Origin of the sequence: Cytobacillus stercorigallinarum (genome assembly GCF_014836495.1) — a bacterium.
In the GTDB taxonomy this organism is placed as follows: Bacteria; Bacillota; Bacilli; order Bacillales; family Cytobacillaceae; genus Cytobacillus; species Cytobacillus stercorigallinarum.
In genome coordinates, this window is record NZ_JACSQT010000005.1 from 1 (window position 1) to 230686 (window position 230686).

A 230686-nucleotide genomic window follows, 5' to 3' on the forward strand; every position below is an offset into this window, starting at 1 on the left:
TCTATCCCTTTGCTGTCTGTCTCAACAATAACGTCTTTCCATTTCGGCTGAATTACACCTTCAATGGGAACTTCATCACCAGCAGCAAAATAACGCTGCCCACTTTCCCCATACTCTCGAATTAGTTGTAGCTTTGAAATAAAGTTTGAGCAAAAAGATCTCGCAAATCCTTATTTTACGATAAATAAGAAGAATCCATTTGAAAAAAAGATTAATCAAAAAGGATTCTTCTTTAGCAGATTTAAGTTTGGTTTTTATAAAAAAGTTTGATCATTTTCTACCTGTGTTGCTCAACAATCGCGCCCGATAATGGAATGAATAGAATATTAATTTAAAGGTTCTAATTTCATCATTGCACCAAAATATTGTGAAGCAGTTGTAAAAGAGATAAATGCACATAATTCACTTATTTCCTCTTCAGTGAAATATTCTTTTAAAATATCAAAAGATGAATCAGCTATGTCACCCTTTTGTTTTAAAAAGACTTCTGCAAATCCTACTGCAATAGAAGTTTTTTCATTAAACTTATCTGGATCAGGTTTTCCTTTCGCCTTACAATACTCACATCCGTTACTTTGGGCTAATGTTCTCCTTACTTGTTCCTTTAATTCAGATGTTAGTAGTCCATCTTTTTCTAACACATTTCCTAACTGATTCCATCCTTCCATTACTTCTTTATTATGCCCCAATAGTCTCTGAAAATGTGTTTCCCCGAAATTAGATCCAACAATCCTTGCCATATAGGTACCTCCCTGTTATATTTAATTACAAATTAATTATAAAAAATAAAATCACTAAAACAAATTAAATTTATAACGATTATCAAATTAATCTTTTATAAAATTAACGATTATTGGGGATAGACTTTAAAAATGAAAATAGATGATATTGATAAAAAAATTTTAGATGAACTACTTAATAACAGCCGTCTATCAATGAGCGAGCTTGGGAGAAGGGTGAATCTGTCCTCCCCATCAGTAACAGAACGGGTAAGGCAAATGGAATCATTTGGAGTTATAAAAAAATATACTTTAGAAGTGAATTATGAAAAATTAGGTTTACCAATCCAATGCATAATTGAAGCAACAGTTAAAAATGGTGACTATAAATCTTTTAAAAATTATATTGAGAAACTTCCAAACGTCGAATTCTGTTATCGAATAGCAGGAAGTGCGTGTTATATGCTTAAAATGCAATTTGAAACGTTCGATAAAACAGAAAAGTTTATTGATGAAGTAAATCCAATCGCACATACTGTAACACATTTTATTTTTTCACAAGTTTCAACATATTTAAAAATTAATATGGATTGATAAGTTTTCAGTCAAAAGCAATACTCTTTATTTACCAGACAGTTAATTGAAATAGCATGCTTAAATAATAATGGAAATTCTTGAACGAGTTCCTGCTTATTCCACAAAATGGCCCGATTCTGGTATAACCTTATTCAATAATTGCGCCCGATTCCAGAAGACTATAGATTTCTAACCTTCGGCATCTGCCTTTGTTCTATGAACAGTACCAAAAGGATGATTAGGTGGTGCATAAATTGAATAAAGCTTTAACGGTATATTACCTGTATTGGTTACATTATGCCAAGTATTGGCAGGTACTATAATGGCAAAATCATCACCCGCATTTCTTACAAAATTCAGGTTATCTTTACTCTTACCCATCTGAACAAGTCCTTGACCTTCCTCAATTCGTAGAAATTGATCAACCTTAGGGTGAATTTCCAACCCTATATCATCTCCAACGTCAATACTCATTAAGGTCACCTGCAAATGACTTCCGGTCCATATAGTATCTCGATAGGTATTATTTTGTTTAGCAGCCTGATTGATATTTATTACAAAAGGTTCTTTTCCATGGTCATTTAATATGGAACTAGTATATCCCTGAGTGTTTGGATATGACCAATATTGATTTGCATAGCGCCTAGCATATGACATATTTCCATAGCCAAGACCAAACATATTATCATGATTACACATTTGCCCATTACTATAATAAGTGTTCGAATAATAAGGATACATATAAAAAGGGTTATTCATTAAAACATACCTCCAAAGATATATGATTATAAACCCATCATATGTCCCGCGGATTTAGAAGTTCATTGCTAATTCTTATTCCGTTATCTGGCCCGATTGCGGAATGAAAAATTCCTGCATTGATACAGGAATTTTAATCAAACTTTATTATAAATTATCGAACTTTTTTACAAATTAGCAGACTTTATTTTAAATCAACATTAGTTGGATAGCCTCGATAATCGGCTGATGAACTTGATTATTTGAGCGAAAAGTAAGGTTGTTTAAAATTTTAGAAAGGGACTTTCGATAATGACCTTGGTAAGAAGCGTGCATTTTCGTATAGATTTTTTCTTTGTATTCCCGGTTATTTTTTGTCATGTCCTTAATAATATCCCGAATCATATCAGAGCTAACAATAGGGAATAGAGTATCTTGAATGACCCCTTCTGGGTTATCTACGGTCGCTTTTAATAAATTGACAATATGTTTATTTTTCCCTTGGACTCTTTCTAATTCTTCTACTGCTTCTTTTCGGGTTGTATTTTTGGCCTTATTTCCGAATTTTAGCGCAATTTCATCCAATAAATCAGCTAAATAATCAATGACTTCCTCATGACGATGCGAAAATAAAATGGCAAGAAGGGTATAGCGTATAGGTGCAGGGTGAGCACGCAATTCCGTTACGGTTTCGGTAGCTGCACGTAGTCGATATTTTTTTACTAGTTTAGGAGACATCTGTTTACATAAACCATCAGGGATTTGAAGATGTTGAATGGCTAATAGTTTTTTGATTTCCATTTCCATCGTACTTACACTTGGTTTGCCTGGAGAGGATAGCAACTGGCGAAAGGTTAAAATGTCGTTGTTTTCTTCATCAGGAATTTTAGCTTCGAAATAACCATCGGACCCTTCATCAGAGTGTGATTCAAGAAAGGCATCTAATCGTGAACAGGTCTTAGGAGAAAGTTGTTGATAGGTCATTTTATATAAATTCTTTTCAAAATGATCGATAGCAGATTCAATCATTCGCTTCAAACTTCCTAATGAAGGAGGTTCAACTTTCCACGTACGAAAGAAACTGTATGCTTGATTTTTCAAGTAGTCGGTATCATGTGTAAACTGAACCTGTTCTCCTAACCACTCTGCGAAGAGATGTTTGTCGTTTGCAGTAAGTTCTCGAAATCCAAAAAGGTTACGTATTGCCTTTCGATGTTCCGTATAACTTCTTTCTTTTCCACCCCAACCATAGTTGTCAAAAAAGTCCTCTACCGAAGCATCTACTTGATCAGCTACATGTTGGACAACTTCTTTGGGCACATCTTGCTTCTTGTTAGGAAACTGTGCTTCCTGTTGGAAATATTTAAGAAGGACAGCAAACCCTAAACGGTTTGCGCTTGTTTTCTTACTTAGCACTAAGTGATTTTCATTTGGCAATAAACTAAAATGTTCATCGAGTTCATTTTGATTCCAATTTCTCTTCAATGGTTTCCCTCTTCTCACTATGTCATTTTATAAACAGTATAAATTTCGACATAGTGAGCTATCAACAATACTTATCGAAATTATCAAAAAACAACTTTACTTTTATTGGAAATAATCTTGCGGACTAGAGCAGCTACCCTGTCACTAAGCCTATCGGAAGGAAACAAATAGTTTGTCCTGATTCTATCAAAAGGTTTATTTTTTGATACCAACATTTTTAGGCATGAAATGTCGGCAATTATTATCTATTTTGTTTTAAAGTAAATATTGAAAGGGAGTAAACTTATGGATTGGCTAGAAAGAATGAACAATGCGTTAAACTACATTGAAAATAGCTTGAATGAAGAAATAGACTACAAAGAGATTGCAAAAGCAGCTAATTGTTCTGAGTTTCATTTTTCAAGAATGTTCTCTTCAATCTCAGGTATATCGCTATCAGAATATATTAGACGTAGACGGTTAACACTCGCAGCATTTGAAATTCAAAAAAGTGATATTCGGATCATTGATGTGGCAATTAAATATGGTTATGTTTCTTCTGATACTTTCTCACGTGCTTTTCAAAAAATGCATGGAGTAACCCCTTCCAATGCTCGTAATAGAGGGGTACAGTTAAAAGCCTTTCCCAGAATTTCCTTTCAAATTTCTATTAAAGGAGATACCGAGATGGAGTACAGAATTGAAAACCTTGATTTTGAATTAAGAATTGTTGGAAAAAGTAAGCCAGTAAAAACAAGCAGAGCATTTAAAACAATCCCTACGCTTTGGAACACTGCGAAAAAAGATGGATTTATGCAAGAACTAGTAGATATGTCATGGGAAAATCCAAAATGCACGCTTGAAAGCCTTCTGGGGGTTTGCGGAAAAGAAGCTGCCATAACAGATGAACAATTTTCCTATTTCATGGGCGTAAGATACGATGGGGAATCCCCAGAAAATATGGAGACGCTTATTATTCCCGCAAGTACATGGGCAGTTTTTCCGAACATAGTGGATGCATGGAAACGTTTATATTCCGAGTGGGTCCCTACCTCCGAGTATGAACTTGCAAATTTACCGTGTATAGAATGTTATTACGGTCCGAAGCATAAACCAAGACACGAACTCTGGGTCCCTGTTATCCCGAAGTAAATTACATATTCAGTAATAGAATGCTGTTTATGGAGTAACGAAAAAAGAGCCTAATTTCTCAATTTAGGTGATGGGAAATCAGGCTTTTTATATTGGAAATTCCTTATCGTTGTAAATCCGCATTTTCCTGACGCTACCCCTTTTAGTCTTGTCAGGTTATTATTCATCAACGATTAAGTCTTTTTATTCTCCTAAAATAAGTGTTACTATTTGATAGAAATCTCGTTGGGCAATGAGAAAGTGGGGATGATTTTCGTCATCTAATAACATGATATAAGGCTCTTCTTCTTCAGGAATAATTAATACCATTTCGTTGATAAAATCATTAAACCATTTGTTTTTCACAGTCAGTGATGGTGCCAACGGAATCCGAACCATATAGCCGTCTTTCGGCATAGGATTAATTTTCACATAGATTCCATTGATTGATTGTAGAATGGATGTTGCTTCTTTTTGTATTTGTTCATTTGGGGTTCGTTTTTTTACAACGTCGTTGACTTCTACATCAAACAATTCCACTTGAGGAAGTCCTTCAGCAGCAGTTGTTGAAGCAAAGGATAATAATAGTGCGAAAGAAAGTAAGAACATCGTTTTTTTCATAATAATCACCTCTTTTATTAACTTTTCCATCAAGATTTTTTTTACTCTTAAATGTGTATTTATTATTTTAATTACTATTGAATATTTGGAACATAGTTCATTTGAATTATTAGTTAAACAAAAAAACCAATCTAAGATGTAAACTCAGATTGGTTTTTTTGTTCTTATGCTTGTAATGATTTTGCTTGCATTTCGTACATTTGTTCGTATATCCCACCAGCTGCAATGAGCTCTTCATGACTGCCTTGTTCTTTGATTTCACCTTTATCTAGAACCAAAATGCGATCAGCGTTTTTAATCGTAGACAGTCGATGAGCGATGATAAAAGTTGTTCTTCCTTGTTTTAATACATTCATCGCGTTTTGAATAATTTCTTCTGTTTCTGTATCGATATTGGATGTCGCTTCATCGAGGATTAAAATCGCTGGATCAAAAGCAAGCGCACGCGCAAACGAGATTAATTGTCTTTGACCGGAAGATAAAGTACTTCCTTTTTCAATCACCGGTTCATCTATCCCTTTTTCCAAATGTGATAACACACGATCGGCACCAACTGACTGAATCGCATGCTCCACTTTTTCTCTTGTAATATTAGGTTGATTTAAACTTACATTCGAAGCAATTGTCCCGGTAAAAAGGTACGGGTCTTGTAAAACAATCCCCATATGTTCACGAATGGTTTGTCGCGGTATTGTCGTAATATCCATCCCATCAATATAAATTTTCCCGATTGTTGGATCATAAAAGCGAAATAATAAATTCATAATCGAGCTTTTTCCTGAACCTGTATGACCAACGAGCGCAATCGTTTCTCCCTTTTTTGCTTGGAATGAAATATCTTTTAAAACAAAATCAGGCTCTTTATATGCGAAGGATACTTGATCAAACACCACATGCCCTTTATATTTTGGTATCTTTTCATTAGATACCTTCTCACCTTTTAGTGCTAAGACTTCAAATACACGATTACCGGCAACGAGTGAACGTTCCATTTGCGAAAATTGATTAACAATATTTGTAATCGGATTGAATAGTCTTGTTAAATAGTCAACAAACGCATAGAGTGTTCCAGCTGTCACTATTTGTGTACCACTAAACGATTGTGTACCAAAATAAATGATAAAACATGTAAATAACAGTAGCCTTAACGTATTTACAAGGTTATGAGAAGTAGCAGAATCAAGAATAATCAGCTTTCTCTCATACTGATAATGTTCTTCATTCATATTATCAAACTCTTTCGTCATTTGTTTTTCTCGACGGAAAGCTTGGATAATGGTCATTCCTTGAATTGATTCATTAATCATTGCATTAATATCAGCGATTTTTGTGCGAATAACGTCATTATACTGTGAAGCATACCTTCTATATACAATCATCCAAATATAAACGATTGGTATCATAACGAGTGCGATTAAAGCCATTTTCCAGTTCAATATGAACAAGGCAATATAGACTCCTGTTATAGAAATGGCACTTGTTGCAAAACTCGAAAGTACTTGAACAAATAAGTTTCTTATTGCCTCTGTATCATTTGTCACTCTCGCAACGATTTTACCAGATGGTAATTGATCAAAGAAACCGATTGGTAATGTTTGAATATGCTTGAATACATCTTTTCTTAATGCTTGAATAATTCTATTCGAACCCTTTTGTAATTGTAAATACATAAAATAACGGAAAATAGCCGTACAAATTGATAACGAGAAATATAGGATGAGTAAATATAGAATTGGTGTAAAGTCAAATTGGCCGACTGTCATATGATTATCAATGATATGTTTAGCGATAAAAGGGCCGGCTAGGTCAGTGAACACCGCAATTGATAGGAATAACAACCCGAGCAAAATGGTGCCTTTAAACCTTAGCGCATACGATAATAATTGTTTGCCTGTGCTCATGTATTCGCCCCCTCTAGCTGTTGGCGTACATACTGCTCTTTATACCAACCATCTTCATGAATTAAATCATCATGTGTACCTACTTGTGTAATTACCCCATTATCTAAAACAATAATTTGATCGGCGTGTTGAATACCTGATAGACGGTGGGTTGTAATGATTGTCGTTTTTCCCGCTCTTTCGTTTTGGATATTGCTAATAATTGCAGCCTCTGTTTTTGCATCAACAGCTGATAAAGAATCATCCAATATTAATATATCAGGATCTTTAATTAACGCCCGCGCAATCGATACCCGCTGCTTTTGTCCCCCTGATAAAGAAACACCTTTTTCCCCTACTAGCGTATTTAAACCGAGTGGAAGATAAGCTAAATCTTTTGTAAAAGCAGCCAAATCAATCGCTTTTTCTATTTCTTCGTCTGTGGCATCTTCTTTACCGAATAAAATATTTTCTTTAATAGTTCGAGAAAACAGCACATGACTTTGCGGTACATAGCCAATCCAATCTAATACTTGCTCTTTCGTCTGTTGGGAGAGATCGATATCATCAATTGATATTCCACCTTCTCCTAAAGGATACTCCCTCAATAATTGGCGAATGAAGGTCGTTTTCCCTGCACCTGTTTTCCCAACAATCCCTAACGTTTCCCCACTGCTTAAGCTTAAATTAATATTTGCGAGGTTAACGACTTTACTCGTAGGGTATTGAAAGGTTAAGTCTTGAAATTGTAAAGTATGGGGCTTATCAACTGCAAAAGGTTTTGTTGGCGGCACGATATCCGCTTCATAATTCAATGTCTCTTGCACCCTATCTAAAGACGCGTTCCCTTGTTGCATGACATTGATTAACTCACCAATGGCAAAGATCGGCCAAACCGCTAATCCTAAGTAAACATTAAAGGTAACTAATTGCCCAACAGATAAGTCTCCATTTGCCACTAATACTGATCCATAACCGAGGGCGACGATATAACTAATGCCTGTTCCAATTGTGGTGATTGGGTTAAATAAAGCATTTATTTTTGCGGTATGCATATTTTTCTCATAAACATCTTCACTCATATCAGCAAATCGTTTTTCATCTGCCTTCTCTTGCACATAAGCACGAATAACTCTAACACCAGAGACAGATTCTAAAACACTATCATTCATCTCGCCAAAAGCATCTTGTGCTCTCATATACCTTTCATGGACAAGCTTGCCGTAATATTGAATTAATATTGCCATAACCGGGACAGGTAACATGGCGAAAAAAGTAAGTTCCCATGAGATCATGAAGCCCATCGCTAAGATAATACCACCGAGAAAGAAAGTGGAGTCAATCAATGTCATAATGCCAAACCCCGCTGTTAATGAAACGGCATTCAAATCATTAGTCGCCCTAGCCATAAGATCTCCTGTGCGATTTTTTTCATAAAAAGTCGGTGTCATGCGCAGAAATTGGCTCATTAATTTCCTCCGCATTAACCGTTGCAAGTTGACGGAACCTTCGAATAGACCGTATTGCCAAAAGAAATTTAACATATAGCTTAAAATAATAATACCTAAGAAAACGGCTACATACTGAATTAATAACTCACGTGTCATTTCACCTTCTGTAATATAATCAATAATGACCCCAATTAAGTACGGTGGAATAATTTCTAATACAGTAGCTAACATCAATAATAGAATAGCGATACCGTATTGCTTTTTGTATTTTTTGAAAAACCAAGCGAGTTTCTTTAACACATCAAACATTTATTACACAACCTTTCCTCTCTTGCTGACTAATTTCTCTACCCACAACCTATACGCTGGTTTTTTAATAGTAATATTCTTTGCTTTCTGTTCATCTTTAACATCCCCTTATCTTTATGCAACTATCTATTAGAAAAACGTGACTTGCGCGCAATTTTTAAAAGCAAGTCTTCGTTTATCTTCCTTTTAAAAAAGAAAATGCGACCCCAAAAGAGGCCGCATTTCTCTTCTAAGGTATGAACGTGTTGCCATACCTCCATTCATTAAAAAACATAAAGCATTATCGAAAAAAAGGTAAGGACGGATATGTATTTGTTTTCATGAATGCCTTCACTCTTGCTTTCATCGTCCTTACCTCCTCTCATTTGTAAATAGCGTCTTTTGAATATTACCACTATTTACATATTTATGTCAATATGTTTTTTTAATGACATTCTGTTTGAATGCCTGTCTACTTCAACCGCCATATCAAAAAAATCAGATAAAGTTTCACTCGTAAGCAACTCGGATGTATGCCCACTTTTAAATACCGTACCTTCTTTAATTAATAGAGATTTATTAAAAATAGAAATAATTTCTTCGATATGATGGGTCACAAAAATAATGGTCGGTGCTTCTTTTGATTTTGAGATACGAGCAATTGAATCTAGCAACTGTTCACGAGAAACAAAATCTAATCCCGTTGTTGGTTCGTCAAGAATGAGCAATTGCGGATGGGCCATTAGGGAGCGAGCGATTAATATTTTTTGTTTCTCTCCTTGGGAGCAAGTTTGGTAAATGTCATGCTGCAAATGGGTTAGATGAAATTGCTCTAACCATTCATTTGCCTCTTTAACATCATCGGTTGATGGTTCTTCATAAAGTCCGATAGAAGCATATTTTCCACTAATAATAATATCTTGTACCCGCTCATATGGGCGAATTTTCTCTTGAAAAGAAGATGATACCCATCCAATGGATTGCCTTACTAGCTGTAAATCGACTTTACCATATGTATGACCCAGTACTGAAATGTTTCCACTGGTTGGCCATATATAGCCCATAACCATATTTAATAATGTGGTTTTTCCAGATCCATTTAAACCAAGCACTGCCCAATGATCCCCTTTATTTACTTGCCAATTCATATTTTTTAAGATGAGCTCCTGATTTCTTGACCAGTAGACATTTTCTATTTGAAGCACTGTATCCATCCTTACCCTCCCGCAAAACTAAAAATTGTGATATTTTTATAATAAAAAAACAGAACGGCGCTTATAGCTTTTGCCCGTCCTGCTCATGTAAATTATCTATTTCACTCATAAAAACTGTTAGGGATACCTGCGAATTTACGCTTATGATATAATAACGGTTCTTTTTTATTGCTTTCAATATCAATCACTTTTCCAACTAATATACTGTGGTCGCCAGCTTCAATGGTGTCATGCATTTCACATTGAAATACACCAGCGCAATCAGCAATAATTGGTAAACCATTGACTGATTCGGACCAATCCGTATTTTTAAAACGATCAAGACCTTTTGAAGCAAATAATGAACAAACTTCTGCTTGGTCATGAGCTAATACATGAACAGCAAATTTTTTCGTTTGCGTGAACTTTTCATAAGAAGATACTCTTTTATCAATTGACCACAATAATAACATTGGATCTAATGAAACAGAAGCGAATGAATTAACCGTTAAACCGATAGGTGTGCCTTCTTCGTCCATCATTGTGACAACCGTGACACCAGTAGGGTAATTACCCATGACTTCTTTAAATAAATCTGTTTTACTCATGATTCTTTCCCCTTTCATTCTCCTCATAACCCCCTAAAATTTGTACTTCTCTTTCTAACTTTACACCAAAATTGGCAAAGACTTTTTCTTGTACAAGATGAATGAGCTGAATATAATCACTAGCAGTCGCTTTATTCTTATTCACCATAAAACCTGCGTGTTTTGTAGACACTTGCGCGCCACCGACCGTTAACCCTTGTAAACCGCTATCTTGAATCAACTTCCCGGCGAAGTATCCTGGAGGTCGTTTAAAGACACTACCACAAGAAGGATACTCTAATGGTTGCTTCGATTCTCTCGCAAAGGTAAATTCATCCATCTTTGCTTTTATGTCTTCTTTATTTCCCTTTTGTAACGTGAATGTCGCTTCTAGAACAATTAGCTTTTTCTTAGCAAATGCACTTGTACGGTAAGCAAAATCAAAGTCTTCTGATGTTAAAGTTAATAACTCCCCTTCCATATTTAAAGCAATGACCTTTGTTAATACATTCGAGATTTCACCACCGTATGCCCCTGCATTCATAAATACAGCACCGCCAACACTTCCTGGTATCCCACATGAGAATGCTAACCCCTCAAGACCGTGTTCATAAGCTGTACGAGAAACATGAATAATTTCAGCGCCACTTCCTGCCTTTATTTGTTCACCTTCAACAGAAATATCGTTAAAATGATCGAGGTTTAACACAATACCAGGTAAACCATGATCACTAATAATGACATTTGCTCCTTTCCCAAGTAAGGTTAGAGGAATCTTTTTATCGTAGGCAAATTTTACAACCTTTTGTGCGTCTACAGTATTGCTTGGCTGCACGAAAATTTCCGCCTCACCACCAACCTGTATATATGTATGTTTAGACATCGGCTCTTGATGATAGATATCACTATTCGTTAATAGCTGACGTAATGTTTCTTTGATGTTCATTTTTTTACTCCAATCTGTTATGCTTTACAAAAAGTCAATGCATTTTTATACTGAAAGGTATAAAAATAAAATAACATGAAATCATGTATTTATCTAGTACTTTGTGAGACGAAAGAAAGTGTGATGACTATGGGTTTAATATTACTAGAAATTTGCGACATGAACCTCTTGTCAGAAGAAGCGCTGCAAGCTTTATTAGAAAAATACCCCGAAGTAGCTGTTATGAGCTATGATTGTCAAAACTTATGTGGTCTTTGCAAAATGAGACCATATGCGCTCGTAAACGGACAAAGGATATTTGGAAAAGACTTGCCGGAATGTATTGAAAATATTCGCTTAAAAATAGAAGAGGAACTGGCATTGTTCGCATAATTCATTTTCACTGGAGCCTAATAACAGGCTCCAGATTTTATTTGTCTTTAAGTGTGATTCCGAATTGATCTTTAGCTAATTGTAAAAATTCAGCTGTTGTTACCTTTTTCTTCGTTATATTTCCACCTACATTTAGGGTATAGGAATTTTCTGTCAGCGTAACCGTTTCGTATTCTCTAATTGATGTGAATAGATAACCCTTATTAAAAGGTGATGATTCACTATGAATAATAGTGTCTTGTATTGTTGTTAATTCATCTTCTGATTGAACAATGTTTGCTAATGAGAATTTATATCCTGTTTTCCAATCATGCACACCATTTTTTTTCATATTTAGAATATATTCATCGTTATTGTATGTGATTCTAAAAAAACCGTTCGCTGATTTCACTTCTTCACCGTCTAACGGTACAGCTTTTAAAGGTAAATTATTGCCAAAGCCTGTGTCTACTAAAAATGGTTTATTTTTGTGAGTGAGAATGATAAATACATGCGTGTCCCCCGTTTTAGACCATGTTTGATTACTGTGATCATACACATTCCCTCTTACTAATTTTACATCTAATCCCTCATCTTTTAACACATAAAAAAGCAAAGGGTTCAAATGGTAACAAACACCACCAAACCCATTATTTAAACAAGTTTCTTCAATTAATTCTTTTGTAATCGGTGCTGTACTTCTCGCCATAATACTCGTGTTTTCAAACGGGAAGACATTCGTTGCTTTTCTTAAAACTTCATCCAAATTTTTAAATGTAACCTTCTCTTGAAAATGAATTTTCTCTTTAAACTTCATCGCCAAGTCTGTCATTGTTCATCATCCTTTAGTATAACTTCACTCTAATATAACACGCTTCGCTTATCTCATAAATGAATTTGCATAAAATTGGCTAACAGTGTATCTTTCTTATTCTTCAAATACTGTGAAATATTTAACAGCTAAACAATCATCCCTCATCAAAAACCAAAACACTTACGTGAACACCAATCACTTTGAATAAACCTTACATAATAAAGAGACAAACCGCTGACAATATAAGCAACAAAGATAGGAGGACTTCATTATGTTATCTGCTGAACAACTACATCATTTCAAGAATTTGTTAACACAATCTTTGAAGGAAAATGAAAAACAAATAGAGCAAAATCACCATTTCGGACTCCATGAAGAACAAAATAATGTCGGTCTATCTGGCGAATTATCTAATTACGATAATCATCCAGCCGATTCTGCGACTGAATTATATGAAAGAGAAAAGGACCTAGCGATAGACGATCATTATCGAGATGAAGTTGATGAAATTCGCGCAGCTCTTGTTGCTATAGAAAAAGGAACTTATGGAGTGTGTCAAGTTTGTCAAAAAGAGATTCCCATTGACCGACTTGAGGCAATGCCAACAGCGACAACTTGCATTGAACATAGTCAACAGCAGAACTTAAATGAATACAGACCCATAGAAGAGGAAGTCATTAATGCCAATGTCGAGGTACCGCATGATGATAATAATGGTTTTGATGAAGAAGATAGCTGGCAATCTGTTGCAAAATGGGGAAATTCAGATGGACCGTCAGATTTATACGATGCCCCAACAGATTATGATAAAATGTATCTTAATTCCGGTGAAAACGTTGGCTATACAGAAGAGTTCGAGAATAGTGTGGGCACGGATATCGACGGAAAAAACATCCAAATTTTTGACACAAAACAGTTACGTGCTTATGAAGATGCACTGGATGAAGAAGGAATCATGACCACTTTCGGTGATTTAAAAGCATATGAAGAAGAACCTTATGTTGATAATCAAGAAGATGAGCAATAATAAAAAGCGAGACAATGGCGTCTCGCTTTTTATTATTCACTGCTTTACTTCTCTTCTTTGGCGAGATCGATTATCATGACAATTAACACAAGTAATTGAATCAAGACATCGGCTTCGATTGGAATCATCCTCCTCCAATAGATGGTGAAGTTCATTCCTCCGTTTTATCTAAGAAGTAAAGACTTACGTTTCCCTTACTCCATCTATATGCATGAACCCATTCATTATGTCTCATTAAACTAGTAACCACTAGAGATATACGTTAAACTAAAGAAGATTATATACATAGGTGGGGAGAACAAATGACATTACGGGAAATTGAAAACCAATTGACAGAACTAAAAATGGACTATATGCGTTTACAAGATGATATCGAAAAATTAGAGTCATTTGGCCGTTCAGTTGAGAAACAAGAATTACGAATGAAAGAAATTGAAGAAGAACTACAAAAACTTAATCGTTTAAAAGCTGAGCTTGAGAAATAATTCTCTTTCTGCAATGGGAAATGGCGTGTTGTATATGCGCCGTTTCCATTAATTTGATAATAAAGGCTTCCCTCACTTTATTTGGGGGATGTGTTTGAGTAGATAAAGACAACTTGCACTAATTATCACTATTATATTGGATAGATGAAAATATTCATGAAAAGAAAATATCATCAAAATAGTCTTATTTTTCAAATTTATTAAATATTGCTAATAAAACGCAGATGGATATCTTGAGATAACATTTTTATCAGAGGTTGAACCTGGAGATTAACTACGAACCGGCTCCCTGTTTACACTGCACTATTTCCTCAACCTACCAAAGCAGATGAACCATATTTGATCGATTTTCTAACAAAGACAAAAAATATCCTGTAATGAATACAGAAACAACGTAACGTACTTACGAAATGATGTTGCTCTTGTTGTCATATAGCTAACGAAAAGTGGATGAAGATGAGCAGAAAGTCACAATATTTCTGGCGAATCAAATGATTATGAGGAAAGTTAAGGAGGCAACAAAAACGATGTCTACAGGAATGATTCACCATATTGAATTGTATGTGTCGGATTTTTTTCGCAGTGTAGCTTTTTGGGATGCATTACTATCAGAGCTGGGATACAGTCGTTTTCAAACATGGAAGCACGGTCAAAGTTGGAAAATAGAGAACAGTTATTTAGTCATTGTTCAAGCGGAAGAGAAATATTTAGACATTCCCTATCATCGCTGTCGCGTTGGCCTTATTCATTTAGCTTTTCATGCACAGTCACGAGAACAGGTTGATGTGATTACAGAAAAACTAAAAGAAAATCAAGTTACAATTCTCTATGAGGATAAGCACCCATACGCTGGTGGTTCAGGGCATTATGCTGTTTTTTTTGAAGACCCAGACCGGATGAAGGTGGAAATTGTTGCACCCGCACCATAGTTTCATCGTCATTCTCCACCATTTGTATACTTGTTATCACCCATCATCACATTTTTATCTTCTCCCCTGTTTACATTAGTGGGAGGCAAATATTTATGATGCCTCCTTTTTCTATCAATCCAAAAAGCCATACTAATTAAAAAAACCATGATAAAAAACAGCACCCACATTTATATCATCACCCTCTATTCAATAAATCGCCTTTTGTCTAATCCATTTGGTTGCCACCCACTTCTCTCCTTTTTGTACTGGTAAACTTGAATGTAATGATTTACGATCAACTTCACCTAGAGAATTACCATAGTGAAAAAAGACAGCCGACCCTTTCTTAGGGGTAAATGAAGCATTAATCTTTGGAAATATGGTTTCACCGCCTGATTCAACATCATTCAAATAGATAAGCATCGTTGCTATTCTTTGGCCGCCATTCCGAAGGTCTACACGGTTATCCGGGAAAAAATCAAAGTGAGATTTATATTCATCACCGACTTCATAATGCAATACTTGCAACCCTTCCCCATTTTCAATTGGATAAGAGGTCAGCAAACTGATTCTTTTTTCAATACGAGCAATAAAATCATCTTCTTGAAGGTTAAAGTACATCCCTTTACTCGTTCTACCAGCAGCAGCTTTTTCTGCTCCAGAATTCGCGTCTATGACTTTAGATGGCTGGAGGCGACTCTTCGCCCGTGCAATGAGAAAATCACATTCTTCATCTGATAATACATCGTCTAGTTGTACAATCGCTGGTTTGATAAATTTTGAGCGTACAAACACTTTTTGATTATCTACCACAATGGAATTGGGTTGTTCATTTAAATAGACAGATTCATAATGATAAGCAGAAGCACCTTTTATCTCTGAACTGGCAAACGCAATTTCAAACATTGTCTCATAGGCAAACCTAGCATCGAAACCTTTTTTAATGAGACCATTCGTAATCGCTAATGGACTCACTCCTTGTTTTAATGTATCAATAATCCAATCTTGTAGTTCATTTGAAATAGTTTTCATTTTTTCCAAAACAGACGTCAACTCCTCCCCTATTTTGACAATATGTTTTGTTGAGACTGAACAATCTTCATTAACTGCTCTGAAGAATAAATACAAACCCCTTGTTTCTCCATCTCAGTGATACATTTCATTGCTTGTGCTACATGCTTTGCTTCAATGGCATACTTCATTTTTTTCTCATCATTCAATAATGGCGACAAAAGTTGATACAGCTTTTTACCGGCAAGTTCTCCCCTACGCTTTTCTAATCGTTCTCCCATTAACAATGAAGGCCTTACAATCGATAACGCAGGTAATGACAATGTTTTTAGTTTATCTTCTAGTAAGCCCTTAATACGCGGATAAAACAATTTAGAACGAGCATTTGCATTGATAGAACTTATAATAACAAAATGTTCAACATCATGATTTTTTGCTAATTTAGCCATCGTATAAGGATAATCTACATCTACTTTTATCATTTTTTCTTTTGTTTTTGCTTTTTTAATGGTTGTGCCTAAACAGCAATAGATGTGATCAACACAAAAATGCTCAGCATATTCTTCTAAATAATCAAAGTCAATGACTAATTCAATCAATTTTTCATGTTTCATATGAAGCGGTGTTCTAACAACCGCAATCACTTTCTCATACGAACCTTGGAGTAATATTTTTAATAATTCTTGCCCGACTAGGCCTGTTGCACCTGCTATCAGCGCAGTCTTTCCCATCTTTAGATCATCCTTCTATTTTTTTTCCTTTCATTCTATGATACATGGAAACGGGTACAGATAAAAACAAAAAGTTTGAATTATTGTGCATTTGTTGTTTTTTTCTAGTCACGAAGCTTTTCTTTTTGCAAAAATAACATCATATGCCATAATATGACCATAACATTAAAGGAGGTACTACATGAATACAATTACTTTAAACAATGGAGTAGAGATGCCCCAACTTGGCTTTGGTGTTTGGCAAGTGGACAATGAGGAAGCAACCGCTGCTGTTCAAACAGCCATTGAAGTTGGTTACCGTTCCATTGATACAGCGATGATTTATCAAAACGAAGAAGGTGTCGGTAAAGCAATTAAAAACGCTGGTATTGCTAGAGATGATCTTTTCATTACGACAAAAGTTTGGAATACTGATCATGGATATGAACAGACATTAAAAGCATTTGACGAAAGTCTAGAAAAGTTAGGATTAGAATATGTTGATTTATACTTGGTTCATTGGCCAACACCACAATTCGATACTTATGTAGATACATATAAAGCATTAGAGAAATTATACAATGATGGCCGTGTAAAGGCGATCGGCGTCTGCAACTTTCATATTGAACATTTAGAACGTATATTAAATGAGTGTTCAGTGAAACCAGTATTAAATCAAGTCGAATGTCACCCCTATTTATCCCAAAACGAATTAAAGGAATTTTGTAAGAAACATGATATTTATGTGGAGGCATGGAGTCCATTACAACAAGGTGGGGAAGTATTACAACTTGATTCAATTAAAGCAATTGCCGACTCAGTAGGGAAAACCCCTGCCCAAGTAGTTCTTCGTTGGCATTTGCAGAATGATACAATTGTTATTCCTAAGTCAGTCACTCCTTCTAGAATCAAAGAAAACTTCGATGTCTTTGATTTTGAGCTTTCGCAAGAACAAATGGCAACCATTAATCAACTTAATCGCAATGAAAGAAAAGGCCCAGATCCATCTGACATGAATGTTCGCTAATATTCTTTCATCAATAGATAAAAGAGGTAAGTGCTAAGATATTTTTATATTCGCACCTCCCTCTTTTTTTTATTCCATAAAGGCGTCTTCAATATTATATAGGGCTAAATCAATATCTAATTCTTCGCCACTTACAAGCTTTGCTAATTGTGCACCTAAATACGGACCAGATGTTAATCCAGATGCCCCTAACCCATTGGCAGCATACAGTTTCTCGTATCCAGGTACTTGACCTATAACGGGTAAAAAACCTGGTGTAAACGGCCTAAATCCTACTTTTGTTTCAATAAGAGTTGCTGCTTGTAAACCCGGTGCCACAGTCAACGCTTTAGATAAAACTTCAAGCACGCCCCCCGCTGTCACATTCGTATTAAACTGATGTTCATCCTCATGTGTCGCTCCAACAACGACTTTACCATCATCAAAAGAGAGTAAATAATGATTTGTTGGCGGTTGCACCACGGACCATTCAGATGTATCTGCGTCAGGTACGTGAAGATGAGCAATTTGTGCTTTTTGAGCGCTCACTTGAAAATTGAGCCCTATTGGCTCTAATAATTCCTTCGCCCAAACGCCAGCCGTTACGATGATTTTATCCGCATGTAATAGCTCTCCATTCACCTTTACCCCTTCAATTTGACCACTATCATTCACTAAAGCAGCTTCACCATGAATCATATCTGCACCATATAATTCAGCAGCTTTAAGCAGCGCCTTCCTAAGTTTACGCCCATCTACTCTAGCCGCTCCACTCACATATACAGATTGAAAATCATTCGACAGTGGCGGAAAAGCACCTCTCGTTTCTTCTTGATTATAACTTTTAATTTCTTCTATTTCTGGTGCATCTTCTCTCCTTTTTAACGCTCGTTCTATCATCTTTTCAAGTTTTGTTTCGTCGTGATGTAAACTAATCGCACCTACTTTTTTATAACCGGTGTCTTGATCAGTTTCTGCTTCAAGTGCTGGGATTAATTGTTGATAATACTTTGCTCCCCCTTTAGCAAGCTGATACCACGCTTTGTTTCGCCGTTGTGACAACCATGGACAGACAATACCTGCGGCTGCTTCTGTCGCTTGGCCAGCATCTTGCCGGTCGATAACCGTCACCTTAAAACCTGCTTTCGCTAAATGGTAAGCAGTAGATGCTCCAAGTATGCCTGCTCCAATCACTATCATTTGTTGCATATTTTTTCCTCCATCATGGATAAAAGACGAAAAGGCAATATGCTTTCCGTCTTTTATCGAACTAGCTTAAGCGTGCGAACTCTTCCACAAGCTCTTCAAACGTTTGTAACGCTTCGTCAATCGGTTTTGAGGTCGTTAAATCAACGCCCGTATTTTTTAATAAATCTAATGGAAATTCTGAACTTCCGCTTTTTAGAAACTCTAGGTAAGTTTTCAATGTTTCCTCATCGCCATTATAAATCTTTGTTGCTAATTGAATAGCTGAAGCATAACCTGTCGCATATTTATAAACGTAAAATGGGCGATAAAAATGCGGAATCCTTGACCAACCGTATTTTACCTCTTCATCTAACACAAGGCTTTCCCCATGATAATCTTTAAATAGTTGTTCATAAATGCCATTAAACACTTCTGTATTTAATGTTTTACCTTCTTCTGCTAATTGATGCGTCTTCCATTCAAATTCACTGAACATGACTTGTGTAAAGAAAGTACCTTTAAACTGATCAATAAAATGATTAAGTAAATGTCGTTTAATGTCTTCATTCGTTTCGTGATCAAGTAAATATTTTATTAAAAGTACCTCATTTACTGTTGATGCAACTTCAGCGACAAAAATACTGTAGCCAGCCGTAATTTGCGGCTGATGCTGGGCACTCCATTTGCTATGAACACCATGTCCACATTCATGCGCAAGTGTAAACATACTATCAAGATCATCACGATGATTTAAAAGAATATAAGGGTGTACACCATATACGCCCATATTATAAGCACCAGAGCGTTTCCCTTTCGTTTCTCTTACATCAATATAACGATTTTCTTTAAACGATTGCAATGTAGAAGTATACTCTTCCCCAAGCGGTGCTAATGCTTTACACATCGTCGCAAATGCCTCTTCATATGGAATCTTCATATCGACATCTTTCACCAGCTGAGCATTTAAATCATATTGTCTTAATTCATCTAACTGCAATAACTCTTTCCTTAAGGCTGTATATTTGTGCATCGTTTGTAAATGGTCTCTTGTCGACTGAATAAGATTATGGTAAACCTCTGTCGGAACATTATCACCAAATAATGCTTTCTCTAATGCAGAAGGATACTGCCTAATTCTTGTGGTTGTAACATTATTTTTAATCGCTGCTGATAAAGTTGAGCCGATTGTATTTTTAAGTTGTACATAAGGTTTATAATACGCCTTATACGCTTCTTTCCGTTTTTGTCGGTCATCACTTTCAATTAACTTTGCATACATTCCACGAGTAAGCTCTACTTTTTCGCCATCATCATTTGTTACGAGACCAAACTCAATATCCGCATTATTAATCATATTATATGTATTGGATGGTGCAGAAAGCGATTCACCTAGTTGTGATAATAAGCTTTCTTGTTCAGTTGAAAGTACGTGCGCTTTATAACGAAACGATTCGAGTAAGTCTTCTTCAAAATATTGCAGGCCTTCTTCTTCTTTAATATAAGCTTTTAATGTTGTTTCATCTAAGCTAAGTAAAAACGGCATAAAGAAAGAAGTTGCACTACTCACTTTCACACTTAGTTGTTTCGATTGATCTAATAAACTTTGTGCATGACTATCCCTTGTATCGACATCTGATTGTAACATCGCATAAGCATAGACTTTACCAAATAAATAAGATAAATCTTCCTGTTTCTTCAGAAATTGAAATAAACTTTGCCCATTACTTATTTTCCCCTCGAACCCTGCTAACTCCCGTGCTAATGACTGGATGGATTCATAATCCTTTTGCCACTGAGAATCCTCACTATAAATATCAGCGACATTCCAAGTTTCTTCTACTGGGATGTCTTTTCGACTAGAATAGGTCGTCATTTCTTTTAACACTCCTTAATAGTTCATTTTTTTGCGCATATGCGTTATATTAACTAAATATATTCTATTTCGCCATTCTTAAACCTTTTTATAATAATTAATAATGGAAAAAGGAAAGGAGATCCAATCATGGCTATTACATTACCTCATATCGAGGATGCGAATCAAACTAATTATCTCCCACCTCAAGGTGAGATTCAACAGTTTGAATCTGACGAAGAGTACGAAACTAAGTTAAAAGAATGGAAGTTGCCTGCAAAGAAAGCGTTTTGGTTTAAACAAAAAACCCATCAACGCAAAGTAGAAATTGTTGGCTATCAAACATACGGAGAGGAAGATGATCATTACACCATTGTCATCAAGTTCCAAGATGGAAAACTAAGTTGCATTCATCCCGCTTATTTAAAGGAAATGCAAGCAGGTAACTTTGGTAAAGAAGCTTTTGATGCTGCTGGTCAACCGAACACCGCACAAATCGAAGAAAAACAGGCCGACGAAAAAACAAAAGAGCAAGCGCCAACACCGCCGAAAACCACAGCTAAAAAAACGAAAACAAAGAAAAAAGAAACAGCCAAAAAAATCCAACTTCCTGAAGAAAAAGTGGCTTTCTCAGCAATTGTGAAGCAATTTGCGCTAAGCTATAATCATTTCACTGAAGACCATGATGAAGTCATTGTGCTCGATGAGATTGTCATTCATCAAGACGACCCGTTACCAATTGGACTAGCTTGGTGCAGTCACTCTAAAACATTAAAAAAACATGAATTAGCTATAGGGGACAAACTTTCCTTTAACGGCAAAATCGTTAAAAAGAAATTACCAAAAGCCCAAGACGATGTCGATGAAGAGCATAAAGTAGAAGAAGCCGTTCCTTACAAAATAAATAATCCTTCAAAAATTGAAAAACAATAGCAAATAGAGTGAGGCTACTCCCTCACTCTATTTTTTTTACTAATGAATGCAAATGTTAGCTAGAGAACCTTTTTGTACTGATTCGACAAATGATGGAATCAGTTCTCATCAATCATTCCTGCTTGTACATTTAACTCATGCTTGAACCTAATCTCTTACATAATCTAATTTCATTTTTGGTTAAGGTTTACGCAAGAAATGAGCGACCGTGACCTTAGTAAATACAAGCTTTTAGAGATTCTCTAAACAAAAAAAGCATCTCTACAAAAAATAGAGATGCTTACGTATCGAATTAGAATTGAGCAGCAGCTTTTGCTACGTTTCGTAATCCTTCTTCAATAATATCTTGTGTACGATCTGGATATTGGTTATGTCCTTCAATTACTACTTCTGAAGGAGATGTAATGCCCCAAAGGCTGATAATTGATTTTACTAAGTTTAATGCCATTTCGCCAGCAGCCATACCTTCTAGTGAATAATCAGAACCTCTAGCGTTTAAAAGCATCACTTTCTTGTCGCCAGCAAACCCTACTGGACCTTCAGCTGTATATTTAAACATTTTACCTGCTTGAGCTAAGTAAGAAACATAGCTGATTAATGGAGCTGGTACAGTTGAATTCCAAAGTGGGAAGGCGAAAACGATTTTATCAGCATCAAAGAACTGATTTAAATACTTATCAACTAGCGCAACAGACTTTTCTTCTGCAGCAGATAATTCCAATCCTTGGTTCTTTTTGAAAGTACCATTGATTGCATCATTACCATAGTAAGGCATGTTTTCTTCAAAAAGATTCAATTCCATAATTTCATCTGATGGATTTGATTCTTTATATGATTGTAAAAATGCATGATACATTTTTACAGAAATCCCAGCTTCAACTGGACGATCGCTTGCGTTTACAAATAGAACTTTTGCCATTATGTGAAGACCTCCGAATGTCGTAATAATTTATCCGAAATACACTAAAATGAAATATCTCGAACCAAAAGTAATTTTAGTATATTAATAGGATCTTGTCAATGGAATAAGTTCTCTTTAACTAACACTTATGATATTTTTTAGGTCTAAAGGAATAACTGTAGTAAATCTCGCGCAGACTTTTCTGGATCTTTAGATTTACTAATCGCTGAAACAACAGAAACACCTGCTAATCCTCGATCTTTAAGCATTTTTATATTTTCTAGTTGAATGCCACCAATAGCGACAGCAGGAATATCAATCGCTGCAATGATTTTCTCGAGCATACCTGGTGCTAATAAATCAGCATCAGATTTAGAAGTCGTCGGAAAAACCGAACCTATTCCAACATAATTTGCTCCTTGTTCTTGCGCCAATTTCGCTTCCTCTACATTGGATACAGAGATACCAACAATCATATCATCAGGAACAATCTTTCTAACGACGTCACAAGGCAGGTCATCTTGACCGACATGCACACCTGCTGCACCAACCGCTAAAGCGACGTCTACTCTATCATTAATAATCAGTGGAATATTCAATGGTTTTAATATAGATTGTAATGTTTTCGCCTTTTCATAAAAGAGTCGACCATCTGCAGTCTTCTCCCTTAATTGAACGATGGTCACACCACCTTTTACACTAGTACGAACCATATCATATAATTCATTGTTTGCTATTTTATCATCTGTGACTAAATATAAACGATAATCCATTATTTTTGCCTCACTCCATCTAGCCAAGTGGCTGCATTCATTGTACTAATCGTATCCATTAGCTTCACTCGAAATGAACCTAACCCTTCCCCGGCATGTAATCTCTTTGCTGCGATTTCCCCTGCTAGACTCATAGTAGCCATACCAATGACAGCACCGTCAAACCAATTTTCTGAAACAGCAGCAGCAGTTGCTACTAATGAAGCTGTCATACAGCCTGTTCCTGTTACCTTCGTCAAAAGGTAATCTCCGTTATCAATCACAACTAATTGCCTGCCATCTGTAATAACATCTTCTTTTCCACTAATAACAATGAGACAGTTTAGAACTTCGGCTGCCTCCTGTGCAAGTACTTCAGGTGCCATTTCAATTGCCCCTGCATCGACACCACGCGTTTTTGTATTTTTTCCAATAAGCGCTGAAATTTCAGAAGCATTGCCGCGAATAATGGACACTTTTATTGTGCGAATTAGCTCTTTTGCCTTATTTGTTCGATAGGTGGTTGCCCCAACACCAACGGGATCAAAAACAACTGGAATCCCCTTTTGGTTAGCTGTTTGTCCAGCTTTAATCATTGCCGCAAACATTGCATCATTAATTGTACCAAAATTAATCACAAGCCCCTCAGCCATCATTGCCATTTCTTCTACTTCTAACAGCTGTGTGGCCATAACAGGTGAACCACCCATTGCAAGAGTCACATTGGCGCAATCATTTATAGTTACTGTATTAGTTAAATGATGAATGAGTGGGGTCTGTTCTTTTAACTGCTGAAAGACTCTCTCAACTGCTTCACTTGAAATCGTCATTATCTTTCCTCCATCTTCGCTTTGTTGTATAACTCATAAAAATGATTTGTTGGACCATGTCCATTACCGAGTACTAGACTATGCTCAATCGCTATGGAAATATAATTTTTCGCAGACTGAATGGCCACAATAAGTTCTTCTCCTTTTGCCAACCCAGCAGCAATGGCAGATGAAAGCGTGCAACCTGTACCATGGGTATTTTTTGTCTCTATTCTTCGACCATTAAACCAGGTGAAATTTTGTCCATCCCATAATAAGTCATTCGGTTCTCCTTCTAAATGTCCACCTTTTAATAAAACGGCTTTTGGCCCTAATTTATATAAGTTTTTACATGCTTGTTCCATGTCTTCAACCGTGCGAATCGTCATACCTGTAAGTACTTCAGCCTCAGGAATGTTTGGCGTAATAACAGTCGCAAGTGGTAACATCTTTGCTTTCAGTGCCTCAATAGCTTGTTCCTTTAAAAGATGATGACCACCTTTCGATACCATGACAGGATCTAACACAATCACTTTTGGACTATAATGATTTAAACGGTCTGCGACGATACTGACAGTCTCACTCGATGACAACATGCCGATTTTGACAGCATCGACCTGGATATCATCAAACACGGCTTCTATTTGGTCTTTTATAATATTGATTTCAATATCCTGCACCGAACGTACCTCTACTGTATTTTGAGCGGTAATCGCCGTAATGACAGACATGCCAAACACTCCATTGGCGGAAAAAGTTTTAAGATCTGCTTGAATCCCAGCTCCTCCTCCTGAATCAGAACCTGCGATTGTTAATGCTGTTTTCATCGTTGTAACCTCCAATAGCTTTATTCTTAATTAAAACTCTTAATAAACCATATCCTAAAATCGCTCCCGTAAACGAGCTCACCATAAATGCTGGTAGAAATCCGAAGAGGGTTGCTTCTTGCCCTAAAAGTAATGTACTAATCGGATAAGTCGCTACTGCCCCTATCACTCCTGTTCCAATGACTTCACCTAGTGCTGAGAAGCCAATTTTTTTCGTTTTTTGATAAAGCAACCCTGCAAGTAAGGCGCCAATCATACTGCCAGGATAAGCAAAAACACTTCCAGTACCCATCATATTTCTCAATGTAGATGAAATAAACGCTTGACTCACGGCATACCATGGTCCAAGAAGAACAGCAGATAATACATTTGCCAAGTGCTGAATGGGAAAAATTTTCGCTATTCCAATCGGAATAAAAATGAGACTACTCGACACAGTAGTAATGGCTGCAATTGTTGCCGTCATCGTCATTTTTTGAATTTTATTCATAGACCTTTCCTCCTTTCGATAAAAATAAAAAAGCCGCTATTTTTAAAATAAGCGGCTTTGGTCATCATGATATGTATGACGTCACTCGCTTCCCTCCGCTAGTATTAACTAGATCAGGTTCAAAGGGTTCATCTCAGCCAAATAGTTGGCACCCCTAGCATTTATTTATATATAAAATAAAAAAATCCTCTACTTCCAAAAGGAAGCGAGGACGACTACATCGACACACTTCCCTCCACTGGTACAAACCAGATCAGGTTCAAAGGGTTTTGAATGCCATTCAATCTCAGCCTCTTTTCTTAAGGCACCCCTAGTGAAAACTTATATCATATGATGCACTCAATATAACATGAAATGAAAGAAATGAAAATAAAAAACATTGAATAGAAACGATGTTGCGACATAAAACGTTATGATATGATATTTATATAACATTCGGGAGGACAGGCTATGGAGGATAAGAGTATTGTACTAATAGGGTTTATGGGGGTCGGAAAGACATCCATAGGAACGGAATTAGCGAAGAAATTACAATGGGGTTTCATCGATACAGATGAACGCATTGAACAACAGTTTGGGATGTCTACTTCGAAAATTTTTCATGATTATGGTGAAGAAGTTTTTCGAAAAGCTGAAAGCGAGTTGATTGAACAACTTTCTGCCGAAGAAAAACATATTCTTTCATTAGGCGGCGGTGCCTTTTTAAACAGTACAAACCGCGAAATATGTTTACAAAACAGTACCGTTGTCCTTATCGAACTCTCATGGGATAAGTGGCTCGACCGATACCCATTGATTAAAGATACAAGACCGAAATTGAATGGTCTTTCTACTGAAGAAATGTATCATTTATACAAAGAAAGACAAGCTCATTATCAACCATATCATTTAAAAATCAATGTAGATGGGAAAACAGCTGAAGAAGCTGCTGATTTGATTGTTCGAGGGATTAGTTGAGATAACTCTAGATGGTTTTTCGCCTGTTTATCAGGCGTTTTTTTGTCATTTGTATATTATTCGTAAAGTAATCTTTGAAGACGATTTTGACATGATTTTTTGCTCTGCTACCTTGCTCGATTTTCTTCTCGATGCACGAGCAAAACAGTTAACTCTCCAATTTTGTTCGTTTATCTCTTCAACACCTATTCAAACCACTTATCACTTGTTTTAAATTCTTTTTGTAAAAAATATAGGATGGCTGAACCGCTAAATGCCCCTGCGGAAGAAAACACCAATTTATTAAACATTCTAAATCCATATATGCAGTTCATTCCATTTTCCACTCACCCCTCAAAAAAACCACCTACCAACAAAGGCAAGTGGTTCTCTCTTCTATTAAATCGCTGTTGTAACAGCTTTTTCTTCATCTACTTTCACAATCCACCCAAATTTATCTTCTACTTTTCCTTTTTGGATACCTGTTAGTGTTTCGTAAAGTTTGCCGGCAACTTCACCTGTTTGCCCGCCACTAATAGTCAATTTTTCGTTATTCCAGAATAGTTCTCCGACTGGTGAAATGACTGCTGCAGTACCGGTCCCGAATGCTTCTTCTAACGTGCCATTCTTTTGTGCTTCATAAATCTCATCGATTGAGATACGACGTTCAGATAAAGGAATACCCCAGTCTTTAATGAGTTCAATAACAGAGTTTCTTGTAACCCCTTCTAAAATGCTTCCGTTCAATTCAGGTGTGACGACTTCACCGTTAATTTTAAAGAAAATATTCATGCTTCCTACTTCTTCAACATATTTATTTTCTTTCCCATCTAACCATAGTACTTGAGAATAGCCTTCCTGTTCAGCTACTTCTTGTGCTTTAAGGCTAGCTGCATAGTTTCCTCCCGTTTTAGCATTACCCGTTCCACCTTTTACTGCACGAACATATTCGCTTTGGACAGCGATTTTTACTGGATTAATTCCTTCTTTATAATAGGCACCGACTGGTGACATGATAATAATAAATTTGTATTGATGTGATGGAGCTACGCCTAAATAAGGTTCGGTAGAAATGATAAATGGACGAATATATAGTGATGTCCCCTCAACATTTGGTACCCAATCACGATCGACTGCAATTAATTGTCTTAATGCTTGAACAGCAAGTTCTTCGTCAATTGGCGGAATACAGAGTCTGTTGTTCGATTTGTTCAGCCTTTCCATATTTTTATACGGTCTGAACATGAGCACTTCCTGATCTTCAGATAAATATGCCTTTAATCCTTCAAAAACACTTTGGCCATAATGAAATACCATTGCAGACGGGTCAATTTGTAATGGCTCATAAGGGACTATACGTCCATCATGCCACCCCTTGTCTGCATGATAGTCCATTACAAACATATGATCTGTAAAATTCCTACCGAAAATTAACTGATCAAATGCCGGTTTTTCTTTTTTGGTTGCACGTCTTTGGATTTCAAACTGATAATCATTCATTTCTACTCTACTCCCTGTCTAAGATCAATTTAAAGTGCTGTTAAACATCTTTACTCTTTTTCTTGTGGTATTATGCACCATTGTAAACGAAATGCATTTAACTACTACTTCCCAATGATATACGATATTAAAAATTTATCACTTTAATACGTGAAAACAATATAACATTTCCTTAATAAAGTACATTGATTGTTTAAAATATTATGAACCCTATTCTTAGTATTGTCAACACAGTTCCTGAAACTTTTTTATTATTCTTACAAATTTATAATATCCCTTTAAACACAGGATTTCACTAGTCTTTTATTGAAATGGTTTGCATGAAATATTATGCAGAAAGAGCTCTAATTTTTCAGATAATTAGTTAAAGAATACAAAAATACTCGTGACCTCCTTCTCGTCACGAGTACTTATTAATGAAACCAACCTTTCTTTTTTGATTCTGTGATGGCTTCGATTCTGTTTGTTACCTCTAACTTCTCTAATATTGCTGAAATATAATTACGAACTGTACCGACTTTGATTGTTAATGTTGAAGCAATTTCTTTCGTACTTTTTCCTTCTGCCATTAATTCAAGTACCGCTTTCTCACGTTCTGTTAAGGGATTTTCTTCTCGATACACATCATCCATCAATTCCGGGGCAAAAATTCTTTTGCCTGCCATGACACTACGAATCGACTCAGCTAATTCTTCACTCGGGCTATCTTTTAATAAATAGCCGCGGACTCCTGCTTTTATCGCTCGTTGAAAATAACCGGATCTTGCAAAAGTGGTTAATATAATGACTTTTATGCCACTGTTTTTGATGTCTTCAGCTGCTTCTAAACCTGTTTTTAAAGGCATTTCAATGTCCATAATACAAATATCAGGACTTTGTTCTTGTACTAATGTAACGGCCTCTTCTCCATTGGAGGCTTGACCAACGACTTGCATATCGTCTTCAAGATTTAGTAACGAACCGAGTGCGCCTAACATCATTCTTTGATCTTCCGCAATGACAATTCGAATCATGCCAAATCTCCTCCTTCAACTTGTTTAACTACAAGTGGAACAATAATTGAAATTGTCGTCCCCTCATTACAATTAATGACCAAATGGCCATTTACAAATTCTAATCTTTCTTTCATTCCATGAATCCCATTACCATAGCTTTTTTTCTCACTATTCGTAATGCCTATACCATTATCCTTTACAGTAACGACTAACTCTTTATTTTGTTCTTCAATAACTATTGAACATTTTGTAGCTCTACTATGCTTGACTACATTTGTGACTGCTTCTTTTAAGCACATACTAATAATATTTTCGATAAAAATCGATGTGTAAGCTTCTTTTAGCGGTTCATTGATTTCTAAATCCATTTGCGCAGCTTGTAAGATTTCTTTAATGCGAACTACTTCTTCTTGCAATCTTATCCCTCTCATTTGCGATACCATTTTCCGTACTTCATTTAAAGCTGTACGAGCTGTTTGCTGGACATCTTTTAATTCCACTTTTGCTTGTTCAGGGTCTTTTTGAATTAACTTTCTCGCCAGATCACTCTTTAATCCGATTAGTGAGAGTTTTTGTCCAAGTGTATCATGTAAGTCGCGCGCAATTCTTTGTCGCTCCTCTTGTTTGACAAGATCGGCAATTCTTTGGTTAGCGTATTCTAATTGTTTCTCTAACCTCTCATGTTTTCTTTTATTATAAATATTAAACGGCAATAATATCATACTGACTAAAATAATAATCACAAATGGAAGTTGACTTAAAAACATTTCACTTTTGACAACAATATGATAGTTAATCGCTACAGTCGTTGAAACAATGTGAATGATATAAACAATAAAAAATGCCACTCTATTTTTTATATATCCATTATAATAAGCGATGAAAAAAGCAAAATATACATATTGATAAATTATTAACATCGTCATTGAAATCGCAATTAATAAAAGAGACCAAATATAAACAGGCCATTTATTTGAGATGAAAGCAAAGCGAAAAGTGATAAAAAAGACGACCGTTAAGATGATACCAACAATAATCTCCCAGGTCGTTGAAGATTGAAAGATAAAATAAAATGGGAGAATGGTCAGGATAATCCATATGTATGGCGTCATCCCAGAGCTTTTTAGTTTATGTAAAAGTGGATATGACATTGTGATCCTCCGCTTCCAATGTAGAAATAGAAAACTCCTTTGTTTCTTTCATACAAAGGAGTTTCTTAACAGTATTATAGCAGATTATGAAGATACCGGTACTTTTCGGTATTGTTTTACTGCACGGTAACCGACAAATATTTTCTTCTCTTCATCCCAAAGCTTAAAGCGAAGAGATTCTAAGCTTGTTGCTAGCGAAATGGTCGGTACATTTTGTAATTGCTCACTGTTCGTATGTGCTTTCTCTAATTCGTAATTTGGTACTCTTGGGGCTAGATGGTGTACATGATGGTAACCAATATTCCCTGTCATCCATTGCAGTGGTTTTGGCAATTTATAAAATGAACTGCCTTCAATCGCTGCACTCACATATTCCCATTCTTTATCTGGCTCAAAATAAGAATCTTCAAATGTATGCTGGACATAAAATAACCAAATACCCGCTGCACCAGAAATCAGGAAAATTGGGATTTGCACAAGTAGGAATGCTTCCCAACCGATGAGGTAACACATGAACGCATATAAAGCAACAATACCGACATTGGTTAAATACGTATTTAGTCTCTCGGGTAAACGAGCGCCTTTTCGATTAAAACGATTTTTGAATAAAAATGTATAAATGGGACCTAAACCAAACATAATGATTGGATTACGGTAAAGTCGATAACCAACCTTCGTTAAAAAAGGGGCATCCATATATTCTTTAACAGTCAATAACCATATATCCCCTGTCCCTCGCTTGTCCAAGTTACTGCTTGTCGCATGGTGAACAGAATGATCATGTGCCCAAGCGCTATATGGAAAAATAGTAATAATCCCCGTGATCGTTCCGACAATCTTATTCGCCTTACGACTTTTGAAAAATGAATTGTGGCAGCAATCATGAAAGATAATAAATATTCGTATTAAAAAGCCCGCTGCTAAAACGGATAATGCTAATGTCAATAAATAATGAATGGATAGTGAAAAATAAGCTAGTGTCCATAAACCAAAAAATGGTACAAGCGTATTGATTAATTGATATATACTTTTGTTTCGATTCGCCTTTTCAAATGGCAGCATTTGTTTTCTCAATGTTTTCAAACGTTCTTTTGTCATATTGTAAGTTCCTTTCCTTCAATATTAACTTAATAATAAAGACGTCTGAAAATACTGTGAAGACATAGGTGTCATCAGGCAACCATGATAAATGTCATGTATACATCATGACCAGCTACTAATATCAACCTTCAAGCTCTATTGTAAGGTGAAATAAAATTTGATAAATAAGTGAAAAAGCTTCGCCTATCGTCATATCATCGGAAAAACCTTCCATATAATCTAATGTAAAGTTAATTTCCCATAATCCATCTTTTTGATTAAACATCGGGCTGAGTCGCGCTTCGTCACTTGTGAAGATTGACATAAAATAGGCCTTAATTTCTTTTTCCTTTTTCTTAGGCTGCTTTAGACCAATCAAGCAATCATATGTACGAAATAAATCATCTACTTCAAAAGAAAGTGATTCTACATTTAGTTGATCAAACCATACGGATTCTACATATACGAATTCATTGATATGTTGTTTAAAATAAGTGATTGGCTGCTCAAAAAATTCACTGGCCGATTCCGTCCCGAGAAAGTTTTCTGTTTCTTTATCGCCCCTTTCAATATAACTATCAAAAAAGCGCTTTTTAGGATCGAGAACGTTTACCTCTTTTTCATCTATTAACTCCTGCTTTTTAGCGTAGTTTAATTCTTCAATAAATAGTAATTCTCCATTTTCTTTTGCTTGTTTAATTCTTTCTTCTAACTGTTGTTTAAACATCATTCGCACCTCTTTGTCTTTCATTGCAAGTTTTTCTCCTTTACATTCTACACAACTCTCTATCATGCTTTCAACAATGTAAAATCACATATTGAATATCATCCACGATCAGTGCGACCGAATAAGTGCAATTCCTTGCAATTAATCAACCAGAAAAGCCCGCACCCCTTGCATAATTAATTTTATCTTAAAATCTTTACTTCTCTCATATGTATAAAATAGGCAGCAACTGATTCATGAACGTACTTGAATGCATAAACTATAAATTAAAAATGTGGTGATGACTTTTGCAAATACTTCCTTTTCAAAATTTACAAGAGAAAAACTTAACATTTGAAGATGTCTTTGAGCGCATCCTTCACTTCATGTACATCCAACCGAGAGGAAATTATAAGCTAATTGTTGGAACAGACTCTCAAGTACATCCAGCCCATACTTTATTTATCACAGGGATAGTGATTCAAAATGCAGGCAAAGGAGCGTGGGCGTGTATTAGGAAATGTTCCATTCCTCGCAAGATGCTTCAACTACATGAACGCATTTCTTTTGAAACTTCGTTAACTGAAGAGGTCGTTGCATTATTTGATGAAGAGAAGAAAAACAAGATGATTGATATCGTCTTACCATTTATTTACCAAGGTGCAAGTTTTACGATGGAAGGTCATTTAGATATTGGGGCCGGCTCTCGTAATAAGACGAAGGAATATGTAGCTGAAATGGTTGCGAGGATGGAATCCATTGGAGTGGAGGCCAAAATAAAACCAGAGGCATATGTCGCCTCTAGTTATGCAAATAAATTCACAAAATAAATTACTGATGCAGTGAATACTGTTCTTCTGCTTTTTCCGCTACTGCATTCGTTAACTCGGTTGTAATATCAGGAAGAGAAGTGTCCAGAATGGCATTTGCCATTTTCGCCATCATTCCTTCCGCTACAATCTCTAAAAAGCCCGTCATCACTACTTCTTGTTTGGAAGAACTTACGCTTGAGAAAAAACCATTACCCTTAAATTTCTCATTGATACCTGTTAAGTTAAATGTCACTTTATTTGGTGCCTGCCATCTCGTGATATCCACCTGTAACTCTATCTTCTTTTTCATTAAGCCGACATCTACTTTAAACACCCAGATGGAGCTTTTCTCATTTAATATCTCATGCCTAATATACCCTGGAACAAGTGGAGCCCAATGGTTCATATCACTAACAAACTGCCATAAATGTTCAATTGATACATTTACTTTTTTTTCATGATGAAAGCTTGCCATTATGCCTCTCTCCTTCATTCTCGTCTTAGATGCTACTGCCTTATTTCTATTCGACCTGTAGGAGAAACATGCTATCAAATTTAGGATTAGCGTATCAGTATACGCAAAACAAATTAGAAACTTTGGAGGTAACAGCTGCTTTCTTTCTGACCAAAAGATTAATATTGTCTCAGTTTAATAAAACGAAAATACGTCATCTGTTTGCTTTTATAAATGCCGAAAAGGAGAACTTGACTTTTTTTAAATCAATGGAGGAAACAGATTATTTTGATATGATATCGCGATTGGATATGTCTGTTTGAGACAAAGGCTATGCTACAGAAGTGTCAAGCGGTGATTAGCTTTAGAATGATGGTCGAACCACATATAATTCCGCACCAGTGCAGTTATAAAAAAAGCTGGGAATGCGCTACAACTATTTATATAGTGGGATAGCAATCTAGAGAAAAAATCGTCACCTTTCGTTGTTTGCACATAACAAAAAAGATAATGTGTAGGTTTGCTACACATTACCTTTACAACACTAATTAAATGGTTTATTAAACATATCAGCCAATAATTTATATGATTTGAGACGGTCGTTATAATCATGTGTAATTGTCACGATCATGATTTCATCTATGCCGTATTGTTCTGTAAGATTTAGCAATTCTCTCTTGACCTTTTCCGGATTGCCAATAATCATTCTATCTTTCATCTTTGCAACTTTTTCTTGTTTTGCACTGAAATAGGGATGCTTAATTGCTTCCTCTATTGAGGGCACTCCTTGCTTCTCTCCATCATCTGATTGTAGATGCCATAACAATACTGAAGTAGCTATTTCCTCAGCCTTTTCATCTGTTTCAGCACAAATAACGGAAACGGTTAACATCATCTTTTGTTGGTCGTTCTTGCGCTTCTCTTTAAAAAGATAAAACGCCTCTTCACCATTGGCTTCACTCATAAAATGTCCAAAACAGTAATGCAACCCTTTTTCCGCTGCTAAACGTGCACTTTTATCGCTTGTTCCTAACATCCACACTTCCGGTTTTATTGGTGGGATGGGACTTGCCTTTACTTTACGAAAAAGATGGTCTTCTGGATGCTTGTCATTTAAAAAAGCAAGCAGTGTATCAATCGACTGTGGCCACTCTTTGACGGCTTGTAAATAATTTCCCGCCAGTGCAATACTTGCTTCCGCAGAACCTCCTGGTGCTCTTCCTATGCCAAGGTCTATACGACCTGGAAAAAGTGTGCTTAATAGATGAAAGTTCTCTGCCACCTTATAAGGCTTATAATTTGGTAGCAGCAATGCACCCGAGCCGATTCTAATATTTGATGTTTGTGAAGCAATATAACTCATCATTATTTCAGGAGAGGAGCTAGCAAGCCCAGGCAAGTCATGATGCTCTGCAATCCAATAGCGGTAATAGCCTAATTCATCCGCTTGTTTGGCTAACTGCAGTGATGCCTCAAGTGCTTCTTTTGCTGTCTTGCCTTTTGCAATAGGTGATTGATCTAAAATACTCAGCTTCAATATTACCCCTCCTGTTTACCTCTTATAGTAACGTCTTCTTCTATTCGGTTGATTCTTATGGCAATCATCGCAAATGTTAAAAGCATGATCCCACGTTAAAGATTTTCCACAACGCTTACAAGTTTTTTTCATATTTGCAATATCATCATCTAATCGTTCAAACACATGATTAGATATATCATCCCTTACTCTTTCCCAATAGATGGCTTCGGTATGTTGACCTAATTTATAAAGAAAAAGTAAATGAAGGCCTATTGCTTTATAAGAATACTCAAGGTCTTCAAGATTACGATTCCTTAACCTCGGTTCAGGTAACTCTTCATGATCAATGATACTGTACATTGTCTGCTCCCATTGTCGAACTAGGTCTGCTTCTTTTTTAGAAAATGGTAAATGTAAAAAGCTGTACAAATCTTTTAAAGGCATCCTCGCCTCAATCTCTGTCCCTCGAACCAATTCATAAAGCTCTCTTTCTTCACTTAATGTGGCTTTGTTTGTTCCTTTTGGACTTTCAAACAAATCCCAGAGTTCAAAAAACTTCCCTAGATCACGATAATACGAAAGAAAGCGATCAAAAATGGCTGAAGTAGGTGCAATAGCAAAACTTTCAATCGGAGCATCTACTTGTGATAATAAGCTTCTCATTAACTTAATTCGATCAAAAAAAGCCACTCTACCGACAGGGTAAATCCCTTTTCGCCCCGCTCTCCCAGCAATTTGCTTCACTTCTTGAGATGTCAAAGTCCGACGCTTCGTACCATCAAATTTCTCCGTTTCCAGAAAAACAATCCGTCGTATCGGTAAATTCAATCCCATCCCGATCGCATCTGTTGAGACAATGACATCAGACTGTCCAGCTGTAAAACGATTAACTTGTTTCTTCCTCGTTTCAGGTGGCATACTGCCATATATCATACTGACTTGATGACCTTTTCTCTGTAACATAGATGCTGTTTCTAATACCCTTTTACGTGAGAAACAAATTAGCGCGTCACCCGCTTTTACATTTTTTAGTGAGAACTCTTCACTGTCTACTTCCAAAGGGGCTTCTCGTTGATATCTATTTATTTCAACATCGCTATCTCCAATTAATTGCAACAGCATATCTTCGGCATTTTTACTGGCAATAATATGCACTTCCCTCGCATTTGCCTTTGTGATTGCTTTAAACCAAGCATAGCCTCGGTCCTTATCACTAATCATTTGTGATTCATCGATGACAATGACATCATAATCATCTTTCTCATAAAACATCTCAACAGTACAAGATAAATGTGTCGCACCTATTGTTTCACGTTCCTCTTCTCCTGTTTTTAAAGAGCAAGGCGTTCCTTCACTATTTAGTTTTTCATAAACTTCTAGTGCCAATAATCGTAATGGAGCTAAATATAACCCGGATGGGGCTGCTTTCATTTTTTCCAGTGCATGGAACGTTTTTCCTGTATTGGTGTCACCAATATGAAGAACAAATTTTTGATGAATATTTTTGCGGCTCTCATAAGCTGATCCAAAAATATCATTCAACATTCTTTGTTGTTGTTCTTCTTTTTGCCTACGTTCCTGTTCTTCTTGCTTTCGCTTCTGTTTTCTTTCTTTCACTTGAATTTCATATAATCTTCGCTGCTCTTCTACTTCATAATCCTCATTTGCTATCGTCAATAAATCTGTAACATAGTCTTCCATTAAACGGCCTAGTGCATTTGGAATCAAATCCTCCCAATCGATTAGATCCAATAGCTTCTCTCCCGTCAAACTATGATGAAACAAAGATTGATACTTATCGATATGATTTTGACCAAGATGTAAAAGAAGCGCTTGTTGTATAAGCGTATGTAAAGATTCTCCTATCATTTGTTCATATTCAAAATAGTAGGTCTCATATTCAAAATACCATTTATTTTTTATCATCACTTTGTGGAGATTACCTGTAAACTCTTCAAAGAAATCTTCTACTCGTGAGTAATCATCAACTACAAAAGGACCCACTTCTACTAAAGGTTCCTCTAAATAACTTGATTCCGTCTCATCGTATTTCACTCTATCTGCTAAATCCTTTTTAAGCTTTAAAGCCGCTTTATGTCTTAAAGCTAAAAAGAGATCTTCGTTGTTTTTTGCCAACCATTGTTCTGCTTCTTCACAAAGAAACTCTTGATAGGCGTATCTTTCTTGTTTGATTTGACGTTCTTTTTCTTCTTGAAGATATCTTTCTCTCGCATAAACATAACGCTTTGCCCACTTTTCTGGTTGATCTGCAAAAATCGAATGGAGCAACTTATTGACATTTAATGGACGAAATTCAATGACTTCTTTCCTAAATGCTTGATTTAACGTTTTCTTATTCATATCTTCAACAACATAGTTTTTTTTCTTTAAATACTCCTTCTTATGAAATCGAGAGAGTTTGTTTGTCGCTTTATTACTCCACACATTCTGCCAAACTTGTGCTAAAAACGGGGCACGATCGTTTAAATATTGGGCAAAACTTAACATTTGTTCATTTGCACCTAAATAATAATCTATGTCTTCATAAATTTTCATTTTTGTATATTCAGTCGCTTGACGATGGATATCCTCTAATTGCTTCATTTCTTTAACTCCTCTAACAAATACATATTATTCCTATTGTATACGAACTCGTGTCACTTCACTACCATAACATATCGCACTTCCGCTAAAAAATTATCAGAGAATTTAAAATTAAAATCAACAAACAAGGATTTCTGAATCAATTCATTTTTAATTTGAACTTAATATTATAGAAGGAAAATATAATGGCTAAAACAAAGTGGACGTTAACGCCCAGCCAAAGTAGTATTGATTTCTGTTAAGCATATGATGATTGATAATATAAAGGGATTATTTACAGCGTATGATGCTGTCATCGAGGAAGACCCATCAAATTTAACAACTGTTGATATTGCATTACCAATTGACAAAGCTAGTATTGAAAAAATGAAGACCATGATAATCATGTAAATTCACAAGATTTCTTCGATACCGAAACCTATCGAATAATTATTTTTAAAGTAACTTGTTAAAAAAGGGTAGATGAATATGGCGTAAGCAGCTTCTGACCATTAAAGATACAACGAAACTAGAAACGCTTGCCGTCATTGAATTTGAAGGAACAGGTATTGATCCATGGGGAAATACACAAGTTGGCTTTACCGTAACAGGATTAGTAGAAATGATTATGCGTTAACATGGAATGCTGCATTAGAAATGGGTGGCGTCCTTGTTGGAGATAAAATAAAATTGGTTTATGTTTTGTAACAATAAAGTCTTTTATTTAAACCACTAACAAATGAAATAACAACCTATCTATAGTTTGATAGGTTGTTATTAAAGTTATCTAAAAACCTATTTGAGATCGAAGGTAAAGTGTTTAACGAATAATAAAAATGTAGTTTTAGTACACTATTTCATAAACTTAAATATTACCTCATGTTATTTACATAAATTCTGTACAAATTTAGGCAACACGAAACTCGCTTGATGTAATTCTGGAGTATAGTATTGACCATTAATGTCACTTATTCTATTAGGATCAACATCTAAGGGATCATACTTCTTGGAACCTATAGTGAATGTCCACATCCCACTTGGATATGTTGGTATATTACAAGTGTAAAGGCGTGCAATTGGGAAGATTTCCTTGGTATCTCGTATAGCATTTCTAATTAATTCTGCTTTAAACCAAGGATTATCTGTTTGTGCAACAAAAATACCGTCTTCTTTTAGTGCTTTTGCAATGCCTGCATAAAATCCTTTTGTGAATAAACCCGCAGCCGGTCCCACAGGTTCAGTAGAATCAACCAAAATTACATCGTACTTGTTGTTGCTTTTTATAATATGATCAAATCCATCACCAATTATTAATTCAGTCCTAGAATCACCAAAACTTGAAGATATGTGAGGTAGGTGTTTTTTTGAATATTCAACAACTTTATTATCGATTTCAACCTGAGTAACTTTCTCTACACTAGAATGTTTCAATACCTCTCGTACTGTACCACCATCTCCTCCACCAACAATTAATACTTTTTTAGGAGAAGGATGTGTAAATAATGGGACATGCGCTATCATTTCATGATAAACAAATTCATCTTTTTCGGTTGTCATAACCATATTATCTAATAACAACATATTGCCAAACTGTTCAGTCTCTAACATATCTAGTTGTTGATATTCAGTTTTTTCGTTCTCTAATATTTGATTAATTTTACCTGTAATTCCAAATGATTGAGTTTGTTTCTCTGTAAACCATATTGACATAATGAATCTCCTCTTTCTATTTAGCTAATAAGTTTTAATCCTACTGCAGCACTCAATACCATTGCCATAAAAATGATACGTAGCCAATGTTTTGACTCACCGTAAAATAAGATTCCTACAACTCCTGAACCGACAGTTCCAATTCCCGTCCAAATAGCATAGGCAGTCCCCATTGGTAAAGATTGCATTGCCATACTTAAGAAAATAAAACTACTTCCTAATCCAAGAATAAATACTAAGAATGATTTAATTGATTTTTTTTGAAGTATCATATTTATTCCAGTAACACCAACGACCTCAAATATCCCTGCGAGAATTAGAAAAGTCCATCCCATTATCCTTCACTCCCTTCTTTTTGAGGTTTACCTGTTACTACTTTAAGACCAATAACTCCTGTAAGAAGAATAAGGATTAACAATAATTTTAATATTTTAAATGGCTCACCAAAAACTAACATTTCCATTAGGACAGTTCCAGTTGTACCGAGCCCTGTAAATACTGCATACGCCGTTCCTACTGCTAGTTTAGATGTAGCTTTTATTAATAGAGCAAAAGACAGTATGATAGCAATGATTGTGCCAGTCCATGTTATTACATCATTTGAATGCTTAAGCCCTATAACCCAGCCAACTTCAAATAAAGATCCTAGTATTACTAAACTCCATGCGCGATTCATCTTCATCCACCTCTCTCATTACTAATGCCTTGCCAATAAACATACCAAGCTTCTGATAATCTAATATCAAGTCGTTCTGAATTACCATATAGAAGTTCTACAAATAAACCGTCTAAAATAGTTAGAAATGCTAATGTAGCTGTCCTCTCATTAACATTTGGTTTTAGTATTCCGCATTTTTGTTCAAATAGTAACTTAAATATCTCTTCAAGTTCACTAACATATTTATCAGTTCCATTTTTTATAAGGTCTTTAAGTTGTATTGGAGGAAAAAAAGAAGTCCTCAAAAAGAAACTAGTATTACTATTTTCTTTATTATAGGAGTCCAAATATTCATTTAAAAAATTGTATAAGATTTCTCTTAGAGGTTTTGCTTTATTTTTAGATATAAACTTTTTGACAAATAATAATTCATTATCTACAGCATCATTAAAGGTACTAATAAAGAGTTCATCTTTACTTTTAAAATGAGTGTAAATAGATTGTTTTTTTATTCCAACCTCACTTGCAATTTGAGTTAAAGATGCACCTTCATATCCATGAAGAGCAAATTGAGTTAGTGCTACTTTTTTTAGTTGTTCATATGTCATAAATTATCATCCTTCCGAACGGTCGTAAGGATATATTATCACTACACTTCATAAACGTCAAATAAAAATTATATTGAAGTTATATAAAAAATGTGGATTTATAGTAAGTGAGTTTGAAAATGGGTAAGAAAGGAGAATTGGGAGTTATTATTACTTTTAAATATCTTTTTATTAGTTAATCGACTTTATAATGGATTAAAAAATACTTTATTATTTCTATACAGTTATTCTTTCCGAAAGGGTGAATAGTTGAAAAATAGGGGAACTAAAAAGTAGCTTTTAAAATCAAACGACGAAAACGCTTGGAGGAGTAATCCAAGCGTTTCCGTCGTTTGATGAGAGCGATTTACTGCTCAGCTAAAATCGTCGCAATTTTATCTTCAATGATTTTCCCTTTGGATCCATCGATCATATTATTTAATACGATAGAAAATACATATCTTTCGCCTGATTGGTTATCAACGTATCCTGATAGTGAGCTTACTGTTGAAATGGATCCTGTTTTTGCATAGACATAGCCCTCTGCAGGAGAGTTTTTCATGCGATTTCTTAATGTACCTCCTATCATTCTTTCTGGATGGCCAGCAACCGGTAATGATTGAAAATATGTTTCAAACCAAGATTCCTTCTGTACTTCGTATAAAAGTTTTGTCAGTTCATTTGCTGGTATTAAGGTAACATGAGAGATACCGGACCCGTCCCTTAGTAGGGTAGTTTCTTGGTTAACTCCCCAATTTTTTAATTCATTTGCCAATACTTCTAAGCCTGCATCCCAACTGCCTTCATTTTTAACCACTTTCCCCATTTCTTTGATTAAGATTTCCGCATGTGTATTATTACTCAATTTCATAAAGGGGATGAGCAGTTCCTTTAACGGCATGGACTGTTGTTCAAACAACACTTCTGTTTGTTCAGGTGCGACTCCTACCTTTACCCCACCATGTATTTTAATACCTTCATCTGCTAAAGAATCCTGTAATAACGCTGCAGCATACTGTGTTGGTTCCCATACCGCAATCCACTCTCTACTAGATGTCGCTTCCAAGGGAATCGTCCCAGAGATTGTTATCTCATTTGTACCATGTTCTCTTACGATATCGATATCCTTCTCGTCTGAGGCACCAACTGTTTTAGCCTCATTATTGATTTTGACATATCGATTGTCCGGTTGCAGTGTAATTTCTGGCTTATCCCCCTCTCGCTTCCCTGATTTTACTTCTACAATGACACTACCAGCATCATAATCTTCATTTGGACTCGCAGTTAATGCAGAAATTTGTGCACCGTAATAATAACTCTCATCATTCCAGACAATATCTTCTGACAAACGCTTATCATCATACCAACTGTCATCTGCAATAAGTTGTCCCTTAATCATTTTGATCCCTTGTTTTTTTAATGCTTTAGCCATGTTGGTAAAATCTTCTTTCATTAAAGTAGGGTCGCCATAGCCCTTTAAATAAATATCGCCATGGTGGACAGAGCCCCTTTGTTGGCCTTTTGATAATAGTTCTGTTTTAAAGCGATAATCCTCACCTAATACTGATAGTGCTGCCGCGGCTGTTAATAGCTTCATATTAGAAGCTGGTCGCAATCTTGTATCAGCTATATGCTCATAAACAATCTCTCCTTCATCTGCGCTCCTCACGCTAACACCAGCAAGAGCTCCTGCTAACAGTGGATCGTTGTTAATGAGTTGATTAAGCTTTTGAACTAATTCATCTCCTTCTTCATTAGCCGAAACTTGTGGTTCCACTGCTGATTGAAACGGTGTGTAGGCAATGGAAAGTAGTAGTACAACCGTTATCAAACCCACTAAAGCCTTTTTCATTTTTCCTCATCCCCTCCTATTTTCTCCTGTCTACATTTCTTCTACATAGATTGACAAAAAACTGCATGTATATGTATTGAACTTCGCTTTTTCTCCAATTTTCTCCTGTAAGTGAATGGATGTGTTTTTACCTTCTATCTTAATAGGTAGCAATTACTACTCAATTATTACTTTTGTCAATTGTAGGCATACTTTAGGGGGATAGAGAGAGTAGAAGGACAAACTTAACTGAGTCCTAAGGCTGAACTAGGCTCGATCATACTGAGATCGACTCATATCTACTTGATGATCACGTATAAAGAAAACACCTTCTCGTTCGAGTAACTCTTTTTGCCTATCGGCTTGATGGCCATCACTTATTTTGATTTCACCTACTTTATTGACCACTCTATGCCAAGGTAAACCATATTTATGACTCATTGAATGGAGAATGCGCACAACTTGCCTTGCACCGCGAGGGCTACCCGCATATGTTGCAATTTGTCCGTAGCTCATTACTTTGCCTTCAGGGATTTCTTTGATGATTTTAATCACTGTTGCTGTAAATGGTTGCATATACTTTCCTCCAAACGGCTCGTTTTGTTACTAGTATAATTTAATAATCCATCATTAAATAGTCTCAATTCATTCATAATAAGATACATGCAATCACTAAAACAAACCTACCAAGCCTAGAGAAACTTCTATCTATCATTATTAGACAAAAAAAACAAGAACAAATTCAATGAAGAAGTGAATTTGTTCTTGTTTTTTAATCAACTCAATATATTAACTACTTACTAATCTATTTTTTACTACTTCAGTTAATACGCGGTTTAAATGTTCTGGTACTGTTAAATAAAGGAGACCGTTTCCTTCTAATTTTGGCGAATAGCCTAGTGGAACAGTTCTTCTAATAAGTTGCGCATATGACTCTGGCTCTGAGAAATCTCTTTCAAAAGTAACTTGAGATAGATCTTTTATTAACGCCAAAGCCCCTGCGACGTGCGGTGCGGCCATTGATGTACCGCTAAGTTTTGCATATTTACCATTTAAAAAAGTAGATAAAATTTCTTCCCCAGGAGCGACCAAATCAATTTCCGTATGAGAATTGCTGAAAGGCGATGATTCGCGGTTTAAATTAACGGCTCCAACACTGATGACTTCATTATATGAACCTGGATAAGCAAGCTCATCGGTGTTATCATCCCCGTCACCTTCATTCCCAGCCGCACAAACGACGAGAATATTTTCCCTTACGGCTTGTTGTATCGCTTCATGTAGTTCTGGAACATCTGCAGGCCCACCTAGTGACATCGATATAATATCGACTTTCTGTTCAATCGCATACAATATTCCATTTATAATCCAATCATATTGACCAGACCCATCTTTGTTCAACACTTTTACAATGAACAAATCTGCTTCCGGGGCTACACCAATTACTCCTGATTGATTAGCAGTAGCTGCAATTGTACCAGCAACATGTGTGCCGTGACCATTATGGTCATCTAATATATCTGGTGAACTCCCATCATCGTCTGTAAAGTTTCTACCACCTATAATTCTCGCTTTTAAATCGGGGTGGTCCATGTCACAACCTGTATCTAATATTGCCACCTTCATGCCTTTTCCTTTCGTCTCTTTCCAAATCTCAGGTGCCTGAATCAATTGTATTCCTTGCGGTGTTTCATTGACATCTGCCACTTGATCATTGACTGTGTAAGGCATTACTCTAACTAATTGCTTCATCCTTTATCCCTCCCTAACATAATCGTGAAAACCCATTTTGGTCCCATGAACGCATAGACAAGATAATTTTGAAGCGATACAAGTTGTATCTTTATTATAACAAAAGATTAAATATTCTGAAAGAAATTAGACCTTTTTTTCTCTCGGACTTTTTTCCTGTTTTTTACTTCCCTAACTTTTGCCTCAATTGTTTATAGATATCTACAATTTCATCTATTTTCATTCTTACAAGTCCACTTGACGAAGGAGCAACAAAATCAATTACACCCGGTACAACCGATTCGCTCTGGAACCCCCAAGATATCTTCTTTTTCTTACTAAATTCTTGATATACGCCCTTCCCTACATAACAGGCCACTTCAGGTTGATATTTTTCTAGTTTCTCTAATAGCTCCAATCTACCTGCTTGATATTCTTCCTTCGTAATATCACTAGCCGCTTTTGTTGGTCTTGAAACGATATTTGTTAAACCATATCCTAATTTAAGTAATTGATGATTTTCTTCTGGTAAGTAAATCCGTTCAGTCAATCCGGATTGATAGAGGATTTTCCAAAACCGGTTATGACGATTGGCGTAATGAAAGCCAGTTTCTGCAGACTTGACACTTGGGTTAAACCCAATAAATATGACTTTTAAATCCTTCTTGAGATGATCATCTATCGGTTTCATTTATCATTACTCCTTTATTTCTTCATACCATAACCATAGCATGTATATGATATTTTTTGCATTGATACAATCTACTAATTTTGAAGAGTGGAAGGAGAGATGAGCGATCGTATGTATGAAGGTTCTAATAACAAACGACATCAACAATCATTAAAAAGTGCTGTGATTATCTTTACGATCATGATTAATGTACTATTTGGAAGATTTCTTAATTTTTAAGGTGTTGCCCTTTACAGAAGACAAAAAATCCTCTCTAAAAATCAGAGGATTTTTACGCATCATATGCTCTAAAGCCATTCTCCAGTAACTCAATAGCTAAGCTTTTTTCTTCTTTAATGATGAAGGGCGGATGCCATGTGATGCAATTGCCAGCTGCTACTTTAAACGATAGTCCATGCTGCAAACAGTAGTAGAAAAAAAACTCGGTCAGTTGCTCATTAATTTCTTTTGTTTCTCTGCTTTTAACAAGCTCGATAATTATTTCAGTAAAGCGGCAACTTGTGGCATAATACCTCGCCTACACTTTCCCCAATACAAGGATATCTGGCTGGGTATCATATAATTGATTCACATAACATTCACCGCTTCGGTAAAAGGCGTTCGAATTTCATCAAAAATAGTAAGGTCCATGTTCGTCACATATTTTTCTTAACCTTTTAAAATAAGATTTTGGAGGAATATGCGTGACTGTTGCTCTAATTGGCTTTAGTAATTTATTCATAATCACAGACTCCAAATAATTTAACGACTTTTGAGCGTTATCTTCTGGTGAACTTGCATCAAAGACATTCCGGTAGGACTGGTAAGGTATAACTTTAATTATCATCGGCAACATTGGACCAATAACCTTTTTAAAAACAGAGAAGTGCTTCTTTACTTCTCAATAGCTTCCCTTTCCTCCCCGGATACTTGAAGATTAATTGTTTCTATCAGTGAGGGTAATTCTGTCATTGTCTCAATTGTAAAATCAGCCCCTGCGCTTATAAAGGCTTCTTTTGTTCGTTCCATTTCTTTCAATCGTTCCTCTCCTGATAATTTGTTAAACTCATTGATTGATAAGCCCATTTCAGAACTACCAACTATCACTCCAACCGTCCATACGCCTGCTTGTGCACCTTCTTTAATATCTGAAATCGTGTCTCCAACCTTCACGACGTTTTTCACACTCGATATTTTTAATGCCTGCAAGTTTTTAAAGATCATAAACGGATACGGTCGACCGTACGAATCGGTATCATCAGCGGTAAAGTAACAATCAGGTGTATAGCCTTTTTCCTTTGCTAAGGGTACAACAATATCCATCATTGAACTCGTATAGCCTGTCGTTGAACCTATTTTCACCCCATCTGCTCTTAACTCTTTAACCGTTTCGACCACACCAGGTATCGGATCAGTAAAATGAGCTAATGATTGCAATAAAGCCGGTTCGAATTTGCTATACAACCTTTCTACATCTGATTCAGTAAATGGCTTGCCGTGTTGTTCTTCCCAAAGGCATCCTATCCGATGCATCGACAGCATTGCGCGTATATGATCGATCTTTAGCATTCCCATTGGTTCTCTCGCCTCTGCTATCGTCACCTCAATGCCTGCATCTTTAAAAATATCAATAAAGACGTTTACAGGTGCAAAACAACCAAAATCTACTGTCGTACCCGCCCAATCAAATATTACTGCTTCAATTTTTTTCATTACGCTTTCACTCCCAAATAGTTTTCGATAATATCACATAAACGGTTAATATCTTCTTCGTAAATTTCGCCAATATTGCCCATTCTAAAAGTATCTTCATCAGTTAGTTTTCCTGGATAAATAACAAATCCATGTTCTTTCATATAATCATAGAAAGCTTGAAAACTAAATTGATCGTTCGGATAAATAAAGGAAGTAATAATCGGTGATTGTTTGTCCTCACTAATATATGTATCAAATCCAATGGCTTTCATTCTCTTCCTTAATAACTGATTATTATTTCGGTATCGTTCTTCACGAGCAGGAATTCCTCCTTCTTTGTTCAGTTCATCCAAGCTCTTCCCGAAAGCAGCAACGACATGAGTTGGCGAAGTATAGCGCCATTTACCATCTTTGTCCATCGCTACCCATTGATCATATAAATCGAGTGATAGGCTTCGTGCATTACCTTTACAAGAGATGATTTTCTCTCTTTTAACAATCACAAATCCAAACCCTGGTACTCCTTGAATACATTTGTTCGCACTACTTATTAAGAAATCAATCCCAAGCGCGGGTATATCAATTTCCATTCCGCCAAAGCTTGACATTGCATCAATAATTAATGTTTTATTTGTTTCTTTAGCAACGTTTGCGATCATCTCAAGTGGATTAAGAATACCTGTCGTTGTTTCACAATGGACCATGACGATATGTGTAATCTCATTATCTAAAGACAATAAATTTCTAATCTCTGCTTCTTTCGGATATTCATTATAGGCAGCAGCATAATGCGTATGCTTAATACCGATATAGTTGGCGATTTTGACAATCCTCTCCCCATAGGCACCGTTCGTAATAATCAATGTTTTATCTTCTTTACTAAAAGCAGAAGTCATAACTGATTCCACTGTAAAAGTGCCGCTACCTTGCATCAAGACTACGGTATAGTCATCATTTTCTGCATGAGCAAGTTTTAATAAATCTGTGCGAATTTTTTGCGTAATTTGCTTATAATCTTCATCCCAAGTACAACGATCAAACAACATTTCTCTTTTGACCGCCTCTGTCGTTGTTAATGGACCTGGTGTTAATAATTTATATTCTCTCATTTGTAAACTCTCCTTTATTTAGCTGAATTAAAGAATGCTTGATGTTTCTCTAATAACTCTACTGTCATTGGTTCTGGGAATATTTTTTGATTGCTAGCAATGTTTTCATCTGCAACCGTCTCGCCATCGTATAAAGCAACTGGATAATAGTCGATTAAACCTTCTCTCGCTTCTTTTACCAGAACTTCAGCCATTTCTTCCGCTAATTCTTTTTTCCCCTCACCCTTATCAATGATGGCAATCGATTCTGTAGTTGAGAAGTTCCCTTCTGTTGGGTCGATAAAATCAATTGGTGCGCCTTCCGTTTTTGCAGCAACGGCTTGATGACGCAACCCAAACCCAACGGCCACTTCCCCTGCTTGCACCTTTTTAATAGAACCAGAACCTGAACTTTCTAAATGAGGACCCGCATTTTTTATAATCCCAGCCATTACATTCCTACCCGCTTCTTCTCCATACTCACTAATAATTGCTTGAATAAGCATCCACCCTGTGGAAGAATCCATAATATTAGGAATTGACACTAAGCCTTCGTATTGCGGTTCTGCCAACTCTTTTATTGAGGTCGGTACTTCTAGCCCTTTTTGCTCTAAAAGAGAAGTGTTATAAAATAATGAACCAGTATTAGCTAATAAAGGCGTATAAAAGTCAGGATATTCTTCTAAACTACTTGTATCAAAACTTAAATCCTTAAACATGTCATGTTGCTTTTCAGCACTTTCTAAAAAGTAAGAGCTCATTGTGACGATATCTGCTTCGATACTTTTCCCTTCTGCTAATAATTTTCCTCCTAATTCTGATGTTCCTAATGATTGAATTAAATAGTCTCCTTCAAAGCCAGCGTCGTTTAATGTTTCTTCCATCACGTTTACTGCTTCTTCATCACCATTTGATAAGATTACGACTTGATTACTGTCACCACTTGCTGCCTCCCCTCCACATCCAGCTAGAATCATGACGATAGCAACTGCCAAGAGTGTGAACCATTTTTTATTTTTTCTCATGTTACATCCCTCACTTTTATATGTTTTTTAATGATCTTCTTTTTTGTAAATAATCACAGAATAGTTTGATAAGGAGATTGGTGAAGAAGATCAGTAAAGATAGGACAAAAATGTCATTAAATTTAGCAAAATGCTGTAGTTCTTTGATCTTACTTGAAACAAGCGATGTTTGAGCAGATACGAGAAAAATAATCCCGCTAATCGTGACCATCGCATTGATAAAATAATAACTAAACATTTCTATCACTGTGCCCCAAGAGTTTGGCAGAATCACTCGGTAAATCGTTTTAAACCAACTATCTCCGAGTAATCCTCCCGTTGTCTCCCATGACGGGTTCATCTTAGATAAAGAATTTTTCGCCATTAAGTAAGGCGTTGTGTAGTAGTGAACAATATTGCATACAATAATAATGATAAATGTACCTTTTAAACTACTATTATTGAAAAGTAATAGATAGGATAAACCAAGTACCATACCAGGCAAGGTATTTGTAATCATTGAAACAATATCAAACGCGCCTTTTCCTTTTATCTTTGTTCTCGCATTAATAATCGCTGAACTGTAGGCTATCAGGATCCCAAAGATTGTCGTAAAAAGAGCAACGATTAGAGAATTCTTATAAACACCAATGAGATCATTTGATTGAAATACATTGATGAGATGATTCCATGTAAAAGTTAAATTGTAAGGAAAACTTGTTAAAAACGGTGCAATGAACATCACTAGAAAGACAGATAACATGCCGATTAAGACAATGGAAGCAAATAACGCAAAACTAATATCTCTTCCTTTATGTTCAACCATTTCAATTTCAGTGATTTTGTCATAATGGAAATTGAATCGTTCTAAATATTGCAGTAAAAACACACCGAATAGGGCTGGTATGAGCATTAATATAGCGATGACTGCCCCGTGGCTGAAATTCGGAATCGAACCAAGCATGACTTGATAAAGCTGAGTAGAAACCACCGAATAGGTTCCGCCAATCGAAGCCGGTATCCCATAATCAGTAAAACTTAGAATAAATGAAAGGACAAAGGCTCCACCTATTGCTCCAGTTAATGGACGTAAGATGGTATGAAAAAAGCTTCTCCAAGTACCATCTAACATCAACTTTGAAACAACCATGAATCTCTTATCTATATACATAAACGAGTTATTAATAATTAAAAAGGCAGCCGGTAAAGTGTAAATTGTATAGCCTAACAACAACCCATTAAATCCATAGATATTAAATAATGGTTGTCCTAAAAGCTGTGTGATCAATCCTTGATTACCAAAAGAATACATAATCGCAAAACCATATGTAATAGTAGGTAATAACATAGGAATAAGTATCCCGACTTTAATGATACTTTTATACTGATGTTGAATATTGGTACAATGTAATGCGTAAGCAATCATAAACGCTAACACAGTTGAAATTACGGCTGTTAACCCTGAAACTTTTATACTGTTCATGAACGCTGTTAGTAATTCGCCATTCGCTAGTACATTTATATAATTGGATAATTCAAGGCCCTTTGTTGTTTGAAAGGAACGGTAGAACAATGCCAACATTGGCAACACAAGAAATACCGAGAATAATAGGATGATAGCCAAATAGATGACTTTCATTTCCAACTTGATATTAGGCATATTGCTCACCAAACAAATGAAAAATATTTTGCCTTTTAATGTGGAGTTGTTTCAGAATAAATTCTTTCACAAATTCATTGTTCGGTTCATGAATGATTTCATGTGGGGTGCCAAATTGTGACACATGACCTTGATTAATAATTAAAATCTTATCTGACAAGGTTAACGCCTCTTCGGGATCATGCGTAACAATAATGGTTGTTAATTGATATTGCTTAGCAATCGACTTGATCCTTTCTTTAATTGACTCTTTAATTACCCCATCTAGTGCACTTAACGGTTCATCTAATAGAAGAATTCTTGGTTTCATCACTAACGTTCTCGCAAGTGCGACTCTTTGTTTTTGCCCTCCAGATAGCTGACTGATTTTCTTGTCCAAATGGGGACCGAGCTCAAGAAAATCAATATATTCTTTTAATTCTTTCTTTGAGTCAGTAGACTTCTTATTCTTCAAGCCATAAACAATATTTTCATAGGCGTTTAGATGGGGAAATAAGGCATAATCTTGAAAAACAATATTAAAACCTCTATCCTTCATCTTTACATTCGTTAAATCTTCATTTTCATAATAAATTTTTCCACTATCCATTTTTGTCAAGCCTAAAATGATGTTTAATAGCGTTGTTTTCCCACTTCCACTTTGACCAAGAAGTGACACGATTTCTCCTGCTTGAATCTCTAAATCAATATTTTCTAATACTGATTTGTTATGATATTTTTTAGATATATTCTCGAGTTTGAGCATATTTAAATCCTCCTATAGTTAGAAAATTCAGTATTTTAAAACTGAATTCCCCGCTCTTCAGCTTTTTATCCATTGTTCTTTAGTAAGGTCAATTGAGTACGGATAGTCAATATTCGTAATAAAATAATTTACTTCTTCTAATGATGCAATTTTATAATTGGCTACCTTATGCACTTTTGAATCATCACTTAGAACAAAAGATTTTTTTGATTGCGAGATAAATACTTGTGATAATAGGCATTTGTCTATATCATAGCTTGTAAATCCAGCTTGATTAGCGACACCGTCGATGGCAATAAATGCTTTATCGACATAAAATTCTTTTGCCATCTTTTCTGCCAAAGATCCGGTTGTACGGAAATGATCATGACGAACATGTCCACCTAAGAAGATGAGTTCACCTGTGAAACTTCTTAACTCCTCTCTTTCCATTAATTTAATCGCGATGGGAAAAGAATTCGTTATCACTGTAATGCCGTCTTTCATTAATAAACCATCAGCCATCTGCATCGTTGTACTGCCTTCATCAATGAAAAGAACATCACCATCTTCAACAAGAGCAGCTGCTTTCCTTCCAATCAATTTCTTTTCTTCGATATGTAGAATTTCTCTTTCAAACATCGACAACTCATTATTTACAGGCTCAACTTTGACTGCGCCACCATGAACTTTTTTTATTTTATATTCATTTGATAATTCTTCTAAGTATCTACGAATGGTTTCCGTTGATACATGAAATTCTTTCGCCAATTGATTAACCTTCACTTGCCCAACCTCTTGGATTAAACTCATAATCTTTTTCTTTCTTTCTTCGGCTAGTAAAGACATACATGTTTGCCCCCTTAATCTTTTTATTGTTTTACTTTGTTTTATTTTGTTTTATGTTGTTTTTTTATTATATAAGCAAGAATATCACATGTATATCATCCTGTCAGAGAGTCTCACAAACATTTACAAAACCTTACATATCATTTACATCCCCTTAAAGGGTTTTACATATTTCTTATATTAGATGTACTTATAACAACACAAAAAAAGCCGCCAAAGACATTGCATTGGTCGGCTCTATTACTCAATTATTTACTCTGCTAACAGTAATGAGATTTCTGGAAAGACAATAACGAGAATAAGGGCAATAACCATGAGTAAGTAAAAGGGGGCGACACCTCTTATGACTTCTCCGATTTTTGCTTTTGTGATCCCACTAACAACGAATAGATTTAATCCAACTGGAGGTGTAATCATTGCTAACTCCATATTTATCGTCATGATAATAGCAAAGTGGATAATATTAATATCGAACATCACTAATACAGGCAGTAAAATGGGAAGGGTGATTAAAATAATCGCCGTTGCTTCTAAGAACATGCCGAGTAGGAAGAACATCAAATTCACACCAATGATAAATATCCATTTATTTGCTGAACTTGCTTCAATCCATTGTGCAAAAATTTGTGGTACTTGTTCTGTTGTTAAAAACATGCCGAATACCATCGCAGATGCTATAACTAAGAAAATCATTGCGGTAATATTAATAGACTCTTTTAATACTTCGCGAAATTTACTGAAGGTCATCTCTTTGTAAATAAATATCGACACAATTAAACCGTATAAACAAGAAACAAAAGCCGCTTCAGTTGGCGTGACAACCCCACTATAAATGCCACCTAAAATAAAAACAGGTAGTAAAAACCCCCAGATTGCCTTATATGTCTTTTTCCACCTTAATTGAAAGGGAACTTTTTCTAATCTACCATAATTATGTCTCCTTGCATGGAAGATAGCTGAACACAAAAGTAAACCAGTTAGTAACAGACCTGGGATTATTCCTGCAGCAAATAACTTCCCTACTGAGGCTTCTGCAACTGTAGCATAAATAATTAATGGAATGGACGGCGGGATTAAAATACCTAATGTACCAGCAGCTGCCACTAAGCCCATCGAATATCTTTTACTATAACCTGCCTTTACCATCGCAGGAATCATAATCCCACCAATTGCTGCAGCTGTGGCCGGACTTGAGCCTGAGATAGCAGCAAAAATCATGCATGCAAGGATAGTGACCACAGCTAATCCACCGCGAAAATGACCGACCCATGATTTTAGTGCTTCAATCAAGTGAAAGGAAATGCCTCCTTTGGACATAATCACCCCTGCAAAAACGAATCCGGGAATAGCCATTAAAGTTGCCGAGTTTAAAGCATTAAACATCTTTAAACTAACCGTATAAAGTGTGAAATCCACCATAAATAAAGCAATGATACTCGATAGCCCAAGACTTACTGCGATTGGAACTCTTAATAAACAAAGTATCGCAAAAACAACAAAGAGGACAATGATCGCACTCATAAACTAACCCCCTTGTTATTATTTTCTCTATTTTGTTGTTCTATTTCTTCATATAATTCTTCTACTTCACCTGTTAGCTCTTTCTTATCACCTTTAGCAGATTTATAAGCTTTTCTAATGAAGTAAAGCCCTAGTAGCCCCATGCTGATAGGTAAGACAAGTAAGGTGATCCAAATCGGAATACCAACATCAACAGTTTCAGTTCCTTGCACTCTTGTAAGCGTTACCAATTTAATACTTGTAAACATTAAAAAGAAGGCGAATCCCGCACCGATACAATTGCTAATACAGTTAATAATCATTTTTGCTTTGTAAGGTAAACGATCAAATAGGAGTTCAACACTGATATGACGATTTTCTTTTAAAGCGATACCAAAGCCCAAAAATATGGACCAAACAATCAAAAATTCAAAAATCTCTGTCACCCAAGCTTGTGGCATATTGAGAATATATCTTGTAAATACCCCATACAGACTTACAAACACGCCAGCAATAAAAAACAAGCCAGCCATTCCCTCTTCTAAGTTTGATAGTTTCTTAAGCATGTCGATTATCAACTCCCTTTTGTAGATTGTATCCAATATTTATACTTTACTATATAACCAACAAATAATAAACAGAATATTTTATTATTTTTATTTATTCACAATTTTCATTTATTTTGTTATAATTTTAGATATTGTATCCAATCTACTATTTTGTAAGCGATTTCTTTTTGTGACGAGGAGGGTTTTTCATGTTAAAAGTAAAATCAATTTTTGTCCTTTGCCTTTTGATTCTCGTTGGAACACTTCTGTCTGGTTGTCAAAGTCATCCGACACATGCAGATGCTACACAAGTAAACGGCATTCAAGCAATGACTATTAAGATATCCCATGTAGTTGCAGAAAATACCCCAAAACATAAGGGGGCATTAAAAATGAAAGAAGTGATTGAAGAGCAATCCAATGGGAAAATTCAAGTTGAGATTTTTCCTAATAGCTCCTTGTTCGGTGATAAAGATGAATATCAAAACTTAATTGCCAATAATGTACAATTCATCATGCCAGAAATGACAAAATTAGTTGGTTCTGAAGTTGGTTTTAATATCCCAGGCATGCCGTTTCTGTTTGAAAATGACGAAGCAGCTGAAAGCTTTTGGGATGGGCCAAAGGGAAAAGAAGTGTTAGCGCGTTTACAAAAAGATAAGGTATTAGGATTAACGATGTGGCCAAATGGAGCTAAGCATGTAACAAATAATACTCGCCCCCTATCCTCTCCACGTGATTTTTCCGGTTTGAAAGTGCGGACAACTGGAGGGCAACTATTAGAAGAACTATATAAATCATTAGGTGCGGGCTCAAGTTCAATCCCATTCGGGGAGTTATATACTGCCTTGCAACAGGGAACCGTCGATGGTCAAGATAACCCGTTTAGTAACATCGAATCGAAAAAATTTGCCGAAGTCCAAGAGTACTTAACCATTATCGGTATGAACCGTGTTGACTATGCACTACTAACAAACACAACTTTTTGGGATGGATTAAATGAAGAAAGCAAACGCATTGTGCAAGCTGGCATCGACGCAGGTACAGAGATTGCTAGAGATTCTGCTGAAAAGCTCAATAATGAAGCTTATGTAAAAATACAAGACGAAAGTGATATAGAAGTGAATGAACTAACTGATGAAGAAATCGAAGCTTTTAAAGACCATCTACAGCCCGTGTATAATAAATGGAAGAAAATTATTGGCGAAGATATTATTGAGGATGCTGAAAATAGATAATTGATACTTCCAATAATCTCCATACCATGTATAATGGTAAGAAACGATTGAATGAGGTGTGATAGAGGTAATGACTGGAGATATGGTCTTTCAAATGATAATGTTACTGCTCCTTTTAGCTATTTTATTCATATTCACTGTAGCTGTAAAAGTTCTTTTTCGGAAAAAGAGGAGGAACCCAACCCTCGATGTAGAGGAAAAATTAGATAAAATTATTGCATTATTGGATAGTGAAACAAATAGGAAAAGGTAGAAGGCGTTCTATATTTGGCGCTTTCTTCAGGATGGTTTAACCGTTTAGCTTGTCTTTGCTGTTCTAAAAGATTTTCGCTTTAGAAAAGCTATATCACCTTCTTCTATCATAAAATGATTCAATTTTTAAAAGTACTATTGTCATAGTAAAACAATAAAGGAATAATAGGAGGATAAAACTTTGCACTATCTCGGTATATCATTCGCACTTTTTGGGGCATTATTGATGGTTATCAATCTTTATTTCCTACCATCCCACCAATATGATATAGTTAGATATATTTCTGGCACGTTTTTTTGCTCGGAATCATTCTTACTCCCCAATATATTATAAAAAAAGAGAAAAAAACAAAATAACAAGCCAAACTAACACTTTTAAAAAGAATTGAAGCCTATCAACTCTACCTACCTCATGAAAATATGCTATTTCTCTTCAATTACTCATTCATTTCCAGCAGTAATTATCTCTAAAGCTTTCTCTAGTTGTCCATCACCATTCATAAGGTCGCCAATTGTCCGTGTGATTGGTATATCAACATTTAATAATTCATTACCGGATGGATCAAGTACAGGTCTAACAAACTCGTGTTGAGAAATAGCAACTTTTATTTTTGAATGGGGCAGCTCAATGATCATCACTTCTCCATCATGATTCGAGTTCATACCTGCCGGCTCACCAATCAGCTTCCCCAAACCATTATCTTTTAATATCGTGGCGAACATCGTTCCTGAGCTGAATGTACCTGGTCCAGTTAAAATATAAAGTTCTCCTTTATACTTCCCTTTATTTTTAGTTTTCACCACCACTTTGCGGTCTCCATCTACTTTACCCACTCGGTAACTTAAATATTGATTCACGTCCAGATAGTTTATCCACTCATCAGCAACTGTTGAATCCCCACCACTATTATGTCGCAAATCTAGTATGACCTTTTTAATTCGTTGCTCTTTTACACTTTCAAAAAAACTCGCTATTGATTGTTGATAGCTACTATCATTTATTGAATGTATTAATTGAAAATAACCTACATTCACCGTATCATAACTCAATATTTCCCACCTGTAGGGCTCATCATGATTATTAATGGTTTCCATTGTTTTATATGCTAGCTCCAAAGTTATTATTCTGCCATTTCGCTCTACCTTCAATTCAACCATTTCATCTTTTTCAATTCCAATAGATTGTAAAATGCTATCTATCGTTAACAAATTGACCAAATGTTGAAACCGCCCTTCATGATCATAGGATATATACGGCCTTAATTCATCCAATAATTCATCAATCTCTTTCGCACCAATCGCCAAAATCTTGTCCCCTTTTTTGGCTTGTCCATCCTCACTCTGCAAAATATAAACGTCATTATTAACATTTACTAATGATATTGGTAGTTTTTTTTCTGTTTCATTAAGTAATACATTCGTATGAGAATCCCCAATTTTGGCAATAACTCTCATTAATTCCATCGAGAACGATGAATGATCATCGATTGCCTCTAGTTCATTATAAAAATGAGCCATTCCTTCTTGATTAGTTTTAAAAGCTGGATGTACAGCATGTAACTTGTGAAGCAGAAAATCAATATCCTCTTTTCTTTCTTTAACCAAACTATTTCCATCTGCATGATTAACAAAAATTGTACTCAATAAAAGCAAATATAGTATGATGCGATTCATCACTTACCCCACATTTATGTATTATATAATCCTATTTTATATAAATTATAGCAAAAAATGTATATATTAAAATTAAAATTATTCGTAAGTTAAACTTCTATTAAGAATTGGTACTAATAGAACAACTTTATGTCAATTTCTAGGAGATTATGTGTAGGGGGGAAATAGGGGTTGTTCAGCTATTCGATGAATAGGCTTATGATTAAATGGAAGAAATTTCATTTGCTAAATTTTCACCCATTCTCATCATATATAACAGCATCCTGCAGTATTAATGGCAAGCTCACTTACCTTTCTTCCCTCATTTTTAAAAAGAACCTTCAAGTAAGAAAAAAACCCAGACAAAAGTCCGGGTTACATTCCAGCTTAAACTAGCTAGTTTAAGCTTAGAAAAAAGGCATTAGTCTTCAACGACAACCTTTTCCATTACGTCACCATTTTTCATCGCTTTCACAGCTGGCATGCCAGATGTTACTTTTCCGAAAACAGTGTGTACACCATTTAGGTGAGGTTGTGGCTCATGTACGATGAAGAATTGGCTGCCACCAGTATCTTTTCCAGCATGCGCCATAGATAATGATCCTTCTTCATGTTTATGTGGATTTCCTTCTGTTTCACATTTAATCGTGTAACCTGGACCACCTGTACCTGTTCCAGAAGGGCATCCTCCCTGTGATACGAATCCAGGAATTACACGGTGGAAAGTTAAACCGTTGTAAAAACCCTCATTAATTAGCTTTTTAAAGTTTGCTACTGTACCTGGCGCTTCATTTGGGTATAATTCAAATTCAATTTTTTCTCCGTTTTGTAGCTGTATGTATCCTTTTTCAGACATATATAACACTCCTTTTATATTTCAAAATCCTTTCTATCATAACATTTTTTTATATAAGAATAAAATCTGAAGGTAAATAAATTTAATTGAAGCACTTATTATGTTCCAAATAAGCTTAAGAATAGTAATAAAAGAAATATGACCGATGCATAAAATGAGACATGGAGAAAAAAAGTAGTGAGGTTGAATTTTATTTCTTCAGTGTTAAAGGTTTGTCTTTTCGTCCGTTTTTGCATATCATCACCATCCTTATGTAGATGTTAATAATATTCGTTATTCAAGTGACATAATCCTCCAAATTTAAGCAAAATAAATAGCCCTTCGTTTGTATGAAGTGCCATTTATTCAGCTTGTCTTTGCTGAAGTTGTTGCGTTAAATGACGATCAATGATGCTGTCTAACTTTTGTAAACTTTGCCTTGCTCTGTCAGCAGTAATGGTGCGGTAATGGTGGGCTCCTCCTGGTTCTTCATCCATTTCATCTGCTCTTTTAACAATGGATTGTAAGGCGGTACGGTCCACTTCCCCACCTGGTAAAAAAGAATCTGTATGAAATAATATCGCTAGTGAAACTTGTTTGGCTCTAATCGGATTTTCACCTAAGCGAATCAGTAATTTATGGGCTCTTTCCGCTCCTTTTATCGCATGAATATCGTTTTTACGATATAATTCATAGTCCCATTTACCATTTTGATTATACCAAGTGTAATGACCGATATCATGTAAAAACCCTGCTTTTGCAGCTAAGTCGACATCCACATTTTCTATCTTTGATAATTTAACTGCATGATAAGCAACCGCTACAGCATGGGCAAGACCTGATCTTGTTACATATTTCTTGGCAATATGATGATCAAAAATATCAGTTAATGTAACATCTCTCATAAAAATACCCTCCTCTTTTTATCCTTTACCTTATTTATGCCCCTCTATACAACTGTTGGCTTATAAAGTTATCATATACATTTTCATTGTCGAAAGTGTTAGGGCATATTATATGGAAATAGATATTTTAACTATACATTTTACTTGTTTTCTCGGAAAATTACTAGTGTTTTGTGCGATTATCTAACAAGAATGTTAGTGAGCAATGACTCTACCACCACTTATCCTTAATAAATAAAAGTAGCACCCAGTTCGTTCAGGTGCTACTCCCTTCTTAATTTACATATTCATTCCATTTATCGCGCAAGTATCTCGCAAAATCTTTTCCTTCTTCAATGCTTTCTTTCATAAATTCTTTCCAAACGGGCAGTTCTTCTTTTAGTTTTTCACCTAGCTTGTCAGATTGTTCCTTAATGGTGGTTTCCATTTTCTCTTTTGCTTTGTTAAAGGCTTCTCCACTACTATTGTTCACTTCTTTAGGTTCAATAGCGCCTTCCATAACCGCTTTGAAAATCGGTACAACATTTGTCGAGGTGCTTCCTGATAAGTAATGTTCTCGGTCCGTTTTATCATACCCCAACCACACTGCTCCAACGATTTCACCTGTATAACCAACAAACCACTGATCTTTTGTTCCATTTAAATCAGCATATGGCAATTGAGTAGAACCTGTTTTCCCCGCAAGTGATACACCTTCTATTTTGGCACCTGCTCCCGTTCCATTTTCAATGACGTCCTCAAGCATTGTATCCATTTTTTTTGCGACTGATTTTGATGTTACCTTTGTAACCTTATCATCATGGGCAACAATCTCATTACCTGTTGGTCCAACAATTTTCGTAATAAAATGAGCATCATGTCGCTTTCCTTCATTAGGGAAAGTAGAATAAGCTTCTGCTAGTGTTAATGGAGATATCCCTTTATGCATACCACCTAAAGCGATACCTAAATACTCATCTTCCTTTTCATAAGGAATCCCAAATCGCTGCAAAGAATCTAACCCTTTTTTCAATCCGATTTGATCTAGTAACCAGACAGCAGGTGCATTAATCGAATCAGCAACTGCTTTTGTCATCTCTACTTCACCAAAGTATTGATCGTTCACATTTGTTGGTGTGTAGTCACCATACGTTACTTTTTCATCTTGTAACATTGAATCTGGCTCATAATCTTCTTCAAGCGCAGGGGTATAGGCAGCTAATGGTTTTAATGTTGACCCTGGTTGTGCTTTTATATGTGTCGCCCGGTTAAACCCTCTAAAGACATGTTCGCCTCTTCCACCTACCACTGCACGGACACCACCAGTTTGCGGATCGAGTAGAACGGCTCCACTTTGAACAAGGGTATTACCATTACCATTAGGGAATAGTGCGTCATTATGATAAGTCACTTCTAAATTTGATTGGATATTTTGGTCCATTTGTGTGTATATTTTATATCCTCTTGTGAAAATTTCCTCTTGAGTTAAACCATAGCGGTTAATCGCTTCATCTAGTACCGCATCTACATAGTAAGGATATTGCCTCTCAAATGTATTTTTTTCCCCTTCTTTTAACACAATTTCTTCTGCAACCGCTGTTTCATACTCAGCGGTTGTAATCATGTTTAGCTCCTGCATTTTAGCTAATACGATATTCCTTCTTTTCATTGCTCCTTCATAGTTTTTATAAGGGTCCAGATAAGAAGGTGATTGCAATAAACCTGCAAGCATCGCTGATTCACTAATTGTTAACTCGCCAACATTTTTACTAAAATATTGATTGGCTGCGTTGTCAATTCCCCAGGCACCACTACCAAAGTAAACTTGATTTAAGTACATTTGCAGTATATCTTCTTTTTCATACTCTTTTTCAATTTCAACTGCCAGAAATAGCTCTTCTATTTTACGCCGGTATGTTTGCTCAGAAGTTAGTAATGCATTTTTAGCTAATTGCTGCGTAATTGTACTTCCCCCACCTGTGATTCTACCAGCAAATAAATTGCTTACAAACGCCCTGGTCATTCCTTTTAAATCAAAGCCATTATGTTGATAAAAGCGCTCATCCTCAATGGCAACAACCGCATTTGGTAAATGTTCTGGTAGTTCTTCAAACGAAACTCCTTCAGTACGATTTGTGGCAAAGCTTGACGCTTCATCCCCATCCTTATCATATATGACAGTAGATTGCTTTAAGCCTTCTTGTAATGTAGACACATTGGCGTTTACAGCAAGGAAAGCAAAAAATAGAATCGCAAGTAAAATAAAAGTCAATCCTAGTAATAATCCGATTTGTGTTAAATGATATTTTTTCCAAAACTTCTTTATCCATTGCCATAAAGTTTTTAGTCTCTCTTTTAGTTGAGCTTTCATTGTTTTACTCCTTCATATAAATGGAAAAGTGAAGAGTTTTTTATTTACTCTCCTCTATTAAATAGAACGTAATAAAAGAAAATAAGTTTCATTTTTATATTATTTTCTACCAACCATTAGATTTTACCCAGTTGACTAATGTATTTGATATGATCCTTGCATTGACATAAGGGGGTAATAAATTAGTCATTGCTTCAAAAGGAGCGCCAACCCATAAAATATCATCATCAATCATAATAAATGCAAAGCTCGGATGACCTTTCATATGACTAGCAGAAGGAAGCTCAGATAAATGCGTCTCGCTACAAATTGTAAGTAATCCCCTTTTAATAAGTGATTGAAATACTTCTAAGTAAGGGGATTGAACACTAAATGTCCTTGGCAAACCAACGATCACTTGTTTTTTGGCATGATGTAAATCATAGAGTAAGCGTTCGCGCTTTTTAGCATAATGCCAAGACAATTTCGGATGCGAGTGATTCATCCATTGCCCTATTTCAGCGGGACCAATTACATGTCCTTCGCTTATTTGATGTTGCCATAATTTTTTCCATATTTTCTTACTTGATACATGGCGTCTTATAAACGTACCATTTGCGATATGAATAAACTTCCCTTTTGTACGTGTAAGCGCAACATTCAATAAACGTTCACTATTTTGACCGGTTAATAACATACCTGGTCTTGTTTCTGGATCCCCATCGACTGTATCAAATATCATCATATCCTGTTCACTCCCTTGAAAGCGATGGACAGTTGCTGACACAATTTGCGCAGTCATTTTCTCCTTCTCATAGATTTCATCTAAGAACTGTGTCATTAATATCGCTTGTGCTCTATAAGGTGTGACGTAGCCTATTGAGCGATTGCCTGCCTTATAAGCCTCATGAATAAGTTGAAAAGAGAGCAATAGTTGCCAGAGATTCACGCGAGAATGCGTTGCTTTTTCCTTTATGCAATAGGCACCTGTACTCGATGTATCTAACAATATAGAGGCACGCATAGGAAATGGTTGACTTTCTACAATGTTCTCTCTCGTTTGATAGACAGAATGATGATCGACTACGAGGGACTGATAAATATATTCATTAGTGAATTTTGATATATCTGGGTGCATTCTTCTTTGTTCATTTAATAAGAATAACTGTGGATGAAGTTTCCCTTTATTCTCTTGGTTAACGACACCAGCATGGTGAAAAATATCTTCCTGTAACCATTTCTTCACAAAAGGATGCTTTGCTGAAGCAATTGGCGGTAGCTGTTTAAAATCTCCACAGATAATTGTCCGTTTTCCTAGAGAAGTAGCAAGAGCAATTTGAGGGATGTATGCCATACTTGCTTCATCTAAAATAATATAGTCGAATTCATCTTCATAGATGAGCGGATCAGTTGCCATTTTCGCCAATGTTGTACCAATGATTCTTGATTGCTTCACGAGGGTATTTTCTTTTTTCTTCAATTTTTCATGTAATGTATGAAGCTTTTTTTCTATTTCAACTAATTGCCTACTATCACGTTGGCTAAAGGAAGAAGATAGATCTAATTTTAATCCTGCTCTTTCCTCCATTAATTGATTTTTCTCTTCTATTAAATCACCATCACTAATGTTCAATAAACCTGTCGCTGTAATTGAAACAAACTGCTTCATGAATTCATCCGATTGTCTGCCATATCTTAATAGATCACCGAGATTATATTTCTCCTTCTTCAAGAGAAACTGATAAACTTCCGCCATAAGAACATCCACTGCTTGATTACTATGTGCGACAACTAATATCCGCTGATTTTTTAAATATTTATTTGCAGCTACTCTTGCTAACGTATAGGTTTTACCGGTTCCTGGAGGTCCCCAAACATAAGTAATTGGATTATACTTCGATCGTAGTACTAATTCATGTAATGGTGATTTAATTTTATCTTGCGGATGTTTTACCTCAGTTGAGGGATTCATCAGATGCTTTATTCTTACTCTTTTTTTCTTTTGATCCTTTATTTCCGCTAGCCTCTGAAAGAGTTGATCTAACAACTCCCAAGGGTCATGCTGTAATTGGGCTTCATGAATATCTTCACCGAGATAATCTTCTATCGTTACAATGATATTTTTCCCTTCTACCGATACCATCCGGCCCTTTGACTTTCTTTCACCCCAAAGAACGGTAATGGTTGAACCAATTGGAATCGATAAAGGAAAATGAACTTCAAAGTAATAACTATAGCCCTCTTTTGCGTCTAATTTTCTTCCAGCAAAAAGATGATAGCTCTTACTACCAAATTGTTTTAAATGACTGATTTCTGCTGCAATCGCTTTTTGCCACTCTTTTATATAAACTTTTGTTGATACCATTCACTCATACTTCCTTTGTTTTCATTCATAAATATTTACTATACCATATTTACGAACAAGTAGACGCTACTTGCAATAAAAAGATCACTAGCCTATATGCCATTTTTCAATAAAAGATTTCAGCTCCATACTTAGTACATAAATAATCAAATTGCTCTGTAATCCTTAGGTAAATCACCTTTTAGGAGCCACCTTTCAACCATATCATTAAACAAGTCAGGTTTTGCCAAAGGAAAGCCATGACCAATTTTCGGTAAAATCACTCCTTGGCAATTTAAATGAGAAGCTACAATGTCTGTTGCCGATTTTTTCATTACCGCCTTTTCTTTCTCACCGACAGTAACCAGTATTTTCGTTTCTGCCTGTTTAAATGCTTTAGGTATTCGAAACGACATGTTTTCTTGTAATACTCTAATGAAGGTTTCCATTTCCATTCGAGCACTTTCTTCATAATACTTTTCAAAGTAAGCTTCATTTACGTACAATGTTTTAGCTTGGATTCTGGAAAAATATTTATTTTTGATTAAAGGAAATGACCATTTGATTGTGGGTATTATCCATTTTTCTATGTGTGGATAGGGCCTGACCAAAGCACTATTGATGATGGCAAAATCTATTAAATAGGGTTTCATGCTTAATATTTGTATAATCACTTGCGCTCCTAGAGAAAAGCCGATTAGTATTATTTTCTTACCGCTCGCTTTTTGTTCGATTAAGTTTATAACTAATTCTGCACTACCTTTTATGGTAAATTTAATATCATCACTGTGTAAACCATGCTCAGGTAAGTCTGGAACAATGCAATGATAATGCGGGAAATGTTGAATTTGTTTATCCCACATCCAACCACTTACTCCACCGCCATGTAAAAATACGATTAAAGAGGCACTTTTATCACCGTATTCTGAAAACTTCAATGCCGCTTATTTCACCTCTCCTCCTTATAAACGAGACCGATTTATTAATATGCTCTGTTTATTTTAGAAACGTAATTGTCGTAACTTATCCCTCTCAACAATCATGAATGAGAGATCTATGAAAGAGGCTCAATCATTATAAAAAAATGATTGAGCCTCTCTTCCTTATACTTCTAAGCCATAGTTTTTACATAATGCTGCTAGTCCACCTGAGAAGCCACTACCAATGGCATTGAATTTCCATTCGTTATTGTGGCGATATAGCTCACATACAACCACAGCTGTTTCAATAGAAAAATCTTCTCCTAAATCATAACGTAGAAGTTCTTCATTTGTTTCTTCATTTACTAAACGGACAAACGCATTAGAAACTTGTCCGAAATTTTGCTTTCGTATTTCTGCATCGTGAATTGTAACAGCAATTCCGATATGATCAACAGTTGAAGGGATTTTTGAAAATTCAACAATTAATTGTTCATCATCCCCATCTCCTTCACCCGTACGATTATCTCCTGTATGTATCACTGCAGCTGATGGATGCTCCAACTGATTGTAGAAAACAAAATCTTGATCTTGCTGGCAACGATTTTGATGATCTGCTAAAAAGGCGGACGCGTCTAGGTCAAAGGCTTCTCCGCCACTATACTTGTTCGTATCCCAACCAAGACCGATAACAGCTCTTTTTAATCCCGGGTTTGTTTTTGTTAAATCGATTCTTTGTCCTTTTGATAATTGAATAGCCAATGAGACTCCTCCTTTTATCGCGTTAAGATTAACCTACTTGTAAACCGTAATCAGTTGCAATTCTTGCTAAACCACCTTGATAGCCTGAACCAATCGCCGAGAATTTCCACTCACCATTATGACGATATAATTCCCCAACAATGACAGCTGTTTCAATAGAGAAATCTTCTCCCAAATCATAGCGAATCAATTCTTCGTTGCTTGCTTCATTTAAAATACGAACATAAGAATTTGCAACTTGTCCGAAATTTTGCCCTCTTCCCTCTGCATCATGAATCGTAATTACAAACGAGATCTTTGCAATAGAAGCTGGTACATTGGATAAATCAACTTTTATACTTTCATCATCGCCATCACCAACACCTGTGCGATTATCTCCTGTATGTACAACTGACCCATTCCCACCTTCTAATTGATTGTAGAAAATAAAGTCTTTATCCGAAGAACATTTTCCAGATTCATCTAATAAAAACACACTAGTATCTAAGTCAAAATCTTTGCCACCGTCATATTTATTTGTATCCCAACCAAGACCGATAACGACTTTAGATAGCCCTGGATTTGTTTTCGTTAAATCAATTTTTTGTCCTTTTGATAATGAAATTGCCATTTTTCATCTCTCCCTTTTTATTAAAAATTGTAAATATGTATATATTTAGTTTAAACGTTTCTTTGAAAAACGTAAACTGATTTACTCTCGCTTTACTTTTTAATACTAGATCCAATAAGCTTTGTTCCTTAAGCTTTAGAAGATTGCTGTTCTTTCATCTCCCCTGTTTATAGTACATACGTAATCCCCCCATAAATAGTTTCAAAATTTTTTCACTTAAATAGGTAAGCGCCTATTATTGCCACAGTTTAACAACGACCCTCATATGCTATAAAAACAGATATGAGGGGAGGTTTATATTTTGTCTAAACATGAGCAAGTAACGCCAGCATTATTTCTTAAGGAAAAAACCACGAGTAATCAAGATGTATTTAGAAAAAATTATCTATCTGACCTGTTAGAAGAACAATCACAGCTTAATCATAAAGTATCAAAACAGTATCGCAATTTACAATATCAGTTAGAGGAGACGTATGAAGATTTATTGAGCTATGCTAAAGATGAGAGTATACGCCACGAAAAAAATAGGCAACAGTACAATGAGGAATGGACTGCTCTTCAATCAGCCTATCGAGCACAAGAGCAAAATCAACGAGAGATGAGTGGTTCTCTTCAACAAATTGAAGAGAAAAACGAAGAATTACTCATTCAGTTACGAGCTAGTATGTCTTCATACGAAGCCCTATTAGAACAAGCATCTATTCAGGAAACAGCTATTTTAGAACTTTCACGAAAATTAGATAGCTTTGAGAAGCCGACTGAAAAAATGCTAGAGGAATTAACAGTCATTACTGATGATCAAGCTGCAATTAAAGACAAAATGGAAACACAAGATATCTATCATCAATCTGTTATGGAAAAACTCGAATCTCAAGATGCACTTAATGAGAAAGTATTAAGACAAATCGATCATTTAAAATCAATTATTTTTGAAAGAACAGCCTACCTTACAGAAAACTTTAAATCACTCATTTCTCCAGTGAAAAGTTTTTTTGTTCACCATGAGGAGAAAAACAAAAATAAATAAGACTAGATAAGATAAATTTCTTGCGCGAATTTTGGTTTATTTCAAATGCCTAATCGCGCATTTATTTTGCCCATTCCATTCATCCTCTTTTCAAGAAATTACACTTTTGTTCACCCATTGTTAATACAGCCCAAAGGGGGTTGAGTAAAGGGGGGTTGCAACGCTCTCAAATGAAAAAATAGTAATGAAATCTTGAAAACGAAGTGGCACCGCTCACAACTCTCTTTTTTTCTAAGAAGACATAAAAAAATCCGAACCCATACATCTTTAGCGGTATGGGTTCGGACTTATCAGCTAACTATTATTCTCTTTTTACTATTTTCTATTAAACAATTAATCTAAGATTGTCACTTTTACTGTTTGTCTTCCATAATTAATGGCATCTTCTTTATTTGGAATAAAGATATCAATTTTATTTCCTTTAATCGCACCGCCGGTATCGCCAGCGATTGCTTCACCATAACCTTCTACAAATACTTTTGTTCCAAGTGGAATAACATTTGGATCAACTGAAATGACCTTCGCATCAGGATTCTCTTTTAAGTTAATACCAGTTGCTGTTACACCAGAACAACCTTCACAAGATGCTGTATATGCAGTTGCTTCCATTGTAATTTCTTTTGTTCCTTCTTCATTAGAGGAATTATTCGTGTTTTCCTCTTTTTTAGGTGCATCTACTGTCTCTGCAGGTTCTTCTTTTGCCTGTTCTTTGTTCGTATCTTTATTCACTGCTGGTTTTTCTTCTTTAACTGGTGTAGATTCGGTATTTTCTACCGGAGTATGTACCGGGTTTTCTTTCAAGATACTACTCGGTGCACCTGGATACACAACAAGCTCTTGGCCAGGATGAATCACTTCTGAACTTAACTGGTTCCAGTTTTTTAATGAATCGACCTTCACATCAAGTTCTTTAGCAATGCCCCAAAGCGTGTCGCCTTTATTTACTTTATATTTTTCTTCTTCATATACGTTTAACACATCTTCAATATAAATTGTATTTGAAGATAAGTTATTCCACTCTTTAACCTGTTCAACTGTCGTATTGTATTTTTGAGAGATGCTCCATAAAGTATCTCCCTTTTTGACAGTTACTTCCTCGGCTTGCACGCTTGCTGCAGCTCCTCCTGCAATAGTTGCTACAGCTAAAAATGATAATACTGATTTTTTCATTTCGCATAACCTCCTGTATAGCTTGTATTAGCTAACGGTGATAATCATAACAAAAGTTCGTTACAGGAAAAGAACAGGACAATAATAATCTAATGACTTATATAACAGAAGTTTAACAAAATGAGGTTTGTCTCTTAATAAATGTATTAATAGTAATTTCTCTTCCTTAAAATGAAAATTTTTCTCCCTTTTATTAAAAAATTCAAAAAATAGGTACACATTTTTATTTTTATCGTGTATACTGTATCATAACAGAAGGAATAATAAAATAATTGTTATATAAAAGGAGATGGAAGAAAATGATGAGTCCAGTAGAATTTTTTCAAACTTTACCTAAGAAAGTTTGCCCAGAATGCGGTCAAGTAATGGAGGAACAAGCCGAATCCTACTTAATGGAATGTGATCGTTGTCTTTCAAAAAAAGGAGAATAAAACGACAAAAACCGTGCAGTCGAAGTAGACTACACGGCTTTTTTGTACCACTCTGGCTAAAAATAAAGCGATTATCACAAACAATCTATGTTAATCGCTTTATTTTTAGCTTGGAGTTAAGTTACGTTAAGATTTCTGGGAGATCTCTTACTTCTAAAGTTGTGTCACTTCCACATAAAGGGCATTTCAAATCTACGGATACAAAATCCTTTCTCATCCAGCCATTACACGTATTATCTAAACAAGCATATACATCCGTACTTAAAATCACCACTTCAGGTTTTTCTTCTTGTGCTTTTTTATTAAAAAACATCGTGATCCCCCTTCAAATTTTAATCTTCTGCTATTATTATGGACAACTTTGCTTAATTTAATGAATATAAATCTGTGTAATTTTTCGTAAGTAACGTAAACTATAGAAAGAGGTGAATACAATGTCATCAAAAGAAAAGCGATTTACAGTTGCAGGAACAGATATTAATGAAGTAAAACAATTGAATCAACAGTCTGGTCTTTCTTATAATGAAGTAAAAACATTATTAGCTGCAAAATATATAAAATCAAAAAATGAGATGAAATAAAGAAGCTGCCTGCAAGCAGCTTCTTTAAATTAATTCTGTGATTTTTTTCTTGGAATCGCGATGTCAATACCTTCAACAACATCCCAATTTTCATCAGCATTTTCCAAATCACCATTTAGCAAGGATAGATTCTCATAAAGATTTTTGGATTCACTTAAAGGCATATCCTCATATTCTTTCAAATCTTTTATCCTCCCTTCATGTAGTTCTATTGTGTTCAAATATCACTGTTTCATACACTTTCTTAGGCATTTATGTACTTTAGCAATTTAAAAAGTGTATGGTTTCAATCTGAGGTTACAAATTTTTTATGTAGTAGAAACATTCAAAAAGGATTGAGATCATACAGAGGTAGTTAAAATAAAAAAGCAGCCATCTAGACTGCTTCGCATTTTTTCTTTATATCTGATGTTGACATAATCATTTGAAGGATAGCTTTTAATACATTTGTTATGGAAAGCGTATGGCGTTAATATCAACATTTAATGCACTTGATGAGGTAACATTTGCTGCTACTGTATAAGCGATTCTAATTTCATATATTGCAGTTCCAGTGGTAGCAGCAGTATTTACATTAGTGGATGCAACAGGAAATCTTGATGTACCTGCCGAACTAACACTTCTTTGAACAGAACGCGTATCAAGTAAAGTTCCATTGAGATATAGCCTAATTTGAAAGGTGAAATTAGAATTGGCCGTTGTAACTACATCAATTGATGCCGCGTAGTCAATTTTAATGTTTTGAGCAACTGTTGTTGGTACATTTAACGTAGCCACTGTCGTTTCAGTTCCATTAGTTGTTAGCGTAACGGGACCAGCTACTTCCGTAAAAAATAATTGAGACCCAGTTCCTGTGGCTCCTGTTGGTCCGGTTACTCCCGTCAAGCCTGTATTTCCTGTGGCTCCTGTAGCCCCTGTTAACCCAGTCGAGCCTGTTGCTCCGGTTATTCCTGTCGGACCTGTTGTTCCTGTGGCTCCGGTTACTCCCGTCAAGCCTGTATTTCCTGTTACTCCTATAGCCCCTGTTACACCGATTGAGCCTGTGGCTCCGGTTATTCCGGTCGGGCCTGTGGATCCTGTGACACCAGTTATTCCGGTCAAGCCTGTATTTCCTGTGGCTCCCGTAGCTCCTGTTACTCCGGTCGAGCCTGTGGATCCGGTTATTCCTGTCGAGCCTATGAATCCTGTGGCACCGGTTACTCCGGTCAAGCCTGTAATTCCTGTGACTCCTGTAGCCCCTGTTAACCCAGTCGAGCCTGTTACTCCGGTTACTCCTGTCGGACCTGTTGTTCCTGTGGCTCCGGTTACTCCCGTCAATCCTGTATTTCCTGTGGCTCCCGTAGCTCCTGCTCCACCGGTCGAGCCTGTTGCACCCGTTATTCCTATCGGGCCTGTTGTTCCTGTTGCACCCGTTACTCCGATCAAGCCTGTATTTCCTGTGGCTCCTGTTACACCGATTGAGCCTGTGGATCCGGTTACTCCTGTTGGGCCTGTTGTTCCTGTGGATCCAGTTACTCCAGTCAACCCTGTATTTCCTGCTACTCCCGTAGCTCCTGTTACCCCAATTGAGCCTGTTACTCCAGTTATTCCTGTCGGGCCTGTTGTTCCTGTGGATCCGGTTACTCCAGTCAATCCTGTATTTCCTGTGGCTCCCGTGGCTCCTGTTACACCGATTGAGCCTGTGGATCCGGTTACTCCTGTCGGACCTATTGTTCCTGTGGCTCCAGTTACTCCAGTCAAGCCTGTATTTCCTGTGACTCCCGTGGATCCTGTTGCACCCGTTACTCCTATCGGGCCTGTTGTTCCTGTGGCACCGGTTACTCCGGTCAAGCCTGTATTTCCTGTGACTCCTGTAGCCCCTGTTAACCCAGTCGAGCCTGTTGATCCTGTGACACCAGTTACTCCCGTCAATCCTGTATTTCCTGTGGCTCCTGTTACCCCGATTGAGCCTGTTACTCCAGTTATTCCTGTCGGGCCTGTTGTTCCTGTGACACCGGTTAATCCGGTCAACCCTGTATTTCCTGTGGCTCCCGTACCTCCTGCTCCACCGGTCGAGCCTGTTGCACCCGTTACTCCTGTCGGGCCTGTTGTTCCTGTGGCACCCGTTACTCCGGTCAACCCTGTATTTCCTGTGGCTCCGGTTACTCCTGTTGGGCCTGTTGGGCCTGTGGCTCCAGTTACTCCGGTCAACCCTGTATTTCCTGCTACTCCCGTAGCTCCTGTTACCCCGATTGAGCCTGTTACTCCAGTTAATCCTGTCGGGCCTGTTGTTCCTGTGGCACCGGTTAATCCGGTCAATCCTGTATTTCCTGCTACTCCCGTGGCTCCTGTTACACCGGTCGAGCCTGTTGCACCCGTGACTCCTGTCAGGCCTGTTGTTCCTGTAGCTCCAGTTTCTCCGGTCAATCCTGTATTTCCTGTGGCTCCCGTGGATCCTGTTACACCGATTGAGCCTGTGGATCCGGTTACTCCTGTCGGACCTATTGTTCCTGTAGCTCCAGTTTCTCCGGTCAATCCTGTATTTCCTGTCACTCCCGTGGATCCTGTTACCCCCATCGAGCCTGTTGCACCCGTGACTCCTGTCGGGCCTGTTGTTCCTGTGGCTCCAGTTTCTCCGGTCAATCCTGTATTTCCTGTCACTCCCGTGGATCCTGTTACACCGATTGAGCCTGTGGCTCCGGTTACTCCTGTCGGACCTATTGTTCCTGTGGCTCCAGTTTCTCCGGTCAATCCTGTATTTCCTGTGGCTCCCGTAACTCCTGTTACACCAATTGAGCCTGTTGCACCCGTGACTCCTGTCGGGCCTGTAGATCCTGTGGCTCCAGTTTCTCCGGTCAATCCTGTATTTCCTGTCACTCCCGTGGATCCTGTTACACCGGTCAAGCCTGTGGCTCCGGTTATTCCTGTCGGGCCTGTGGACCCTGTAGCACCAGTTACTCCGGTCAATCCTGTAATTCCACTAGCTATCGCATTAAAACTCTCTGGACCCACACGCGTTATATCTGTATCAACTGCACCAGTAATATTACGCACAAAGGCAGTATATATTAAGAACCCAGAACCTTTGGGGACATTGTAATCAGAAGCTGAAAATGCGTACTCTTGAGGACCGAACTCAGAGCCATTAAGAACAATAGTCTTGATACCAGTAAAAATTGTATTAACATTAGGATTAGTCCCGCGAACAATTTTAATTTCTACAAAATTTGTAGAAGTACTAGCTGTTGGACTTAGTTTTAAAGTGATAATACCGTCAAATTGAACACGAATGTTTGAAGTGGGGATGGCTTCACTAACATTAAGGCCAACTTGTCCCCAAATTTGGTAAACAGACGAAGTGGGAATGTTTATAAAATTTGCATAAGAAGCATTTTGAGATATTATTCCATCAAAGAATTCCGGCATACGTTTTCACTTTCCTTTTTATAAAGAATACAAGCAAAATTTAATTTAAATTAACTTTCAAATTAATTTATGAAATATGAAACAAAAGCGGAACGGCACATTTATTTATCCTTGAATAAACCGGGATTATATAAAAAACTTTGTCACATTTTATTAAAGATGCTGGGAATAAATGAATAAAATTCGACAAAAAACTATGAAAATTGTAATAATGATAACCTTTTCCTGAATGCCTTTGAGTTGGATTGTTTTATTCAGCTTCAGGATTAATGCCTGTCAACCGTACATGTATTTAAATTAACTCCGATGTTAAAACTTTTACATGAAGCTGTATGATAAAGGGCTGCTTTCTATATTTATTAAATGTATATGTCGAATATAGACGGAAAATTATAAATCTTCTTAGTTGATTTATAATTTTAAAAAATGATACTATATTCATGTAAACGGTTTCTACGCTTAACAATTCCAGCCATGAGAGTACATAGACACTATTTTTAAGGAGGAATTCGATGAGTCAGTTAACTGTAAGTGTGAAAGAAAAGGTGGAAAAATTTTTAAGTGGGAAGAAAAAGCTGTATATTAATGGGGAGTTTGTCGAAAGCAAATCAGGCAAAACATTCGAATCATTTAACCCAGCAACAGGTGAAGTACTCGCCCATGTATATGAAGCTGACAAAGAAGACATTGATTTAGCGGTTAAAGCAGCTCGCGAGGCATTTGATAATGGTAAATGGTCAAAGATCTCTGCTGCACAACGCAGTCGCCTTCTCTATAAACTGGCCGACTTAATGGAAGAGAATAGTGAAGAATTAGCACAATTAGAAACCTTAGATAACGGAAAACCTATAAGAGAAACAACATATGGAGATATCCCACTAGCTGTTGAGCATATACGTTACTATGCTGGCTGGTCAACAAAAATCGTAGGCCAAACAATTCCAGTAAGCGGTCCATTCTTTAACTATACAAGACATGAACCAGTTGGAGTAGTTGGACAAATCATCCCATGGAATTTCCCATTATTAATGGCTATGTGGAAAATCGGTGCAGCTCTAGCTAGCGGTTGTACGGTTGTATTAAAGCCAGCTGAGCAAACTCCTTTATCCGCTCTCTATCTAGCAGAACTTATCGAAGAAGCCGGATTCCCTAAAGGTGTCATAAATATTGTTCCTGGATTTGGTGAAACAGCAGGCAGTCCATTAGTAGATCATCCATTAGTCGACAAAATTGCTTTTACTGGCTCTACTGAAGTCGGTAAATCGATTATGTCCAGTGCTTCTAAAACATTAAAAAGAGTAACGTTAGAGCTTGGCGGTAAATCACCTAATATTATCTTACCAGATGCCGATCTTTCAAAAGCAATCCCAGGGGCTTTAAATGGTGTTATGTTTAACCAAGGTCAAGTATGCTGTGCCGGGTCTCGTGTGTTTATTCAGAAGAAACAATTTGATAATGTAGTTGCTGATATGGCAAGCCATGCTAAGAATATCAAACAAGGAGCAGGTATTCACGCTGACACAGAAATCGGACCACTCGTGTCGACTGAACAACAAAAACGCGTACTTGGTTATATTGAAAAAGGTGTGAGTGAAGGTGCAGAGCTTGTCGTAGGAGGAACGAAACCACAGGATGATGGCTATTTTGTTTCACCAACGATCTTTGCTAATGTGCAAGATAACATGACAATTGCTAAGGAAGAGATATTCGGTCCGGTTATCTCCGCCATGCCGTATGAGGATTTGGATGAACTAATTGATCGGGCTAATCACTCAGAATATGGTTTGGCTGCAGGAGTATGGACACGAGATGTAGCAAATGCTCATTATATTGCTAATAAACTTCGAGCAGGTACCGTTTGGGTTAACTGCTATAATGCTTTTGATGCTGCTTCACCATTTGGTGGCTACAAACAGTCTGGTATCGGTCGTGAAATGGGTTCCTATGCTCTTGATAATTATACTGAAGTGAAAAGCGTCTGGATTTCAATGAAATAAATAGAATAAAAAAGAGGCCGGAACAAAACCATCCTCTAAATGAAAAAGCCGTTGAAATTTAGTGATTGTAAAATTTCAACGGCTTTGTTTGATTGTCTTCTAAAATAAGGGCAAACTTCTGATAAAACACCAAATAAAATCAAAAAGAAGGGCCTTATGTTTAAATTACCATCAAATGATCAAGAGGGAATCGATGTGGAGCCAGTTTTTGGATTTTAGAAGGCTAATTTACGTTTCACTCGATTTTCCGTCCGCAAGAAAAACAAAAGTTTAAAATGAAATGGGTCTCGAGTTAATCGGCAGTGCATTTCAGAAAATACACGACCAATACCTAGGAGTGAGAAGAACTAACAGAAAAAGGTGAATTTGAGTTCCCTCAAAATTCACCTTTTTTCATTAATTGAAGGTAGTTTTGTCCCAGCCTTTTGTTTACGCGTATGCTAAAATGCTGTCTCTTAATAGTCGAGCTGCTCCAACACCTGCTTTTTCATCGTAATACTGAGTAAATCTCTCATCAGCTATATACATTTCTGCCAAACCTTTATGTGCCTCAGATGAATACGTCGACCAGCTATATTGTAACCATTCTTTGTGTAGCATCACGATTTGCTTTGCATCTTCCACTTGTTGATCCGTTTGTTGATTGAATTGTTTCAGTCTTTCAATCAGTTCCCTCTCTACCTCTTGCATTTCTTTATAACTTTCTTCAGACATTTGCATCCAAGATTTATTTGCTTCATCTACAGTTTCCGTTCCGTATTTTTCGCGAATCTCTTCTCCGAACATGCTTTCGTTTTCTTCTACTCTCTTCTTTTTGAATGCTGCAAATTTCTCTTCGTTACTCATTTCTATCTCTCCTTTATGATAAGCAATCGTATGTTCAACTGCTTTAATTAGGCTGTCAATATGATGCCTCTTTTCAACTAATGCATCATAATGCGTGTGCAATATACTTTGTATCGATTGATTTTCAGAAGCTAATATTTTTTGTATGTCAGACAACTTGAAGTTTAATTCCCTATAGAACAAGATTTGTTGCAATCGATCAACTTCAACTGTTGAATAAAATCGATAACCCGCTTCATTGATTTTTGCCGGCTCAAGTAAATGAATTTCATCATAATATCTTAATGTACGCGTACTTACACCAGACATTTGTGCCATTTGTTTAATTGAATAGAGCATCACTTCACCTCCTAATCACTACAATAAAGGTTTACGTTGCGTAAAGGTCAAGAAAGAATTCAAAAAAAATTTTTTCAACCAAGACTATTCTGCCGTCACTTACTTCAACCATACTCTGTTAGCTTTATCCATATAATCACCAATTTTTCCAATTTACTTTCATTTAATGTATAACGAAGAAGCTTGAGCATCCTTAAATCCAGCTTCACTCAAATTTCGGTGAATAGATACAGGTTGTGTGTCGCCTCTTGAATCGGAAATGATGTAGGAGCAGAAGCAGGTTTTATTATTGCTTTAAATGTGAAAAAGATCATTCTATCAATACGAAAGTTTTAATGATTGGGAATGTAAGATGCGGAACGTGAAATTAACCGAAGATAAACTTAAAGGTTGGGAGATTGATCTCTCCCGACCTTCCATTCACTTCGTCCTTCTTTCGACCAAATTCACGCCAACTCCCATACAAATCACGCCAATTAACAACATGAGCACCAAAGGCAATGTAACCTCATTCCATCCTGCATCAAAAAGTGCTATATCCATCAGGGCTTCCATCGCATGAACGAGTGGAAATAAATCTGCAATGAACAAAAGAACAGGGTTGCTAATCAGACCAGGAGGCATGTAAACACCGCTTATGACCGGTACAATTGGTATAATAGACGGGAAAATCATATTAAACTGTTCCGGTGTTTTGATAAATCCAGTAAATAACATGGCCAAACTCACCATACTGAGTGTAAAGACAGCTGAGACAGTAAGTAACATGCCAAAGTTATGACCTAGATTATAGTCCATCACATAATTAAAAATCACTAACACAATACAAATCTGTATAAATCCGATAAAAAAGCTGTAAAATAGGTGGCCTGCATACATCGCCGTTTTGCTGACAGGAGAGAGAATCATTCGATCCCATACACCACTTATTTTATCCGAAGTAACGCCATTCACTTTAAATCCAATTGTAAACATGGCCAAAAATAGGGTGAATCCAAACAATAGTTGGAGCTGCATATTATATTCTGGCACTTCTCCATCCTCAATGGATTCCGTTTGCATTTGTAATGGAGCATCTTCCAGATAACCACCTATTTGCTTCCGTGTAGCTTCAATGTCCTCTGATCCAGATGCAGCTTCCAGCTGGGCCTCTTGTGTAAATACAGTGTGAACATAGTCTTCCACTAATTGGACAGCCTGCGTATTGGAAGCTGCAATAATCTGATAATCACTTTCAGATAACCGAATCGCAGCTTCACTATTTCCTTCTTCCACATCTGCATGAGCCTCTGATTCATCTGTAATAACAAAAACATAATCTTGATTTGCATTTAATAAAGGTTCCCATTTTTCTTCCACCTCACTGCTGTTGAAGTCACTGCTGAAGATAGGGATAGTTGTTTGTGTTTGTTCATTATTATTCACATACGTGAAAATATACGTAAAAAGAATGCTTCCTAAGGTCAATAGAATGACTAACCAGGGGCTTCTGATATCCTTCTTTAATTGTGCCTTCACTACTGGAAACATTACGATTTCCCCCTTTCAGGAAACAGGAGTATTCCAATAACTAAAAATCCAATGAAAAAGCCGAATTGTTTCATCAACGGTACTGCAAAAGAAATCGCATTCCCATTTTGCGAAAATTCCGTAAATAAATCTATGACTACCCCTGTCGGCGTCCATTGACTCAATGCCTGCACCCATTCCGGGAACTGTTCCAACGAGAAAAAATTTCCTCCTAACGCAGCAAATCCCATAACGACCATAGTAAAAAGCCCATTCGCTGTATTTATGTTATGCATTCTTATCGTCAGAGAAGTGAAAATAGCAGATAACCCGGAAATAGATAATGAGAAAAACGTGACAATTACAATGATACCTAACCAAAATTCTGTTGATTTTTCGGGGAAGATTCCCAACATGAGATCAGTTACAACAAACACAAGCATTAATTGAATCCAGGCCATACAGAAAGTAGAAATTACTTTACCCATTAAATACGAAAATGGGCGGCTGTTCGTTAATAAAATTCGATTGAAAACACGCTCTCTTTTCTCCGTTACCGTCTTTGCTGCAACTGTCGCAGCAATAAATAGCGCAAATAGTGAGCTCATCCCAATCGTGTAATATTGGGCAAGTTCTATTTCAACCGCATTTTCTTTGATTACTTCTCTTCCGCCTTGCGGTAATGCGGGTTCTGATCCTTCCTCTCCTCCTGTCACCGCACTAAGCGCAAATTGAAAATTGAGTGCCTCCATATAATTATCGATCACACCAGCTAAGATATCTGTTTCTAATGAATGTTCTTCTATTTGAAAACGAATGGGTGTTTCTACAGGTTCATCCAGCATTACTTTCCCTAACACATCATACGTAAACCCTTCTGGAATTTTAATGATGGCATCCAATTCGCCGTTTTCGATCTGTTTTTGCGCTTCCTCTTCATTCATCTCAATAGTATGGATCCAGGAACTCAATTCTGGATCTTCAAAAAGCTTTACCATTATCCCAATCGGCGACAAGGTTTCAGCCTGTTCCATCATTGCATCTATTTCTATTTCTCGTAAATCCATCTCCAGTAACGCTTCTTCAAATTGCTTAAGACCGGTAGCTTTATCATCTTCCAGTATCAAACCAACCCTTAAATCCATTTCGCCAGCATCTTTAACCGATATTCCGGAGAAGGCAACATGCAGCACGACAAGGATGAGTATTGGCGCCAGTAAAGAAATGAGTACTTCTTTACGATCCCGCCAAAAAACCAATAAATCTTTTTTAATAAAAGAGAACATTTTGCTATTCTTCCTCCTCTTAATCTCTTAATGTCCGGCCGGTTATGTGCAAGAATACATCTTCAAGACTTGGCGTTTCCATTTGAAAATTCGTTAATAAAATGCCTTCACTTTCAACAGCGTGTATCAAATCACTTAGGATACTGCTTCCTTTCTTAGAGATAATCCGTAAACTTTTATCTGTTGCATCTACACGACGTATGTTCTTAATAGATTTTACTTTTTCCACTACCGTATCACTCATCTCGCTCAAAGTGACTTGAATCATATCTTCAGTGGATAATATGCTTAATAACTCTTCCTTACTTCCTGAAGCCACCACTTTCCCATGATCCATAATGTAGACTCGTTTGCATAATTGCTCGACTTCCTCCATGTAGTGACTCGTATAAAGCACCGTCGTTCCATTTTCTTCATTAAGCTTACGTACAGTTTCAAGAATATGGTTTCTTGATTGTGGATCAATCCCTACAGTAGGTTCATCCAAAATAAGAATTTTTGGATCATGCAACAAAGCAGCTGCAATATTAACCCGTCTTTTCATCCCACCGGAGAATGTTTTTACCAACTCTTTTTGAGGTTTTTTCAATCCAACCATCTCAAGAATTTCCTGGATACGTTGTTCTAAAATGGTCTTTTTGACGTTATAAATTTCACCAAAGAACTTCAAATTCTCATAAGCCGAAAGTTCTTCATATAATGCAATCTCCTGGGGAACAACACCAAGGATCCTCCTTATTTCTGCAGGGTTTTTAATTGTACTTTTTCCATTTAGTTTCACATCTCCGGCAGTCGGTTTAAGTAAAGAAGAAATCATGGAAATTGTAGTAGACTTACCAGCTCCATTCGGACCAAGCAAACCAATAGATTCTCCCTCATCGATATAAAGATCAATTTCATCAACTGCTTTTTTTCCTTTAAACGTTTTGCTTAATTTGACCGTTTCAATCATATCCACTCACTCCTGTATTAGTTGATAACAAAGAAAAACTTGACACATCACTCGTTTTTCTATATTTTTCATCCTTGCCTCACAATGTAAAATATACATAAAAAAAAACAGTGCCACCACTGTCTCTAGTCATTTTCATCATCATTCGGAATTACTTTAGTCATTTTAATTTTTCGCCTATGTAGTTAATCAGACAAGATTATGGCGAATCGAGTAAATAGCAAGTTGTGTCCGGTCTCTTAAATCTAATTTATGTAAAATTTGGCTCGTATTGTTTTTCACAGTTCCTACTGATAAACCTAATCGCTCTGCAATTTCATGATTGTTAAGCCCTTCACCGATACAAGTTAAAATAGCACGATCACGCGGAGTCAGAGATGGATCTGGACTTTTATCTTCCTGTCGCTGGAGAAGAAGAGGCATCACTTTGGCGGCAACTTGATCTTCCACACTCAGTCCGCCTTTTAAGGCACTACGGATGGAGCGAATCAAAGAATCGGTATCCGCATCTTTTAAGATATAACCACTCACACCTATTTTTAATGCTTCCATCACATACTCATTATTATCAAATGTTGTTAACATTAAAACTTTAGATGTGTTCCAGCGGGTTTGTATAATTTTTGCTGCTTCAATTCCGTCCATAACAGGCATTCGAATGTCTAAAATCACTACATCAAATACGTGTTGTTCACAGAGGTGGATAGCTTCCTTCCCATTACTTGCTTCTCCGACTACCTTCATTTCCTTATCTGTTTCAATCATCATCTTTAACCCCTGCCGCACCATCACCTGATCTTCAACCAATAGTATCCGTATCATCATTTCCCTCCTGATCTGTTATTTTTATAAAACCCCTGACAATGAATTGCTCTTCCGTTTTATGTACTTCTAATTTCCCGCCAATTTTTTCTAGTCTTTCCCGCATAGAGATCAGTCCGAACCCTTCCTTATATCGATAATTATTTATTACGGGATTGCTGATTTCAAAACGAAAAACACTGCCCCCTGGAGCTTCAAACGAAACCTCAGCCTCTCTGGCATTACTATGTTTCATTATATTCGTCAATGCTTCCTGTACAGAACGAAAAATGACGAAAGACTGTTCACCTGTAAGCGGCACTGTAAAAGCCCCGTGCTTGACAGAAAAATGAATCCGGATAAAGCTTTCTGTTTCCAGCTTACGGATTAATCGTAAAATACCCTGAAGTCCTCCAACTTCATTGGTTTTAAGCACTTTTACAGCATTTCGCGTTTCCTCAAGACTTTCACTTGCAAGTGTCTTTAAAGATTGAATCTGCTTCTTATCTTTTTCATTTGCCGTTATCCTCAAAACTTCTATTTGCATAAGGAGCGCAGTAAGTTTGTGACCAACAGAATCATGAATCTCATGTCCAATCAGTGTACGTTCTTCCTGCCTTGCTGACTCTTCCTCCGAGGCAATCCCCCTTTTTAATCTCCTATATTCACTGAGTAAGGCATCATACCTGAGGAAAAAATCATCCTTCGCGTTCTTTGTTTGCTTAAAAAGAATGAGTGCGGCAATGAGGCAAGCAAAATACGTCAAGATAAAACTAATAACAGATACGGAAAGCTCTGTATTTAAAATGATAGAGATCATTCCTACAACAGAAACGACTACAACCATACTAGCTAGGCGAGTTGACAATTGATAAAAGGCCTCTGCAATTAACAAGGATAAAATCAACAATAGAAACGGATTAAATCCTTCCCCTTGCTGCGGGAATAATGTAATGACCGAAGCTAATGCATTAATAGCAATTATAATGGTGGAAACGACTGGCTTTTCCTTAACAAGCGGCATGAGAAAAAAGAGAATAAAAAACACCGACAAACCAAGCAGTCGCCATGTTATTTCTGACGCACCACCTGCAAAATATAGAATAGCAAAACTCCAAACGACTGTATTAAATAAGAACCATATCCAGTATAACTTCATACATATTTTCCCTTTCCTTCTACTGAATATATCGTACCAAATAGGGTTTGGGATGACAATGGGAAATGTATTTCTGGGAAGGAGAGTGTTTTTTCAGGAGAAAGTTAGTCATTACATCATTTTGTGGAATTTATTGCAATAGAATTTTAAGCTGTCGCTAAGCTTTCCTCTAAGGTTTAAATGGTTCTAGAAACGACAATGTATTTTTTAGTGACATGGAAGCTATAAACTCGAGTAATTATTTTATCAAACTGTTTGAACTTACCACTGTAAAACAGAGTATTATCATATTAAAAGACCAGTCAAATAATGTGGAATAAGGGAAAGGATTGTTTTTGAGTTTGTTCTTTAGGTTTATTTATTGTATTAATGCTTACCAAGTCCAATAGTGCTTTGATAATAGGCGCTGTAATCAAAATTAAGTCTTATTCTTATTTTCATTATTATATATTTGATAGAAAAGAGGTAACTAATCGTGCAGTTTACTTGAATAAGAAGATGTCTTTTTAGTATCTCCTTCACATTCAGCTTGAAATTTGTACAGCCTGCAAAATTCCCGCAAGGTTGTCTGTATCCCATGTAAATTTTGCATTTACTTATGAAAAAGTTTACTTTACCATTCATTTACCCCCAAATTTCTAAAAAAAAGAGAGGTGAATAACTCACCTCTCTAAAATAATCATATGTAGTAGCCCTGCTTTTGCTTAATTAGAAGCAGATGGCATTGGTTTACATGGCTGAATGGTTAATAATGATCTTGGTTTTGTAAGGCTCACTTTAATACCAGCTTTTTTTAAACGGTTCACTAAATCTACGATCTGTGTTTTCTCCATTTATAAAACTCCTTTTTTCCTGCCTTTATACTTTATATATTAAGGGATAATTATGAAAAAACTATGAACAATCCTTTATTTTTTTCCTTCTTTTATAACTTTTTTGTGAAAAAAGTATAATAGAATCATGATTTTGTTGGATAAACAGAAAACTGGCTTGTATGTATTGTCCAAACTTATCGTATTGTCTATTTTATCATTACTTACCCTTTTAGAATTATGACAAAACCTCAACATTTTCATTTCAACCACATATATTTATATTCGCTTTAAAGTGGTAAACCCCTCTATTTTTTCGTGTTTTTTCAAATAAATATGATCTAGATTAACACTGTGACTTAAGTTAATGTTATAATTTTATCGATTATGATGCATGGAGGAATATAATTAATGCTAACTGTTACAAACGTAGGTCTCCGTTATGGCGACCGCAAATTATTTGAAGATGTGAATATTAAGTTTACACCTGGCAATTGCTATGGTTTAATTGGCGCAAATGGTGCGGGTAAATCCACCTTTTTAAAAATTTTATCTGGCGAAATTGAATCACAGTCCGGAAATGTTAGCTTAGGTCCAGGAGAACGGCTTGCAGTCTTAAAACAAGACCACTTTGAATATGAAGAATATGAAGTATTAAAAGTGGTGATTATGGGTCATGCACGCCTATATGAAGTGATGCAAGAAAAAGATGCTATTTACATGAAAGCCGATTTCTCAGATGAAGATGGTATGAGAGCTGCCGAATTAGAAGGTGAGTTTGCTGAGTTAAATGGTTGGGAAGCAGAATCAGAAGCGGCTATTTTACTTAAAGGTCTCGGCATTCCAGAAGAGTTGCATACGAAGAAAATGGCTGATTTATCTGGTGGAGACAAAGTAAAAGTATTACTTGCTCAAGCATTGTTCGGAAAACCCGATGTTTTATTACTAGATGAACCGACGAACCACTTGGATATTAAAGCAATTGCTTGGCTCGAGGAGTTTTTAATTAACTTTGAAAACACCGTCATCGTTGTATCTCATGACCGTCATTTCTTAAATAAAGTTTGTACTCATATTGCTGACTTAGACTTCGGTAAAATTCAAATTTATGTCGGTAACTATGATTTCTGGTATGAATCAAGTCAATTAGCACAAAGAATGGCGCAAGATGCTAACAAGAAAAAAGAAGAAAAAATTAAAGAACTACAAAACTTTATTGCTCGCTTTAGTGCCAATGCGTCAAAATCTAAGCAGGCTACATCAAGAAAGAAATTGCTTGATAAAATCTCTTTAGATGATATTAGACCGTCATCAAGACGATATCCTTATGTAGGCTTCTCTCCTGAACGTGAAATAGGAAACGACCTATTAAGAGTGGACGGATTATCGAAAACAATTGACGGTGTGAAAGTACTCGATAATGTCAGCTTTATTATGAATAAAGATGATAAAATTGCGCTTGTTGGGGCGAATGAACTTGCTAAAACCACTTTATTTAAAATTCTGATGGGTGAAATGGACCCAGATGAAGGCTCATTTAAATGGGGAGTAACAACTTCTCAAGCTTATTTTCCAAAGGATAACTCAAATTTCTTTGAAAATAGTGAGCTGAATTTAGTTGAATGGCTTCGTCAATATTCTCCTGAAGATGAAAGTGAAAGCTTCCTTCGTGGCTTTTTAGGTCGTATGCTCTTCTCAGGTGAAGAAGTATTAAAGAAAGCAAGCGTGCTTTCAGGTGGAGAAAAAGTTCGCTGTATGCTATCAAAAATGATGCTCAGTGGGTCAAACGTTCTTCTACTTGACGAACCGACGAACCATTTAGACTTAGAATCCATTACCGCTTTAAATAATGGTTTGATTGCCTTTAAAGGTTCGATGATTTTTGCATCACATGACCATCAATTTATCCAAACGATTGCTAACCGAATTATTGAAATCACACCAAATGGAATCGTAGATAAACAAGTAACTTATGATGAATACCTTGAAAACGATGAGCTACAAAAGCAAATCGCCACAATGTATCAAGGATAATAGTATGGAGCTGGAGGTCAAGTATGGCCACCAGCTTCTTTAAATTGATAGGTAAAGACGAATTTACCTGAGCGTTCTCAAGTTTTTATCTAAAAACCCATCGTGTGTTCATCCAAGTTGCTTTCCGAAATGACTTGAAAACCATTTCTTCTCAATAGGGCTGTTGTGACACCCATACCTAATATTTGTTCCCCTTTAAATTCTCCATTGTAAATAATTGAACTACCACATGATGGACTATTTACCTTAAGAATAATGGTATTTGCTCGCAACTCTTGGGCTTTCTTTAAAGTAGCATATGCTCCGTTGATATATTGTTTTGTAACATCCTTACCTGACTTTTCAACAACTCTTGCTTTTCCGTCCAATACATCTTCCCCATCACCACCCACGATCTCAGCTGGCTCTCTTGGCGTCATAAAACCTCCGAGTAGTTCCGGACAAACAGTCATTGCTTGATTCTCTAATAAAAGGTTCTGGATTCTTTCATCTAAACTATTTGATCCATTATATCTTACATTCATTCCTGCCAAACATGCACTTACTAATATCATCAATTCACCACCACCAACTATTTTTCCATACTTTCCTATTGGCAATTGTAACCACATTCAAACTTTGCAGTTATTTAAACATTTATATACATGCATAAAAGCACAGTAAAGTTACTGTGCTTCCTTGCTACCATCTCCTATTAGGAATATCATAGCGGTTCCGTTTCCTTTTTTTGTTTATAAATAAGAAAAGCATGATTAAAATGATGGCACCTATGCCAATTACTATATAGAAAAAAAGGCTCGTATTTTCCTTCTCAGTATAATCACTAGCTTCATTTATCGTATGATGATTCGCTACTTCTTGTTTAAGCTGTTCTCTTTCCAAATTAATTTTTTGTATCACTTTATCATTATGATCAACGATTTCTAATACACCCTGATTATTTAAGTTTTCTTTAAATCCCTCAATCGGTAAAGTTACCTTGTAGCTATTTTCTGTCGGTTGAAACACTTTTTCACCAACAAAATATTCTGGTTCAGGTACAAGTTCTTTGTTTTCATAATGAGAGAAACTGTAATCAAATATGGTTTTCGTGTCTTTATAAATATCACGTTTAAAATCTGCTTTCATCACAATTGCTGTTAATGTCAATTTCCCATTATCTGCTGTGGATGCGAGTGTTTGTTTAGATTCACTAACAAAACCCGTCTTCCCGCCAGTAATCCATTCATAGGGTCTTTGTCCGGTTAAAAGTTGATGATGGCTAAGTAGTGTCGTATCCCAAGATTCACCATCCCATTTTAATTCTACAGTGCCAAAAACTTCAGCGAAGGTCGCGTTTCTCATAGCATAATTTGTAATGATTGCCATATCTTTTGCCGTTGTATAATGCTCTTCAGAAAATAATCCGTGCGGGTTTGTAAAATGAGTCTCGGTCACTTTTATTTCGTTTCGCATGTAAGCATTCAATTTTTTCGCAAAATTCTCTTCGTTACCTTCCAAATGAATGGCAATGGCCTTAGCTGCATCATTTCCTGAGTTAATGAGCATACCTTGAACGAGCTTTTTTAAAGTTACCTGCTCGCCTTCTTCTAAGTATACCTTTGTCCCCTCAACATCTACTGCTTCTTTAGAAATTGTTACAACATCATTTAAATTTCCATTTTCAATTGCATAAATAGCGGTTGCAATTTTTGTTAAACTTGCTGGATACATTTTTGTGTTTGCATTTTTTTCATACAATATAGCGCCCGTTTCTGTTTCCATAACAATCGCCGTTTCACTTACAATTTCTGGTTCATCATCCTTAGCAAATGCTGTTTGTGTACCTAATAACATGAGGAATAGGAAGATGATTATCCATTTTTTCTTCATTCATCCACTTCCATTTCTAGTGCTTTTACCCTATTGAATTGTATCAAAAAAATTGTACGTAAAGATAGATGATAACAAATTGTTACATAATTGAAAGAAGATTGTCGTATTTTGCAATAAATTATCTATTTGTGTTGCTACAGGATTAGACTAAACATCCTAGATTTTTCGCATAAAAAAGAGCATCCTCTTATTTAGATGCCCTAATTTACTAATTATATGATATTAACTACTGCCACAGCCGCTTCCGCAACTTGCACCTGAATCACCACTAGAAGAAGAACTGTCGTCGGACTTGGATGATACATCACTAGCACAGGCAAAACCGCTACATGAGGAAAAAGTAAAGCTATTCTTTGCTAGCACATCAGGTAAATAAATACTTACCGCTTCTTCGAAATTGTCATATTCAAACATTGAAAAATAAATGCAAATAAAAAGAATACTTTGGTGGGAAAATTCGGGTTTCGGTTTCAGATTCTCATTTTGCGCTTTATTTTTTTCATGGAGTTCTGTTGCAGATTTAATATTTTTTTTTATTGATTGTATCATTTCCAACTGGATATTCTTCCATTTAGAATGTGTACGGAAATAAGTCATTAACAGTTCTTTTTCACTTAAAGCCGTAAAATCAGCTAAGATTTGAGGGTGCAAAGGTTTTCTCATAAAAGATCCCCATATTTTCACACTATTCTCAGATGGTTGGAAATAACTCAAATACAATAAGTCAAAAAACGCCCTTTCATTATGTGGAGATGGATTGCCACCACCAGTGTGAGGCGTATGGTGTAAATATTGACCAAATAATTGCTTGCAAAAATCAGCATACTTTTGGGTAAATAAAATCATTTCATGCCATAATTCATCCACTTTACTACTATACATTGGTACGGATTTGAGCAGACTACATAGGAAGAAATATCTTTTTAATTCCATAAAAAGCCAATCAAATTCATGATCTTTCCATTTAGGATGTTCTTTGAGCACGCGATTTTTTAACTGCCTTTTATCGCTTTCTGTAAATGAACTCTCTACTTGATGAACTAAAGGTTGAGCAAGCGGTTGAACTAAACCAATATTATTCGGGATTGGTAATGCCTTTAAAGGTTTTGCAGCCGGTTTTAAGAACTTTGCAAATACTACAATGATGATAATGAATAAAATAATAAATAAGTACAACATTCTCTTCTTACCCCCTCTTGCTAATTATACACAAGATATTGGTACCCCACCATAAATTTGGAAGATTCGTATCTGTACACGAAATTAACATACGCACATTTATCTTTTGCGTTTTTCATTCATTGAACAATCATATTTCCGCTCAATATTTTGGACAATCGATTTTTAAAATAAAAAACTCCCCGAAGATTGCTCTCTTCATCGAGGAGTTATGACTTACTTATTCTTCTTCATATAGTTATCATATACATCATCTTTCGCCAGCCAAGCAAAGTCCGCTATCTTAATTGCATTCACGGCCGATTGAAAATCTTTAAATACCATCGCATTTTCTTGATGATTCTTTTCAATTTTCCACTGCTCTTGTTTTTCGTAGATACGATAAATGTCACCAGAGCGCCCTTCATAAATCGTACCATGACTATTTTCTTTTTGGTTCAATTTATTTTTAGGTGCATCAATTTTCAATGATTCTTCTGTGAATAATTCTACTACGAATTTTCTAAACGCGTCTTCATTCATCGTACAGCCTGATGCCTTCGCATGGCCACCTCCACCGTACGTGCCTGCAACAGCTGAAACATCGATATGATCGTGAATCGTTCTGAAGCTGACTTTGCGTCCACCCATATTAAGAATCGCAATATAATCTAAATGAGGATATTCTTTTCCTAACTCATTGCCTAGTTCGGAATGATAAGATTCCGCATGAACAACACCAACAATGTGATTATCAATCGACGCTTGGATAAGTTCTCTTTTTTTACGCTTAATATAGCGTTCAATTTTCGCTTCTTCCATTGATAATAATTTCGCTTCAAGCTCATCAAATTCAAAATCATCTGCGGATTTTAATCTTTGCAGTATCATTTCCTCAAATTCTTCTATAGAAAACATATAAAATAAATCATTCAACTGCTTCGCTTTTACATTATTATTCTCGTCCCATTCCCAAGTATCATATTGTCTAACCAATTCAATAAATTGTTCAATGGACCTTTTTGGAGATAGTTTTTTTTGCTCAACAAAATATTCATATAATAATGATGTAGCACAAGTTTGTCTCCCATCATCATATTGTACTGTTACTTTAGCCCATTCATATTGATTGAAATGTAAGGCCGTTTTATGATGATCAATTAGTTGTGCATGACCACCATGTTTGACAAAATCATCAACTCTTTTCGTGTTATCCTCATTGATCGATAAGTCTGTTATGTATAGCGTTGCATCTTTATGGTCTTTTTCAGAAAAAAACTTCTCGACTTTATAGTCTAAGCCTCCGACAGAATTATAATAAACTTGCCCTTCTTCACCTAATGCTAGTTTGATGATAATACCACAACCAACACCATCTAAGTCGTTATGAGAATATAATTTATACATTACTTCACCCGCTGTTCTAGAATATTTCAATATGTATGCTCTCCCAAAAGAGTTAGTACTATTATATATGAAAAGAACCCTGCATGAAACCGCAGGGCATTAATTTAAAACAGAAGGTAGGCAATAGGTGTGACAAGAATAAGAGCAAGGACTGTTCGCTCAAACCAAATAATCACCATTTGCCTAATGGTAAGAGGAATATCAGTTGATAATATGCAAGGAACTAAAGCCGAAAAGAAAATAATCCCACTAACAGATACAACACCAATAATAAATTTCGTCATCAAAGCGGATTCTGTCACTACCATAGAAGGTAAAAACATTTCTACAATCCCAACCGAAGTCGCTTTTGCTGTTAACATTGCTTCTGGCAATCCTAGTATAGCTGTAAATGGATAAAATAAATAAGCAAGCCAATCAAAAACTGGCGTGTATTCGACTAATACCAAGCCAATAAGCCCAATAGACATAATTGAAGGCAGGATGGACATCGTCATTAATATACCATCTTTCAAATTTTGTTTCACATTTTCAAATATTGATGGTGCCAAAGCAGCAGCTTTCATCGCTTCTTTCCACGCAGTTTTTAGCAGTGGTTTGTCATATACATCATTTTCTCTCTTCACACCCTGATAATACTCATTTGACATATTCCGTATCGGCCATATTCGTACCGTAATCGCTGTTACTGTAAATGTAATCACGAACGATGTCCAAAAATAAATCGTCCACATAGACATTAAGTCTAACGCTTTAGCTACAACAATCATAAAAGTGACAGAAACAGTGGAAAACCCCGTCACAATAATCGCTGCTTCTTTTATTGAATACTTACCTTCTTTATATATACGATTGGTAATTAATATACCGACAGAATAACTGCCAACAAAGGAAGCAACTGCATCAATTGCGGACCGTCCAGGTGTTTGGAAAATCGGTCTCATAACTGGTTTCATCAACACCCCTATAAATTCAAGTAGACCATAGCCTACTAATAAAGCTAAAAAGACAGAACCAATAGGAACTAATAAACCGACTGGCGTAACAAGGCTATCGAATAAAAACGAACCCATATTTGGAGCAAATATAAATGTGGGACCGAAATTAAAATAAACCATAAAGGCAATGACTACACCTAAAAGTTTTAAGAACGAAAATATCGCTGTGACAGTTGTTTCTTTCCAATTACCTTTTATAAATGGATATAAGCCACCTAAGAGGATAATCAAAAGCAAATAATAAGGAACGACATTACCTAGTAATTGTCGCAACCCACTGACAATATGATCGATCATAATGGAAGATTGCCCATTCAATGAGATCGGAATAAAAAACATAAAAACACCAATCATACTGTAAATGAAAAACTTCCATACATGACTATGGCTGTTTTTCGGTTGAGGATTGGTTTGGCGATTACTCAGTTCAGTTTCCATATTCTCCTCACAACCTATCTTCCTTATAATTTTATTTTTTTATAAAAAGAGACTGGCATATACCAATCTCCCCCTTACTATTAGTGACTTTTTAACGTGTTTATTACTAGAGCACCATTGTCAATAACGATTCTCCCAGCTTTAATTACCGAATGAGTATGATTCATTCCATATAAATATTGTGTTTGCATATAGTTAGGCACATCAAGTATAAGAATATCTGCCTTTTTTCCTTCTTCAAGACTGCCAACCTCATGCCCCTTCCCAATAGCATGGGCAGCATTGATGGTTGCCGCGTAAATCGCTTCAGCAGGCGTTAAGCCCATATGCATACAAGCGAGATTCATCATAAACGGTAATGAAGTTGTTGGTGAGGAACCAGGATTACAATCCGTAGACAAGGCTACGGCTACTCCTTCATCAATCATTTTTCGACCATTAGCTGCTTCTTCCATTAAGAAAAAAGCGGTACCAGGAAGAAGAACAGCGATGACACCCGCTGCTGCCATTTTTTTAATCCCTTCATCTGATGCTTTCAATAAATGATCAGCTGAGATGGCACCTACTGCTGCTGCTAATTCAGCGCCACCATACGGTTCAATTTCATCTGCATGAATTTTTGGTATTAAACCAAGATTTTTTCCTGCTAACAATAACTTCTTCGATTGCTCAGGGGTAAAAACTCCTCCTTCACAAAATACATCGTTAAAAACAGCTAACTCCTCCTCCACAACTAATGGGAGCATCTCATCAATGATAAGATCGATAAAAGCATCTGGTCGCTTCTTGTATTCTGCAGGTATCGCATGCGCGCCCATAAAGGTGCTGACAATATCAATCGCATGCAACCGGTTGAGTTCCTTTGCAACAAACAATTGCTTATACTCTGTTTCCCAGTCAAGTCCGTAGCCACTTTTTGCTTCAATCGTTGTAACCCCATGCATTAAAAAGCTATCCAATCGCTTAAGGCTCTCCTCTTTTAATTCATCTATTGTCGCTGCTCTCGTTTTAGACGTTGTGGCATGAATGCCACCTCCGTTGTTCATGATTTCCATATAGGTGGCACCATTTAACCTCATATTAAACTCTTCTTCACGACTCCCCGCATAAACTAAATGTGTATGTGGGTCCACTAACCCAGGCATGACCACCTTACCACTTGCATCAATTACTTCTGCTGAATTTAGTTCTTGCTGAAATTGGCTAATCAATTCATTTGTTTCACCGATGGCCACAATGTGTTCATCTTTTATTAGGATCGCACCATCATTAATGACGTGTAATTGATTCATCGCTGCTTTGACTGCAGGTTGTTGTGAATGCCCTTTTAATGTAAGAAGTTCATTTGCATGCTTTATAAACAAATAAGTTGAGTTCATTACCTTACCTCTCCTCTATTGATTATTTTTCCGTCTCTTTCTTGAGCATTGGTATTTGAATGCCTTTATCTATGGCCGTTTGTTTCGCAAGCTCATACCCAGCATCAGCATGCCGAACTACACCCATACCGGGATCTGTTGTAAGCACTCGCTGTAATCTCTTCTCCGCTTGTTCCGTTCCATCAGCAACAATCACCATACCAGCGTGTAAAGAATAGCCCATGCCTACTCCACCACCGTGATGTACTGACACCCAACTTGCACCACCAACACTATTAATTAGAGCATTCAAAATCGGCCAATCTGCTATTGCATCACTACCATCCTTCATAGCCTCTGTTTCCCTATTAGGTGAAGCGACAGAGCCTGAGTCAAGATGATCGCGTCCAATCACGATTGGTGCTTTTAATTCACCAGATGCAACCATATCATTAATGATCTTGCCGAACCTTGCTCTTTCACCATAACCTAACCAGCAAATTCTTGAAGGTAAGCCTTGAAATTGAATTTTTTCTCTAGCCATTTTGATCCAGTTACATAAATGTTTATTGTCAGCAAACTCTCTTAAGATGACTTCATCTGTTTTATAAATATCGTCTGGATCTCCAGAAAGTGCTACCCATCTAAAAGGGCCTTTTCCCTCACAAAATTGTGGACGGATATAAGCCGGTACGAATCCTGGAAAGGCAAAAGCATCTTTCACACCTTCATCATGAGCGACTTGACGAATATTGTTACCGTAATCAAATGTGATGGCACCTTTATTCTGCATTTCAAGCATAGCAGTCACATGAATGGCGATGGACTTCTTAGCTTGTTGCACATATTCTTGTGGATTTTCAACTCTTAACTTGGCTGCTTCTTCCATTGAAAAAGAAATAGGAATATAACCATTTAACGGATCATGTGCTGATGTTTGATCTGTTAATACATCTGGGATGAAGCCGTATTCCAACATTTTGGGGAGGATTTCCGCTGCATTTCCAAGCAAGCCAATAGACATCGCCTTTCCCTCTGCTTTTGCTTCCTGTGCAAGCACAATCGCTTCTTTCATATCATAAACTTTCTTATCCAAATACTTTGTTTCTAATCTCCGGTCAATTCTCGTCTCATCTTTATCTATTGCAATACAAACACCCCCAGCCATTGTCACTGCTAATGGCTGGGCCCCGCCCATACCGCCAAGACCCGATGTAAGTGTAATCGTTTGCTTTAAAGAACCGTTAAAATGTTGCTTAGCCAGTTCTGAAAATGTTTCATACGTTCCTTGCACAATTCCTTGGCTGCCAATATATATCCAGCTGCCGGCTGTCATCTGGCCATACATAATTAACCCTTTTTTGTCTAGTTCATGAAAGTGTTCCCAATTAGCCCATGCAGGAACAATGTTAGAGTTAGCAATTAATACTTTGGGTGCATCCTCATGTGTTTTAAAAACCGCAACCGGTTTGCCTGATTGCACAAGCAATGTTTCATCATTTTCAAGCTGATGAAGAGTTTCCATCATACTATCGTAGCTCTCCCAATTTCGCGCCGCTTTACCAATGCCGCCATATACAATTAATTCTTCAGGCTTTTCGGCGACTTCTTTATTTAAATTATTTCTTAACATACGAATAGCAGCCTCTTGAATCCAACCTTTTGCATGGAGTTCACTACCGGTATAATTAATAATTTCTCTCTTCACTTTCTCCATCAATATCCCTCCAACTCATTAATAAATTTATTTTAACTTAGAATTTTCCGAATAAACTGTCTATTAATGTTGGATTATTTATATTTTTTTGTGATTTATCACTTTGTTTTATATAGTTATTTATCCATTTATTCGATTTTTTATATAAATATAAAAAATATATAAATCTACTGCTTTTATTTTTCTTCTATTTATAAACAGTGTCATTCTTGCATAAAAGATCTGGTCTAATTCCGGTACATTAGACTTGTCTCTTTTAATTGAAGGCTGATTCTCACTCAAAACAAAAAATCCAAACAACCATTCTAATTTCTTTAAGGAAAATTGAATGATTGTTCGGATTAAGTTTGTTTATGATTTCGAGACGAGATGTTCTAGTTGTTCGTCATTGATAAAACGCTGTATATTTTCTAGCGTCAGCTGGTTAATTCTTTGCACTGCTTCAAAAGTAGCCCCACCAATATGAGGAGTTGCTATCACATTTGCTTGCTTTGACAACTCCGTAATGGAAGGCTCTTTCTCAAAAACATCTAATGCTGCACCTTTGATCACCTGATTTTTTAATGCTGCAAGCAGGTCGACTTCATTCACTAATCCGCCGCGTGAGATATTGATAAGAAACGCACTCGGCTTCATTTTTGCTAACGTTTTTTCATTGATTAGATGGCGATTTTTCTCAGATAACGACGTAGAGAGAATAATGTAGTCAGCAGTTGATAGTAATTCGTCAAGTTCAGTAAAGGTAACATTCAGCTCTTTCGCTTTTTCCTCATTTCGATAATGGCCGAAAGCAATGACTGACATATCAAAACCACTTGCTCTTTTAGCAATTGCTTGTCCGATTGCACCGAAACCAATAATCCCTAACTTCTTCCCGTAGACTTCGTTACCCATAGAGAGCTGCCATGTACCCGTTTTCATCTCATGATCTTTTTGCGCAATTTGTCTTGAAATTGACAATAATAACGAAAAGCCAAGATCTGCTGCGGAATGTGCATTTTGCCCTGGTGCATTTGTAACAACAATCCCTTTTTTCTCAGCATAGTGCACATCGATATTATCGTACCCTGCTCCGAATTTAATAATGTACTTTAAATTGGGGGCATGGTCAATGACTTCTTGATCAATTTTCACAATAGCAACGACGATGATATCAACATCTTCGACTTCTTGTAATAATTGTGATTTTGTAAGTCCACTATCACTATGAACGAACTTCACTTCAGCATTTAACCGCTTCGCTTCTTCTATAATTGTCGGATATTCCTCGATAAATGGATCTCTAATTAAATATAAAACTTTCATTTTTCATCTTCACCTTTATGTTCATTTTTGTTAGGACGTACGACTTGTGTTTGCACGAAAAGTACTTGGAGAGCACTTCATTATTTGATTAAAGACTTTATTAAAATATTGTTGATTACGATAACCACATTCTTTCGCAATCATTTTAATTGGAAGATTTGTTTCCGTCAATTGCTGAGTCGCCTTTTTTATACGGCGCATCGTAACGATTTCCCTAAAAGATTGCTTATAATATTTCGTTAATAAGGAGCTAATATAGCTCGTATTACGATTAAATTTGGCAGCAATCATATCTAAACTCATCTCTTTCTCATGAAAATGTTCTTCAATATAATGATATATTTGCTTGGCTAACTTCTCAGACTTCGAGTCTAGTTGCATGTCTGTATCTATTAATCTAGCTATCAACTTGATCATTTCTTCAATTACTCGATAGATAAGAGGTGAGTAGAGAATCGTCTGGAATAATGCTTGATACTTTTCTTCCTTTTCTTTATCAATTAAATGCCTTGCAATCATGTATCGTCTAATTTGTGCCAAAATACTAGTTAATCTAATTCTAATTATAGCTGGATCAGGATAAGGGGACGTTAGGCTTAAAAATTGTTCATATAGCCATGTTTTGATTGCTTTTATATCCCCCCGCCGTAAATGATCAATCCAAAACTCTTGCTCTTTTGGTGTTAAAAAAGGGTCGATGCTCACCCATTCGTTGGCTGACCATGGAATAAGCTTATTTAAACCGGTGTAGAAGGAAAGCTCCATTCGTTGCTTAATCTTGCCGTATTGTGATTGCAGTAGACCTTTATCATTTGAATTTCCTTCGGCTAAAATGATTGCTTCATTTGATTCTTTCGCCCATCCACGAATAAAGGTATGGCATTTTCTTAAAAGATCTTGGTCATTCTCCTCTACAAGGCATAAAATCATCTCAGGTAAAAGAAATACTTTTCTGACATTCGCCCATGAATGACCGATTACATAGGTATATAACTTAAATATTTCATTTGGATGAACAGTTCTCATTCCTATAACCTTTACATGATGGGCTTGATCTGTTTGCAGAAAGGTTCGTTCTTCAGTATCGTCCTCGGCTATTTGTGCATGGTTAAGACTTTTTCTATGTATACGATAAAGCATTCTAAGTGATCGAAGCACATCCTCTGGAGACACAGGTTTTACTAATAAATCACTCACTCCTATTTCAATCGCTTTCTTTGCCTGATCAAAAGTAGGTTCAATCGTCATTGCTAATATTTTTATGTTAAAGATCGGGACAAGCTGTTTTAATTTCTTATACGCCCCTGAAGCAAACATTTCCATTTCCAACAATAAGAGATCCGGACTTTGTTTTTCAATGATTGTGAATACTTCATTTGTAGATGATCTTATTTCAATTTGCCAAGTAGGATAGACGGTTTTAATTAACCATTTTAATCCCTCTGCATCGTTGTGATCTCGATCAGCAATCAAAATCTTATACATGCCATCATCTCCTTTTTATTATGTTAGCTTAAAATGCAAAAGTAAACAATTTTGAAAAAAAGATAAAAATGAGACAAGTTCTGTTGTTCTCCCAGCATACATATGAAGTACAACCTAATAAATGAGGAGAGATAGAATGAAATTCCTAATTATTACAAAGCAAACGATGATCACTGTTTTATTAGTCATTGCCCTTATTGCATCTGCTTCTGTATGGCTTATATCAAAGAATGGGAGTTTAGCTGTATTCGGGGAGACGACAGAAACAACAAGGGAGATTGAAATGGTCACGACAGAATATAAAACAACAATGGAAAATGGACAAGAAATGGAAGTGTATCGCTGGGATCCAGGAACTGTATTTTTAGAGGTTGGAGAAAAAGTCAATTTAAATATACTAGGTGTGATGGGTAAGGAACATTCCTTTTATGTAGAGGGGACTGATATTAAAGGTGTGGTTCAAAAAGGAGAAGAAACCAAGGTCCCTCTCCAATTTGACGAAAAAGGTACCTATCAACTCATCTGCCATAACCATTCTCAAGCAGAAGATCATGGGAAAATGATCGCTTACATTGTTGTGCAATAATTGTATTTTTCTCGATGGATAAAAAATTCATTCACATACAAGCAAGAGACATGATGTTTCAAGTAACAAAAGCCAATGAATAATGACGCGAACAAACTTAACATTCGGTTGAGTTTGTTCGTACACCATTGTAGCCATTCAACTCTTCCTAGTCTCTCGGGAAGCTATAGCCTGCGCAAGAGGATCCCATTATTGTTACAGTTATGCTTTTTCAAGATGTGCCACAATAGTAATCTACTAGTTAAATAACGCTCTAACCTCAAAAGACACAATTAGATTATCGCAAAAGGAATTAATAAAAAAACTGCCGTAATCATACGACAGTCGGTTTCCTTTCTATATTATTATTTTGAAATAAACATTTGTGTCCAATAGTGACCGTAAGAGCCACCTTTAGCATAGCCAACACCGATCTCAGTGAACTGACTAGATAGGATATTTTTACGGTGTCCATCGCTGTTCATCCATGCTGTTACAACAGCTTGTGCACTTGTTTGGCCAGCTGCAATATTTTCCCCTGCTGCATTGTATGTTAGCCCAAAATCTTTTATCATTTGAAAAGGTGTGCCATATGTAGGAGATTGATGACTAAAGTAACGACGATCGATCATGTCTTGAGATTTAAAGCGTGCCACTCGCGCGAGCTCCCAATTTTCTTTTAATGGTTTTAAGCCCTCTTTAGCGCGCTCTTCGTTTACAAGCTGAACGACTTGTGATTCCATTGATAATGTAGCTTGAGCAGTAGAGGGAATTTGAACTGTTTGACCAGGGTAAATAAGGTTAGGATTACCGATTTGCTTATTAGCTTGAATAATCTCTAGCACCCCTACTTGATACTTCACCGCTATTTTCCACATTGTATCACCGGATTGCACTGTATGTACGGTTTGAGCACTTGCTATATTTTTTATTCCAAAGACAAGAGTGACAGTTAACAAAAATAATGATAAGTATTTAGTTATTTTTTTCATATTCATATTAAACCAAAATCTATTAAACTATTATAGCGGTAATTGTTGGCTACATTGGGTAAAAGAAGCTTAGTTAGTAAATGAAAGGGTATGCAGGAAAAAACATTACCATAAAAATTTTATTAAACAATGGTGTAGGGAATTTGCCTTTATTCTCGTCTATTCTTATGATAATGTAAGTTACTTGATAGAATCAGATGACAGCAATAGGAAAAATGATTATAATGGAGTAATGACATTAGAAACTGATAGAATAGAAAGGTATTGAGAGATGAACGAAATCAATATTAGTTTATTTAGAGGAATAAATGACCTAGGCTTTGAATATCCAGCTTTAAATCCAATGATTGTTTTTATTGCCGAATATACAGTGATTTTATTAGCCTTAATTACTTTGATGTATTGGTTTACACGTAAAACAAAAAATCGTTATATGGTGATGACGGCAGGATTTACATTTATTTTAGCTGAAATTATTGGTAAGTTCGTTGTTAGCAAACTTCACTTTAACTACCAACCTTTTGTTGAATTGGATAACGTCAATCAGCTAATAGAGAAAACGGCGAATAATTCTTTTCCAAGCGATCATACGATATTATTCTTTTCATTCTGTATCGTCTTTTGGCTATTTAATAAGAAAAATATATTGTGGCCCATTCTTGCTGTATTAGTAGGTATTTCACGAATATGGGTTGGTGTCCATTATCCATTTGATGTGATAACAGGAGCACTCATTGCCATCATTTGTGCGTTTATCATGTATAACCTCATAGGTAGAATGCAAATGTTCACGACATTATTGGAAGTTTACGAAAAAATAGAAGAAAAAGTATGGCCAAGAAAAACTAAAGGTAGACATTTAAATCGATAGAAGCGGGATGGATCTTTTTAGATCCATTCTTTTTTGGCTCTAAGTTAAAGGGAAAGCTAGATAGCATTTGCTCAATTATTTAGTGAAAATACCTAATGAAACAGTGGAAACGCCTTATAATTGGTATTCAATCACTTTTTCTTTTTGAGTAAGGCAACCGCTTTTGCTAGATCTTCATCTTCTTTCCTGAGTAACGGACAAAAACCCTCTGCTCTGCTTTCATCCGCGTCTTCTCTTCTGCATGAAGTGCCAACGCTTTGAACACCTGCTTCTTTATTAGCAATTCAAAGTCAGTAGATTGGTCAAAACCTCTAATCATTTTAATTTATGTACTTACTTCCCTCCAAAAAAAACAGACTGCCACCTAGCAGTCTGCCTACAACATTATTTCCACCAGTCGTCATGCATAGAGGCTGGCATTTGTCTTTTATGTTCTGTTATGATATACCTTTGCTCAATTTTCTTAGCAGCTTCGGCACTGACTTCTTTTCCTTCTAAATAGTCATCAAGCTCATCATAAGTAATCCCTAATTCTGTCTCATCAGCCTGTCCTGGTGATTGATCAAGTAGATCTGCTGTCGGTACTTTCATATAAATTCTCTCTTCTGCACCTAGCTCTTTTAGTAGGGCTTTACCTTGACGCTTGGATAAGCCTGCTAGTGGCAATAAGTCTGCTCCGCCATCACCGTACTTCGTATAAAATCCTGTAACTGCTTCTGCAGCGTGGTCCGTCCCAATCACTAAAAGACCCATTTCTCCACCGAAAATATATTGGGCAATCATACGTGTTCTTGCTTTCACATTCCCTTTATGGAAATCTTTTAGCTCAGCAATATCGGCCACATCATTATATACTTTTTGAATTTCATCGACTGGTGATTTCACATTATAAACATATGTTTCATCCGGTTGAATAAATTGCAATGCTCTTTGTGCGTCATCTTCATCATGTTGCTCTCCGTATGGTAATCGAATCGCCACGAACTTTGCTTCATATCCTTCCGTCCGTAATTCCTCTACTGCTATCTGTGCTAATCGTCCGGCTAGTGAAGAGTCTTGACCACCACTTATACCCAATACAAATCCTTTAGCATGAGCACCCTTGACATAACTTTTCAAAAAACTAATTCGTTCACTGATCTCCTCTTTTACATCAATGAATGATTTTACATGTAAAGCAGCGCGAATCTTATCTTGCATGGACATTATTACTCATCCTTTCATCAAGCGTCAGCATTTAGGCTATCTTTAATTTTTTTCTTAATTGAATCGATCAGTTCTATTTTGTTATTCCAGCAAATTGGGCTTAAGTCTACAGGATATTCTTCCGGATTTAATGACCTTCTATACTCATGCCATAATAGAGAAAGGTTTTCTTTCACGTATCCTTGTATCTCCTGTAGACTTGGCTTTTCGTATACTAATTGACCATTCGTAAAGATGTCCTGATGTAAGTCTTTCGCTTCGAAATTGGTGACAAATTTACTAATATAGGTGTGGACAGGGTGGAACATTTTTAAACGTTCTTCTTCTTTAGGATTTTCACTCTCAAGAGCGATATAATCACCCTCTGATTTGTGATTTTCCCTATTTATAATTCGATAAACACGTTTCAAACCAGGCGTTGTCACTTTTTCTGGATTCCCACTAATTTTAATTGTGTCATCCATTTCCCCTGCTTCATTTTCTATAGACACCATTTTATACACAGCACCAAGTGCAGGTTGGTCATAACCGGTAATCAGCTTTGTCCCAATACCCCAAGAATCAATTTTGGCACCTTGTGCTTTAAGATTCATAATTGTATATTCATCTAAATCATTAGAAGCAACAATTTTTGTGTTAGTAAATCCAGCTTCATCTAACATTTTTCTAGCTTCTTTAGATAAATAAGCCAAGTCCCCACTATCAATTCGAATACCGACAAAATTAATGCGATCACCTAACTCTTTTGCAACCTTAATAGCCGTTGGTACACCAGAACGAAGCGTATCGTATGTATCAACAAGGAAGGTACAATCTTTATGTGTTTCTGCATATTTGTGAAAAGCAATATATTCATTTTTATATGCTTGTACAAGCGAGTGAGCATGTGTACCTGCTACTGGTATATTAAACATTTTACCAGCACGTGTGTTAGACGTAGCACCAAACCCACCAATTATAGCCGCTCTTGCTCCCCAAACGCCGGCATCCATTTCTTGTGCTCTACGGGAGCCAAACTCCATTGCCACACCATCATCTAACACTTCCATAATACGGGCAGCTTTAGTAGCAATTAAAGTTTGGAAGTTGATAATGTTTAATAAAGCTGTTTCAATTAATTGCGCTTGAGCAAGTGGTGCTTCAATTCTTACAATTGGTTCGTTGGCAAAAACAAGCTCACCTTCAACCATTGAACGAATACTACCTGTAAAACGTAAATTCGCTAAATAATCAAGAAAAGCTTCAGGATAATGTAATTCATCTCGCAAATAAGCAATATCACTCTTAGAAAATTCGAATCCTTGCAGGTAATCAATGATGCGTTCAAGACCTGCAAACACACCATAGCCGTTTCCAAAAGGAAGCTTTCTAAAATAAATATCAAAAACCGCTTTTTTATCATGTATGCCATCTTGCCAATATGTTTGTGCCATATTAATTTGATATAAGTCTGTGTGTAATGCCATGCTGTCGTCTGGATATGGCTTGTTCATTCTATTTAATACCCCTTTTTCTTTATTTAACTACTGCATTCAGAGAACCAGTAAAATGATCGAGTGCCCATTTATGACCCATTTCATTAAAACTTGCTGTGGCTCTTTCATAAACAACAATTGAAAATCCTTTGTTATAAGCATCTACAGCCGTATGTAGTACACATATATCTGTACAAACGCCAACTAAATGCAATTCGCTAATGTTTCGTTCTCTTAATACAAGTTCTAAATTCGTTCCACAAAAAGCACTGTACCTTGTCTTATCTAACCACTTTACATGGCCTAAACCTTTATTTTCCTCGAAAACTTGTTTTAATTTACCATATAGCTCTCTACCCTCTGTCCCTTTTATATTATGAGGTGGATATAGCTTTGTTTCGGGATGAAAATGATCATCTTCTTCATGGCAATCAATAGCCATAACAGTTAAATCACCATTTTTAATAAAATCTTCTGTTATTCGTACAATCTCATCTTCAATAGCAATGGCCGGTTCTCCACAAGGTAATGCTCCGTTAACAAAATCATTGGTATAATCAATATTAATCAAAGCCCTAGCCAAAAGTATCTCCCCCATTATCTTTCTTAATATCGTCCTGTATATATAGGTTTCACTACTTCTACTTCATTAAACCTATATAATTGCGTTGCTTTTTTTGACGTTCTTTGCGTCGTTTTCCCCTCAACCTTTTCTATAAAAGGAAGGGATTTAATTTTCCTAGCAAATGCTTGTTCATTTAGTATAGCGGGATCTTTTGTTACTGTTGATAATACGGCTTGTAATTCTGAGTATGTAAATTCATCTTGTAATAAATTCTTTGCTGCTGTCGTTTGTAACAGCTCACTTTTGATTACGCTCAGGGCATCATAAATAATTTGCCGATGATCAAATGCAAGCTCTAATTGCAGGACGTCATTAATATTCACTAATTTAACGTCAGATGCGTCATCATTTGCTTTTATTTGCCTTAAGTCATCTTCAGAGATAATCGCATAATGGGCATTTGATATAATCCAACCTCTATCATCTCGACCCGGTTCATCATATATGCCAAAATGCTTCATATGCACACAATCAATCCCGGTTTCCTCTTTTAATTCCCTAACAGCTGCCTGCAAGGCATTTTCATGAACGCCAACAAAGCCTCCCGGCAGCGCCCACTTCCCTCCCTCTGTATTTAACTCTCCTTCTGCATTCCATTTAGCTCTCTCAATTAACAAAAGGTTTAAGCTCATAACTGGCGGAGTAAATGGTTTGGATTCCTCTGTAACAATGGTAAAAACAGCAATATCTGCTGTATAGCCATCTGGTGTACGATATTTTTTAGTCATAAGGTAATTGCCCCACCACCATTACATTAATTAACAACTTGATAATTGTTAATTATATTTTACCCTACTTTAAAGAAACTTCAACTCTAATGTTTCATTTGATTGCAGGAGTTTCTTTTTTCCTCAAGAATATATCACAAAAAGAATAATACTTTATTTTGAAAGGAAAGAACACATGATTAAAAACATCTCTAATCATATTCAAACAATACGTTCCTTAACAATCCAATCACTCGAGAAATTAAATCCTGCATTCATTTCTACAATCCCAAAAGGATTCAATAATCATATTCATTGGAACTTTGGACATATCGCTTACATACAGGAAAGACTTGTATTTGAACCTTCAGGAGAGAAGATGGGGATTTCAAGTGAATACGAAACATTTTTTGCTGCAGGTACTGCTCCACATCTCTGGCAAGGGAATCCACCAGCTATTTTAAAAATCAAAACTGTATTACAAGAGCAGCCGCAGAGAATCATTTCCGTTGCCGAAAACAGATTTACTGATTCCTTGCCATCCCCATTCACAAATAAAATGGGAATTACTTTTCATACAGTTGGCGAATGTATCCTTTTCTCTATTTTTCATGAAGGGATGCATTTAGAAACCATTAAAAGAATTGAGAAAGCACGACAAATAAGTAAACCAAACACAAAACATAGTTGACATAAAAATACCGTCACACTATAATGTAAACTATATTATACATACGGTTAACATTATGGATGAGGTGAAAGAATTGACGAAAGAACAATTACGATTAAGGTCGCTCCTTACGACAGCATTATTCGCAGCTATTATTGGAATTATGGCACAATTAATTATCCCACTACCTCTCGTCCCAATTACTGGACAAACATTAGCAATTGGATTAGCTGCCGTGATTTTAGGATCGAAATACGGCACTTTTTCCATCCTCTTATATTTAGCATTAGGATGTGCTGGGGTGCCTGTGTTTGCAGAGTTTTCTGCAGGATTCTCAGTAATTGTAGGACCGACAGGTGGCTATTTAATTAGCTATATACCAGTTGTATGGCTGATGGGAAAATACCTAGAGAAAACAAAATTCACATTTGCCCATGCGCTTACAGCCAATCTCATAGGCATGTTTATTACCTTAATTATTGGAACCGCGTGGTTAAAGTGGTTGACTGAATTAAGTTGGAGCGCAGCATTTTTGGCAGGATTCGCTCCATTTATTATCGGTGGTTTGATTAAAGCGATAATGGCCGCATGGATTGGATTAATCGTTAGAAAACGATTAATTAGTGCTCGATTGCTTTTTACGAATCAGTTATCAACTAAACCAGTTGATAAAAGCGCCTCTTAATGATAAAGTTTGGATGCTTTTAAAATAAAGTAATGCGCATACATCTTTATTGTGTGCGCATTTTACTATTTCCCTCAATTATACACATTGGATTTGAGCACCGACATCGGTCTTAATCACACTTCATACTCCCAAATTTACTTCTTTCACTATGATTATTGCCGTCTCTCTTTAGCTAAAAAATTTTTTTGTTTTTAAATGGCCACAAATAGCATTCAGAACAACTGGTGTACCAATTACTGCAGGAATAAAGTAATAGCTAAGGCGATAAAACATTAAAATCATAAATGTTAATTCTGCTGGTATACCGTGCGATTCAAACCCGATTAGAATAACTAAATCAAACGAACCAATTCCGCCAGGTAACATACTTATTATGCCAGCACAAGCAGCCACAATGACAATTGGGAAAACAGAAAATAAAGAAAAATTCACACCGACTATATTTAAAATACCCCAAATACAAATAACGACAAATATCCATTCAAACACTGAGATCATTAATAGTTCCGTTATAAACTCCCTTTTGATGGGCAAACTTTGTAGTTTTCGTTTAATAAAATAGACGAAAAGCAATAGAGGGGTATAAATTGCAACAATCCAAATAGCAAGATGCGCTAATCTTACCTCTGAGAAAAGTTCAGAACCATTAATTAACACAATCCAAGACAAGATTGATAAACCACAAAGATAAAATAATGACAGCTTGGCGATTACCTTAATATAAGGAATATTATTGTCTAAGTAGGGACGGTAATAAACCGTTCTTAATGTTGCACCTGCTACTCCACCAAACCCAATTAAGTTAGAGTAAGCATTTGCAGATAACGAATACCCTAGCAATTTATGCATCGGAATTTTAACTTGCAGTAAGCGATTTAAAATAACATCATAAAAAAACATTGGTGATAAACAAATGAATCCTAAAATAATAATGAAAAAAATTCGCCAAAATGAAAGCTCATCTAAGTAATGCTCAAGCAATGCCCAGTTGAAATCTTTAAAAAATTTATTTGCTTCCATTATTACAATAAGCAAAATGATGCATGGGATAACATATTTTATTACTTGAATTAATTTTTGATTAGAAAATATTGACACGATGATTCACCTTATTCACTACTTTTACAATCATTTTCATTCCCCTTTTGTTTCCATCCTATTAATATGTATTCCATACTTGTCCATAAATGAACAATCGATTTATGGCAACATTTTTAATCCTAACATGAAAAAGGCAATGCCTCCTATATAAGTGACAAATAAATATATAAAAGCCATCTTTTGTTTCTTCATCATTAATTCCACCATTTCTAACTGAACAGATGAAAAAGTCGTAAATGCCCCCAGTAAACCAACTGCAAGTAAAGCTGATACATTTTCCCAATTTAGAAAATGAACAACAATCCCCATCAAGAAGCAACCAAGTAAATTAACGATAACCGTTCCATATGGAAAGAGTGAATTCGTTATCCTATTGATCAACGTTGATAAGTAGAAACGGGCTATGGCACCAAAAAATCCACCTATCATCACATAAAGTATTTCAGTCATGCTCCCCTCACCTCTTTACGGTTACCCAAAACCATACCAAGATAGACCATTACTAATCCTAGTGCGATATTACAAAAAATATAAATAAAACCTTGAATGAAATATCCACTTTCAACTAATAAGACTGTATCCGCACTCACAGTTGATAATGTGGTAAATGAGCCAATTACCCCTACAGTGATTGCTTGTTTAAGTTTAGGATCAATAGGCAATGTGATGGTTGATAAATAACCTAGAACAAAGGCACCAAACACATTGATTATTAAAATATCTACAGGAAACGCACTTTGCCAAAACTGGCCAATGACCATTATAATAGCAAACCTCATGCCCGCACCGATTATCCCGCCAATTCCAATGTATAGATACTTCATCCTTGACCTCCTGCTCCTAAAAATTGTTCATGCATACTATCGATTATATGTGCCAAGCTAACAGTGTAAGAAAAAAAAGAAAGGGTGTTAAAAAATGAAAGGTACAATCATTGCAGTTGCTCTTTCAGGCTCTCTCCTATTAACAGCTTGTGGCATGAATAATGGGCAAGAAGTGAACGACACTGCTAATAGAGCACCAGATATGCATGACCCCGCAAAGGTTGGATATGACAGAAATGGCGACAATGATAGACCAAGTATTGACCACAATATTCATACTCGTAATGTCGATTATGATGGAACACAACAATCAATGAGATTCGCTGATAAAACCGCTGATAATATTACACAAATGGACGAAGTAAAAAGAGCAAGAGTTTTACTCACTGGCGACAATGCCTATGTAGCAGCAACCTTAGCGAATGGTAAGGAATTAACACAAGATTTAGAAAGTAAAATTGCTGATCAAGTAAAATCATCTGACCAGAACATTGATGATGTTTATGTATCAGTAAATCCTGATTTCTACAACCGTGTGGACACATATGCAAAAGATGTTCGCGACGGAAAACCAATTGAAGGTTTCTTCGATGAATTTAGTGAAACAGTGAAACGAATCTTCCCTGATCATGAATAATGGTCATTCTATGGTCTGATAGGAAAGTATCCCTATCAGACCTATTTAAACAAAACTTATATTACCTAAAAATATTCTGTAAAGCCATTAAAGTAACAGGCTTGATTATACCAATCATCATCATTTAAATAAGAATCTTATACATAATTATTAAGTTCAATTCTTTGCTCAATAGTCCCGTCCTGCTCCATCCTCAATGCAATGATTATTTCTTTCTTATCTATTTTTTTGCATACGAAAAAGCTGTCAGTTCTTCTGACAGCTTTTCAGCTTACACTTCTTTAAAATAGTCTTTATAAAATCCACTAACTTTACCAGAATTGTCAATGATGAAGAAAAACTCTTCTGTTTCATTTTTCACATCATAGATTTTCCCTTCAGTTAAAGCACGATTAACAATATATTTCGCTGCATTCGTATGTACACATTTTACCTTTTTTAATGTATCACTTTCATGCCAAGTTTGATGAATCATATTTTGCCACTCCTTATGTGTTCTCTTATACAGTGTAAAAAAATAAAATGTGTTCTGCAAGCTGTATTGTGATTTTTTTCTAGATGTGATGATATATACTCATTTGAAATGTGTGTTTATAGAAATACTTTTTGCAAAAAAGATATTTTTTCCTTTTCAAAAGTATACATTTCACTTGTGAAGAAATCTTTAAATGTTACATATAGTATATCACAAATATAATCGATTCTAACCATTTCCAAGTGTTGATAATGTTGCTTATCATAAACAATCTCAAAGAAGCATGTTTTCGTCAATTGTTTCATTTAGACGACCTTCTTTCATCTTTGGTGACATTGTTATATACCCCCAAAGTAGCTTATAGTAAACTTCTTTGTTTAATTCACAACTCCGAGCTTTTTTATTTCATCTTTTAAGTGCTGAACATATTTATAACTGAGTCTCCCTTCAGCTGCCCGCAAAATTTCCCTCGCATAAAAGAGTGGCGGAGCAGACTGGGGATTCTTATCATAAACATGGAAGGTTAATACATCTTTATATATCGTCCCATCGATTGTCACATTAACAAAAGTCGGTCGATAATGACCAACAGTAACGCCTTCTCTTTTAAATAAATAATCCATTGCTTCGATCGGTAATTGATAAACAATGCCTTCTGTCTCACCAGAACCCTCAACAATGTCCGCGCGATTCCCATCAGGTGCATAGAAATAATAGCCCATTTGATAGCCTTGTAACATCCCTACACCGACGACATCCTCAAAAAAATGGTCAACTCCAGCTTTCATAAATCTTTCAGTATCCATACAAGAGCCATAAGCAAAATAGTAAAAAGTCTTTGGGGCATTCCTTTGCAGATTGTATAACTTCCAATCTGAAGCTTTAATTACTTCTTGCTGTAGAGTTTTATCGAGGGATACAAAAATAAGCCCTTGTTGCTCGCCTTGATCCGTATGTACGAGCACTTTTTTCCTTACAGATAAAGAATGCTTGTCATTTTCTTTATAGCCTTTTAAAACATCGATCGTTTCTAATTGTTCAGTACTGACAGCGTATAATTCACCATATACTCTTTCAGATGGTTTCTCTGACAATTCGACTGTTGGATAACCCTCACTCGTCTCAACCATGACCCCATTTATCCAAGCTTGTTCAGCAATTAAAGGACATTTAGTTAAATAATGATGATGATTCTCATTTTTTCGTAATGTGCCATATACAAAGAGGTGAATCGTTGCCATACACATAAGTGCTCTCCTTTATTGTCACTATAGTAATATATTTATTCTTTCTCCCCCTACAATATTCAACAATTCGAAAGTGATTCCCTCTATCTTTACAAATTTTTACCATATTTTTACCTTAACTACATATCCTATCACCTGAATCCGATTAAACCTCTAGGAAGTTTGGTGGAATAAAAAGCAAGGCAAACAATTTGCCTCGCCTCTTGCTCATTCCTTTTCTTTACTCTCTACATTTTTATTTCATCTTGTCTTTTCACTCATAATTTCTGAGCAGTAATCGCTTGAATCGCTTGTTCCTTTAATTTGAATTTTTGTATTTTACCAGAAGCAGTCATTGGGTATTCTTTCGTAAAAGTAATATGTTTAGGTATTTTATGCTTCGATATTTTGTCTTTACAATATTCTTTAATTTCGTCAGCGGTAATGTTAACCTGATCTTTTAATATAATCCATGCCATTACCTCTTCACCGTAAACCTCATCAGGAACACCTACAACTTGAACATCTAAAATGTCAGGATGGCTATAGAGAAATTCCTCAATTTCTCTAGGATATACGTTTTCCCCACCTCTTATAATCATATCTTTCAGACGACCTGTTATTTTACAATAACCATTTTCATCCATAATAGCTAAATCTCCGGTGTGCAACCAACCCTCTTTGTCGATAGCTTGTTCTGTCGCTTCAGGATTGTTATAATAACCTTTCATCACATGATATCCCCTTGTGCAAAGTTCCCCTTGAGTACCTAATGCCACTTCATTTGATGTCCCGGGTTCAACAATTTTCACTTCTACCTCTGGTAACGCTCGGCCAACTGATTCCACACGTAAATGAATGGGATCATCCGTGCGTGTTTGAGTAATAACTGGTGAAGATTCCGTTTGTCCATAACAAATCGTTATCTCTTCAATACCCATTTTTTCAATGACCGCTTTCATTACTTCTATCGGACAATTGGAACCCGCCATTACACCTGTTCGCAATGTTTGCAAATTATATTTGCTAAATTGTTTGCTATTGATTTCCGCAATAAACATCGTTGGTACGCCATGAAGTGCTGTACACTTTTCTTGTTCAACCGTTTGTAATACAGTATCAGGATGAAATTCTTGTACAGGTATCATCGTTGCCCCAACTGACACACAAGCTAAGGTGCCAATAACACAACCAAAGCAATGGAAGAATGGTACAGGAATACATAATCGATCATCCTTTGTGAGCTTCATACAAGCGGCAATATTTAATGCGTTATTTACGACATTACTATGTGTAAGCATAACCCCTTTCGGAAACCCTGTTGTACCTGAAGTATACTGCATGTTAATGACATCATCTGGATGTAGCGAACGCAAACGTTCATTTAAGATCTCATCACTAACCCCTTCACCAAGAGTTACAATATCTTCCCAACTATAAGTGCCCGCAAAGCGCTTCTCTCCCAACACGATGACATTTTTCAGAAAGGGAAGCTTGCTACATTTTAACTGCCCAGGCTGGGATGTTTTTAATTCTGGTGCTATTTTATAGAGAATATCTATGTATGATTGGTCACGGTATTTTTCCATCAAAATAATGGTGGTGGCATCAGATTGTTGTAATAAATATTCAAGTTCAGCGGCTTGATAATTCGTATTGACAGTAACCAATACGGATCCGATTTTACCTGTGGCAAATTGAGCACTCACCCATTCAGGCGTATTAGAAGCCCAAATCGCTACATGTTCTCCTTTTTCTAAGCCGAGTTTCATGAAACCTTTAGCAACTGTACGGCAATACTCATTAAAACTATGATATGTGTACCTCAAATCTCTATCTGCATAGACTAACGCTTCATGATTAGGATTCTCTTCTGCTCTTTTTTCTAATAAATCACCAATCGTAATATTTAATAATTCAGTCAAGTTTTTTCCTCCTCAGAAAATTTTGAAATTAAAACGCTTTCATATATTATTATGTAAAATTCGAATGTAATATTTTTAGTCATAATCATTTAAAGTCAAGTAAGGTAAGCCTACCAGGTTTCTAAACAGACAAATTCCGATCATTCTTGATGTTCAACACCTAAAAACACCTTTAAATTTTTCATCTAATAAAAATTAAAAAGTTCGAATATTTATATATTCGAACCTTCTCGTATGATTTCCTTTATTTTTTTCTTACCATTATATAAAAGGTTGTGCTTTTTCTTTGAAATTGATGTTGAATAATAAAACCGAGTTTTTCATAAAGATGGATGGCTCGTTTATTAAACGAAGCGACTGTTAACCTTATTGGAGTGTTTGGAAAAAGCCTTTCTATTTCCATGAGAATGCTGGTTAAAAAACTTTTTCCCCCTCCCTTTCCTGTTAAATCTGGCCTCATCCCTAGGCCAATATCAATGTATTCATCTATATATAGAAGACAGTTATTCACCGGCACTCTTGCTGATTCACCGTAACAAAAAAAACCAATCATTTCTGCTTGTTTATATATACAGAAGTAGTTTCCCGTTAGCCATTCTTGTTTACGATCTTCAGTTTGAGCGTGATTATAAAAATCATAAGGAGGTGGATAGGTCCAGGAACTGAGGATTTCAGCATCGTCTTCTTTTACTTTATTAAACGTGGTGGTTTCCATATCACTTCCCCCCGTCTCTCGTCCTTAAACTAATCTCAATTCATATACAAGTTCTTCTTGGCGGGTGTCATCAAACCATTCTTTGCCTAATAAAGTAAACCCTAGTTTTTCTACGATTTTTATGGATGCTTCGTTTTTAGGATCACATGAGGCTTGAATGTATTTTACTTTTTTATGTCTTTTTGCTAATTTGATACATGCTGTGATGGCTTCTGTGGCATAGCCTTTATGCCAATAAGATTTTCTAAAATGGGCAATTAATTCAATTCGTTTCACTGAGGCATCAATATTAAATCCAGCTGCTCCAATGACTTCATTGTTTTTCTTATCTTTTAAAATATATACTGAGAGGCCGTATTCTTTATGACAGTCTTCATACCATTTGACGATTTTAGGAATTTTGACAGAAGCAACTGCTCCTCCACTTCTGGCCATCACTTCCTGACTACCCCAAATTTCATTCATTTGTTTAATGTACGCTTTTTCAAATACAAAGAATGTCATTCGTTTCGTTTCATTTATTTGCATGTCACACCCCTCTTTCTATAATGAATGATAAGAAGAGCCAAAGAGTTGTATTGTTTTCTCATTCTTCAAAAAAGGTTGTAATGTAATATAAACGGGACGGTTTTTGCAAGCATGTTTTTCATTATATGCGTCAAACTTAAAGGATACATCTGCAATCATTACATTTGTCCCTTGTTGTTTCCCTTGAAACAACTCACACCATTCCTCAGCTGTTTCTTCAGGTGATTCTACATGATACACAATGTCCTTTACTTTCGTATGAATAAGTTGTTGATCTATCATACCTAATGTCTTGAATTCTTCATATCTCGTATGATCATCTTGTTCCCATTGAATGAAAAAAGGAAAAGGCACTTTGCGTTTTGCTTGTAAAAATAGCATCTTCCATCTAATCAGTTGCCCATCTGACCTCATCCGTTCACCAGGAAAGATCGGATAGGTTTTATATCCCTTTTCATTCAATTCTTGCTTTAAAACCTCAATATTTTCTGTGCGAAAACATACTTGGCCTAAGCCCTCAAATGTAGCTAAATCCTGCACTGCTTGTTGTATTAAGGGGTTTTCTGATTGCACAGCAGTCGCTTTATTTTCTATAGCTAAAAATTCTATGTAAGATGAGTTTAAGTACAATAAACTATTATATGTTCCCCATTTTTCATGTCTGCCACCTTTTACCGCTTTTATATTCATAACAGATAAATGATCGACAATCTCTTGAGGGCTTCGATTAATAAAATGAACGATATGATCCAGTTTCATAAAGGATCCCCCTTTCATCAAAAGAAAATATATCCAAATTTACTCTAGATAAGATTAGTTTACCATAACTTTTCTACTTATCTATGAAAGTTTTCTTACTCGACTATTACTTCTCAAATAAATTGTTTGTTCTTTATAGACATTTTACATTTCCTTAACAATTAAAAATTTTATTCATTTTTCCTTTTCAAAACAGGGGATAACGTTTACAATAAATAAAAGAATATTCAATCCTTTACCTAGGAGGTATGTATCAAATGAAGATAATGAGTAATGAACAGTTGGTCGTCTCGTATCGTGATGCATTAAAGTCAGGTTCAGAAAAGGAATGGATTCGAATACTTAAAGCTGAAATTCAAAAACGGGGATTAAAACCATTTAAAGAGTAAAGCATAAGGCGAGCAATTATTTGCTCGCCTTTTTTATTTTGACTTTTCAGTAATGTGGAAGATATCCATCCATATTTTATCGTTGCTTTATTTCCTTTGTCGTTTGAATTTCATTATTTTGTAGTATTTGTTTATAGTCCATATCAGAAATAACACCCAGCTTTTTGAACAGTACGGAATATTTCAAAATCCTATTTTTCCTACCTCTCATGGTCATCACTCCTGTTTTTCTATCATAATATGCATATTATTAATAAAGTTTCCTTAATGCAACATTTTTACATTCGTAAAATTATTTTTATCAAGTGCATAAACTTTACTATTCCCTAAAAGGTTTGAAATTATGATTAATAGGGGACGACTAAAAAGCCTGAGGAATGCAACAATAAAAAGTGTGGGACGCTTGTTGATGATACAAATGTAAAAATATAGGGTGTTTAATCAATGGTTTAACTATCAAAGAAGATTGGCCTACTCGATTTTTCCTGGCCCTTTATCGCTACAGTTTTGAGTCATGTCCAAGTGTTGATGACATACTTCTTCAAAGGCATGCCATTCTCTCGAAGTTCAAATGAAGGCTCCAACTATGAGTGCGACTCACAAAAAAGCGAGGAAGTGAACAATAAATCGCTTCACTTCCTCGCTATAAAACCTTTTGAGTATTCGTTTATTTTATATTAAGCTTCAAATAATAAAGACTCAGGGTCTTCAATTAATTCTTTAACACGTTTAAGGAATGTTACTGCTTCTTTACCATCAACAATACGGTGGTCATAAGAGAGTGCAACATACATCATTGGGCGGTTTTCCATTCTTTCAGCATCAATAGCAACTGGACGAGTTTGAATTGAATGCATCCCTAAGATACCTACTTGTGGTCCATTAAGAATTGGCGTTGATAATAATGAACCAAACACACCACCATTAGTGATTGTGAATGTTCCACCTTGTAAATCAGAAATCGCTAGTTTATTATCTCTTGCTTTTTTACCAAGACCCATAATATCTTTTTCAATTTCTGCAAAGTTTTTACGATCAGCATCTCTTACAACTGGAACAACTAAACCTTCATCTGTTGAAACAGCGATACCGATGTCATAGAATTTTTTAAGAACTAGTTGATCGCCATCGATTTCAGCGTTTAATAACGGGCTACGTTTAAGTGCAGCAACTACCGCTTTTGTGAAGAAAGACATAAACCCAAGTTTAACATCATTTTCTTCTTGGAATTTATCTTTACGTTTTTTACGTAAGTTCATCACATTTGTCATATCAATTTCATTGAATGTTGTTAACATAGCAGATGTTTGTTGAACTTCTACGAGTCTTTTCGCAATCGTTTGACGACGACGGCTCATACGGATGCGTTCTACTGGTTTTTCACTATTTGCCTCAGCTGCTGCTGGCTTAGAAGCTGGTTTCGCTGCAGCTTGTGGCTGCGCCGCTGGTTTCGCTTGGTTTGGATCGTAGTTCGCAACATCTTGTGAACGCACTCTTCCCATTGGATCTGTTGTTGGAACTTCACTTAAATCGATTCCTTTTTCACGAGCCATTTTTCTAGCTGCCGGTGAAGCAATTGTGCGCTGTTTATTTTCTTCAGCTGGTATAGAATCAGCTGGTTTCGCTTCTTCTTTAACTTCTTGTGGTGCTTCCTCTTTTTTCTCTTCCGCTTTAGGAGCAGGAGCTTCTCCACCTTCACTTACTACCGCAATGGTATCCCCTACATTGACAGTGTCGCCTTCTTCTGCTTTCAATTCTGCCAGTACACCACTATATTCAGAAATGATTTCAACATTTACTTTGTCTGTTTCAAGCTCAACAACATAATCACCTTTGTTGATTGTATCACCAGGTTGTTTAAGCCACTGAGCGACTGTACCTTCTGTAATTGATTCTGCTAATTCAGGAACTTTAATTTCTGCCACAATAATTTCCTCCTTATTACTTACGTGTTAAAGATTCTTCAATAATTCTCTGCTGCTCTTTTTTATGCACGACTGGATCGCCTTCTGCTGTGCTTGAGCGGCGGCGTCTACCGATATAATTTACCTCTACTCCGTCAGGGGCAATATGTTTTAACCTAGGTTCAACAAAATTCCATGCGCCCATATTCTTCGGTTCCTCTTGCACCCAGATCATTTCTTCAAGATTTGGATAACGTTTTACTACTTCCGTAATGTCAGCAAATGGGAACGGATAAATTTCTTCTACACGTACAATATGGAACCATTCTTTATCTTCAATATCTTTTAATTTATCTTCTAAATCAATAGCCATTTTTCCTGAGGTGAAAACAATTCTCTTCACAAGATCTTTTTTCTCACCAAGACCGGATTGCTCAAGAATCGAGTTAAACTGCCCTTCTGATAAATCTTTAGCAGTTGCAGCAACTGTAGGGTTCCGTAAAAGACTCTTAGGTGACATGATCACCAATGGTCTTACTTCTTCCTTATTTAAAATCGCTGCTTGTCTTCTTAAAATATGGAAGTATTGCGCTGCTGAAGAAAGATTAGCTACAGTCCAGTTATTTTCAGCTGCCAGTTGCAAGAATCTTTCTAATCTTGCACTTGAATGCTCTGGTCCTTGTCCTTCATATCCATGCGGAAGAAGCATTACTAAACCAGATTTTTGACCCCATTTCGCGCGACCAGCAGAAATGAATTGATCAAACATCACTTGTGCAGAGTTCGCAAAGTCACCGAACTGCGCCTCCCAAAGAACTAATGTTTCTGGAGCTGACACATTATAACCATATTCAAACCCAAGTACAGCCATTTCTGATAACGGGCTATTATGAACAGCAAATGAAGCTTTAGCTGTTGAGATTTGATGTATCGGTGAGAACGATTTACCTGTTACTTCATCATGTAACATAATATTTCTATGGGCAAATGTTCCACGCTCTGAATCTTGACCCGTAAGTCTCACAGGTGTACCATCTGAAATAATTGAAGCAAATGCTAATGTTTCAGCATGACCCCAATCAATTTTTCCTACTTCTTCTAGTCCATTTTTACGACGTTGTAAAATTTTACTTAGCTTTCTAAAGACTTTATATTCTTCCGGCCATTTTAGAAGCTCTTCATTCAATTGTTGTAAAGATTCTAATGGCACAGCTGTTTGAAGACTAGGTATACCATTTTCCACTGTCTCAGGTGGATTTAATTCTGTTGCATCTTCTTGTTTATCTGGCACTTTATCGTAAGCTTGCTGAAGTTTTTCTACTACTTCAGTTTGAATAGTAGTAACCTCTTCTTCTGATAAGTACTGATCTTTTTTCAATTTCTCGCCATACAGTTCTTTGATCGTAGGTCTTTTATGAATAATATTATACATCGCTGGATTCGTTGTCATCGGCTCGTCCATTTCATTGTGACCAAAGCGACGATACCCAATTAAGTCAATTAAGAAATCTTTATGGAATTTATCTCTATATTCAATCGCTAATTTAGCGGCATTAATAACGGCTTCCGGATCATCTGCATTTACATGCACGATCGGTACCTCATAACCTTTTGCTAAATCACTTGCATATCTAGTCGATCTAGAATCATAAGATTCTGTTGTAAAGCCAATTGTGTTATTAGCAATAATATGGATGGAACCACCTGTATTATAGCCATTTAATTGACCAAGATTTAATGTTTCAGCGACAACACCTTGTCCTGGGAAAGCAGCGTCTCCGTGAATAATGATGGAAAGTGCTTCGTCGTAATTAACTTCCGGGAAACCAAAAGAAGTACGTTTATCTTGTGCCGCTCTTGTATACCCTTCAACTACCGGGCCAACGAATTCTAAATGACTTGGATTGTTAGCAAGTGTCAATTTCGCAACTGTCGTATTTTCAGCCTTGATTTGTTTGTCTAATCCAAGATGATATTTTACATCACCTGTCCAACCATAGCTGATGCCAATGGAACCTTCTGATGGGACAAGATCTTTGTTTGGCGCATGCTGAAACTCCGCGAATATCATCTCATAAGGTTTACCAAGTACATGAGCAAGCACATTTAAACGTCCGCGGTGTGCCATTCCAATATTTATTGTTTTTGTTCCATTCGCAACTGAACCTGATACAATTTCATCTAACATTGGTACCATTGTATCTAAACCTTCAATGGAGAAGCGTTTTTGACCAACGAAAGTACGGTGTAAGAATTTTTCAAACTCCTCTACCTCTGTTAATCTTTTGTACACTTTCGATTTTTCAGGTTTTTGTAGGTTAAGTTTAAGGCTATTTGTTTCAACCTTGCGACGTAGCCAATCTTTTTCTTCTAAGTTATCAACATGTGTAAATTCAAATGCTAATGTTCCCATATAAGCATTCTTTAAGTATTCCAATGCTTCTAATCCATCTCTTAACGGAATATTCGCATCTGTACAAATAAGATGAGCTGGTATTGCACGTAAATCTGCTTCTGTTAATCCATAATTACTTAAATCAAAAATAGCAACATTCTTTTCTTCCCTATTACTTAGGGGATAAATATCAGCAGCTTTATGTCCGTTTGAACGAATAAAATCGGCAAGACGAATAGCTGACAAAGTTTTTTCAATTTGTTCTGGGCTTACGCCAGTGCTTTCTGCTCCTGTACTTACAGGAGCTACCCCTGTTTGTTGCAACGGTGAACCATTAACCTCAAAATACTCTCTCATTTCTTGGTCAACTGATTCTGGATTTTCTGAATACATCTCATAAAGCTCGATTACATAGCCAAGGTTAGGACCATAAAAACTTTCTAAAGGCCCACTACCCTCTGAAGGCTTCTTCATGGAAAATTACCTCCACAACTCTTTTTTAAATATATTTGGATAATTTATTTCCGTCCTATATCCATACTAGGATAGTAACAATATTATTTCGTATATTAAAATTCCGAATAATGTTAATTTCCAGAGGACGAAATGTTTCCTAAGCCATTTTACCACGTTAAAGGCGTATATACAAAGGGAAAAAAGAGAAAATCACAAAAATACAGCTAATATTTTTTGAAAAAATACTTATATTAAAAAAGTGAATTAATTTTATTTCCTATTTCACGCCTATTAGTGTAATAAATTGGCCAGATGAACTAAACGCCTACAAGCCTGACAATCATTCAACTTCTAAACCGTTTGCCTATTTAAGTATATATCAAAAGCCTTATTATTGGTAGAATTGTGCACTAGATAATCAAACTAATGAAAATACTACGAGAGGGTGTAGACCTATGGATTTATCTAGAGCGAGGGAACTACTAAATAGTCACACCGAATATGAAGTGACTTTCGACGGTGTAAATATCGTCATTGTCGATCTCTATGAATTAACTAAAATGGCGAGGGTGTACGACAGAAACAACATAGGTAAGAATCAAGTTGTTCCTCTCGCACAACTAATAGAAGTAAAGCAAATACGTTAACGATCGGTTTTTTCTGTAAAAATACGGACGATTCTCTCTGTATCTTTATTATATTCAATAAAAACATAGAGCCCATATTCTTTCTCCTGCTGACGCATCCAAAGTTTAAACTTTTCTATTTCAGTTTGTTCCTTTATCTCTTTTCCAAGATGCTGATAATCAACAATATCTGCTAATGGGTATTTTTCCTTTGCAATCATCATCGCTTCTTTGCCCCACTTCTCATAAGAAGGCGCATTATCAACCGCATAGTTTGTTTGAGGACTTAAGATGAATACAAAGCTAAACAAGATTAAGACCGTTGCGAATAACACTCTTTTCACCATTTTCTCCTCACCTCTTCACTTTCTTTTTTGATGGATGTATTTTTAGTTTTACTTTCTTTCCTAACTTTATTCTTTTGAAATTTTTTAGGGTTATTAAGGGTTATATAATGAAAGAAAAAATCCCACTATATACTTGCTAGTACAAAAAAATACTCATAAAAAAAGAAAAACGATCTAGTTAATTGTAATAACTTGCTCGCCTTTCTTTATCTATTGTTTGATTAACCCTTATACCATAAAGCTTTTAAATCATTTTCAGTTAAGCTTCTTATAGGAAAAATTCGTTTAAATCTAACTATATATTCAATCATCGTTCAGCATATCCAACAATAAATTGAAGAATTAAAAGGTCTATTTTGTTCTCTCAAGTAAATCATCTATTTCAATGATGTCAATAAATGATGAATATCATCAGTTGGGTTATATACACCGTCTAAAAATTGATCAATATCAAATTTCTTTAACAAGATAACCCTCCTCTTTTTCATTCGTTTCAAAATCATTCGCAGACTTCACATTTTTTTTGAGGGTGCCGTTATTCAACATCCAACAACATTTATATTAATATAATAAATCCAGAAACTACCTTTAAGATTTATTGAATGATACAATGTTTAATTTTCAGTTTTTTCTCAAAATAGAGTATTTAAATAATATTATTTTTTCTTTTTACTTTCAGTTTCATGAACATTTTGTGACCAAATTCATCATTTGTTCATGAACATTTTGTGACACCTATCACATTCAATTGTTTTTAACCATTTATGATACTAACATAGGGTTACAGACGTGATAATTCACGTTCAAAATAAAACAATAGTTTTGTAGAAAGATAGAAAGGGGTACATCAATGAAATTGAAAAGGGCTCTTTTATTGGCTGTAGTTGCCATTGCCGCCGTACTTGCTGGGTGTGAACCACTTACTGTTCTAAATCCTAAAGGTCCACAGGCCGAAGTCCAGGCTAACGATATTATGATGTCCATTTGGTTAATGTCTGGCATTGTTATTGTAGTTTTTGCAATGCTTGCATATATGCTCATTAAATATCGTTCATCTAAACAAGCAAAAGATTATGAACCACCTCACATCGAGGGAAATAAATGGGTGGAGGCAGTTTGTGTCGGAATTCCTGTACTAATTGTAGCTTATCTATCATTTGTTTCTGTCCAAAGTAATTATAAAGTTGAAGCTACACCTCCAGGATATGAGGATAAGGAGCCATTAGTTGTATATGCATCATCATCTAACTGGAAATGGCACTTTAGCTATCCTGAAGAAAATATCGAAACAGTAAATTACTTATATATTCCTACAGATCGAGCACTTGAATTTAAACTTTACTCTTTCGGTCCAATTACAAGCTTCTGGATTCCACAACTTGGTGGACAGAAATATGCAATGGCCGATATGGTAACAACATTACATTTAGCTGCTGATCATCCAGGTGAATTCATGGGTAGAAATGCTAACTTCAGCGGAAAAGGTTTTGCTGAAAATACGTTTGATGTAACAGCTATGTCTCCAGTTGAATTTGAAGAATGGGTTGATGAAGTTCATCAAACAGCAGATCCAATCACTGAAGAAAAATTTGAAGAGTTATTAGAACCAGGTCATTTAGGTAAAATGACGTTTACTGGTACTCATTTAGACTTTAGCCCGGCACCTGAAGGGCATGAACATCATCAATCTAATGATGAAGATTCAGAAGAAAATCATGAAAATCATGATGAGCACGAAGGTCACTCTGACCACAGTGGCCATTAATTAGATGAAGTGTCAATTGACATCTTCTGAAAGGAGTATACAGGATGGAGTTCTTTGAACGTTTTGCCATACCGCATCCAAGTCCAGCTATTTATGCATCAATGGTAGCAATCGCAGTTGTTTCTATCGCCATTGTAGTTGGGTTAACATATTTTAAAAAATGGGGTTATTTATGGCGTGAATGGTTAACAACTGTTGACCACAAACGATTAGGTATTATGTATATTATCGCAGCGATCCTCATGCTATTCCGTGGAGGCGCTGACGCAATTATGATGCGTGCGCAATTATCAGCACCTGAGAACAAGTTGCTTGATGCACAGCATTATAACGAGATATTCACAACACATGGTGTTGTTATGATTCTCTTCATGGCTATGCCATTTATTATCGGTTTTATGAACTTTGTTGTTCCACTGCAAATTGGGGCTCGCGATGTTGCGTTCCCACGTCTTAATGCACTTAGCTTCTGGTTATTCTTTGCCGGTGCTATGTTATTCAATATTTCATTCGTTGTCGGAGGGTCACCAGATGCCGGTTGGACATCTTACTTCCCGTTAGCAGATAATGAATTTAGTACCTCCGTCGGTACGAACTATTATATGATTGCTATACAGATTGCCGGTCTTGGTACATTAGCAACAGGTATTAACTTTTTGACGACAATCTTGAAAATGCGTGCTCCTGGCATGACATTAATGAAAATGCCAATGTTTACTTGGTCAGCTTTAATTACTAACGTTATTATCGTATTTGCTTTCCCTGTATTAACAGTTGCGCTTGCAATGGGTACATTAGATCGTTTATTCGGTACACATTTCTTCGCTTCAACAAATGGCGGTATGGATATGTTATGGGCCAACCTTTTCTGGGTTTGGGGACACCCTGAAGTATATATCTTGATCTTACCTGCATTCGGTATTTACAGTGAAGTTATTTCTACTTTCGCTAGACGTAACTTATATGGTTATAAATCAATGGTTGCTTCAATGGTAATCATTTCACTATTATCATTCGTTGTATGGGTTCACCACTTCTTTACAATGGGTCAAGGCGCTTTTGTTAACAGTATTTTCTCTATTACCACGATGGCAATAGCAGTACCTACCGGTGTTAAAATATTCAACTGGTTGTTAACACTGTATAAAGGTAAAATCGTTATGACAACGCCAATGCTTTACTCAATGTTGTTTATCCCACTTTTCACACTTGGTGGTGTAACAGGGGTTATGCTTGGTATGTCAGCAGCTGACTATCAATACCATAATACAATGTTCTTAGTTGCTCACTTCCATATGGTAATCATTCCTGGGGTTGTGTTCGCAATGCTCGCTGCACTTTACTACTACTGGCCAAAAATGTTTGGCTTCATGTTAAATGATCGTCTTGGTAAAATCGGCGCTTGGATTATTGCTATTGGTACATTAGTTGCCTTTATGCCAATGTTCATCTCTGGTTTAGATGGTCAAGCACGACGTATGTACACTTATTCTGAAGCAAGTGGATTTGGTATTTGGAATATGATTTCTATGGTTGGCGCACTTATGTTAGCCGCTGGATTTGCGTTGATCGTTTATAACATTTACTATAGCTTCCGTCATGCACCACGTGACATTGGATCAGATCCTTGGGATGCACGTACACTTGAATGGGCTACACATACACCAATTCCTGAGTACAACTTTGCAACTATGCCTAAGATCGATACCTATGAAACATTCTGGGATTCAAAGAAGAAAGGCACAACGTTATTCCCAGATAAAATTGAAAAGATTCACATGCCAAACAACAGTGGTATTCCATTTATTATGGGTATTATCTTCTTCCTGTGGGGATTCTCGTTCGTCTTTGCAATGTGGATTCCGTTAATTATTTGTACACTAGGTATTTTCGCTTGTATGGCTTATCAATCATTTGAAAATGATCATGGAAGATATATTTCTATTGAAGAAATAGAAGAAACAGAAAAAGAATTGGGAGGTAAAAGATAATGAAGATTGATCACTCTCTCCCTCTTGAATACAGTACTGATGAAAATCGCTTGAAGATTCTTGGCTTCTGGATTTTCCTTGGTGCGGAAGTTATGTTATTTGCAACATTATTTGCATCTTACTTTATTTTGTCAGGTGGTACAGGTGATGGCCCATCGGGTGCTGAAATTTTTGAAATTACACCTGTATTAATTGAAACGCTCGTTTTATTAACAAGTAGTTTTACAATCGGTCTTATGGTTCACGCGATGAGACTTGGACGCCAAAAAGCAATGATGGGATTCTTTATTGCAACCATCGTACTCGGGGCTATTTTCCTCGGTGTTGAGATTTACGAATTCGTTCACTATGTTCATGTTGGCGCAGGACTACAAACAAGTGCTTTTAGTGCAATCCTATTAACAACTTTAGGAACACACGGCGCGCACGTAACTTTCGGGTTATTCTGGGGAATATGTATCCTAATTCAAGTAAAGAAATATGGCTTAACACCAAGAACAACGAATAAGTCATTTATCTTCTCTCTTTACTGGCACTTCCTAGACGTTGTTTGGATCTTCATCTTCAGCTTCGTCTATCTGAAAGGAATGATGTAATGATGAAAGAATTATTCCCGATGAAACAAGTGATGGGATTTATCTTTTCACTCGTGCTCACTGCTGTTGCCCTAATGGTTTACTTCTTTGATATGTCATTTGCAATTGGAATGACGATCTTACTAGTAACTGCTTTTATTCAAGCAGGGCTACAATTAGTACTATTCATGCATGCTGGTGAATCAGAAGATAAAAACGCCATCTATATTACAATATACTACGGTGTATTAATTGCTATCTTCACCATTCTTGGTTCCCTACTAACAATGGTTTGGACTTACCAATTTCAATAAATAAAAAAAGGAGCGTCCTCTTATAGGGCGCTCCTACTTTGTTTTAATAGATGTTGCCGTTACTTTTGTTAATGTGTCTAATTTTGATTTTCTAAGTCCTGTCTTTTCTAATACTTCCTCTGTAGCTACAAAAAAGACCCCCATTAAAAAGACAAAAATAGCTCCCATTACCGTTCCAATACCGATACCAGTTAATGCGCTGGAAACGTTTCCAAAGAATCCGATCGAAAAGATGATGATCCCAGCAATTAATAATGTCCCTCCATAATACTTAACTGCTTTTAACATAGCTTTTGATGTATTCATTTCCATCATCCTCCTTTTCATCCATTATCCACCCTGTTCACAATTATGTCAATATTTTTTCGTAAATTTGACAAAAGTTTATCTGTTTTTAGGTTGACATTTTAGATTTGAAGTTATCTTTTTATTATATTATGCAAATATTTATAGATTGATTTTACTTTTAGACTTATTTTTGACAAAAAAGATGGTTTTACTTCTTATTTTCTTCACAAATTATGTATTATATTCCTTTGTTAACAACGTTTTATACTAAAAATAGCTCTTCGCTCCCTTTATAATGGAAATATATTTACATTACGAAATCATGCTTGATATTATTTTTTTGGGGGTTATAAATTTGTCACATAAAATAAAACGTACAACTCTCATTTTTGCTTCAATATTATTTATGATTGCTATTTTCATCACCTATTATTTAATAAACAAGCCCACCACTTATACCATTCCCTTCTCTCAATTGGAAACCAAAATACAAAATAATCACCAAGGTGACATTGAAATGAAGGAATATAAAAACGGAAAAATAGAAGTGGTTTTAAACGATCAAAAATTTATTTCTCACATTACACCTAATAGTGATAAAGTTGAAACCCTTGTCACAACTTATCCTATAGACTATAAATATTCTACGACTAATCCATATAGCATATGGATGATCATTGCTTTCTTATCATTATTATTTGCAATCACAATGTATTTAATTAAATCAGGAAAAATGGGCGCAACCAATCAACTAAAACAATCTGTATCTAAAGCGAAACCTCTCCCCCAGACATCTTTAAATGATGTTGGAGGTTTGCAACCAGAAATGAAGGATGAATTATTACAAACCATATCATCTTTGAAGTCGCCAGCAAAAGCGGAGGAATTAGGGATTAAGCCTCCTAAAGGAATTCTTCTTTATGGTCCTCCTGGCACAGGTAAAACATTGCTGGCACAAGCAATAGCTAAGGAGTTAAATGCGCAATTTTACTCATCAAGTGGTTCTGCCTTTAACGAAATGTTTGTTGGTGTCGGTGCTTCAAGAGTTCGTTCACTCTTTCAAAATGCCCGCAAAAATCAACCTGCTGTTATTTTTATTGACGAGGTAGATGCGTTAGCAGGCAAAAGAAAGCCTCATGGCGGGGAAGAAAGTGAAAAAACATTAACGGAATTACTCGTTCAATTAGATGGCGGACATGCAAATGATGGCATTTTATTTATTGCAGCAACGAACAGAAAAGATATGCTAGATGATGCATTTCTTCGACCAGGTAGAATTGACTTCAGCTTTCATATTCAGTTACCTGATTTGAAAGGAAGAAAAGAAATAATTGATATTCATGCAAGAAATCGACAACTTGCCAGTGACGTCTCAGCTTCACTTACCGTTTTAGCTGAATCAACATCCGGTTTTTCTGGAGCTGACCTCCATTCTCTATTTGAGACAGCAAGTAGAAAAGCAATACTTAATAATCATAAAGAAATTACAAAAGATGATCTCAATTTTGCATTGGATCGTACCATTTTAGGAAACAGCAGCCTACCTTTACAAGATGTAAAAATTAAGCGAAGAGTAGCAATCCATGAAGCTGGCCATGCGCTCATTGCAGCTGTTACAAAACCAGGGTCAGTCAGAAAAGCGACTATTATTCCTCGTGGCCAAGCATTAGGTTATGTTGCACCTATTCAAAAAGAGCTCCATTTATCTACCTTTAGTGAACTCCTTGATCAAGTAGCACTGATTTTAGGTGGAGGAGTAGCAGAAAGACAACTATTAGGTGAGCATAGTATCGGTGTAAGCGGAGATGTCCAACAAGCAAAGCAATTGTTAGAACAAATGGTTGAAAACGGGCTTTTAGAGGATGGCTTCACCCTTTCTTTTGAATCGAAGCGTAAAGAAGAATTATTACAATCCCTTTATTTTCAAGCGTTAAAACGAGCAGAAACTTTACTAGTCGAACATAGTAAAGCGCATGCAGACATTGTACACGCCCTCATGTCTTATGAAACATTAGATGGGGATGAAATTGAACAATTAGTGCGAAAAAATTATTGATGACCATTGCATGTAAACGAACACATTCAATTTCTCTGTTGAATGTGTTCATTTTTTACTTCTTCCCTTCCCTTCATACATAAACAAAACTTCTACAAAAGAATAAATACTATTATTAGACGAGATAAAGCAAATATCAAACTAAGTGTAATGTATATATAAATTTAATAATTAAATCGATGACAAAATAATTGCCCCTGCTTAATATCATTATAAAAGAAAGTTGGCGTTTTTTTGTTTTTATTTTACTTACATTCACAGTAACTATTCTTTTTTCAGTGCTTCTTTCTTTCTAACCATACCGTCTTTACAAACACGCGAGGGACTTGCCTTAGATTAATGATTGCCTTTTTAGAAATGATAAAGAAAAGGAATGGGAAATTTGATATTGAAGGGAATATAAACGAAGAAGAGCCATTCATTTGTTTTTTCTTGCATCATATTCTGTCTAACATTGTCGAGTTTTCGTCAATATAATAGGAAATATGTCACTTCTTGCGCTTGCCTAGGAAATAACAAGAGAATAAAGTCCTTTAATCATTAGAAGTGATAATTGGCTTCAACTCAATTATCACTTCTAATCTGTCTATTCATCCGTTCGTTCTTAAGTTTTCGAAACTACTCTATTGACGAAGCCATTCACTTCCTTCAATCTGTTCAGATAAAGGAATGATATGGGCATTTTCTTTCAAATGTCCAATATGGCGATTTAAAACCTTAACCATCATTGGCCCCGAAACACCCACATGCCCTATGGCAATGATGCTATTCTCAGTTTTAAGCTTATTCTCTAGTCTTTGAGTTTGTTTTTCAATATGATTGACGGAATAAGTGTCATCAAAAAACATATTGTTTTCTAAATAAGGTAAGTGTAGCTCTTCTGCTAGTGTTGGAATGACACTCTTTCCAGTCGTTTTACTATCAAGATAAAACAAGCCCTTTTCAGCGCAAACCTCTAGTACAATTTGCATAATTCTTTTATCTTCAGTGATTTTCGACCCCATATGATGATTCATTCCAACAGCATGTGGCACATTCTCAATCGCTTCCTCTACCCTTTTACGAATTTCTTCATCACTCAAATCGGCAGTAATCGCTCCTGGACCTAACCAACTTTTTTTCCCTACTTTGGGCTCCATCGGCATATGAACAATGACTTCATGCCCTTTTTCGAATGCTGCATTGGCATCTGCAGTTGTTGAAGGCATAAACGGCATAATGGCAACAGTTAACTGAACCGGCAAATTAAGAATATCTTCTGTTCCATTCATATGGTTACCTAAATCATCAATAACAATGGACAAAGAGGGCTTTTCCCCTTCTTCCACTTGTGCGAAACCTCCTTTACACATTAATGGAAATAACATAATATTAACAAGCAAACTTGTTAACAATAATCGTTTCATCTAATCACTCCTCCAAGTTAAATTTCCCATAACTTCGAGGAAAATTGCATCCTTTTCTTATAAAGCTGATTTTTTTTCTATTTGTGTGTAGGAAGTTTTTCTATTTCGAACCCAGGCAATGATAACAGCAGCGATAAGTACTAAACCTAAATACCCAGTAATCGGATACAGGATACCAACTAAGTTTGTAAACCCAAAGAAACTAGAAACAAAAGATGTCATACTAATCACAAGAACTGCCCATTTAAAATGTTTGTTTTCTCTTTTCACTAACCTTGAAGTAAAGCTATAGATCATACCTACGGCAGTGTTGTATATCATGCCTAAAAGAATAATTGTCATTAATACACCAACGAATGGAGAGATCTCATTCGCTAGAAAAAGCATTGGAATATCGAGTGTTGCCACATCTTCTATTCTTGTGAACATTCCGACATTTATGAGTATAAGCATGAGTCCAAGCCCAAGACCACCAACAACACCACCCCAACCTGCTTGTTTTGCATTTTTGGTTGTGCCACCCATTACAGCTAACATTGCTACTCCACATGTAATGTTATAAGAAACGTAAAGCACGGCACCTAGCACCCAATTTGGTGCTGCCGGATTTCCTTCTTGCGCTACATTGCTCAATTGTGAGAAATTTGCATCAGCTGTAAATAGAGCATACGCTGAAATAATTATGACAAGCATGATAAGGAAAGGTGTGATACTACCGATTATCGTCATCACACGATTAACATTTACAAAACATGTCAGCATGGTTAACAGGACCATAATGAAACTTCCTATTTGACTCGCAATACCAAATTGTTGTTCAAATGTTGAACCTGCCCCTGCAAACATAATCGTTGCCACACCGAATAAAAAGAAAGTAATAATAAAATCCACTACTCTGCCTATATACTTTCCACAAATATAGTGAACAACATCTTTATGAGATTCTGTTTGTAGCCTACTACCTATTTGCGTAATATTCATACCGAGAAAAATGAATAAAATCGTAGCGACTATTGTACCAATAAAACCTAGCCAGCCAAAATTAGTAAAAAACTGCAAGACCTCTTGCCCAGATGCAAAACCAGCTCCAATAATTGTGCCAATATAGGCACCTGCTATTTGAATGATTTTTCTCATAATCCTCATCCTTATTTTTGAATTTTCTGATATTTAATTAACAATGAAAGCAGCTGCCTTTAAACACACAGCTGGCTTTCTTATTTGACATTATTGATACGTTTTTTCCATTATTGTATATTTTTCAATGACCGCTAGATCTGGTGCGTATCCTATTCCGGCGTTTTCAGGTACGGTAATATATCCATCTTCTACAACAACCTCAGGTGTTATGATATCCTTTTCCCAATATCTTTTGGAACCTGCGGTGTCACCAGGCATAATAAAATTAGGTAGCGTGGTTAAAGCAACATTATGTGCTCTTCCAACGCCTGACTCTAGCATGCCTCCACACCAAACAGCAATTCCTTGTTCTTGACAATAGTCATGGATTTTCTTTGCTTCTGTTAAGCCTCCTACTCGGCCAATTTTAATATTAATAATCTTACAACTTCCTAATTCTACCGCTTTTCGTGTATCCTCAAGTGAATGAATACTTTCATCTAAGCATATCGGTGTCTTCATTTCGGCTTGTAATTTCGCGTGATCGACAATATCGTCTGAAGCTAAAGGCTGCTCAATCATCATTAAATTGAACTCATCTAATTGTTTAAGATGATCAATGTCTGTTAAACGATAAGCAGAGTTTGCATCCGCCATTAGTAAAATGTCAGGAAACTTCTCTCTCACTTGTCTCATTACATCAACGTCCCAGCCCGGCTTAATCTTTACTTTCATTCTTTTATAGCCTTCAGCTACATAGCCCTCAATTAATTGCAGTAGATCTTCTACAGATTTCTGTATGCCGATACTGATCCCTACTTCAATCTTCTTCTTTTCTCCACCAAGTGCCTTAGCCAAAGTGATTTGATTTCTTTTTGCATATAGATCCCATACAGCTCCTTCTATCGTGGACTTGGCCATATTGTTTTTTCTAATAGAAGAAAAGATTTCACTTACTTCATCTGGATGGGTAATTTCTTTATTTAATAATGCTGGAATGAGAAAATCTTCGAGCATATGCCAATTCGTTTTAAATGTTTCTTCATTATACCAAGGCACCTCAAAAGCAACAGATTCTCCCCAACCACTATTACCTAAGTCATCAGTTGCTTCTAATAAGATAAACTCTTTATCTTGAAAAGATCCAAAGCTAGTGGCAAAAGGTGCTTTCATTGTCATTTTTAGATGGCGTAACTTTACTTCCTTTAGTTTCATTGATTTTTTCCCCTCACATCTAATTGTAATTTTTGTCTTTTGATCGTGATGATATAGCTTACATGATTATTTTTTTGGACATCATACGCGGTGTACCCATGCTGAAAGAGTTGCTGAAAGATCTTTCTTGTCACCTCTCGCCATTCCTTTGCTAATGCAGGATTATGTTTTTTTATTTCCATAAACTCTGCTGGAATGGGGACAGCAATACTCATTTCATTATAATCAATATGTTGTAACGTTTGTTCCATTTCGCTTATCGCAGGAAAATCATCTCGATGGACAACTTCAAATGGGTATATCGGTGTCACATCATAATTAAGCTGTTGTTTGACATGTGAACTGCTGATTCGCCACTCGATGTTGAAACGATCACTTGGTAAGCCTTTGTTAATTCCATCGACCATTTCACCATAACAATTCACAAGATAATCATTACAAATACCATTTAATTTTGATAAGTTCAAGTAAGCATTTCTGCTTTGTAAAGGATCAAATGTCCAGCGAATCAGATTGTACCCCATTTCCTCAGCAGCTTCCCTTTGTGCCACTTTAAGTAGAGCACCAATTCCTTTATCACGATAGCTTTGATGGATACCAAGCATATGAGAACAAAGGAAAGCTTCTCCATTTGCATAACCAGGAAATCCATAGCTGAATCCAATCAGATTATTTTCATCAAAGGCACCTAGCATGAGACCACCATTTTTTATTGCTGTTGCCGTTTGGTGGACAGGAATGGGATCCATCCCCCATACGTCTCGCTCTAGCTTTTGGATTGTTTCCATCTCTTCTATCGTTGTCAATTTTTTTATCTCTAAGCCAGTGAGCATTGGCTACGCACCTTCTTTTTCTAACGTATTTAATACTGTTTTGACAAGGATTTCAATGCCAGTAAATATCGCTTCATGGTTAAAATTCATTTCAGGATGATGTAACCCAGGAGATAATCCACAACCAAGCCCTAGCATCGTTGCCTTCAATTCAGGTTTTTTTAAAGTATAAAAATGGAAATCTTCTCCCCCTGATGTGATAATTGGTGGAACCATTTCGTCTTTACCAATTGTTTCAATAATTGCCTGGCCCATTAATTGCACTGCATCATCATCTACTTGTGCTGCAGCAATATCAGCTGTTATTTCATAATGAATTTCCACCTCATAAAGAGATGAAAGGTAAGCAAAAATTGCTTCTACTTTAGTTGCTAATTGCTGCATCACTTCATTTGTTTGTGCCCTTAAATCTAAACTGAATTGCGCTTTACCTGGAATAATATTACTTGAGTCACCACCGGCTTGGAACTTTGTCATTTTAACTGAATGTGGGACCATGGGATCTAATTTGATTCGATTCAATTCTTGAACCATCGCTGCACCTATTTCAATCGCGCTTTGCCCCAGATGAGGTCTCGCTCCATGGGCATCTTCTCCAATGATTTCTCCAGTTACAAACCGTCCAGCTCCGTGCATAATAGCTGGTGAGCATTGACCATCTGCCAACTCCTGAATCGGCCTTACATGTACGCCGAATAAATAACTCAAATCGTCAACTAATCCCTCTTCAATAAACTTCAATGCGCCGGTACCTTTTTCTTCAGCTGGTTGGAATAAAAATTTAATCCTGCCTTTTTTATGTACATTTAATCGATGCAGTACAAGTAATGTACCGATCGCCATAGTCATATGTGCATCATGTCCACATGAATGATTGGCCTGCAATACTCCATTCACTTCCTGCCACAGTGCATCTATATCAGTTCTAATGCCAATGGCTTTTTCACCGCTACCTATTTCAGCAATGAGTCCTGTCGTTGTAGGCAAGGTTTGAAAACAGACCCCTTCTTCTTTTAAAACCTCAGCTATAAATGCTGTTGTTTGTGTTTCTTGCCAGCTTATTTCTGGATTTTGATGTAGATGATTAAATATGTTTGTTAATTTTGGCTTTAGTGCTTCTAGTACCTGCAATTCTTTCACCCCTTTAAGCTGTTAACTGATTTCAAAATAATCATGGAACACTTTATCGTAATAATCCTTTTCTTCTTTAAATGCCTCTTTATTCTCTGTCATCATTGCCGCAATTATCGCATTCAAGAATGAAAACAGCACCGGTGTAGAATCAAGTGTAGGTTTCTTCCCTGAAAAAAGTGGTATAAGAATGTCCACATGGTTTTTTAATGGAGATAGTGGCGTGTCAGTAATCCCAACGACTTTGGCATTTTGGCTTTTTGCTTGCTTTGTAAAATCAGTCGTACTTTTCACATAACGATGAAAACTAATTGAAACCACAACTGAAGTTTCATCCATCGAATGTAAAATTTTTAATAAATCATCGGACTCTGTTCGAATAAGATGAACATCAACCTTCACAAGCCCTAATGTAAATGCTAACCAACTTGCAGCAGCAAATGATGTTCTTGCACCGATAACATAAATCTTTTGGGCTGATTTCAACTGATCAATAATCAAATCAAATTTTGCTTCATCTATTGTCTGAATGGCTTGAGTGATCCGCTCGGCATCCATATTCATCACTTTTTCTAGAAAATGTGGTTCGCCAGCGAATGGTTGCTTCGTCTGAATATAAGAATCTAAGCTGCTTTTATCGTGAAAGAATTGCTCACGAACTTCTTTTTGTAATTCAGTATAGCCTGATAATCCTATTCGGTAACAAAAACGGATGACAGTGGTTTCGCTCACACCTGCTTTTTTACCTAATTCCTTTGCTGACAATACGGCTATATCTTGATCATGGTCTAGTAAATAAGTGGCTAGTTTCTGTTGTGTTTTCGATAGTCCTTCATAACTCAATGTAATAACTTCTTTCAGATTCATCTAATCACCAACCTTGAAAATGAAGTCTGTGCTTTTTATGCAATATATTAGAAGGGTTTACTTCTTGTTTATAGTAAATTATCACAATCTTTCAGTTATTTCAATGCTTTATTGCGAAAAAGTTTCAATTTGATTGCCTATAAGCATTGATCATTGCACTATGCGAATAAAAAAGCGGACAAATTCCACCATTGAAATTTGTCCGCTTTTCGGCTTGCGATATATGCATTTTTTTATCATTTTACTTATTGTTTATTTACGATGCATCTTAAATTCAAGAAACAGTTCATTATAGTATGCGAGCATTTGTTTACCTAGGTTCTCGTATACTTCTAGCTTAGCTGTTTGCTCTTCATCTGGATAGAAACGTTCATCACTTGTAGTTTCCTCATCCATATGAGGAAGAGCTGCTTTATTCGGTGTTGAGTAACCGACATATTCAGCGTTTTGAGCAGCAACTTTCGGATCTAACATAAAGTTAATAAATTGATGAGCCGCCTCTCTATTTTTTGTTGTCTTTGGGATGACCATATTGTCAAACCAAAGATTCGAACCTTCTTCAGGAACCATATATTCCAGTGATTCATTTTCCCACATCGCATCTTGGGCAGTTCCAGACCATAAAACAGCAACAGCCGCTTCATTATTTTGCATTAATAATTTAATTTCATCACCAACGATAGCTTTTATATTCGGTGTTAATGTATCAAGTTTATTTTTCGCTTCCAGTAATCTTCCTTTATCTGTTTCGTTCAAAGAATACTCGAGGCTATTTAAGCCAAAACCGATGACCTCTCTTGCTCCATCAACAAGTAATACATCATTTTTTAAACTTGGATGCCAAAGATCGTCCCATTGTTTAAAATCAATTTCATCACTTACTTTGTCAGGATGATAAAGAATACCTACTGTTCCCCAAAAATAAGGGATAGAGTATTCATTGTTTTCATCAAATGCTAAATTTAGAAAACGAGGATCAATATTTTTCAAATTCGGCAGTTGTGCATGATCAATAGGGAGAAGCAAATCTTCCTGTTTCATTTTGTCAATCATGTATTCTGACGGTACGGCTATATCATATGAGGTACCACCCTGCTCTATTTTTGTTAACATAGCTTCATTTGAATCAAAGGTTTCGTAAATTACTTTGATACCTGTTTCATCTTCAAACTGCTCCAATAACTCAGGATCAATATAATCTCCCCAGTTATAGACAGTAATCGTGTGCTCGCCTGTATATCCTTGTGCAGTATTTAAGCGGTTAACGATATACAGCAATACAAAAGAAACAATTAATACAAGTGACAAAGCACGTATGAGGTTTTTCATTTTCTAACCCCCATTCGACCGATCTTGCTCGTCTTCTTTGTTATAAAGTAATACCCAACGACTAATAACATGGTGAATAAAAATAACAATGCGGATAAGGCATTGATACTTAGTGATACCCCTTGTCTTGCCAGCGCATAAATTTCTACGGAAAGCGTTGAGAATCCATTACCGGTCACAAAAAAGGTAACAGCGAAATCATCCAAAGAATAAGTAAGTGCCATAAAGAAACCAGCAAATATACCAGGTGTAATATAAGGCAATACAACCTTTGTTAACACATCTAATCGACTTGCACCTAAATCCAAAGCCGCATAAATGATGCTCGTACTCATTTCTTCTAACTTAGGTAATACCATTAGGACAACAATTGGTACACTAAAGGCAATATGCGCCAATAAGACGGAAATAAAGCCGAGCTTTATACCAATCATTGTGAAAAAGATGAGAAAAGATGCACCAATAATGACGTCAGGACTAACAATTAAAACATTATTTAACGACAATAAAGTATTTTTTGTTCTTCTTCTTCTTGCATAATAAATGGCCAAAGCACCAGCCACGCCTAAAACTGTCGAAATAGCTGATGACAGAAGGGCAACAATTATTGTATTTAATACTATGATTAGTAGCCTTGTGTCATTAAATATTTCTTTATACCAATCCAATGTAAACCCTTCAAAGTGATACATATCACCGCCACTATTGAAGGAATAAAAAATCAAATAAAAAATCGGTGCATATAAAACCATAAAAATGATGATTAAATACAGAGAGGACCATTTAAATCTCTTCATCGCATTTCGCCTCTCTTTCTTCTACCAGTAAGAAGCATAATGACAACCATAAAAATAATTAAGAAAACTGCAATAGTTGCCCCCATTCCCCAATCTTGCGTTACGAGAAAATGTTGCTCAATAGCTGTACCTAATGTAATCACTCGGTTTCCTGCGATTAATCTCGTCAACATGAATAAAGATAGGGCAGGGATGAATACGATTTGGCACCCAGATTTGACCCCATCTAAAGTCAATGGGAAAACGACACGAGAAAAAGTTCGCCAGCTTGAAGCACCTAAATCTTTTGAAGCATCAATAAAGGATGGGTTCAGTTCATCTAGTGCATTAAAGATCGGTAAAATCATAAACGGTAAAAAGATATAGACAGAAACAAACACAAAACTAAAGTCAGTAAATAAAATTTGCTTTCCACCTACACCCATCACTTCGAGAAATTTATTGGCTGCTCCATATGTGCCAAAAATACCTATAAATGCGTAAGCTTTTAATAATAAATTGATCCATGAAGGAACGATAATAAGTAGTAACCATAATTGTTTATGCTTTGTTTTTGTTAATAAATAGGCTGTAGGATAAGCGATTAATAACGTGAAAAAAGTAATTAATAACGCGTACCAAAAGGAGCTAAGTGTCATTTTTAAATAAACAGGCGTAAAGAATTTTTGATAATTCTCTAAGGAAAAATCGCCTTCTATATTAAAAAAAGAATAATAAACAACTAAAACTATTGGTGTGATGACGAAAAGAGCAATCCATAAAACATAAGGAATTAAATAATAATTACGAGATTTAGCTTTCATAACTTCCCTCTTCATATGCTTCGAGACGCTTATCGAACTCCTCTTCTGTTTCACCAAGACGCATGACATGTATGTCTTCTGGCTCAAAGTAGAGACCAATTTCACTTCCGACAATCGCTTTTTTCGTCGAGTGAACGAGCCACTCATTGCCATCTTCATCATAACAACTTATCTCATAATGTACGCCTCTAAATAATTGTGAATCGACTTTCACCTTTAACTTACCAACATCAGGACTAGTAATTTCTAGATCTTCTGGGCGAATGACTATCTCGACCGTTTCATTTTGATTTAAACCCGCATCGACACAAGCAAATGTTTTACTTGTAAAGCGAACAACATAATCTTCAACCATTACACCTTCAACAATATTAGATTCCCCGATAAAGTCGGCAACAAAACGATTAATCGGCTCATCATATATATCATTAGGGGTACCACTTTGTTCTATTTTACCGTTATTAAGAACAAAAATTTCATCAGACATTGCTAACGCCTCTTCTTGATCATGTGTAACAAAAATAAAAGTGATACCTAAATTTCTTTGTAATTCTCGCAGTTCATATTGCATTTCTGTTCGCAACTTTAAATCTAGTGCAGATAATGGTTCATCAAGGAGAATAAGCTCAGGTTCATTAACAATCGCTCGCGCAATCGCAACACGTTGTCTTTGCCCACCTGACATCTCTTTTATCTCTCTTTTTTCATATCCTTCTAAGTTCACAAATTTTAAAGCTTCTATTACTTTTTGATTGATTATTTCAGATTTGAGTTTTTTTATTCTGAGTCCAAATGCTACGTTCTCAAAGACATTCAAATGAGGAAAAAGTGCATAATCCTGAAAGACAGTATTCACTTGTCTTTTATTTGCAGGTACTTCATTTACCTTTTTATTATTAAAATAAATATCGCCTTTTGATGGTGAAATAAATCCAGCAATTAAGCGAAGGATTGTTGTTTTTCCGCATCCAGAAGGACCGAGCAAAGTATAGAATTTTCCACGCTCTATTTCAAATGAAACATCATTTAAGACAGCCGGGTCATTATCATATTGCTTTGTTACGTTTTCAAAACGAATAATAGTTTGGTCTGACATTCCAATCTCCTTCTTCTATAAGATATTTCTTTGTAATTCTAGATTAAAAAAAACGGATAATCAATACACAATAAAAAATAAATATTGATATTTTTATCTGCGCATAATAATTGGAATTGCTGAGACAATAAGGAAAAAAAGGTGAGTAACTTTGAATCAAAAACTAAGCTTTATTAGCATTGCCTATATTTTTATTCTCGGTATCGGTTTATTTGCTCATGTTGAAATTATTCCTGCTGTATTATCTACCTCTGGACGCGATACATGGATCAGTATGTTACTTGCCATTATTCCTTTGATTTTATTCATCCCTCTTATTTATAAAATGGGACAAACAGTTAAAGGAGCGCCGTTTATCCGAATTATTAGTCAAAAATTAGGAAAGTTAAAATTCTATATTTTATTCTTCCCTTTAATCCTATATTTAATAATTTCTGCCTTTGTCTCTACAAAAGAAATTGTCTATTGGTCACAATTAAGTTTTATGCAAAATTTTCCCACTTTGATAATTGGTGGTGTACTATTAATTGCCTGCTTCTATTGCAGTTTTTCCGGTGTGGAATCAATGGCCATTATTAGCCGTATGTTACTACCAGCAGTCATATTTTTAGGTTTTTTTGTTTCATTCGCTAACATGAAGAAAAAACATTATGAGTTGTTATTACCCATTTTCCAAGAAGGTGCACTAGATATTCTAAAGGGGATGTTTTACACAAGCTTACCGATTATTGAAATTGCTTTTGTTTTATTTCTCCTACCATATATGAAAGGAATGATTAAAATTAAACATTTAATCATTCTGGGCGTACTGATTATCGGGTTAATGATTGGGCCTGCAATTGGGGCTATAGTGGAATTTGGGCCAAAACACGCTTCTGACTTTAGGTACCCAGCATTTGAAGAGTGGCGAATCATATCTATTGGAAGATATATTTCTCATACAGACTTTTTTGCCATTTTCCAATGGCTCTCAGGTGCTACAATCCGAATTGGTTTTTTTACCTTTCTCACCTCTCAAGTTCTTACGAATGGAGGGAAAAACAGAACACCTATCTGTATCATCTTTATCTTGTTATTCATTGCGGTTGTATTGCCGCTAGACCAAGACCAATTTTATAACTTTGTTTTTCATTATTTCTTACCGATATCAACTATTGTTCTTCCTATTCAATTTATCCTGGTTTCAATATTTATCTTTAAGAATAAACAATTATTCCAAGGAGGATGAAGAGCTTGTATGATCAATCTCTCTTTACAAAAGATAAGTTGGCAGAAATTTTTAACCATTCTTCAGATATACAGATCAAGAGCATCCCTGTTCGTCATACTCCTAAGGGAGAGCTTATCATTATATATTGCCGCCCCATTGTAAACATAAATTTAGTTCACTCTCTGGTAATTCCTTATTTAATGGAGGAGGATAAAGAAGGTGAAAAACTTTATAACTATATACAAAGTGATTACAGTTTAAAAGCTAAATTAACAAAAGAAGAATTAATTCATCAAGTATTTTGTGGTAAATTAGCAGTGATATCAAACTTCCGTGAACGGATTTATTATTATGATGTGAAGGATGAACCGAATAGACAACCAGAAGAATCCGTTATTGAGGTATCAGTAACTGGACCAAAAGATGGGTTTATCGAAAATATTGATACTAACCTTGGACTTGTACGTAAAAGGTTAAAAACCCCCTCGTTCGTTAATGAAGAGTTTGTAATTGGTCGGCGGTCGAAAACGAGGGTTGCGCTTCTATATATTAAAGATGTTATGAATGAAGAAATAATTAACAATGTACGCGAGAAACTAAATAAAATTGATGTCGATATTTTGCAAAGTCGGGATGAACTAGAAGAGTTAATAATAGATTATAAATACTCACTACTACCACTTACAAATTTCTCAGGTCGACCTGATTTTGTCGTTGAATCACTCAATCAAGGAAGATTTTCAATTATGATTGATGGTGCACCTACAGTTATTATCGCCCCAATCAACTTGAGCTTCCTAGTCAAAACTGCCGAAGATAGTAATATTAGCTTTTATTACTCCTCAGTAGAACGAATGATTCGATTACTAAGCTTATTCCTGACGGTATTTTTACCAGGGTTTTATACAGCACTTGTTACGCATAATGTGGGACAATTACCTTTGCCGTTAATTGCCACTATTACGATTGCAAAGATGGGTTTACCGTTTTCGACACTACTGGAAATGATTACAATTTTTATTATGTTTGAGTTGTTTAAAGAAGCGGGTGCAAGACTACCAAAAGGAATTGGACAAACAGTTGCAGTCATAGGGGGATTAATCATTGGTGATGCAGCGATTAGAGCGGGTATAACCTCGCCTACGCTACTCATTGTTGTCGGAATTACAGCAATAGCAGGGTTTACTCTTGTTAATGCCAGTCTTACGGGTAATGTCTTTTTCTTGAGAATGGCTGTCTTATTAATCAGTTATGCTTTTGGTATTTTTGGTTTTATTCTTTCGGTAATTTGTGTTTTTATCCATTTATCTACACTCAAATCCTTTGGTATTCCTTTTTTAAACATAGCAAAGCAAAAAAAGTGGTCAGAAGAACTAAAAATGTTTGTTACACTTCCTTTTAGCCTACAGAAAAAAAGAAATCTATCTTACGGAGTTAAAGATAAAACGCGAAAAAATGATGACACTGATTAAAGAAAATGGAAATTTATACTTATCTGCTTGTTACCATAGTTTGAGAAAATGCTGCACCGCGTATACGCTGTTTATCAGTATTGCTTTTCAAGATAAACAGTTTATTATTTATTTACAGTTTTTAAACTGCTGCAAAAATTCATACAAGATGAGACCAAGCAAAAAAGGAGTTAAAAACTCCCAAGCTCATAAATTAGATTTTTACCTATGCATGTTCTTTTTGTTATATACTTTTCATCTCCCTCCCTTCCTTTAGTCCGTTTGCCATCAGTGCGAGTTATACTTGCGGAAACTCTTTAACTCTTTATACGGTCCCCTTATTAATGCCTCTATCTGCTTATCTTTAGAGACATTAGGCACTTTTTTCCCTTTAACTTGCTTAAAAATGGGCATTACAGAAGTAGCTCCTTCTTCAATATTCCATTGTTTTCCGTCATGAGTTAGCTCAAGTTCTATTCTTCCTAAATGATTTCCCCAATGCCCTGCTTGAACGATAAATGGTGTTGTCTGAGATTGAAGCCATTCATTCGGTTTTTCTGGAAAAATATTATGACTATGTCCAAAAAGAATCACATCAATATTCTCTATTGATTTTAATTCATTCACGCTATTCCCTTCTTGCTGAGCAAGGCCCTTGTCAGCATTGATACCAACATGAGCTAAAGCAATGATAATATCTGCCCCTTCTGCTTTCATTTGTGGAATATACTGATTAGCCGTTTCAGTGATTGTTCTCATTTTTAACTTTTGCTTAAAATAATTGCTATTCCAATCGGCGACAATAGGGGTTAAAAAACCAATCACTCCAATTTTTATTGCACGCTCATTCCCATATTCATCGATCAACGTCCGCTCAAGAATCACATATGGATTCATATAAGAAACATCATCAAAGATATTTTTCGTCATATCCTCATTGTATATATTGCTACTTACAATTGGAAACGTTGCATCTCTTAAGCTTTCCGTTAAAAAGCCGATACCATAATTGAACTCATGATTTCCGAGTGTCATGGCATCATATTGTAGTGTATTCATGACATTAATCACCGGGTGAGTTTGTCCTAAATGCATCAATCTTGTTTGAAATACATAATCTGCAAATGCATTACCTTCTAAGATATCACCAGTATCAAATAATAAGACATTTTTGTTTTCGTGACGTTCACTTTTAATTAAAGTTGCGGTTCTAACGAGTCCAAAATCGCTAACAGATTCGCCTTCATCGTTTTCATCCATCATATGACCATGCATATCTGTTGTTTGTAGAATCCGTAATTTAACCGGAGCTGATGAGGCATAAGCGTTAGTAAATAACGAGAAACCGAAGAGCCATCCAATGATAGGAAGTATAAAGAAAACGACAGTTATCTTTCGCATATGACTTTTCATCATTTCACCTCAACACATTTGATGAATTCTTATTTTGTCATGACTCGCTTAAAATCATTCGATTGAAAGCAAATTGCCCTAAACCACTTTATTCCAATTAACACATTTATAATTGGTATTGTGCATAGGTTAGAACAAGCCATTATATTTTTTTATCTAAAGAAAAATATATGAAATTAAAAAAAAGTAGGATAGAATAATAAATATAAGGAAATGCTGAGAGGATGTAGGTTTTGTATAAGATATGTTTACCAATGATGTTCCTTTGCTATATGTTCATTACGCCATTGTTTACTGAGGATATAAATGAACATCGTTCTCTACATTATGATGATGATGTTCAAATAACGGCTACGATTGCCGCATTTAAAAGACCTACGGAAATTGTTATACGAGAAAAAAACAATCATATTGTACATAATATCAATGAATTTATTAGCTTAGAAGAACCCCATAGCATCGTTCAGGAGAACCAACAATCAAAACAGGATCGATTTCAACTACCCGTCCAGTATCAATCCAGTTACTTATCTAATCTCCTTATATAAAAAGATGCTTTATTGTTGAAGATTTTATAGGGGGAATATGAAAATGGAAAATTTCAAGAAATGGTTACAAAGTAGCGGGATTAAAAGAGTTATTATTTTTGCAATTCTCGTCTTCGCTTTATTTTTAATGAGAAGTATGATTAATGTCATCCTTATTACGTTTATTATTTCCTTTCTAATGGATCGATTAGTGAATCTTGTCTTGAAGAGAATGAACATAAATCGAAAATTCACAGTAATCGGTCTTTACTTAATTATTATTGCGATATTGACTGTTGGCATTAGCAGATATTTACCAGTTATTATATTTGAAATCTCGCAACTGATTGGACAAATGCAAAGTTTCTTTAGTCAAAAACATGACAATATTATCATGAACTATATTACTGAATTATATGAGCGCAATGAAATATCATCTTATTTAGAACAAGGGGTAACCGTTCTACTTAAATACTTCTCTGATATAAGTTCATTTGGCATACAATTTTTAATTTCACTTATTTTAAGTATTTTCTTCGTTTTAGAGAAGCCAAAGTTGATTGCCTTTACAAACAAATTTAAATATAGCAAAGTTGCACCTTTTTATAATGAAATTGCTTACTTTGGTTCTAAGTTTGTGCAAACATTTGGCAAAGTAATTGAGGCGCAATTTATTATTGCCCTTGTGAACTGTGCATTAACAACTTTTGCTCTATGGATAATGGATTTCCCTCATTTAATGGGATTATCTATTCTTATTTTCTTTTTAGGCTTAATACCAGTTGCGGGTGTGATTATTTCATTGGTGCCATTAAGTTTAATCGGCTATACGATTGGTGGAATCATGCTCGTTATTTATTTATTAGTCGTAATTATGATTATTCACGCAATCGAAGCATATATACTTAATCCAAAACTAATGTCATCAAAAACCAATTTACCTGTCTTCTATACTTTTATCGTATTGATTTTCGGAGAACATTTCTTTGGCGTATGGGGACTTATTGTTGGAATTCCAGTGTTTGTCTTTTTACTAGATGTATTAGATGTACAAACGACAGAAAAAAAATCGGTAAAAGCATAAATAGCTAAGGGGATAAAAGCCGTGCAAGTTAGTACGGCTTTAATCCTCTTTTTCTGCACTTTCCGCTCTGATTGACGACAAACTCAAAATTCTAAACATATTCCTTAGAGCATTTGAATTGTTACAACCCCGATGAATAAGCTGTATTCCTCCATTGTAGTTAAAGTCTTTCACTATAGTTAATAAATATAAAAAAGAAGAAACCTCCCAAGTAGTCGTACCCGTGAGGTTTCCTTATTGCTGATTTTGTATGGTCTTTAAACCCGTTATAATTAAAAATGCAGCATATATAAGTAAGAAAACACCTGGAACAATTAGTAATAACGCGCTTCCCTCTCTTGACTGTGCGAATTGTGTAAAATAACCTGCGTAAGGAATGGTAAAGCCCGTATATTTAGCTGTTACATTGTCAGAAAGAACGAGATCTTTATCAATTGTATTATTATTATCTCCTTTTGTTTCATACATTGTGTGCACGCCACTGTGAATAACATTATGAATGCGATGAGTAACAGGAATGCCTTCTTCACTTAGAAAAGTGATAATATCTTGCTTTTTTAAGGATTGTTTTTCTTCCTGCTCTAATGGTTTTACGGCAATAATTGCACCTGTTTGAAACGTCGGTTCCATAGAACCAGATAAAACAGACTTTAATTGGTACCCTAAAATTGTTGGTTCCCCACCTGATGCTTTAGCAGCAACAACAATAACCGCTAACACGATCACTAGCACCATTAAGAAAACTGTCATAGCCGTACTAAACCAGTTAAGTACCTTTCTCATTTATTCAACTTCCTCTACATCAAGTGTTTGTTCAATTTCATCCTTTGAAGATGGCTTTTCATCGATTATTTCTTCTTCTTCTGTCAGTTCTTCTTGGTTTTGTTCAACATCAACATTTTTTTCTTCTTCAGTAACTTCTTTTTGCTCTACTTGTTGTTGCTTATCTTCTTTTGGCACCTTTTCATCCTCTTGCTTTTCTTTCTCTTGCTGATTTTCCTTTTCATGCTTATTTACTGTCTCTGGTTTTTTTTCACTATCGGTAACTTCTTCATTAGGTAACCAGACTTTGCTCTCGACATTTACCTCAACAGAGGTTGAATATGTATAACTTGCTTTAGTATGTCCTATGAATACTGTATGGAAAGTCACAATAAGAGAATAGATAGATAGAACAGATAGTAATAAAACGATTTTTCTATTGCACTTCATATTTAAATCTCCTTTTCTTACAAGAGCTGGGGAAACGATCATCATTTCCCCAGCATGTTTTAATTATTGAACGCCTACAGCGTCATAAGCTTGTTCAACTGCTGTAACTGCTGGTGAATCTTCACCATAGAGATCTTCTGCAGCATGGATTGCAGCTTGTCTCATCATGGCAAAAGTTGAATTTGGGGTTAAATAAACCGATAAGGCACGATAATAAATTTGTTCCGTTTTTTCACGGCCAATACCAGTTACTTCTACTCCGTAATGCTCTCCCCCTTCAGAGACAAGGTAAGCAGCTTTATTATTAATACTACTATTAATATGCACACCACCATTATCAAGAGAGCCTGTATATCTTCTATCCCAATGATCTGGATAAGGTTGTTGTGTTCTATTCTCAATTAAACTAGCTGGATCTTCCATAGAGCGTAATCCAATCGCCCCGTTCGCCATAATATCCTCACCGATAATCCAATCATCTCGATCGACCATGGCACCAAAAATATCAGCGAATGATTCATTCAACGCACCTGATTCATTACGATAAATTAACCCTGCTGTATGTTGAATGACACCGTGAGACATTTCATGTGCAGCCACATCGAGACTACCAGCTAATGGATGAAACCTAATACCATCACCATCGCCATAAGACATATATACACCATTCCAAGAAGCATTGTTCCAATTATCACCAACGTGAACACGAGAGAGTAATCTTTGCCCTTGATCATCTACAGAGTTGCGATCAAATGTTTGTTTGTAGTAATCATATGTCTTTTGAGAATTGGCATGAGCATCAACTGCAGCACCATCGGTAAATAACTTACTTCTACTAACAATATCTTCATTAATATTATTATCATAATCGTATGTAATGACCCCATCACCTCTTGTTTGGTCATACATTTTAAACAAACCATCAATGTACGATGCCTTAAACATTTGTTTATCTCCGAATACGCCATATCCAAATGCCGTTATTTCATTTGCTGCATTATACGAATCAATAATTTGACCATTCTCCACATTAACAAAGTAATGCCAGTATCCTACTTCTGGAGAAGTAGTGGAAGCTTTTACAAGATAAACAGGATAATAGTTATTATCAAACTTGTATATGACTTTTTCTGCTGTTACTTCACTATCATATTGTTTTACTTCGCCAATTACCGCTTCTATTCCTGCTGTTGCAATGGAAATAGCCTTTTTTTCACTTATTTGTTCGGATGAAGCTTTTATTTCAATATCTATGTCTGAAACGACTTCACCGTAAAAACTAACTTTATCGCTATCTGTTCTAATATTAAAAGTTTGTTCTGCTCCATATATAGGAATACCTTTATATAATTGTTGCAAACGATAATGATGAAAGTTTTCATTTTTGTCAAACTCATAATCTTTTACTGTAAAACTTTCGCTTATTTGTTTATTAGATAAATTAAATTGCTTACTTTTAGAAAGAAGATAACTTTCAAGTACTTGTTTAGGTTGAACCGTTTCACTTGCCTGCATATGTTCAGTAAGATTAGATGAGTGGCTATCCAGTTTGGTTTGTGATTCATTTGCATAAACTTGTCCTTGAATAGGACTTGCTAGCATTCCTAAAATGAATGCTGTTGATAATACTTTCGTTTTTATCGACATGCACAAAAGCCTCCCCCATTGCTTATTTTAATTTTACTTCTCCTCACCAGCTGTTTGTGAAGCATTAAATACCCATTCTAGATTTAACTGATCCCCTTGGAATTGGTTTTGATCTTCACCGTTTTCAACAAATTCGAATTGTACCCATATTTCATTTGTTTCGCCTGGAGCTAGGCCACTATTCTGCTTCCATAATGGATCCCATAGATCTCTCTGTACGATATCAGGGTCCATATTTTTCAATTCATACAAAGTTGTCTCAAAAATAGGTTCAGACTCTTTCTCCCAATTCCATAAAAAATTCACACGAATATGTTTACCGAAATCTTCTGTATTATCAGATAATTCATCCGATACTTGGTAATCTGTTAGCAAATGAATGGATTCGATCGGCAATGAACCACTATTACTTAATACAAGCTCTCTCGTGACAGTGTCACCCGGTTTTAAGTTTTCCACTTGAAACATAACCTCAGGGTTAATGGATAAGTCTAACGTGCCCGCAGCAAATACATGATTCGTCGATACTTCATCGGAAAAATAAGCAAATGTCCCTCCTCCAACTAGAGCAAGTCCAAGTGCAGCTGACATCATCCCAGATGCAAGCTTTTTTTTCACTCCCATAGTAAATCTGCTCCTTTCAACCGTTTATATTTACTTTTCTTCATTTGCTAAGACTATTAAGAAAAGCTTACGTCAAACATAAAGGAATCTATAGGAAGAATTAAGTTTCCTATGCCCTATTTCAATATAGTCATATTCCTTCATTTTTCACATTTTTAGTAAAAATGAGGTATTTATTACCATTATTTTAGGCGGAAAAAGTGATTATCCTCCGAATTTATTTGAATACTGGTATTATTTTATTCCATTTGCTCGTCTACTCATTGTATTTAGGCATTTGCCTTCATCAACCTCACAACATCAGATTCTCTGAAAATCATAGCGAGTTGCCTATGAATATAGAAAGGGACCATTTTAAAGGATAAGAAAAAGGGCAATGGATTTCACAAAATGTCTCATGTCAGAAATCCATTCCCCTATAAAGAACGTTCTACTTAATGCTTAGCGGCTTTATATCGCCAAACTCCATTTTCCATTCCCTTCTCTACTTTGTTCTTTTCTTCCAAATAATCTAAGTGACCAATTACCTCTGACATTACAAGGCTGAACTGCGTATAATATTTGTCAGGGTAAAAATGTTGGGCAATTTCACTCGCTGTTTTTTCTGCTTCTGAAACATAGGACAGGAATTTTTCAGCTTTTCTTTCTATCCCTTTCAACCTTTTATGTATAAGTAAATGTGGCGTCGTTATTCGTTCCCCATGCCCACTATAACAATAATCAATATCATAGGTTAAACATTTTTGCAGTGAGTACGCATACTCAATGACAGTCTTTCTTCTTTCACCATTCGTATAAGGTTCAATTAAAGCATTACTTGAGATATGGGCGATAAGGTGGTCTCCACCTACCATTACATGGTTTCTTTCATCTATTAAAGCGATATGATCAGGCGCATGTCCTGGTGTTTCAATTACTTTCCTATTTATAATATAATCATTTTCTGCTAACATTCTATAATCAGCATGCAATCCCTCGTTTTGTTTTTCTATGACGATATTCATGAGCTGCTGTACTCTTTTTTCACCCTCCTTCCCACAACCCATCTCACGATATAACCTTTCATAAAAGGAAGTTCTTTGTTCAAAAAATGACTTTTCCCTCTTTAAGCGAGGAATCGCTTCAGCATGAACATAGACGGGAATATTATGCTTTTCAATGATTCTAGGAATCAAGCCTATATGATCTTCGTGTGAATGAGTAAGGATGATTTCATTGATATCCTCTAACAGAAATTGATGGCGCTGTAGTGTTTGAAGAAATTGCTGCCAACATGCTTCATGATTAATTCCAGCATCTATTAATGTTAATCCTTTAATGCCTTCTACAATAAAGAAATTAAAAGACCGCAAATCACTGTTTGTCGGTATGGTAATTGGATAAATCATGACCTTATTCCCCCTACTAAACTATTTATCTAAAAAAATGATTGAGTGAGCACTCGATCAAAATGTCTTATTTCTCTAAAAATTTCACTGGCAATGATTATCTCTTAAGTTTTTTTATACAATATAGTATAATAAGTATTATTGTCAAACCGACCATTGCCACGCGAATATTGTCCATACTTGAGGTGATAGAATGGAATTTCATGCAGAAACAACAAAAGATAAAGTGTTATTTTTATTAAAAAAAGAGTCTTCCATGTCTGTCAACGACCTTAAGGAACGCCTGAATATTAGCCATATGGCGGTGAGAAAACATTTAACCGGATTAGAGAATAGCGGTTTAATCGCATCCACAGAAACGAAACAAGCGCTAGGTCGCCCGACTCAATTCTACTATTTAACAAGTAAAGGCGAACATTATTTTCCGAAAAATTATGAAGGTCTATCACTTGAATTTCTTAATGACATGGAAGAATTGTATGGCAGTGAAGCGATTGAAAACTTATTTATGAAACGGGAAAAGCGACTAGTGGAAGAGTACGAACATAGATTACAAGAACAAGCAACTGATATGAAAATGCAAACATTATTAAACATTCAAAATGAAAAAGGCTATATGGCATACTTGTCAAAAACAGGGACAGACGAATATGAGCTCACAGAGTTTAATTGTCCCATTCTTTCCATAGCCCAATCCTATAATACAGCTTGTCATTGTGAAACCCAATTGTTCAAGCAAGCATTAAACACAAATCAAGTCCACCGTGTAAGATGCAAAACAGAAGGGCATGATCATTGCCAATTTAAAATTAAATTTAATTGACTCAACTATTACTTGATAGAGTAATAGTTTTTCTTTTTTATTGACACTGGTCGGTTGATTGTTTTGTGGATTTTTAGGGCTTCCTTTTTTGTATGTATCTTCTTTTTGTGACATGTCGAATAGGAACAACAGCGTACATTTTTAACTTTGTGTGTATTTTCTATTTGTCCCCTCTTTTTCCTAGATGCCTCATAGGTTGTGTGCTTTTTGTTTTTACCTTTAAATGTTTCTACCTCTCATTATGTATATAAAAAAGACCCAAAATTAAATTTTGGGTCCCTCATCAATATCCTTATTTTGATGCTGCGAATAATTTGTTAACTTCATCCCAATTCACAACATTGAAGAATGCTTGTACATAATCTGGGCGTTTGTTTTGATATCTTAAGTAGTAAGCGTGCTCCCAAACGTCAAGACCAAGGATTGGTGTTTTACCTTCCATTACTGGGCTATCTTGGTTTGGTGTGCTTGTAATAGATAATTGACCATTTTCAGATACTAACCATGCCCAACCAGAACCGAAGCGTCCAGCTGCAGCTTTAGCGAATTGATCTTTGAATGCGTCATAGCTACCAAAAGCTTCTTCAATTGCAGCAGCTACGTCACCAGTTGGTGCACCGCCACCATTTGGAGAAAGAAGTGTCCAGAACAAGCTGTGGTTTGCATGTCCGCCACCGTTATTACGTACAGCTGTACGAATATCTTCAGGAACAGCGTCTAAATTAGCAATTAGTTCTTCAATCGATTTGCTAGCTAATTCGTCATGTCCTTCTAATGCAGCATTTAAGTTGTTTACATATGTTGCATGATGACGATTGTGGTGGATTTCCATTGTTTGCGCATCGATATGTGGTTCAAGCGCATCATTTGCATAAGGTAATGCTGGTAATTCGTGTTTAGCCATTTTGAATTCCTCCTAATATGTAAAATCTTTTTACACTCTATATTTTAGAATACCTTATCTACTTTTTCAACTAATAAGTATAAAAAGTAGAGAGAAAATTAAAGACACTATTTCCTACCTGATTTTGTTAAAATTGGTATAAAAGGAGCGAGAGAGGATGATTGTATGAAAGCGGTTCTATTTGATTTTGATGGTACGTTAGCCAATACCTTACCTATTTGTTACGCTGCGTTTAACAAGGTGTTCCAAAAATTTGATCAGCGTACACTTTCTAACCATGAAGTTCTATCTATGTTTGGCCCATCAGAAACAGGGATTATTCGAAAACATCTAAAGCATGCTGATAAAGAAAAAGCTATTTCCTCTTTTTACCAATATTATAATGCAAATCATGCAAAACTTGTACAAGATAATAATGAAATAAAGCAAATGTGAAAACAGCTAAAACACAATGGCTTACTCTTGGGGATTGTCACTGGTAAAGCGCAAAGGAGTCTACAAATATCGTTAAAGCAACTACAAATGGGCGATTATTTTGATGTAATGATTACAGGAGATGATGTTGAGAAACCGAAACCACATCCAGAAGGAATCGAAAAAGCACTATATAGACTTAAAGTCATTCCATCAGAAGCGACCTTTATCGACGATAGTGAGGCAGATATATTAGCTGGGAAGGCGGCAGGCGTAACTGCTAAGTGGTTAGAGGAAACACAAACGACGGCGTTTCAACCACAAGCAAATATTGAATTGAATGAATGCAATACATTGCTGCAATTTATCAAAGGGGATGAAATAATGGCTGATAAGTGGTTAATATGGGCGCGGAAAATCCAAGCAATCTCACAATCAGGCTTAGCTTTTTCAAAAGATATCTATGATATTGAAAGGTATGAACAGTTAAAAGAACTGAGTGCTGAAATCATAAGTGAGTACTCAGAGCAATCAACGGACGATATTGTTGCGGTATTAAGTAATGAATCAGGCTATCAAACACCGAAAGTTGACGTACGGGGCGTTGTTTTTCAAAATAACAAAATATTACTAGTGAAAGAAAAGTTTGATAACAAATGGGCCTTACCAGGGGGCTTTTGTGATGTTGGCTTATCCGCAAGTGAGAATGTTATAAAAGAAATTCAAGAAGAATCTGGTTTTATTTGTGTTGCGAAGAGGCTCATCGCCTTGTTGGATATGAATAAGCACCCGCATCCGCAACAACTCTTCCATTATTATAAAATATTTATTTTATGTGAGATTTCGGGGGGACAGGCAGCCTGTGGGATAGAAACTGAAGCGATTGATTTTTTTGCTGAAGACAACTTACCTCCTCTATCACTTAATCGAAATACGAGAGAACAAATCAAAATGGCTTTCGACTTTCTTAAAGATTCTCATGGATTCCCCATCATCGATTAATCAAGCAAAAAGGCCTATAACCATTTTCGGTTATGGGCCTTTTAGCCTTTTACTTATGCATCAATTGTTATCTTCTGTAATCGTTGTTGCCACTCTTCGTCTGTTAAACCATTTTCTTGCACGTATAAATTATTAGGATGTGTGCGGCACTCATCCGAACAGCTCCTTAAATATTTATGCTCGTTTTCTTCTGTTGTCATAAAACGTTTATCGCAATCAGGATTAGCACAATTAACATAACGTTCACAAGGTTCACCAGTGAAATGGTCTTTCCCGACAATGGTATGCTCTTTCTGATTAATGGGCACACTGATCCTTTCATCAAATACATAACATTGGCCGTCCCATAGTTCTCCTTGAACTTCTGGGTCTTTACCATATGTGACAATGCCACCATGTAGCTGACTCACATCTTCAAAACCTTCTCTTACTAACCAACCAGAGAATTTTTCACAACGTATGCCACCTGTACAATATGTTAAGATTTTCTTACCAGATAGTTCGTCTTTATGCTCACGTATCCAATCAGGTAAATCACGAAAAGCTTCAACATCCGGTCTAATCGCCCCTCTAAAGTGGCCGATATCATATTCGTAATCATTTCTTGCATCAATGACAACAGTATCTTCTGCTTGCATGGCATCAAAGAATGCTTTTGGCTCTAAATATTTGCCTGTTATCTCATTAGGATTAAGATCATCCTCTAGTTTTAATGTTACTATTTCTTTACGAGGTCTGACATGCATTTTTTTGAATGCATGGCCATTCGTTTCATCGATTTTAAATACCATATCACTGAAGCGTTTGTCGTTTTTCATCATATCTATATACGCATTTGTTTGTTCCACTGTTCCTGACACTGTACCGTTTATACCTTCTTTAGCAACAAGGATTCTTCCTTTTAATCCGAGCTCACGACATGCTTTTAGATGATGTTTACTAAAGGCTTCAGGATGTTCGATTGTTACATATTTATAATAGAGTAAAACGCGGTATTGATTATTTTTTTCTGTCATTTCTTCCACCTGCTTATTTCTGTTCTTTCATTTGCGACAATAGTTCACTGGGCGTTTCACATTGAATAAACTCGCCATTCACTATTGCATATGGACTTTTCTTACATTGCTTACAATGTGATTGGCATTCATATTGTTTATAAGATACTTCTTTACTAGAAAGAAAAGGGCCAAATAACGCAAAGTCTTCATCAGTATAAAACCGATCGAGGTTCTTTTCGCAAAATTCTATCGTAACTTGTTCTTTTTTTGAAAAAATTTTATTAAATAATCCCATATACAACATCCTTTTTTAGATGTCTATTTTCATATTTGTCCGTAGAATACTATACCATGATTTAACAGGCATTTTCAAATAGATTTATATCAATTACCTTGCCCTAATCTCATTCACTATAACTTCTAAACCGTTCGTCAAAGGAGAGTTCTTCATACTAGCAATCATTTTTGGTCTATCCAATTCCATTTGCCTTAACGTGTGTAAAAGGGAACCGATTGCTTCTTCCTCGATTACTTTTGCGAACCCTTTTTGGGCGAATGATTCAGCATTTAACAATTGATCACCTCTACTTTGTTTTTTAGATAAGGGGATGATCAGCATTGGCATGTTTAGTGCTAAAAATTCAAATAACGCATTAGATCCACCCCTCGTGATTACACAATGAGTAGCTGCAAGGATATGCGGTAATTCCTCATGAATATATTCAAATTGTCTATACCCTGCTTTCCCTATTAAGCTTTCATCCACTTGACCTTTTCCACAAATATGCACAACTTGATAGTTATCTAATAGATTCCGTAATTCCTTGCGAATTTGTTCGTTTATCTTTTTAGCACCCAAACTACCACCCATAACAGTAATAATAGGCTTTACACCGGAAAACTCAAGGAACTTTAAGGCCGTGTTTTTATCGCCGGTAAATATCTCTGGCCTTATTGGTGAACCAATGGCAAGTACTTTTTCTTTCGGAAAATAAGCTTTCGCCTCTTCAAACGATGTGAACACCTTTTCAGCAAATCGTTGGGCAATTTTATTCGCTAACCCAGGTGTTAAATCACTCTCATGGATAATTGCTGGTATTTTTAGCATTTTAGCAGCAATTATCACTGGAACTGATACAAATCCACCTTTTGAAAAAAGCAAATCGGGTTTTATCTTTTTTAAGATCCTCCTTGCATCAATCACACCTTTCATGACGCGAAAAATATCTTTTACATTCTCTAAGTCTATATATCTTCTTAATTTCCCACTAGAAATAGGAAAATATGGAACATCAGTCTTTGCGATTAACTCCTTCTCAATGCCTGTTTTCGAACCTATATAAAAAAAATCTACTTCTTTATGTAATTCAGTAATAAGGGCGAGATTAGGGGTGACATGCCCCGCTGATCCCCCTCCTGTTAAAACCACTTTTTTCTTAGTCAACATCAACCATTCTCCTCTTTCTCTAATTAAAGACCTCATTACTATTATAATCTACTTTTATTTCCCTAGCCCCTCCCATGCAAATTTGATTTCTTCTATTTCAGCCTTAGCTCCCCCCTGATCATGAACATCAATAAAACCAATTGCTCTGTTTAAACTTGTACCTATTTGATTGAGTTCATTTTTCTCAACAGAAAACTGCACTCGCTTTTGAACAGTTAAAAACCCTTCTTTGGCTTGATTGATTTGTTTTTTTGCACTTTTCCAATCACCTTCTTGAATTGATTGTTCAACTAAAGAAAGCATCCCTATTACATCATCGCCATCAACGAGTGGTTGTTTAAGAAAATCTCCAGACTTCATTGTGAATATAAAAATAGCCAGTATAAGAAAGGGGATCAATTTATAAAGAATAAACTCTTTCATTTACTTCAATCCTTTAAAATCTGTAATATCTACGGGATTTTTCATTTTATCGTGATAAGCGTCAATAAAGAGCATCCCGTTGCTATCAATAATCGCTAGAAAGATATCACTAATTTTTGTATATCCACGATTTTTTAATTCTTTCATCAGCCATTCCTCGGATTTTTGCAATTGATGCAAATTATTGCGAACAAGCACACCATCATAAATTAATTCCGTCCCTATTCCTTTATATGTAGACTTTAACTGTAAATCCCTTGGGGTAACTGGTAAATAATCCGCTTTTTTTAACACGGATATTTGCCCATCTTTTTCTACAATTGCATAATCTACCTCTTTTAAATCAAATATCCCTTTTTCTCTTAGTTGTTCTTGGAGATCAGAGATACGGTAACGCAGTTTCTTCATGACTTCATCCATAATTTCCCCATCCATAATAACGATTACAGGCTCCCCATCGAAATAGATCGATGCTTGGCGCCACTTCATCGTTACTTTTTGCAGACATAATACGAGAACCGTCCATGTGAACAGGCCTACCCAATAAGGCCAAGCATCTGTCGCGATGTCTGCAGAAAGATTCGCAGCCATAGAACCAATCGATATTCCTAAAATATAATCAAAAAATGTGATTTGACTCACTGTTTGTTTACCTAAAAATCGCGTAAATATAAGCAATGTACCAAAAGCAATAATCGACCTTACTATAACGACCGATGTCTCATTCATCGAATTCACTCCTACTATCATTGCCTTTAGTATGAGCGTAATTAGAAAAAGTATCCAGAAAACAAAGATAAAGTTGGGGGAAATATGTAGATTTTTTGCATATGGCACTTTTTTAAAAACCAAAATGGTTCCGAATAAAAAAGATACAAGAGAAAAATAAACGAGAAAGATTCTCGCAACATTTTCACAACTATTTTAGAAGGGGGTCCGACAGTTAGTAAGAACAATTCCTGTTTACTTGGTTATGTTGTTAACATCACGAAGGTTCTGGGAAAATACACAGAAAAACACTCGCTTTTATTAGTGAGTGTTATATTTTGTAATAATTATTTAATCATCATTCTCATTGTTATGTACAAGTTGTATAATACATGTTGTTACAGTGACTAAAATTATACCTCTAACTGATCTTAGAAACACTAAAGCTATTAGTGATATGGTTATAGAGAATCCAACGGAACCCGTTTTTGTAACCAAACATGGAAGAGAATTTTTAGTGTTATTGAGTCATGAAGAATACAAGAAATTAGTAAAAAATAAAAAAGGAAGATACGGGTTAAGGCCGTATCTCCAAAGTTGGGGAGTTCAGTGGTGGCTGAACTCTTTTTATTTGTTCTTTTTCATTTTTTCAATTCTTGCAGTTACTTTTTGGTACTCTTCAACTGTTTTACAATCTTTTAATTGTTCCACAATTAAAGATAATACTACATCAAATTGGTGATCCGTCATACCTTGCATTACATTTCCCTCACTTAATCGAAATATTTCATCTACTATATATAATAACAATTGAAATGTCAGAAACATTGTTCTACCAGTTCTAAATAATCATATGCTTTTTCAGCATACAATTGAGACTCTCAATCGCTTGTTTAACCTTCCTAACCAGATACAAGTTGGTCCAACACTACCATTTCAATTTGATTTCTTCCAGTCTCAACGTGTTTTGAATATATTTTATATCTCCCACATAATTTTGATTCCATTGAATTATACAATAAACTTGTAGACATGGTCTAGTTCTTAGACTTTGTCTACAAGCTGAAATGAAGTCTAAAACTTCATTTTATTTTCTCCCTATATATCTAATTCTAAGAAAATCGGACAATGATCACTACCCATTGTTTGACAGTGTGCACCGGCATCTTTGATTTGTGCTTTTAATTTTTCCGACACGATAAAATAATCAATTCGCCAACCAATATTCCGCTCTCTCACTTTGGCCATGTACGACCACCATGTATAGACATCCGTCTTTTCTGGATAAAGGTATCTGAAAGAATCGACAAACCCTGATTCAAGGAGACTTGTCATCTTTCCGCGTTCCTCATCAGTAAATCCTGAATTTCCTATATTGGATTTTGCATTCTTCAAATCAATGGTTTGGTGTGCAACATTAAGATCGCCGGTGTAAATCACGGGTTTTTCAGCCTCTAACGAAAGCAAATATGTTTTTAAATCATCTTCCCATTGTAAACGATAGTCTAATCGGGAAAGGTCTCTTTTGGAATTCGGTGTATATACATTTACAAGGTAAAACGTTTCAAATTCCAACGTAATAATTCTTCCTTCTTCTTGTTCTTCGTTTTCTCCCACACCATATTTTACTGATCGTGGTTCTACTTTAGTAAAAATAGCGGTACCGGAATAGCCTTTCTTAACGGCATAATTCCAATATTGATGGTAGCCTTTTAAATCTAATTCTATTTGACCCGCTTGAAGCTTTGATTCTTGTATACAAAACACATCTGCATCTACTTCTGCGAAAAAGTCGAGAAACCCCTTCTTCACACAAGCGCGCAAACCATTGACATTCCATGACACAAATTTCATGTTGCTAAACTCCCCTTTTTCTCTATCTGATCCTTCTTATTCTATAGGAAGTTTGACTTTGATTAAAGTCTTGTGATTTGCTATAGTTTTTACGTATAGTTGAAGGAGGAATTTGAATGGCTGATCATCAATTTCATTTAAAAGCACACTTTCCAGGATTACGAAATAGTGTCGGAATAATTGAAAGTGGACAACTGCGTACAAAAGTATCTATTCCGCCTGAAATGAACGGACCAGGAGTAGGGACAAATCCGGATGAAATGCTTCTAGGTGCTGCTGCCACTTGTTATATCATTACATTAGCTGCCATGATGGAAAGAAGTAAATTGGAGAAAAATGATTTATCGATGAAATCAACAGCAATTGTTAACGAAACAAATGGCGTCTTAACTTATAAGAAAATCATCCATAAACCAACCATTGTACTTACAAACCATGATAATGACCGTGACAAGGACCTTGCGTTGAAGTTGGCTAAAAAAGCAGAAGCATCCTGCATGATTTCACGCGCCATCCAAGGCAATGTAGATATTGAACTAGAAGTAACCATCAAATAAAAACAGCAATCCAATCCACGTCTCTTACAAGTTTCAATAGAGGCGTGAAGGTTTAATCAAACGACGCTACCCACTTCTCCGTGATTTCTACACATCTTTTGATAGCTGGTGACAATTAAACTTTATCGCCAATTCTAATATGCGATAGCTTTCTTCCTTTAATGGCATTACCACACAATTTTTAGGAATGGTTTCTAATAATAATTCTAGCAATATGCTTACACCAAAATTATGAGCAACCATTGACTTAATTAACTCTTCCGCCATTCACTCAACGCGGATTATTTGGTTGAATCTCTGCTTTGGCAAATAAATCTATTATTTCACCCCCCATATGTTGACATGATGAAAAGGGATAGCCTTTACCTCTTGTACGCTCAACTCACTTCTTTCTGAAAAGGATGATCTGCTAGCGCCTTTGGTTTTATTTCTATTCGCTGCCGGTTTAACTGTCACTTTACCATTCGTGATATCATAGGTGCATTTTTGGCGTGATTGTTGCGACATTAGGAAGTTACCCGAGTGCCTGTTAAGGTGACAACTACCCCAACAATGGAACAATAAACAGAAAGTACTTTACTTTAATACAGCCTAAAAGATATTCTTAACTAAATAGGGATAGGAGAAAGTTTATGTTATCACTTCGTAGAGTCTTAAAATTACGTGATTTAGAAATTTTTCATGTTTGGAAGAAGGAACATTTCTTATCTTATGTAATCATTGAAGATACTAGAAATCCATTTACTAATGAGGATAAACAACTAGACCCACTATGTTATATGGAAGATGAAGAGATTGATGAGATACTAAATGTTTTCAGGATTTCTATCATTAATGATGAAAAGTTAAACGAAGAGGATTCAAAAGCACTACGATCATATTTTTCGGACTTCGTTAATAATACGAACTTAACAAATTTTATTATTAAGGAATATGTTCAAGAAGATTTGTATGATAATGAAGACAATATAAAATCCTTTAATAAAATCTTACAACATATAGGTTCAAATTATAAAATAGAAGAATTTGATGAAAAAAATTGGATTTATTTATCACAAGATTAAGGTTTCGTAAAAAAAATAAAGCCGTTCTCTTCGTTCAGAACGACTCTATTTTATATATTTTTTTAAAATGGGCCTATATCAATAACCTTTCTTCATTAAATACCCACATAATAAAAGCGAAAGTACGATAAAGCTAATTAACGCCATAAAACCGCCTGTAAATGAGCCTGTTGTTGTACTGAAAAAGCCAACAACCATTGGGCCAGCAGCTGCTACTAAATAAGATACACATCCGAATATACCACTGATTCTCCCCATTACTTGGGGTGATGCAACTTCATGGAGCATCGTCATGGTTATCGGTGCTGGCATGTATAATACACCTAATAGAATAATTGTAAGTAGGATCACGACTGTAGTATTCGTAGTGTATAAGAACCCTAGGAAGCAGCCAATGATGATGAGACTAGCTACAGCGACAAAGACAGCCCGTTTCATCCATCTATCAGATAGATAGCCACATACTAATTGTACGATGATAGCGAGCGCATAACCCGCTGCATTAATCATAGCTGAATTAACAAAATCAATCCCCTTTGCTTCTGTTAAATAGCTTGGCAAAAAAGTAGAAAATCCGAAAAACCCGATTGAGACGCAAGCATATACCGTTGTTAATATCCAAAACAAAGGACTGGTTAAAACGGACTTCAGACTACCTGTATCGATGCTAACAGTCTTTTTCACACCTTGTCCATTTTCTATATAGTTCACTTCTGCAGCATTTGTGGCATAATGTTCAGATGGCTTGTTTCTAATCATAAAAATAAATACGGCCAAACAAATAAAAGAAATAATCGCTAGTGCAAAATAACTTTCTCTCCATCCAAATGATGCAGCAATTAATGCAATGGCTGGAATCCCAATAACCGGGCCAATCGCATTACCTGTAAACCAAAAAGACTGTGCTTTACCTTGTTCGTGTTGTGGAAACCATTTAGCTGTTAAGGTTAGTGCAATGGGGTATAAAACACCTTCACCAACTCCTAGTAATGCTCTTGACCATAATAATGCCGTAACCGATGTAGCTGCTCCACCGATAACCATCGCTATACCCCAAATGGCTATACCAATCATCCCACTCTTAAACGCGCCGATACGATCAACTACAAACCCCCAGAAAAATTGCCCTAATGCGTATGTAATTAAAAAGACAGAGCTTAATGTTCCCTTGATTACATTATCACTAATGGCTAAATCTTGTAAAAACTGTCTTTCTGCAAATAATATATTAATATTAGATTTATCAATCATTGAAACTGTGAATAATAACATCAATGGTAATGAAATATAAATCCACCTAGTATTGGTTGCCTTAGTCATGTTTTCTTCGTGAATTACTTTTGCATCTTGCATAGTTGAATCACCCCTAGTGAAAATTGGCATGTTAGTAGAAGAGTGATATAATAAGTACACTCTTATTGATAACGATCCTAGTAATCTTTAAGACAGAACAGGTATCTTGCAAACAAAGGGATTTCCCACAAAATCCTTTGGAAGATACCTGTTTTTCCCTTTAATTTGTTTGTAATGCTTGAAAAGATGCCTCTGCTTCCTTAATCCATGTTCTTAGTTTATTTGGACTGATGGGTAAATCATTTGTTTTAATTTCTAATGGATGAAGGGCATCTACGATCGCATTTGCTATTGCAGCGGGTGGCGCGATCGCTCCTCCCTCACCTACACCTTTTATCCCTAGGCGATTTCTTGTCGACTTGAATTCCTGATGTGCTTTTTCCACTGTTGGTACTTCCATCGATGTTGGTAGTAAATAATCCATATAAGTACCGGTAAGCAATTGCCCTGTTTGGTCATAGACAATTTCTTCATAAAGAGCAGAACCAATCCCTTGCGCAATACCGCCTTGCACTTGACCATCAACAATCATCGGATTAATAACCGTACCACAATCATGTACAACACTATAATTCTGTAAGTTTACAAAACCTGTTTCTTTATCCACCTCCACTTGTGCCATATGAATCGATGCAGCAAATGTGACTGTTGGAGGTGCAAAATAATGTGTTACTTCTAAGCTAGCTTCCATGCCTTCCGGTAAATTTCCTAATTTAGCAGGTAGCGCAGCTCGCCCAACATCTTTATAGGTGACAAACTTTTCTGGAGAAGTCTCTGCATATATTTTCCCTTCATCAATGACTAATTCTTCATCCGTTTTTAGTAAATGGGCGGCAATTTTTAACACTTTCTCTCTCATTTTTAATGCTGCCTCATAAATAGCTGAACCAGCATTTACGGCACTTCGGCTAGCGTACGTTCCTTGGCCCATTGGCAACACAGTTGTTTCGCCAACGCGAACAGTAATATTTTGCGGGTTTACTCCCAATCCGTCTGCTGCAATTTGTGAGAATACTGTTTCATGCCCTTGTCCTTGAGGCGTACAGCCTAAATAAGCTGTCACATGGCCAGAAGGATCAATAGAGATATGTGCCCCTTCATAAGGTCCTGCACCTGTACCTTCTACATAAGAAGAGATACCAATACCAACAAGCTTGCCCTCTTTCTTCTTCTCTTCTTGTTCTTTTCTAAAAGCTTCATAATCAACTAAATCAACTGCTTTGCGTAATGCATCAGGATAATCGCCACTATCATAAATAAGCTGGTGGCCATCTTTCACTAAAATTCCTTGATCATAAGGCATGTCTTCAGCTTGAATCATATTTTTCTTCATAATTTCGATTGGATCTACTTTTAATTTTCTTGCGACGATATCGATAATTCGATCCATTACGAAGACTACTTCAGGTCTACCAGCTCCCCTAAATGGCACATTAGGTGTTTTATTCGTTAAAATGACTTCACATTTACTATCATAGTTAGGGATTTTATAAGCCCCTCTTAAATGATAGGCACTATTATAAGCACAAGTTAAAGCGAAGAAATTAACAGCACCACTATCAATCACAAAAAAATCTTCAATGGCCGTAATTGTTCCATCCTGTTTAAACGAAACTTTTACTTCATGGATTTGGTCCCTAGATTGCCTTGCACTTGTTAAATGCTCCATTCGGTCCTCTATCCATTTTATCGGCCTCCGAATTTTTTTAGCTAAGTAAGGAATGAGAATCTCTTCTGGGTAAACACCACCTTTTGGTCCGAAGCCGCCTCCTACATCAGGTGCTGTGACACGTATACTTAAATCGGGTAATGACAAACAATGGGCTAAAGTAGATCTGATTTCATAAGGCATTTGCGATGACGACCATACTCTCAGCTCTTGATTTCTTGTATCAAATTTCGCCACTACTCCTCGTGTTTCTAACGGATTTGATCCCAGTCGGGGAGTTCGAATTTTTTCATTAATAATATAGTCTGCTTCGGAAAATGCTTGCTCAACATTACCTGTTGTTACGTGAAAATGAGACTGAATATTGTTTTCTAAATGTTCTTGTATGAGCGGTGCATCCTCTTTTCGCGCTTCATATGGGTCAACAAGCGGTTGTAGCGGCTCATAAGTTACCTCGACTAGATCAGCTGCATCTTCGGCGATGTAACGATTTTTCGCCACAACAATTGCGACAGACTGGCCAACGTATGTCACTTTTTTCTTAGCCAAAATATCCTCATAGTTGAAGTTAATCGTTGGTGATATCGCCTCAACTAAATTAGGTGGAAGAAAACAATGTGATTCAAATTGCGTCAATGGTTTAATATCTTCAATATCTTTTGCAGTAAATATCCCATAAACACCCTCAATTGCTTTTGCAGCCTCTATATTTATATCCACAATCTTCGCATGTGCATGGGGGCTTCTCACAAATACTGCTTCTGACATATTTGTTAAACTAATATCGCCCACAAACATGCCTGTTCCCGTTAAAAGGCGATAATCTTCCTTTCTTTGCATGCTTTTTCCGATATATTTATGCATATTTCTCCCTCCTTTTTTATAGCGTTTGGTGTGTGACTTGCTTTACTGCTTTAACAATATTGGCATAGCCTGTACATCGGCAAAGATTTCCTGAAATCGCTTCCCTAATTTCTTCTTCAGACGGATTTGGATTTTCTTTCGTAAATTGCGTTAATGTCATTAAGAAGCCTGGTGTGCAAAATCCACATTGAAGGGAATGACAATCCGTAAATGCTTGTTGAAGAGGATTTAATTGACCATCCTCACCCACAAGTGATTCAACCGTTTCAATCGTAGCCCCATCCGCTTGAACAGCTAGCATTAAACAGCCTCGCACCGCTTCCCCGTTCAATAGTATAGTGCAAGCCCCGCATACCCCATGCTCACATCCAACATGTGTGCCTGTTAAAAATAATTCTTCTCTTAAGAAGTCAGTTAATAAGAGCCTAGGCTCTATATCTCTTTCCACTTTTTCACCATTTACAATTAAAGATATTTTCACTTTATCCAACCTTCTCTTCTCCTTCCCATGCTCTAGCTGTTGCTTCTTCTATTGCACGTTTTAATAGCGTACCAATAAGTTCCCTACGATAATCCGCACTTCCATGCAAATCGCCTTCTGGGTCCACACAATCACTCGTTAATTCAGCGACTTCTTTTAATAAAGCTTCCGATACTTTCTTTCCTATTAATAATTCCTCTGCTTCTTCTACTACAAGTGGAACAGGATTGACTCCACCAACGGCTAGTTGTGCCTTTTGAATGAGTCCTTGATTATCAAGTCCAATTACTGCTGCAGCGATTGCTAAGCCAAAATCGCCATGTCTCCTCGCTACTTCTACAAAAGAATGCCCCACTCTCTCTCCTTGAGTCATAATTGGAAAGCGGACTTCTTTCACTAATTGATTTGTTTGTAATGCGGTCAGGAGATAAGTGAGAAAGAAGTCTTCAGGACCGACAACTTCTTCTTCATCAACTGAGGCAATCACAATCTCTCCTCTTAATGTCGTCAATACACACGGTAATTCTGCCGAAGGATCACCATGAGCAATACTACCACCAATTGTCCCACGATTGCGAATTTGTTTATGACCCACCCACTTGATTGCGTCAATAAGCAGCGGACATTTTTCTTTAATTAATTGTGAATTTTCCACTTCCACATGCCTTGTCAGTGCACCAATGGCAATATATCCATCTTCTTCACGAATATAATTTAATTCTTTTATTCCGCTCACATCGATTAAAAACTCAGGGGTGGATAATCTCATATTCAATACAGGTATTAAACTTTGACCGCCAGAAATGATTTTACAATCATCTCCGTATTCTTCTAGATAAGTTAATGCCTCCTCAACACTTGACGGTTTTAAATATTTAAACTTTGATGGTTTCATTCATCTGCCACCCTTTCGTTACGCTTTTTGTAAATTGATTTGTTTCTCAACATCTTTAAAGAAGTTCCCAGCAATAAATTTCGCAACACCGCTCATTACCCTGCTTCCTACACCTGCAATCATGCCGCCGACTTCTGCATCACATTCCCATTTCACTTCACACTTTTCTTCGTCAACTGCCGTAATATAGCAATCCATTTTTGCCTTAACAAATCCTGGCTTTCCACTGCCTTCTGCAATTAATTGATAGTGTATAGGTGCTTCGATGTCTTCAAGTTTTACATTTCCCTTGTAATCTCCTTTAACTGAAGCAATGCCCAATTTCATCTCAACATCATAGGTTCCATCCTCTTTTAAAATTAGACTTTTGCATCCTGGGATGGCTTTTTCTAATATTTGAGGATTATGAAGAGCATCCCAAACATCTTTATTATTTTTTTTCATTTTCGCTTGACCTGATAAGATCATCATTTTCTCCCCTTTACACTTTTAAAATTGTGCTAATAGTAACAATATTAATTTTTTCAAAAAATTTTGTCAATGGAATACAGACGTTTTTGTTTTATTAATTAAATACAGTTTCTTATATAAAACATAAATGCATATAAAATCTATATTTATATAAATAATCTCTTTTTGGTTTTATTAGTAAAACCATATTATTATTTAAAAATCAACTAGCTTTTCATATCTTTGCCTTGTATCAATATCTAATAAAATACCGCGGTCATTCACTGCTATTTCTTCTTTATATGGGATGGTGCGAATAAAGTTCTTTCCACTTTGTTGTTGAATAGATTGAATCATCGTATTACTGATATTTGCAAAATAGACAGGATGGCCAGCCGTTTGATTATATAATGGTCTTATAGTAAATGGATGATTTTTTTCTCTCGCTATGTGTTGACCTCTCTCAATAATCATTTCACTTGTTTTCTTTTCTATAAAGGGGGTATCTCCTAAAAAAACGAGTGCATCTTCCTCTGGAAAAACCACTTTGGAAAGTCCCTTGTACAGTGAAGAGGATTGACCATTGGCATAATCCTCATTTATGAGCCAAGAAAAGGAAGGATCGCTTATCTTGATTTCTTCCATAATGGTAACCGCATCATGCCCAATAACTGCAATCACTTCTTTACAATGTAACTTTAATACTTGTTCAATTACATATTGAAGCATTGTTGTCCCTTTAAATGGTAGCAACTGTTTTGTCCGCCCCATTCGCGTGGATAATCCAGCTGCAAGAATAATGGCTTTAATCGGACGCTTATGGTGATTGGTGGATAAATTCCGCACCTTGTAGAAAACCCCCTTTATGTCTTGTTCTAACGGCAATTACTTCAGCAACAATACTAATGGCAATCTCCTCAGAGGATACGGCTCCAATATCAAGACCAATTGGACTATGTATTCTTTGTAAGTCTTGATTCGTGAAATGACATCCTTCCAAATATAGCTGATCGAGGATTTTGATACGTCGTGATTTCGGTCCTAAGACGCCAATATAAGGAGCCTGTGAAGATAGGGCAAATTTTAATGTCTGCTTATCTTTTTCAATATGATGATTCATAACGACAATATATGTACGATTTGTGAGACGAATACATTCTGTGAAATTCTCTGGTCTAGCTATTATTCTCTCGGCATGAGGAAACCTTTCTTCATTGTTATATAGACTTCTTTGATCAACGACAATCGTCTTCATCCCGCATTCTGCTGCATATTTAACAACAGGTATCGCATCATGTCCTGCACCAAACACCATCAAAGTAGGCGATGGAACAAACACATCAAAAAATACGCCTACATCTAATTTATTCTCATCTTGTAACAACAAACTTTCTGGTTTCGGGTTGGATTGTCCTAACTTTTCTTGAGCAATGGATTTCGCCGCCGCTTCCAACACTTGGTCATGAAATGATCCAATAGAGGGTTGATTTTCTAGATAGCAAACCCGTTTATTTTTTTGTGACGAACTAGCTTCTGTAATTGTCATTAATACAGCAGGCTGTTGTTGATCAATAGCTTCTAGCCAAGCATCAAAAGGCAGCAATTGCTTTTGCACATTCATCCACCTCTTCAATATTTTGTGGTGTATACATTAATGGTTCAATATAGATAAAAACCGTTCCTGGACAGCCAAGACCTAAACCCCATACTTCTTCTTCATCTAAATGATACGTTTTAATAATTGGAGTTTTTGTTTTTATTACTTCCTTTGCTACTTCCGCTACATCTGCCTCTAAACAACCTCCCGATATTAATCCGACAGTACCTCCATCCGCATCGATCAGCATTTTTGCGCCTTCTTTTCGATAAGCCGATCCTTTTACTTTAATCACCGTTGCCAGAGCACAAGGAAGCTTCTCAGCTTTGCATTCTTGTATTGCGCTAATTACTTGTAGCTGTTCATTCATCATCGACATCACTCTCCAATGGGTATATATTTAATAGTATAAGTAGGAAATGGAATGTTTTACCTATAAAACGAAGTTTCCGATATAGAATAATATAAGCGTTCCTTCTTGACAATGTCAATTAAATTTTTAGAAAATTTACAATAGATTACTTTTTGTGATTTTTGACTTTTTATTATCCAAAATACACATAGGAGGTATTCATTTGAAGAACCCTACGTTATCTACTTATTGGCTTTTTCCTCACTCTCCCGAATGGTATAGGCAAATAAGCAAGAACGGAGAAGCATACAAATATCCTTGGCAATCTACTATTGATTCACCTATAGCAGAAAATATATTTGATCAACTCGTCTGTCTACACACAAAAGATAAAGTTACCCTTGATTTTGGCTGCGGGGATGGGCGATTCACAAAAAAATATGCTTTATATGCCAAGCAAATGATTGGGGCGGATTCTTCTATCCAATTTATTCATACAGCAACGAAAACAAAGCCTGATAACACTACATTTATTGTTGCTCATTCAAAAAATGAACTTCCTTTTAAACCAGCATTCTTTGATCTCGCAATTACGCGTAAAGGACCCACATCCATCTATCAACAATTACCTCATTATGTAAAAGAAGGAGGGCTCATTTTAGTTTTGCACCCTGGTGAAAATGAAGGAAAAGAGCTATCAACCTGGTTTCCTCTCTTTTTCCAGGCAACCAACATACCATACCAATTGAACAACATCTCACAGAAATCTTCACAAAGACTAATTTCAAGAAGTTTAAAATTCACCCGTTTCATACGATTGAATATTTACATACCCCCCTTGATCTCATCCACTATCGTTGCTTTGGACAAAAAGAAGAAATCTATCAAATAGTTAACTCCGATTTACGAGAAATCACTAACATTTTCAAGAAACACCAAACAACAAAAGGCTTACCTCTCACCTATGAACGATATATAACAATAGTACATGTGTAAATCCCTTACAATTCTAGGTTCTTTGAAGACATTATGTAGAGTAAATATTGGTACATTTGAAAAAAATATTGCAGGTATATAGATTTTGTTCTCACAGGGGTAAGTAGGATTCTTCGTTTTGCGTTTGGATGCTTTTATTTATCATGATTATTTCGTTTGCGGTGCTCATCACTGCTGGATTCCTTCTATTTGCTTCGCTTTCATTATTTGCGGTGCTCATAACTGCTAGACTCCTCCTATTTGTCTCGTTTTCATTGTTTGCGGTGCTCATAACTGCTAGACTCCTTCTATTTGCTTCGCTTTCATTGTTTGCATTGCTCATCACTGCTAGATTCCTCCTATTTGCCGCGTTTCCATTGTTTGCGGTGCTCATCACTGCTGGATTCCTTCGATTTGCCTCGCTTTCATTGTTTCCATTGCTCATAACTGTTGGATTCCTTCTATTTGCTTCGTTTTCTTTATTTGCATTGCTCATCACTGCTGGATTCCTTCTATTTGCTTCGCTTTCATTATTTGCATTGCTCATCACTGCTAAGCTTCTCCTATTTGCCTCGTTTTCATTGTTTGCGGTGCTCATTACTGCTGGATTCCTTCTATTTGCCGCGTTTTCTTTGTTTGCATTGCTCATCACTGCTGGATTCCTTCTATTTGCTTCGCTTTCATTGTTTGCGGTGCTCATCACTGCTGGATTCCTTCTATTTGCTTCGCTTTCATTGTTTGCGGTGCTCATCACTGCTGGACTCCTTCTATTTGCTTCGCTTTCATTGTTTGCATTGCTCATAACTGTTGGATTTCTTCTATTTGCATCGCTTTCATTATTTGCATTGCTCATAACCACTAGGCTTCTCCTATTTGCCTCGTTTTCTTTGTTTGCGTTGCTCATAACTGTTGAATTCCTTCTATTTGCTTCGCTTTCATTGTTTCCATTGCTCATAACTGTTGGATTTTTTCTATTTGCCTCCTTTTCATTGTTTGCACTGCCCATCACTGCTGGATTCCTTCTATTTGCTTCGCTTTCATTATTTGCGGTGCTCATAACTGCTAGATTCCTCCTATTTGTCTCGTTTTCATTGTTTGCGGTGCTCATAACTGCTAGATTCCTCCTATTTGCCGCGTTTTCATTGTTTGCGGTGCTCATCACTGCTTGATTCCTTCTATTTGCTTCGCTTTCATTGTTTCCATTGCTCATAACTGCTAGATTTTTTCTATTTGCATCGCTTTCATTGTTTGCACTGCTCATAACTACTAAATTTCTTCTATCAGCCTCGTTTCCATTGCTCATAACATCTACTTTCCTTCTATCTGCCTCAATCAACCATTTTCCATAAACACACAACGCCAAATCTTTGATGAATTCTTATTAGAAAGCACTAAAAAAGACTAATCCGTGCCTTTACAGCAAGGCTAGATTAGTCTTCTTCTTTAAATATTTCATGTAAATATCGCTCTCTATTTTCCAAGAAGTATCTCGTTATTTGGTAATGATCTGTTTCTTCGTAGGTTGTTTCAGCAATTCTACCTTTATCGAAATTTAGGATTGTTGCGCCAGGAAAGCCTAGTAGTATCGGGGAATGAGTGGCAATGATTAATTGGCTCTCCTCCGTCGAGACGATGTCATGCATGATTCTTAGGAAAGCTAGCTGCCTTGCAGGCGATAGTGCCGCTTCCGGCTCATCTAACAAATAAATACCCTCTCCATCAAACCGATTGAGAAAGAGTGATAGAAACGATTCGCCATGCGATTGTTCATGTAATGACTTTCCTCCGTATCCACTATAACCTGTTGGGCATTCCCGTTCTAATTCATCAATATGTGTAGAAAACTGATAAAAAGATTCGGCTCTTAAGAAAAAGCCATTTGTTAACTTCGGCATCCAAGAAAGCCTAATATGGGGAGCTAAAGAAGATTCGGATGCATGTAAATCATAACGATTACTTCTATTCCCTCCAGCCACATTAAAACCACAGTGGTGGGCAACGGCTTCTAGTAAGGTTGACTTGCCAGAACCATTATCACCTACAAAGAATGTTACAGGTGACTTAAATTGAATTTCATCCATTGATGCAATCGTAGGAATGGATAAAGGATAGGTATTTTCATGACTATTACTCATTTTCTTTATTTTTTTTAGCAATGTCTCTCCTCCTGTTTCCTAATGTCCCATTGATCATTTACTGAAAATATGCCATTGTCTATGGTATGATAAACATATCTTTCCAGAATCGAACTTTCTCATAAGAAAAAGAAGGTCTGCATATGAACAAAAGCTATTCATTATTGCTAGCAGTTATTATCGCTTTAGCAGGAGGGGGCGTCTTCACCCTACTTCATATACCAGTAAGTTGGCTATTAGGATCCATAACAAGTATTATGCTATATTCTATCATATCAAAGAAGACGTTGTACTGGCCAAAATCGTTTAGAAACATCGGGATTTTTATTATTGGCTACAGTATGGGTCTTTCATTAACAAAAGAGGCGATGGTGTTCATCTTGCACCAACTACCCTCCATGCTATTTTTAACAGTACTTATTATTGGGTTTAGTTTAATCACTTCATTATTAATAGCAAAATTGACTGGTATCCATTATCCATCGATATTGCTTGGTAGTATTCCTGGTGGTTTGTCACAAATGCTCGTATTAGCTGAAGAAACAAAAGATATTAATGTGACTGTTGTTACTTTCTTACAAGTCGTGCGATTAATACTTATTATCTTTTTTGTCCCTTTTCTCATTTTTGGTCCGTTCTTTCATAATGGTGAGAACATCTTGCCAACTATTGAAAAGCCGGCTAGTTGGCAGCAATTATTTCCTGACATAATTCCATTTATTATTCTATCACTTATCTTAGTTATTATATTTAAAAAATGGAAAGCTCCCACCCCGTTTCTACTCGGTCCTATTATTGCGACAAGTCTCATGACATTGCTCCATATTAATGGTCCAGAATTACCTAACAGCTTACTAGAGATTGCACAAGTTTTTATTGGCATTAACATTGGACTCATGATGCATCCAGAAAAGCTTGAAAACAAATGGAAATTATTAAGCTTAGGAGTATTTAGCAGCGCTTTATTAATCGTCATCTCCATGATGCTCAGCTTTCTTCTTAGTCAATTTTATGGGTTTTCTCTCGCAACAAGCTTCTTAAGTTTATCACCTGGCGGAATGGATCAAATGGCTATTATTGCCCATGAAGTCGATGCACAATTAGCTGTTGTAACCGGCTATCAACTATTTCGGGTATTTTTTATCTTCTTTATTGTACCACCTTGTTTAAAACTTCTATTTTCGCGATATAGAAAAGAAAAAGGGTGACCAGTTGGTAACCCTTTTTACCTATACTAAATGATCTATTCTCTTTATCGTTCATTTTACCTATTCCTTACTCATCTCATTTTTATCTACAAAATTTATTGTCGAAATAGTCAATTTCGTTATAAAGTGACTACATTTGTGGAATAACGTCTTGTTTTGATATCTTTTGTCAGCCGGCAGGAAAAGACGGGTTATGATGCGGAATAGCTAATTATACGGAATTTATTATGTAGTTCGGAATCCCCTTCCGAAACATGAAAAATTACACTATGATGAAAGGGAGTTATTCATGAATCAAATTATGCAAGCATATACCATTAATGAAGTATCTAAACAGTTAAACATTCCGCCGGGAACATTAAGACAGTGGGAAAAAGATTTAAAGGATATATTAGTGATTCCCCGCTCTAAAAATGGGGCAAGATATTATACAGATGAAGAAATTAGCTTACTAGATACCGTTAAAAAAATGCGTAATCAAAATTTAAGTCAAAAAATGATTCGCAGATTACTGAAACAACATCTTGATTCAAATGCTATGACAGATCAACAAGAGAGCCCCCTAGAAACTTCATTGAATCCTATACTACATGAAGCAACAACTAAGCAAGATCATCACCCTCTCAATATCGAACAGCTATCTATGGTCATGACACAATTCCAAGACCATTTATTACAAGAGATCAAGCAAGAATTAAACACGAGCTTTAAAAAAGAAGTTGTAGACGAAATGAAAATGGAGCTTTCCAAAAATTCGCTTCATACAGTTAAAACAATTTCTGACTCCATATATAAATCCAACGAAAAGACGAAAGCAGAAATTCAAGAAATGACTGACGAATGGAAACATGCTTCAAAACAAAGCTCCGGAGCACTCGAAACCTTGTCAAAAAGAGTTGCGAAGCAGTCGAAGCGAACGACAGACCAAATGCACTATATCACGAACAAAATAACCGAATCTTCAGAAGCATCCTCTGAAGAGTTCAAAACAATGATTCATTATATTTCTAGCTCTCAAGAATTAACAGGTACAGAGTTTAGCAATGAAATAAATGAATTAAAAGAAAGTATGAATGCCGATCGCGATATTTATGTCGAAACAATGAGAAAAGAACATGAAGAATATTTACATCGATTACGCGAACGAGAAGACGCATTCCAAGATATGATGCTGTCTTTCCGGGATGCAGCAGCGAGTAAGCAAGAAAAGAAATGGTGGCAAAAGTGGAAAAAATAAATTTGTAGGGGCGAGTATCCCCTCAATATAAAGGGGTTTTTATCAAATGAAAAATCAGCAAAAAGCGCATAATGTGGATGAATTATTAGTTACAATGGACAATAATCATCATCGTGTAGATTTTCGCCTAGATGAACTCGAATCGAAAATGGAGATGTTAAAAAGAAAGTTAGAAAAATTTGAACACAAAATGCAAATGCTTAAAGACTAATTACACCTGATAATACCCTCTAAAAGAGTATTAACTTATAATAAACGTTAATACTCTTTTTCTTCGTTCTTATGTTATTCTCCTAAAACGCCCCCATGTATTCAGTATGATCATCTCTCCATTCAATGACTTTTCCTACTATCGTTTTCTTTAAAAGAAACTATATTTTCCTAAACAGATTATGTTATTCTGTAAATAATAGGAAATATATCCTTATGGAGAATTATGGATAAGTCGAATGAGTTGTTACCTATGTTTAACGAGACTATAATTTAGGCAATAAAGAGTAGTATCAAGGTTAGAAAGGAATTCTATTTTGAAAAAGATTAGTATATTTTTCTTAATATGTTTGCTTATTTATATAAGTTGGCCGTCAATTAGTGAAGCTCTTGGGGATAAGACCAACGAACACTTGAAACAAATTCAATCATCTATTGAAGAAAAAGATGTTCAAGGCTTTACAGAAGAAGCTGTTAATGCTTTTAATCAAATGATCATAAATTTCGAACAATGGATTCAGCCTTCACCTAATGACTATTCTGCAGAGGAAGATGAATCAGTCGAGAAGCCCACATTATCTGAACCTGATAATCAAACAGTTTCAGTCTATAATTTTGAAATCGGGGAGGAGAAAACTGAAGTTGAGAATACATTAGGATCCCCTCAAAGAATTACATTAAATGAATATGGTAGTAAATGGCATACTTATCATGATAATTATCATCATTTCATCATGATTTCTTACGATGAGAATGATTTAATTAATGGCATCTATACGAATCAAGATTTAATTACTTCTAAAAATGGCTTTCAAATGAATATGACAAAAGACGAAGTAACAAAGATATTTGGGGAACCGATAAGTTCTATTCGGAAAGGTATAACCAACTATCAATATGCAACCGATAATAATTATGCACTTTATGAAGTCGATGATAGTTATTTAACGGTTTTCTATGATATTCATGAAAATAACCAAGTAACAGCTATTCAATTAATTTCTAAAGAGCTAGAACTTAAAAAGGTTGGCTTCTATGGTGAAAAAAGTGCAGATTTAAAGGAAGGTTTTGAATTCCAGTTATTTGATTTAACAAATGCTGAGCGCGTTAATTATCGTTTACCTACACTTACTTGGGATGATCCCGTAAGACAAACAGCTAGAGATCATAGTGCTGATATGGCTGTTAATAATTATTTTGGTCATGATAACTTAAAAGGTGAATCGCCATTTGACCGGATGAATGCTGATGATATTCTGTTCCGAACAGCGGGCGAAAACTTGGCCTATGGCCAATTTAGTAGTATTTTTGCCCATGAAGGCTTGATGAATTCTGCTGGACATAGGAAAAACATTCTTAAAGAAGATTACCAACTTCTTGGTGTTGGTGTGGCATTTAATGACGATAATCAGCCTTATTTCACAGAAAATTTTTATACGAAAAGATAAGCATGCAGGAATGCTCTGGCATGCCCTTTTTCATGCAACAAACCATTTAACATATCTATTCACTTCCAGCGTCCCTACCGCCAAAAGTTTAAATGAGTTTTTGCCTTAATGATCGTACCAGGTTACATTTTAATGACCGGATGATTCATTTTAAAAGCAGATAATTTCATTCATGTAAGAGAAGTTGCTACAATATGTACAGATACTAAAAAGAAAGTAGCTGAAAACGATGTCAACGATAAAATATTCTGTTTTAGATTTAGCACCAGTTCTTGAAGGTGGGACACCTAGTGAGTCATTAGCGAACTCGCGTGATTTAGCCAAACATGTAGAAAAGTTAGGTTATACGAGATATTGGTTGGCCGAACACCATAATATGCCGGGTATTGCTAGTTCAGCGACATCAATTGTCATTAGTGATATTGCCCGCGCAACCAATACGATTCGAGTAGGATCTGGGGGCATTATGTTACCGAATCACTCTTCTTTAGTGATTGCTGAACAATTTGGTACGCTCGAAACACTTTACCCAGGAAGAATTGATTTAGGCTTAGGTCGTGCGCCAGGTACTGATCAACTTACTGCGGCGGCATTAAGAAGAACACGACGAACAGATGCCGAAGATTTCCCTCAACAAGTGGAAGAATTGAGAACTTATTTTGATCCTTCCCGCTCTGAACAGCCATTACCAGTTAGAGCGGTTCCAGGGGAAGGCTTGAATATTCCAATATGGTTACTCGGTTCAAGTGGTTATAGTGCGCAACTAGCTGGTCAGTTAGGTTTACCATTCTCTTTTGCTAGCCATTTTTCACCAGACAATACACTACCAGCAATTGATTTATACCACCGGAGCTTTAAACCATCTGATGTATTAAAAGAACCTTATGTAATGGTTGGGGTGAATATCATTGCAGGGGAAACAGACGAAGAAGGACAATACCTTGCAAGTTCTCTTTACCAAACTTTCTTAGGTATGATGCGTAATAAACGTGGAAAGATGTTGCCTCCTATTGAGAATATGGACGAAGTTTGGACACCTATTGAGAAACAATTATTACAACAACAATTAGGTTCTTCTATTATTGGTGGTCCCGAGACAGTGAAAGAGAAGCTCGAAATATTCCTTGGCGAAACCGGAGCAAATGAGATTATCGTCAATGGTCAAATCTATGACCATGATAAAAGAAAAGCATCTTATCAGCATGTGGCAGATGTAATGAAAGAAATAAATGCTTAAGAACTTTGATTATCGATAGCAAACAAACTGCTTGAAATCTAGTTACCTGTTTGCTTTCGAAGCCTTTGTTCTTTTTAAAACGCGGATAGCACTTCGGAATCTGCGTTGCAGGGATGAGGTACGAAGCACCCTTCCTCATCCCTCTTTTATTATTTTTCACTCTCTCTTCTTGGTGGTACACTTTCGTTAAGTATGTATATTATGAATGATGATTTTTGCTATACAACTCTACAAATTGCACAAGCATTGCTCATTCCTCAGCTTTTCCCGCAGCACATCTCCCTTCCGGACACTTTTTCTAAGCAAACTCTAGTTATTTCCTTCTCACTTCATTGCCTATCAAATTTCACTACCATCAGCCTTGTTCGCTATAAACGAAACACGCTAACTAGTGAAAGACTTGATTCACTTCTTATCTTCTACTTTAGAAAGTGAGTCAATTTTTGCTTCAGCTAAGCGGCGATAAAGGTTGCTCATATGGACCAATGAGTTAATCATTAATACCTCTTTCATTTCATTGTTAGGTTGGGGGAATTTTTCATTGTAGTTTTGAGCAATCGATTGCTCCATCCATTCAATATTTTCATTAAATTGTTCTTCATTCTCATTTATCATGTCTACATACATTTCATAAACGTCTTCTATATTCCCCTTATCTCTTTGCACTTCCTGATTTAGACTGTCTAACGTTGTTTTAATGTCCTGTATTGATAAAATGCCTTTCAATTGATAAATAAGGCTCATCGTTAATATATGTTCTTTACTGTAGCGTTTATTTTTAATGGGAGGTAATAATTTTCCTTTGGCATAATTATTAATCATTGTTTTTGTTAAAATCTTCTCATCTTCATTTCGTTTATAAGAATGGTAGTTTTGTTCAAATAGTTGTATAACTTGATCCATATATAAAGCGATAGAAGGAATATCTTCCATGCGAATAGGCTTTCCTTGTCTGATTCTTTCTTGTTTTTCCATCATTGATCCCTCATTATTTTTCTTATTATCATACATCCTATCACAAAGAATGTAAATGTTGACTATATATTATAGTTAGTAGTAATATTATATGTAGTATTAAAAACTACTTATAATATTACTAGGGGTGTTATCATGTCGTTTATAAGAGAACCCATCAATAGCTTAACTCATTTCGTTGGCGCGATATTGTCATTTATTGGTTTACTGGCGCTAATCATCAAAGCATCATTACATAACGGAACAAATATTGCCATATTCTCCGTTACTTTTTTCGGCATTAGTATGATGTTACTTTATCTTGCTTCCTCCACCTATCATGGGGTGATAGCAAAAGAAACAGTTATTGCTTTCTTGAGAAAAATTGACCATTCCATGATTTTCGTCTTAATTGCTGGTTCTTATGCACCTTTCTGTTTAATAGCACTTGATGGCGTATTAGGGATCAGTTTATTTGCTTTCGTTTTAACGACATCCATTCTTGGTGTATTATTTAAAATGGTCTGGTTTAGTTGTCCTAGATGGTTATCTACCTTTTTGTATATTATGCTCGGTTGGGTTATCATCATCGCCTTCCTCCCATTAAGTGAAGCATTGAGTACAGCAGGGCTCATATGGTTAATTCAAGGAGGCGTCTTTTATACAATTGGTGGCGTTATTTATGCGGTCAAACCTAAATTTATGGAATTTAAACATATGGGGTTTCATGAGATTTTTCATATCTTTATCTTATTAGGTACGCTTTGTCACTTTATTAGCGTATATGTTTATGTTCTTTAATTAGATGAACATTGCAACGGATTTAAAAAGAGAGGGCTAAATGAGACAGATGTTTACTTACTCATTTAGCCCTTCTCTATTTTTTATTTAATTAACTTTTTCAATAGCTTTAATGACTTTTCGCTCGGGTATCGAAATGGAAAATCCATTTTTGTTGTTTGTTTTAAGACGCTTTTATAATGCGTGAATGCATCAAAACTTGCCCGTCCATGATAAGAGCCAATCCCACTATTGCCTACACCACCAAATGGTAAATGTGGTGAGCTTAAATGCATCACTGTATCATTGATACAACCACCACCGAACGAAAGGGATTGCAAGATTTTTTGCTGGACTTTTTCATCTTCTGAGAAAAGATAAAGTGCTAGCGGTTTCGGTTGTTCTTTTATTTTGGTAATGACATCATCTAATTCCTTATAAGACAATACTGGAAGAATTGGACCGAAAATCTCATCTTGCATAATCGGGTCTTGCCAATTAATTTCGGTTAAGATGGTCGGTTCGATCAGATGATTTGATTGATCCACTCTCCCTCCATAATAAGATTGACCATTTGTTAAAAATGTAGAAAGCCTTTTAAAATGCTTCTCATTGACGATCTTTGTATAAGCTGGATTTTCTATCGCATTCTCTCCATAAAGACGTTCGATCTGAACTGTGACTTCCTTAAGAAACTCAGCCTGAATATCTTGATGGACATAAACAAAATCGGGTGCTACACATGTTTGTCCAGCATTCAAGAATTTCCCCCATACTAACCTTTTTGCCGCATGGTTTATTTGGGCGTCGTGATGAATAATTGCTGGACTTTTTCCTCCCAGCTCTAGCGTAACAGGTGTTAAATGATTAGCGGCTGCCTGCATAATGTTTCGACCAACTGCTACACTTCCGGTAAAGAAAATATGATCCCAAGATTCTTCTAATAAGCTTTCACTTACTTCCACGCCTCCTTCCACAACTGTAATATACTCAGGCGGAAAATGCTCCGCGATAAGTTGCGCAATTAAACGAGAAGTGTGAGGGGTTAATTCAGAAGGTTTGATGACTGCTGTGTTCCCTGCCGCAATCGCACCAATTAGTGGGGCAATCGCTAATTGAAAAGGATAGTTCCATGGTGCAATGATTAATGTATTTCCATATGGCTCAGGATAAATCATGCTTTTTGAACCAATCGTAGTTAATGCTGATTTTACTTTTGCAGGTCTCGCCCACTTTTTCACATGTTTAATGGTAAATTTTATTTCCTCTAACAAGACTGCAATCTCTGTTAAAAAAGAATCAAAAAATGATTTCCGTAAGTCTTTTTGCAACGCCTCGGCAATGCTAGTTTCGTTATCCTTAATTAAATCTCTTAATGTATATAATGCGTCCACTCGGTATGTAAGAGCTTTTGTTTTACCCGTATGAAAGAATGCTTTTTGCTGTGCTAAAATATTATTGTCCATGCTCTTCCCTCTTTCTACTTTCAATGTTATGTCTCCTGCAGGAAAATGGTTTTACTTTCTTGAATATATACTAAAAAATGAGGTGAATCCTATGCGCAAGAAACTGCCAATTTTAATTCTTCTATTTGCTGTCCTTTATATATTTTTTATACCTGAGCAACCGACAGCCATGAAGATCTTTTTTAAATTAGTACCGATGCTTCTTATTATTCTATACACATATCGCAATCAGCAAGAAAATAAACCTATTCATTACCATTTTATTTTTTTCGGTCTTATTTTTTGTATGTTTGGTGACGGCTTACTCATATGGTTTGTTGTGGGACTAACTGCATTTTTAATCGGCCATATTTTCTATACAATAGGTTTTTTTAAGGTTTGGAACTACTCTTTAGCAAGGTTTCTTTCTTTTATCCCTATTCTTGCTTATGATATCTTTATGAGTTCGAAGTTTATTACAGCCCTAAATTACCGCAACGAAAATGAATTAATTATACCTGTCATCCTTTATATCGCCGTCATATCAATGATGTTTTGGTCCGCCATTATGTCAGGGCAACTGTATGCCATAATTGGTAGTTTTCTCTTTGTTATTTCTGATAGTGTGTTAGCATGGAATAAATTTATTTCGTCCGTTCCTTTTTCAGGAAGTATTATTATGATTACCTACTATACAGCACAATTTTTAATAGCTTTTAGCTTGTTTCATTTAACAGTAAATCAAGTGAAGAAACAAAAACCGAATACACCTATTCCAACAAAAGGATAATTTTTGAAATTTATGCTAAAATAAAGAGATAACCTAAATTGGGCAATCGCATAGAATGACAATAGGCAAATGTTTTTCTTTCCCTTTTAGGCTTATGTTTATCTTACCATTGTAGAAGGAGGATACCAGTATGAACAAGAAACAACATTCTTTTCATTCACAAGATAATGGCGAAAATCAGGAAAATGAATTAGAGACAGTTGAGACAGCTGCTGAAAGAATTGAAAGAAAACCAGAATTTGATACGTTCGGGACGGGGTTAAATGGTTACGGAAATTAAGAACAAAAAAAATGATGGTGATTCATTTTCATATTGAATCACCATCATTTTTTATGCAGTAGCCTCTTCTTGCGTATTTCGACCCTGTTTCTTTTTCTTCACTGGCATTAAGCTTCTTTCCAACCAACCCATTATCACATCAGCAATTACTGCCATCAATGCTGTTGGAATAGCACCAGCTAATATGATTGCCGTTCCGTCTTGCGCATTCGTTCCACGCATAATAATATCGCCAAGGCCCCCAGCCCCAATAAAAGTACCTATTGTTGCAATACCAATTGTAATGACTAATGCTGTTCGAAGCCCTGCCATAATGACAGAAAGGGAAAGCGGTATTTCTACCATTCTTAATATTTGCCATTTTGTCATACCCATTGCTTTACCGGACTCAATTAAAGTATGATCGACATTCCTAATTCCTGTATAAGTATTCTTAATAATTGGCAATAAGGAGTAAAGGAATAGTGCAAAAACGACTGTATTTGTTCCTAGGCCCATTACAAGCATTAATACTGCCAGCATGGCGAGTGCAGGAATCGTTTGAATGACATTTGCTAACGAGAGAACTACACTACTTAAACGCGCATATCTCGCTATTAAGATGCCAACCGGAATACCCACTATCGCTGCAAATAATACCCCGTAGGCTGACATTAGAAAATGTCTAAAGAACTGTTCCCATACATAAGAACCGTTATTTATAAAATACGTCAGTAAGTCAGAAATCAAATCCATTTATGCCACCCCCTATTCCTTATCACGGAAATAATTATTTTCTTCTAAAAATTCTTCAGCAATAATTGCCGGTTCTCTTAATTCCCCGTCTGCTGCATAATTTAATTCTTGCATTTTTTCTGTACTTATTTCTCCTATTAATCTTTCTAATAATGGATCAAGTTCAGGATACTTCTCTAAAATTTCTTTACTCGCAACAGTAGATGAATCATATGGTGGAAAGAAATTCTTATCATCTTCTAATACTTTTAAATTAAAGGCTTTTATACGCCCATCTGTCGTGTAAGCTAAAACGACATCCATATCTCCTGATGCCGCTGCTTGATAAACAAGTCCAATTTGCATAGGATACACATTCGAAAAATCAAAGCCATATGTTTCAACAAAACCATCATATCCATCTCCTTCACGATTCAACCATGAAGTATCTACACCGAAATTTATTTCATTTGCTAACTTCTCTAAATCAGATACCGTTTCCAAATTCTCTGCTTCTGCTAATTCAGCTGTTACGGTAAAGGCATACGAGTTGTCAAATCCAAATGAATCATACCATTTTTGATTATATCTCTCGCTAAACTCTTCTTGGACTACTTCCATTGCCTTATTAGGATCCAGTACCGGCTCCATTCCTAAAGCTCCTGCAATATCTGTCCCTGTATAGCGAGTGGCTGATATATCTACATCATTTCTCACCATTGCCTGATGAAGCACAATAGAAGACCCAAGATTATTAACCATATTGACACTGAGATCAGTTTCTTCTTCAATTAACTGTTTAATTATTTGACCGACAATTTGTGATTCAGATGTAGCCACTGTTCCAATTGAAATTGAATCTTCACTCGATCCGCTTAAACCAGGAAGTGAACAGCCTGATAATAAAAGAGTCATAGTTAACATCATCGTCATGAAGATTTTTTTGCTTTTTATCAAACTAATCACCACCTTATGCTGTTTTTTTGTCACGCATTGATTTAGGCGTAACCTTATATTCTAACTTTCCAAGTATTAAATCAACGATTAATGCGAGTATCGTAACTGGAATCGCCCCTGCAATAATAAACTCAGTTTGGTATAAATTTAATCCACTAAAAATAAAATCACCTAAACCGCCTGCACCAATAAAAGCAGCTAAAGTAGCCCAACCGATTAAGTATACAGTCGATACACGAATACCAGCCATTATAACAGGGATGGATAATGGTAATTCTACATATCGAATTCTTTCCCATCCAGTCATGCCCATCCCACGCCCAGCTTCTAATAAGCTTTTATTAACATCCTTCACACCTGTATAAGTGTTTCTTAAGATAGGCAGGACTGAATAGAAAAATAAAGCAATAATGGCAGGAACTTTTCCAATTCCAAAAATAGGAATAAAAAACGCTAAGATTGCGAAACTTGGAATTGTTTGAATCATGCCAAGCACAGCCATTACTGGTGATGCGGCTTTTTCGAATCTTGTCAGAAGTACACCTAAAGGGACTGCTACAATGATACCTAGAACTGCAGCGATCACTGATATATATAAATGCTCCCAAGTTTTGATCAATAATTCCGTACCGTTATTATTTAAAAAATCCATTATGGCACTCATCTACATCTCTCCCTTCTACTGTGCACGCTCCAGCTCTTCGTCTCCCCAGATAGAGTCATAAACGATATCAACTAAGCTTGTTCTTGTCACTATACCGACAAGATGTTTTTGTTCATCTACAACCGGCACATATTTCAGCCCTTTCTTCAATATTTGCCTGATCGTATCACGTACAAGGGCATCTTTTTGCACAGAAAATGTATCCGGGTTTAGAATATCTGCTACGCTTTTTGCTTTTTTTCTATTTTGATCAATGGCTTCTACATCAATATATCCTTCTAAAACCCCTTCTTTATCAATAACCAATAATGAGTCTACGCGATTTGTTTTCATAACAGTGATCGCATTAGATAACTGCTCATCACTTGTAATCGTGACAGGATGAGCATTCATTATTTGCTCAACTGTTGTAATGTTTGGTTTTGCTTGCACTAATCTTTCTTTTCCGATAAACTCTTCGACAAATTCATCGGCAGGCTCTCGTAAAATTTCCTCAGGAGTCCCACATTGTACAAGCTGTCCATCACGCAAAATGACAATTTTATCTGCTAGTTTAAGAGCTTCGTCCATATCATGCGTAACAAAAACGATTGTTTTGTCTAATTTCTTCTGCAAGTTTTTAAATTCATCTTGTAGGGCATCTCTCGTAATCGGATCGAGTGCACCAAAAGGTTCATCCATTAAGATTAACGGCTGATCAGCGGCTAACGCTCTCAAGACACCAATACGCTGCTGTTGACCTCCACTCAGTTCATGAGGATATCTCTCCAAATAATCCGGAGTCATATCAACGAGAGAAAGAAGCTCCTCTGCCCGTTTTTTTCTTTTTTCTTCTGGCCACTTTAAAAGCTTAAGCACAAGAGAAATGTTTTCTTGAATGGTCATATGCGGAAATAGACCAATTTGTTGGATGACATAACCGATTTCTCTTCTTAGCTTTACTGGATCTTTCTCCATAATATCCTCACCATTAATGAAGATTTTGCCTTCAGTTGGTTCGATTAAGCGGTTGATCATTTTCATTGTTGTTGTCTTCCCACAACCACTTGGCCCAATAAATACAATGAACTCACCTTTTTTAAATTCTAAATTCAGATTAGAAACAGCTATTTTGCCGCCCTTATACTTTTTTGACACATGCTCAAATTTCAGCATTTATAACACCCCCGTTTTTTTTCCTCTACCGCATAATACCCATTTCACCGTAAAATGAATCTTCTTATCAGACTTTTTACTTACTTAATATAGTATATTATAAACTTTATAAAATAAAAAGTTTACAAAGTGTACATATTTTATAAAAAATAGTTAAAATAAATATTGTATAAAGTTTTTACTCGTTATATCTTATAATAGCTACGTAATCATACGAATTACTCTACAAAGTATGATTATGTAAATTTTTTCAAATATGGTACATTGTCATTAACTAAATGATCCTTATATTGAAAGGGTGATTGGATTGAGCGAAAGTTTAGATCATATTGAATCTATTTTTGTTGATAGAATAGCGGATAATATGAACACGTATGGTGTGTCTTCGACTGTCGGCAGAGTGTTAGGGATTATTTATATGCACCGAAAACCGATGACACTTAGCGAATTATCGGAAGCAACTGGCATGAGCAAAACAAGAATGAGTCAAGTAGTAAGAGAAATGGTGGAGCTAAATATTGCGGAAAAAGTATTCGAGAAAGGCATCCGTAAAGACTTATACAACGTAGAACAAGACTACTACCAAACGTTCGTATCACTATTCACTTCCAATTGGCAAAAAGCGATACAAAAAAACAAACAATTTGAAAAGAAAATAAAAGAAGAACTTCATAATATCACATCAAAAAAGGAACTTACGATCGAAGATGAATTAAAGATAAATGACTTATTGGCTGAAGCAAAGGAATGGATGGAATACTACAAATGGTTGGCTAATCTTGTGGAATTTTTTGAAAGTGGTGAAGTATTTAAACATGTACCGAAGCCATACTAAAAAAACGGCATGAAACTTTTCTTAAATATTTATTGTAAAGTTTGTCCTTTCTTTTCATATATATAACATATCCAACCATTACTAAAGGTTAGGAAAAACAATTAAATGGGGATTGTTATATGTTAACTGGACTGATCATCATTTTTTTATTTGTCTTATTTCTGCCCTTTATTTCAAAAGTAGTCGAAGAGAATTTAGAAATATTTCTTTTCTTTATGGGCGTTCTAGCTGTTTTTATTAGTCAAGTCTATACGGAAGCATTATTTTTTAAAGCAGCAATTGCACCAATTAATATCGCTATAGCGGTTTTTATTGCAGGTGTCTTATTCAAGTGGTTTCAGCGTGGATTGCAAAATTCAGTCGTCTATGTTAGTGAACGTGTACCCTTTTGGTTTTTTATTTTTTTCACAGTGATCTTTTTAGGACTAATTTCAAGTGTTATTACTGCTATTATTGCCGCACTCATTCTTGTCCTTATCACTTCTTCCCTTACACTACATAGACGGTCATTACTCATTTTTGTTGTTCTTTCCTGTTTTTCTATTGGTTTAGGGGCATCTTTAACACCTATTGGTGAACCACTTTCCACAATTGCTATTAGTAAATTGAATGAGGATTTCTTTTTCCTTATCAATTTAGTTGGTAAAGAAATTCTAATTGCCCTATTATTCTTCGGCTTACTAGCCGCTATTTTAGTTAAGCCACCTAGTCAAACAGATAAATTCAGTAAAATGGGGCAAAATGAAGCAGAAGGATACGGTGAAATAAGTATCCGTTCATTAAAAATTTATTTCTTCGTCATGGGGTTAACATTTTTAGGGGCTGGATTTGAACCTTTAATTAACCAATATTTAATCAACCTCACACCTTCAGCTCTGTACTGGATAAATATGCTATCTGCAGTACTTGATAATGCGACATTAGCTGCTGCGGAAATTAGCCCTTCTATGAGTGATCAGACCATTCAAGCGATATTACTCGGTCTTTTAATCAGCGGTGGAATGCTTGTTCCCGGCAATATCCCGAATATTATTGCAGCCGGTAAATTAAATATTACTAGTAAAGAATGGGCGAAAATCGGATTACCTATCGGACTCGTATGTATGCTTGCTTTTTTTATTGTGCTATTGTTTATACAATAACCATTTGTATGTCTATCTTTCTGGCAAAACGCTGATGATTTATATTATTAAAACTTCACATAATAGAGGAATAGCGGAGACAAATTGAATCGTAAATGTCTCCGCTTCAATATTTGTAGATGAATAAAAATTTGCGAATAACTAAGATAAAGGAATTATATTGGTCTAATTATTAAGTAAATTCTTTTCAAGGATGATTTTATGTAGGCCCTTTTCATTTGTATAAGTATGAATAATGTCAAACCCACTTTTTATATTCAAAATCAACATATTTCGCCACTTATACATTGTTTTTGTCTGTACAATATGAAAACCATTATTTCTTAAATACTGATGTTGCTTCTTCATTAGCATTGATGCAATACCTTGTTTTCTATAATTAAAATCTATTCCACCTAGCCAACTATAAAACTTCGTGCGATCAATGGCATACCCAATCTTATATCCGATTGTTTTCTCGCCATCCTTTGCAATTATAACCAACAATTTAGATTGACGCTGCATGTGGCTAATCAAAGAATCTGAGGTTCCAAAAATGTCTTTATGAAGTTTCAAAATATCATTTAACACTTTTGCTTCAGGGGTTGTATTGTAAACAATATATTCATATCCCATAGATACCTTTTCTCCTTCTAAACATTTTATATTGAAATTTGCCTGCCATAAACAGACAAATGTATCCGACATTACAAATGCAAACAAAAAGAAGGGATATTTCTTCATACAGAAACAGCTCGTATGGACATGTTGATCCTCTTCTTACATTAAGCTAGATCAAATAAGGAGTGTACAACCGTGTCATTTCTGCCAACAGTCGTTTCGGCTTGGGATAATGAGTTCATAATTGCTTCTTCTGTTACTTCTGCTGCTGCTACAAATAGATCATTCATAATCGAATGATCTTCTCTTAAAGTTTTCATCGTATTCAAATAAGCTGATTGTTGATGCTTTATTGTATTTGCAGTAGAAAAAGCGATCACAATATCTCCACTACCATGACTATAATGGCTCCCCGTCCTTCCCAGTCCAATTCCACATCTTTTAGCAACTCGATGTAATTGCCGATCACTTAAAGGAGCATCTGTTGCTAATACAATAATAATCGAACCATCAGCTGTTTTATCTAACGCTAAAGGAGGATTTACGCTGTTTTTAAAATAGCGTTCAAAAGGGAATTCAGGTTTTCCTCCGAAATTACTTAAGACGAGACATCCTACATGAAAGAATGTTTCGTCATTTATTGACAATTTTCTAGAAGAGGTACCGATCCCTCCCTTATAGCCAAAACATATCATCCCCTTCCCTGCACCAACTGCACCTTCTTCCACTGGATTTGTTGAAGCATGCGAGATCGCTTCCATCGTATCTTTTGGCGTAACAACCATTTCTCTTATTGAATTCAGTAAACCATCATTACACTCTCCGGTGACGATATTAATCGTCCCTGTTGTATCTCCAATGTCTTTATTCTCTTGTAACATATATTGTAGGGTACCTTGTGTAACAGCCGGGACTGAAAATGTATTGGTTAACATAATGGGCGATTCTATCTGTCCTAATTCATTTACTTGTACCAACCCCGTTGTTTTACCAAAACCGTTAATAACATATGATGTCGCCACTACTTTTTCTTTAAATAAATTACCACCATGTGGCAAAATTGCTGTGACACCTGTACAGGCATATCCTGTTTCCGTCTTTTCATCAATGGTTTTATGACCAACTCTCACCCCTGGAACATCAATCAAGCAATTATTTTTCCCTGTAGGTATCCTACCAATGATTATTCCTCTGTCTCGTATTTTCAATCCTTTTCTCTCCATTTCTTTCATTACCAAAAAAGCAACCTTCCTCGAAGAAAGGTTGCTTTTTTTTATTCATTTGTTAACTTATTTAATTCATCAGTTAATGCCATAAATCTCTCTTCATTTCTTTCTTCAAGAGCGTTATCAATTTCTTGGCGGAGCTTTTTCATTCTGAAGTCAAGTATAGCCTTATTTAACACTTGTTCCGCTACGACTGAGTATTGGTTTTCATCGGTTTGGACTGTTGAGTTAAGCGTGTACTTTTCCATTTTGAAATCAACCCCTTGACCTTTTTTCTATTATAACAAAAAATTTCAGATAATTCAATTCTTAAATGAAATTAATCTTATACACTATTTTTAATAGTTGTTAATATAAATATTACCCAGTAATATCTTGAGATAAACCTTTTTAAAATAGTTTATCCACTTCCTTGCAAATATAATTTTCTTTACTATAATGGATATTTAGGGAATCAAAATATATCTATTGGTATATATATTTGTAAACGAGGTGGGGTATTTGGATCAATCAACAAATTCATTACAAAAAGAAAGAATTTGGACAAAGGATTTTACATTAATTTGTTTTGCAAACTTCTTTGTATTTTTAGGTTTTCAAATGACATTACCAACATTGCCTTTGTTTGTCGAAGAACTTGGTGGCAATGATCAATTAATCGGATTAGTCATCGGGATATTCACCTTTTCATCGCTTATTATGCGCCCTTTTGCGGGACATGCATTGGAATCAAAAGGCAGGCGATTTGTCTTTCTTATCGGACTCGCTGTATTCGTTCTTTCCGTTGGCGTCATTGGCTTTATTACGAGTATTGCCTTTCTACTCATACTCAGATTAGTTCAGGGATTAGGCTGGGGATTCTCTACAACAGCATCAGGGACTATCGCAACAGATCTTATTCCACAGAAAAGACGGGGAGAAGGGATGGGTTACTTTGGTCTATCAGGTAATCTAGCGCTTGCATTTGGTCCTACATTAGGATTAGCACTTATTGGTAATATTAGTTTTACCTCCTTATTTCTTATTTGTTCTTTATTAGGACTCGCTGCTTTTATCCTTTCATCATTCATAAAATATAAGGAAGTTGACCATACTGCTAGTGTTGTAGAGAAGAAAAAGTTTGATGTTTACGAGAAATCCGCTCTCCCACCTTCCATATTAATCTTCTTTGTTACCGTTACATTTGGAGGGATTGCTACATTTCTACCTATCTATTCATTACAAAAAGGGATTGATGGAATTGAATGGTATTTCTTTCTCTATGCTTTAGCTCTACTCATCAGCCGTACTTTTGCAGGTAGAATTTATGATAAAAGAGGGCATCAAGCTGTATTTATTCCAGGTGTGCTCCTTATTATTGTAGCCATGCTTCTACTCGCATGGTTACCAAGTAATGCGATTCTATTTACCGCGGCTATTTTATACGGTTTTGGTTTCGGTACCATCCAACCAGCTCTGCAAGCTTGGTCTGTTAAAGAAGCACCAATTAATCGAAGAGGAATGGCCAATGCCACATTCTTTTCCTTTTTTGATTTAGGAATCGGTATTGGATCAATTATGTTTGGACAAATTGCTTTTTACTTAGGATATAGCTCTATCTACATCGTCGCTGCCATTTCAGTTGTTGTTTCTTTATTCATCTATATTGGCATGTTATTACAAATGAAAAAGAACCGCTAACTATGTTGCAAGAAAAAAAGAACCTAATAGAAAAACCCGAAAAACATTTTCCAATTGTGTTTCAAATGCTTTTCGGGTTTTTAATGATGGTTTAACCAAAAACTACCAACTTCAAGATTAGCCCCCCTGCATGGGACTGTCTCTTTTCTTCGTCACACTGCCTCTTTCCTCTCATTCAGTCTATCCTTTTCTTCAACTTTATTGATAATCATCCCAAATAAAGCCGCTAATATTTGTTGAAAAAGCATGCCAATAACAACGGGCACAGCTACTGGCGGTGGGAAATAAGCAACGGCTAAGACAGAGCCTGCACTAATGTTACGCATCCCACCATTAAAAGTAATCGCAATCACTGCTTCTCTATCTTTCCCTACTATTTTTCTCGCAATTAAAAAGGCTACTAAATATCCCGTAAAGGCTATAAAGAAAACGATGACAACTAATGCTAATAAGCGTAAATCAAAGGCTGTCAAGTAAGATGATACAACCGCACTGTTAATCATTACAACAGTAGCCATACCTATTTTAGAAAATGGCGCAAGTCTTGCACTAAGTATGTTTGAAACCTTCTCTTTTGTGATTGAATTAACAATCATTGCCAAAATAGATGGAATGACAATCATCATGAATAACCCACTCACCATGCTTATGACATCCATTTCCACCTTTGCCCCTACTAAGAGCTTTAATGTAAGTGGAACGAGTATTGGTGATAATAATGTATCAACGAGAATAATCGTTAACGTCAATGGAATACTGCCTTTATAAATGGAAACCCATATTAAACTAGAGATGCCCGTAGGTATTGCCATCATTAAGATTAAACCAGTAATTGTATAAGTATCATTTGGAAAAGTGATATGACCAACAGTAAATGCCCACAATGGCATAAAAATATGTAGAACAAATAAGACGATAAATAGTGGCAAAGGGTGGGTGATCGCTTCTTTCATCGATGTAAAATTTGCCTTCAAACTACCTGCGAATGTCATAAACGCAAAGATCCATGGGATAAGATGATCTAGGTTTTTTAAATAGACAGCAAAGCATATACCTAATATGACACTGGTAGGAGTGATCAAGGGCATCATTTTATCTAACTGACTGTTTATTTTCGTTAATATCATCCCTCACTCCTTTCTCTTTTTATACAGATATATTTTAACACTTTTTAGCAATGATTTTTCCGATAAAATAAAAACGTAATATTATGCATTATGAGCACAATATTACGCTACCCTTGATTATTCACACGAAATTTCCTGTAAAGTTACATGATAGTCGCCAATTTCACCTTCACGATACAGGTTTGTTACTGATGTATAATATTGAATAATTTTGGCTTTCATTCTAAGATTATTCGCCGGCACTTGCACATCAAAGTTTTCTTCATATAAAAGCACGGCAACATCATGATAGTTCTCACTCGTTACTTTAAAGTCTATGGCAATTTGCTTTAAACCATTTACAGATGTTTCCTTAAATTGATTAATAGGTAATAAATAATTGTTTAATTGAATCTCTTGAACCATTTTCATCTACTCCCTTTCTTTCATTTATTATTCTAGCAAATAATGAGGGGAGGTTATATTGTTTTGCTTACTTCATAAACACATTAAACCATCCATCTTTTTTCCAGATAAAAAAAGTTAATTAAATGAAATAAAAATCTACTCAAGTCATGACTCCGCTTACATTTTTGCGCATACATTTAACTCCTATGGAAAAAAGCACCGGCATGCTAACTATAGCAGCCAGTGCAAAGTATAATCAAAGTTTGTTTATTTGCTCTGTTAACGTATCAACTAAAAGATCAATATCACTTTCAGTTATATTTAACGGTGGCGCAAGTGTAATTATATTATTATATCCTGCCACAGTTGCTCCGTTTTTACCAATTAATACCCCATTGTCTTTACATCCGGAAATTATCTTATTCACATACTCCACCGCTAACGGTTCCTTCGTCGCCTTATCCTCTACTAACTCAATACCGATTAATAAACCTTTTCCTCTAACATCCCCTACATAAGAATGATGTTGCAGCTTTTGACGTAATGTTCTCTTTAGCGCTTCACCGGCCGTTTTTGACCGTTCGTACAGCTTCTCATCTTCCATAATCTCTAAGTTTTTCAATGCTAAAGCGCAAGCAGCAGGGTTACCTCCAAAAGTATTCACATGGCGAAAGTAATCATATTCTGCTGTTCCTTTGAAATAATCATAGATTTCTTTTTTCACTGCGGTAGCTGATAAAGGTAAATACGCACTTGTTATCCCTTTTGCCATCGTAATAATATCTGGTGACACTTCATAGTTCATAAATCCAAATGGTTCACCCGTGCGACCAAAGCCATTAATGACTTCATCACTAATGAGCAATGCCCCGTGCTTCTCACAAACCTCTTTTACACCTTTCATATAGTTTTCTGGTGGCATAATCACTCCGCCACCTGTAATAATTGGTTCCATTATGACAGCTGCCACAGTCTCATTTAGCTCCCACGTCATTACCTTATCTATATCCTGTACTGATTGCAGCTTAGTAGGTGCCAAGGCTTCATCTTCCGGTTGGCGATACATATCAGGTGGTGCGACGTGAATAAATCCAGGTGCGAGCGGTTCATATTTATATTTTCTTTGCGCCTGGCCTGTTGCTGCAAGTGTTGCCATCGTATTCCCATGATACCCACGATACCTAGAAATTATTTTGTAGCGTTCATGTTCTCCCTTTTGCTTATAATACTGTCTAACGATTTTAAATGCGGTTTCATTCGCTTCTGACCCACTATTTGAAAAGAAGAATACATAGCCGCCACCGAGCATTTCATTTAGTTTTTCAGCTAACTTTATCGCTGGTGTATGACTTTGTGATAAAGGAAAATAAGCCATCTCTTTTAATTGTTCGTATGCTGCTTCTGCGAGCTCTTTTCTACCATAACCTGTATTCACACACCATAGCCCTGCCATTGCATCTAAATAACGATTACCTTCATGATCAGTAACCCAAGCACCATCTGCTTTTTCCGCTATAATTGTGCTATTAGGGCTAAATGGTTTCATCGCATGCCAAACGACTTCTTCATCTTGCTTAAGCAATCCCTTCTCTTCCTTAATTTCAGCCATGCCCTTCCCCTCCTTATTAATAATCAAAACGTGAGGTAATCATTTTCTTCCGAGTATAAAAATTAACACCATCTTTACCGTTCACGTGCAAATCTCCATAAAACGAATCCTTCCAACCAGAGAAAGGAAAAAAGGCCATTGTAGCTGGAACACCAATATTGATACCTAACATGCCTGCATCTGCTTCTTCTCTGAACTGACGGACAGCACGCGCATCTTTTGTATATATCGTTGCTCCATTTCCATATCTTGATTGACTAATATAAGCTAATCCCTCATCTAAATCTTTCGCTCGCAGTAAACTTAGTACTGGGGCAAATATCTCATCTTTCGCAATTGTCATATCAGGTGTGACTTGATCAAAAATTGTCGGACCTAAAAATGTACCTTTTTCCATTTCTGTCATAACAGCCCTGCCATCACGTAACAGCTCTGCTCCTTCTTCAATGCCTTTCTCGATATATCCTAAAACTTTTTGGCGATGAGAATCTCTTATAACTGGTGTTAGCAGCACTTCTTCATTAGAGCCATCACCAATGATTAAATCATCTGCTGCTTGTGAAAGCTTTTCTACAAACTCTGATCCCTCCCCTACTACAACGACCGCACTACAAGCCATACAACGCTGGCCAGCGCTGCCAAATGTTGAGCTAATAATATGACCAATCGCTTTCTCCATATCCGCATCTGGCATAACAATATGATGATTCTTCGCTCCTGATAAAGCTTGCACTTTTTTGCCGTAAGAAGCCGCTTTTTCATAGACATATTTCGCGACTGGTTGAGAACCAACAAATGAAATCGCCTTAACGAGGGGATGTTCGAGTAAGCCATTCACCACATCATGCGCGCCATGGACAACATTTAAGACGCCAGCTGGTGCACCAGCTTCCATAAACAACTTCGTCAATTCATTAGATAAAATAGGTGTTCTCTCTGATGGTTTGAGAACAAAAGTATTCCCACATGCGATGGCAAGTGGAAACATCCACAAAGGAACCATCATTGGAAAATTAAACGGTGTGATACCAGCAACAACTCCATGTGGGTAACGAAACATTTGTGAATCGATGTCCTCTGCAATCGTCGACAAAGTTTCTCCCATCATTAACGTTGGTGCACCAGCGGCAAATTCTACGCATTCAATTCCCCTTTGCACTTCCCCATATGCTTCTTTATATGCTTTGCCATTCTCTTCTACGATTAATTTTGCTAATCTTTCATGATTTTCCGTTAATAAATGATGATATTTATAGAGAATTCTCGCTCTTTTTGAAACCGGTGTTTTTTTCCAAGTTTGAAAAGCGTTTCCTGCTGCCTCTACTGCTTGATCTACATCTGATTTTGTGGAAATAGGTACCTTTGCAATAATTGCACCAGTTGCTGGGTTAGGCACCTCCATTGTTTCTGTAGATTGTGAAGCTACCCATTGGCCATTAATAAAATTCTGTAATGTTTTTGTTTCCTGTTCAATTACGCTCATCATCAAACCTCCTATTAAAGATTGATTATTCTGATTTCATTATCTCTTATTTACTACCTTCTTTTCATTAGACATACTGTAAAAAGGATAACGGTCATTCTTAAACAAACGGTCTATATTAAAGAATAGGGTCAGTTTTGAAATCAGTGTCTCAAATAGAAAATCGGAACAAATAAAATAAACCGACTACTATTAGAGACGGTTTATTCTAAGTTTACTTGATTTGTTTTATATCGATTGGGCGCTGGATAAAATCATAACTTAATAGCATAAACTCCAATGCCAATCTTTTCTCATGACTCATAAAATCGGAACCTAATAGCTGCTCAATTTTTTCCAACCGGTGATATAATGTTTGCCTAACAATATATAGTTTTTGTGCCGTATCTTTTTTGGAGCCATTACAAATTAAGTACATTTTTAATGTTTCCATTAACTTTGATTGATGTGCCGTATCATATGCAATCATCGGTCCTAAATATTCTTCAATCATTCCTTGTAAATTCATATGTCTACTGGCAACTGAGATAATGCGAAATATATGTAGATCATCATAAAACATACTTAAATGCGAACGATGATAAAATTGTTGATTGACTTGAATCGTTTCTAATGCCGTTTGATAACTCTCATGTACTGCATTCAAATCAGAAACATATTTTCCAATTCCAAAGTTGAAAGTCTTGTCTGATTGCATATCCGAGAATAATTGCTTCATTTTTTCAATTGCTTGTACTACTCGCCTCTTCCAATCCGTTACCCCTCTTTCATTAAATAAAATAAAGACAATGGCTTTGTGCTTCTCAACAGCTAAGAGGGAAAAACCTTTTTGTTCTAATATGGAGCGAAAATACAACTTGAAATAGGTTAGGTTTTCTAACATTTCCACTTGATAGACACATACTACTGCCCCTCTAGGTGTTTTTGGTAAATAGGCAGATGCATGATTTAATAATGAAGGAGGCGTTTCCTTGCCTTCTAACCAAGAATTAACCCACTCACTTTCTTCTAATCTTCTTTTTTCTTCTACATATAATTCACGAATAAAGAATTGTCCTAAAGCGTTAGCTGTTCTGTCTACAATTAGCTGATCATATTCTGTTAATTGATGGGATGAAGAAATAATGATAAGTTCAGCAAATTTCTCACCTAAAAGTTCAATAGTAGCTCTTACGACAAAACGTGATGATTCTTGTTGGGCTTGCACTTTCTTTAGTATATTTTCTCTTTTTATTTCCGGTAGTACAGGATAAAACTTCGCACTTTCATCTTGAAATAACAATAGGATTTGCACTTGCAATTCTTCATAAATGACCTTCAAAAGTTCATCATAATGATTAATAGAAAGAAGTTTCTTATTTAAGATATGAGAGATTTTTTCTAAATTTGCTAACATATCATATTGCTGATTAATTAAAGAAGTATGAATATCCTGCGTGATTTCAACGAAAGGAACTTCCTTTAATATGAGGATAATGGGGAAATTCGCTTTGTTAGCCATTGAGATGATTTCATGAGGTATGCCTTTCGTATAAGTACCATATTCAATACACAAGCCTGCTGCATTCGACTTAATTAGCTGTTGTACAATTGAGATAAATAATTCCTTTCTCTCTCGCCATGCAACTGCAGTTGAAAGAATTAATTCATTGCCTTTTAGAAGATTACCTATTTTCGTTACCTCAACAATATGAACCCACTTTACTTGATCTACTAATCCATCTTTCCCTGCAACGATTTCAATTTGATCAAAATGCTTCCTTTGCAAGATATCATTGACGGTTAAATAGGATTTCATTTTCGCCCTCCTATATTCTGAATATATAGAATATTAATTGATTACTAGACAAATTGTCAAATAATATAGGCACATTTATTACATTCAGTTAATTGAATAAAAGAAATACTCCAATTTAAACGCATTAAAGCATTCCCCTATCAAACATTCTCCCTTCACGTAACCAAATAAGCGAATCTCCCTCCTCAGCAAGAATGCTTTATGAGTCCCATCTCATAAATGTTGCTCGTAAATAAAACCCAGCGCTTTATACTGTTTGTGCGCTGGGTTCAATCATTTCTTCAAATGTGACGAGTTGCAGGTGTTGAGGAAGTCTTTCCTCGGTAGACAATGTGCAAAGTGATAAGCTATATTGCCTTAGAAAGTTATAAACCTTTACTTTTCCTTCCGGATAACATTTTTGTTGATGGTAGACATCGAATTCACTCCGATTTTTTTCTTCGAGTTCAATTTCTTGAAGGTCTATAAGTAAACCCGTACCGATGGCTTTTAAATAGCTTTCTTTTATCGTCCAACGATTAAAAAAATCTTTCGCTCCCCTACACTCTTCTTCCTCTCGAAACAAAAGGGAGTATAACTCTGGCTTTGGTTTAGTTACTTTTTCTAAATCTATCCCAACCATTCCATCGGTTCCAACGGCACACACACACCAATCACCTGAATGGGACAAGCTAAAGGAAAGCAAAGGGTCTGAGTTCATATAAGGTTTACCATATTTGCTGAATTGCATCATAGTAAAATCAACGTTAGGTAACTTCTTCATAAGTACTTTTCTTAATAATAGATAACCTACTAACGTTCGATATGCATCTTCCATTCTCCTATAACGGTGGATTTGTGCTTTTTTTAATGGTGGTAAAAAGTCACAATAACGATGAAAAGTTACCTCTGACTGTACTTGTGGTAATCGACAAGCAAAAACTTCAAGCATACCTTTCCCCTCCTTCTTTTACTAGCTTGCTTTTTTCATTTTTGGTGAAGTTGACTTAATAGCAGTTTGACTATTGATCGCAAACAAGCCCGCGGCGAGTAGAAGAACGGCACAACTAATAATAGCTATTTGATATAATTGTTCATTTTCAATTGAAAACAGGCTGATAATTAAAGAAATAATCACAATCCCCATTGCTGCACCTAAGCGGTTCTGCACATTAAATAATGTGGTTGCTTGCGACATTTTCTCTTTATTAATATGATGGAATGCCGTATATTGCATGGCAATCACTGCATGTCCTAACGTCAGTCCAATTCCAAATAAACAAATTTGTAACCCGATGATCGAACCAGTAGGGCCTATCCAACTGATGAGTAGGAAAAAAACACTGGATAAAAAGAATCCATAGACAATCACACGATATACGCCTAGAAGCTTTAATGTCAGGGGCATCACTCTTGATGCTACCATTAAACCAATCGCTTCAATAAAAATGGTTAATCCGCTTTTTAATGGTGAGGCACCAGTCGTATATTGATACATAATTGGGAATAAATACAAGAAACCTTGTAAGCCTGCCGCTCCAAGAAAGGAGAGCATACTTATTCGTTTAAATGTCTTTTCCTCCAATAATTTTAAGTTCAATAATGGATGCTCTGTTTTTAATGCATGAAAAACATATGTAACGATCATCACTAGCCCAATGATTCCTAAAACAATTATTGGCAGACTCATTCCTGCTGTTAGTTTATTCAACGTATACATGAATAATGGAAAACCAACCACCATTAAAAAGAACCCTTTAACATCTAGCTTTTTACCCATATACTTATGTTTTTCCTGTAAAAATAGTGCACCGATTATGACGATGAACAAGCCAATCGGAATATTAATTAAGAAGATCCACTGCCAAGGCAAATAAGTCACGATTAATCCACCAATTATCGGACCAAGGGCGGGTGCAATGGCAATAGGAATGACGAAAGACCGCGATAGTTTCGGACGTTCTTCAATTGAAAACGTCCGAAAAATCATCGCCATGCCTATAGGGGCAAACAAGCCGCCTCCTAATCCTTGAAAAAATCTTGCGATGTTTAACATCGATACTGAATCTGCTAAGGCACACATATAAGAAGCGAATGTAAAAACTAGTGAGCTAACGATAAACATCTTTTTACTACCGAAACGATCACCTAAGTACCCTGCACAAGGTAAAATCATACTAACGCCAACAAGATACCAGACAGTCAATCCACTTAACTGAGCGGATGTTACGCCCAGTTCAGCAGCAATCGAAGGAAGTGCGACATAGACGATTGTTCCGTCTAATGCCGCCATAAACATAGCTAGAATATACACTGTACATAATACTCTTCTTTGGTATTTAACTTTTTTATCCATTTTCATTAGAGTGATAGACTTTCCTTCTCTTTTTCATTTGGAAGTAGACTTTCCCAATGCTCTTCAATATATTGATGGCAGCTGGAAAGGGTCGTTTCACCCCAAACCACTTGCCAACCTGTTGGTACATCAATATAACTTGGCCATAATGAATACTGCCCCACATTATTCATTAAAACGAAATACATAGAATCTTTTTGATCAAATGGGTTACTCATGTTTGTAGACTCCCTTCTAATTGCTTATTTTCAATTAAACACTCTAACTCTCTTGCGATTCCTTCTCCTATTTCTGCTAAAGGCTCTGGCTGACACATGTCTTTATGACGGCAAGCAATATCATATTGTCTCATTCTGCCATGAACATATGGTAACCATCTCGCTGGATCATCATTTTTAAACCACTCTGGAACAATCGTTGACTTGAAGAAAATGATATCTCCCTTATATACTTCTGGATCATATTCAGACATAATCCGAACGGAATTTTGATACGTTTCTTTAAGATTTTCGATGGTTTTCTCATCCAATGATGCAAGTACACTACCTTTTTCCTGAAGTAATTCTTTTACAGATTGTATCGTTAATTGATCGCCTTTCACTTCTAGAGGATCATATCCTCCAAGTGCTAGCATCGCAATTAACGCATCATCTTCTGCTTCTTCTTCATTCATAGAAATGAAGTGGCCTGGATAGGAATCCATCATGACTAAAAACTCAATGTTTTCTCCTTGCTTTTGTAATTCAACTGCCATTGCATGAACAACGTTGCCTCCTAACGACCAGCCAAGTAAGCGATACGGACCTTTTGGTTGAACAGAACGAATTTCTTCGATATAATCCTTCGCCATTTCTACTAAACTTATAGGTTTATTTTTCTTTTCTTTAATCCCCTTTGCTTGTAGACCATAGATGGGAAAACGACTATCTAGTTTCGACATCAATCCAGCATAACACCAGCTTAAACCGCCTGCTGGATGGACACAGAATAATGGCGTCTCACTTCCTGTTTTTCGTAAACCCAATAATGACTGTAATGATGCGCCTTCTTCAGCATCCCCTTCAATCACTTTTGCAAGTTGGGCAGCAGTTGGCGCTTCAAACAGCACACCAATGCCTAATTCTTTGCCAAATGTTGATTCTATTTTTTTCATTAATTGCACTGCTAATAACGAATGGCCTCCTAAATCAAAGAAGCTATCATCGATACTTACTTCAGATAAATGTAGGGTTTCAGCAAATAACTGCGTAAGCATCTCTTCTTGTGGCGTTCTAGGTAGATGCCTATCCCCTTGTATTACCTCCATTTCTGGTTTCGGGAGAGCTTTCATATCTAATTTCCCGTGGTTCGTTAACGGAATATCATCTGTTTTAACGAAGTGATTCGGAACCATATATTTTGGCAATCTCGTTTGTAAAAATTGTCTCAGTTCTTTATAATCAACCTCATCATGAGAGATGAAGTAGCTAACCAATTGCTTATCACCATGCATCGTTAATACTGTTGTTACTGCTTGTTTAATAGCAGGATATTGAAGAAGGGCTGCATTTACTTCACCCAACTCGATGCGGAAACCACGGATTTTCACTTGATGATCAGAGCGACCAATATAATCAAGTGAACCATCTTCTGTCCATTTTGCTAAATCTCCAGTTTTATACATTCGGCTTCCTGCTGATCCATATGGATTAGCAACAAACCTTTCCGCTGTCAGTGCGGGTTGATTTAAATAACCATGGGCGAGCCCATCCCCGGTTACATACATTTCTCCGATGACACCTTTAGGAACAGGTTGAAGGTAATCATCTAAAATATATACACCTAAATCAGGGATTCCTTCACCAATTAAACTACTAGCAGATTGACGAATTTTGTCTTTCGTTAATTCTAAATAACTGACATGAACGGTTGTTTCTGTAATACCGTACATGTTAATAAGCTTTGTTTTTGCCAGTGTATGCAGGTTATACCAACTTTCTAATCTAGGTAGTTCTAGCGCCTCTCCACCAAAAATAATATATCTGATTCTCAACATATCTGATAAATCAATTCTTTCTTCTTCAGCTTCCATTAATTGATAGAATGCTGATGGTGTTTGATTTAACACAGTCACTCGTTCTTTAACTAATAATTGTAAAAAAGCTTGTGGATTTCTTGTCGTCTCGTATGGGACAATTACTAGTTTTCCACCAAATAATAATGCGCCCCATATCTCCCAAACAGAGAAGTCAAAAGCATACGAATGGAAAAGTGTCCAAACATCATCATGATCAAAAGAAAACCATTGATTCGTTGATGCAAACAGTCGTACCACATTACGGTGAGGAACAAGTACTCCTTTTGGTTTACCGGTAGAACCTGATGTATAAATAATATAAGCTGGTGAACTAGGATGTATCTCATTCCGTTCATTTTCTTCCAAGTTAGAAGGATCGTACATTGTCAATTGTTGGTGTAATTGTTGATCAAATATCATTTGATTTCTGTGTTCTGCCTGTTTTTTATCAGTAATCATCATAATCGCACCAGCATCTTGATGGATATATTGTTTGCGCTCTTCTGGATAATCCGGATCTATTGGTACATAAGCCGCACCAGCTTTCAATACTGCTAAAATACTTGTAATCAACTCCAAGGACCGTGGTAATGAAATCGTGATAAAATCATTCGCTTTTACACCTTTATCCACTAACAATCGAGCTAGCTGATTTGCCCTGTCATTTAGCTGTTGATAACTGATTGATGTCTCCTCATAGGTTACCGCTATTTCATCCCGGTATTGTTCTACCATTTGTTCAAAGTGATGAACGATATGTTCTTGTTTCGCCGTTACTTTTTTCGATTGGAGATGCAATAACTCATTTTTGTCTGCTTCTATTAGAATAGGTAACTGACCGACAGATTGATTAGGCGTGGCAATGATTGAGTTTAAAAGAGTCAACCATTGCTGCAATAATTGTTGGATTTGTTCATCCTTATAAAGGTCTTTTCGATATTCAATCGCACCTTCCAACGTTTCTTGATTAGATGCTTGCCAAAATTCAAAAGTTAAGTCAAATTTTGCTGTGTTCGTTCCGTTAATTTGAATTTCTGCTTCCACTCCCTCTACCTTAAAAGTGGGTTGTGGTGTGTTTTGCATAATAATCATTGATTGGAATAATGGATGTACTTTATTAGAACGGGTTGGGTTAATCGCCTCTACTACTTTATCAAACGGTGTGTCTTGCTGATCATAACTACTCATATTTTGTTTCTTTACGCGATGTAGTAACTGTAAAAATGATGGGTTGCCCGACACATCCGTACGTAAAACGATTGTATTAACAAAGAAGCCAACGATTGCTTGTAACGACGACTCATTCCTTCCAGCTACTGGTGTACCAAATGGGATATCATCTCCAGCGCCTAAACGATGATACAATGTTGCTAATGCTGATTGCAGAACCATAAACAACGTAACATCTTCATCTTTTGCTAGCTGATTGAGTTGTCGATAAAGGTTTTTATCCATCTCAAAAGTCAATCGGCCACCTTCAACCCTTCTTTTTTCTGGTCTTTCAACCCCATATGGTAGTGGAATGGCCTCAGGTAGATGAGCTAATTGTTTTTTCCAATATGCTAGCTTTTCCTCCATATCATGCACGAATATTTCCTGTTGCCAGAAGGAATAATCGCCATACTGAATAGGTAAGGCAGATAAAACTGCTTGATTGCCTTCAACAATTGCCTCATATGCTGTTGATAAATCATCCATAAATGGTGCGATTGACCACCCATCCGCGAATAGATGGTGGTAAACAATACATAATACATGCTCTTCTTCATTTATTTTAAATAGAAAACTATGCCAACCTAATTCATTTTCCCAATCGATTGGTGTCTTGATTGCTTCTTCAATCTCATGATTGAGGTCACTTCGATTAATCGTTTTTTCAAAGTATTTCAATGTTGCTTCATCTGCTGGTAATATCCTTTGGTATACTTCATCATCTATTGTGTCTATCACCGTGCGCAACGCTTCATGTTTTTTCATTACCTCAACTAAAGATTCGAATAAAGCTTCCGTTGCGAGTCCACCTTTCAGCTTGATTATTACAGGAATATAATAAGTAGAAGCTACATTTTCTGTTTGTTCGATAAACCATAACCTTTTTTGTTCATGACTCATTGGTGCATGCTGTTCTCTCTTATATGGCTTTAACTTTCTACCTTCAAACTTGGTGTCGGTTTGTTTTGTCACTTGTTCTACGATAAATTGCATCGTTGGATTTTGATAAAATAGTGAGAAGGATAAACTTAGACCGAACCTCTCACGGAGCTTACCAAGTAATTGGGAAGCAAGTAGCGAATGGCCACCAAGGGCAAAGAACGAATCAGTTTCGCTTATTTCATTCAGCATTAATGTTTGTTGGAAGATATGGTAGACATCCTTCTGCAAAGGGGTCCAACATTCCTCATCTGTATTGACAGCGTTACTTACCTGTGGATGAGGTAATTCACGCAAATTTAACTTTCCATTTAGGGTCATTGGGAAAGCGTCCAAATACATGAAGAAACTAGGAATCATATAATCTGGTAAAAACTCACGTAAGTATGAAATGAATTCTTCACTTGTTCTCTTCTCGCTTTCAGCCGCTATTACATAAGCAGTTATCCGTTGATCTCCCGGTTGATCTTCTCTTACAATCACTTTACAGCTTTTAACATTAGGGTGTGCTGACAAATGATGCTCGATCTCACCTAACTCCATCCGGTGACCTCGGACTTTAACCTGATCATCACTTCTTTTCACATAATGAAGTCTTCCAGAAACATCTCTTATGCCTATATCTCCTGTGCGATACATTCTTTGACCGTTTTTTGCAAATGGGTTCGCGACAAACCTTGAAGAAGTGAGCGCTGGCTTACGATAGTAACCGTAAGTAACACCCTCTCCTGCAATATAGATTTCACCTGGTCTTCCCGGAGCAACTAGTTGCAGATTTTCATCCAAAATGTAAATTTCTGTGCCTGCAAGAACGTCTCCAAGTGGTGGAGCAGAAAAACCATCAATTGATGTTAATTCATCATGAGTAGACCAAATTGTCGTTTCAGTTGGTCCGTACACATGATGCACTTCTTTGCATAACGCTTGCATTTCCTTTGCTGTATGTGAAGGAAGTTTTTCTCCTCCCACTAATACTTTGACATTCTTTAATTCATCAGTAACAAATGGCAGGAGCATTTGCCAATGTGTCGGTGTTGCTTGAACCGCACTTATGTGCTTTTCTTTTAATTCGTTAACAATGATTGGTGGATCTGAAATGACTGCATTTTTAGCGATTACACATGTGCCTCCGACAGTGATAGGTAAAATCAATTCTAAAATCGAAATATCAAAAGAAATCGTCGTTAAAGCATAAAAGCGATCCATATGGGTTAATTGTAAATGCTTATTCATGGCCGATAAGAAATAAGAAAGTGACTTTGCAGGTACGAGCACACCTTTTGGATTACCGGTTGAACCTGAAGTATAAATCATATACGCAGGATCTCCATTATTTACGAACGGTAGCAAAGTTTCACTCTCACCCTTATAAATATCGATGTTCATAAGATACGGTTGGAAACTTTTTGGCAGTTTCTGTTCCCCTTCTGTATCAGTAAGAATCAGTTGTGTTTGACTATCCCTTAACATATAGTTGAGTCTACTCTCAGGATAATCGATATCAATTGGCACATAGGCACCGCCAGCTTTCCAAACAGATAATATGGCAATCAAAATATTGGCTGAACGGCTAACAGCTATCCCGGCAATAAAAGGATAATGCTGCCCAGTGCTAATCATTTCTGCTGCTAATTCTGAAGTCACCTTATCCAACTGTTCATATGTCCATATTTCACCACTATATTCTAATGCCGGGTGATGAGGATATTTTTTTACCATTTCCTTGAATTGAATAAGCGGATGAACGCTTTCAGATGGATCATAGCCTATATCTTTTCTCATCAACGTGTTTTCTTCATCTAATAACAAATTGATTTGCCAAATAGGTTGCCCGCCATCAATACTTGGTAATCTCTTTAGCCAATGGATGATTCTACTTGCATGTTGCTCTACTTCTAATTGTTGAAACTTTGTACCATTTGCTTCAATATCTACCCTTAGACTGCCATCTCCATCTTGCTCAAACATATTCATATTCATTAAATCAATGGGCCCAGTTGCTAATTTATAAGTTGTGGCAGTGATTTCGCCAAAAATCGGTTGATACGTAAACGGCATAATATTTACTTGAAAAGAGTTCAAAAAACTACTCTGACCAATGGATCCTAAATCTCTTTGTAATTGCTCTTGACGATATTGTTGATGTTTACTATTCTTCCTGGTTTCATTTACAACTTCTTTCACCAGACTGTTAAAAGTGGACTCATGAGAAAATGAAAGCATTAATGGCAGAATATTCATTGTTGTTGCTGGAATATTCATCGCAACTGTAGAACGATTCATCATCGGCACTGTTAATAAACTCTTGCGATCCCCCGTTAACTTATATTGATAGATCCCCATAGCTGCAATCACGAGATGCGGCCAAGCGATTTTCCATTCTTTCGCCTTGTTCTTTAACATTTGAAACTCTGCGGCTGTTAATTTTCTAGTTATTTTAATAGAAGATGTTGCCTCAGAAGAGTCAAACTCATTCTGAGACAAGGAAACGTCTTGCGTGACACCTTTATACTTCTCGTTCCAATATTTTTTATCTTCCAAATATAATGGAGATTCTTTATAATTATTCTCTGATTCTACCAATAGAGACAGTGGTTTAAAAGCTGGCTCCGGCACGGACTTTCCTTTTAGATATGCTGAATACGTGCTTGCTACTTTGTTCGTTATTAATGAAAAGCCAAACGCATCACAGGCAATATGATGGATTTTCTGATACCAAAGATACTCATCACTAGCTATTTTAAAGAGAATTTGCTTATATACAGGACCATTTTCCAAGTCAATTGAAAGTGACAAATCATCTTTCATAAGATCAATAGCCGTTTGCTTAGGAGTCTCCATTAAACTCACATCAATATATTGAACAGGCACTTCGGTCGGTTTTTGCAGAACTTGATATAAATTCCCAGCCTCTTCATAAAAAGTGACATGGAGACTGTCTGCTTCTTGAACGGTGCTTTTAATACTTTCGATTAATAACGAGACGTTGATTCGTCCGTTTATCTCTACATATTCACCCGTATTATATGCTGTCTTCTGTTCATCCAATTCATGAGCGTACCAAATGCCAGCTTGGGCATCTGTCGCTTGCAGCTTGGTTGCTTCACTGATCATTCCATGTGCCTCCTTTTAAGAATAGACTTCGTTTGTTTCTCGAAAGATTTCATACCAAGCTTGTAAGGTTGGATTTGATGCCATTTTCATAAAGTTTACATCTGCTCCTTCAGCTCGCCATTCTTCTACTAACGTCATCATCCTAATGGAGTCTAACCCTAAGCTCACTAAATCATCATCATCCTTAATTTCATTAGGGGAGATTTCAAGCATCGCTGCTACTTTTGCTTTCACTTCACTATGAACATCATTAGTTACATTATTTGTTGATAAATCATAGAGTAATTCTTCAGTTAATAAAACTTTGCCACATCTAGTAGCTGTATAATTTAATGCCTGTATATGTTCCTCATAAGAGAAATCAGCTACTGCATCGGCAATAAGAAATGGTTGGATATCATACATAAATGCTTCCATTGCCGTAGCTAAACAACCAATATGTGCGTACACACCACATATAATAAGTTGATCACGACCCTCTTCCTTCATGCGATCAAGTAAATTTGATTTTTTAAAAGCACTATATCTCCATTTTGTTTGAATCGTATCATTGTCTGTTGGTGCCAACGCAGGTACAATACCTGTTTGTGCTTCATCTTCTGTGAGTCCTGGCCCCCAAAAATCGGTTAATAAGGCACGGTCTTCATCTTTTTGATTACCTGGTTGTGCGGTATAGACAACAGGAATATTTGCACTTTGACAATAGGCTTTTATACTAGCAATCTTCTCAATCATCTCTTTAATCAATTGAGAATCATTCTCATAGTAGTTGACAAAATAATTTTGCATATCATGTATAAGCAGGACTGCACGCTTTTTATCAAGCTGCCAATCTACTTTATTTTTTGGTAAATTATTTGCCTCAGGTAATGGATAGGTTTTGATTTTTGGTATTGACATAGGGAATCGCTCCTTTTATATTTTTGTGGCCAATTTTTCTTGGATGATTTCTCTTAAGCTTTTTTTACTTACTTTTCCAAGTGGCGTTTGTGGAAACTCATGCACAAATTCAAAACGGTCAGGTATTTTAAATGCGGCAATTCCTTTTAATTGTAGAAACGACTTCAAAGCTTGACCTGTCAGCTGTTCTTTTTGAGAGATGATAAATGCACAAGATCTTTCACCAAGAAAGGCATCTGGCATGCTGACAATTGCTGCATCTAACACCTCTTCATGTGAGAGCAAATAATTCTCAACCTCTTCAGCAGCAATCTTTTCTCCACCGCGATTAATTTGGTCCTTATCTCTTCCTTCTACGATTAAATAACCATCTTCCGTTTGTTTAACAATATCTCCTGTCCGATAAAAGCCATCATGAGTAAATGCTTTTTCGTTATGGGTTTCTGCATTGTAATACGCAATGATTGTGTAAGGACCTCTTACTTGTAAATGGCCCGTATCACCAACGGCAATAGACTGATCCTCTTCATCTACAATACGAATCTCATCAAATTCAGACATGGGTCTTCCTTGTGTATAAACGATTTTTTCCTCTGCATCATTTAATCTCGTATAATTAACCAAGCCCTCAGCCATGCCAAAAACTTGTTGTAGTGTACAGCCAAAACTAGGCCCCACTTTTTTCGCTACTTCTGCACTACATTTTGCCCCTCCTACTTGAATCACTTCTAAACTAGTAAGATCATAATCTCTTGTCTTACTAGCTTCAATCCAAATAATTGCAAGTGGAGGAACGAGTGAAGTAAAGTTTATTTTTTCTTTTTCAATTAATGGAAAAGCCGTATCTGGACTAGGATCGGGACTTAATACGATGCACCCACCAGCGTATAAGACACCAAATACACCTGGTGAACTCATCGTGAAGTTATGTGCAACTGGTAATACAGCAAGATATTTCGTCCTTTCACTTAATTCACAGATTTCTACACTTTTTCGAATACTATATAAATACTCATCATGTGTTCTCGGAATTAACTTAGGCAATCCTGTGCTCCCACCAGATAATTGGAAGAATGCTAAGTCACTCCCTGTAATAGTTGGTAGAGTCACAGAAGATCCTTCAGACATTAGTGCTTCAACATTTAAAAACTCCTGCTCATCTCCCGCGACAATTATATGTTGTAATGTATGGACTTTTTCCTTCACTTCTCTGGCCATCTTCACATAATCATGTCTATCAAAAACATCAGGTATCACATAAGCAACGGCTTTTGTATGTTCGCAAAAATAAGTAATTTCTGTTTGGCGATGTAACGGCAAAGAGAAAATAGGGAGGGCACCAATCCGGAATAGCGCAAAACAAATTTCAAAAAAGGTAATGCTATTGCTAAGTTGCAATACTACGCGATCTTGCTTTTTTATCCCAAGATGAATGAATCCATAGGCTAAGCGGTTGGCTCTCTCATCTAGCTCTTCATAAGTAACTTTACGATTTCCTTCAATGAGTGCAATGGATGTCGGTGTTAATGTTGCCATCCTTTCTAATACTTCTCCAAATGTTTCACCAGTCCAACAACCATTTGAGCGATATTTTGTCGCCAATTCATCTGGCCACGGTGTATATCCTTGTAACATTTACAACTCTCCTTTATGAATTATTCAATACCTAATGCACTTAACATCGTTTTAAGTTTGGCAGCCGTTTCATCGCATTCTTCTTGCGGTACTGACTGAGCAACAATTCCAGCTCCAGCAAATAACTTCATTTGTCGTTGACTCAGTTCTGCACATCTAATTGAAATCGCCCACTCCCCATCACCGTTTCTTGTACTATAACCAACCATCCCTGTAAAATAATGACGATTGTATGGTTCTAGTTCATTCAACAATTGATAAGCTTCAACTGCTGGTGTACCACAAATAGCCGGTGTCGGGTGAATACTCTCGGCTAATTGAACAGATGAAACGCCCTCGTCATACAACTCCCCTTCAATTCTTGTTGAAAGATGCCACATCGTTTTTGTAGAAATAACAGAAGGTTGAGCGGGAACAGTTAATGTTTTACAATAAGGCTTAAGATTTCTTTCTATCGCTTCAACGACAAGGCGATGTTCATATAAATCTTTTTCAGAGCAACTTAATTCTTCAGCCATTTTTTTATCATCCTCTTCGTTCGCCATTCTCGGCCTTGAACCTGCTAAAGGATTCGTAATCACTTTCCCTCCCACTTTTTTAATCAGCAATTCCGGGCTAGATCCTATCAATGTACTTTTTTCATCTAATAAAGGAACCGCAAAATTAAATTTATCCTCATTATCTGCTAATAAATTCTGTAAAACATAACGAATATTTACATCTTTACTAAACTCAATCTGCATTAAACGGCCTAAAACCACTTTTTTAAGCTCCGCATTTTTTATTCTCGCTACAGCCTTTTCGACCATCATCATATATTCTTGTGGCTGTGGATGAAACTTAACCTTATTAGGTAGCGAGAGACGACTTCCTGCTTGATATCTTGTACGAGTGAACGGTTTCTCCATCATCACTTCTTTTGGGATAAATAAGGTGGACTCATCCTTTTGATTCAAAGGAAAGGCACCTATCATCAAATCATGATGTCCATATGTCCGGGGGCATTTCTGCCAAAGCAAATCCACTCGTTCGCTAAAGGTTTTTCCTTCTTGTTCTTCCCTATGTAATTCTACTTCCTTCCCCTTTGCTAAAATATGCTGCATGGGGAAACCAATGAAACTATCGCCTTCATTATATAAATCAGTTATTTCATTGATGCTCTTTTCTTGTAATGTCGCCATTAATATCCACCTCTTTTTTCGTCATTGTGCACCTAAGCTCGCTCCGCCATCTATTACAATATTATTCATTGTGATATGACTTGCCTGATCTGAAACGAGGTATAGAATCGAATCAACAATATTTTCCGGAGTGGCAATTTTTTGTAGAGGAATACCTACGCGATATTCTTCTTGAACACCCTTAATTCCTTGCTCTATCGCACCGTTCATCCAGAAATCTCTTTGCATATCTGTATCAGTGGCACCTGGTGAGACAATATTGCAGCGGATATTGTATTTTGCAAGCTCTAACCCTAAACATCTTGTAAACATGAGGGAAGCAGCTTTTGATGCACAATACGCTGACATGGATGTTCTCGGTACAGATGCTGCGTTTGAACTAACAGTAACAATTGCCCCTGATTGCTTGGCAATCATCACTTTACTCACCTCTTGGGATAGATAAAACACCCCATTTGTATTGACTGAAAAAGTATGTTCCCATTCATCCATTGTCATAGATTGAATCGGATTGACGGAAATCACACCAGCGACATTGACAAGAATATCAATCGCTTTATATTTTTCTATTACTAGTTGTATTGTATCTGTGACATGTGCTTTATTTGAAATATCACAAATGTATCCTTCAAACTGATACTCCTGGTTTGATAACTCTTTTGATAGTTGTTTTAGTTTATCTGCTTCAATATCTAAGCCAACCACCTGGCAACCTTCTAAACAGAGACGCTTGACTAAAGCGGCACCCATTCCTTTTGCGGCACCTGAGATGACTGCAACTTTTCCTTTAAGCATCGAAACACCCTTTCTCAACAGATAATCATTCTCAATTAAGAGTAAAAAAGAAAGCGTTCATTTCTTCCTGACATTGTTAGAAAAAACTCACACTTCTAATGATAATGATTCTCATTATCACATCACAATATTAACAATAGTATAGATTCCTAATATTCGTCAAGGAGGAAGATAATCCTATTTCAATGAAATCGGAAAGTTATTTTACCGGATTGACTTGTTATTAATGGGAAAACAAGGAATTAACAACGATCAATTGAACCAAAAAAATTTAAAATGGTAGGAAAAGTTATTTAAATATCCGATAGTAAAAAATACTGGGATTTTTTTAGAAATTAATTCATTTTCCCTTCAATTATAGCCAAAAAAGAAACGAACTTTCAGTGACTATCACTGTTAAGTTCGTTTCTTTTGTCATTCATTTATTTTACAAGTTCTAATACAGCCTCTAACATCACATTGACACCTGCTGCACAATCCTCATATGGAGTAAATTCATCTTCGCTATGGCTTTTTCCATTTATACTAGGTACAAATAACATAGCAGTAGGAATCATACTTGCGATAAACTGAGCATCATGCCCTGCTCCGCTTGCCATTTTTTTATACGGTAATCCTTGTTCTTTTGTCACACTTTCTAGCAATTGAACAATGTCATTATCAAAATGGACGGTCGAGCGATCCCAAAGTTTTTCAATGAATACCGTACATCCTTCACTATTTACGGTGTCTTGTACTTGTTTTATTTTTTCTTCGACAATTGCTATCACTTCAGGTTCCTTATGCCTTGCTTCTATCGTAAAGATCACTTCATTTGGAATAACAGTATGAACATTAGGAGAAACATCTAACCTTCCCATAGTAAATACGAGGTCATCTGGTAAACTACTTAATTCATTTCTAATCTCTTGAATGAAGTTATTCGTTGTGAATAGTGCATCCTTACGTAAATGCATAGGCGTCGTGCCCGCATGATTAGAGTCACCTACGATTTTAATTTCATAACAAACCATCCCTACCACACAGTCAACTACACCAATCTTCAACCCTTCATGCTGAAGAACAGGCCCTTGTTCGATATGTAGCTCTAAAAAGGCGTGCGCTTCTTTTAATCTATTCTCTTCAGAGCCATTGAAACCGATCTTCGCCAACTCTTCTTTAAAGACCTTCCCATCAGCATCTTTTTTGTTCAACATCTTTTCACAATCGAATTTACCACTTAAAACCCCGGAGGACATCATAGAAGGCTCAAATCTAGCACCTTCTTCATTGGTAAAATTAACTAACATTATAGGAATCTTCGGTGTAATATTATTATCAACAATCGTTCTTACGATTTCTAAACCTGTTATAACCCCTAACACACCATCGAAACGACCTCCGCATTTAACTGAATCAAGATGAGAACCGATGACTACCGGTGGAACCTTTTCCAAACCTGGTAAAAGAGCATACATATTACCCATATCATCCATTTTTACTTCCATTTTAAGTGCTTCACAGCATGTTTTAAAATATTCGCGTGCTAAACGATCTTCCTCAGATAGAGCTAATCTTGTTACACCATTATTCTCTGTTCTACCAAAATTCGCGAAATGTTCAATCGTCTCTGTTAATCTCTCACTATTAATCTGGATTTTTTGTTTCTCCAAAATGCCATCTCCTCCAGCAACTTATTTACGATTAATTAAATGGACAGAAAAATACTTGCGTGCATCAGCTGTTAATATGTGTAAAGTTTCAGAGTGAATCTTTGATCCCGTAATTCTTTCAAACTCTACAAAGGCACCGCTTAAATTCTCCGTAATACTTTTAATTGTATAACCGTTATTTAACAGAACATCAATACTTGTTTTTTCCTTCATATATTCGATATGCTCAGACATTTAACCATCTCCTCTATTGGATTTTTTCTTTAACCTTAGTATTTACTATTTCCCCTTCATCATTAGATAAAACCCAATCTCTTCCGACTGTTATTCCTAGATATTTTTCATCACTAGGGTCATTCATTTCGACTTGCTCGTATTTTTTAAACCACCAATACTTCGCTAAAACATAATAGAGAACGGCTCCTACGACAAAGCCAACAATGGAAGAGTAAGTAGACAATAAATTGGCACATATCCCCCCAACAATCCATGCAATGAGTCCAGCGCCATTAAAACCAGCAAAATATTTGAACTGTCCTTCATTCTCATATAAAGCTGGCACATTCACTCTTCTTTTTCTTAATAAATAATAGTCAGCAAATAAAATACCTACGATAGATGTTAGGATTCCCCCAATGACTAATAACGCTTGATTAAGCACATCGAACAAGCTCCAAGGCTGTGCAAGCGTACCAATAATTCCTGCAAAAATGACTCCTACCCAAAAAGGCACTTTTGGCCCGCCTATATTAGAGAAAACAGTTGCTGCTGGTATAATGTTGGCTGAAGTATTTGTAGACCACTGTGCTAAAACAATCATTAATAGAAGAATGCCTAAAATAAAGCCACTAGCTGATTCTTGTAATGCCACAATTGGATCAGATGTGCTAACTGCCATATATGACACAGCGCCAATCGCAATCATAAATGTATTCACAATCGGCATCACGATGATATTACCAATTAACTGAGATTTGTTCCGTTTAAACCAATTTTTCTCATTTCTAGGCGCTTTAAAGAATCTTGATAAGCTTGGCATATCAGCTGCAAGCGTAGCCCAAAAGCCCATATTCGCCATAATAACAACCATGAATGCTGTAAAAGCAGTTATACCTGTCGCAGGACTCTCCACCCAGGTCCAAACATCTTTACCTTGGCTTGTAGCATTGTCTGATAATGTAATATACATCCAACATGAGATTAAAATAATAATGGGGGCAGCTAAATCAGCAAACCGTTCAATCGATTTAATTCCTAATGCTGTATTGATTAATTGTGCAGCAGCAAAAAGAATAAAGCATACGAACCACTGATCAAAGCCAAAGAGAAGATTGAGTATCCCGTTGATTGCGGAAGCACCAAAGTAAGTGTTTATACCAAACCAACATGAAGCAGTAATCCCCCTAACAACCGAAGGAATATGTGTCCCAATTGTTCCAAACGGCGCCCGCATGTAAACAGGAAAAGAAAGTCCATGCTCCACACCAATATCGCCAATTAAGGACATTAATATCCCAATGGCCACTGAGCCGATAATGGTTGCTAACAGAACCATCGGGAGTGATAAATGAATTATTCCGCCACCGCCAATAGCAAATGCCGCTAGCACAATAGCCATGCCAACCCATATAACTGCAAAACCAAAGGCACCAATTTTTCTTTCCTTATAACCAATTGGCAATAAATCTGGTGATTTTAAATAATTACCTTTCTTCTCCAATATGGACACCCCCTTAAAATGAACAACATATTTGTAAAGTTCATGAAGTTGGATACCCTGCTGAAATCATTTCAGCAGGGCGATAAAGTTAAATCATTGTTGGCATTTTTTCTAATGTTTCTCCATATTTAGCACGCTTAATAAATTTACCTTGACCTGCTTCTCCTACAAATTGTTTATCCTTGATGATAAAGTTGCCCCTAGATAATACTGAAATAGGCTCTCCTGTAATTTTCATGCCTTCAAAAGGATTGTAATCAACTGCCATATGATGCGTTTTCGCGGATAACGTCCGTTCAACATTGCCATCATAAATAACAAGATCAGCATCAGCGCCAACAGCTATCGTGCCCTTTTTAGGATATAATCCAAACAATTTTGCTGCACGGGTTGAAGTAATCTCTACGAACTGATTCAGCGATATTCTCCCTTTTTTCACACCTTCTGAGTATAAAATACTGACGCGATCTTCAATTAATGGACCACCATTAGGAATCTTTGAAAAATCACCTTTTCCTAAGTCTTTCTGGCCGACAAAATCAAAAGAACATTGATCAGATCCAAGTGTTTGTAATTGTCCTGTCTTTAACGCATTCCATAAATGATCTTGATTCCATTTTTCTCTTAATGGCGGTGACCAAACATATTTAGCTCCTTCAAAATCTGGTTTTTCCAAATAGGTTTGATCCAAGACCAAATATTGCGGACAGGTTTCACCCCAGATATCGATGCCTCGACTTCTAGCTTCAGCTATCTTTTTAGCGGCATCTGCACATGATACATGTACGACATATAATTGGGAACCAGCAAGTCCAGTAAGGGTTGCCGCTCTTCCTGTTGCTTCTGCCTCTGCTTCTGGCGGACGAGTCAAAGCATGATAAATAGGGTCTGTATTTCCTTTTGCTAATGCGTCTTTTACTAGATAATCAATCACATCGCCATTTTCAGCATGCACCATTACAAGTGCACCAAGCTCTTTTGCGGCAAGTAAAGTTTTATATAGTGTTTCATCATCTGCTTGGAATTGATTTTTATAAGCCATAAATACTTTTAAAGAAGTAATGCCTTCTTCCTCAACCATTTTCGGTATCTCTGCTAATACAGCATCACTGCTCTCGACAATTTGCAAGTGAAAACCATAGTCAATGACAGCCTTATTTTTTGATTTATGATGCCAAGCTTCAACCGCGCTACTGAGCGATTTCCCCTTTGTCGTTAAACAAAAATCAACAATCGTAGTTGTTCCACCAAATGCGGCAGCTTTTGTACCTGTTTCGAAATCATCTTTAGTGACCGTTCCACCAAATGGCATGTCTAAGTGGGTATGAGGGTCAATCGCCCCTGGGAAGATATAATGTCCTTTTGCATCAACAACTTCCGCACTACTTTCTTGTATATTCTCACCTATTTGCATAATTGTTTCATTCTCAATTAGGATATCTGCTTTGTAGGTATCTGTTGCTGTGACAATTACTCCATTTTTTATGATTTTTTTCATAAGTATTCACCCTTCCCACTCTTTTACTTTGCTGTACTATTTGCGACATAGCTTATATTTGCAATCGCTTCTTGCCTTTCATTCCAAGTCATCGGTTGCAGTTCATTTGGTTTTTCGATCATATCAATTGCTCCATCTACTGGACAAACAATAGAACATAAATTACAACCGACACAATCTTCTTCGCGAACTTGGAGATAAGGCTTGCCATCCGTTCCAGTTAGCATTTCAATACATTGATGAGAGGTATCTTCACAGGCAATATGGCATTTATTACAATTGATACAAACATCATTATTAATGTGTGCGACAATTTGATAATTTAAATCTAAATCGCCCCAATCAGAATATTTAGGTACAGATTTACCAATAATTTCATTTACTGAAGCGATCCCTTTCCTATCTAAATAATGGTTTAGCCCATCAATCATATCTTCTACGATACGGAAGCCATGATGCATGGCCGCTGTACAAACTTGTACGCTTGTTGAGCCCATGAGCATAAACTCGACAGCATCTTGCCAATTAGATATACCACCAATTCCTGAGATCGGCACATCAATTCGACTATTTCGTGCACATTCTCCAACCATATTTAGAGCAATTGGTTTTACTGCAGGTCCGCAATAGCCTCCGTGGGCGCCCTTCCCTCCAACATGCGGAATGGTATTCCACGTTTCAATATCTACACCTGCTAAACTATTAATCGTGTTAATCATACTAATTGCATCTGCTCCACCATTGACCGCCGCTTCAGCTGTTGCGGTTATATCAGTGATATTTGGTGTAAGTTTCACAATTACCGGTGTCTTCGCTACTTCTTTTACCCAATACGTTTGTTGCTCAACAAGTGCCGGTACTTGACCTGATGCTGCTCCCATTCCTCTTTCAGCCATCCCATGCGGACAACCAAAATTTAATTCAAGTCCATCTACACCTACTTCTTCAACCTTCTTAACAATTTCATGCCATTTTTCTTGTTTTGGTTCGACCATTAACGAGGCAATGATTGCATGATTAGGGTATTTCTTTTTCGTTTCATAGATTTCTTTCAGGTTTACTTCCAGCGGTCGGTCAGTAATTAACTCAATATTATTAAAACCTGCTACTTTTTGACCATTAAAACTCACTGCTGCAAAACGCGATGAAACATTTAATATCGGGTCACCTAATGTTTTCCATACTGCACCTCCCCACCCAGCTTCAAAGGCGCGTTGTACTTGATAACCTGAATTGGTCGGCGGAGCTGAAGCTAACCAAAATGGATTTGGGGATTTAATTCCAGCTATATTTGTACTTAAATCTGCCATTATTTCACCTCCAAAAGATTTACGCAGTTTCTATCGTTTCTTTTAATAGAGAACGGTGGATGCTTATAGCACTCGCTTTTCCTTGTTGTGCAGCAGAAACAACCATTGCTTCACCTTGTCCTTTACCAAATATACAATCTCCACAGGCAAATACTTTACTGTTAGAAGTTTGATAGCTTTCACTATCTATTGTCACAACACCACCATCATGACTAATATCAAACTGCTCAATTAAATCAATATAACGACTTTGCCCAATCGCTTTAATCACTGCATCTACTTCAATTGTAAATTCAGAATCATTTAAAGGTACAGGACGTCTCCTTCCATCTTCACCAGGTTCCGATAAAGTCATCTTGACACATTTAATCCCTGTAACCTTCCCTTCCTCATCTCCTAAAATTTCTACCGGTGCTGTTAACCAGCGAAATTCGACACCATCCTGCTTTGCAAATTCATATTCAAAATCATAAGCGGTCATCTCAGCCAGTGTTCTTCTATATAATATTTTGACATTATCCGCTCCTAATCTAACTGAACAAGTTGCAGCATCAATAGCTGTATTACCAGCGCCGATGACTGCTACCCTTTTTTTGTACAAGTTATCATGAATAGGGGCTATCTTTGTTTCTTTTACAAATTCAATTGCATCATGAACGCCATCTAAATCTTCACCAACAATTCCTAATGCTGGTACAGATGACATGCCGATGGCTAAAACAACCGCATCATTTTGTTCCAGAATTTCTTTGGCAGAGATATCTACCCCTACTCTCGTATTTGTAACAATTTCTACATTCAATTTTTTTACTTGTTCTACTTCCCAAAAAGATATCTTCTGCGGTAATCTAAATGAGACGATTCCGTAAGTATTCAAACCTCCCGCTTCACTTTCAGCTTCGTAAATCGTCACTTTATAACCCATTCTTGCTAATTCTCTAGCGGCTGATAAACCGGCAGGGCCGCTTCCTATGATTGCTACTTTCTTTCCATTTGGCTTTCCAGCATGGAACAGTGTAGCTTCATTATTAATTGCCCAGTCCGTTGCATATCGTTGTAAATTCCCAATTAAAATAGGTTTAGTAGAATGATTGAGCACACATGCGCCTTCACAAAGTTCTTCTGTCGGACAAACCCGTGCACAACTAGCTCCTACAGGATTAGCAGACATAATTGTTTTTGCTGATCCAAATAAATTATCTGTGGCAATTTTTTTAATAAAACTAGGGATATCAATTCCCGTTGGACACGCTTGAATACAAGGAGCATCATAACAATACAAACATCGATTGGCTTCATCCAGTGCATCATGCTTAGAAAAAGGTGGTTCTACTTCTTCAAAGTTCCGCTTTAATGCTGCTAATGTTTCTTTTCGGTCGCTTTTCACTATAGAGTAACCTCCTTACAAGATAACATCTTTGAATGTTAGTTTTTCTAACATAAATTATACTGAATTGTTAGAATCTTATAATCATTTTACTGTGTTCTAATTGATTAATCATTATACAATTCGTAAAATAGTTTGCCAGGCTTGCTTGTCAAAATGTAAAAAGCAACGTTTTGTAAGCGCTTCACATAATACTAGTTCCAAATAGTTTTTTCTTTATCACTTTTATATGTTATTTATCCTTACATACCCTGTAAATATGAGCGTTTTATTACATTCGAAAGTGGTAAGCGGATGTGATTTATTATGTCTCACAAATAATAATAGACTTGATGCTTGTATTCTGATCTTTTATAGAGATAGAATGGAATGATAAAAGGTAAATTTCTATAGGCAGAAATGATTAGGGGGAGCCTTTGCAGAATTCTGGAGGTGCGCGGGCAACTTTGCAATTCACTTTAAACTAAAAAGGGAACCACCCCCTTAGTACCCTTTCTTACCAGACTTTTTCAATCTTTTTTTGTTTCAGTGATCGTTTTAATACGTTCTTGCTCTTCTCTCTTATCTAAGTATTCGAAAAATCCAAGTCGGTTTCCCCAAGGGTCTGTGAAAGTTCCCCATTTCACTGGTACTTCAGGTCTTGTATGTATTTCAAACCAATTAATCTTTAAATCTTCTATCAGTCTGTCTCTTTCAGCCTCAATGTTAGTAACTCCTAAACGTAAAGGTCCGTTGCCCTCAGAAAGAGTTCCTTCTGCCACCTGCAACCAACATCCCGGAATAAGTTCCCACTCAGCAAACCCCTCATGCGGAGTAAAATCAGCCTGCTTATTAAGCAGTGCCTCATACCACTTTTGCCCTTCTTCAATATTGGCCACTCTAACCTGAGTAGTCATTTCAAAAATCATTTCTATCCCTCCTATATTTATATTTTCAAATATAATCATACGTTAATTTGTCTTATACTTTCCTTTACATTTCACTGATGTATGTCCACAATAAGAACGATTTTACCGAATCGTTTTCAACGTTTAGTTTAGTAAACTTTTCAATTTCATCTAAGAGCTTTAATAAGCTCTCATTGTTCTTCTTTTGCTTTAAAAAGATTGTCAATCCATACGAAAACAGCGTAAATGTAAAAAGACCCGAACAATTGATCGGGCCTTTTGTTGAAGATTATTGCATTACCTTACAAATATCATTTGTGAAAGCAACTGGGTCTTCCACAGATAAGCCTTCAATAAGTAATGCTTGGTTATAGAGTAAATTTGTATATAAAGCTAATTTTTCATCATCAGTATTATTAAATGCAGCTTGGATACTATTGAAAACAGAATGGTGGATATTCAGTTCTAATACTTTATCAGCTTTAACATTTTGATTGTCTGGCATCATACTTAATACTTTTTCCATTTCTATGGTTACTTCACCATCAGCTGATAAACAAACCGGATGAGACTTTAGTCGTTTGGATGCTCGGACCTCTTTTACTTTGCCAGTAAGTATTTCAGACATTTTCGTAAAGATTTCTTTATTTTCTTTTACTTCATCTTCATTGTCTTCATTTTTGTCTGCTGCATCAATCCCTAAATCTCCGCTAGAAACTGACTTAAACTCTTTTTCTTCATAGTTAACAAGCATTTTTATCGCAAATTCATCAATATCCTCGGTAAAGTAAAGAATTTCATATCCTTTATCGGCCACGATTTCTGTTTGTGGTAACTTGTCAATCCGATCAATTGAATCACCTGTAGCATAATAAATATATTTTTGCTCTTCAGGCATTCTGCTTATATATTCATCTAATGTTACTAGTTTTTTCTCTTTTGACGAATAGAACAATAGTAAATCTTTTAATAAATCCTTATGCGTACCAAACTCATTATACACACCAAACTTGATTTGGCGACCGAATGATTCATAGAACTTCTCATATTGTTCACGTTCATTTTTCAATAAAGTTTTTAACTCGCTTTTAATTTTCTTATTGATATTTTTGGCAATGAGTTTTAATTGGCGGTCATGTTGAAGAATTTCTCTTGAAATATTTAAGGATAAATCTTCAGAATCAACCATCCCTTTAACAAAGCTGAAGTGATCCGGTAATAAGTCTGGGCATTTCTCCATAATTAACACGCCATTTGAGTATAGTTCTAACCCTTTTTGATATTCTTGAGAGTAATAATCAAATGGACGATTTTCTGGGATAAAAAGAATGGCATTATAACGAATAGAACCATCGACACTAACATGCACATGCTTTAACGGCTGATCAAACCCATACCGTTTCTCTTGATAGAAGTTTTGATAATCTTCATCCGTTAACTCATTTTTATTCTTACGCCATATTGGAACCATGCTATTAATGATTTGCTCTTCAATTACTTCTTCAAATTCTTTGTCATTATCCTCTTTCGGTTTACTCGTTGTCACATCCATTTTGATTGGATAACGAATGAAATCAGAGTATTTTTTAATAATTGATTTTAATTGATATTCATCAAGAAAATCATCAAAGTTCTCTTCTTCTTCGTTTTCTTTTAATTTAAGTGTGATGGTTGTACCTACTTGATCTTTCGTTGCTTCCACAATCGTATATCCATCGGCTCCTTGAGATTCCCAAAGATAAGCTTGATCACTATGCAACGCTTTTGTCAACACTTTTACTTCATCCGCTACCATAAAAGCTGCATAAAATCCGACACCGAACTGCCCGATAATATCATGGCCGTCTTTTGCTTCATTTTCTGATTTGAAAGCAAGGGATCCACTTTTAGCAATGACACCTAGATTATTTTCTAATTCTTCTTTTGTCATGCCGATACCAGTATCAATAATAGTTAATGTGCGCGCTTCCTTGTTAGGAACCACCTTTATGTAATAATCATCTTGTTCAAAAACAAGTTGGTCATCCGTTAACGCCTTATAATAGATTTTATCAATTGCATCACTCGCATTAGAAATTAATTCACGTAAAAACACTTCTTTTTGTGAATAAATAGAATGTACCATCATATCAAGCAATCGTTTCGATTCAGCTTGGAATTGCATTTTTTCTGCCATCTCCGCAGTCTCTCCTTTTCGTGAAATTTTCAAAGAATAAATTAGCACTCTACCTTATAGAGTGCTAATACTATTTTAATATCCTCTTTTTTCCCAGTCAATAGTTAATATTTATAAAGAACGCACCATTCCGCCATCTATTAAAATTGAAGAACCGGTTACGTAAGTATTAATATCTGAGCATAAGAAAGTGACAAATTGAGCAAATTCTTCAGGCTTGCCATAACGACCTAATGGGATTGATTGTGCTGATGCTTTTTGCACTTCTTCTTTCGTAATCCCTTTTTTATCGGCAGTTAATTGATCAAGATAGTCAATACGATCTGTTGCTATTCTACCTGGTGCAACCGTGTTGATTAAGATTTGATGTGGCGCTAATTCATCAGCAAGGGTTTTAGTCAAACCGACAATTCCTAAGCGAAATGTATTAGACAATAATAAACCTGGGATTGGTTGTTTAATAGATGTGGAAGCAATATTGATGATTTTTCCACCATGTTTCTTCATTTCAGGCAATACACTTCGGATCGTTCGTACATAGCTAAGTAAATTTAACTCGAACGAACGATACCAGTCATCATCCGTTAAATCCTCAAACCCACCACCAGGGGGTCCTCCAGCATTATTGATAAGGATATCAATTGTTCCATATGTAGCAGTTGTCTTTTGAATAAGTTTTTCAATATCATCCTGCTTTGTAATATCACACACTTGGTAATCCACATCCTCAACACCACTTGCTTTTAACTCTTGTTGCACGACTTGTAGTTTACTTTCATCTCTACTCGAGATCATTACTTTGGCGCCTTCCTTAGCTAATTCAAGAGCAATCGCCTTTCCTAAACCTTGACTAGAAGCTAATACTAAAGCTACTTTCCCTTTTATTTTTAAATCCATCGACTACTCCTCCTATTTCTTTCTATAAAATATATCAAACCGCTCCCATAAGTCTTCTAGTTTCTCTAATCTTTCTTCTACAACTTCAGTCCGCTCTTTCCCTAAATAAACAATTAAAGCATTAATTAAGCTAAGTGGGGCGGTAAAGGAGTCGATAAACGTCGGAAGCTTGCTAGAAGCAGTTAATACAACGTCTGCATATGGCACTAAAGGTGATGTTAGATGATCAGTAATAGCAATAACCTTTGCTCCATTTTCTTTTGCATATTGCACTTGTTCAATTGTATTCATTGAATAACGAGCAAAGCTGATACCAATAACTACATCATGCTTATCCAGCTTAAATAACTGTTCCGATACAGTGTCAGCAGCACCGATTAATTCACTATGGCCAAGGATAATATTTAAATAATATTGCAGAAACACACCTAATGACCGAGCACTGCGATTGGCACTTATGTATATTCTTCTTCCCGCTAATATATATTGTGCTGCTTGCATAAATTGTTTTTCATCTAACTTTTCCATAGTCAATTGAATGTTAGCTATATCATCTTGGAACAGCGACACTACCCCTTCTCTTTCATGCTCATAAACATCTGATGACATTTTCAATCTCTCTGTTGTAGTAAGTTGCTTTTGGATAGAGCTTTGCATATGCTGTTGTAACTCAGAGTAGCCAGTAAAACCAAGAAAAACAGCAAATCTAACAACCGTTGCTTCACTTACTTTCGTTGACTTGGCCAGTTTGGCAACAGTTAAAAAAGGGATTTCATTTTTATGATCAAGCATATATGTAGCAATTTTCTTTTGAGATTTACTCATTACCGGGAATTGATCTGCGATTAACTTTTCGATAGTCTCCATTTTATCAGTCATACCTTTTCTTCAAAATTAACAGATTTCTTTCTATACTTTTTATTATACGTGAAAAGCGTAAGAATTGATAATTTATATAACGAATGATGAATTATTTATTTCATTTTAATTAAAAATGAAATTTACACTTCACAAATAATGAATTTCAGCGTATGATGTTCTATATATTTCTTATACGAATAAACATGAAATATATATTTCATTATAGAGGTGAAAAATACAGTGAAAACCAGTTCATTAGATGATGTACACGAACAATTAAAAGCAAAAACGAGTAAATCATATCAATACTCTTTAGAAGCCCAAAGCTATATGCCAGGCGGTGTAACAGCAAATATTAAGTACTTTGACCCTTACCCGATTGTTATGCAAAGAGGTAGTGGCGCTTATTTATTCGATATTGATGGCAATGAATACATCGATTACTTATTATCTTATGGCTCTTTAATGCTCGGTCACGGTCACCCTAAAGTGCAAAAAGCATTAGCTGACCAAATGCAGGTGAATGGTACACATTTATTCGGGACACCTCATCAACTTGAACTCGAAATGGCAAAAAAATTACAAGCCCTTTATCCTTCAATGGAGAAACTAAGATATACAAACTCTGGTACTGAAGCAACCTTATTATCTATAAGACTAGCCTATGCTTACACTGGTAAATATAAAATTGCCAAGTTTGAAGGCCATTACCACGGTGGATATGATCAAATGCTGATTAGTGTCAATCCGAAAGTAGATCAAGCAGGTCCAGATTCAAAACCAAATGCATTAATTGAATCTAAAGGTGTGGATCCGTATCACCAAACTCATACGATTGTTTTACCTTTTAATAATTTGGAAGCAACAGCTGAAATTTTGACAAAGCATAAAGATGAGATAGCAGCAGTGATTTTAGAACCTGCTCAAAGTGGCTTTATCCCTGCTACACAAGAATTTATGACTGGATTAAGAAAAATTACGGAAGACTTAAATATTGTTTTAATTTTTGATGAAGTAAAAACCGGCTTTAGATTGGGGCTTGGTGGTGCCCAATCCGTTTATCATATTTCACCTGATTTAACGACATTAGGTAAAGTAGTTGGAGGAGGTTTCCCAGTTGGTATGGTTGGAGGCAAAGCAGAGATCATGATGACTTGTGCCCCTTCGACATTCTCGGATGTTTTTGACCATAGTACAGGTAAGAACTCCAGTGCCAAAGATGTCCTATTCCATAGCGGGACATATAATGGTCACCCTTCTATCCTTGCAGCAGGTATAGCAACTATTGACGTATTGCAAAATGAAATCTCTGAAGTGATGGCTAGAACGCATCGTTTAAAACAAGAACTTACAAGTCTTTTTGAAAGAAAAGGACTAACGATGCAAACCATTGGACTTGGCTCCATTTTTAACATCGTATTTACTGATAAAGAAGTATGGAATTATCGCGACTTACAACAGGCGAATTTTGTCTTACGAAAAAGATTAGACCTATTATTATTAATTAATGGTTTATATACAAAACCAATGAATCGTTTCAGCCTATCTACCGCACATACTGATTTAGAAATTAATCGAACACTGGAGATTTTCGAAAAAGCTTTACAAGATTTATAATTATTTGTATCTAGTGAAAAAGCACAAATAAAACCCTTAAAATACAGGTTTTGTTTGTGCTTTTTATGATGCATCTATTTTTCGCTCACTACCGCTGATAGGTGCTTATCAATGATTGTTTTTATTTCTCCCTTTTATCTCGTTGCTAGTTAAAAACTGAAACACTGTTTATAAGACCATTTTCCTTTTTACTAGATTTCTATATTAGGTTCATACGATAAGGTAACTATTGATTGTATAATATGTAAAAATATGTGATAATGTAATTAGTTATGATATTTTGAATTCGAGGTAATGACAAATGCAGGTAACTTTTATAGATATAGAAAGTCAGATAAAAGATACAAGAGAAATGCTTTTAATTATCGGGGATATTTTTGGATTATCAGACCCTTTCACTATTCAAATAAGCGAGGAACTCGACCACTTAATTAATCTGGTACAAAAAGAAAAATACACAGTTAATAAATAAGGAAAAGCCTAGTTTCTTATTTAAAGAAATTAGGCTTTTGTCATTATGAAACAACTTTATTTCCTGGTGTCGGCGATGTTGGAAAGGGTGGTAGAAATTGCGATAATAAATATTGATAAATCGTTTGTTCAACTGATTTTCCTAGTTTACTTAATCCTTGATTCCCAAATAACACATTAAATTCGATAATAAAGTACTTTCCTTCGCTTACCATAACATCAAACCCGGCATGATTAATACCTAATTGACCGGCGACATCTAAAACAAGGTCGATCGCTTCTTGTGGAATAAAGTCGGCACATAGTTCTCCACCTTGGGCAATATTATGAAGAAACTCTCCTTCTAGTCCCACTCTCCAGTAAGCGCCCAATACTTCATCTCCAACCACACATATACGTAAATCTTTGCCATCATTCGGTAAATATTCTTGGATATATAAAGCGTCAACTTTCTCGCAATACGTTAGAAAGTCTTCTTTGGATTGGATGAGAAAAACCCCTTTTCCCATAGAGTTTCGTGATTCTTTTGCTACAAAAGGAAAGGGAAAAGTATCTAAAACATACTCTATATTGCTCCTTGTATTAGCAAGGATTTCAGTATAGGGAACATGATCAGGACTCACCGCCCAAAGCGCTCTTGTCATTTCAATTTTACTAAAACCTAACTGCATTGTTTCTATACTAGGAAAGATCTTTTTCTTTAATCCGTACACAAGCGACGGTACTTGCCACGTTTCAGGAAATAATACGATATCAGCTTGTTTAATTGCATCTATTTCTTTAAACATATGTTCTGGCTTTATATAGTGCACATTAGGCATGCCAATCGTGCGAAATGCATTAAAAGAAACAATTTTCATTGATTCATTCACCTTCATTATTCAATTATGTTTTTGCATTGCAGATGTTAAAAAATGTATTTAAAAGAATATAAAACTATTAATATCATAGCATTTTTATAACAAAATACAATCAATTTTTTTTCGGAAAATACTCCCATTGCTTCGCGATTCTACTTTAGCAGTCGGTTTGGAATATTTCCCCCCGAAGCCGGGATTACGAATTCCAAATACTTTCGATAGGGGAGCGTCACCAACTTCTCCAACAAGATTGACATTTACACCTTTTCACGTAAAAGCTTCATCATCCTTTCAACATAAAAAAACACCCCGACCGTAGACTTTTTGGTCTAACTTTCGGGGTGCAAATCGGTCTTTTTCAGTTAAAGTTCTTCATTTTCTTCGCCTTTTTGTTTAGTCTTCATTTTAAAATAAGCATCAAATACTTCATCAGCAATATGAAGGTTAATCTTGGATTTATCTGAAGACAACCATGGAATAACAACTGAAATTGCAATTTCAGGGTTATCATACGGTGCGTACCCGACAAAGGTTAAATTCCAAGTATCTGGATTCGATTGCACCTTAAGTGGGCCCCCGTAGTAAGCTTGAGCTGTTCCTGTTTTCCCCGCAATCTTATACTTTTTATTTGTAATCCCACTATTTGCTGTTCCTTGCGGATGGTTGACTACTTGGATAAATCCATCTTGTACATGTTCAATCCACGCATCCTTCATCGTAATTTTATTTAATACATTCGGCTCGATTGACTTATAAACCGCTCCAAGTTGATTATTCTCAAGATTCGGTTCGCGAATTTCCTTCACAATCTGTGGTTGCATACGATAACCACCGTTCGCAATCGTTGATACATATTGAGCGAGTTGTAGTGGACTATACGTATCGAATTGGCCAATAGCAAAGTCTAGCGTATTCCCTCCATTAGGGGGAATTGGTGCTTGTCCCGTTACTTCACCTGGTAAGTCGATACCCGTTTTTACTCCCAGTCCGAACTGGTGAAAATTATATCGTAACTTTCTAATACCTTCATCTTTATCAATACGAAGTTTACCTTTGGGAATGTATTCTTGTTGTCCACCCATTCTCATTGCAATTAAAAACATATAAACATTGGACGATTTCCTAAGGGCCGTTAAGTCATTAATGGCACCAAATCCTGCTGTATTCCAAGATCGTTTAGGCTGTGTTCCGTCAAAATACAATGGTCTATCCACTAAAACACTCCAAGGTGAGATCACCCCTTCTTGATATCCCGCCAATACTGTTGCACCTTTAACAGTGGAACCCATCGAATATTGACTTGTCATATTACCTAAGGCGTAATCCATGACCTCAGTTTCACCTGTTTTTTCATCTTTGACAAACTGTTTACCCGCCATTGCGAGAACCTCACCTGTTTGTGGGTTCATCGCTGAAACAAAGCCACGATCTAAGAAGTAATTTCCACCTCTTAGACTGCGAATATGCTTTTCAATGATTTTTTCTACTTCTTGTTGGAATTCGATGTCAGTTGTTAAAACAAGATCTTTTCCTGCTTGTCCTTCTCTTACAACATCTTGCTTTGTTACTTCACCCGTTTTATCTGTATAATTTTTCATGATTTTCTTTTGCCCTTGTAAGACAGACTCGTATTGCAATTCTAAATAACTTTTGCCAACACGGTCATTGCGACTATATCCTTTAGATTGATAATATTCGAGCATTTCACTAGGTAAGCCCTCTTTTGAACTTGAAACATTTCCAAGCACAGAACTTAATGTCACTTCGCCATCTTCGTCCTTCAAGGCATTATAACGTTCCCAGTCTACTGTTGTATCAATGCCAGGTAATAAATGAAGATTCTCACTAACAAGGGCAAATTCATCTTCATTGACATTTTTGTTCTTAATAAAATGAGGTGTCAACATTCGACTACTTGCCATTTCTCGAAAGATTGCTAAAACTTCTAGTTCATCCTTCTTAAAAGCATTCAATTCTTCTTCTGTTATTCGTTCCCTCGTTCGTTTATATATTTCTTCATCTACTTCTTTCGATGACAAATCACTTGCCTGCAATTCATCTTTTTCTTTGTCTGATACTTTTTCTGCTGCTTCATTTGGATACTTTATGATCCAAAAGTCTTGTTTATCTCTTTCAGTAATTGCCTTCAAGTCTTCTTCCGAGTCTTTTTTAATCATTTTGGCTAATAGCTCTGATGTCTGAATCATTTCTTCTTGTGTAGTAGATTGCGAGCGTGTATAACTTATTGCTAATTGAGGTTTATTCCCTACAACCAGTCTACCTTTACTATCATAAATCTGCCCCCTAGGTGCTGTGCTTGTAACTGGCACCTCCACTTCCCGTTCAATCTCTTTTTTATAATTCTCCCCGTAAACAATTTGAACAATACCTAAGCGGAAGATTAGAATCGAAAAGAGTATAAATACTGCAAAAAACATTACATTAATCCGAAAAACCATTTTTTTATTTCGTTTCTGTCTTTTTTGCTCTCCCGCCATCATCAACACAACCAATCATCAAAGTATGAATCTTCTTAATTATTACTATATGTAACTACAATATTTCGAAAATATGTAAACTATTAAAATTAGATTAATAATATAAACTATCTTACAACAAATATCCATTTTTTACAATTGGTATGAAGAGGTATTTGATAAAAATGATCAATTTTACACTACCAGTAACATTTTCTATAAAGACGATAGATAATGAACAAATCAGGTATCCACTTACCTTTCTTTTAAGTGATTATTCTTCTTCTTTTTTAGCGGCTAAACAAAAAATCGATTGTTAAGTTAACCAACCGATTTTTCCATTTCACTCTTTTGTAGTTTTTGACGATAAACTGCTGGCTCATATAACATAAATACACCAATTAACCCAATAATCGCAAAGCTTAAAGGAATATACAGTCCATATTGATAAGCAGTTGCTAAGTCAGACAGAGCAAAATAGTCCAATACTTTTCCAAAAAGTGCTGGCAGCAACACCGCGCTAAGAAAGCCACCCGTATTGGCAAAACCGGAAATAAGCCCCACTTCTTTTATATGAAAGGACTGCCTAACGACTGTAAAAGTTAGCGTACTGGCACCATTTGCATAACCAATTAACACGAATAAAAGGATGAATAATAAATACGGTGGCTCCCCGCCCATCCATACTAAGGTAATCCAAGCAGAAACCGACAGCAGATGCACAAAGACATAAGGTAATTTGACTTTGTCAAAAAAAGTAGATAGATAGCTCGTTAATGGCGCTCCTATAATGGCACCAAATAATCCGTACATTATTACTTCACTTGCATTAGATCTTGATAAGCCGTAAACCTCCATACCATAAGGAACAGCCCAAGAGCCAATAAAGCCGATATACGTGCCTACTACACCAAAATGACAAAGGAATGTCGCCCAAGCTTGACGATTGACAAGTAATCTTCTTATGATGACTAGTAACGGTTCATTTGTTTCTTTTTGGTTTTTTTCATCTGCCATATAAAATTTCTTCCTGGGATATTTTATTAAAACAATATAAAGTCCCATACCAAGGATGAATATTAAGATGCCAACAATTAAAAATGGCATTCGCCACCCTAGTAAAGCAATGGTCGAACTAAAAGGGACGGTTGCTAATAAGAAACCTAAACTACCTGTCATTCCGGCAAATCCTACAAGCATTGAAAATTCTTGCTGCTTGAACCAAATGCTTAGCACAAGAACTAAATTGACCCATATAGTAGCATCGCCAATTCCACATAATAATCTAGCAAAGATTAACATATAACTATTATCTACCAAACTATATAGAATGGTACCAAGTCCGTTAAGCAGCGTTCCAACGACAAGAAATACATTTGGACCAAATCGATCAGAAAATAATCCGATGGGAATTTGCAATCCAGCATAAGCAAAAAATTGAATACTCGTTATCAAGCCAATCGTTGCAGCCGTTAAATGAAATTCTTCCATTAATTGATCTGTTATTAAACCAGGTGCCGTTCTTTGACTTACCATAAATAAATAGGCTAAAAGTAAAACACCAAATACAACCCATCTGTACTTACTTTGTTGTTTATTCATAATTAAACGCCTTCCTTAATTTAACATTCGTCTTTCATTATACGCTTATTGACATTATATATATAGGAAGTTTTTCTATCTATGAGGGTGGAGTCATCTTTCTATAGACGAGATGAGTAGTTGGGGAAGAGCGAACTTTTTTGTGAAAGAAAATCTGCCATATTTGTAGATTGCCTTATTCCATAACAAACCTAATATTACGACGAGTATAGGGATTTGATGTTAACAGAATAAAGTTAATAAGAATGAACCTTATTCTGTTAACACTATTCCCTCTTTATCTTATGATGTTTTATGCATATGTTTTATCAGTTAACCACTTTTCTTGAGTATACGCCATTTCCCAAAAAGCTAATTCATATTGACAGCTGATGGTAAATGCAGATTTCATTTTTTCTTTTTCTGTTTCAGATGCAAGTTCAGCAAGCCGATCAAGGTGGTGAATTTGTTCCAGTACAAGTTTAACAAACCATTCTCCACCGTAAGTATCAATCCATGTACGATAAATTTCTTCTTTTGGTTTTGCCCCTTTAAAGCTCTGTCCAATATCATAATAAATCCAGTAACATGGAAGCAAACTAGCGATGACCTCGCCAACTGTACCTGTCTCTGCTACTCGGTATAAATGGGATGTATAGGCATAGGCAGTAGGAGCTGGTCTAAACTGGTTTAGCTCTTCTTCTGAAACTTTTAATAACTCCATAAATTTGTTATGTAACCCTAGTTCTGCTTCATAAGTCCCTTGCGCATGTGAAGCCATTCTCGAAGTCATATATAAATTCTCCGCTTTAGAAGCAGCGATTGCTTGCACACGTGCAAAATGTGATAAATAGTAAGAATCTTGTAACACGTAAAAGCGGAAACACTCAATTGGTAAATCTCCCTTAGCGATTCCTTTGACAAAAGGGTGTTCAAAATTAGCTTCCCAAATATCATGTACTTCTTTCCTTAACATTTGTGTAAACGTTTCTTTTGTTGCCATCATTTCTACCTCTTCTCTCTTTTTTAATGAGCATAAAAAATCCAGAAAAGCGAAAAAACCACTTCCTTAAAGAAAGTGGCTACTGTATACATTATTCATTTAGTTATATTACGTTAACTAAATTTATATACGCCACTTCCCTACGCTGGTATCAATCAGATCAGGTTCTAAGAGTCTTAAAGTTACACTTTAATCTCAGCCTTTTAAAGGCACCCCTAGTGGATTTATGTAATTATGCTGTCATCGTTATGTTATCATCTTATCAAAAAATGTCAACTTAAATGAAAAGCATCTTGAAGTATAGTAATGAGTAATGTCATGCTTCTCTTTCAGTTATCATGTTTAAGTGAGTTGGATGAAATGTTGTTGTATCGTTAACACTTCAAATCGCGTAACACTAAATTGGCATTGACTAAAAGTAACGATAACCTCAGGTATTAACCACTTAAAAATCTCGACCTTTCGACGCTTCACCTTCTCAATTTAGTGAAGTTTTTCTTTCTATTGAAACCATTCGACTTTTTATCATCTTAAAATAGGTTTATACTAGAATTATGATATTGGGTAAAGAATGGGTGAATACTATTGGAAACACATATTTTTTCAAAAGGGGAAGAAATCGCCAACGCGATTGTTCACGGAGTTGGTGCACTATTAAGTATTGCGGCTCTTGTAATTTTAACTGTTTTCTCATCCTTATATGGAACAGCTTGGCATATTGTCAGCTTTGTTCTATTTGGTATAACGATGGTTATTTTATATTTCTCATCTACTTTGCTACATAGTTTACCAGCAGGCAAAGCAAAAGATGTATTTGAGATTCTCGATCATTCTTCCATTTACTTTTTTATTGCAGGAACGTTCACACCGTTTTTATTTATAACTGTTAAAGGTCCCTTAGGATGGACTTTATTTGGTCTTGTTTGGGGACTAGCAATTGCAGGTACGGTTTTTAAATGTTTTTTTGTTAAAAAATTTTTAGTCCTCTCGACATTACTATATGTTTTGATGGGCTGGCTAATTATATTTGCATGGGAACCTCTTGTTACACACTTAACCACGCAAGGCTTGATTTTTCTCATCATTGGTGGCGTTTTATATACTGCTGGGTCGGTATTTTATGTTTGGAGAGGGTTTAAGTACCATCACGCATTGTGGCATGTTTTTGTTCTTGCCGGATCGATTATGCATTTCTTTGCCGTTCTCTCGCTTCTGCCATGATCAATTTTTAAAAATGGTCTGCAGGTGGCTTCTCTTTCACCTGCAGATTGTTTAATACATATTTAAGTTGTTGTTTACTTCCTCCTTCTACAGGGCAAACCACTACTTATAATAACTTCATGACTTCATAGCGAAAGCTGACTTTTTTATATCCTTGTTTACGATACATATCCTTTGGAGTATCATTGCTGTCGGCTACAAGTATAACCTTATGATTGTTAAAACGCTTCATAACTTCATATTGCAGAATTGCAGCAATCCCCTTTAATCGGTGAGTTGGTAACACACCTACACTATCAATTTCAGCTGTACACTTATTAATAAATACTTGTAACGAACCTGCTGGCACACCATGATCATATGCGATTAACTGTAACGTATCCTTTGCATTATAATGATAGGAATGAAGTCGTCTATTCAGGTTCACATATTCCTCTCCATAATCTTGATCAAAGTTCCTTTGCAATTGTAAATATTCTGTAAAATTAGCGTTTGTCACTTCCTCAACTACGATTCCATTCTTTTTATCTTTATAGAGAAATTGGAGAGGATTAATTTCATATAACTCCTGACACCCTATCGTATAGAATTGTTGATAAAGGTATACTAAAACATCCTCTTTAACTTTTTCGTCAGCCGGTAAGTAAAACTTCATATGCTCTTGTTGATGATTTTTCTGATAGTCTTCTAAATACCTTTCCGCTTGTTGAAATTCTTGCAAACTGGGATTTATTTTAAATTGAATATAGTTTGCATCATATTTAAAATAGAACGTTGTTGAACCGTAATGATCAAAATTGACTTCTTCTGCTATTAACTGACCATCATGGTGTATATCCCTAAAACTAACCACTGACCATCTCTCCCTACTTACAGCTCTTAAGTATATCGATAAAAAGCATCATTCTAGGAAACTAAGAAACAATGCCCCTACCTATTTTATCATTTTTTCGCAAATTAAGAAGGCTGGGACATAACTAAATGAGCTAACCACAAAAAAGAACAATAACAAATTGATCTTAAAACATCATTTGCAAAAAAAAGTCCGTTCCATTGCGCTACAGTCACTCGCTTTCCCCCTATTTCCCACAGGAGTCGAGTGTTTTCCGCTCCATTTCACTATTCTTTTCATATAAGGGTTCAAATCACACAAAAAAACCGAATGATTAGATGATATAACTCCTAATCATTCGGATAAATCATTAGCTAGCATACTTATGTCCCAACCTCAGTAATACCTCGTTATTACAAATACATTTCGATACCGGGTCCAATCGGAATACCGAATAATCCAAAAATGAATAGCAAAACTACCCAAATGACTAAGAAGACCATTGAATAAGGGATCATTAAGGAAATAAGCGTACCTAAACCTGCTTTTTTATCGTATTCTCTCATAAAAGCAAGAACTACGAGGATATACGGATTCAATGGCGTAATGATATTTGTAGTTGAATCGGCAATTCTATACGCTGCTTGGATAAAAGCAGGGTTATAATCAAGTAACATAAACAATGGAATAAAAATTGGGGCTAATAATGCCCATTGAGCAGAACCACTAAAGATTAATAGATTCAGTATAGAGACAAGAATAATAAATCCAATAATTACAGGAATACCAGTTAAATTGATGGAAGATAAGAATTCCGCACCATTGACTGCAATCCAAGTACCTAAATTGGACCAGTTAAAATAAGCAATAAATTGTGACGCAGCAAAGATAAGAACGATATAACCTGCCATATCTTTCATCGAATCTGCCATATACTTTGGAATATCAGCACTTTTTGTGATCTTCTTCACTGTTACTCCGTAGGCTGTTCCTATCGTTACAAAGAATAATAAAACAATCGGGATAATTCCGCTTAAAAATGGGGAAGGAATCATACCACCTTCTTCGTTTCTAAGTGGGGAGTCTGGTAAGAAAATAATTGTAAGTAAAAGAGCAATATATGCCAGACCCGCTATAACGGCATTTCTTAATCCTTTTGACTCGATAGCTGAAACCGGTTCAAAATTCTTTTTCAAATCCCCATCATATTTGCCTAATCTTGGTTCAATTACCTTTTCAGTTAAGAATCCACCAACTAAAGTTAAAAGAACAGTAGAAACAGACATAAAATACCAGTTATCAACAGGTGATACAACAAATGATGGATCAATTGCTTTCGCTGCCTCTGTAGTAATACCCGCCAATAACGCATCTGTTCCAGCGATTAAGATATTAGCTGAAAATCCTGCACCTACGCCAGCAAACCCCGCTGCTAAACCAGCTAATGGATGCCTACCAACAGTGTAGAAAACCATCGCAGCTAACGGTGGTACAAGTACGAATGCCGCATCTGAAGCAATATTCCCCAAAATACCAATAAAGAATACCGCATATGTAACTAATGACTTGGGTGTACCTAAGATCGACTTTTTAATCGCTGTTTCTAGTAAACCTACTTTATCCGCTAAGCCGACACCAAGCATCATAGCTAACACAAGCCCTAGTGGTGCGAAACCAGTAAAGTTCGATAGCATCTCAGTTAATATAAATTGTAGACCTTCACCAGAAAGTAAACTCTTAATGGCCAACTCTTCCCCAGTGCCTGGGTGCACTACTGTGACATCAAATTGGTTTACAATGAATGTTAATACCATAACAAACACTGCAAGATAAACGAATATAAAAAATGGATCTGGTAGCTTGTTCCCTATCGTTTCAATGCCGGACAAGAATTTAGACATTAAACCCTTTTTTTCTTGTTCATTATTTACATTTGCTTGCAAATCATTTCACTCTCCTTACGTCGAATTTTATCGGAATTTATCCTTAACATTTCCGTTATTATATCATCACATTTATATTGTGAATAGTCTTTTTTTAATCTTTTTTGTCTTTTTTGATAATTTTCTAAAAAATATAATTTGTTCTTACAAATATAAGAATATATAGAAATAATATGGTTGAAAATAATTCTCAATGTTCGCCTTCAAGTTTTTATTTAATTAATTACAAACAATAAAAAACCCAAACAACTGGAAATGAATTATATTTCAGGTGCTTAGGTTCAAAATATACGGTTTTATTTTTTATATTTTAGCTAACTGTTTAAAGTCTAATTGATAAATCTTTCGTGGTCTCCCG

General features: G+C 36.1%; 222 protein-coding genes, 3 pseudogenes and 3 riboswitches (1 of these 228 cut by a window edge). Of the genes and pseudogenes, 56 read left to right on the forward strand and 169 right to left on the reverse strand.

Annotated elements, in window-relative coordinates:
• Window positions 1-326 precede the first annotated feature (326 nt).
• The gene (locus H9655_RS11435; protein ID WP_116354206.1) at window positions 327-740 is read right to left on the reverse strand and encodes a carboxymuconolactone decarboxylase family protein; all 414 of its coding nucleotides are present in this window, start codon (window positions 738-740) and stop codon (window positions 327-329) included.
• Between the two features lie 132 nt (window positions 741-872).
• On the opposite strand from H9655_RS11435, the gene H9655_RS11440 reads away from it, so the two are divergent.
• The gene (locus tag H9655_RS11440; protein ID WP_116354207.1) at window positions 873-1313 is read left to right on the forward strand and encodes an Lrp/AsnC family transcriptional regulator; all 441 of its coding nucleotides are present in this window, start codon (window positions 873-875) and stop codon (window positions 1311-1313) included.
• A gap of 171 nt (window positions 1314-1484) precedes the next feature.
• Here H9655_RS11440 and H9655_RS11445 read toward each other — a convergent pair whose 3' ends face one another.
• Window positions 1485-2054, reverse strand: a complete 570-nt coding sequence (locus H9655_RS11445) for a cupin domain-containing protein (protein ID WP_223254522.1) — start codon at window positions 2052-2054, stop codon at window positions 1485-1487.
• A 198-nt stretch (window positions 2055-2252) separates the two neighbouring features.
• Window positions 2253-3518 (reverse strand): annotated as a pseudogene (locus H9655_RS11450) (DUF4158 domain-containing protein); the annotation flags it as partial.
• A gap of 285 nt (window positions 3519-3803) precedes the next feature.
• Between H9655_RS11450 and H9655_RS11455 the strand changes: the two are divergent.
• A complete protein-coding gene (locus H9655_RS11455) occupies window positions 3804-4649 on the forward strand; it encodes an AraC family transcriptional regulator (protein ID WP_010731423.1) in 846 nt (281 codons plus the stop codon).
• 183 nt (window positions 4650-4832) lie between these two features.
• On the opposite strand, the gene H9655_RS11460 is transcribed toward H9655_RS11455, so the two are convergent.
• The 6 genes from H9655_RS11460 to murB all read right to left on the reverse strand — a co-directional run bounded on the left by H9655_RS11460 (window position 4833) and on the right by murB (window position 11594).
• Window positions 4833-5249 (reverse strand): hypothetical protein, encoded by a 417-nt coding sequence (locus H9655_RS11460; protein WP_191814042.1) that lies wholly within the window; start codon window positions 5247-5249, stop codon window positions 4833-4835.
• Window positions 5250-5413: 164 nt separating this feature from the next.
• Window positions 5414-7150: an ABC transporter ATP-binding protein gene (locus H9655_RS11465; protein WP_191814044.1), complete on the reverse strand. Its 1737-nt coding sequence runs from the start codon at window positions 7148-7150 to the stop codon at window positions 5414-5416.
• The gene (locus H9655_RS11470; protein WP_191814046.1) at window positions 7147-8889 is read right to left on the reverse strand and encodes an ABC transporter ATP-binding protein; all 1743 of its coding nucleotides are present in this window, start codon (window positions 8887-8889) and stop codon (window positions 7147-7149) included. The genes H9655_RS11465 and H9655_RS11470 overlap by 4 nt, the downstream gene beginning before the upstream one ends.
• Window positions 8890-9287: 398 nt before the next feature.
• Window positions 9288-10082, reverse strand: coding sequence for an ABC transporter ATP-binding protein (locus H9655_RS11475; protein WP_191814048.1), 795 nt, complete (start codon window positions 10080-10082; stop codon window positions 9288-9290).
• 101 nt (window positions 10083-10183) lie between these two features.
• On the reverse strand, window positions 10184-10669 hold the full coding sequence (locus H9655_RS11480) for a flavin reductase family protein (RefSeq protein ID WP_225230593.1): 486 nt from the start codon (window positions 10667-10669) through the stop codon (window positions 10184-10186).
• Window positions 10662-11594 carry a UDP-N-acetylmuramate dehydrogenase gene (gene murB / locus H9655_RS11485; protein ID WP_191814049.1) on the reverse strand — a complete coding sequence of 311 codons (933 nt, stop codon included), beginning with the start codon at window positions 11592-11594 and terminating at the stop codon, window positions 10662-10664. Before murB ends, H9655_RS11480 begins: the two co-directional genes overlap by 8 nt.
• Before the next feature lie 75 nt (window positions 11595-11669).
• Here murB and H9655_RS11490 point away from each other — a divergent pair, with 75 nt between their 5' ends.
• The gene (locus H9655_RS11490) at window positions 11670-11966 is read left to right on the forward strand and encodes a DUF1450 domain-containing protein (protein WP_318245477.1); all 297 of its coding nucleotides are present in this window, start codon (window positions 11670-11672) and stop codon (window positions 11964-11966) included.
• A gap of 37 nt (window positions 11967-12003) precedes the next feature.
• Here H9655_RS11490 and H9655_RS11495 read toward each other — a convergent pair whose 3' ends face one another.
• Entirely contained in the window at window positions 12004-12777 is a 774-nt protein-coding gene (locus tag H9655_RS11495; protein ID WP_191814053.1) for an arylamine N-acetyltransferase family protein, read from the reverse strand.
• Window positions 12778-13030: 253 nt separating this feature from the next.
• On the opposite strand from H9655_RS11495, the gene H9655_RS11500 reads away from it, so the two are divergent.
• From H9655_RS11500 to H9655_RS11510, 3 genes are all read left to right on the forward strand, one after another.
• On the forward strand, window positions 13031-13786 hold the full coding sequence (locus H9655_RS11500; protein ID WP_191814055.1) for a TraR/DksA C4-type zinc finger protein: 756 nt from the start codon (window positions 13031-13033) through the stop codon (window positions 13784-13786).
• A 302-nt stretch (window positions 13787-14088) separates the two neighbouring features.
• On the forward strand, window positions 14089-14271 hold the full coding sequence (locus tag H9655_RS11505; RefSeq protein ID WP_191814057.1) for an SE1832 family protein: 183 nt from the start codon (window positions 14089-14091) through the stop codon (window positions 14269-14271).
• Between the two features lie 527 nt (window positions 14272-14798).
• Window positions 14799-15200 carry a VOC family protein gene (locus H9655_RS11510; protein WP_191814059.1) on the forward strand — a complete coding sequence of 134 codons (402 nt, stop codon included), beginning with the start codon at window positions 14799-14801 and terminating at the stop codon, window positions 15198-15200.
• A gap of 8 nt (window positions 15201-15208) precedes the next feature.
• On the opposite strand, the gene H9655_RS22425 is transcribed toward H9655_RS11510, so the two are convergent.
• From H9655_RS22425 to H9655_RS11520, 3 genes are read right to left on the reverse strand one after another with little or no spacing between them, the layout of a single operon-like run.
• The gene (locus tag H9655_RS22425; RefSeq protein WP_225230594.1) at window positions 15209-15349 is read right to left on the reverse strand and encodes a hypothetical protein; all 141 of its coding nucleotides are present in this window, start codon (window positions 15347-15349) and stop codon (window positions 15209-15211) included.
• Between the two features lie 40 nt (window positions 15350-15389).
• The gene (locus tag H9655_RS11515; protein WP_191814511.1) at window positions 15390-16214 is read right to left on the reverse strand and encodes a 2OG-Fe(II) oxygenase; all 825 of its coding nucleotides are present in this window, start codon (window positions 16212-16214) and stop codon (window positions 15390-15392) included.
• A gap of 29 nt (window positions 16215-16243) precedes the next feature.
• Window positions 16244-16924 carry an NAD-dependent epimerase/dehydratase family protein gene (locus H9655_RS11520; RefSeq protein ID WP_191814061.1) on the reverse strand — a complete coding sequence of 227 codons (681 nt, stop codon included), beginning with the start codon at window positions 16922-16924 and terminating at the stop codon, window positions 16244-16246.
• 181 nt (window positions 16925-17105) lie between these two features.
• Between H9655_RS11520 and H9655_RS11525 the strand changes: the two genes are divergently transcribed.
• Window positions 17106-17930, forward strand: a complete 825-nt coding sequence (locus H9655_RS11525) for an aldo/keto reductase (protein ID WP_191814063.1) — start codon at window positions 17106-17108, stop codon at window positions 17928-17930.
• Window positions 17931-17999: 69 nt separating this feature from the next.
• On the opposite strand, the gene H9655_RS11530 is transcribed toward H9655_RS11525, so the two are convergent.
• Window positions 18000-19118 (reverse strand): NAD(P)/FAD-dependent oxidoreductase, encoded by a 1119-nt coding sequence (locus H9655_RS11530; RefSeq protein ID WP_191814065.1) that lies wholly within the window; start codon window positions 19116-19118, stop codon window positions 18000-18002.
• Between the two features lie 61 nt (window positions 19119-19179).
• Window positions 19180-20970 carry an oligoendopeptidase F gene (gene pepF / locus H9655_RS11535; protein ID WP_191814067.1) on the reverse strand — a complete coding sequence of 597 codons (1791 nt, stop codon included), beginning with the start codon at window positions 20968-20970 and terminating at the stop codon, window positions 19180-19182.
• A 129-nt stretch (window positions 20971-21099) separates the two neighbouring features.
• On the opposite strand from pepF, the gene H9655_RS11540 reads away from it, so the two are divergent.
• On the forward strand, window positions 21100-21882 hold the full coding sequence (locus H9655_RS11540) for a hypothetical protein (protein WP_191814069.1): 783 nt from the start codon (window positions 21100-21102) through the stop codon (window positions 21880-21882).
• Window positions 21883-22174: 292 nt separating this feature from the next.
• Here H9655_RS11540 and H9655_RS11545 read toward each other — a convergent pair whose 3' ends face one another.
• From H9655_RS11545 to thiW, 5 genes are all read right to left on the reverse strand, one after another.
• Window positions 22175-22801, reverse strand: coding sequence for an FMN-dependent NADH-azoreductase (locus tag H9655_RS11545; protein WP_191814071.1), 627 nt, complete (start codon window positions 22799-22801; stop codon window positions 22175-22177).
• A 146-nt stretch (window positions 22802-22947) separates the two neighbouring features.
• Window positions 22948-23556, reverse strand: a complete 609-nt coding sequence (gene thiE, locus H9655_RS11550) for a thiamine phosphate synthase (RefSeq protein ID WP_191814073.1) — start codon at window positions 23554-23556, stop codon at window positions 22948-22950.
• Entirely contained in the window at window positions 23556-24365 is an 810-nt protein-coding gene (gene thiM, locus H9655_RS11555) for a hydroxyethylthiazole kinase (protein WP_191814075.1), read from the reverse strand. The genes thiE and thiM overlap by 1 nt, the downstream gene beginning before the upstream one ends.
• On the reverse strand, window positions 24365-25171 hold the full coding sequence (thiD, locus tag H9655_RS11560) for a bifunctional hydroxymethylpyrimidine kinase/phosphomethylpyrimidine kinase (RefSeq protein ID WP_191814077.1): 807 nt from the start codon (window positions 25169-25171) through the stop codon (window positions 24365-24367). The genes thiM and thiD overlap by 1 nt, the downstream gene beginning before the upstream one ends.
• On the reverse strand, window positions 25140-25661 hold the full coding sequence (thiW, locus tag H9655_RS11565) for an energy coupling factor transporter S component ThiW (protein ID WP_191814079.1): 522 nt from the start codon (window positions 25659-25661) through the stop codon (window positions 25140-25142). Before thiW ends, thiD begins: the two co-directional genes overlap by 32 nt.
• 73 nt (window positions 25662-25734) lie before the next feature.
• Window positions 25735-25827: riboswitch (TPP riboswitch) on the reverse strand.
• Window positions 25828-25874: 47 nt separating this feature from the next.
• Window positions 25875-25983, reverse strand: a riboswitch (TPP riboswitch).
• Between the two features lie 128 nt (window positions 25984-26111).
• On the opposite strand from thiW, the gene H9655_RS11570 reads away from it, so the two are divergent.
• Complete coding sequence (locus tag H9655_RS11570; RefSeq protein WP_191814081.1) at window positions 26112-26618, forward strand: shikimate kinase; 507 nt, start codon at window positions 26112-26114, stop codon at window positions 26616-26618.
• A gap of 185 nt (window positions 26619-26803) precedes the next feature.
• On the opposite strand, the gene H9655_RS22430 is transcribed toward H9655_RS11570, so the two are convergent.
• From H9655_RS22430 to H9655_RS11595, 6 genes are all read right to left on the reverse strand, one after another.
• Complete coding sequence (locus tag H9655_RS22430; protein WP_225230595.1) at window positions 26804-26944, reverse strand: hypothetical protein; 141 nt, start codon at window positions 26942-26944, stop codon at window positions 26804-26806.
• A gap of 52 nt (window positions 26945-26996) precedes the next feature.
• Window positions 26997-28097, reverse strand: a complete 1101-nt coding sequence (locus H9655_RS11575) for a branched-chain amino acid aminotransferase (RefSeq protein ID WP_191814084.1) — start codon at window positions 28095-28097, stop codon at window positions 26997-26999.
• A 413-nt stretch (window positions 28098-28510) separates the two neighbouring features.
• Window positions 28511-29110 carry a response regulator transcription factor gene (locus H9655_RS11580; RefSeq protein ID WP_191814086.1) on the reverse strand — a complete coding sequence of 200 codons (600 nt, stop codon included), beginning with the start codon at window positions 29108-29110 and terminating at the stop codon, window positions 28511-28513.
• The gene (locus H9655_RS11585) at window positions 29107-30243 is read right to left on the reverse strand and encodes a sensor histidine kinase (RefSeq protein WP_191814088.1); all 1137 of its coding nucleotides are present in this window, start codon (window positions 30241-30243) and stop codon (window positions 29107-29109) included. Before H9655_RS11585 ends, H9655_RS11580 begins: the two co-directional genes overlap by 4 nt.
• A gap of 84 nt (window positions 30244-30327) precedes the next feature.
• On the reverse strand, window positions 30328-31341 hold the full coding sequence (locus H9655_RS11590) for a fatty acid desaturase (RefSeq protein ID WP_191814090.1): 1014 nt from the start codon (window positions 31339-31341) through the stop codon (window positions 30328-30330).
• A 124-nt stretch (window positions 31342-31465) separates the two neighbouring features.
• On the reverse strand, window positions 31466-32074 hold the full coding sequence (locus tag H9655_RS11595) for a branched-chain amino acid aminotransferase (protein ID WP_225230596.1): 609 nt from the start codon (window positions 32072-32074) through the stop codon (window positions 31466-31468).
• Window positions 32075-32337: 263 nt separating this feature from the next.
• Here H9655_RS11595 and H9655_RS11600 point away from each other — a divergent pair, with 263 nt between their 5' ends.
• Complete coding sequence (locus H9655_RS11600; RefSeq protein WP_225230597.1) at window positions 32338-32859, forward strand: ribonuclease H-like YkuK family protein; 522 nt, start codon at window positions 32338-32340, stop codon at window positions 32857-32859.
• 1 nt (window position 32860) lies between these two features.
• Here H9655_RS11600 and H9655_RS11605 read toward each other — a convergent pair whose 3' ends face one another.
• Window positions 32861-33316 carry a CoxG family protein gene (locus H9655_RS11605; RefSeq protein ID WP_191814092.1) on the reverse strand — a complete coding sequence of 152 codons (456 nt, stop codon included), beginning with the start codon at window positions 33314-33316 and terminating at the stop codon, window positions 32861-32863.
• A gap of 68 nt (window positions 33317-33384) precedes the next feature.
• Here H9655_RS11605 and H9655_RS11610 point away from each other — a divergent pair, with 68 nt between their 5' ends.
• On the forward strand, window positions 33385-33618 hold the full coding sequence (locus H9655_RS11610) for a hypothetical protein (protein WP_191814094.1): 234 nt from the start codon (window positions 33385-33387) through the stop codon (window positions 33616-33618).
• 221 nt (window positions 33619-33839) lie between these two features.
• Here H9655_RS11610 and H9655_RS11615 read toward each other — a convergent pair whose 3' ends face one another.
• Complete coding sequence (locus H9655_RS11615; protein WP_191814097.1) at window positions 33840-34832, reverse strand: LLM class flavin-dependent oxidoreductase; 993 nt, start codon at window positions 34830-34832, stop codon at window positions 33840-33842.
• 15 nt (window positions 34833-34847) lie between these two features.
• Entirely contained in the window at window positions 34848-37418 is a 2571-nt protein-coding gene (locus H9655_RS11620; protein ID WP_191814099.1) for a helicase-related protein, read from the reverse strand.
• A gap of 228 nt (window positions 37419-37646) precedes the next feature.
• Here H9655_RS11620 and H9655_RS22890 point away from each other — a divergent pair, with 228 nt between their 5' ends.
• Window positions 37647-37808 (forward strand): hypothetical protein, encoded by a 162-nt coding sequence (locus tag H9655_RS22890; protein ID WP_404826090.1) that lies wholly within the window; start codon window positions 37647-37649, stop codon window positions 37806-37808.
• A 165-nt stretch (window positions 37809-37973) separates the two neighbouring features.
• The gene (locus H9655_RS22895) at window positions 37974-38105 is read left to right on the forward strand and encodes a hypothetical protein (RefSeq protein ID WP_404826091.1); all 132 of its coding nucleotides are present in this window, start codon (window positions 37974-37976) and stop codon (window positions 38103-38105) included.
• A gap of 174 nt (window positions 38106-38279) precedes the next feature.
• On the opposite strand, the gene speE is transcribed toward H9655_RS22895, so the two are convergent.
• The 17 genes from speE to H9655_RS11705 all read right to left on the reverse strand — a co-directional run bounded on the left by speE (window position 38280) and on the right by H9655_RS11705 (window position 53670).
• Window positions 38280-39107: a polyamine aminopropyltransferase gene (gene speE / locus H9655_RS11630; protein ID WP_191814101.1), complete on the reverse strand. Its 828-nt coding sequence runs from the start codon at window positions 39105-39107 to the stop codon at window positions 38280-38282.
• 20 nt (window positions 39108-39127) lie between these two features.
• Window positions 39128-39442 (reverse strand): DMT family transporter, encoded by a 315-nt coding sequence (locus H9655_RS11635; RefSeq protein ID WP_225230598.1) that lies wholly within the window; start codon window positions 39440-39442, stop codon window positions 39128-39130.
• On the reverse strand, window positions 39442-39783 hold the full coding sequence (locus H9655_RS11640) for a DMT family transporter (RefSeq protein ID WP_191814103.1): 342 nt from the start codon (window positions 39781-39783) through the stop codon (window positions 39442-39444). Before H9655_RS11640 ends, H9655_RS11635 begins: the two co-directional genes overlap by 1 nt.
• 2 nt (window positions 39784-39785) lie before the next feature.
• Window positions 39786-40373: a TetR/AcrR family transcriptional regulator gene (locus H9655_RS11645; protein WP_191814105.1), complete on the reverse strand. Its 588-nt coding sequence runs from the start codon at window positions 40371-40373 to the stop codon at window positions 39786-39788.
• 346 nt (window positions 40374-40719) lie between these two features.
• A complete protein-coding gene (gene dacB / locus H9655_RS11650) occupies window positions 40720-42204 on the reverse strand; it encodes a D-alanyl-D-alanine carboxypeptidase/D-alanyl-D-alanine endopeptidase (RefSeq protein ID WP_191814107.1) in 1485 nt (494 codons plus the stop codon).
• A gap of 246 nt (window positions 42205-42450) precedes the next feature.
• Entirely contained in the window at window positions 42451-42759 is a 309-nt protein-coding gene (locus H9655_RS11655; protein ID WP_191814109.1) for an MGMT family protein, read from the reverse strand.
• A gap of 213 nt (window positions 42760-42972) precedes the next feature.
• On the reverse strand, window positions 42973-43935 hold the full coding sequence (locus H9655_RS11660; protein WP_191814111.1) for a S8 family peptidase: 963 nt from the start codon (window positions 43933-43935) through the stop codon (window positions 42973-42975).
• Between the two features lie 163 nt (window positions 43936-44098).
• Window positions 44099-44605, reverse strand: coding sequence for a G/U mismatch-specific DNA glycosylase (mug, locus tag H9655_RS11665; protein ID WP_191814113.1), 507 nt, complete (start codon window positions 44603-44605; stop codon window positions 44099-44101).
• 271 nt (window positions 44606-44876) lie between these two features.
• Window positions 44877-45008, reverse strand: coding sequence for a hypothetical protein (locus H9655_RS22725; protein ID WP_263600750.1), 132 nt, complete (start codon window positions 45006-45008; stop codon window positions 44877-44879).
• Window positions 45009-45478: 470 nt separating this feature from the next.
• Window positions 45479-46297 carry a phosphonoacetaldehyde hydrolase gene (phnX, locus tag H9655_RS11670; RefSeq protein WP_191814115.1) on the reverse strand — a complete coding sequence of 273 codons (819 nt, stop codon included), beginning with the start codon at window positions 46295-46297 and terminating at the stop codon, window positions 45479-45481.
• Entirely contained in the window at window positions 46297-47388 is a 1092-nt protein-coding gene (locus H9655_RS11675) for a 2-aminoethylphosphonate--pyruvate transaminase (protein WP_191814117.1), read from the reverse strand. Before H9655_RS11675 ends, phnX begins: the two co-directional genes overlap by 1 nt.
• Window positions 47389-47402: 14 nt before the next feature.
• Window positions 47403-48392 (reverse strand): extracellular solute-binding protein, encoded by a 990-nt coding sequence (locus H9655_RS11680; RefSeq protein WP_191814119.1) that lies wholly within the window; start codon window positions 48390-48392, stop codon window positions 47403-47405.
• A gap of 16 nt (window positions 48393-48408) precedes the next feature.
• Entirely contained in the window at window positions 48409-50031 is a 1623-nt protein-coding gene (locus tag H9655_RS11685) for an ABC transporter permease subunit (protein ID WP_191814121.1), read from the reverse strand.
• A complete protein-coding gene (locus H9655_RS11690; RefSeq protein WP_191814123.1) occupies window positions 50024-50776 on the reverse strand; it encodes an ABC transporter ATP-binding protein in 753 nt (250 codons plus the stop codon). Before H9655_RS11690 ends, H9655_RS11685 begins: the two co-directional genes overlap by 8 nt.
• A 57-nt stretch (window positions 50777-50833) precedes the next feature.
• Window positions 50834-51604: a DeoR/GlpR family DNA-binding transcription regulator gene (locus H9655_RS11695; RefSeq protein ID WP_191814125.1), complete on the reverse strand. Its 771-nt coding sequence runs from the start codon at window positions 51602-51604 to the stop codon at window positions 50834-50836.
• A gap of 252 nt (window positions 51605-51856) precedes the next feature.
• Window positions 51857-53125 carry a TRAP transporter large permease gene (locus H9655_RS11700; RefSeq protein ID WP_191814127.1) on the reverse strand — a complete coding sequence of 423 codons (1269 nt, stop codon included), beginning with the start codon at window positions 53123-53125 and terminating at the stop codon, window positions 51857-51859.
• Window positions 53122-53670, reverse strand: coding sequence for a TRAP transporter small permease (locus tag H9655_RS11705; RefSeq protein ID WP_191814128.1), 549 nt, complete (start codon window positions 53668-53670; stop codon window positions 53122-53124). The genes H9655_RS11700 and H9655_RS11705 overlap by 4 nt, the downstream gene beginning before the upstream one ends.
• 191 nt (window positions 53671-53861) lie before the next feature.
• On the opposite strand from H9655_RS11705, the gene H9655_RS11710 reads away from it, so the two are divergent.
• Window positions 53862-54890, forward strand: coding sequence for a DctP family TRAP transporter solute-binding subunit (locus H9655_RS11710; protein ID WP_191814130.1), 1029 nt, complete (start codon window positions 53862-53864; stop codon window positions 54888-54890).
• Between the two features lie 82 nt (window positions 54891-54972).
• Entirely contained in the window at window positions 54973-55143 is a 171-nt protein-coding gene (locus H9655_RS22900; protein ID WP_225230617.1) for a DUF4083 family protein, read from the forward strand.
• Window positions 55144-55583: 440 nt separating this feature from the next.
• Here H9655_RS22900 and H9655_RS11720 read toward each other — a convergent pair whose 3' ends face one another.
• The 8 genes from H9655_RS11720 to H9655_RS11755 all read right to left on the reverse strand — a co-directional run bounded on the left by H9655_RS11720 (window position 55584) and on the right by H9655_RS11755 (window position 65500).
• Window positions 55584-56786, reverse strand: coding sequence for a S41 family peptidase (locus H9655_RS11720; RefSeq protein ID WP_225230599.1), 1203 nt, complete (start codon window positions 56784-56786; stop codon window positions 55584-55586).
• Window positions 56787-57216: 430 nt separating this feature from the next.
• Window positions 57217-57651 carry a peptidylprolyl isomerase gene (locus tag H9655_RS11725; RefSeq protein ID WP_191814136.1) on the reverse strand — a complete coding sequence of 145 codons (435 nt, stop codon included), beginning with the start codon at window positions 57649-57651 and terminating at the stop codon, window positions 57217-57219.
• 341 nt (window positions 57652-57992) lie between these two features.
• A complete protein-coding gene (locus H9655_RS11730) occupies window positions 57993-58535 on the reverse strand; it encodes an HD domain-containing protein (protein ID WP_191814138.1) in 543 nt (180 codons plus the stop codon).
• A 274-nt stretch (window positions 58536-58809) separates the two neighbouring features.
• Window positions 58810-60885, reverse strand: coding sequence for a transglycosylase domain-containing protein (locus tag H9655_RS11735; protein WP_191814141.1), 2076 nt, complete (start codon window positions 60883-60885; stop codon window positions 58810-58812).
• Window positions 60886-60991: 106 nt separating this feature from the next.
• Entirely contained in the window at window positions 60992-63229 is a 2238-nt protein-coding gene (locus H9655_RS11740; RefSeq protein ID WP_191814143.1) for a DEAD/DEAH box helicase, read from the reverse strand.
• Between the two features lie 146 nt (window positions 63230-63375).
• Complete coding sequence (locus H9655_RS11745) at window positions 63376-64146, reverse strand: alpha/beta fold hydrolase (RefSeq protein ID WP_225230600.1); 771 nt, start codon at window positions 64144-64146, stop codon at window positions 63376-63378.
• Between the two features lie 165 nt (window positions 64147-64311).
• A complete protein-coding gene (locus tag H9655_RS11750; protein ID WP_191814145.1) occupies window positions 64312-64890 on the reverse strand; it encodes a TerD family protein in 579 nt (192 codons plus the stop codon).
• Window positions 64891-64918: 28 nt separating this feature from the next.
• Window positions 64919-65500, reverse strand: coding sequence for a TerD family protein (locus H9655_RS11755; RefSeq protein ID WP_191814147.1), 582 nt, complete (start codon window positions 65498-65500; stop codon window positions 64919-64921).
• Between the two features lie 301 nt (window positions 65501-65801).
• Here H9655_RS11755 and H9655_RS11760 point away from each other — a divergent pair, with 301 nt between their 5' ends.
• The gene (locus tag H9655_RS11760) at window positions 65802-66527 is read left to right on the forward strand and encodes a hypothetical protein (protein ID WP_191814149.1); all 726 of its coding nucleotides are present in this window, start codon (window positions 65802-65804) and stop codon (window positions 66525-66527) included.
• Window positions 66528-66860: 333 nt separating this feature from the next.
• Here the strand turns inward: H9655_RS11760 and H9655_RS11765 are convergent, their stop codons facing one another.
• The gene (locus H9655_RS11765; RefSeq protein WP_191814151.1) at window positions 66861-67697 is read right to left on the reverse strand and encodes a 3D domain-containing protein; all 837 of its coding nucleotides are present in this window, start codon (window positions 67695-67697) and stop codon (window positions 66861-66863) included.
• Between the two features lie 299 nt (window positions 67698-67996).
• On the opposite strand from H9655_RS11765, the gene yhfH reads away from it, so the two are divergent.
• The gene (yhfH, locus tag H9655_RS11770; RefSeq protein ID WP_191814154.1) at window positions 67997-68128 is read left to right on the forward strand and encodes a protein YhfH; all 132 of its coding nucleotides are present in this window, start codon (window positions 67997-67999) and stop codon (window positions 68126-68128) included.
• 121 nt (window positions 68129-68249) lie between these two features.
• On the opposite strand, the gene H9655_RS11775 is transcribed toward yhfH, so the two are convergent.
• Window positions 68250-68441, reverse strand: a complete 192-nt coding sequence (locus H9655_RS11775; protein ID WP_191814156.1) for a cold-inducible protein YdjO-related protein — start codon at window positions 68439-68441, stop codon at window positions 68250-68252.
• A gap of 121 nt (window positions 68442-68562) precedes the next feature.
• Between H9655_RS11775 and H9655_RS11780 the strand changes: the two genes are divergently transcribed.
• On the forward strand, window positions 68563-68709 hold the full coding sequence (locus tag H9655_RS11780) for a hypothetical protein (RefSeq protein WP_191814158.1): 147 nt from the start codon (window positions 68563-68565) through the stop codon (window positions 68707-68709).
• 29 nt (window positions 68710-68738) lie between these two features.
• On the opposite strand, the gene H9655_RS11785 is transcribed toward H9655_RS11780, so the two are convergent.
• A complete protein-coding gene (locus H9655_RS11785; protein ID WP_191814160.1) occupies window positions 68739-68891 on the reverse strand; it encodes a hypothetical protein in 153 nt (50 codons plus the stop codon).
• A gap of 268 nt (window positions 68892-69159) precedes the next feature.
• Window positions 69160-72114 (reverse strand): beta strand repeat-containing protein, encoded by a 2955-nt coding sequence (locus H9655_RS22730; RefSeq protein ID WP_191814162.1) that lies wholly within the window; start codon window positions 72112-72114, stop codon window positions 69160-69162.
• Between the two features lie 512 nt (window positions 72115-72626).
• On the opposite strand from H9655_RS22730, the gene H9655_RS11795 reads away from it, so the two are divergent.
• Complete coding sequence (locus H9655_RS11795) at window positions 72627-74111, forward strand: aldehyde dehydrogenase family protein (RefSeq protein WP_191814164.1); 1485 nt, start codon at window positions 72627-72629, stop codon at window positions 74109-74111.
• Window positions 74112-74540: 429 nt separating this feature from the next.
• Here the strand turns inward: H9655_RS11795 and H9655_RS11800 are convergent, their stop codons facing one another.
• From H9655_RS11800 to H9655_RS22735, 7 genes are all read right to left on the reverse strand, one after another.
• The gene (locus H9655_RS11800) at window positions 74541-75296 is read right to left on the reverse strand and encodes a MerR family transcriptional regulator (protein ID WP_191814165.1); all 756 of its coding nucleotides are present in this window, start codon (window positions 75294-75296) and stop codon (window positions 74541-74543) included.
• A gap of 420 nt (window positions 75297-75716) precedes the next feature.
• On the reverse strand, window positions 75717-76826 hold the full coding sequence (locus tag H9655_RS11805) for an ABC transporter permease (RefSeq protein WP_191814167.1): 1110 nt from the start codon (window positions 76824-76826) through the stop codon (window positions 75717-75719).
• Entirely contained in the window at window positions 76826-78091 is a 1266-nt protein-coding gene (locus H9655_RS11810; RefSeq protein ID WP_191814169.1) for an ABC transporter permease, read from the reverse strand. Before H9655_RS11810 ends, H9655_RS11805 begins: the two co-directional genes overlap by 1 nt.
• A gap of 19 nt (window positions 78092-78110) precedes the next feature.
• Window positions 78111-79043 carry an ABC transporter ATP-binding protein gene (locus tag H9655_RS11815; RefSeq protein WP_191814171.1) on the reverse strand — a complete coding sequence of 311 codons (933 nt, stop codon included), beginning with the start codon at window positions 79041-79043 and terminating at the stop codon, window positions 78111-78113.
• Between the two features lie 189 nt (window positions 79044-79232).
• A complete protein-coding gene (locus tag H9655_RS11820; RefSeq protein ID WP_191814173.1) occupies window positions 79233-79865 on the reverse strand; it encodes a response regulator in 633 nt (210 codons plus the stop codon).
• Window positions 79843-81003, reverse strand: a complete 1161-nt coding sequence (locus H9655_RS11825) for a sensor histidine kinase (protein WP_191814175.1) — start codon at window positions 81001-81003, stop codon at window positions 79843-79845. The genes H9655_RS11820 and H9655_RS11825 overlap by 23 nt, the downstream gene beginning before the upstream one ends.
• A gap of 704 nt (window positions 81004-81707) precedes the next feature.
• Window positions 81708-81836 (reverse strand): hypothetical protein, encoded by a 129-nt coding sequence (locus tag H9655_RS22735; RefSeq protein WP_263600751.1) that lies wholly within the window; start codon window positions 81834-81836, stop codon window positions 81708-81710.
• Between the two features lie 390 nt (window positions 81837-82226).
• Between H9655_RS22735 and H9655_RS11830 the strand changes: the two genes are divergently transcribed.
• Entirely contained in the window at window positions 82227-83849 is a 1623-nt protein-coding gene (locus H9655_RS11830; protein ID WP_191814177.1) for an ABC-F family ATP-binding cassette domain-containing protein, read from the forward strand.
• A gap of 89 nt (window positions 83850-83938) precedes the next feature.
• On the opposite strand, the gene H9655_RS11835 is transcribed toward H9655_RS11830, so the two are convergent.
• The 9 genes from H9655_RS11835 to H9655_RS11875 form a co-directional block, all read right to left on the reverse strand.
• Window positions 83939-84403 carry a DUF523 domain-containing protein gene (locus H9655_RS11835; RefSeq protein WP_191814521.1) on the reverse strand — a complete coding sequence of 155 codons (465 nt, stop codon included), beginning with the start codon at window positions 84401-84403 and terminating at the stop codon, window positions 83939-83941.
• 127 nt (window positions 84404-84530) lie between these two features.
• Complete coding sequence (locus H9655_RS11840) at window positions 84531-85721, reverse strand: D-alanyl-D-alanine carboxypeptidase family protein (protein WP_191814180.1); 1191 nt, start codon at window positions 85719-85721, stop codon at window positions 84531-84533.
• Window positions 85722-85946: 225 nt separating this feature from the next.
• Window positions 85947-86903 (reverse strand): glycine-rich domain-containing protein, encoded by a 957-nt coding sequence (locus tag H9655_RS11845; protein ID WP_191814183.1) that lies wholly within the window; start codon window positions 86901-86903, stop codon window positions 85947-85949.
• A 216-nt stretch (window positions 86904-87119) separates the two neighbouring features.
• Window positions 87120-88319: a DHH family phosphoesterase gene (locus H9655_RS11850; RefSeq protein ID WP_318245478.1), complete on the reverse strand. Its 1200-nt coding sequence runs from the start codon at window positions 88317-88319 to the stop codon at window positions 87120-87122.
• Between the two features lie 74 nt (window positions 88320-88393).
• The gene (locus H9655_RS11855) at window positions 88394-89725 is read right to left on the reverse strand and encodes a YjiH family protein (protein WP_191814185.1); all 1332 of its coding nucleotides are present in this window, start codon (window positions 89723-89725) and stop codon (window positions 88394-88396) included.
• 80 nt (window positions 89726-89805) lie between these two features.
• Window positions 89806-91104, reverse strand: coding sequence for an imidazolonepropionase (gene hutI, locus H9655_RS11860; RefSeq protein ID WP_191814187.1), 1299 nt, complete (start codon window positions 91102-91104; stop codon window positions 89806-89808).
• Window positions 91105-91126: 22 nt separating this feature from the next.
• Window positions 91127-92800, reverse strand: coding sequence for a urocanate hydratase (gene hutU, locus H9655_RS11865; protein WP_191814190.1), 1674 nt, complete (start codon window positions 92798-92800; stop codon window positions 91127-91129).
• A gap of 351 nt (window positions 92801-93151) precedes the next feature.
• Window positions 93152-94105 carry a phosphoglycerate dehydrogenase gene (locus tag H9655_RS11870; RefSeq protein WP_191814192.1) on the reverse strand — a complete coding sequence of 318 codons (954 nt, stop codon included), beginning with the start codon at window positions 94103-94105 and terminating at the stop codon, window positions 93152-93154.
• A 30-nt stretch (window positions 94106-94135) separates the two neighbouring features.
• Window positions 94136-95590 carry a helix-turn-helix domain-containing protein gene (locus H9655_RS11875; RefSeq protein ID WP_191814194.1) on the reverse strand — a complete coding sequence of 485 codons (1455 nt, stop codon included), beginning with the start codon at window positions 95588-95590 and terminating at the stop codon, window positions 94136-94138.
• Window positions 95591-95726: 136 nt separating this feature from the next.
• Between H9655_RS11875 and H9655_RS11880 the strand changes: the two genes are divergently transcribed.
• Complete coding sequence (locus H9655_RS11880) at window positions 95727-96176, forward strand: cupredoxin domain-containing protein (RefSeq protein ID WP_191814196.1); 450 nt, start codon at window positions 95727-95729, stop codon at window positions 96174-96176.
• 344 nt (window positions 96177-96520) lie between these two features.
• On the opposite strand, the gene safA is transcribed toward H9655_RS11880, so the two are convergent.
• Window positions 96521-97147 carry a SafA/ExsA family spore coat assembly protein gene (gene safA, locus H9655_RS11885; protein WP_191814198.1) on the reverse strand — a complete coding sequence of 209 codons (627 nt, stop codon included), beginning with the start codon at window positions 97145-97147 and terminating at the stop codon, window positions 96521-96523.
• Window positions 97148-97418: 271 nt separating this feature from the next.
• Here safA and H9655_RS11890 point away from each other — a divergent pair, with 271 nt between their 5' ends.
• Window positions 97419-98018 (forward strand): undecaprenyl-diphosphatase, encoded by a 600-nt coding sequence (locus H9655_RS11890; RefSeq protein WP_191814200.1) that lies wholly within the window; start codon window positions 97419-97421, stop codon window positions 98016-98018.
• 166 nt (window positions 98019-98184) lie between these two features.
• Here the strand turns inward: H9655_RS11890 and H9655_RS22440 are convergent, their stop codons facing one another.
• The 5 genes from H9655_RS22440 to H9655_RS11910 all read right to left on the reverse strand — a co-directional run bounded on the left by H9655_RS22440 (window position 98185) and on the right by H9655_RS11910 (window position 102052).
• On the reverse strand, window positions 98185-98337 hold the full coding sequence (locus H9655_RS22440) for a hypothetical protein (RefSeq protein WP_225230601.1): 153 nt from the start codon (window positions 98335-98337) through the stop codon (window positions 98185-98187).
• A 65-nt stretch (window positions 98338-98402) separates the two neighbouring features.
• A complete protein-coding gene (gene nadE / locus H9655_RS11895; RefSeq protein WP_191814203.1) occupies window positions 98403-99224 on the reverse strand; it encodes an ammonia-dependent NAD(+) synthetase in 822 nt (273 codons plus the stop codon).
• Window positions 99225-99241: 17 nt separating this feature from the next.
• Window positions 99242-100717, reverse strand: a complete 1476-nt coding sequence (locus H9655_RS11900) for a nicotinate phosphoribosyltransferase (RefSeq protein ID WP_191814205.1) — start codon at window positions 100715-100717, stop codon at window positions 99242-99244.
• Window positions 100718-100739: 22 nt separating this feature from the next.
• Entirely contained in the window at window positions 100740-101282 is a 543-nt protein-coding gene (locus H9655_RS11905) for a cysteine hydrolase family protein (RefSeq protein WP_318245479.1), read from the reverse strand.
• A gap of 23 nt (window positions 101283-101305) precedes the next feature.
• Window positions 101306-102052 (reverse strand): NUDIX domain-containing protein, encoded by a 747-nt coding sequence (locus H9655_RS11910; RefSeq protein WP_191814209.1) that lies wholly within the window; start codon window positions 102050-102052, stop codon window positions 101306-101308.
• Window positions 102053-102227: 175 nt separating this feature from the next.
• Between H9655_RS11910 and H9655_RS11915 the strand changes: the two genes are divergently transcribed.
• Window positions 102228-102722, forward strand: a complete 495-nt coding sequence (locus H9655_RS11915; protein WP_191814211.1) for a DinB family protein — start codon at window positions 102228-102230, stop codon at window positions 102720-102722.
• A gap of 73 nt (window positions 102723-102795) precedes the next feature.
• Window positions 102796-103386 (forward strand): biotin transporter BioY, encoded by a 591-nt coding sequence (locus H9655_RS11920; RefSeq protein WP_191814213.1) that lies wholly within the window; start codon window positions 102796-102798, stop codon window positions 103384-103386.
• A 171-nt stretch (window positions 103387-103557) separates the two neighbouring features.
• On the opposite strand, the gene H9655_RS11925 is transcribed toward H9655_RS11920, so the two are convergent.
• The 3 genes from H9655_RS11925 to crcB (H9655_RS11935) all read right to left on the reverse strand — a co-directional run bounded on the left by H9655_RS11925 (window position 103558) and on the right by crcB (H9655_RS11935) (window position 105314).
• The gene (locus tag H9655_RS11925; protein WP_191814215.1) at window positions 103558-104487 is read right to left on the reverse strand and encodes a lysylphosphatidylglycerol synthase domain-containing protein; all 930 of its coding nucleotides are present in this window, start codon (window positions 104485-104487) and stop codon (window positions 103558-103560) included.
• A gap of 102 nt (window positions 104488-104589) precedes the next feature.
• The gene (gene crcB, locus H9655_RS11930; protein WP_191814217.1) at window positions 104590-104940 is read right to left on the reverse strand and encodes a fluoride efflux transporter CrcB; all 351 of its coding nucleotides are present in this window, start codon (window positions 104938-104940) and stop codon (window positions 104590-104592) included.
• Window positions 104937-105314 carry a fluoride efflux transporter CrcB gene (gene crcB, locus H9655_RS11935; protein WP_191814219.1) on the reverse strand — a complete coding sequence of 126 codons (378 nt, stop codon included), beginning with the start codon at window positions 105312-105314 and terminating at the stop codon, window positions 104937-104939. Before crcB (H9655_RS11935) ends, crcB (H9655_RS11930) begins: the two co-directional genes overlap by 4 nt.
• Window positions 105315-105408: 94 nt before the next feature.
• Here crcB (H9655_RS11935) and H9655_RS11940 point away from each other — a divergent pair, with 94 nt between their 5' ends.
• Entirely contained in the window at window positions 105409-105951 is a 543-nt protein-coding gene (locus tag H9655_RS11940) for a YhcN/YlaJ family sporulation lipoprotein (protein ID WP_191814221.1), read from the forward strand.
• Window positions 105952-106222: 271 nt separating this feature from the next.
• Here the strand turns inward: H9655_RS11940 and H9655_RS11945 are convergent, their stop codons facing one another.
• The 7 genes from H9655_RS11945 to H9655_RS11975 form a co-directional block, all read right to left on the reverse strand.
• Window positions 106223-106426 carry a DUF6501 family protein gene (locus H9655_RS11945; protein ID WP_191814223.1) on the reverse strand — a complete coding sequence of 68 codons (204 nt, stop codon included), beginning with the start codon at window positions 106424-106426 and terminating at the stop codon, window positions 106223-106225.
• Window positions 106427-106542: 116 nt separating this feature from the next.
• Entirely contained in the window at window positions 106543-106731 is a 189-nt protein-coding gene (locus tag H9655_RS11950; protein WP_191814225.1) for a hypothetical protein, read from the reverse strand.
• A 72-nt stretch (window positions 106732-106803) separates the two neighbouring features.
• The gene (locus H9655_RS11955; protein WP_191814227.1) at window positions 106804-107667 is read right to left on the reverse strand and encodes a gamma-glutamylcyclotransferase; all 864 of its coding nucleotides are present in this window, start codon (window positions 107665-107667) and stop codon (window positions 106804-106806) included.
• A 263-nt stretch (window positions 107668-107930) separates the two neighbouring features.
• Window positions 107931-109577 carry an AMP-binding protein gene (locus H9655_RS11960; RefSeq protein ID WP_191814229.1) on the reverse strand — a complete coding sequence of 549 codons (1647 nt, stop codon included), beginning with the start codon at window positions 109575-109577 and terminating at the stop codon, window positions 107931-107933.
• A gap of 244 nt (window positions 109578-109821) precedes the next feature.
• Window positions 109822-110292, reverse strand: a complete 471-nt coding sequence (locus H9655_RS11965) for a GNAT family N-acetyltransferase (RefSeq protein ID WP_191814231.1) — start codon at window positions 110290-110292, stop codon at window positions 109822-109824.
• A 24-nt stretch (window positions 110293-110316) separates the two neighbouring features.
• Window positions 110317-110820, reverse strand: coding sequence for a GNAT family N-acetyltransferase (locus H9655_RS11970; RefSeq protein WP_191814233.1), 504 nt, complete (start codon window positions 110818-110820; stop codon window positions 110317-110319).
• Window positions 110821-110835: 15 nt separating this feature from the next.
• Window positions 110836-111579, reverse strand: a complete 744-nt coding sequence (locus H9655_RS11975) for a VOC family protein (RefSeq protein WP_191814235.1) — start codon at window positions 111577-111579, stop codon at window positions 110836-110838.
• 257 nt (window positions 111580-111836) lie between these two features.
• Here H9655_RS11975 and sda point away from each other — a divergent pair, with 257 nt between their 5' ends.
• The gene (gene sda, locus H9655_RS11980) at window positions 111837-111968 is read left to right on the forward strand and encodes a sporulation histidine kinase inhibitor Sda (RefSeq protein WP_191814237.1); all 132 of its coding nucleotides are present in this window, start codon (window positions 111837-111839) and stop codon (window positions 111966-111968) included.
• Window positions 111969-112645: 677 nt separating this feature from the next.
• Here sda and odhB read toward each other — a convergent pair.
• Both odhB and H9655_RS11990 read right to left on the reverse strand, forming a co-directional pair.
• Window positions 112646-113893, reverse strand: a complete 1248-nt coding sequence (gene odhB / locus H9655_RS11985) for a 2-oxoglutarate dehydrogenase complex dihydrolipoyllysine-residue succinyltransferase (protein WP_191814239.1) — start codon at window positions 113891-113893, stop codon at window positions 112646-112648.
• Between the two features lie 16 nt (window positions 113894-113909).
• Window positions 113910-116741, reverse strand: coding sequence for a 2-oxoglutarate dehydrogenase E1 component (locus H9655_RS11990; RefSeq protein WP_191814241.1), 2832 nt, complete (start codon window positions 116739-116741; stop codon window positions 113910-113912).
• Between the two features lie 437 nt (window positions 116742-117178).
• On the opposite strand from H9655_RS11990, the gene H9655_RS11995 reads away from it, so the two are divergent.
• Window positions 117179-117370, forward strand: a complete 192-nt coding sequence (locus tag H9655_RS11995) for an H-type small acid-soluble spore protein (RefSeq protein WP_191814243.1) — start codon at window positions 117179-117181, stop codon at window positions 117368-117370.
• On the opposite strand, the gene H9655_RS12000 is transcribed toward H9655_RS11995, so the two are convergent.
• Window positions 117367-117696, reverse strand: coding sequence for a DUF3889 domain-containing protein (locus H9655_RS12000; protein ID WP_225230602.1), 330 nt, complete (start codon window positions 117694-117696; stop codon window positions 117367-117369). The two genes, H9655_RS11995 and H9655_RS12000, sit on opposite strands and share 4 nt — an antisense overlap.
• A gap of 850 nt (window positions 117697-118546) precedes the next feature.
• Here H9655_RS12000 and qoxA point away from each other — a divergent pair.
• From qoxA to qoxD, 4 genes are read left to right on the forward strand one after another with little or no spacing between them, the layout of a single operon-like run.
• Complete coding sequence (gene qoxA / locus H9655_RS12005) at window positions 118547-119461, forward strand: cytochrome aa3 quinol oxidase subunit II (protein WP_191814245.1); 915 nt, start codon at window positions 118547-118549, stop codon at window positions 119459-119461.
• A gap of 44 nt (window positions 119462-119505) precedes the next feature.
• Window positions 119506-121452, forward strand: coding sequence for a cytochrome aa3 quinol oxidase subunit I (gene qoxB / locus H9655_RS12010; RefSeq protein ID WP_191814247.1), 1947 nt, complete (start codon window positions 119506-119508; stop codon window positions 121450-121452).
• On the forward strand, window positions 121452-122048 hold the full coding sequence (gene qoxC, locus H9655_RS12015) for a cytochrome aa3 quinol oxidase subunit III (RefSeq protein WP_191814249.1): 597 nt from the start codon (window positions 121452-121454) through the stop codon (window positions 122046-122048). Before qoxB ends, qoxC begins: the two co-directional genes overlap by 1 nt.
• Window positions 122049-122050: 2 nt before the next feature.
• Window positions 122051-122341: a cytochrome aa3 quinol oxidase subunit IV gene (gene qoxD / locus H9655_RS12020; protein ID WP_191814527.1), complete on the forward strand. Its 291-nt coding sequence runs from the start codon at window positions 122051-122053 to the stop codon at window positions 122339-122341.
• Between the two features lie 33 nt (window positions 122342-122374).
• On the opposite strand, the gene H9655_RS12025 is transcribed toward qoxD, so the two are convergent.
• Window positions 122375-122647 (reverse strand): hypothetical protein, encoded by a 273-nt coding sequence (locus H9655_RS12025; RefSeq protein ID WP_191814251.1) that lies wholly within the window; start codon window positions 122645-122647, stop codon window positions 122375-122377.
• 337 nt (window positions 122648-122984) lie between these two features.
• Between H9655_RS12025 and H9655_RS12030 the strand changes: the two genes are divergently transcribed.
• Complete coding sequence (locus H9655_RS12030; protein ID WP_404826092.1) at window positions 122985-124685, forward strand: AAA family ATPase; 1701 nt, start codon at window positions 122985-122987, stop codon at window positions 124683-124685.
• 623 nt (window positions 124686-125308) lie between these two features.
• Here H9655_RS12030 and H9655_RS12035 read toward each other — a convergent pair.
• The 10 genes from H9655_RS12035 to H9655_RS12080 all read right to left on the reverse strand — a co-directional run bounded on the left by H9655_RS12035 (window position 125309) and on the right by H9655_RS12080 (window position 135281).
• Window positions 125309-126091 (reverse strand): divergent polysaccharide deacetylase family protein, encoded by a 783-nt coding sequence (locus tag H9655_RS12035; protein WP_404826093.1) that lies wholly within the window; start codon window positions 126089-126091, stop codon window positions 125309-125311.
• 57 nt (window positions 126092-126148) lie between these two features.
• On the reverse strand, window positions 126149-127228 hold the full coding sequence (locus H9655_RS12040) for a YkvI family membrane protein (RefSeq protein WP_191814252.1): 1080 nt from the start codon (window positions 127226-127228) through the stop codon (window positions 126149-126151).
• Between the two features lie 90 nt (window positions 127229-127318).
• A complete protein-coding gene (gene menC / locus H9655_RS12045) occupies window positions 127319-128425 on the reverse strand; it encodes an o-succinylbenzoate synthase (RefSeq protein WP_191814254.1) in 1107 nt (368 codons plus the stop codon).
• Complete coding sequence (locus H9655_RS12050; protein ID WP_225230603.1) at window positions 128422-129258, reverse strand: GNAT family N-acetyltransferase; 837 nt, start codon at window positions 129256-129258, stop codon at window positions 128422-128424. The genes menC and H9655_RS12050 overlap by 4 nt, the downstream gene beginning before the upstream one ends.
• 3 nt (window positions 129259-129261) lie before the next feature.
• A complete protein-coding gene (locus H9655_RS12055; RefSeq protein WP_225230604.1) occupies window positions 129262-130389 on the reverse strand; it encodes a M20 peptidase aminoacylase family protein in 1128 nt (375 codons plus the stop codon).
• Window positions 130390-130410: 21 nt separating this feature from the next.
• Entirely contained in the window at window positions 130411-131256 is an 846-nt protein-coding gene (locus tag H9655_RS12060) for a MurR/RpiR family transcriptional regulator (protein WP_191814258.1), read from the reverse strand.
• A 252-nt stretch (window positions 131257-131508) separates the two neighbouring features.
• A complete protein-coding gene (locus H9655_RS12065; RefSeq protein ID WP_191814260.1) occupies window positions 131509-132585 on the reverse strand; it encodes an ABC transporter substrate-binding protein in 1077 nt (358 codons plus the stop codon).
• Entirely contained in the window at window positions 132582-133382 is an 801-nt protein-coding gene (locus H9655_RS12070; RefSeq protein ID WP_191814262.1) for an ABC transporter permease, read from the reverse strand. The genes H9655_RS12065 and H9655_RS12070 overlap by 4 nt, the downstream gene beginning before the upstream one ends.
• Window positions 133379-134185 carry an ABC transporter permease gene (locus H9655_RS12075; RefSeq protein ID WP_191814264.1) on the reverse strand — a complete coding sequence of 269 codons (807 nt, stop codon included), beginning with the start codon at window positions 134183-134185 and terminating at the stop codon, window positions 133379-133381. Before H9655_RS12075 ends, H9655_RS12070 begins: the two co-directional genes overlap by 4 nt.
• Window positions 134175-135281 (reverse strand): ABC transporter ATP-binding protein, encoded by a 1107-nt coding sequence (locus tag H9655_RS12080; protein WP_191814266.1) that lies wholly within the window; start codon window positions 135279-135281, stop codon window positions 134175-134177. The genes H9655_RS12075 and H9655_RS12080 overlap by 11 nt, the downstream gene beginning before the upstream one ends.
• 151 nt (window positions 135282-135432) lie before the next feature.
• Between H9655_RS12080 and H9655_RS12085 the strand changes: the two genes are divergently transcribed.
• On the forward strand, window positions 135433-136509 hold the full coding sequence (locus H9655_RS12085; protein ID WP_191814268.1) for an endospore germination permease: 1077 nt from the start codon (window positions 135433-135435) through the stop codon (window positions 136507-136509).
• A gap of 5 nt (window positions 136510-136514) precedes the next feature.
• The gene (locus H9655_RS12090) at window positions 136515-137963 is read left to right on the forward strand and encodes a spore germination protein (protein ID WP_191814270.1); all 1449 of its coding nucleotides are present in this window, start codon (window positions 136515-136517) and stop codon (window positions 137961-137963) included.
• 267 nt (window positions 137964-138230) lie between these two features.
• On the opposite strand, the gene H9655_RS12095 is transcribed toward H9655_RS12090, so the two are convergent.
• Window positions 138231-139355, reverse strand: coding sequence for a metallophosphoesterase (locus tag H9655_RS12095; RefSeq protein ID WP_191814272.1), 1125 nt, complete (start codon window positions 139353-139355; stop codon window positions 138231-138233).
• Window positions 139356-139588: 233 nt separating this feature from the next.
• Here H9655_RS12095 and H9655_RS12100 point away from each other — a divergent pair, with 233 nt between their 5' ends.
• Both H9655_RS12100 and H9655_RS12105 read left to right on the forward strand, forming a co-directional pair.
• Window positions 139589-139903: a hypothetical protein gene (locus tag H9655_RS12100; RefSeq protein ID WP_191814274.1), complete on the forward strand. Its 315-nt coding sequence runs from the start codon at window positions 139589-139591 to the stop codon at window positions 139901-139903.
• A 43-nt stretch (window positions 139904-139946) separates the two neighbouring features.
• Window positions 139947-140966: an AI-2E family transporter gene (locus H9655_RS12105; RefSeq protein WP_191814276.1), complete on the forward strand. Its 1020-nt coding sequence runs from the start codon at window positions 139947-139949 to the stop codon at window positions 140964-140966.
• Between the two features lie 234 nt (window positions 140967-141200).
• Here the strand turns inward: H9655_RS12105 and sipW are convergent, their stop codons facing one another.
• The 5 genes from sipW to H9655_RS12130 all read right to left on the reverse strand — a co-directional run bounded on the left by sipW (window position 141201) and on the right by H9655_RS12130 (window position 145837).
• Window positions 141201-141749, reverse strand: coding sequence for a signal peptidase I SipW (sipW, locus tag H9655_RS12110; RefSeq protein ID WP_191814278.1), 549 nt, complete (start codon window positions 141747-141749; stop codon window positions 141201-141203).
• On the reverse strand, window positions 141750-142178 hold the full coding sequence (locus H9655_RS12115) for a hypothetical protein (protein WP_191814280.1): 429 nt from the start codon (window positions 142176-142178) through the stop codon (window positions 141750-141752).
• Window positions 142179-142241: 63 nt separating this feature from the next.
• Window positions 142242-143819 carry a M4 family metallopeptidase gene (locus H9655_RS12120; protein ID WP_191814536.1) on the reverse strand — a complete coding sequence of 526 codons (1578 nt, stop codon included), beginning with the start codon at window positions 143817-143819 and terminating at the stop codon, window positions 142242-142244.
• Window positions 143820-143858: 39 nt separating this feature from the next.
• Window positions 143859-144449 (reverse strand): CalY family protein, encoded by a 591-nt coding sequence (locus tag H9655_RS12125; protein ID WP_191814282.1) that lies wholly within the window; start codon window positions 144447-144449, stop codon window positions 143859-143861.
• A gap of 434 nt (window positions 144450-144883) precedes the next feature.
• Window positions 144884-145837 carry an MBL fold metallo-hydrolase gene (locus tag H9655_RS12130; RefSeq protein ID WP_191814284.1) on the reverse strand — a complete coding sequence of 318 codons (954 nt, stop codon included), beginning with the start codon at window positions 145835-145837 and terminating at the stop codon, window positions 144884-144886.
• A gap of 193 nt (window positions 145838-146030) precedes the next feature.
• On the opposite strand from H9655_RS12130, the gene H9655_RS12135 reads away from it, so the two are divergent.
• On the forward strand, window positions 146031-146660 hold the full coding sequence (locus H9655_RS12135) for a helix-turn-helix transcriptional regulator (protein WP_191814286.1): 630 nt from the start codon (window positions 146031-146033) through the stop codon (window positions 146658-146660).
• A gap of 292 nt (window positions 146661-146952) precedes the next feature.
• Here H9655_RS12135 and H9655_RS12140 read toward each other — a convergent pair whose 3' ends face one another.
• Window positions 146953-147564 (reverse strand): superoxide dismutase, encoded by a 612-nt coding sequence (locus H9655_RS12140; RefSeq protein ID WP_191814288.1) that lies wholly within the window; start codon window positions 147562-147564, stop codon window positions 146953-146955.
• 165 nt (window positions 147565-147729) lie between these two features.
• Between H9655_RS12140 and H9655_RS22905 the strand changes: the two are divergent.
• A pseudogene (locus tag H9655_RS22905) lies at window positions 147730-148980 on the forward strand (NUDIX hydrolase N-terminal domain-containing protein).
• A 53-nt stretch (window positions 148981-149033) separates the two neighbouring features.
• Here H9655_RS22905 and trhO read toward each other — a convergent pair.
• From trhO to H9655_RS12175, 5 genes are all read right to left on the reverse strand, one after another.
• A complete protein-coding gene (gene trhO / locus H9655_RS12155) occupies window positions 149034-149996 on the reverse strand; it encodes an oxygen-dependent tRNA uridine(34) hydroxylase TrhO (protein WP_191814294.1) in 963 nt (320 codons plus the stop codon).
• A 13-nt stretch (window positions 149997-150009) separates the two neighbouring features.
• The gene (locus H9655_RS12160) at window positions 150010-150273 is read right to left on the reverse strand and encodes a DUF1450 domain-containing protein (protein ID WP_191814296.1); all 264 of its coding nucleotides are present in this window, start codon (window positions 150271-150273) and stop codon (window positions 150010-150012) included.
• Between the two features lie 93 nt (window positions 150274-150366).
• The gene (locus H9655_RS12165) at window positions 150367-151422 is read right to left on the reverse strand and encodes an undecaprenyldiphospho-muramoylpentapeptide beta-N-acetylglucosaminyltransferase (protein WP_318245482.1); all 1056 of its coding nucleotides are present in this window, start codon (window positions 151420-151422) and stop codon (window positions 150367-150369) included.
• A gap of 57 nt (window positions 151423-151479) precedes the next feature.
• A complete protein-coding gene (locus H9655_RS12170; protein ID WP_225230606.1) occupies window positions 151480-151785 on the reverse strand; it encodes a DUF4363 family protein in 306 nt (101 codons plus the stop codon).
• Window positions 151786-151848: 63 nt separating this feature from the next.
• Window positions 151849-152577, reverse strand: coding sequence for a DUF421 domain-containing protein (locus H9655_RS12175; protein WP_191814302.1), 729 nt, complete (start codon window positions 152575-152577; stop codon window positions 151849-151851).
• 436 nt (window positions 152578-153013) lie between these two features.
• On the opposite strand from H9655_RS12175, the pseudogene H9655_RS22910 reads away from it, so the two are divergent.
• A pseudogene (locus H9655_RS22910) lies at window positions 153014-153106 on the forward strand (type II toxin-antitoxin system prevent-host-death family antitoxin); the annotation flags it as partial.
• Window positions 153107-153183: 77 nt separating this feature from the next.
• Here the strand turns inward: H9655_RS22910 and H9655_RS22740 are convergent.
• The gene (locus H9655_RS22740; protein WP_263600752.1) at window positions 153184-153315 is read right to left on the reverse strand and encodes a hypothetical protein; all 132 of its coding nucleotides are present in this window, start codon (window positions 153313-153315) and stop codon (window positions 153184-153186) included.
• A 339-nt stretch (window positions 153316-153654) separates the two neighbouring features.
• The gene (locus H9655_RS12185) at window positions 153655-154410 is read right to left on the reverse strand and encodes an exodeoxyribonuclease III (protein WP_191814306.1); all 756 of its coding nucleotides are present in this window, start codon (window positions 154408-154410) and stop codon (window positions 153655-153657) included.
• 116 nt (window positions 154411-154526) lie between these two features.
• Here H9655_RS12185 and H9655_RS12190 point away from each other — a divergent pair, with 116 nt between their 5' ends.
• The gene (locus tag H9655_RS12190; RefSeq protein WP_191814308.1) at window positions 154527-154967 is read left to right on the forward strand and encodes an OsmC family protein; all 441 of its coding nucleotides are present in this window, start codon (window positions 154527-154529) and stop codon (window positions 154965-154967) included.
• Window positions 154968-155054: 87 nt separating this feature from the next.
• Here H9655_RS12190 and H9655_RS12195 read toward each other — a convergent pair whose 3' ends face one another.
• Window positions 155055-155234, reverse strand: a complete 180-nt coding sequence (locus H9655_RS12195) for a hypothetical protein (protein WP_191814310.1) — start codon at window positions 155232-155234, stop codon at window positions 155055-155057.
• Between the two features lie 51 nt (window positions 155235-155285).
• Window positions 155286-155474 (reverse strand): hypothetical protein, encoded by a 189-nt coding sequence (locus H9655_RS12200; protein WP_191814312.1) that lies wholly within the window; start codon window positions 155472-155474, stop codon window positions 155286-155288.
• Between the two features lie 125 nt (window positions 155475-155599).
• Here H9655_RS12200 and H9655_RS12205 point away from each other — a divergent pair, with 125 nt between their 5' ends.
• Entirely contained in the window at window positions 155600-156031 is a 432-nt protein-coding gene (locus H9655_RS12205; protein WP_191814314.1) for a terpene synthase, read from the forward strand.
• A gap of 78 nt (window positions 156032-156109) precedes the next feature.
• Here the strand turns inward: H9655_RS12205 and H9655_RS12210 are convergent, their stop codons facing one another.
• From H9655_RS12210 to H9655_RS12245, 8 genes are all read right to left on the reverse strand, one after another.
• Window positions 156110-157384 (reverse strand): MFS transporter, encoded by a 1275-nt coding sequence (locus tag H9655_RS12210; RefSeq protein ID WP_191814316.1) that lies wholly within the window; start codon window positions 157382-157384, stop codon window positions 156110-156112.
• Window positions 157385-157544: 160 nt separating this feature from the next.
• Window positions 157545-159917: a xanthine dehydrogenase family protein molybdopterin-binding subunit gene (locus tag H9655_RS12215; RefSeq protein WP_191814319.1), complete on the reverse strand. Its 2373-nt coding sequence runs from the start codon at window positions 159915-159917 to the stop codon at window positions 157545-157547.
• A gap of 16 nt (window positions 159918-159933) precedes the next feature.
• Entirely contained in the window at window positions 159934-160398 is a 465-nt protein-coding gene (locus tag H9655_RS12220) for a (2Fe-2S)-binding protein (RefSeq protein ID WP_318245483.1), read from the reverse strand.
• Between the two features lies 1 nt (window position 160399).
• Window positions 160400-161293 (reverse strand): FAD binding domain-containing protein, encoded by an 894-nt coding sequence (locus tag H9655_RS12225; RefSeq protein WP_191814323.1) that lies wholly within the window; start codon window positions 161291-161293, stop codon window positions 160400-160402.
• Window positions 161294-161311: 18 nt separating this feature from the next.
• Window positions 161312-161761: an SRPBCC family protein gene (locus H9655_RS12230; RefSeq protein WP_191814325.1), complete on the reverse strand. Its 450-nt coding sequence runs from the start codon at window positions 161759-161761 to the stop codon at window positions 161312-161314.
• A 198-nt stretch (window positions 161762-161959) separates the two neighbouring features.
• Window positions 161960-162589 (reverse strand): nucleotidyltransferase family protein, encoded by a 630-nt coding sequence (locus H9655_RS12235; RefSeq protein ID WP_191814327.1) that lies wholly within the window; start codon window positions 162587-162589, stop codon window positions 161960-161962.
• Window positions 162561-163358 (reverse strand): XdhC family protein, encoded by a 798-nt coding sequence (locus H9655_RS22840; RefSeq protein WP_191814329.1) that lies wholly within the window; start codon window positions 163356-163358, stop codon window positions 162561-162563. Before H9655_RS22840 ends, H9655_RS12235 begins: the two co-directional genes overlap by 29 nt.
• The gene (locus H9655_RS12245) at window positions 163333-163713 is read right to left on the reverse strand and encodes an XdhC family protein (RefSeq protein ID WP_191814330.1); all 381 of its coding nucleotides are present in this window, start codon (window positions 163711-163713) and stop codon (window positions 163333-163335) included. The genes H9655_RS22840 and H9655_RS12245 overlap by 26 nt, the downstream gene beginning before the upstream one ends.
• 202 nt (window positions 163714-163915) lie before the next feature.
• On the opposite strand from H9655_RS12245, the gene H9655_RS12250 reads away from it, so the two are divergent.
• Window positions 163916-164584, forward strand: coding sequence for a class I SAM-dependent methyltransferase (locus H9655_RS12250; RefSeq protein ID WP_191814332.1), 669 nt, complete (start codon window positions 163916-163918; stop codon window positions 164582-164584).
• A gap of 195 nt (window positions 164585-164779) precedes the next feature.
• Here H9655_RS12250 and H9655_RS12255 read toward each other — a convergent pair whose 3' ends face one another.
• The gene (locus H9655_RS12255) at window positions 164780-166003 is read right to left on the reverse strand and encodes a hypothetical protein (protein ID WP_225230608.1); all 1224 of its coding nucleotides are present in this window, start codon (window positions 166001-166003) and stop codon (window positions 164780-164782) included.
• A 94-nt stretch (window positions 166004-166097) separates the two neighbouring features.
• Window positions 166098-166802, reverse strand: coding sequence for an AAA family ATPase (locus H9655_RS12260; RefSeq protein ID WP_191814538.1), 705 nt, complete (start codon window positions 166800-166802; stop codon window positions 166098-166100).
• A 143-nt stretch (window positions 166803-166945) separates the two neighbouring features.
• On the opposite strand from H9655_RS12260, the gene H9655_RS12265 reads away from it, so the two are divergent.
• The 5 genes from H9655_RS12265 (at window position 166946) to H9655_RS12285 (ending at window position 172142) form a co-directional block, all read left to right on the forward strand.
• On the forward strand, window positions 166946-168010 hold the full coding sequence (locus tag H9655_RS12265; RefSeq protein ID WP_191814338.1) for an AbrB family transcriptional regulator: 1065 nt from the start codon (window positions 166946-166948) through the stop codon (window positions 168008-168010).
• Window positions 168011-168299: 289 nt separating this feature from the next.
• Window positions 168300-169247, forward strand: a complete 948-nt coding sequence (locus H9655_RS12270) for a MerR family transcriptional regulator (protein ID WP_191814340.1) — start codon at window positions 168300-168302, stop codon at window positions 169245-169247.
• A gap of 46 nt (window positions 169248-169293) precedes the next feature.
• Entirely contained in the window at window positions 169294-169458 is a 165-nt protein-coding gene (locus tag H9655_RS12275) for a hypothetical protein (RefSeq protein ID WP_191814342.1), read from the forward strand.
• Between the two features lie 349 nt (window positions 169459-169807).
• Entirely contained in the window at window positions 169808-170905 is a 1098-nt protein-coding gene (locus H9655_RS12280; protein ID WP_225230609.1) for a CAP domain-containing protein, read from the forward strand.
• A gap of 229 nt (window positions 170906-171134) precedes the next feature.
• Window positions 171135-172142, forward strand: coding sequence for an LLM class flavin-dependent oxidoreductase (locus H9655_RS12285; protein WP_191814344.1), 1008 nt, complete (start codon window positions 171135-171137; stop codon window positions 172140-172142).
• Between the two features lie 405 nt (window positions 172143-172547).
• Here the strand turns inward: H9655_RS12285 and H9655_RS12290 are convergent, their stop codons facing one another.
• Complete coding sequence (locus tag H9655_RS12290) at window positions 172548-173117, reverse strand: DUF1836 domain-containing protein (protein WP_225230610.1); 570 nt, start codon at window positions 173115-173117, stop codon at window positions 172548-172550.
• Window positions 173118-173249: 132 nt separating this feature from the next.
• On the opposite strand from H9655_RS12290, the gene trhA (H9655_RS12295) reads away from it, so the two are divergent.
• Window positions 173250-173897, forward strand: a complete 648-nt coding sequence (gene trhA, locus H9655_RS12295; RefSeq protein WP_449757705.1) for a PAQR family membrane homeostasis protein TrhA — start codon at window positions 173250-173252, stop codon at window positions 173895-173897.
• An 83-nt stretch (window positions 173898-173980) separates the two neighbouring features.
• Here trhA (H9655_RS12295) and H9655_RS12300 read toward each other — a convergent pair whose 3' ends face one another.
• Entirely contained in the window at window positions 173981-175342 is a 1362-nt protein-coding gene (locus tag H9655_RS12300; RefSeq protein WP_191814350.1) for an aldehyde dehydrogenase, read from the reverse strand.
• Window positions 175343-175433: 91 nt separating this feature from the next.
• Between H9655_RS12300 and H9655_RS12305 the strand changes: the two genes are divergently transcribed.
• Both H9655_RS12305 and H9655_RS12310 read left to right on the forward strand, forming a co-directional pair.
• Complete coding sequence (locus H9655_RS12305; protein WP_191814352.1) at window positions 175434-176111, forward strand: lysoplasmalogenase; 678 nt, start codon at window positions 175434-175436, stop codon at window positions 176109-176111.
• A gap of 130 nt (window positions 176112-176241) precedes the next feature.
• Window positions 176242-176391 carry a hypothetical protein gene (locus H9655_RS12310; RefSeq protein ID WP_191814354.1) on the forward strand — a complete coding sequence of 50 codons (150 nt, stop codon included), beginning with the start codon at window positions 176242-176244 and terminating at the stop codon, window positions 176389-176391.
• A gap of 51 nt (window positions 176392-176442) precedes the next feature.
• Here the strand turns inward: H9655_RS12310 and H9655_RS12315 are convergent, their stop codons facing one another.
• The 4 genes from H9655_RS12315 to H9655_RS12330 are packed head-to-tail and all read right to left on the reverse strand — an operon-like array spanning window position 176443 to window position 179881.
• A complete protein-coding gene (locus H9655_RS12315; RefSeq protein ID WP_191814356.1) occupies window positions 176443-177126 on the reverse strand; it encodes an ABC transporter permease in 684 nt (227 codons plus the stop codon).
• Between the two features lie 12 nt (window positions 177127-177138).
• The gene (locus H9655_RS12320) at window positions 177139-178059 is read right to left on the reverse strand and encodes an osmoprotectant ABC transporter substrate-binding protein (protein ID WP_404826095.1); all 921 of its coding nucleotides are present in this window, start codon (window positions 178057-178059) and stop codon (window positions 177139-177141) included.
• Window positions 178060-178075: 16 nt separating this feature from the next.
• A complete protein-coding gene (locus tag H9655_RS12325) occupies window positions 178076-178726 on the reverse strand; it encodes an ABC transporter permease (RefSeq protein WP_191814358.1) in 651 nt (216 codons plus the stop codon).
• Between the two features lie 15 nt (window positions 178727-178741).
• Window positions 178742-179881 carry a betaine/proline/choline family ABC transporter ATP-binding protein gene (locus H9655_RS12330; RefSeq protein WP_191814360.1) on the reverse strand — a complete coding sequence of 380 codons (1140 nt, stop codon included), beginning with the start codon at window positions 179879-179881 and terminating at the stop codon, window positions 178742-178744.
• Between the two features lie 307 nt (window positions 179882-180188).
• Here H9655_RS12330 and H9655_RS12335 point away from each other — a divergent pair, with 307 nt between their 5' ends.
• Together H9655_RS12335 and H9655_RS12340 are read left to right on the forward strand one after the other, a co-directional pair.
• On the forward strand, window positions 180189-180716 hold the full coding sequence (locus H9655_RS12335) for a GbsR/MarR family transcriptional regulator (protein ID WP_404826094.1): 528 nt from the start codon (window positions 180189-180191) through the stop codon (window positions 180714-180716).
• Window positions 180717-180835: 119 nt separating this feature from the next.
• On the forward strand, window positions 180836-181858 hold the full coding sequence (locus H9655_RS12340) for a DUF1646 family protein (RefSeq protein ID WP_191814362.1): 1023 nt from the start codon (window positions 180836-180838) through the stop codon (window positions 181856-181858).
• A 165-nt stretch (window positions 181859-182023) separates the two neighbouring features.
• Here the strand turns inward: H9655_RS12340 and H9655_RS12345 are convergent, their stop codons facing one another.
• The 3 genes from H9655_RS12345 to H9655_RS12355 form a co-directional block, all read right to left on the reverse strand.
• On the reverse strand, window positions 182024-182473 hold the full coding sequence (locus tag H9655_RS12345; protein ID WP_191814364.1) for a GNAT family N-acetyltransferase: 450 nt from the start codon (window positions 182471-182473) through the stop codon (window positions 182024-182026).
• A gap of 149 nt (window positions 182474-182622) precedes the next feature.
• Window positions 182623-183690 carry a DmpA family aminopeptidase gene (locus H9655_RS12350; RefSeq protein ID WP_225230623.1) on the reverse strand — a complete coding sequence of 356 codons (1068 nt, stop codon included), beginning with the start codon at window positions 183688-183690 and terminating at the stop codon, window positions 182623-182625.
• 41 nt (window positions 183691-183731) lie between these two features.
• Window positions 183732-183932, reverse strand: coding sequence for an IDEAL domain-containing protein (locus tag H9655_RS12355; protein WP_191814366.1), 201 nt, complete (start codon window positions 183930-183932; stop codon window positions 183732-183734).
• A 253-nt stretch (window positions 183933-184185) separates the two neighbouring features.
• Here H9655_RS12355 and H9655_RS12360 point away from each other — a divergent pair, with 253 nt between their 5' ends.
• Entirely contained in the window at window positions 184186-185364 is a 1179-nt protein-coding gene (locus H9655_RS12360) for an MFS transporter (RefSeq protein ID WP_225230611.1), read from the forward strand.
• A 152-nt stretch (window positions 185365-185516) separates the two neighbouring features.
• Here H9655_RS12360 and H9655_RS12365 read toward each other — a convergent pair whose 3' ends face one another.
• The 23 genes from H9655_RS12365 to H9655_RS12475 form a co-directional block, all read right to left on the reverse strand.
• A complete protein-coding gene (locus tag H9655_RS12365) occupies window positions 185517-186491 on the reverse strand; it encodes a bile acid:sodium symporter family protein (protein ID WP_191814369.1) in 975 nt (324 codons plus the stop codon).
• Window positions 186492-186608: 117 nt separating this feature from the next.
• Entirely contained in the window at window positions 186609-186896 is a 288-nt protein-coding gene (locus H9655_RS12370; protein ID WP_191814371.1) for a DUF3219 family protein, read from the reverse strand.
• A 238-nt stretch (window positions 186897-187134) separates the two neighbouring features.
• Window positions 187135-188487, reverse strand: coding sequence for an aspartate aminotransferase family protein (locus H9655_RS12375; RefSeq protein WP_191814373.1), 1353 nt, complete (start codon window positions 188485-188487; stop codon window positions 187135-187137).
• A gap of 16 nt (window positions 188488-188503) precedes the next feature.
• On the reverse strand, window positions 188504-189970 hold the full coding sequence (locus H9655_RS12380) for a CoA-acylating methylmalonate-semialdehyde dehydrogenase (protein ID WP_191814375.1): 1467 nt from the start codon (window positions 189968-189970) through the stop codon (window positions 188504-188506).
• Between the two features lie 214 nt (window positions 189971-190184).
• Entirely contained in the window at window positions 190185-191768 is a 1584-nt protein-coding gene (locus H9655_RS12385) for a PucR family transcriptional regulator (protein WP_191814377.1), read from the reverse strand.
• A gap of 247 nt (window positions 191769-192015) precedes the next feature.
• On the reverse strand, window positions 192016-192699 hold the full coding sequence (locus tag H9655_RS12390; RefSeq protein WP_191814379.1) for a 4'-phosphopantetheinyl transferase family protein: 684 nt from the start codon (window positions 192697-192699) through the stop codon (window positions 192016-192018).
• A 21-nt stretch (window positions 192700-192720) separates the two neighbouring features.
• Window positions 192721-194103 carry a DHA2 family efflux MFS transporter permease subunit gene (locus H9655_RS12395; RefSeq protein ID WP_225230612.1) on the reverse strand — a complete coding sequence of 461 codons (1383 nt, stop codon included), beginning with the start codon at window positions 194101-194103 and terminating at the stop codon, window positions 192721-192723.
• A gap of 5 nt (window positions 194104-194108) precedes the next feature.
• A complete protein-coding gene (locus H9655_RS12400) occupies window positions 194109-194321 on the reverse strand; it encodes an MbtH family protein (RefSeq protein ID WP_191814384.1) in 213 nt (70 codons plus the stop codon).
• Window positions 194318-201424, reverse strand: coding sequence for an amino acid adenylation domain-containing protein (locus tag H9655_RS12405; protein WP_191814386.1), 7107 nt, complete (start codon window positions 201422-201424; stop codon window positions 194318-194320). The genes H9655_RS12400 and H9655_RS12405 overlap by 4 nt, the downstream gene beginning before the upstream one ends.
• Window positions 201425-201439: 15 nt before the next feature.
• Window positions 201440-202324 (reverse strand): isochorismatase, encoded by an 885-nt coding sequence (locus H9655_RS12410; protein ID WP_191814387.1) that lies wholly within the window; start codon window positions 202322-202324, stop codon window positions 201440-201442.
• Between the two features lie 15 nt (window positions 202325-202339).
• A complete protein-coding gene (locus H9655_RS12415) occupies window positions 202340-203959 on the reverse strand; it encodes a (2,3-dihydroxybenzoyl)adenylate synthase (RefSeq protein WP_191814389.1) in 1620 nt (539 codons plus the stop codon).
• A gap of 20 nt (window positions 203960-203979) precedes the next feature.
• Window positions 203980-205140 (reverse strand): isochorismate synthase, encoded by a 1161-nt coding sequence (locus H9655_RS12420; RefSeq protein WP_191814391.1) that lies wholly within the window; start codon window positions 205138-205140, stop codon window positions 203980-203982.
• A 21-nt stretch (window positions 205141-205161) separates the two neighbouring features.
• Window positions 205162-205935, reverse strand: coding sequence for a 2,3-dihydro-2,3-dihydroxybenzoate dehydrogenase (locus tag H9655_RS12425; protein ID WP_191814393.1), 774 nt, complete (start codon window positions 205933-205935; stop codon window positions 205162-205164).
• Between the two features lie 422 nt (window positions 205936-206357).
• Entirely contained in the window at window positions 206358-207587 is a 1230-nt protein-coding gene (locus tag H9655_RS12430; protein ID WP_191814395.1) for a Zn-dependent hydrolase, read from the reverse strand.
• A 21-nt stretch (window positions 207588-207608) separates the two neighbouring features.
• The gene (locus tag H9655_RS12435) at window positions 207609-207821 is read right to left on the reverse strand and encodes a hypothetical protein (protein WP_191814397.1); all 213 of its coding nucleotides are present in this window, start codon (window positions 207819-207821) and stop codon (window positions 207609-207611) included.
• Window positions 207822-207834: 13 nt separating this feature from the next.
• On the reverse strand, window positions 207835-209307 hold the full coding sequence (locus H9655_RS12440) for an NCS1 family transporter (RefSeq protein WP_191814400.1): 1473 nt from the start codon (window positions 209305-209307) through the stop codon (window positions 207835-207837).
• Window positions 209308-209395: 88 nt separating this feature from the next.
• Entirely contained in the window at window positions 209396-210805 is a 1410-nt protein-coding gene (gene hydA / locus H9655_RS12445) for a dihydropyrimidinase (RefSeq protein WP_191814402.1), read from the reverse strand.
• Window positions 210806-210828: 23 nt separating this feature from the next.
• On the reverse strand, window positions 210829-212115 hold the full coding sequence (gene preA, locus H9655_RS12450; RefSeq protein ID WP_191814404.1) for an NAD-dependent dihydropyrimidine dehydrogenase subunit PreA: 1287 nt from the start codon (window positions 212113-212115) through the stop codon (window positions 210829-210831).
• A gap of 19 nt (window positions 212116-212134) precedes the next feature.
• Window positions 212135-213502 (reverse strand): NAD(P)-dependent oxidoreductase, encoded by a 1368-nt coding sequence (locus H9655_RS12455; protein WP_191814406.1) that lies wholly within the window; start codon window positions 213500-213502, stop codon window positions 212135-212137.
• 509 nt (window positions 213503-214011) lie between these two features.
• Entirely contained in the window at window positions 214012-214410 is a 399-nt protein-coding gene (locus tag H9655_RS12460; RefSeq protein WP_191814408.1) for a VOC family protein, read from the reverse strand.
• Between the two features lie 268 nt (window positions 214411-214678).
• A complete protein-coding gene (htpG, locus tag H9655_RS12465) occupies window positions 214679-216565 on the reverse strand; it encodes a molecular chaperone HtpG (RefSeq protein WP_191814410.1) in 1887 nt (628 codons plus the stop codon).
• Window positions 216566-216676: 111 nt separating this feature from the next.
• Window positions 216677-217462 (reverse strand): SDR family oxidoreductase, encoded by a 786-nt coding sequence (locus H9655_RS12470; protein ID WP_191814412.1) that lies wholly within the window; start codon window positions 217460-217462, stop codon window positions 216677-216679.
• A 12-nt stretch (window positions 217463-217474) separates the two neighbouring features.
• Window positions 217475-218341 carry a MurR/RpiR family transcriptional regulator gene (locus H9655_RS12475; RefSeq protein ID WP_225230613.1) on the reverse strand — a complete coding sequence of 289 codons (867 nt, stop codon included), beginning with the start codon at window positions 218339-218341 and terminating at the stop codon, window positions 217475-217477.
• Between the two features lie 222 nt (window positions 218342-218563).
• Here H9655_RS12475 and H9655_RS12480 point away from each other — a divergent pair, with 222 nt between their 5' ends.
• Together H9655_RS12480 and H9655_RS12485 are read left to right on the forward strand one after the other, a co-directional pair.
• Window positions 218564-219940: an aspartate aminotransferase family protein gene (locus tag H9655_RS12480; protein WP_318245480.1), complete on the forward strand. Its 1377-nt coding sequence runs from the start codon at window positions 218564-218566 to the stop codon at window positions 219938-219940.
• A 301-nt stretch (window positions 219941-220241) separates the two neighbouring features.
• The gene (locus H9655_RS12485; protein WP_191814414.1) at window positions 220242-220412 is read left to right on the forward strand and encodes an aspartyl-phosphate phosphatase Spo0E family protein; all 171 of its coding nucleotides are present in this window, start codon (window positions 220242-220244) and stop codon (window positions 220410-220412) included.
• A gap of 43 nt (window positions 220413-220455) precedes the next feature.
• On the opposite strand, the gene H9655_RS12490 is transcribed toward H9655_RS12485, so the two are convergent.
• The 4 genes from H9655_RS12490 to tenA all read right to left on the reverse strand — a co-directional run bounded on the left by H9655_RS12490 (window position 220456) and on the right by tenA (window position 226332).
• Window positions 220456-221289 (reverse strand): ATP-grasp domain-containing protein, encoded by an 834-nt coding sequence (locus H9655_RS12490; protein WP_318245481.1) that lies wholly within the window; start codon window positions 221287-221289, stop codon window positions 220456-220458.
• 344 nt (window positions 221290-221633) lie between these two features.
• Window positions 221634-223769 carry a peptidoglycan D,D-transpeptidase FtsI family protein gene (locus H9655_RS12495; protein WP_191814418.1) on the reverse strand — a complete coding sequence of 712 codons (2136 nt, stop codon included), beginning with the start codon at window positions 223767-223769 and terminating at the stop codon, window positions 221634-221636.
• 300 nt (window positions 223770-224069) lie between these two features.
• Window positions 224070-225350: an MFS transporter gene (locus tag H9655_RS12500; protein WP_191814420.1), complete on the reverse strand. Its 1281-nt coding sequence runs from the start codon at window positions 225348-225350 to the stop codon at window positions 224070-224072.
• 292 nt (window positions 225351-225642) lie between these two features.
• Window positions 225643-226332 carry a thiaminase II gene (gene tenA, locus H9655_RS12505; protein ID WP_191814422.1) on the reverse strand — a complete coding sequence of 230 codons (690 nt, stop codon included), beginning with the start codon at window positions 226330-226332 and terminating at the stop codon, window positions 225643-225645.
• Between the two features lie 120 nt (window positions 226333-226452).
• A riboswitch (TPP riboswitch) is annotated at window positions 226453-226559 on the reverse strand.
• A 358-nt stretch (window positions 226560-226917) separates the two neighbouring features.
• Here tenA and trhA (H9655_RS12510) point away from each other — a divergent pair.
• On the forward strand, window positions 226918-227553 hold the full coding sequence (trhA, locus tag H9655_RS12510; protein ID WP_191814424.1) for a PAQR family membrane homeostasis protein TrhA: 636 nt from the start codon (window positions 226918-226920) through the stop codon (window positions 227551-227553).
• Window positions 227554-227659: 106 nt separating this feature from the next.
• Here trhA (H9655_RS12510) and H9655_RS22845 read toward each other — a convergent pair whose 3' ends face one another.
• From H9655_RS22845 to H9655_RS12525, 3 genes are all read right to left on the reverse strand, one after another.
• Window positions 227660-228406, reverse strand: coding sequence for a GNAT family N-acetyltransferase (locus H9655_RS22845; RefSeq protein WP_191814426.1), 747 nt, complete (start codon window positions 228404-228406; stop codon window positions 227660-227662).
• 392 nt (window positions 228407-228798) lie between these two features.
• Entirely contained in the window at window positions 228799-230286 is a 1488-nt protein-coding gene (locus H9655_RS12520; protein ID WP_191814554.1) for an AbgT family transporter, read from the reverse strand.
• Window positions 230287-230631: 345 nt separating this feature from the next.
• A protein-coding gene (locus tag H9655_RS12525) for a hypothetical protein (protein ID WP_225230614.1) crosses the window boundary here: on the reverse strand, window positions 230632-230686 show its 3' portion. 1268 nt of this gene lie beyond the right edge of the window; the window shows 55 of its 1323 coding nt (coding positions 1269-1323); its start codon lies off the right edge, out of view; its stop codon occupies window positions 230632-230634.

Excerpts from the sequence above, each read along its gene's own strand:
- H9655_RS11435 (WP_116354206.1), bottom strand. The coding sequence starts at position 740 with ATGGCAAGGATTGTTGGATCTAATTTCGGGGAAACACATTTTCAGAGA.
- H9655_RS11440 (WP_116354207.1), top strand. The coding sequence starts at position 873 with ATGAAAATAGATGATATTGATAAAAAAATTTTAGATGAACTACTTAAT.
- H9655_RS11445 (WP_223254522.1), bottom strand. The coding sequence starts at position 2,054 with ATGAATAACCCTTTTTATATGTATCCTTATTATTCGAACACTTATTAT.
- H9655_RS11455 (WP_010731423.1), top strand. The coding sequence starts at position 3,804 with ATGGATTGGCTAGAAAGAATGAACAATGCGTTAAACTACATTGAAAAT.
- H9655_RS11460 (WP_191814042.1), bottom strand. The coding sequence starts at position 5,249 with ATGAAAAAAACGATGTTCTTACTTTCTTTCGCACTATTATTATCCTTT.
- H9655_RS11465 (WP_191814044.1), bottom strand. The coding sequence starts at position 7,150 with ATGAGCACAGGCAAACAATTATTATCGTATGCGCTAAGGTTTAAAGGC.
- H9655_RS11470 (WP_191814046.1), bottom strand. The coding sequence starts at position 8,889 with ATGTTTGATGTGTTAAAGAAACTCGCTTGGTTTTTCAAAAAATACAAA.
- H9655_RS11475 (WP_191814048.1), bottom strand. The coding sequence starts at position 10,082 with ATGGATACAGTGCTTCAAATAGAAAATGTCTACTGGTCAAGAAATCAG.
- H9655_RS11480 (WP_225230593.1), bottom strand. The coding sequence starts at position 10,669 with ATGAGTAAAACAGATTTATTTAAAGAAGTCATGGGTAATTACCCTACT.
- murB (WP_191814049.1), bottom strand. The coding sequence starts at position 11,594 with ATGAACATCAAAGAAACATTACGTCAGCTATTAACGAATAGTGATATC.
- H9655_RS11490 (WP_318245477.1), top strand. The coding sequence starts at position 11,670 with ATGAAATCATGTATTTATCTAGTACTTTGTGAGACGAAAGAAAGTGTG.
- H9655_RS11495 (WP_191814053.1), bottom strand. The coding sequence starts at position 12,777 with ATGACAGACTTGGCGATGAAGTTTAAAGAGAAAATTCATTTTCAAGAG.
- H9655_RS11500 (WP_191814055.1), top strand. The coding sequence starts at position 13,031 with ATGTTATCTGCTGAACAACTACATCATTTCAAGAATTTGTTAACACAA.
- H9655_RS11505 (WP_191814057.1), top strand. The coding sequence starts at position 14,089 with ATGACATTACGGGAAATTGAAAACCAATTGACAGAACTAAAAATGGAC.
- H9655_RS11510 (WP_191814059.1), top strand. The coding sequence starts at position 14,799 with ATGTCTACAGGAATGATTCACCATATTGAATTGTATGTGTCGGATTTT.
- H9655_RS22425 (WP_225230594.1), bottom strand. The coding sequence starts at position 15,349 with ATGGTTTTTTTAATTAGTATGGCTTTTTGGATTGATAGAAAAAGGAGG.
- H9655_RS11515 (WP_191814511.1), bottom strand. The coding sequence starts at position 16,214 with ATGAAAACTATTTCAAATGAACTACAAGATTGGATTATTGATACATTA.
- H9655_RS11520 (WP_191814061.1), bottom strand. The coding sequence starts at position 16,924 with ATGGGAAAGACTGCGCTGATAGCAGGTGCAACAGGCCTAGTCGGGCAA.
- H9655_RS11525 (WP_191814063.1), top strand. The coding sequence starts at position 17,106 with ATGAATACAATTACTTTAAACAATGGAGTAGAGATGCCCCAACTTGGC.
- H9655_RS11530 (WP_191814065.1), bottom strand. The coding sequence starts at position 19,118 with ATGCAACAAATGATAGTGATTGGAGCAGGCATACTTGGAGCATCTACT.
- pepF (WP_191814067.1), bottom strand. The coding sequence starts at position 20,970 with ATGACGACCTATTCTAGTCGAAAAGACATCCCAGTAGAAGAAACTTGG.
- H9655_RS11540 (WP_191814069.1), top strand. The coding sequence starts at position 21,100 with ATGGCTATTACATTACCTCATATCGAGGATGCGAATCAAACTAATTAT.
- H9655_RS11545 (WP_191814071.1), bottom strand. The coding sequence starts at position 22,801 with ATGGCAAAAGTTCTATTTGTAAACGCAAGCGATCGTCCAGTTGAAGCT.
- thiE (WP_191814073.1), bottom strand. The coding sequence starts at position 23,556 with ATGGATTATCGTTTATATTTAGTCACAGATGATAAAATAGCAAACAAT.
- thiM (WP_191814075.1), bottom strand. The coding sequence starts at position 24,365 with ATGACGATTTCAAGTGAAGCAGTTGAGAGAGTCTTTCAGCAGTTAAAA.
- thiD (WP_191814077.1), bottom strand. The coding sequence starts at position 25,171 with ATGAAAACAGCATTAACAATCGCAGGTTCTGATTCAGGAGGAGGAGCT.
- thiW (WP_191814079.1), bottom strand. The coding sequence starts at position 25,661 with ATGAATAAAATTCAAAAAATGACGATGACGGCAACAATTGCAGCCATT.
- H9655_RS11570 (WP_191814081.1), top strand. The coding sequence starts at position 26,112 with ATGGAGGATAAGAGTATTGTACTAATAGGGTTTATGGGGGTCGGAAAG.
- H9655_RS11575 (WP_191814084.1), bottom strand. The coding sequence starts at position 28,097 with ATGAATGATTATCAGTTTGAAATCCAAAGACGTGCAACCAAAAAAGAA.
- H9655_RS11580 (WP_191814086.1), bottom strand. The coding sequence starts at position 29,110 with ATGATTCGAATTGTCATTGCGGAAGATCAAAGAATGATGTTAGGCGCA.
- H9655_RS11585 (WP_191814088.1), bottom strand. The coding sequence starts at position 30,243 with ATGTCATATCCACTTTTACATAAACTAAAAAGCTCTGGGATGACGCCA.
- H9655_RS11590 (WP_191814090.1), bottom strand. The coding sequence starts at position 31,341 with ATGACAAAAGAACGTTTGAAAACATTGAGAAAACAAATGCTGCCATTT.
- H9655_RS11595 (WP_225230596.1), bottom strand. The coding sequence starts at position 32,074 with ATGAAAGACAAAGAGGTGCGAATGATGTTTAAACAACAGTTAGAAGAA.
- H9655_RS11605 (WP_191814092.1), bottom strand. The coding sequence starts at position 33,316 with ATGGCAAGCTTTCATCATGAAAAAAAAGTAAATGTATCAATTGAACAT.
- H9655_RS11610 (WP_191814094.1), top strand. The coding sequence starts at position 33,385 with ATGCTATCAAATTTAGGATTAGCGTATCAGTATACGCAAAACAAATTA.
- H9655_RS11620 (WP_191814099.1), bottom strand. The coding sequence starts at position 37,418 with ATGAAGCAATTAGAGGATATCCATCGTCAAGCGACTGAATATACAAAA.
- H9655_RS22895 (WP_404826091.1), top strand. The coding sequence starts at position 37,974 with ATGGGGAAATACACAAGTTGGCTTTACCGTAACAGGATTAGTAGAAAT.
- speE (WP_191814101.1), bottom strand. The coding sequence starts at position 39,107 with ATGTCAATATGGTTTACAGAGAAACAAACTCAATCATTTGGAATTACA.
- H9655_RS11635 (WP_225230598.1), bottom strand. The coding sequence starts at position 39,442 with ATGGGATGGACTTTTCTAATTCTCGCAGGGATATTTGAGGTCGTTGGT.
- H9655_RS11640 (WP_191814103.1), bottom strand. The coding sequence starts at position 39,783 with ATGAATCGCGCATGGAGTTTAGTAATACTAGGATCTTTATTTGAAGTT.
- H9655_RS11645 (WP_191814105.1), bottom strand. The coding sequence starts at position 40,373 with ATGACATATGAACAACTAAAAAAAGTAGCACTAACTCAATTTGCTCTT.
- dacB (WP_191814107.1), bottom strand. The coding sequence starts at position 42,204 with ATGAAAAAGGCTTTAGTGGGTTTGATAACGGTTGTACTACTACTTTCC.
- H9655_RS11655 (WP_191814109.1), bottom strand. The coding sequence starts at position 42,759 with ATGCAACCATTTACAGCAACAGTGATTAAAATCATCAAAGAAATCCCT.
- H9655_RS11660 (WP_191814111.1), bottom strand. The coding sequence starts at position 43,935 with ATGAAGCAATTAGTTAGAGTAATGCCTTACACAGTCAATGATCAAGTG.
- mug (WP_191814113.1), bottom strand. The coding sequence starts at position 44,605 with ATGAAACCGATAGATGATCATCTCAAGAAGGATTTAAAAGTCATATTT.
- phnX (WP_191814115.1), bottom strand. The coding sequence starts at position 46,297 with ATGAAAAAAATTGAAGCAGTAATATTTGATTGGGCGGGTACGACAGTA.
- H9655_RS11675 (WP_191814117.1), bottom strand. The coding sequence starts at position 47,388 with ATGAGAGAATATAAATTATTAACACCAGGTCCATTAACAACGACAGAG.
- H9655_RS11680 (WP_191814119.1), bottom strand. The coding sequence starts at position 48,392 with ATGAGAAAAAATAAAAAATGGTTCACACTCTTGGCAGTTGCTATCGTC.
- H9655_RS11685 (WP_191814121.1), bottom strand. The coding sequence starts at position 50,031 with ATGCCTAATATCAAGTTGGAAATGAAAGTCATCTATTTGGCTATCATC.
- H9655_RS11690 (WP_191814123.1), bottom strand. The coding sequence starts at position 50,776 with ATGCTCAAACTCGAGAATATATCTAAAAAATATCATAACAAATCAGTA.
- H9655_RS11695 (WP_191814125.1), bottom strand. The coding sequence starts at position 51,604 with ATGTCTTTACTAGCCGAAGAAAGAAAGAAAAAGATTATGAGTTTAATC.
- H9655_RS11700 (WP_191814127.1), bottom strand. The coding sequence starts at position 53,125 with ATGAGTGCGATCATTGTCCTCTTTGTTGTTTTTGCGATACTTTGTTTA.
- H9655_RS11705 (WP_191814128.1), bottom strand. The coding sequence starts at position 53,670 with ATGCTTAAGAAACTATCAAACTTAGAAGAGGGAATGGCTGGCTTGTTT.
- H9655_RS11710 (WP_191814130.1), top strand. The coding sequence starts at position 53,862 with ATGTTAAAAGTAAAATCAATTTTTGTCCTTTGCCTTTTGATTCTCGTT.
- H9655_RS22900 (WP_225230617.1), top strand. The coding sequence starts at position 54,973 with ATGGTCTTTCAAATGATAATGTTACTGCTCCTTTTAGCTATTTTATTC.
- H9655_RS11725 (WP_191814136.1), bottom strand. The coding sequence starts at position 57,651 with ATGTCTGAAAAAGGATACATACAGCTACAAAACGGAGAAAAAATTGAA.
- H9655_RS11730 (WP_191814138.1), bottom strand. The coding sequence starts at position 58,535 with ATGAGAGATGTTACATTAACTGATATTTTTGATCATCATATTGCCAAG.
- H9655_RS11735 (WP_191814141.1), bottom strand. The coding sequence starts at position 60,885 with ATGAAAGCTCAACTAAAAGAGAGACTAAAAACTTTATGGCAATGGATA.
- H9655_RS11740 (WP_191814143.1), bottom strand. The coding sequence starts at position 63,229 with ATGGTATCAACAAAAGTTTATATAAAAGAGTGGCAAAAAGCGATTGCA.
- H9655_RS11755 (WP_191814147.1), bottom strand. The coding sequence starts at position 65,500 with ATGGCAATTTCATTATCAAAAGGACAAAAAATTGATTTAACGAAAACA.
- H9655_RS11765 (WP_191814151.1), bottom strand. The coding sequence starts at position 67,697 with ATGAAAAAATCAGTATTATCATTTTTAGCTGTAGCAACTATTGCAGGA.
- yhfH (WP_191814154.1), top strand. The coding sequence starts at position 67,997 with ATGATGAGTCCAGTAGAATTTTTTCAAACTTTACCTAAGAAAGTTTGC.
- H9655_RS11775 (WP_191814156.1), bottom strand. The coding sequence starts at position 68,441 with ATGTTTTTTAATAAAAAAGCACAAGAAGAAAAACCTGAAGTGGTGATT.
- H9655_RS11780 (WP_191814158.1), top strand. The coding sequence starts at position 68,563 with ATGTCATCAAAAGAAAAGCGATTTACAGTTGCAGGAACAGATATTAAT.
- H9655_RS22730 (WP_191814162.1), bottom strand. The coding sequence starts at position 72,114 with ATGCCGGAATTCTTTGATGGAATAATATCTCAAAATGCTTCTTATGCA.
- H9655_RS11795 (WP_191814164.1), top strand. The coding sequence starts at position 72,627 with ATGAGTCAGTTAACTGTAAGTGTGAAAGAAAAGGTGGAAAAATTTTTA.
- H9655_RS11800 (WP_191814165.1), bottom strand. The coding sequence starts at position 75,296 with ATGCTCTATTCAATTAAACAAATGGCACAAATGTCTGGTGTAAGTACG.
- H9655_RS11805 (WP_191814167.1), bottom strand. The coding sequence starts at position 76,826 with ATGTTTCCAGTAGTGAAGGCACAATTAAAGAAGGATATCAGAAGCCCC.
- H9655_RS11810 (WP_191814169.1), bottom strand. The coding sequence starts at position 78,091 with ATGTTCTCTTTTATTAAAAAAGATTTATTGGTTTTTTGGCGGGATCGT.
- H9655_RS11815 (WP_191814171.1), bottom strand. The coding sequence starts at position 79,043 with ATGATTGAAACGGTCAAATTAAGCAAAACGTTTAAAGGAAAAAAAGCA.
- H9655_RS11820 (WP_191814173.1), bottom strand. The coding sequence starts at position 79,865 with ATGATACGGATACTATTGGTTGAAGATCAGGTGATGGTGCGGCAGGGG.
- H9655_RS11825 (WP_191814175.1), bottom strand. The coding sequence starts at position 81,003 with ATGAAGTTATACTGGATATGGTTCTTATTTAATACAGTCGTTTGGAGT.
- H9655_RS22735 (WP_263600751.1), bottom strand. The coding sequence starts at position 81,836 with ATGGAGAAAACACAGATCGTAGATTTAGTGAACCGTTTAAAAAAAGCT.
- H9655_RS11830 (WP_191814177.1), top strand. The coding sequence starts at position 82,227 with ATGCTAACTGTTACAAACGTAGGTCTCCGTTATGGCGACCGCAAATTA.
- H9655_RS11835 (WP_191814521.1), bottom strand. The coding sequence starts at position 84,403 with ATGATATTAGTAAGTGCATGTTTGGCAGGAATGAATGTAAGATATAAT.
- H9655_RS11840 (WP_191814180.1), bottom strand. The coding sequence starts at position 85,721 with ATGAAGAAAAAATGGATAATCATCTTCCTATTCCTCATGTTATTAGGT.
- H9655_RS11845 (WP_191814183.1), bottom strand. The coding sequence starts at position 86,903 with ATGTTGTACTTATTTATTATTTTATTCATTATCATCATTGTAGTATTT.
- H9655_RS11855 (WP_191814185.1), bottom strand. The coding sequence starts at position 89,725 with ATGGAAACTGAACTGAGTAATCGCCAAACCAATCCTCAACCGAAAAAC.
- hutI (WP_191814187.1), bottom strand. The coding sequence starts at position 91,104 with ATGAACTCAACTTATTTGTTTATAAAGCATGCAAATGAACTTCTTACA.
- hutU (WP_191814190.1), bottom strand. The coding sequence starts at position 92,800 with ATGGAGAAAGTGAAGAGAGAAATTATTAATTATACCGGTAGTGAACTC.
- H9655_RS11870 (WP_191814192.1), bottom strand. The coding sequence starts at position 94,105 with ATGAAAGTTTTATATTTAATTAGAGATCCATTTATCGAGGAATATCCG.
- H9655_RS11875 (WP_191814194.1), bottom strand. The coding sequence starts at position 95,590 with ATGTATAAGATTTTGATTGCTGATCGAGATCACAACGATGCAGAGGGA.
- H9655_RS11880 (WP_191814196.1), top strand. The coding sequence starts at position 95,727 with ATGAAATTCCTAATTATTACAAAGCAAACGATGATCACTGTTTTATTA.
- safA (WP_191814198.1), bottom strand. The coding sequence starts at position 97,147 with ATGAAAAAAATAACTAAATACTTATCATTATTTTTGTTAACTGTCACT.
- H9655_RS11890 (WP_191814200.1), top strand. The coding sequence starts at position 97,419 with ATGAACGAAATCAATATTAGTTTATTTAGAGGAATAAATGACCTAGGC.
- H9655_RS22440 (WP_225230601.1), bottom strand. The coding sequence starts at position 98,337 with ATGATTAGAGGTTTTGACCAATCTACTGACTTTGAATTGCTAATAAAG.
- nadE (WP_191814203.1), bottom strand. The coding sequence starts at position 99,224 with ATGTCCATGCAAGATAAGATTCGCGCTGCTTTACATGTAAAATCATTC.
- H9655_RS11900 (WP_191814205.1), bottom strand. The coding sequence starts at position 100,717 with ATGAACAAGCCATATCCAGACGACAGCATGGCATTACACACAGACTTA.
- H9655_RS11910 (WP_191814209.1), bottom strand. The coding sequence starts at position 102,052 with ATGACTAAAAAATATCGTACACCAGATGGCTATACAGCAGATATTGCT.
- H9655_RS11915 (WP_191814211.1), top strand. The coding sequence starts at position 102,228 with ATGATTAAAAACATCTCTAATCATATTCAAACAATACGTTCCTTAACA.
- crcB (WP_191814217.1), bottom strand. The coding sequence starts at position 104,940 with ATGACTGAAATACTTTATGTGATGATAGGTGGATTTTTTGGTGCCATA.
- crcB (WP_191814219.1), bottom strand. The coding sequence starts at position 105,314 with ATGAAGTATCTATACATTGGAATTGGCGGGATAATCGGTGCGGGCATG.
- H9655_RS11940 (WP_191814221.1), top strand. The coding sequence starts at position 105,409 with ATGAAAGGTACAATCATTGCAGTTGCTCTTTCAGGCTCTCTCCTATTA.
- H9655_RS11945 (WP_191814223.1), bottom strand. The coding sequence starts at position 106,426 with ATGATTCATCAAACTTGGCATGAAAGTGATACATTAAAAAAGGTAAAA.
- H9655_RS11950 (WP_191814225.1), bottom strand. The coding sequence starts at position 106,731 with ATGAAACAATTGACGAAAACATGCTTCTTTGAGATTGTTTATGATAAG.
- H9655_RS11955 (WP_191814227.1), bottom strand. The coding sequence starts at position 107,667 with ATGGCAACGATTCACCTCTTTGTATATGGCACATTACGAAAAAATGAG.
- H9655_RS11965 (WP_191814231.1), bottom strand. The coding sequence starts at position 110,292 with ATGGAAACCACCACGTTTAATAAAGTAAAAGAAGACGATGCTGAAATC.
- H9655_RS11970 (WP_191814233.1), bottom strand. The coding sequence starts at position 110,820 with ATGCAAATAAATGAAACGAAACGAATGACATTCTTTGTATTTGAAAAA.
- H9655_RS11975 (WP_191814235.1), bottom strand. The coding sequence starts at position 111,579 with ATGAAACTGGATCATATCGTTCATTTTATTAATCGAAGCCCTCAAGAG.
- sda (WP_191814237.1), top strand. The coding sequence starts at position 111,837 with ATGAAGATAATGAGTAATGAACAGTTGGTCGTCTCGTATCGTGATGCA.
- H9655_RS11990 (WP_191814241.1), bottom strand. The coding sequence starts at position 116,741 with ATGAAGAAGCCTTCAGAGGGTAGTGGGCCTTTAGAAAGTTTTTATGGT.
- H9655_RS11995 (WP_191814243.1), top strand. The coding sequence starts at position 117,179 with ATGGATTTATCTAGAGCGAGGGAACTACTAAATAGTCACACCGAATAT.
- H9655_RS12000 (WP_225230602.1), bottom strand. The coding sequence starts at position 117,696 with ATGGTGAAAAGAGTGTTATTCGCAACGGTCTTAATCTTGTTTAGCTTT.
- qoxA (WP_191814245.1), top strand. The coding sequence starts at position 118,547 with ATGAAATTGAAAAGGGCTCTTTTATTGGCTGTAGTTGCCATTGCCGCC.
- qoxB (WP_191814247.1), top strand. The coding sequence starts at position 119,506 with ATGGAGTTCTTTGAACGTTTTGCCATACCGCATCCAAGTCCAGCTATT.
- qoxC (WP_191814249.1), top strand. The coding sequence starts at position 121,452 with ATGAAGATTGATCACTCTCTCCCTCTTGAATACAGTACTGATGAAAAT.
- qoxD (WP_191814527.1), top strand. The coding sequence starts at position 122,051 with ATGAAAGAATTATTCCCGATGAAACAAGTGATGGGATTTATCTTTTCA.
- H9655_RS12025 (WP_191814251.1), bottom strand. The coding sequence starts at position 122,647 with ATGAATACATCAAAAGCTATGTTAAAAGCAGTTAAGTATTATGGAGGG.
- H9655_RS12035 (WP_404826093.1), bottom strand. The coding sequence starts at position 126,091 with ATGAAACGATTATTGTTAACAAGTTTGCTTGTTAATATTATGTTATTT.
- H9655_RS12040 (WP_191814252.1), bottom strand. The coding sequence starts at position 127,228 with ATGAGAAAAATCATTCAAATAGCAGGTGCCTATATTGGCACAATTATT.
- menC (WP_191814254.1), bottom strand. The coding sequence starts at position 128,425 with ATGAAACTAAAGGAAGTAAAGTTACGCCATCTAAAAATGACAATGAAA.
- H9655_RS12050 (WP_225230603.1), bottom strand. The coding sequence starts at position 129,258 with ATGCTCACTGGCTTAGAGATAAAAAAATTGACAACGATAGAAGAGATG.
- H9655_RS12060 (WP_191814258.1), bottom strand. The coding sequence starts at position 131,256 with ATGAATCTGAAAGAAGTTATTACATTGAGTTATGAAGGACTATCGAAA.
- H9655_RS12065 (WP_191814260.1), bottom strand. The coding sequence starts at position 132,585 with ATGAAAAACCTCATACGTGCTTTGTCACTTGTATTAATTGTTTCTTTT.
- H9655_RS12070 (WP_191814262.1), bottom strand. The coding sequence starts at position 133,382 with ATGAAGAGATTTAAATGGTCCTCTCTGTATTTAATCATCATTTTTATG.
- H9655_RS12075 (WP_191814264.1), bottom strand. The coding sequence starts at position 134,185 with ATGAAAGCTAAATCTCGTAATTATTATTTAATTCCTTATGTTTTATGG.
- H9655_RS12080 (WP_191814266.1), bottom strand. The coding sequence starts at position 135,281 with ATGTCAGACCAAACTATTATTCGTTTTGAAAACGTAACAAAGCAATAT.
- H9655_RS12095 (WP_191814272.1), bottom strand. The coding sequence starts at position 139,355 with ATGAAAAGTCATATGCGAAAGATAACTGTCGTTTTCTTTATACTTCCT.
- H9655_RS12105 (WP_191814276.1), top strand. The coding sequence starts at position 139,947 with ATGGAAAATTTCAAGAAATGGTTACAAAGTAGCGGGATTAAAAGAGTT.
- sipW (WP_191814278.1), bottom strand. The coding sequence starts at position 141,749 with ATGAGAAAGGTACTTAACTGGTTTAGTACGGCTATGACAGTTTTCTTA.
- H9655_RS12115 (WP_191814280.1), bottom strand. The coding sequence starts at position 142,178 with ATGAAGTGCAATAGAAAAATCGTTTTATTACTATCTGTTCTATCTATC.
- H9655_RS12125 (WP_191814282.1), bottom strand. The coding sequence starts at position 144,449 with ATGGGAGTGAAAAAAAAGCTTGCATCTGGGATGATGTCAGCTGCACTT.
- H9655_RS12130 (WP_191814284.1), bottom strand. The coding sequence starts at position 145,837 with ATGATTTATCCAATTACCATACCGACAAACAGTGATTTGCGGTCTTTT.
- H9655_RS12135 (WP_191814286.1), top strand. The coding sequence starts at position 146,031 with ATGGAATTTCATGCAGAAACAACAAAAGATAAAGTGTTATTTTTATTA.
- H9655_RS12140 (WP_191814288.1), bottom strand. The coding sequence starts at position 147,564 with ATGGCTAAACACGAATTACCAGCATTACCTTATGCAAATGATGCGCTT.
- trhO (WP_191814294.1), bottom strand. The coding sequence starts at position 149,996 with ATGACAGAAAAAAATAATCAATACCGCGTTTTACTCTATTATAAATAT.
- H9655_RS12160 (WP_191814296.1), bottom strand. The coding sequence starts at position 150,273 with ATGGGATTATTTAATAAAATTTTTTCAAAAAAAGAACAAGTTACGATA.
- H9655_RS12170 (WP_225230606.1), bottom strand. The coding sequence starts at position 151,785 with ATGAAGTCTGGAGATTTTCTTAAACAACCACTCGTTGATGGCGATGAT.
- H9655_RS12175 (WP_191814302.1), bottom strand. The coding sequence starts at position 152,577 with ATGAATGAGACATCGGTCGTTATAGTAAGGTCGATTATTGCTTTTGGT.
- H9655_RS22740 (WP_263600752.1), bottom strand. The coding sequence starts at position 153,315 with ATGCAAGGTATGACGGATCACCAATTTGATGTAGTATTATCTTTAATT.
- H9655_RS12185 (WP_191814306.1), bottom strand. The coding sequence starts at position 154,410 with ATGAAATTTGTGTCATGGAATGTCAATGGTTTGCGCGCTTGTGTGAAG.
- H9655_RS12190 (WP_191814308.1), top strand. The coding sequence starts at position 154,527 with ATGGCTGATCATCAATTTCATTTAAAAGCACACTTTCCAGGATTACGA.
- H9655_RS12195 (WP_191814310.1), bottom strand. The coding sequence starts at position 155,234 with ATGGCGGAAGAGTTAATTAAGTCAATGGTTGCTCATAATTTTGGTGTA.
- H9655_RS12200 (WP_191814312.1), bottom strand. The coding sequence starts at position 155,474 with ATGTCGCAACAATCACGCCAAAAATGCACCTATGATATCACGAATGGT.
- H9655_RS12205 (WP_191814314.1), top strand. The coding sequence starts at position 155,600 with ATGTTATCACTTCGTAGAGTCTTAAAATTACGTGATTTAGAAATTTTT.
- H9655_RS12210 (WP_191814316.1), bottom strand. The coding sequence starts at position 157,384 with ATGCAAGATGCAAAAGTAATTCACGAAGAAAACATGACTAAGGCAACC.
- H9655_RS12215 (WP_191814319.1), bottom strand. The coding sequence starts at position 159,917 with ATGCATAAATATATCGGAAAAAGCATGCAAAGAAAGGAAGATTATCGC.
- H9655_RS12225 (WP_191814323.1), bottom strand. The coding sequence starts at position 161,293 with ATGAAACCATCAAAGTTTAAATATTTAAAACCGTCAAGTGTTGAGGAG.
- H9655_RS12230 (WP_191814325.1), bottom strand. The coding sequence starts at position 161,761 with ATGATCTTATCAGGTCAAGCGAAAATGAAAAAAAATAATAAAGATGTT.
- H9655_RS12245 (WP_191814330.1), bottom strand. The coding sequence starts at position 163,713 with ATGATGAATGAACAGCTACAAGTAATTAGCGCAATACAAGAATGCAAA.
- H9655_RS12260 (WP_191814538.1), bottom strand. The coding sequence starts at position 166,802 with ATGAGTAATAGTCATGAAAATACCTATCCTTTATCCATTCCTACGATT.
- H9655_RS12265 (WP_191814338.1), top strand. The coding sequence starts at position 166,946 with ATGAACAAAAGCTATTCATTATTGCTAGCAGTTATTATCGCTTTAGCA.
- H9655_RS12270 (WP_191814340.1), top strand. The coding sequence starts at position 168,300 with ATGAATCAAATTATGCAAGCATATACCATTAATGAAGTATCTAAACAG.
- H9655_RS12275 (WP_191814342.1), top strand. The coding sequence starts at position 169,294 with ATGAAAAATCAGCAAAAAGCGCATAATGTGGATGAATTATTAGTTACA.
- H9655_RS12285 (WP_191814344.1), top strand. The coding sequence starts at position 171,135 with ATGTCAACGATAAAATATTCTGTTTTAGATTTAGCACCAGTTCTTGAA.
- H9655_RS12290 (WP_225230610.1), bottom strand. The coding sequence starts at position 173,117 with ATGGAAAAACAAGAAAGAATCAGACAAGGAAAGCCTATTCGCATGGAA.
- H9655_RS12300 (WP_191814350.1), bottom strand. The coding sequence starts at position 175,342 with ATGGACAATAATATTTTAGCACAGCAAAAAGCATTCTTTCATACGGGT.
- H9655_RS12305 (WP_191814352.1), top strand. The coding sequence starts at position 175,434 with ATGCGCAAGAAACTGCCAATTTTAATTCTTCTATTTGCTGTCCTTTAT.
- H9655_RS12310 (WP_191814354.1), top strand. The coding sequence starts at position 176,242 with ATGAACAAGAAACAACATTCTTTTCATTCACAAGATAATGGCGAAAAT.
- H9655_RS12315 (WP_191814356.1), bottom strand. The coding sequence starts at position 177,126 with ATGGATTTGATTTCTGACTTACTGACGTATTTTATAAATAACGGTTCT.
- H9655_RS12325 (WP_191814358.1), bottom strand. The coding sequence starts at position 178,726 with ATGAGTGCCATAATGGATTTTTTAAATAATAACGGTACGGAATTATTG.
- H9655_RS12330 (WP_191814360.1), bottom strand. The coding sequence starts at position 179,881 with ATGCTGAAATTTGAGCATGTGTCAAAAAAGTATAAGGGCGGCAAAATA.
- H9655_RS12340 (WP_191814362.1), top strand. The coding sequence starts at position 180,836 with ATGTTAACTGGACTGATCATCATTTTTTTATTTGTCTTATTTCTGCCC.
- H9655_RS12345 (WP_191814364.1), bottom strand. The coding sequence starts at position 182,473 with ATGGGATATGAATATATTGTTTACAATACAACCCCTGAAGCAAAAGTG.
- H9655_RS12350 (WP_225230623.1), bottom strand. The coding sequence starts at position 183,690 with ATGAAAGAAATGGAGAGAAAAGGATTGAAAATACGAGACAGAGGAATA.
- H9655_RS12355 (WP_191814366.1), bottom strand. The coding sequence starts at position 183,932 with ATGGAAAAGTACACGCTTAACTCAACAGTCCAAACCGATGAAAACCAA.
- H9655_RS12365 (WP_191814369.1), bottom strand. The coding sequence starts at position 186,491 with ATGATATTAACGAAAATAAACAGTCAGTTAGATAAAATGATGCCCTTG.
- H9655_RS12370 (WP_191814371.1), bottom strand. The coding sequence starts at position 186,896 with ATGGTTCAAGAGATTCAATTAAACAATTATTTATTACCTATTAATCAA.
- H9655_RS12375 (WP_191814373.1), bottom strand. The coding sequence starts at position 188,487 with ATGGCTGAAATTAAGGAAGAGAAGGGATTGCTTAAGCAAGATGAAGAA.
- H9655_RS12380 (WP_191814375.1), bottom strand. The coding sequence starts at position 189,970 with ATGAGCGTAATTGAACAGGAAACAAAAACATTACAGAATTTTATTAAT.
- H9655_RS12385 (WP_191814377.1), bottom strand. The coding sequence starts at position 191,768 with ATGAAATCCTATTTAACCGTCAATGATATCTTGCAAAGGAAGCATTTT.
- H9655_RS12390 (WP_191814379.1), bottom strand. The coding sequence starts at position 192,699 with ATGCTTGAAGTTTTTGCTTGTCGATTACCACAAGTACAGTCAGAGGTA.
- H9655_RS12395 (WP_225230612.1), bottom strand. The coding sequence starts at position 194,103 with ATGGATAAAAAAGTTAAATACCAAAGAAGAGTATTATGTACAGTGTAT.
- H9655_RS12400 (WP_191814384.1), bottom strand. The coding sequence starts at position 194,321 with ATGAGTAACCCATTTGATCAAAAAGATTCTATGTATTTCGTTTTAATG.
- H9655_RS12405 (WP_191814386.1), bottom strand. The coding sequence starts at position 201,424 with ATGATCAGTGAAGCAACCAAGCTGCAAGCGACAGATGCCCAAGCTGGC.
- H9655_RS12410 (WP_191814387.1), bottom strand. The coding sequence starts at position 202,324 with ATGTCAATACCAAAAATCAAAACCTATCCATTACCTGAGGCAAATAAT.
- H9655_RS12415 (WP_191814389.1), bottom strand. The coding sequence starts at position 203,959 with ATGTTACAAGGATATACACCGTGGCCAGATGAATTGGCGACAAAATAT.
- H9655_RS12420 (WP_191814391.1), bottom strand. The coding sequence starts at position 205,140 with ATGGCGACATTACAAGAAAAGAGCATCAATGAAATAACTGATTTATAT.
- H9655_RS12425 (WP_191814393.1), bottom strand. The coding sequence starts at position 205,935 with ATGCTTAAAGGAAAAGTTGCAGTCATCTCAGGTGCCGCAAAAGGAATG.
- H9655_RS12435 (WP_191814397.1), bottom strand. The coding sequence starts at position 207,821 with ATGTCTGAGCATATCGAATATATGAAGGAAAAAACAAGTATTGATGTT.
- hydA (WP_191814402.1), bottom strand. The coding sequence starts at position 210,805 with ATGAAAAAAATCATAAAAAATGGAGTAATTGTCACAGCAACAGATACC.
- preA (WP_191814404.1), bottom strand. The coding sequence starts at position 212,115 with ATGGCAGATTTAAGTACAAATATAGCTGGAATTAAATCCCCAAATCCA.
- H9655_RS12460 (WP_191814408.1), bottom strand. The coding sequence starts at position 214,410 with ATGATTTTTGAAATGACTACTCAGGTTAGAGTGGCCAATATTGAAGAA.
- htpG (WP_191814410.1), bottom strand. The coding sequence starts at position 216,565 with ATGGCAGAAAAAATGCAATTCCAAGCTGAATCGAAACGATTGCTTGAT.
- H9655_RS12470 (WP_191814412.1), bottom strand. The coding sequence starts at position 217,462 with ATGGATTTAAAAATAAAAGGGAAAGTAGCTTTAGTATTAGCTTCTAGT.
- H9655_RS12475 (WP_225230613.1), bottom strand. The coding sequence starts at position 218,341 with ATGACTGATAAAATGGAGACTATCGAAAAGTTAATCGCAGATCAATTC.
- H9655_RS12485 (WP_191814414.1), top strand. The coding sequence starts at position 220,242 with ATGCAGGTAACTTTTATAGATATAGAAAGTCAGATAAAAGATACAAGA.
- H9655_RS12490 (WP_318245481.1), bottom strand. The coding sequence starts at position 221,289 with ATGAAGGTGAATGAATCAATGAAAATTGTTTCTTTTAATGCATTTCGC.
- H9655_RS12495 (WP_191814418.1), bottom strand. The coding sequence starts at position 223,769 with ATGGCGGGAGAGCAAAAAAGACAGAAACGAAATAAAAAAATGGTTTTT.
- H9655_RS12500 (WP_191814420.1), bottom strand. The coding sequence starts at position 225,350 with ATGAATAAACAACAAAGTAAGTACAGATGGGTTGTATTTGGTGTTTTA.
- tenA (WP_191814422.1), bottom strand. The coding sequence starts at position 226,332 with ATGGCAACAAAAGAAACGTTTACACAAATGTTAAGGAAAGAAGTACAT.
- H9655_RS12520 (WP_191814554.1), bottom strand. The coding sequence starts at position 230,286 with ATGTCTAAATTCTTGTCCGGCATTGAAACGATAGGGAACAAGCTACCA.